Annotated in this window: 212 protein-coding genes, 1 tRNA gene, 1 other RNA gene and 6 pseudogenes (1 of these 220 running past the window's edge); 97 read left to right on the top strand and 123 right to left on the bottom strand. The window is 67.4% G+C overall.

Going from position 1 to position 220,010, the window contains the following annotated elements; genetic code table 11:
* Together SKC42_RS06015 and SKC42_RS06020 are read left to right on the top strand one after the other, a co-directional pair.
* Window positions 1-300, top strand: the 3' portion of a protein-coding gene (locus SKC42_RS06015) for a DMT family transporter (protein ID WP_330963387.1). The gene continues 24 nt to the left of window position 1, outside the view; only the last 300 of its 324 coding nucleotides appear in the window; the start codon falls outside the window, past its left edge; the stop codon is at window positions 298-300.
* Between the two features lie 60 nt (window positions 301-360).
* Entirely contained in the window at window positions 361-1,065 is a 705-nt protein-coding gene (locus SKC42_RS06020) for a C39 family peptidase (protein ID WP_330963388.1), read from the top strand.
* Between the two features lie 96 nt (window positions 1,066-1,161).
* Here the strand turns inward: SKC42_RS06020 and SKC42_RS06025 are convergent, their stop codons facing one another.
* The gene (locus tag SKC42_RS06025) at window positions 1,162-2,016 is read right to left on the bottom strand and encodes an alpha/beta fold hydrolase (RefSeq protein ID WP_330963389.1); all 855 of its coding nucleotides are present in this window, start codon (window positions 2,014-2,016) and stop codon (window positions 1,162-1,164) included.
* 211 nt (window positions 2,017-2,227) lie between these two features.
* Between SKC42_RS06025 and SKC42_RS06030 the strand changes: the two genes are divergently transcribed.
* The 5 genes from SKC42_RS06030 to SKC42_RS06050 all read left to right on the top strand — a co-directional run bounded on the left by SKC42_RS06030 (window position 2,228) and on the right by SKC42_RS06050 (window position 9,095).
* Window positions 2,228-4,741, top strand: coding sequence for a glycogen/starch/alpha-glucan phosphorylase (locus SKC42_RS06030; RefSeq protein WP_442932009.1), 2,514 nt, complete (start codon window positions 2,228-2,230; stop codon window positions 4,739-4,741).
* Window positions 4,742-4,833: 92 nt separating this feature from the next.
* Entirely contained in the window at window positions 4,834-5,106 is a 273-nt protein-coding gene (locus SKC42_RS06035; RefSeq protein WP_330963390.1) for a hypothetical protein, read from the top strand.
* A gap of 100 nt (window positions 5,107-5,206) precedes the next feature.
* Window positions 5,207-5,632 (top strand): hypothetical protein, encoded by a 426-nt coding sequence (locus SKC42_RS06040; RefSeq protein WP_330963391.1) that lies wholly within the window; start codon window positions 5,207-5,209, stop codon window positions 5,630-5,632.
* 239 nt (window positions 5,633-5,871) lie between these two features.
* Window positions 5,872-6,270 carry an MmpS family transport accessory protein gene (locus SKC42_RS06045; RefSeq protein WP_330963585.1) on the top strand — a complete coding sequence of 133 codons (399 nt, stop codon included), beginning with the start codon at window positions 5,872-5,874 and terminating at the stop codon, window positions 6,268-6,270.
* A gap of 50 nt (window positions 6,271-6,320) precedes the next feature.
* The gene (locus SKC42_RS06050; RefSeq protein WP_330963586.1) at window positions 6,321-9,095 is read left to right on the top strand and encodes an MMPL/RND family transporter; all 2,775 of its coding nucleotides are present in this window, start codon (window positions 6,321-6,323) and stop codon (window positions 9,093-9,095) included.
* A gap of 5 nt (window positions 9,096-9,100) precedes the next feature.
* Here SKC42_RS06050 and SKC42_RS06055 read toward each other — a convergent pair whose 3' ends face one another.
* From SKC42_RS06055 to SKC42_RS06065, 3 genes are all read right to left on the bottom strand, one after another.
* Window positions 9,101-9,841: an SDR family NAD(P)-dependent oxidoreductase gene (locus SKC42_RS06055; protein ID WP_330963392.1), complete on the bottom strand. Its 741-nt coding sequence runs from the start codon at window positions 9,839-9,841 to the stop codon at window positions 9,101-9,103.
* A 15-nt stretch (window positions 9,842-9,856) separates the two neighbouring features.
* Window positions 9,857-10,126, bottom strand: coding sequence for a hypothetical protein (locus SKC42_RS06060; RefSeq protein ID WP_330963393.1), 270 nt, complete (start codon window positions 10,124-10,126; stop codon window positions 9,857-9,859).
* A gap of 104 nt (window positions 10,127-10,230) precedes the next feature.
* Window positions 10,231-10,425 carry a long chain fatty acid-CoA synthetase Faa4p gene (locus SKC42_RS06065; protein WP_330963587.1) on the bottom strand — a complete coding sequence of 65 codons (195 nt, stop codon included), beginning with the start codon at window positions 10,423-10,425 and terminating at the stop codon, window positions 10,231-10,233.
* Between the two features lie 245 nt (window positions 10,426-10,670).
* On the opposite strand from SKC42_RS06065, the gene SKC42_RS06070 reads away from it, so the two are divergent.
* The 4 genes from SKC42_RS06070 (at window position 10,671) to SKC42_RS06085 (ending at window position 13,000) form a co-directional block, all read left to right on the top strand.
* Window positions 10,671-10,997 (top strand): hypothetical protein, encoded by a 327-nt coding sequence (locus SKC42_RS06070; protein ID WP_330963394.1) that lies wholly within the window; start codon window positions 10,671-10,673, stop codon window positions 10,995-10,997.
* A gap of 124 nt (window positions 10,998-11,121) precedes the next feature.
* On the top strand, window positions 11,122-11,238 hold the full coding sequence (locus SKC42_RS06075) for a hypothetical protein (RefSeq protein WP_330963395.1): 117 nt from the start codon (window positions 11,122-11,124) through the stop codon (window positions 11,236-11,238).
* A 102-nt stretch (window positions 11,239-11,340) separates the two neighbouring features.
* On the top strand, window positions 11,341-12,186 hold the full coding sequence (locus SKC42_RS06080; RefSeq protein WP_330963396.1) for a mycofactocin-coupled SDR family oxidoreductase: 846 nt from the start codon (window positions 11,341-11,343) through the stop codon (window positions 12,184-12,186).
* Window positions 12,187-12,223: 37 nt separating this feature from the next.
* Entirely contained in the window at window positions 12,224-13,000 is a 777-nt protein-coding gene (locus SKC42_RS06085) for an SDR family NAD(P)-dependent oxidoreductase (RefSeq protein ID WP_330963397.1), read from the top strand.
* A gap of 244 nt (window positions 13,001-13,244) precedes the next feature.
* Here the strand turns inward: SKC42_RS06085 and SKC42_RS06090 are convergent, their stop codons facing one another.
* The 3 genes from SKC42_RS06090 to pgm form a co-directional block, all read right to left on the bottom strand.
* Window positions 13,245-14,516 (bottom strand): ATP-binding protein, encoded by a 1,272-nt coding sequence (locus SKC42_RS06090; RefSeq protein ID WP_330963398.1) that lies wholly within the window; start codon window positions 14,514-14,516, stop codon window positions 13,245-13,247.
* Window positions 14,517-14,838: 322 nt separating this feature from the next.
* Window positions 14,839-14,911 (bottom strand) — tRNA-Ala (locus SKC42_RS06095).
* A gap of 145 nt (window positions 14,912-15,056) precedes the next feature.
* Entirely contained in the window at window positions 15,057-16,685 is a 1,629-nt protein-coding gene (gene pgm, locus SKC42_RS06100; RefSeq protein ID WP_330963399.1) for a phosphoglucomutase (alpha-D-glucose-1,6-bisphosphate-dependent), read from the bottom strand.
* A gap of 139 nt (window positions 16,686-16,824) precedes the next feature.
* Between pgm and crcB (SKC42_RS06105) the strand changes: the two genes are divergently transcribed.
* On the top strand, window positions 16,825-17,223 hold the full coding sequence (crcB, locus tag SKC42_RS06105; RefSeq protein WP_330963400.1) for a fluoride efflux transporter CrcB: 399 nt from the start codon (window positions 16,825-16,827) through the stop codon (window positions 17,221-17,223).
* Complete coding sequence (crcB, locus tag SKC42_RS06110) at window positions 17,220-17,594, top strand: fluoride efflux transporter CrcB (protein ID WP_330963401.1); 375 nt, start codon at window positions 17,220-17,222, stop codon at window positions 17,592-17,594. Before crcB (SKC42_RS06105) ends, crcB (SKC42_RS06110) begins: the two co-directional genes overlap by 4 nt.
* 9 nt (window positions 17,595-17,603) lie before the next feature.
* Here crcB (SKC42_RS06110) and SKC42_RS06115 read toward each other — a convergent pair whose 3' ends face one another.
* The 3 genes from SKC42_RS06115 to SKC42_RS06125 are packed head-to-tail and all read right to left on the bottom strand — an operon-like array spanning window position 17,604 to window position 19,892.
* On the bottom strand, window positions 17,604-18,233 hold the full coding sequence (locus tag SKC42_RS06115) for a GNAT family N-acetyltransferase (RefSeq protein ID WP_330963402.1): 630 nt from the start codon (window positions 18,231-18,233) through the stop codon (window positions 17,604-17,606).
* 31 nt (window positions 18,234-18,264) lie between these two features.
* Window positions 18,265-18,957 carry a mycothiol-dependent nitroreductase Rv2466c family protein gene (locus SKC42_RS06120; protein WP_330963403.1) on the bottom strand — a complete coding sequence of 231 codons (693 nt, stop codon included), beginning with the start codon at window positions 18,955-18,957 and terminating at the stop codon, window positions 18,265-18,267.
* Between the two features lie 17 nt (window positions 18,958-18,974).
* Entirely contained in the window at window positions 18,975-19,892 is a 918-nt protein-coding gene (locus SKC42_RS06125; protein ID WP_330963404.1) for an HpcH/HpaI aldolase/citrate lyase family protein, read from the bottom strand.
* Window positions 19,893-20,186: 294 nt separating this feature from the next.
* Here SKC42_RS06125 and SKC42_RS06130 point away from each other — a divergent pair, with 294 nt between their 5' ends.
* From SKC42_RS06130 to SKC42_RS06160, 7 genes are all read left to right on the top strand, one after another.
* Window positions 20,187-20,474, top strand: coding sequence for a WGxxGxxG family protein (locus SKC42_RS06130; RefSeq protein WP_330963405.1), 288 nt, complete (start codon window positions 20,187-20,189; stop codon window positions 20,472-20,474).
* Between the two features lie 268 nt (window positions 20,475-20,742).
* Window positions 20,743-21,309, top strand: a complete 567-nt coding sequence (locus SKC42_RS06135; RefSeq protein ID WP_330963406.1) for a hemerythrin domain-containing protein — start codon at window positions 20,743-20,745, stop codon at window positions 21,307-21,309.
* Between the two features lie 57 nt (window positions 21,310-21,366).
* Window positions 21,367-22,812 carry a protein adenylyltransferase SelO gene (locus tag SKC42_RS06140; protein ID WP_330963588.1) on the top strand — a complete coding sequence of 482 codons (1,446 nt, stop codon included), beginning with the start codon at window positions 21,367-21,369 and terminating at the stop codon, window positions 22,810-22,812.
* 184 nt (window positions 22,813-22,996) lie between these two features.
* Complete coding sequence (locus tag SKC42_RS06145) at window positions 22,997-23,716, top strand: TetR/AcrR family transcriptional regulator (protein WP_330963407.1); 720 nt, start codon at window positions 22,997-22,999, stop codon at window positions 23,714-23,716.
* Between the two features lie 97 nt (window positions 23,717-23,813).
* Window positions 23,814-24,518, top strand: a complete 705-nt coding sequence (locus SKC42_RS06150; protein ID WP_330963408.1) for a TetR/AcrR family transcriptional regulator — start codon at window positions 23,814-23,816, stop codon at window positions 24,516-24,518.
* A 64-nt stretch (window positions 24,519-24,582) separates the two neighbouring features.
* Window positions 24,583-25,194 carry a DUF732 domain-containing protein gene (locus tag SKC42_RS06155; RefSeq protein WP_330963409.1) on the top strand — a complete coding sequence of 204 codons (612 nt, stop codon included), beginning with the start codon at window positions 24,583-24,585 and terminating at the stop codon, window positions 25,192-25,194.
* A gap of 162 nt (window positions 25,195-25,356) precedes the next feature.
* Complete coding sequence (locus SKC42_RS06160) at window positions 25,357-25,872, top strand: DUF732 domain-containing protein (RefSeq protein WP_330963410.1); 516 nt, start codon at window positions 25,357-25,359, stop codon at window positions 25,870-25,872.
* A 28-nt stretch (window positions 25,873-25,900) separates the two neighbouring features.
* On the opposite strand, the gene SKC42_RS06165 is transcribed toward SKC42_RS06160, so the two are convergent.
* Window positions 25,901-26,278, bottom strand: coding sequence for a DUF732 domain-containing protein (locus SKC42_RS06165; protein ID WP_330963589.1), 378 nt, complete (start codon window positions 26,276-26,278; stop codon window positions 25,901-25,903).
* A gap of 110 nt (window positions 26,279-26,388) precedes the next feature.
* Between SKC42_RS06165 and SKC42_RS06170 the strand changes: the two genes are divergently transcribed.
* Window positions 26,389-27,888: a flavin-containing monooxygenase gene (locus tag SKC42_RS06170; RefSeq protein WP_330963411.1), complete on the top strand. Its 1,500-nt coding sequence runs from the start codon at window positions 26,389-26,391 to the stop codon at window positions 27,886-27,888.
* 32 nt (window positions 27,889-27,920) lie between these two features.
* Entirely contained in the window at window positions 27,921-28,592 is a 672-nt protein-coding gene (locus tag SKC42_RS06175; RefSeq protein WP_330963412.1) for a M15 family metallopeptidase, read from the top strand.
* Between the two features lie 8 nt (window positions 28,593-28,600).
* Here the strand turns inward: SKC42_RS06175 and SKC42_RS06180 are convergent, their stop codons facing one another.
* The 6 genes from SKC42_RS06180 to SKC42_RS06205 form a co-directional block, all read right to left on the bottom strand.
* The gene (locus tag SKC42_RS06180; protein WP_442932011.1) at window positions 28,601-30,130 is read right to left on the bottom strand and encodes a serine hydrolase domain-containing protein; all 1,530 of its coding nucleotides are present in this window, start codon (window positions 30,128-30,130) and stop codon (window positions 28,601-28,603) included.
* 128 nt (window positions 30,131-30,258) lie between these two features.
* Window positions 30,259-31,515 carry a formamidase gene (fmdA, locus tag SKC42_RS06185; protein ID WP_330963413.1) on the bottom strand — a complete coding sequence of 419 codons (1,257 nt, stop codon included), beginning with the start codon at window positions 31,513-31,515 and terminating at the stop codon, window positions 30,259-30,261.
* 463 nt (window positions 31,516-31,978) lie between these two features.
* Window positions 31,979-33,445 (bottom strand): amidase, encoded by a 1,467-nt coding sequence (locus tag SKC42_RS06190; protein ID WP_330963414.1) that lies wholly within the window; start codon window positions 33,443-33,445, stop codon window positions 31,979-31,981.
* A gap of 374 nt (window positions 33,446-33,819) precedes the next feature.
* Window positions 33,820-34,212, bottom strand: coding sequence for a PaaI family thioesterase (locus SKC42_RS06195; RefSeq protein ID WP_330963415.1), 393 nt, complete (start codon window positions 34,210-34,212; stop codon window positions 33,820-33,822).
* 40 nt (window positions 34,213-34,252) lie between these two features.
* Entirely contained in the window at window positions 34,253-35,008 is a 756-nt protein-coding gene (locus SKC42_RS06200; RefSeq protein ID WP_330963416.1) for an isocitrate lyase/PEP mutase family protein, read from the bottom strand.
* 319 nt (window positions 35,009-35,327) lie between these two features.
* The gene (locus tag SKC42_RS06205) at window positions 35,328-36,251 is read right to left on the bottom strand and encodes a helix-turn-helix transcriptional regulator (RefSeq protein ID WP_330963417.1); all 924 of its coding nucleotides are present in this window, start codon (window positions 36,249-36,251) and stop codon (window positions 35,328-35,330) included.
* 188 nt (window positions 36,252-36,439) lie between these two features.
* Between SKC42_RS06205 and SKC42_RS06210 the strand changes: the two genes are divergently transcribed.
* Window positions 36,440-37,387 (top strand): GlxA family transcriptional regulator, encoded by a 948-nt coding sequence (locus tag SKC42_RS06210; RefSeq protein ID WP_330963591.1) that lies wholly within the window; start codon window positions 36,440-36,442, stop codon window positions 37,385-37,387.
* A gap of 36 nt (window positions 37,388-37,423) precedes the next feature.
* Here SKC42_RS06210 and SKC42_RS06215 read toward each other — a convergent pair whose 3' ends face one another.
* The 3 genes from SKC42_RS06215 to SKC42_RS06220 form a co-directional block, all read right to left on the bottom strand.
* Window positions 37,424-38,416: a quinone oxidoreductase family protein gene (locus SKC42_RS06215; RefSeq protein ID WP_330963418.1), complete on the bottom strand. Its 993-nt coding sequence runs from the start codon at window positions 38,414-38,416 to the stop codon at window positions 37,424-37,426.
* A gap of 79 nt (window positions 38,417-38,495) precedes the next feature.
* Complete coding sequence (locus SKC42_RS27690; protein WP_442932012.1) at window positions 38,496-38,621, bottom strand: DUF1272 domain-containing protein; 126 nt, start codon at window positions 38,619-38,621, stop codon at window positions 38,496-38,498.
* 383 nt (window positions 38,622-39,004) lie between these two features.
* The gene (locus SKC42_RS06220; RefSeq protein WP_330963419.1) at window positions 39,005-39,616 is read right to left on the bottom strand and encodes a TetR/AcrR family transcriptional regulator; all 612 of its coding nucleotides are present in this window, start codon (window positions 39,614-39,616) and stop codon (window positions 39,005-39,007) included.
* A gap of 71 nt (window positions 39,617-39,687) precedes the next feature.
* On the opposite strand from SKC42_RS06220, the gene SKC42_RS06225 reads away from it, so the two are divergent.
* Entirely contained in the window at window positions 39,688-40,785 is a 1,098-nt protein-coding gene (locus SKC42_RS06225; protein WP_330963420.1) for an FAD-dependent monooxygenase, read from the top strand.
* Between the two features lie 93 nt (window positions 40,786-40,878).
* Window positions 40,879-41,982: an FAD-dependent monooxygenase gene (locus tag SKC42_RS06230; RefSeq protein ID WP_330963421.1), complete on the top strand. Its 1,104-nt coding sequence runs from the start codon at window positions 40,879-40,881 to the stop codon at window positions 41,980-41,982.
* A gap of 3 nt (window positions 41,983-41,985) precedes the next feature.
* Here the strand turns inward: SKC42_RS06230 and SKC42_RS06235 are convergent, their stop codons facing one another.
* Window positions 41,986-42,153 (bottom strand): hypothetical protein, encoded by a 168-nt coding sequence (locus SKC42_RS06235; RefSeq protein ID WP_330963422.1) that lies wholly within the window; start codon window positions 42,151-42,153, stop codon window positions 41,986-41,988.
* Between the two features lie 229 nt (window positions 42,154-42,382).
* Window positions 42,383-43,036: a Bax inhibitor-1/YccA family protein gene (locus tag SKC42_RS06240; protein WP_330963423.1), complete on the bottom strand. Its 654-nt coding sequence runs from the start codon at window positions 43,034-43,036 to the stop codon at window positions 42,383-42,385.
* Window positions 43,037-43,348: 312 nt separating this feature from the next.
* On the opposite strand from SKC42_RS06240, the gene SKC42_RS06245 reads away from it, so the two are divergent.
* Together SKC42_RS06245 and SKC42_RS06250 are read left to right on the top strand one after the other, a co-directional pair.
* The gene (locus SKC42_RS06245) at window positions 43,349-44,239 is read left to right on the top strand and encodes a universal stress protein (protein ID WP_330963424.1); all 891 of its coding nucleotides are present in this window, start codon (window positions 43,349-43,351) and stop codon (window positions 44,237-44,239) included.
* A gap of 116 nt (window positions 44,240-44,355) precedes the next feature.
* Window positions 44,356-45,900 carry an acyl-CoA synthetase gene (locus SKC42_RS06250; RefSeq protein WP_330963425.1) on the top strand — a complete coding sequence of 515 codons (1,545 nt, stop codon included), beginning with the start codon at window positions 44,356-44,358 and terminating at the stop codon, window positions 45,898-45,900.
* Between the two features lie 35 nt (window positions 45,901-45,935).
* On the opposite strand, the gene SKC42_RS06255 is transcribed toward SKC42_RS06250, so the two are convergent.
* The 3 genes from SKC42_RS06255 to SKC42_RS06265 all read right to left on the bottom strand — a co-directional run bounded on the left by SKC42_RS06255 (window position 45,936) and on the right by SKC42_RS06265 (window position 47,751).
* Window positions 45,936-46,328 carry a DUF732 domain-containing protein gene (locus SKC42_RS06255; RefSeq protein WP_330963426.1) on the bottom strand — a complete coding sequence of 131 codons (393 nt, stop codon included), beginning with the start codon at window positions 46,326-46,328 and terminating at the stop codon, window positions 45,936-45,938.
* A 310-nt stretch (window positions 46,329-46,638) separates the two neighbouring features.
* A complete protein-coding gene (locus SKC42_RS06260) occupies window positions 46,639-47,541 on the bottom strand; it encodes an alpha/beta hydrolase family protein (RefSeq protein WP_330963427.1) in 903 nt (300 codons plus the stop codon).
* Between the two features lie 78 nt (window positions 47,542-47,619).
* Complete coding sequence (locus tag SKC42_RS06265) at window positions 47,620-47,751, bottom strand: hypothetical protein (RefSeq protein ID WP_442932014.1); 132 nt, start codon at window positions 47,749-47,751, stop codon at window positions 47,620-47,622.
* A 367-nt stretch (window positions 47,752-48,118) separates the two neighbouring features.
* Here SKC42_RS06265 and SKC42_RS06270 point away from each other — a divergent pair, with 367 nt between their 5' ends.
* Window positions 48,119-49,042: an acyl dehydratase gene (locus SKC42_RS06270; protein WP_330963592.1), complete on the top strand. Its 924-nt coding sequence runs from the start codon at window positions 48,119-48,121 to the stop codon at window positions 49,040-49,042.
* A gap of 19 nt (window positions 49,043-49,061) precedes the next feature.
* On the opposite strand, the gene SKC42_RS06275 is transcribed toward SKC42_RS06270, so the two are convergent.
* Entirely contained in the window at window positions 49,062-49,802 is a 741-nt protein-coding gene (locus SKC42_RS06275) for a hypothetical protein (RefSeq protein ID WP_330963428.1), read from the bottom strand.
* A gap of 151 nt (window positions 49,803-49,953) precedes the next feature.
* A complete protein-coding gene (locus tag SKC42_RS06280) occupies window positions 49,954-51,009 on the bottom strand; it encodes an LLM class F420-dependent oxidoreductase (RefSeq protein ID WP_330963429.1) in 1,056 nt (351 codons plus the stop codon).
* 260 nt (window positions 51,010-51,269) lie between these two features.
* Here SKC42_RS06280 and SKC42_RS06285 point away from each other — a divergent pair, with 260 nt between their 5' ends.
* Window positions 51,270-52,322 (top strand): phosphotransferase family protein, encoded by a 1,053-nt coding sequence (locus tag SKC42_RS06285; protein ID WP_330963430.1) that lies wholly within the window; start codon window positions 51,270-51,272, stop codon window positions 52,320-52,322.
* Between the two features lie 16 nt (window positions 52,323-52,338).
* On the opposite strand, the gene SKC42_RS06290 is transcribed toward SKC42_RS06285, so the two are convergent.
* Complete coding sequence (locus tag SKC42_RS06290) at window positions 52,339-53,001, bottom strand: TetR/AcrR family transcriptional regulator (protein ID WP_330963431.1); 663 nt, start codon at window positions 52,999-53,001, stop codon at window positions 52,339-52,341.
* A gap of 257 nt (window positions 53,002-53,258) precedes the next feature.
* Between SKC42_RS06290 and SKC42_RS06295 the strand changes: the two genes are divergently transcribed.
* Complete coding sequence (locus SKC42_RS06295; RefSeq protein WP_442932015.1) at window positions 53,259-53,735, top strand: CAP domain-containing protein; 477 nt, start codon at window positions 53,259-53,261, stop codon at window positions 53,733-53,735.
* 49 nt (window positions 53,736-53,784) lie between these two features.
* Here SKC42_RS06295 and SKC42_RS06300 read toward each other — a convergent pair whose 3' ends face one another.
* Window positions 53,785-54,054 (bottom strand): cytochrome C oxidase subunit IV family protein, encoded by a 270-nt coding sequence (locus tag SKC42_RS06300; protein WP_330963433.1) that lies wholly within the window; start codon window positions 54,052-54,054, stop codon window positions 53,785-53,787.
* Window positions 54,054-54,692 carry a cytochrome c oxidase subunit 3 gene (locus tag SKC42_RS06305; protein ID WP_330963434.1) on the bottom strand — a complete coding sequence of 213 codons (639 nt, stop codon included), beginning with the start codon at window positions 54,690-54,692 and terminating at the stop codon, window positions 54,054-54,056. Before SKC42_RS06305 ends, SKC42_RS06300 begins: the two co-directional genes overlap by 1 nt.
* A gap of 57 nt (window positions 54,693-54,749) precedes the next feature.
* On the opposite strand from SKC42_RS06305, the gene SKC42_RS06310 reads away from it, so the two are divergent.
* The 5 genes from SKC42_RS06310 to SKC42_RS06330 are packed head-to-tail and all read left to right on the top strand — an operon-like array spanning window position 54,750 to window position 60,445.
* A complete protein-coding gene (locus SKC42_RS06310) occupies window positions 54,750-55,913 on the top strand; it encodes an acyl-CoA dehydrogenase family protein (RefSeq protein ID WP_330963593.1) in 1,164 nt (387 codons plus the stop codon).
* 28 nt (window positions 55,914-55,941) lie between these two features.
* Window positions 55,942-57,348, top strand: a complete 1,407-nt coding sequence (locus tag SKC42_RS06315; RefSeq protein WP_330963435.1) for a phosphotransferase — start codon at window positions 55,942-55,944, stop codon at window positions 57,346-57,348.
* Window positions 57,349-57,401: 53 nt separating this feature from the next.
* Entirely contained in the window at window positions 57,402-58,082 is a 681-nt protein-coding gene (locus tag SKC42_RS06320; protein WP_330963436.1) for a TetR/AcrR family transcriptional regulator, read from the top strand.
* A gap of 57 nt (window positions 58,083-58,139) precedes the next feature.
* On the top strand, window positions 58,140-59,291 hold the full coding sequence (locus SKC42_RS06325) for an acetyl-CoA C-acetyltransferase (protein WP_330963437.1): 1,152 nt from the start codon (window positions 58,140-58,142) through the stop codon (window positions 59,289-59,291).
* A gap of 2 nt (window positions 59,292-59,293) precedes the next feature.
* Window positions 59,294-60,445, top strand: coding sequence for an acyl-CoA dehydrogenase family protein (locus tag SKC42_RS06330; RefSeq protein ID WP_330963438.1), 1,152 nt, complete (start codon window positions 59,294-59,296; stop codon window positions 60,443-60,445).
* Window positions 60,446-60,667: 222 nt separating this feature from the next.
* Here SKC42_RS06330 and SKC42_RS06335 read toward each other — a convergent pair whose 3' ends face one another.
* From SKC42_RS06335 to SKC42_RS06365, 7 genes are all read right to left on the bottom strand, one after another.
* Window positions 60,668-62,254, bottom strand: a complete 1,587-nt coding sequence (locus SKC42_RS06335; protein WP_330963439.1) for a 4Fe-4S dicluster domain-containing protein — start codon at window positions 62,252-62,254, stop codon at window positions 60,668-60,670.
* 63 nt (window positions 62,255-62,317) lie between these two features.
* Window positions 62,318-62,509, bottom strand: a complete 192-nt coding sequence (locus SKC42_RS06340; RefSeq protein ID WP_330963440.1) for a ferredoxin — start codon at window positions 62,507-62,509, stop codon at window positions 62,318-62,320.
* On the bottom strand, window positions 62,509-63,855 hold the full coding sequence (locus SKC42_RS06345) for an aldehyde dehydrogenase family protein (RefSeq protein ID WP_442932026.1): 1,347 nt from the start codon (window positions 63,853-63,855) through the stop codon (window positions 62,509-62,511). Before SKC42_RS06345 ends, SKC42_RS06340 begins: the two co-directional genes overlap by 1 nt.
* A gap of 62 nt (window positions 63,856-63,917) precedes the next feature.
* Window positions 63,918-64,709, bottom strand: a complete 792-nt coding sequence (locus tag SKC42_RS06350; protein WP_330963442.1) for a coniferyl-alcohol dehydrogenase — start codon at window positions 64,707-64,709, stop codon at window positions 63,918-63,920.
* Window positions 64,710-64,720: 11 nt separating this feature from the next.
* A complete protein-coding gene (locus SKC42_RS06355; protein ID WP_330963443.1) occupies window positions 64,721-65,980 on the bottom strand; it encodes a cytochrome P450 in 1,260 nt (419 codons plus the stop codon).
* A 98-nt stretch (window positions 65,981-66,078) separates the two neighbouring features.
* Complete coding sequence (locus tag SKC42_RS06360) at window positions 66,079-66,483, bottom strand: SCP2 sterol-binding domain-containing protein (RefSeq protein ID WP_330963444.1); 405 nt, start codon at window positions 66,481-66,483, stop codon at window positions 66,079-66,081.
* A gap of 85 nt (window positions 66,484-66,568) precedes the next feature.
* Complete coding sequence (locus SKC42_RS06365; RefSeq protein WP_330963445.1) at window positions 66,569-67,243, bottom strand: hypothetical protein; 675 nt, start codon at window positions 67,241-67,243, stop codon at window positions 66,569-66,571.
* A gap of 537 nt (window positions 67,244-67,780) precedes the next feature.
* On the opposite strand from SKC42_RS06365, the gene SKC42_RS06370 reads away from it, so the two are divergent.
* Genes SKC42_RS06370 through SKC42_RS06380 form a run of 3 tightly spaced genes read left to right on the top strand, consistent with a single transcriptional unit; the run spans window position 67,781 to window position 70,124 of the window.
* The gene (locus SKC42_RS06370; RefSeq protein WP_330963446.1) at window positions 67,781-67,966 is read left to right on the top strand and encodes a hypothetical protein; all 186 of its coding nucleotides are present in this window, start codon (window positions 67,781-67,783) and stop codon (window positions 67,964-67,966) included.
* On the top strand, window positions 67,963-69,033 hold the full coding sequence (locus tag SKC42_RS06375) for a TIGR03857 family LLM class F420-dependent oxidoreductase (protein ID WP_330963447.1): 1,071 nt from the start codon (window positions 67,963-67,965) through the stop codon (window positions 69,031-69,033). Before SKC42_RS06370 ends, SKC42_RS06375 begins: the two co-directional genes overlap by 4 nt.
* Window positions 69,034-69,038: 5 nt before the next feature.
* Window positions 69,039-70,124 carry an oxidoreductase family protein gene (locus SKC42_RS06380; protein WP_330963448.1) on the top strand — a complete coding sequence of 362 codons (1,086 nt, stop codon included), beginning with the start codon at window positions 69,039-69,041 and terminating at the stop codon, window positions 70,122-70,124.
* A 103-nt stretch (window positions 70,125-70,227) separates the two neighbouring features.
* Here the strand turns inward: SKC42_RS06380 and SKC42_RS06385 are convergent, their stop codons facing one another.
* From SKC42_RS06385 to SKC42_RS06415, 7 genes are read right to left on the bottom strand one after another with little or no spacing between them, the layout of a single operon-like run.
* Entirely contained in the window at window positions 70,228-71,049 is an 822-nt protein-coding gene (locus SKC42_RS06385; protein WP_330963449.1) for an HpcH/HpaI aldolase/citrate lyase family protein, read from the bottom strand.
* A gap of 5 nt (window positions 71,050-71,054) precedes the next feature.
* Window positions 71,055-72,374 (bottom strand): phytoene desaturase family protein, encoded by a 1,320-nt coding sequence (locus SKC42_RS06390; protein WP_330963450.1) that lies wholly within the window; start codon window positions 72,372-72,374, stop codon window positions 71,055-71,057.
* 27 nt (window positions 72,375-72,401) lie between these two features.
* On the bottom strand, window positions 72,402-73,562 hold the full coding sequence (locus SKC42_RS06395; RefSeq protein ID WP_330963451.1) for an acyl-CoA dehydrogenase family protein: 1,161 nt from the start codon (window positions 73,560-73,562) through the stop codon (window positions 72,402-72,404).
* 3 nt (window positions 73,563-73,565) lie between these two features.
* Entirely contained in the window at window positions 73,566-74,777 is a 1,212-nt protein-coding gene (locus SKC42_RS06400) for an enoyl-CoA hydratase-related protein (protein WP_330963452.1), read from the bottom strand.
* Entirely contained in the window at window positions 74,767-75,219 is a 453-nt protein-coding gene (locus tag SKC42_RS06405; protein WP_330963453.1) for a MaoC family dehydratase, read from the bottom strand. The genes SKC42_RS06400 and SKC42_RS06405 overlap by 11 nt, the downstream gene beginning before the upstream one ends.
* A gap of 17 nt (window positions 75,220-75,236) precedes the next feature.
* Window positions 75,237-76,202 (bottom strand): DUF7064 domain-containing protein, encoded by a 966-nt coding sequence (locus SKC42_RS06410; protein ID WP_330963454.1) that lies wholly within the window; start codon window positions 76,200-76,202, stop codon window positions 75,237-75,239.
* Window positions 76,199-77,176, bottom strand: coding sequence for a phosphotransferase family protein (locus tag SKC42_RS06415; RefSeq protein WP_330963455.1), 978 nt, complete (start codon window positions 77,174-77,176; stop codon window positions 76,199-76,201). Before SKC42_RS06415 ends, SKC42_RS06410 begins: the two co-directional genes overlap by 4 nt.
* A 239-nt stretch (window positions 77,177-77,415) precedes the next feature.
* Here SKC42_RS06415 and SKC42_RS06420 point away from each other — a divergent pair, with 239 nt between their 5' ends.
* On the top strand, window positions 77,416-78,420 hold the full coding sequence (locus tag SKC42_RS06420) for an MBL fold metallo-hydrolase (protein ID WP_330963456.1): 1,005 nt from the start codon (window positions 77,416-77,418) through the stop codon (window positions 78,418-78,420).
* Here the strand turns inward: SKC42_RS06420 and SKC42_RS06425 are convergent, their stop codons facing one another.
* The 13 genes from SKC42_RS06425 to fabG all read right to left on the bottom strand — a co-directional run bounded on the left by SKC42_RS06425 (window position 78,421) and on the right by fabG (window position 91,753).
* A complete protein-coding gene (locus SKC42_RS06425) occupies window positions 78,421-80,145 on the bottom strand; it encodes a class I adenylate-forming enzyme family protein (protein ID WP_330963457.1) in 1,725 nt (574 codons plus the stop codon). It abuts the gene before it with no gap.
* Window positions 80,142-81,785: a class I adenylate-forming enzyme family protein gene (locus SKC42_RS06430; protein ID WP_330963458.1), complete on the bottom strand. Its 1,644-nt coding sequence runs from the start codon at window positions 81,783-81,785 to the stop codon at window positions 80,142-80,144. The genes SKC42_RS06425 and SKC42_RS06430 overlap by 4 nt, the downstream gene beginning before the upstream one ends.
* Before the next feature lie 98 nt (window positions 81,786-81,883).
* Window positions 81,884-82,744: an SDR family oxidoreductase gene (locus SKC42_RS06435; RefSeq protein WP_330963459.1), complete on the bottom strand. Its 861-nt coding sequence runs from the start codon at window positions 82,742-82,744 to the stop codon at window positions 81,884-81,886.
* Window positions 82,745-82,833: 89 nt separating this feature from the next.
* Window positions 82,834-84,036, bottom strand: a complete 1,203-nt coding sequence (locus tag SKC42_RS06440; RefSeq protein WP_330963460.1) for an acetyl-CoA acetyltransferase — start codon at window positions 84,034-84,036, stop codon at window positions 82,834-82,836.
* Window positions 84,026-85,378, bottom strand: coding sequence for an OB-fold domain-containing protein (locus SKC42_RS06445; RefSeq protein ID WP_330963461.1), 1,353 nt, complete (start codon window positions 85,376-85,378; stop codon window positions 84,026-84,028). Before SKC42_RS06445 ends, SKC42_RS06440 begins: the two co-directional genes overlap by 11 nt.
* Window positions 85,375-86,583 carry an acetyl-CoA C-acetyltransferase gene (locus SKC42_RS06450; protein WP_330963462.1) on the bottom strand — a complete coding sequence of 403 codons (1,209 nt, stop codon included), beginning with the start codon at window positions 86,581-86,583 and terminating at the stop codon, window positions 85,375-85,377. Before SKC42_RS06450 ends, SKC42_RS06445 begins: the two co-directional genes overlap by 4 nt.
* Window positions 86,580-86,837 (bottom strand): hypothetical protein, encoded by a 258-nt coding sequence (locus SKC42_RS06455; RefSeq protein WP_330963463.1) that lies wholly within the window; start codon window positions 86,835-86,837, stop codon window positions 86,580-86,582. The genes SKC42_RS06450 and SKC42_RS06455 overlap by 4 nt, the downstream gene beginning before the upstream one ends.
* Before the next feature lie 11 nt (window positions 86,838-86,848).
* Window positions 86,849-87,385 carry an aromatic-ring-hydroxylating dioxygenase subunit beta gene (locus tag SKC42_RS06460; RefSeq protein WP_330963464.1) on the bottom strand — a complete coding sequence of 179 codons (537 nt, stop codon included), beginning with the start codon at window positions 87,383-87,385 and terminating at the stop codon, window positions 86,849-86,851.
* Window positions 87,386-87,389: 4 nt separating this feature from the next.
* Window positions 87,390-88,655: an aromatic ring-hydroxylating oxygenase subunit alpha gene (locus SKC42_RS06465; protein WP_330963465.1), complete on the bottom strand. Its 1,266-nt coding sequence runs from the start codon at window positions 88,653-88,655 to the stop codon at window positions 87,390-87,392.
* Complete coding sequence (locus SKC42_RS06470) at window positions 88,652-89,437, bottom strand: enoyl-CoA hydratase/isomerase family protein (protein ID WP_330963594.1); 786 nt, start codon at window positions 89,435-89,437, stop codon at window positions 88,652-88,654. Before SKC42_RS06470 ends, SKC42_RS06465 begins: the two co-directional genes overlap by 4 nt.
* Window positions 89,437-90,240, bottom strand: a complete 804-nt coding sequence (locus SKC42_RS06475) for an enoyl-CoA hydratase/isomerase family protein (protein WP_330963466.1) — start codon at window positions 90,238-90,240, stop codon at window positions 89,437-89,439. The genes SKC42_RS06470 and SKC42_RS06475 overlap by 1 nt, the downstream gene beginning before the upstream one ends.
* Window positions 90,237-91,007 (bottom strand): enoyl-CoA hydratase/isomerase family protein, encoded by a 771-nt coding sequence (locus SKC42_RS06480; protein WP_330963467.1) that lies wholly within the window; start codon window positions 91,005-91,007, stop codon window positions 90,237-90,239. Before SKC42_RS06480 ends, SKC42_RS06475 begins: the two co-directional genes overlap by 4 nt.
* Window positions 91,004-91,753, bottom strand: coding sequence for a 3-oxoacyl-ACP reductase FabG (gene fabG / locus SKC42_RS06485; protein WP_330963468.1), 750 nt, complete (start codon window positions 91,751-91,753; stop codon window positions 91,004-91,006). The genes SKC42_RS06480 and fabG overlap by 4 nt, the downstream gene beginning before the upstream one ends.
* 108 nt (window positions 91,754-91,861) lie before the next feature.
* Here fabG and SKC42_RS06490 point away from each other — a divergent pair, with 108 nt between their 5' ends.
* On the top strand, window positions 91,862-92,659 hold the full coding sequence (locus SKC42_RS06490; RefSeq protein WP_330963469.1) for an SDR family NAD(P)-dependent oxidoreductase: 798 nt from the start codon (window positions 91,862-91,864) through the stop codon (window positions 92,657-92,659).
* 15 nt (window positions 92,660-92,674) lie between these two features.
* On the opposite strand, the gene SKC42_RS06495 is transcribed toward SKC42_RS06490, so the two are convergent.
* From SKC42_RS06495 to SKC42_RS06540, 10 genes are all read right to left on the bottom strand, one after another.
* Window positions 92,675-93,232 carry a hypothetical protein gene (locus tag SKC42_RS06495; protein WP_330963470.1) on the bottom strand — a complete coding sequence of 186 codons (558 nt, stop codon included), beginning with the start codon at window positions 93,230-93,232 and terminating at the stop codon, window positions 92,675-92,677.
* A 194-nt stretch (window positions 93,233-93,426) separates the two neighbouring features.
* The gene (locus SKC42_RS06500; RefSeq protein WP_330963471.1) at window positions 93,427-94,059 is read right to left on the bottom strand and encodes an Mce protein; all 633 of its coding nucleotides are present in this window, start codon (window positions 94,057-94,059) and stop codon (window positions 93,427-93,429) included.
* Window positions 94,023-95,480, bottom strand: a complete 1,458-nt coding sequence (locus SKC42_RS06505; RefSeq protein WP_330963472.1) for an MlaD family protein — start codon at window positions 95,478-95,480, stop codon at window positions 94,023-94,025. Before SKC42_RS06505 ends, SKC42_RS06500 begins: the two co-directional genes overlap by 37 nt.
* A 1-nt stretch (window position 95,481) precedes the next feature.
* A complete protein-coding gene (locus SKC42_RS06510) occupies window positions 95,482-96,576 on the bottom strand; it encodes an MCE family protein (RefSeq protein WP_330963595.1) in 1,095 nt (364 codons plus the stop codon).
* Window positions 96,577-96,611: 35 nt separating this feature from the next.
* A complete protein-coding gene (locus SKC42_RS06515) occupies window positions 96,612-97,940 on the bottom strand; it encodes an MCE family protein (protein ID WP_442932017.1) in 1,329 nt (442 codons plus the stop codon).
* Window positions 97,937-99,304, bottom strand: coding sequence for an MCE family protein (locus SKC42_RS06520; protein ID WP_330963597.1), 1,368 nt, complete (start codon window positions 99,302-99,304; stop codon window positions 97,937-97,939). Before SKC42_RS06520 ends, SKC42_RS06515 begins: the two co-directional genes overlap by 4 nt.
* Before the next feature lie 35 nt (window positions 99,305-99,339).
* Window positions 99,340-100,368, bottom strand: coding sequence for an MCE family protein (locus SKC42_RS06525; protein ID WP_330963473.1), 1,029 nt, complete (start codon window positions 100,366-100,368; stop codon window positions 99,340-99,342).
* 43 nt (window positions 100,369-100,411) lie between these two features.
* The gene (locus tag SKC42_RS06530) at window positions 100,412-101,767 is read right to left on the bottom strand and encodes an MCE family protein (protein WP_330963474.1); all 1,356 of its coding nucleotides are present in this window, start codon (window positions 101,765-101,767) and stop codon (window positions 100,412-100,414) included.
* Window positions 101,768-101,770: 3 nt separating this feature from the next.
* Window positions 101,771-102,622: an ABC transporter permease gene (locus tag SKC42_RS06535; protein WP_330963475.1), complete on the bottom strand. Its 852-nt coding sequence runs from the start codon at window positions 102,620-102,622 to the stop codon at window positions 101,771-101,773.
* Window positions 102,619-103,401 (bottom strand): MlaE family ABC transporter permease, encoded by a 783-nt coding sequence (locus SKC42_RS06540; RefSeq protein WP_330963476.1) that lies wholly within the window; start codon window positions 103,399-103,401, stop codon window positions 102,619-102,621. The genes SKC42_RS06535 and SKC42_RS06540 overlap by 4 nt, the downstream gene beginning before the upstream one ends.
* A gap of 627 nt (window positions 103,402-104,028) precedes the next feature.
* On the opposite strand from SKC42_RS06540, the gene SKC42_RS06545 reads away from it, so the two are divergent.
* Entirely contained in the window at window positions 104,029-104,481 is a 453-nt protein-coding gene (locus SKC42_RS06545; RefSeq protein WP_330963477.1) for a nuclear transport factor 2 family protein, read from the top strand.
* Window positions 104,482-105,038: 557 nt separating this feature from the next.
* Here SKC42_RS06545 and SKC42_RS06550 read toward each other — a convergent pair.
* Complete coding sequence (locus tag SKC42_RS06550) at window positions 105,039-105,617, bottom strand: TetR/AcrR family transcriptional regulator (RefSeq protein WP_330963478.1); 579 nt, start codon at window positions 105,615-105,617, stop codon at window positions 105,039-105,041.
* Between the two features lie 115 nt (window positions 105,618-105,732).
* Between SKC42_RS06550 and SKC42_RS06555 the strand changes: the two genes are divergently transcribed.
* Genes SKC42_RS06555 through SKC42_RS06565 form a run of 3 tightly spaced genes read left to right on the top strand, consistent with a single transcriptional unit; the run spans window position 105,733 to window position 107,909 of the window.
* On the top strand, window positions 105,733-106,119 hold the full coding sequence (locus SKC42_RS06555) for a hypothetical protein (protein WP_330963479.1): 387 nt from the start codon (window positions 105,733-105,735) through the stop codon (window positions 106,117-106,119).
* 60 nt (window positions 106,120-106,179) lie between these two features.
* Window positions 106,180-107,040 (top strand): alpha/beta fold hydrolase, encoded by an 861-nt coding sequence (locus SKC42_RS06560; RefSeq protein WP_330963480.1) that lies wholly within the window; start codon window positions 106,180-106,182, stop codon window positions 107,038-107,040.
* A 2-nt stretch (window positions 107,041-107,042) separates the two neighbouring features.
* Window positions 107,043-107,909, top strand: a complete 867-nt coding sequence (locus SKC42_RS06565) for an alpha/beta fold hydrolase (RefSeq protein ID WP_330963481.1) — start codon at window positions 107,043-107,045, stop codon at window positions 107,907-107,909.
* Window positions 107,910-108,192: 283 nt separating this feature from the next.
* On the opposite strand, the gene ssrA is transcribed toward SKC42_RS06565, so the two are convergent.
* The 10 genes from ssrA to prfB all read right to left on the bottom strand — a co-directional run bounded on the left by ssrA (window position 108,193) and on the right by prfB (window position 116,378).
* Window positions 108,193-108,560: a transfer-messenger RNA gene (ssrA, locus tag SKC42_RS06570) on the bottom strand.
* A 155-nt stretch (window positions 108,561-108,715) separates the two neighbouring features.
* Window positions 108,716-109,678 carry a ferritin-like domain-containing protein gene (locus tag SKC42_RS06575; RefSeq protein WP_330963482.1) on the bottom strand — a complete coding sequence of 321 codons (963 nt, stop codon included), beginning with the start codon at window positions 109,676-109,678 and terminating at the stop codon, window positions 108,716-108,718.
* Between the two features lie 223 nt (window positions 109,679-109,901).
* Complete coding sequence (locus tag SKC42_RS06580) at window positions 109,902-110,747, bottom strand: maleylpyruvate isomerase family mycothiol-dependent enzyme (protein ID WP_330963483.1); 846 nt, start codon at window positions 110,745-110,747, stop codon at window positions 109,902-109,904.
* Window positions 110,748-110,801: 54 nt separating this feature from the next.
* Entirely contained in the window at window positions 110,802-111,647 is an 846-nt protein-coding gene (locus SKC42_RS06585; protein ID WP_330963598.1) for an EamA family transporter, read from the bottom strand.
* Window positions 111,644-112,153 (bottom strand): SsrA-binding protein SmpB, encoded by a 510-nt coding sequence (gene smpB, locus SKC42_RS06590; protein ID WP_330963484.1) that lies wholly within the window; start codon window positions 112,151-112,153, stop codon window positions 111,644-111,646. Before smpB ends, SKC42_RS06585 begins: the two co-directional genes overlap by 4 nt.
* 2 nt (window positions 112,154-112,155) lie before the next feature.
* Window positions 112,156-113,049: a permease-like cell division protein FtsX gene (ftsX, locus tag SKC42_RS06595; protein ID WP_330963485.1), complete on the bottom strand. Its 894-nt coding sequence runs from the start codon at window positions 113,047-113,049 to the stop codon at window positions 112,156-112,158.
* Window positions 113,050-113,739, bottom strand: coding sequence for a cell division ATP-binding protein FtsE (gene ftsE / locus SKC42_RS06600; protein ID WP_330963599.1), 690 nt, complete (start codon window positions 113,737-113,739; stop codon window positions 113,050-113,052). It abuts the gene before it with no gap.
* 44 nt (window positions 113,740-113,783) lie between these two features.
* The gene (locus tag SKC42_RS06605) at window positions 113,784-114,284 is read right to left on the bottom strand and encodes a hypothetical protein (RefSeq protein ID WP_330963486.1); all 501 of its coding nucleotides are present in this window, start codon (window positions 114,282-114,284) and stop codon (window positions 113,784-113,786) included.
* Entirely contained in the window at window positions 114,281-115,267 is a 987-nt protein-coding gene (locus SKC42_RS06610; protein ID WP_330963487.1) for a mechanosensitive ion channel family protein, read from the bottom strand. The genes SKC42_RS06605 and SKC42_RS06610 overlap by 4 nt, the downstream gene beginning before the upstream one ends.
* Window positions 115,257-116,378 (bottom strand): peptide chain release factor 2, encoded by a 1,122-nt coding sequence (gene prfB, locus SKC42_RS06615; protein WP_330963488.1) that lies wholly within the window; start codon window positions 116,376-116,378, stop codon window positions 115,257-115,259. Before prfB ends, SKC42_RS06610 begins: the two co-directional genes overlap by 11 nt.
* A 172-nt stretch (window positions 116,379-116,550) precedes the next feature.
* On the opposite strand from prfB, the gene SKC42_RS06620 reads away from it, so the two are divergent.
* A complete protein-coding gene (locus SKC42_RS06620) occupies window positions 116,551-117,918 on the top strand; it encodes an FAD-dependent oxidoreductase (RefSeq protein ID WP_330963489.1) in 1,368 nt (455 codons plus the stop codon).
* A gap of 6 nt (window positions 117,919-117,924) precedes the next feature.
* Here the strand turns inward: SKC42_RS06620 and SKC42_RS06625 are convergent, their stop codons facing one another.
* From SKC42_RS06625 to SKC42_RS06635, 3 genes are all read right to left on the bottom strand, one after another.
* The gene (locus tag SKC42_RS06625; RefSeq protein ID WP_330963490.1) at window positions 117,925-118,128 is read right to left on the bottom strand and encodes a hypothetical protein; all 204 of its coding nucleotides are present in this window, start codon (window positions 118,126-118,128) and stop codon (window positions 117,925-117,927) included.
* A 45-nt stretch (window positions 118,129-118,173) separates the two neighbouring features.
* Entirely contained in the window at window positions 118,174-119,892 is a 1,719-nt protein-coding gene (locus tag SKC42_RS06630) for a GAF domain-containing sensor histidine kinase (RefSeq protein WP_330963491.1), read from the bottom strand.
* Between the two features lie 378 nt (window positions 119,893-120,270).
* The gene (locus SKC42_RS06635) at window positions 120,271-120,600 is read right to left on the bottom strand and encodes a hypothetical protein (RefSeq protein WP_330963492.1); all 330 of its coding nucleotides are present in this window, start codon (window positions 120,598-120,600) and stop codon (window positions 120,271-120,273) included.
* 45 nt (window positions 120,601-120,645) lie between these two features.
* On the opposite strand from SKC42_RS06635, the gene hisN reads away from it, so the two are divergent.
* The 30 genes and pseudogenes from hisN (at window position 120,646) to nuoN (ending at window position 151,070) form a co-directional block, all read left to right on the top strand.
* Window positions 120,646-121,422, top strand: coding sequence for a histidinol-phosphatase (gene hisN / locus SKC42_RS06640; RefSeq protein WP_330963493.1), 777 nt, complete (start codon window positions 120,646-120,648; stop codon window positions 121,420-121,422).
* Window positions 121,423-121,505: 83 nt separating this feature from the next.
* Window positions 121,506-122,909 (top strand): acyl-CoA dehydrogenase family protein, encoded by a 1,404-nt coding sequence (locus SKC42_RS06645; protein WP_330963494.1) that lies wholly within the window; start codon window positions 121,506-121,508, stop codon window positions 122,907-122,909.
* 27 nt (window positions 122,910-122,936) lie between these two features.
* Window positions 122,937-124,142 (top strand): acyl-CoA dehydrogenase family protein, encoded by a 1,206-nt coding sequence (locus SKC42_RS06650; protein WP_330963495.1) that lies wholly within the window; start codon window positions 122,937-122,939, stop codon window positions 124,140-124,142.
* 90 nt (window positions 124,143-124,232) lie between these two features.
* Window positions 124,233-125,231: an acrylyl-CoA reductase family protein gene (locus SKC42_RS06655; RefSeq protein WP_330963496.1), complete on the top strand. Its 999-nt coding sequence runs from the start codon at window positions 124,233-124,235 to the stop codon at window positions 125,229-125,231.
* Between the two features lie 22 nt (window positions 125,232-125,253).
* Window positions 125,254-126,225, top strand: coding sequence for an NADPH:quinone oxidoreductase family protein (locus SKC42_RS06660; RefSeq protein WP_330963497.1), 972 nt, complete (start codon window positions 125,254-125,256; stop codon window positions 126,223-126,225).
* Window positions 126,226-126,442: 217 nt separating this feature from the next.
* Window positions 126,443-127,537: a homogentisate 1,2-dioxygenase gene (locus SKC42_RS06665; protein ID WP_330963498.1), complete on the top strand. Its 1,095-nt coding sequence runs from the start codon at window positions 126,443-126,445 to the stop codon at window positions 127,535-127,537.
* The gene (locus tag SKC42_RS06670; protein ID WP_330963499.1) at window positions 127,534-128,715 is read left to right on the top strand and encodes an alpha/beta hydrolase family protein; all 1,182 of its coding nucleotides are present in this window, start codon (window positions 127,534-127,536) and stop codon (window positions 128,713-128,715) included. Before SKC42_RS06665 ends, SKC42_RS06670 begins: the two co-directional genes overlap by 4 nt.
* Window positions 128,715-129,920 (top strand): CaiB/BaiF CoA transferase family protein, encoded by a 1,206-nt coding sequence (locus tag SKC42_RS06675; RefSeq protein WP_330963500.1) that lies wholly within the window; start codon window positions 128,715-128,717, stop codon window positions 129,918-129,920. Before SKC42_RS06670 ends, SKC42_RS06675 begins: the two co-directional genes overlap by 1 nt.
* Before the next feature lie 5 nt (window positions 129,921-129,925).
* The gene (locus SKC42_RS06680) at window positions 129,926-130,810 is read left to right on the top strand and encodes a hydroxymethylglutaryl-CoA lyase (RefSeq protein WP_330963600.1); all 885 of its coding nucleotides are present in this window, start codon (window positions 129,926-129,928) and stop codon (window positions 130,808-130,810) included.
* A complete protein-coding gene (locus tag SKC42_RS06685; RefSeq protein ID WP_330963501.1) occupies window positions 130,810-131,430 on the top strand; it encodes a TetR/AcrR family transcriptional regulator in 621 nt (206 codons plus the stop codon). The genes SKC42_RS06680 and SKC42_RS06685 overlap by 1 nt, the downstream gene beginning before the upstream one ends.
* Before the next feature lie 10 nt (window positions 131,431-131,440).
* The gene (locus tag SKC42_RS06690) at window positions 131,441-132,679 is read left to right on the top strand and encodes an acyl-CoA dehydrogenase family protein (RefSeq protein ID WP_330963502.1); all 1,239 of its coding nucleotides are present in this window, start codon (window positions 131,441-131,443) and stop codon (window positions 132,677-132,679) included.
* Complete coding sequence (locus SKC42_RS06695) at window positions 132,676-133,674, top strand: phosphotransferase family protein (protein WP_330963503.1); 999 nt, start codon at window positions 132,676-132,678, stop codon at window positions 133,672-133,674. Before SKC42_RS06690 ends, SKC42_RS06695 begins: the two co-directional genes overlap by 4 nt.
* A complete protein-coding gene (locus tag SKC42_RS06700; protein ID WP_330963504.1) occupies window positions 133,671-134,018 on the top strand; it encodes a DUF6285 domain-containing protein in 348 nt (115 codons plus the stop codon). The genes SKC42_RS06695 and SKC42_RS06700 overlap by 4 nt, the downstream gene beginning before the upstream one ends.
* Before the next feature lie 3 nt (window positions 134,019-134,021).
* Window positions 134,022-134,144, top strand: a pseudogene (locus SKC42_RS06705) (nuclear transport factor 2 family protein); the annotation flags it as partial.
* A 29-nt stretch (window positions 134,145-134,173) separates the two neighbouring features.
* The gene (locus SKC42_RS06710; protein WP_330963505.1) at window positions 134,174-134,710 is read left to right on the top strand and encodes a YceI family protein; all 537 of its coding nucleotides are present in this window, start codon (window positions 134,174-134,176) and stop codon (window positions 134,708-134,710) included.
* Window positions 134,711-134,740: 30 nt separating this feature from the next.
* Complete coding sequence (locus SKC42_RS06715; protein ID WP_330963506.1) at window positions 134,741-135,142, top strand: Rv3143 family two-component system response regulator; 402 nt, start codon at window positions 134,741-134,743, stop codon at window positions 135,140-135,142.
* A 294-nt stretch (window positions 135,143-135,436) separates the two neighbouring features.
* Window positions 135,437-135,814, top strand: a complete 378-nt coding sequence (locus SKC42_RS06720) for an NADH-quinone oxidoreductase subunit A (RefSeq protein WP_330963507.1) — start codon at window positions 135,437-135,439, stop codon at window positions 135,812-135,814.
* An 8-nt stretch (window positions 135,815-135,822) separates the two neighbouring features.
* Window positions 135,823-136,377, top strand: coding sequence for a NuoB/complex I 20 kDa subunit family protein (locus SKC42_RS06725; protein WP_085255144.1), 555 nt, complete (start codon window positions 135,823-135,825; stop codon window positions 136,375-136,377).
* Window positions 136,374-137,102, top strand: coding sequence for an NADH-quinone oxidoreductase subunit C (locus tag SKC42_RS06730; protein ID WP_330963508.1), 729 nt, complete (start codon window positions 136,374-136,376; stop codon window positions 137,100-137,102). The genes SKC42_RS06725 and SKC42_RS06730 overlap by 4 nt, the downstream gene beginning before the upstream one ends.
* Window positions 137,102-138,439, top strand: a complete 1,338-nt coding sequence (nuoD, locus tag SKC42_RS06735) for an NADH dehydrogenase (quinone) subunit D (protein WP_330963509.1) — start codon at window positions 137,102-137,104, stop codon at window positions 138,437-138,439. The genes SKC42_RS06730 and nuoD overlap by 1 nt, the downstream gene beginning before the upstream one ends.
* Window positions 138,436-139,260, top strand: a complete 825-nt coding sequence (gene nuoE / locus SKC42_RS06740) for an NADH-quinone oxidoreductase subunit NuoE (protein ID WP_330963510.1) — start codon at window positions 138,436-138,438, stop codon at window positions 139,258-139,260. Before nuoD ends, nuoE begins: the two co-directional genes overlap by 4 nt.
* Window positions 139,257-140,585 (top strand): NADH-quinone oxidoreductase subunit NuoF, encoded by a 1,329-nt coding sequence (nuoF, locus tag SKC42_RS06745; protein ID WP_330963511.1) that lies wholly within the window; start codon window positions 139,257-139,259, stop codon window positions 140,583-140,585. Before nuoE ends, nuoF begins: the two co-directional genes overlap by 4 nt.
* Window positions 140,586-140,592: 7 nt before the next feature.
* Window positions 140,593-143,010, top strand: a complete 2,418-nt coding sequence (locus SKC42_RS06750; protein ID WP_330963512.1) for an NADH-quinone oxidoreductase subunit G — start codon at window positions 140,593-140,595, stop codon at window positions 143,008-143,010.
* A complete protein-coding gene (gene nuoH, locus SKC42_RS06755; protein WP_330963513.1) occupies window positions 143,007-144,260 on the top strand; it encodes an NADH-quinone oxidoreductase subunit NuoH in 1,254 nt (417 codons plus the stop codon). Before SKC42_RS06750 ends, nuoH begins: the two co-directional genes overlap by 4 nt.
* Entirely contained in the window at window positions 144,253-144,798 is a 546-nt protein-coding gene (gene nuoI / locus SKC42_RS06760; protein WP_330963514.1) for an NADH-quinone oxidoreductase subunit NuoI, read from the top strand. Before nuoH ends, nuoI begins: the two co-directional genes overlap by 8 nt.
* A gap of 20 nt (window positions 144,799-144,818) precedes the next feature.
* Window positions 144,819-145,622: an NADH-quinone oxidoreductase subunit J gene (locus SKC42_RS06765; protein WP_330963601.1), complete on the top strand. Its 804-nt coding sequence runs from the start codon at window positions 144,819-144,821 to the stop codon at window positions 145,620-145,622.
* Window positions 145,619-145,918: an NADH-quinone oxidoreductase subunit NuoK gene (gene nuoK, locus SKC42_RS06770; protein WP_008259456.1), complete on the top strand. Its 300-nt coding sequence runs from the start codon at window positions 145,619-145,621 to the stop codon at window positions 145,916-145,918. The genes SKC42_RS06765 and nuoK overlap by 4 nt, the downstream gene beginning before the upstream one ends.
* 10 nt (window positions 145,919-145,928) lie before the next feature.
* A complete protein-coding gene (nuoL, locus tag SKC42_RS06775) occupies window positions 145,929-147,827 on the top strand; it encodes an NADH-quinone oxidoreductase subunit L (RefSeq protein ID WP_330963515.1) in 1,899 nt (632 codons plus the stop codon).
* A gap of 64 nt (window positions 147,828-147,891) precedes the next feature.
* On the top strand, window positions 147,892-149,469 hold the full coding sequence (locus SKC42_RS06780; RefSeq protein ID WP_330963516.1) for an NADH-quinone oxidoreductase subunit M: 1,578 nt from the start codon (window positions 147,892-147,894) through the stop codon (window positions 149,467-149,469).
* Window positions 149,469-151,070, top strand: coding sequence for an NADH-quinone oxidoreductase subunit NuoN (nuoN, locus tag SKC42_RS06785; RefSeq protein ID WP_330963517.1), 1,602 nt, complete (start codon window positions 149,469-149,471; stop codon window positions 151,068-151,070). The genes SKC42_RS06780 and nuoN overlap by 1 nt, the downstream gene beginning before the upstream one ends.
* A gap of 10 nt (window positions 151,071-151,080) precedes the next feature.
* Here the strand turns inward: nuoN and SKC42_RS06790 are convergent, their stop codons facing one another.
* From SKC42_RS06790 to SKC42_RS06810, 5 genes are read right to left on the bottom strand one after another with little or no spacing between them, the layout of a single operon-like run.
* Window positions 151,081-151,527, bottom strand: a complete 447-nt coding sequence (locus SKC42_RS06790) for a hypothetical protein (RefSeq protein ID WP_330963518.1) — start codon at window positions 151,525-151,527, stop codon at window positions 151,081-151,083.
* Window positions 151,524-152,792 carry a DUF58 domain-containing protein gene (locus SKC42_RS06795; RefSeq protein ID WP_330963519.1) on the bottom strand — a complete coding sequence of 423 codons (1,269 nt, stop codon included), beginning with the start codon at window positions 152,790-152,792 and terminating at the stop codon, window positions 151,524-151,526. The genes SKC42_RS06790 and SKC42_RS06795 overlap by 4 nt, the downstream gene beginning before the upstream one ends.
* Window positions 152,793-152,799: 7 nt before the next feature.
* The gene (locus SKC42_RS06800; RefSeq protein WP_330963520.1) at window positions 152,800-153,759 is read right to left on the bottom strand and encodes an AAA family ATPase; all 960 of its coding nucleotides are present in this window, start codon (window positions 153,757-153,759) and stop codon (window positions 152,800-152,802) included.
* Entirely contained in the window at window positions 153,756-154,238 is a 483-nt protein-coding gene (locus tag SKC42_RS06805) for a hypothetical protein (protein WP_330963521.1), read from the bottom strand. The genes SKC42_RS06800 and SKC42_RS06805 overlap by 4 nt, the downstream gene beginning before the upstream one ends.
* A complete protein-coding gene (locus SKC42_RS06810; RefSeq protein WP_442932027.1) occupies window positions 154,235-155,197 on the bottom strand; it encodes a DUF4129 domain-containing protein in 963 nt (320 codons plus the stop codon). Before SKC42_RS06810 ends, SKC42_RS06805 begins: the two co-directional genes overlap by 4 nt.
* Before the next feature lie 167 nt (window positions 155,198-155,364).
* Here SKC42_RS06810 and SKC42_RS06815 point away from each other — a divergent pair, with 167 nt between their 5' ends.
* Window positions 155,365-156,750, top strand: coding sequence for a DUF222 domain-containing protein (locus tag SKC42_RS06815; RefSeq protein WP_330963522.1), 1,386 nt, complete (start codon window positions 155,365-155,367; stop codon window positions 156,748-156,750).
* 34 nt (window positions 156,751-156,784) lie between these two features.
* Here the strand turns inward: SKC42_RS06815 and SKC42_RS06820 are convergent, their stop codons facing one another.
* Window positions 156,785-157,663 (bottom strand): SDR family NAD(P)-dependent oxidoreductase, encoded by an 879-nt coding sequence (locus SKC42_RS06820; RefSeq protein ID WP_330963523.1) that lies wholly within the window; start codon window positions 157,661-157,663, stop codon window positions 156,785-156,787.
* The gene (locus tag SKC42_RS06825; RefSeq protein WP_330963524.1) at window positions 157,660-158,298 is read right to left on the bottom strand and encodes a TetR/AcrR family transcriptional regulator; all 639 of its coding nucleotides are present in this window, start codon (window positions 158,296-158,298) and stop codon (window positions 157,660-157,662) included. Before SKC42_RS06825 ends, SKC42_RS06820 begins: the two co-directional genes overlap by 4 nt.
* A gap of 55 nt (window positions 158,299-158,353) precedes the next feature.
* Between SKC42_RS06825 and SKC42_RS06830 the strand changes: the two genes are divergently transcribed.
* Together SKC42_RS06830 and SKC42_RS06835 are read left to right on the top strand one after the other, a co-directional pair.
* Window positions 158,354-159,508 carry a phosphotransferase family protein gene (locus tag SKC42_RS06830; protein ID WP_330963525.1) on the top strand — a complete coding sequence of 385 codons (1,155 nt, stop codon included), beginning with the start codon at window positions 158,354-158,356 and terminating at the stop codon, window positions 159,506-159,508.
* Window positions 159,508-160,623 (top strand): hypothetical protein, encoded by a 1,116-nt coding sequence (locus SKC42_RS06835; protein ID WP_330963526.1) that lies wholly within the window; start codon window positions 159,508-159,510, stop codon window positions 160,621-160,623. The genes SKC42_RS06830 and SKC42_RS06835 overlap by 1 nt, the downstream gene beginning before the upstream one ends.
* A gap of 86 nt (window positions 160,624-160,709) precedes the next feature.
* On the opposite strand, the gene SKC42_RS06840 is transcribed toward SKC42_RS06835, so the two are convergent.
* The 3 genes from SKC42_RS06840 to SKC42_RS06850 form a co-directional block, all read right to left on the bottom strand.
* Window positions 160,710-162,068, bottom strand: coding sequence for an LLM class flavin-dependent oxidoreductase (locus SKC42_RS06840; RefSeq protein ID WP_330963527.1), 1,359 nt, complete (start codon window positions 162,066-162,068; stop codon window positions 160,710-160,712).
* A gap of 4 nt (window positions 162,069-162,072) precedes the next feature.
* Window positions 162,073-163,311, bottom strand: coding sequence for an MFS transporter (locus SKC42_RS06845; protein ID WP_442932028.1), 1,239 nt, complete (start codon window positions 163,309-163,311; stop codon window positions 162,073-162,075).
* A 167-nt stretch (window positions 163,312-163,478) separates the two neighbouring features.
* Window positions 163,479-164,477 carry a TIGR03617 family F420-dependent LLM class oxidoreductase gene (locus SKC42_RS06850; protein WP_330963528.1) on the bottom strand — a complete coding sequence of 333 codons (999 nt, stop codon included), beginning with the start codon at window positions 164,475-164,477 and terminating at the stop codon, window positions 163,479-163,481.
* An 86-nt stretch (window positions 164,478-164,563) separates the two neighbouring features.
* Here SKC42_RS06850 and SKC42_RS06855 point away from each other — a divergent pair, with 86 nt between their 5' ends.
* Entirely contained in the window at window positions 164,564-165,910 is a 1,347-nt protein-coding gene (locus SKC42_RS06855) for a flavin monoamine oxidase family protein (RefSeq protein ID WP_330963529.1), read from the top strand.
* A gap of 26 nt (window positions 165,911-165,936) precedes the next feature.
* Here SKC42_RS06855 and SKC42_RS06860 read toward each other — a convergent pair whose 3' ends face one another.
* Complete coding sequence (locus SKC42_RS06860; RefSeq protein WP_330963530.1) at window positions 165,937-166,893, bottom strand: alpha/beta fold hydrolase; 957 nt, start codon at window positions 166,891-166,893, stop codon at window positions 165,937-165,939.
* Window positions 166,894-167,040: 147 nt separating this feature from the next.
* On the opposite strand from SKC42_RS06860, the gene SKC42_RS06865 reads away from it, so the two are divergent.
* Window positions 167,041-168,393, top strand: a complete 1,353-nt coding sequence (locus SKC42_RS06865) for a flavin monoamine oxidase family protein (RefSeq protein ID WP_442932019.1) — start codon at window positions 167,041-167,043, stop codon at window positions 168,391-168,393.
* Between the two features lie 179 nt (window positions 168,394-168,572).
* Here the strand turns inward: SKC42_RS06865 and SKC42_RS06870 are convergent, their stop codons facing one another.
* The 7 genes and pseudogenes from SKC42_RS06870 to SKC42_RS06900 all read right to left on the bottom strand — a co-directional run bounded on the left by SKC42_RS06870 (window position 168,573) and on the right by SKC42_RS06900 (window position 176,046).
* On the bottom strand, window positions 168,573-169,013 hold the full coding sequence (locus SKC42_RS06870) for an SRPBCC family protein (RefSeq protein WP_330963531.1): 441 nt from the start codon (window positions 169,011-169,013) through the stop codon (window positions 168,573-168,575).
* Between the two features lie 71 nt (window positions 169,014-169,084).
* Window positions 169,085-169,624 carry an STAS domain-containing protein gene (locus SKC42_RS06875; protein WP_330963532.1) on the bottom strand — a complete coding sequence of 180 codons (540 nt, stop codon included), beginning with the start codon at window positions 169,622-169,624 and terminating at the stop codon, window positions 169,085-169,087.
* Window positions 169,625-169,924: 300 nt separating this feature from the next.
* The gene (locus tag SKC42_RS06880; protein ID WP_330963533.1) at window positions 169,925-170,995 is read right to left on the bottom strand and encodes a helix-turn-helix transcriptional regulator; all 1,071 of its coding nucleotides are present in this window, start codon (window positions 170,993-170,995) and stop codon (window positions 169,925-169,927) included.
* Between the two features lie 72 nt (window positions 170,996-171,067).
* Window positions 171,068-172,233 (bottom strand): annotated as a pseudogene (locus SKC42_RS06885) (glycosyltransferase).
* 144 nt (window positions 172,234-172,377) lie between these two features.
* Window positions 172,378-174,221: pseudogene (locus SKC42_RS06890) on the bottom strand (CheR family methyltransferase).
* A 51-nt stretch (window positions 174,222-174,272) separates the two neighbouring features.
* Window positions 174,273-175,031, bottom strand: coding sequence for an STAS domain-containing protein (locus SKC42_RS06895; RefSeq protein WP_330963534.1), 759 nt, complete (start codon window positions 175,029-175,031; stop codon window positions 174,273-174,275).
* Entirely contained in the window at window positions 175,024-176,046 is a 1,023-nt protein-coding gene (locus SKC42_RS06900; RefSeq protein WP_442932020.1) for a chemotaxis protein CheB, read from the bottom strand. The genes SKC42_RS06895 and SKC42_RS06900 overlap by 8 nt, the downstream gene beginning before the upstream one ends.
* Before the next feature lie 172 nt (window positions 176,047-176,218).
* On the opposite strand from SKC42_RS06900, the gene SKC42_RS06905 reads away from it, so the two are divergent.
* Window positions 176,219-176,476: a DUF7218 family protein gene (locus SKC42_RS06905; protein WP_330963536.1), complete on the top strand. Its 258-nt coding sequence runs from the start codon at window positions 176,219-176,221 to the stop codon at window positions 176,474-176,476.
* 4 nt (window positions 176,477-176,480) lie between these two features.
* Here SKC42_RS06905 and SKC42_RS06910 read toward each other — a convergent pair whose 3' ends face one another.
* Window positions 176,481-177,068 carry a nucleotidyltransferase gene (locus tag SKC42_RS06910; RefSeq protein ID WP_330963537.1) on the bottom strand — a complete coding sequence of 196 codons (588 nt, stop codon included), beginning with the start codon at window positions 177,066-177,068 and terminating at the stop codon, window positions 176,481-176,483.
* A 188-nt stretch (window positions 177,069-177,256) separates the two neighbouring features.
* Here SKC42_RS06910 and SKC42_RS06915 point away from each other — a divergent pair, with 188 nt between their 5' ends.
* Together SKC42_RS06915 and SKC42_RS06920 are read left to right on the top strand one after the other, a co-directional pair.
* The gene (locus SKC42_RS06915; RefSeq protein WP_330963538.1) at window positions 177,257-178,213 is read left to right on the top strand and encodes an acyl-CoA dehydrogenase family protein; all 957 of its coding nucleotides are present in this window, start codon (window positions 177,257-177,259) and stop codon (window positions 178,211-178,213) included.
* 56 nt (window positions 178,214-178,269) lie between these two features.
* Window positions 178,270-179,034, top strand: coding sequence for an endonuclease/exonuclease/phosphatase family protein (locus SKC42_RS06920; RefSeq protein ID WP_330963539.1), 765 nt, complete (start codon window positions 178,270-178,272; stop codon window positions 179,032-179,034).
* A gap of 4 nt (window positions 179,035-179,038) precedes the next feature.
* On the opposite strand, the gene SKC42_RS06925 is transcribed toward SKC42_RS06920, so the two are convergent.
* Together SKC42_RS06925 and mbp1 are read right to left on the bottom strand one after the other, a co-directional pair.
* Window positions 179,039-179,326 (bottom strand): DUF3349 domain-containing protein, encoded by a 288-nt coding sequence (locus SKC42_RS06925; protein ID WP_330963540.1) that lies wholly within the window; start codon window positions 179,324-179,326, stop codon window positions 179,039-179,041.
* A 177-nt stretch (window positions 179,327-179,503) separates the two neighbouring features.
* Window positions 179,504-179,740, bottom strand: coding sequence for a microaggregate-binding protein 1 (mbp1, locus tag SKC42_RS06930; protein WP_330963541.1), 237 nt, complete (start codon window positions 179,738-179,740; stop codon window positions 179,504-179,506).
* A gap of 281 nt (window positions 179,741-180,021) precedes the next feature.
* Here mbp1 and SKC42_RS06935 point away from each other — a divergent pair, with 281 nt between their 5' ends.
* The 5 genes from SKC42_RS06935 to SKC42_RS06955 all read left to right on the top strand — a co-directional run bounded on the left by SKC42_RS06935 (window position 180,022) and on the right by SKC42_RS06955 (window position 185,958).
* Window positions 180,022-180,831, top strand: coding sequence for an SDR family oxidoreductase (locus tag SKC42_RS06935; RefSeq protein WP_330963542.1), 810 nt, complete (start codon window positions 180,022-180,024; stop codon window positions 180,829-180,831).
* Between the two features lie 263 nt (window positions 180,832-181,094).
* On the top strand, window positions 181,095-181,493 hold the full coding sequence (locus SKC42_RS06940) for a heme-binding protein (RefSeq protein ID WP_330963543.1): 399 nt from the start codon (window positions 181,095-181,097) through the stop codon (window positions 181,491-181,493).
* A 144-nt stretch (window positions 181,494-181,637) separates the two neighbouring features.
* Window positions 181,638-182,708 (top strand): DNA topoisomerase IB, encoded by a 1,071-nt coding sequence (locus SKC42_RS06945; protein WP_330963544.1) that lies wholly within the window; start codon window positions 181,638-181,640, stop codon window positions 182,706-182,708.
* 115 nt (window positions 182,709-182,823) lie between these two features.
* Entirely contained in the window at window positions 182,824-183,891 is a 1,068-nt protein-coding gene (locus tag SKC42_RS06950) for an NAD-dependent epimerase/dehydratase family protein (RefSeq protein ID WP_330963545.1), read from the top strand.
* Between the two features lie 273 nt (window positions 183,892-184,164).
* A complete protein-coding gene (locus tag SKC42_RS06955) occupies window positions 184,165-185,958 on the top strand; it encodes a thiamine pyrophosphate-requiring protein (RefSeq protein ID WP_330963546.1) in 1,794 nt (597 codons plus the stop codon).
* Between the two features lie 11 nt (window positions 185,959-185,969).
* Here the strand turns inward: SKC42_RS06955 and SKC42_RS06960 are convergent, their stop codons facing one another.
* Window positions 185,970-186,629 carry a UdgX family uracil-DNA binding protein gene (locus tag SKC42_RS06960; RefSeq protein WP_330963547.1) on the bottom strand — a complete coding sequence of 220 codons (660 nt, stop codon included), beginning with the start codon at window positions 186,627-186,629 and terminating at the stop codon, window positions 185,970-185,972.
* A gap of 31 nt (window positions 186,630-186,660) precedes the next feature.
* On the bottom strand, window positions 186,661-187,203 hold the full coding sequence (locus tag SKC42_RS06965; RefSeq protein ID WP_330963548.1) for a hemerythrin domain-containing protein: 543 nt from the start codon (window positions 187,201-187,203) through the stop codon (window positions 186,661-186,663).
* Between the two features lie 136 nt (window positions 187,204-187,339).
* On the opposite strand from SKC42_RS06965, the gene SKC42_RS06970 reads away from it, so the two are divergent.
* The 3 genes and pseudogenes from SKC42_RS06970 to SKC42_RS06980 all read left to right on the top strand — a co-directional run bounded on the left by SKC42_RS06970 (window position 187,340) and on the right by SKC42_RS06980 (window position 189,453).
* Window positions 187,340-187,552, top strand: a complete 213-nt coding sequence (locus SKC42_RS06970) for a hypothetical protein (RefSeq protein ID WP_330963607.1) — start codon at window positions 187,340-187,342, stop codon at window positions 187,550-187,552.
* Window positions 187,553-187,757: 205 nt separating this feature from the next.
* Window positions 187,758-188,762 (top strand): sensor domain-containing protein, encoded by a 1,005-nt coding sequence (locus SKC42_RS06975; protein ID WP_330963549.1) that lies wholly within the window; start codon window positions 187,758-187,760, stop codon window positions 188,760-188,762.
* Between the two features lie 23 nt (window positions 188,763-188,785).
* A pseudogene (locus SKC42_RS06980) lies at window positions 188,786-189,453 on the top strand (aldo/keto reductase).
* A 13-nt stretch (window positions 189,454-189,466) separates the two neighbouring features.
* Here SKC42_RS06980 and SKC42_RS06985 read toward each other — a convergent pair.
* The 5 genes and pseudogenes from SKC42_RS06985 to SKC42_RS07005 form a co-directional block, all read right to left on the bottom strand.
* Window positions 189,467-189,783 (bottom strand): annotated as a pseudogene (locus tag SKC42_RS06985) (SDR family NAD(P)-dependent oxidoreductase).
* 93 nt (window positions 189,784-189,876) lie between these two features.
* Window positions 189,877-191,628 (bottom strand): sensor domain-containing diguanylate cyclase, encoded by a 1,752-nt coding sequence (locus tag SKC42_RS06990; protein WP_330963550.1) that lies wholly within the window; start codon window positions 191,626-191,628, stop codon window positions 189,877-189,879.
* Window positions 191,629-191,742: 114 nt separating this feature from the next.
* Window positions 191,743-193,893, bottom strand: a complete 2,151-nt coding sequence (glgX, locus tag SKC42_RS06995) for a glycogen debranching protein GlgX (protein WP_330963551.1) — start codon at window positions 193,891-193,893, stop codon at window positions 191,743-191,745.
* Between the two features lie 170 nt (window positions 193,894-194,063).
* A complete protein-coding gene (locus tag SKC42_RS07000) occupies window positions 194,064-195,245 on the bottom strand; it encodes a zinc-dependent alcohol dehydrogenase (protein ID WP_330963552.1) in 1,182 nt (393 codons plus the stop codon).
* 42 nt (window positions 195,246-195,287) lie between these two features.
* The gene (locus tag SKC42_RS07005; RefSeq protein ID WP_330963553.1) at window positions 195,288-195,998 is read right to left on the bottom strand and encodes a GAF and ANTAR domain-containing protein; all 711 of its coding nucleotides are present in this window, start codon (window positions 195,996-195,998) and stop codon (window positions 195,288-195,290) included.
* Between the two features lie 299 nt (window positions 195,999-196,297).
* On the opposite strand from SKC42_RS07005, the pseudogene SKC42_RS07010 reads away from it, so the two are divergent.
* Window positions 196,298-197,609, top strand: a pseudogene (locus SKC42_RS07010) (NAD(P)/FAD-dependent oxidoreductase).
* 13 nt (window positions 197,610-197,622) lie between these two features.
* On the opposite strand, the gene SKC42_RS07015 reads toward SKC42_RS07010, so the two are convergent.
* Window positions 197,623-198,165: a DUF1360 domain-containing protein gene (locus SKC42_RS07015; RefSeq protein WP_330963554.1), complete on the bottom strand. Its 543-nt coding sequence runs from the start codon at window positions 198,163-198,165 to the stop codon at window positions 197,623-197,625.
* Between the two features lie 103 nt (window positions 198,166-198,268).
* Window positions 198,269-198,661 (bottom strand): MerR family transcriptional regulator, encoded by a 393-nt coding sequence (locus tag SKC42_RS07020; RefSeq protein WP_330963555.1) that lies wholly within the window; start codon window positions 198,659-198,661, stop codon window positions 198,269-198,271.
* A gap of 143 nt (window positions 198,662-198,804) precedes the next feature.
* Here SKC42_RS07020 and SKC42_RS07025 point away from each other — a divergent pair, with 143 nt between their 5' ends.
* Both SKC42_RS07025 and SKC42_RS07030 read left to right on the top strand, forming a co-directional pair.
* Complete coding sequence (locus tag SKC42_RS07025; protein ID WP_330963605.1) at window positions 198,805-199,254, top strand: Hsp20/alpha crystallin family protein; 450 nt, start codon at window positions 198,805-198,807, stop codon at window positions 199,252-199,254.
* A 93-nt stretch (window positions 199,255-199,347) separates the two neighbouring features.
* Window positions 199,348-200,016, top strand: coding sequence for a PAS and ANTAR domain-containing protein (locus SKC42_RS07030; RefSeq protein ID WP_330963556.1), 669 nt, complete (start codon window positions 199,348-199,350; stop codon window positions 200,014-200,016).
* Window positions 200,017-200,024: 8 nt separating this feature from the next.
* Here the strand turns inward: SKC42_RS07030 and SKC42_RS07035 are convergent, their stop codons facing one another.
* On the bottom strand, window positions 200,025-201,404 hold the full coding sequence (locus tag SKC42_RS07035; protein WP_330963557.1) for a WS/DGAT/MGAT family O-acyltransferase: 1,380 nt from the start codon (window positions 201,402-201,404) through the stop codon (window positions 200,025-200,027).
* Window positions 201,405-201,599: 195 nt separating this feature from the next.
* Here SKC42_RS07035 and ppsA point away from each other — a divergent pair, with 195 nt between their 5' ends.
* Entirely contained in the window at window positions 201,600-203,996 is a 2,397-nt protein-coding gene (ppsA, locus tag SKC42_RS07040; RefSeq protein WP_330963558.1) for a phosphoenolpyruvate synthase, read from the top strand.
* A gap of 170 nt (window positions 203,997-204,166) precedes the next feature.
* On the opposite strand, the gene SKC42_RS07045 is transcribed toward ppsA, so the two are convergent.
* The 5 genes from SKC42_RS07045 to SKC42_RS07065 are packed head-to-tail and all read right to left on the bottom strand — an operon-like array spanning window position 204,167 to window position 209,574.
* Window positions 204,167-205,045 (bottom strand): 3-oxoacyl-[acyl-carrier-protein] synthase III C-terminal domain-containing protein, encoded by an 879-nt coding sequence (locus SKC42_RS07045; RefSeq protein WP_330963559.1) that lies wholly within the window; start codon window positions 205,043-205,045, stop codon window positions 204,167-204,169.
* A complete protein-coding gene (locus SKC42_RS07050; RefSeq protein ID WP_330963560.1) occupies window positions 205,029-206,129 on the bottom strand; it encodes a 3-oxoacyl-ACP synthase III family protein in 1,101 nt (366 codons plus the stop codon). The genes SKC42_RS07045 and SKC42_RS07050 overlap by 17 nt, the downstream gene beginning before the upstream one ends.
* A gap of 25 nt (window positions 206,130-206,154) precedes the next feature.
* Window positions 206,155-207,138 (bottom strand): Acg family FMN-binding oxidoreductase, encoded by a 984-nt coding sequence (locus tag SKC42_RS07055; protein ID WP_330963561.1) that lies wholly within the window; start codon window positions 207,136-207,138, stop codon window positions 206,155-206,157.
* A 1-nt stretch (window position 207,139) separates the two neighbouring features.
* Window positions 207,140-208,675, bottom strand: coding sequence for a bifunctional aminoglycoside phosphotransferase/ATP-binding protein (locus SKC42_RS07060; RefSeq protein ID WP_330963562.1), 1,536 nt, complete (start codon window positions 208,673-208,675; stop codon window positions 207,140-207,142).
* A 14-nt stretch (window positions 208,676-208,689) separates the two neighbouring features.
* The gene (locus SKC42_RS07065) at window positions 208,690-209,574 is read right to left on the bottom strand and encodes a universal stress protein (RefSeq protein WP_330963563.1); all 885 of its coding nucleotides are present in this window, start codon (window positions 209,572-209,574) and stop codon (window positions 208,690-208,692) included.
* Between the two features lie 143 nt (window positions 209,575-209,717).
* On the opposite strand from SKC42_RS07065, the gene otsB reads away from it, so the two are divergent.
* Window positions 209,718-213,413 (top strand): trehalose-phosphatase, encoded by a 3,696-nt coding sequence (otsB, locus tag SKC42_RS07070; protein ID WP_330963564.1) that lies wholly within the window; start codon window positions 209,718-209,720, stop codon window positions 213,411-213,413.
* 152 nt (window positions 213,414-213,565) lie between these two features.
* A complete protein-coding gene (locus tag SKC42_RS07075) occupies window positions 213,566-214,393 on the top strand; it encodes a universal stress protein (RefSeq protein ID WP_330963565.1) in 828 nt (275 codons plus the stop codon).
* 92 nt (window positions 214,394-214,485) lie between these two features.
* Here SKC42_RS07075 and fdxA read toward each other — a convergent pair whose 3' ends face one another.
* The 6 genes from fdxA to SKC42_RS07105 all read right to left on the bottom strand — a co-directional run bounded on the left by fdxA (window position 214,486) and on the right by SKC42_RS07105 (window position 219,901).
* Complete coding sequence (fdxA, locus tag SKC42_RS07080) at window positions 214,486-214,824, bottom strand: ferredoxin (RefSeq protein WP_330963566.1); 339 nt, start codon at window positions 214,822-214,824, stop codon at window positions 214,486-214,488.
* A gap of 81 nt (window positions 214,825-214,905) precedes the next feature.
* A complete protein-coding gene (locus SKC42_RS07085; RefSeq protein WP_330963567.1) occupies window positions 214,906-215,790 on the bottom strand; it encodes a universal stress protein in 885 nt (294 codons plus the stop codon).
* Between the two features lie 13 nt (window positions 215,791-215,803).
* Window positions 215,804-216,325 carry a GNAT family N-acetyltransferase gene (locus SKC42_RS07090; RefSeq protein WP_330963568.1) on the bottom strand — a complete coding sequence of 174 codons (522 nt, stop codon included), beginning with the start codon at window positions 216,323-216,325 and terminating at the stop codon, window positions 215,804-215,806.
* An 86-nt stretch (window positions 216,326-216,411) separates the two neighbouring features.
* Complete coding sequence (locus SKC42_RS07095) at window positions 216,412-218,061, bottom strand: GAF domain-containing sensor histidine kinase (RefSeq protein WP_330963606.1); 1,650 nt, start codon at window positions 218,059-218,061, stop codon at window positions 216,412-216,414.
* 248 nt (window positions 218,062-218,309) lie between these two features.
* A complete protein-coding gene (gene dosR / locus SKC42_RS07100) occupies window positions 218,310-218,981 on the bottom strand; it encodes a hypoxia response regulator transcription factor DosR/DevR (RefSeq protein WP_330963569.1) in 672 nt (223 codons plus the stop codon).
* 95 nt (window positions 218,982-219,076) lie between these two features.
* Window positions 219,077-219,901, bottom strand: a complete 825-nt coding sequence (locus SKC42_RS07105; RefSeq protein ID WP_330963570.1) for a universal stress protein — start codon at window positions 219,899-219,901, stop codon at window positions 219,077-219,079.
* Window positions 219,902-220,010: the final 109 nt, after the last annotated feature.

Here is a 220,010-nt window from a genome sequence, read left to right on the forward strand (position 1 = left end):
GCGATCTTCGCCGAGGTGGCCGCCACCAGCATGCTAAAAAGCACCGACGGCTTCACCCGGCTGTGGCCGACCGTGGCCTGCCTGGTGGGCTACGCCATATCGTTCGCGCTGCTGGCGCTGTCGATCTCGCGCGGCATGCAAACGGACGTCGCCTACGCGCTGTGGTCGGCGATAGGTACCGCCGCCATCGTGTTGATCGCCGTGCTGTTCCTGGGTTCGTCGATATCCGTCACCAAGGTCATCGGTATCGGTCTGCTCATCGCCGGGGTGGTCACGCTGAACCTCGGCGGCGCGCATTAAGTAACAAATGGGTCCGCGCCGCAGATAGCCTCAGCGTCGGCTTGGAAGAAGGGCAGGCACATGATCGGCATCCGCATCGCCCGCTGCGTGGGCACCGCGGTCCTGGCCGGCGCGAGCGCACTGACCTTGGCCGTAAACACGGCGCAGGCCGCCCCCGACCCGCCAGCCGGTGAAGGCACGCTCTACGGCGACCCGGCGGCGGCCGCGCCGTTCTGGCGCTACCAGCAATACGACGACGACTGCGTGGAGATGTCGGTCGCGGACGTGGTCGGCGAACTGACCGGGCACCAGCCTTCCGAGCAGGCCATCGTCAAAGTCGCGCAAACGACGCCGAGCACGGTGCACCCAGGGCCGATCTACACCAAGCCCAAGAAGCGCAAGCCGGGCAGCGGTACGTCGTTCGAGGACGAACCGGCGCTGCTCGCGCACTACGGCATCCACGCCGTGGACACGGACACCGAAAGCGCCGCCAAGACCGGCGTCCCGACGGGCATGCGGGCGCTCCAAGGTGACCTGGCGGCGGGGCGCAAGGTGATCGTCGCCGTCAACGCCGAGATCATCTGGCGGGAACCGGTCGAGGACAAGTCCCCCGACGGTGAGCCGGAGTCCAACCACGCGGTGGTGGTCACCGGCGTCGACACCACGGCGGGGGTCGTCCACCTCAACGACAGTGGCAGCGAGGACGGGCGGGACGAACAGGTGCCGATCGACCTCTTTATCCGGTCGTGGGGCACGAGCGACGACGAGATGACGGTCACCGGATAGGGCCGCGCCAGCGGCGCCGAGCGTGGGGGGTATGCATAAAACGCCCACCCGCTTCTCGCCATGTCCCCCACGTTCACCGAAGCGAACCGAAGCGCGTCAGCCCCGCGCCTGCCCCAGCCCGGCGACGGGACGGAGGAGCAGATTCCGCAGGGCGTCGGTCACCTCGTCGGGACGTTCCTCCATGACGTAGTGGTCGGCTCCGCGCAGGCGAGTTAGCGTGGCCCCCGGGATCCGCTCGGCCAATTCCCGTGCGGTGCCGAACGGGATGTAGGGATCACGGTCACCCCAGATCACCGCGACCGGGCAGGCAATGGTCGAGAGTCGATCAGCCAGCCACGGAACGGCGGACACCGGGTAGTGGGCGAAGAACTCCCAATACGTTCGCTTGCCACGCGGCGTGTCCATCCAGCCCAGGTACTCGGCCTCCAACGCGTTGTCGAAGCAACCCTTGCGCCGGTAGCGGGCCAGGGCCCAGTGGTGCAGGGCGCCGAGCGGTACCCGCCGCGCCGCCGCGGACAACCGCCGGTCCCGCGCAATTCCGCTCTGCGCCAACGACACCCGGTAGAACCAGGGCCGGAAGATGCCGTGCGCGCGCGTGTTGAGCAGTGCGAGCCGCTGCACGCGTTCAGGGTGACCAACGGCGTATCCAAGCCCGATGAATCCGCCGTAATCGTGGGCACACAGGTTGAATCGTTGCCACCCCAGCCGCTGTACGAGTCGGTCCAGCCGTTGAACCTCGTCGTCATAGTTCGGCGGGGTGGCCGGTGGCTCGGAGCGGCCGAATCCGGGCCAGTCCGGCGCCACCACTTGGTAATCGGCGGCCAGCGCCGGGATCTGGTGGCGCCAGCACGATGCGCTCTGGGGGTAGCCGTGCAGCAACAGCACGGGGTCCCCGTCGCCGGCGGTCACGGCATGGACGCTGCGCCCATCGACCTCCAGGGTGGAATCCATCCGCGCAATCTATCCGCCTACCGTCGCCCGCTACCCCACCGTTCGAGACGCGTGCCGCACCGTTACGGCCGGCGTCGGCCCCCCATGTTGTCGCCCGGCTGTGAGCTCGCGTTAACGCAACCGACGTCAATTTCGCGCCTGGTGTGCAAACATCGCTGCCAGACTGACGGCCGGCGTCACGGTGCCGCCACGAGGTTGAGGGAGGACCACCATGACCGATGTCGACCAGACGCCCTCAGACGGAATGACCGCGGCCGGTCGCGATCAGGTGGAGCACTCCCGCACCGGGATGAGTGCGGACGCGCTGCGGCGCGCGATCACCGACCACCTGCGCTACTCGGTGGGCCGACCCGCCGCCGCGCTGCGGCCCGAGCACTACTACCGGGCGCTCGCGCTGGCCGTGCGCGACCGCATGCAGGACCGGCGCGTCGCGTCGACGCAGACCTCCCTGGACCTGGGGCGCAAGGTGGTCTGCTACCTGTCGGCCGAGTTCCTGATGGGACCGCAGCTCGGCAACAACCTGCTGAACCTCCGCATGGAGGAGGCCGCGAAGACGGCGCTGGCGGAGATGGGTCAGGACCTCGACGAGGTGCTGGCCTGTGAAGAGGAACCGGGACTGGGCAACGGTGGCCTCGGCCGACTCGCCGCGTGCTACCTCGACTCGCTGGCGACCCTCGAGCGCCCCGCGATCGGCTACGGCATCCGCTACGAGTTCGGCATCTTCGACCAGGAGATCCACGACGGCTGGCAAGTCGAGAAGACGGACAACTGGCTCGTCAACGGAAACCCTTGGGAGATCGCGAAACCCGACGTCAACTACCTGGTCAAGTGGGGCGGCTACGCCGAGCACTACACCGACGAAGCCGGCCAAGACCGGGTGCGTTGGGTGCCGGGACGGGTGCTCAAGGGCGTCGCCTACGACACACCCATCCAGGGCTACGGGGTCAACACGTGCAACGTGCTGACGTTGTGGAGCGCGCGGGCCGTCGAGTCGTTCGCGCTGGAGGCCTTCAACACCGGCGACTACTACAAGGCGGTCGAGGACGAGGTCACCTCCGAGACCGTCACCAAGGTGCTGTACCCGAACGACGAGCCCGAGGCGGGCAAGCGGCTGCGCCTGTTGCAGCAGTACTTCTTCGTGTCCTGCTCACTGCAGCACGTCCTGCACATCATGGACGACCTGGCGGACGTGTCGGTGCGGGAGCTGCCCGATCGATTCGCGCTGCAGCTCAACGACACTCACCCGTCCATCGCGGTCGCGGAGCTCATGCGGCTGCTGGTCGACGAGCGCGACCTCAAGTGGGAGGACGCGTGGGACATCACGGTCGCGACCTTCGGCTACACCAACCACACCCTGCTCCCCGAGGCGCTGGAGACCTGGCCGCTGGAGATGTTCGCCGAGTCGCTGCCGCGCCACCTCGCGATCATCTACGAGATCAACCGCCGGTTCCTCGACGAGGTGCACGAGAAGTTCCCCGGTGACGGCGACCGCCTGCGCCGGATGTCGATCATCGGCGAAGACGGCAACAAGAACGTTCGGATGGCGCATCTCGCCACCGTCGGCAGCCACGCCATCAACGGCGTCGCCGCCCTGCACTCGGAGCTGCTGAAAACCAGCGTCCTGCACGACTTCTACGAGATGTGGCCGGAGCGCTTCAGCAACAAGACCAACGGCGTGACGCCGCGCCGCTTCCTCGCGCTGGCCAATCCCGGCCTGCGGGGCCTGCTGGACCGCACCATCGGGGACGGCTGGCTCTCCGACCTGGACCGCCTCCGGGGCCTCGAACGGTTCGTCGACGACGCGTCGTTCCGGGACCAGTGGCGTGAGGTCAAGCGCGGCAACAAGGCGCGGCTGGCCGACTACATCCGGTCGGCGGCGGGCGTCGAGCTGAACCCCGACTGGCTGTTCGATATTCAGGTCAAGCGGCTGCACGAATACAAGCGCCAGCACCTCAACGTGCTGCACGTCGTCGCGCTGTACAACCGGCTCAAGCGCGATCCCGCACTGACCGTTCCCGAGCGCGCGTTCATCTTCGGCGGCAAGGCCGCGCCCGGTTACTTCATGGCGAAACGAATCATCAAGCTGATCAACGCCGTTGGGGAAACCGTCAACGCCGACCCAGACGTCAACCGGTTCCTGCGGGTGGTTTACGTACCGAACTTCAACGTGCAGAACGCGCAGCTGATCTACCCCGCCGCCGACCTGTCCGAGCAGATCTCCACCGCGGGTAAGGAGGCGTCGGGCACCGGGAACATGAAGTTCATGATCAACGGCGCCCTGACCATCGGCACGCTCGACGGGGCCAATGTCGAGATGCGCGAGGAGGTCGGGCCGGAGAACTTCTTCCTCTTCGGCCTGACCGAGCAGGAGGTCCAGGACGTCAAGGCGCGGGGTTACTGCCCGGCCGACTGGATCGACGGCGACGAGGAGCTGCGCACCGCGCTCGAGCTGATCGCCGGCGGAACGTTCTCCCACGGCGACACCGAGGTGTTCCAGCCGCTGGTCGACAACCTGCGCTACGACGACCCCTTCCTAGTGTGCGCCGACTTCGCCTCCTACCTCGAGTGCCAGGGACGGGTCAGCGCCGCGTGGCAGGACCGGGAGGCGTGGACGAAGATGTCCATCCTGAACACGGCGCGCAGCGGGAAATTCTCGTCCGACCGGGCCATCGCCCAGTACTGCGACGAGATCTGGAACGTCTGGCCGCTGACCGTCAACACCTGAGCGGTCCCCCTGCGCCTGCCGTGTCATCGCCCACCCGACGCCACGGGCTTTACACTGGGCCGGCAGGGCACGCGAGGCGAAGGTGAACCACGTTGAGGAGCACGAGAATCGCCGCCGGCGCATTCGTCGGGCTGGCGTTGCTGTTCGGGTCGGGCATCGCCCACGCCGACAGCGGCCAGGAAAAGCAGGCATGTCAGCTGATGGACGACCCGGCCGGCAGGGAATCCGGTTACGCCCCAGCCGAATACGCCTTCATGATGCTGCGCGCCAAGATGTCGGCCGAGGATGCGCGAAACATCATGTCCCAGGCGGCCTACGACTTCTGCCCCAACCACATCGTCGACCTGCCGGCCGGCTGGCGATGACGTTGGCGCGCAGCTGAGGCGTTACTACGAGGGTCGGGAAACGACCCTTTTTGGGGTAGCGTTGCCAGGAGTCTTCGGTGCATCGAGCGAAGGACCAGCTATGTCCACGCCCTTATTCGGTCTTCTGACCATCGTCGCCCTCGCGCTGGCGGTGCTGTTTGCCACCGTCGCCACGATCTTCGTGCGGCGGATGGAGAGGCGGACGACGTTACCGATCAGCGAAGAAATCGGGAGCGCAAAAACGGTGATCCGGAAAGTGCGGAAGCGCGAGCCGCTGTCCCACGACGAGTTGATCTACGCGAAGCAACTCACCGCCGACCGGGGTTCCCTGCTGGCGCTCTGCATCCCCGGCGCCCTGTTCATGCTGGGCTGCTACTTCGTGTTCGGCAGCCTCTTCCACCTGCACGGCGCGACACCCTCCGAGCGCACCTTCCTCGGGGTGATCCCCATGCTGACCTCCACGAACCTGGCCCGTGCCGTGCTGAGCAGCGCGCGGCTGAAGCGGCGTGTTGCCAGGATGTCCTGATCCCAGGCGTCTGGCGCGGGTCACCGGCAGGTGGCCGCGCCGTAGGCCTTCGCGGTCGCATTCGGGCCGGGCTGCGGCTAGTGTTTGCACGATCATCTGCAAATTGGGCACATGAGCGTCTACTATCTGCATGGGCATGACGCGGCGGGGGGCGAGAACACGATGTGCGGACCGGACTCTTGAGAGGTGATCGAATGAGCAGTCGTTCGGTCGGCAGGAAGGTCTTGGAGCGAGGCTGGATGCCGCTGGTCGCCGTCGTCGCGGTCGGAGTGGGCCTGTTGTGCATGTACAAGGTGCACCAGTTCTCCCAACCCGAGCCCGTCATCACGGTCAACGGCCCGCAGGCCCCCGACGAGTTCAACGTCAAACGAATCACCTATGAGGTGTTCGGCGCGGCCGGCGAGGGCGGCAAGCTCGTCTACATCGACATCGACGGCCACCCCCACCAGGTGGACATCACGAGGCTGCCGTGGTCCCACACCGAGACCACCACCCTCACGGTGGCATCCGGAAGCATCTCGGTGCATGTCCGCGGCGGACAGGTGAGTTGCCGGATGCTGGTCGACGGCGTCGTCCGCGACGAACAATCGGACGACCACCCGGACGCCGACGTCGAGTGCCGGGTGAAGTCCGCGTGAGCGAGCATCGCCTCGACGAGCCGAGGCCGAAAAGGCCCTTCATCCCCAGGATGGTCCGCGCTCTCGCGATACCGATCATCTTGTTCTGGGCCCTTCTCGCGGTCACCACGAACACGTTCATGCCGCAGGTGGAACGGGTCGCGGAAGAGTTGGCCGGGCCGATGGTGCCGCACTACGCGCCCTCCCAGCGGGCCCTGCTACACATCGGCGAAAAGTTCCACGAATCCAACTCCACCAACCTGACGATGGTGGTGTTCGAGGCGAACCGCCCGCTGGGCGACGCCGACCACCGGTACTACGACGACCTGATGCGCCGCCTCGAGCGCGACACGAAACACGTGCAGTACGTGATGGACCTGTGGGGTAAGCCGTTCACCGCGGCCGGGGCGCAGAGCGTGGACGGCAAGTGCACTTATGTGCTCCTTCGTCTCGCCGGCGACATCGGCCAGATACAGGCCAACGAGTCCGTGGATGCCGTGCGCGACATCATCAACAAGGACACGCCACCACCGGGCCTCAAGGTCTACGTCAGTGGCGCGGCCCCGCTGGCCTCGGACACGCTCTCCATCGCCAATGCCAGCCTGAACAACGTCACGATCGTCACGATCGTCCTCATCGTCGTGATGCTGCTGCTGGTGTACCGCGCGCCGTCCACCCTGTTGGTGCCGTTGCTCGGGGTGCTGATCGAGATGCTCGTCGCCAAGGGTGTCGTCTCGACGCTCGGGCATTACGGCTACATCGAGCTCTCGTCGTTCGCCGTGAACATCGTGATCGCGCTGACCCTCGGCGCCGGAACGGATTACGGCATTTTCCTGATGGGCCGATATCACGAGGCGCGACAGGCGGGCGAAAGCCGGGAGGAGAGTTTCTACATCGCCTACAAGGGCGTCGCGCCCATCATCATCGGCTCGGGCCTGACCATCGCCGGCGCCTGTTACTGCCTGACGTTCGCGCGCCTGAATTATTTCCACACCATGGGGCCGGCCGTCGCGATCACCATGCTGTTCACGATCGCGGCCGCGATGACCCTGGGCCCGGCGGTCCTGACCGTCGGGAGCCTTTTCGGGATGTTCGACCCGAAAACCCCCACGCACGGGCGCCTGTACCGGCGCATCGGCGCGAGCGTGGTCCGTTGGCCGGTACCGATCCTGGTGGCCAGCTCCGCCGTCGTCATGGTCGGGGCGATCTTCGTACCCACCTACCGCCAGAATTACGACGACAGGCAGTACCAGCCGGCCAGTGCGCCCGCGAACCTCGGTTTCCAGGCGGCCGATCGGCACTTCCCCAAGAGCAAGCTGTTCTCCGAGATGCTCATGGTCGAAACCGATCATGACATGCGCAACTCGGCCGACTTCATCTCGCTGGACCGGGTCGCGAAGGCGCTGATCCGCCTGCACGGCGTCGCGATGGTGCAGGGCATGACCCGGCCCTTGGGCCGGGCGCTCGAGCACGCCAGCATTCCCTACCTGTTCACCACGCAAGGCAGCGGCAACGGCCAACAGCTGCCGTTCAACAGGGAACAGAACGCCAACACCGACGCGCAGGCCGACATTCAGTCGCACTCGGTCGCGGTCCTGCGCAAAGAGATCGGCTTCTTCCAGAAGGTGTCCGACGAACTGCACCAGACGGTGCTCACCGTCGAAGACCTGCAGCGGGTCGGCGACGACATCCGCGACGAGGTCTCCAACGTCGACGACTTTTTCCGCCCGATCAAGAGCTACTTCTATTGGGAGAGGCATTGTTTCGACATTCCCATCTGCTGGACGTTCCGCTCGCTGTTCGAGACGATCGATCAGGTCGACAAGCTGGCCGACGACATCGCCGCCGCGAAGGTGTCCCTCGAGGAAGTGGATAAGGCCTTCCCGCAGATCATCGCCCAGCTGAAGGCCACCGCCGACGACACCGAGGCGCTGCAGTCAAAGCTGGTCAACAGTTACGGGTCCGCCGATCTGCAAACCGTCCAGACGGAGCAGACTTTCGACGATCTGATCAACGTCGGCAACGACTTCGACAAGTCCCGCAGCGATGACTTCTTCTACATCCCGCACGAGGGCTTCGACAACGACGACGTCAAGACCGGCATGAAGCTGATGATGTCGCCGGACGGCAAGGCGGCCCGCTTCATCGTCACCCACGAGGGCGACGCGATGGGACCCGAGGGTGTGGAGCACGTCGAACAGTTCCCCGACGCGATCAAGACGATCCTCAAAGAGACCTCGCTGGCCGGCGCGCGCATCTACATCGGCGGTTCGGGCTCCAACGACAAGGACATCAAGGAATACGCGATGTCTGACCTCATGATCGCGGCGATCGCCGCCTTCGTGCTGATCTTCCTGATCATGATGTTCATCACGCGAAGTCTGGTGGCGGCGTTGGTGATTCCCGGGACGGTCGCATTCTCGTACGCGGGCGCGTTCGGGCTCTCGATACTGGTCTGGCAGCACCTCATCGGCCTGCACCTGCATTGGCTGGTGCTACCGCTGACCTTCATCATCCTGGTGGCGGTCGGGTCGGACTACAACCTGCTGCTGATCAACCGCGTCAAAGAGGAGCTGCACGGCGGCATCCACACCGGACTGATCCGCGCGCTCGGCAGCACCGGTGGCGTGGTGACGTCCGCGGGTCTGGTATTCGCGTTCACGATGCTGGCCATGCTCACCAGCGATCTGCGCACCATCGGCCAGGTCGGTTCCACCGTGTGCATCGGCCTGCTGCTCGACACGCTGATCGTGCGGTCGTTCGTGGTGCCGTCCATCCTGCGGATCCTCGGCCCGTGGTTCTGGTGGCCGACGCTGGTGCGTGCCCGCCCGCTGCGGCAGGCATAACGCGCTTAGCCGGCGCCCTTGCCGTTGTCGACGCGATAGACGGCCCCGTGCACGGCCGCCGCGGCATCGCTGGCGAGAAAGGCGATCACGTTGGCGACGTCGAGCGGCTTCATCATGCCGCGCGGCGAGGCCGTCCGCATGATCAGGTCGTAGTTCGGGTTGTCCGGCGCGGTGAAGTGTTCGATCTGTGGCGTGAGCATGCCGCCGGGACAGACGGCGTTGACCCGCAGGCGATCCGCGGTGTATTCCACCGCCAGGGCGCGGGTAAGCCCGATCAACCCATGCTTGGCGGCGCAATAGCCGGCGGAGTAGGCCTGGCCTTCGACGCCCGCGATGGAGCTGACGTTGACAATGTTGCCGCCCCGGGCCAGCAGATGGGGCAGAGCGGCGCGGCACAGGTAGAACGGGCCGTTGAGGTTGACCGCGAGGTCCTGTGCCCAGTCGTCGTCAGTCATCGACTCGGTCCTGCGCATCTGGTGTCGCCCGGCGATATTGATCAGGATGTCCAGGCCGCCGAACTCGCCGACGCACCGCTCGACCGTGTCGCGGCAGGCCTGCGCCGAGGCGACGTCCACCGAGGCGTAGGAGCCACGTTCCACGTCGGCGAAGACGTCGGCGAGGCGTCCGCTATCCCTGCCGATGCCGAAAACCGTTGCGCCCTGCCGGGATAACAACCGGGCCGTGTCCGCGCCGAGGCCGGACGACGCGCCGGTCACCAGCGCGACCTTGTCCTGTAGTGCCGACACCGCCGTCCTCGTCGCTCAGTAGGGGCGCACCCGCGCGACGCCGCCGCGCAGCAGGCCGAGCGGCGCAACCACTTTCGGTCCCCAGAACCGCAGAGCGGGCTCGGAGCGAAGGTTTCGCCGCACGCGGCGCGCGGCCAGCAGCATCAGCAACGTGACCACGGCCCTGCCCACCGCGACCCGGCTCGTGCGCCTGTTCCAGGTCGACGGCGCCGAGGCCGACCGTTTGCCGAAGTAGTAGCCGGCGCACGTGGCGAGCACCAGAGCGGCGATTCCCGCGAGCACCATGGTGATCAGCGTTGTTGGTCACCGTCGCGATGGGGTCACGCCCGGGCCACACCTCGATCAATAAGCGTGGCGATCAATAAGCGCGGCGATCACCCCGGTTCGCGCTAGCCGATCTCGCTTGCGACGTACACGGCGACGTAACCGATGGGAATGCCGGTCCAGGTCGCGATGCATTCCCGTGCCTTGACCTCCACGGCCGCGCGGTGGCCGGCGCGGGCGGTCCTGCCGATCTCGGGGATGCGGATCATCCATCCGTCGTCATCGCGAGTGACCTCGATGTCGAAGCACTGGCCGACCATCGGACACTTCACGCGGGGAGCGGCACGTCGTGAACCGGTGCTGCGCAGCACCCGTGGGCGCAGCAGAGTGGGCTGAATGGGCATGGCTGCTTTCCTGAGTCGCGATCGAACCGCGGGCAAGATTAATGCGCTTCGAGGCGAAAACCTAATCGGCCGGTCGGGGCCCTTCCGCGGCGTCGGTTTCGCGCGCCTTAGTCCGGTGGGGGTTAGCGTTTGCTATCTCGAGGTCAACTCCGGGAGGTCTGATGCCGCGGATCCAGCAGTCGAGTTGGTGTTCCGGTGTGCTAGCCGTGGTGGTCGCCGGAGTCCGCCTTGTCAGTCCCCCCGCGCACGCGGACGGGAACTACGGGCCCGGCACCTATACGGTGCCCGGCCAACTGCCCCACGGCACGTACACCGCGCACGCCCTGCCGGGCGATTATTCGGCAGCGTGCAGCTTCAGCGCGTGGACCGGCGACTGGAAGCTGATCGTCGCCGACGGCGGGACCCAGACTGTCACCGCGGATCTCCGCGCTCCAAAGGTCGCAACGTTCGTCACCCACGGCTGCACGCCGTGGCAGAAGGTGGATTGACCCGGCCCAGCGGGAGCGGAGGCAGGGGGCTACCCCAAGCTCCCCTCTGCGTGCTTGCCGCCGAATCGCCGAGGTGGTCGTGATCAGCGGCGATGCATAACTCGCACCGCAACTTCGGCGGCCGATGCGGCGGCTGGGTGAGCCAGGGGTAGTCGCGAAGGCGATCATCTTCTTCGCGTTCGACGCGACGTACACCACCGGCACGGAGCTACTCGTCGACGGCGGCACGTCGGATTTGTGACCCTGAGCACTCGCCACATTCCGCGGAGCTCCAAGATGAGAGACGATCCGGTTGGAATTCGGCCACGACAAGGGCTGATCGACGTCTCTGGGAAAGGTCACCATGCAGAACGCCGTGGGCAGGGTCGCCGGCAAGGTCGCGCTCATCACGGGGGCGGCGCGCGGTCAAGGTCGGGAGCATGCGGTCCGACTCGCGGAGGAAGGCGCCGACATCATCGCGATAGACGTCTGCGCCGACATCGACGGCGTCAACTATCCGGGCGCCACGGAAGACGACCTCGACGAGACCGACGCGCTGGTTCGCAAGACGGGCCGGCGCATCGTGACCGCCCGGGCGGACGTGCGGGACCTCGAGGGCCTCCGCGCTGCCGTGCGGCGAGGGATCGATGAGCTGGGCCGGCCCGATGTCGTCGTTGCCAACGCCGGCATCAGCGGCAGTCCCGCACCGGCGGCCCTGATCAAGGAAGCGGCATGGCAGACAATGCTCGACATCAATCTCACCGGTGTCTGGCACACGATCAAGGTTTCGGTGCCGCACATGTCCGATGGCCGCGGCGGGTCGATCATCTTGGTGAGCTCGATGCTGGGCCTGCGCGGCGGCGGGTACATGGCGCACTACGCCGCCGCCAAGCACGGCGTCGTCGGCCTGATGAACTCCCTCGCCAACGAATTGGCGCCGCAACGGATTCGAGTGAATTCGATTCATCCCGGCAACGTCCTGACACCGATGATCGACAACGAGCAGTTCCGCCGGACCCTGAGGCCAGACCTTCCCGAGCCCACCATGGACGACGCGGCGCAGGTGATCGGCCAGTTCCACATGTTGCCGGTACCGGTGATCGAGGCGCGCGCAGTCAGTGACGCGGTGTTGTTCCTCGCCTCCGACGAGGCGCAATACATCACGGGTGCGGCTTTGCCCGTCGACGCCGGGGCGGTCGCAAAGTTCTGACGGGATGTCATTCCCCGTGCAGGCTAGGGTGTCCGCTGTGGATATCAACGGAGCTAGTGCAATCGTCACAGGCGGGGCGTCGGGCATCGGCGCGGCCACCGCGCGTCAGTTAGCCGACAAGGGCGCCCGGGTCGTCATCGCCGACTTGCAGGCCGAGCGCGGCCAGCAACTCGCCCACGAGATCGGCGGCGCGTTCGTCACCGTGGACGTCACCAATACGAGCCAGATCGAGGACGCCGTCAACACGGCGATGGACCTCGGGCCGCTACGGGCGCTGGTCAATTCGGCGGGCATCGGGTGGGCGCAACGGACCATCGGCAAGGACGGTGAATTCGCCTCCGCGCACGATCTCGACGCCTACCGGAAAGTGATCGCGATAAACCTGGTGGGCACGTTCGACTGCATCAGGCTGGCGGCCACCGCGATGAGCAGGCTCGATCCGACCGACACCGGTGAGCGCGGAGCGATCGTGAACATGACCAGTGTGGCGGCATTCGACGGGCAAATCGGTCAGGCGGCGTACTCGTCGTCGAAGGGCGGCGTGGTCGGGCTGACCCTGCCGGTCGCCCGGGACCTCTCCGCCGTGGGGATCCGGGTCAACACGGTGGCGCCCGGCCTCATCGACACACCCATCTACGGCGAGGGCGAACAGTCGGAAGCCTTCAAGGCCAAACTCGGCCAGTCGGTCCTGTTCCCGCACCGGCTCGGCCGGCCCGAAGAGCTGGCGTCGATGGTGATGGAACTGATCACCAACTCGTACATGAATGCCGAGGTGGTCCGCGTGGACGGTGGCATCCGGATGCCGCCGAAGTAGCCAGACCGCGCCGCGATCGGCCGTCTCTCCCGGTGGAGCTGAGGGGACTCGAACCCCTACTTTGACCAGGCACAATAAGCCGCAGATCGTCCTGTAGGGGACATCGTTCGGGCGGACTGTCGTCAGCATTGTCGCTAAAACTGTCGTCAGGGCACAACTGTCTCGTAGGGCAGCCAAGAACCATCGCCTGGACGGTACTGCCGCGGATTCGTTTTAATCGACGGTCGCCATTCATCGCGACCCGTCATGGGCCCAGCAGCGCTAGCGGGACCACACCGATACCGTCGGGGCGCCGGTAGGCGTTAGGCCCGGTATTGATGATGATCGCGTCGAGCAGGTCCGCGCGGAGACGGTCGGCCAGCCAACGCAAGTGCGCGGTATCCCGCTCTTCGACCGTTGCGGCCAGCTTCACCTCGACGGCGACCACTTTGCCATCGTCGCGCACCAACACCAGGTCTATTTCGTGGTCGCCGTTGCGCGTCCGGAGGTGACCGACAGTGGCCTCGGCGGCCTGCGCAGCAACGCGCACACAAAGTGTGACCAAGGACTCGAAGAGATGTCCGAGCATGCCACCAGCCTGCGGCCCGATCGGCCTGCCTTCACCGCCGAGAAGCCCATCTACGGACAAGCCAAGTAGACGGGCGGCCAAAGCCGGATCGGCTAGGTGATGCTTCGGCGATTGAGCCAAGCGCGCCAACGGGTTGCCCGCGGGCCCCCAAGCAGGCACCGGGTCCAGCAGCCATAGCTGAGTAAGCACGTCTCGGTAGGCGATAGTCGTTGAACGCGCCGGCTTGTCACTGACTCCAGCGGTGGCCGCGTCGAGCACTGCGGTGTAGCTGGCTGTCGTGGATGTGGCTGCCGCGTAGGCCCGCAACCACCCCAACATCGCCTCAGGCTTACGGACAGCGAGCCCCTGCTCGGGCACGTCTCGATCAACGGCATTGCGCAGATACGAATCAAGCTGAAACTTCAATGCCCGCGCACCGAGAGGCCGCATGCCCGGGAAACCCGAAGCCACGATCTCGTGCGCGTAATCGGCCAACCGAACGTCCGTCGTCCCGTCGAGCGGCAGCTTGCTGCCAGTCAGCAATCCGCCGAGATCGACGGTCGGTGACGCGATCCCCCGCTCCGACAGCGTCATGGGACGCATGCGCAGCCGCCCAATACGCCCCGCACCGGAGTGAGCCGTTGCCCCGTGGGGTGGTGTAGCGCTCCCGGCAAGCAGAAACTGGCCCCCAGTCGAGTCGTCGTCCACAGCACGGCGCACGACATCCCATACCTCGGGAACCGTCTGCCATTCGTCGATGAGAAGTGGCCGCGGTCGACTCAACAGCAGACCCGGGTCAGCATGCACCGCCTCACGGTTGGGCTTTGCATCCAGCCTCAGCAGGCCAACGACTCGCTGCTCGGCTGTCGTCGTCTTCCCAACTGCCTTCGGGCCGTCGATCGCGATCGCGGGTATCTGCCCGAAGAGCTCATCCAGCTCGTCGTCGATGATGCGCCTGGCGTATCGCATGGGCGAATCATACAATTAGCACGGTAAAAATCAGTCAGATAGCAGTAATCTAATCAGTCAATTAGCATAAGCGCCGCTCAACCCGACACCAAAACGTGGCTGGCCCAAACTCAGCGATCTGTCGTTGAACCTCCGACGCGAAGACAGCACAGAGCGTCCTCTTTAGACCGCCCCACGGCACCACGCCTCGGCGTGGAGACGCCCAAGACCAACCACAGTTCACGACGAAGTCCCACGGCTGTCGTCAAACTTCTACTGGACCAACCCAACAGCGAAACCGGAAAGCCCGCCTCAACCGAAGTCAGAGCGGGCTTCTCAAAAGTGGAGCTAAGGGGACTCGAACCCCTGACCCCCACACTGCCAGTGTGGTGCGCTACCAGCTGCGCCATAGCCCCAAGTCGTGCGAATCGAAGCTACACCACCGGCACCGGGCGTTCAAAACCGCTGGTGAGGAACCAACCCGACGAGGCGCTATCGCATGCGATATCCGCTTCGGGGAATCGGTCATGCCCCCCGGGGAGAGCGCGGGGACGGGCACGCTTACCCGATCACCTGGCCCACCACCTCGCGGGCGGTCCGCTGCACCTCGGCCAGGTGCTCGGGCCCCTTGAAGGACTCCGCGTAGATCTTGTAGACGTCCTCGGTGCCCGACGGACGCGCGGCGAACCAGGCGTTGGCCGTCGTCACCTTCAGCCCGCCCAGCGGCGCGCCGTTGCCCGGGGCGGCGGTCAGCTTCGCCACGATCGGCTCCCCCGCCAGCTCGGTGGCGGTCACCTGCTCGGGGGACAGCCTGGACAGTCGCGCCTTCTGGTCACGGTCGGCGGGCGCGTCGACCCGCGCGTAGTAGGGCGTGCCGTACTCGGCCGTCAGCTCCCGGTAGCGCTGCGACGGGCTCAGGCCGGTGACGGCCAGGATCTCGGAGGCCAGCAGCGCCAGGATGATGCCGTCCTTGTCGGTGGTCCACACCGAGCCGTCGCGGCGCAGGAACGACGCCCCCGCCGACTCCTCGCCGCCGAACCCGATGGTCCCGCCGATCAGGCCGTCGACGAACCACTTGAACCCGACCGGCACCTCGACGAGTTTGCGGTCGATCCCGGCGACCACTCGGTCGATGATCGAGGAACTGACCGCCGTCTTGCCGACGGCGATACCGGCCGGCCAGGACGGCCGATGGGTGTAGAGGTAGTCGATGGCCGCGGCCAGGTAGTGATTCGGATTCATCAGTCCCGCATCGGGAGTGACGATGCCGTGCCGGTCGGAGTCGGCGTCGTTGCCGGTGGCGATCTGGTAGACGTCGCGGTTGGCGATCAGCGAGGCCATTGCGTTCGGCGAGCTGCAGTCCATCCGGATCTTGCCGTCGTGGTCCAGCGTCATGAATCGCCACGTCGCGTCGACCAGCGGATTGACCACGGTCAGCTGCAGATTGTGCCGTTCACCGATCGCGGCCCAGTAGTCCACGCTGGCACCGCCGAGTGGATCGGCACCGATTCGCACCCCGGCCGCACGGATCGCATCGATATCGACCACGTTAGGCAGGTCGTCGACGTAGCTGCCCAGATAGTCGTGCCGCTGGACGGTCTGCAGCGCCCGGGCCAGCGGCACCCGCTGGACCCCCGACCCTTCACGCAGGATCTCGTTCGCGCGCTTGGCGATTGCGTTGGTGGCGTCGGTATCGGCGGGCCCCCCGGTGGGCGGGTTGTACTTGAAACCGCCGTCGGACGGCGGGTTGTGCGACGGCGTCACGACGATCCCGTCGGCCAGCGCGTCGGTGCGGCCGCGGTTGTAGGTGAGGATGGCGTGGCTGACCGCGGGTGTCGGCGTGTAGCGGTCCCGCGAGTCGACCACGGCCACTACGTCGTTGGCGGCCAGCACCTCGAGCGCCGACACCCACGCCGGCTCGGACAGGCCGTGCGTGTCGCGCCCGACGAACAACGGCCCGGTGGTGCCGTGCGCGACGCGGTATTCGGCGATCGCCTGGGTGATCGCGAGGATGTGGGCCTCGTTGAAGGCGCCGCCCAGCGCCGAGCCGCGGTGCCCCGAGGTCCCGAACACCACCTGCTGAGCGACGTCGTCCGGATCCGGTTGGATCGAGTAATAGGACGTGACGAGGTGGGGCAGGTCGACGAGGTCTTCGGGCTGGGCCGGCTGACCGGCACGGGGGTGGGCCATAGCTACCAATTGTGCCCGGGCGGCTGACTTCTGACGTCTCCGGTACGTTACTGACTTCTCCGGTACTTCCCTGGTTCACCGGCCGGCAAGGCTGGCACCTAGGCTGCTACCGACCGCTCGCACACGAAGGGACCCGCCCGTGGCAAACCGCGACTATCGCGAGCTAGCGGCGGTCTTCGCCGGCGGAGCGATGGGCACCCTGGCCCGCTCCGCCCTGAACACCGCCGTCGCTCCCAACGCGTCCCACTGGCCATGGACCACCTTCACCGTCAACATCGTCGGCGCCTTTCTACTGGGCTACTTCACCACCCGGCTGCTCGAGCGCCTGCCGGCGTCGAGTTATCGGCGCCCGCTGCTAGGCACCGGCCTGTGCGGCGGGCTCACCACGTTTTCGACGATGCAGGTCGAGACCATCAAGATGATCGAGCACGGCCACTGGGGCATGGCGGTCGGCTACACCGCCAGCAGCCTGGCGCTGGGGCTGCTGGCCGTGCACGTCGCCAGCGGGCTGGTTCGGCGGGCGCGGGTGCGCGGATGACGATCGCCAATGGGCTGGTATGGACCGGCGTCGCGGTCATCGGCGGCCTCGGGTCGGTACTGCGCTTCCTGGTGGACCGCACGGTCGCCCGGCGAGCGGGCCGGTCCTTTCCGTTCGGCACGCTGACGGTCAACGTCACCGGCGCCGCGCTGCTGGGCTTCCTCGGCGGCCTGGCGCTCAACAAGGAGGCGGCCTTGCTGGCCGGCACCGCGTTCGTGGGCGCTTACACCACGTTCTCGACGTGGATGCTCGAGACCCAACGCCTGAGCGAGGAGCGCCAGACATGGGCGGCGCTGGCCAACATCGTCGTCAGCGTCGCGCTCGGTTTGGCGGCGGCCTTCCTGGGGCAGTGGGCCGCACAGCACATCTGACGCGGATCGTCAGGGCTGACGCGGGCGGGGCACGTCGTCCGGCGTGAGCGCCAGCGCATACAGGGCCATCCTCCGGTTCGACATGTCGTGCTCGCCGAGGAACACGCAGCCCGCGCGCTCGCAGAACCGCCGTGCCATCTTGTTGCGATGGTCGGGATCGAACATGATCCTGCGGCACAATGGATCCTGCCCCAGCACGCTGGCCACGAAGTGCGGCAGCATGAAGCCGGCAATCCCGCGATTCGCGAACTCCTCGTCGGCGATCGCGGCATGTATCCCTAGGTCGTAGGGGTCGGCCTCGTACCGGGTGGCGATGGAATCCTTTGCCGCGCGGTACAACTCGATGTAGGCGTGGTCTTCCCCATCCTGGCTCGCCAGGAACGGCCGGGAGTAGTCCCCGTCCAACTGCGCACGCAGATAGCGACGCCAGCGCTCCGCCGGCCACGCGGATTCCCACGCCTCGACCAGGGCGGGGCGGCTCATCCACTCGGCGATCATCTCGGCGTCGGCATCCGGGTCGACCAGGCGGAAGGCATAGGGCTCGGGCACGTCCGCGGCGCCCGGCGGCGGCGGAACGCCGCGGACCGCATCGCTGACATCGGTCAGTTCGCGCGGCAGGATCACTTCGGGCTCGCTCATGACAACGCGGAGCCTACCCAAGCCTGGCCGGTCAATTGCCGGTAAGGCGCCCGACGTCGACGACCTCGCCGCGGTTGATGCTCACCCAGTCACGCCCGCCGAGATAGGGACGCAGGCTCCGGCCGATCAGTTCCGCGTCGGCGGGCGTCTTGGGCCGCTGGAGTTCGTACACGTGCGGCAGATCCGCCATCCCGCTCACCACGTCCCATAGCTTCAGCGCGTCGGGCCCGGTCGGCGGGTCGACCAACACCGGCCCGAAGATGCACTGCCCCGACAAGAACAACGTCGGCACGCCGTAGCCGCTGGCGTCGACGACCCGCTGGTGGTCGGCGCGCACCTCGTCGTGCGTGGACGGGTCGCCCAGCGCGGCATCGAAAGCCGCCGCGTCGTCGACGATGTCGCCCAGCAAGCGCCGCGCCACCGCGGGATCGTGCGGCTTTCCGCCCAGGGTGTGCAGTTCGTGGCCGATCGCGGCGTACCAGCGATCCAGCAACGCCATGTCCGTGCGGCGCAGCAGCGCCCCGATTCGCATCAGTGACCAGCCGTAGGACCACTCCCGTTCCCAGGGGTGCTTCTTTCCCTCCTGCCGGTTGATCTCCTCGAGGCTGAAAAACCGCCAGTTCACGGTGATGCCGATCTGGTCGCGCACGTCACGGATCCACACCGACGTCTGATAGGCGAACGGGCACATCGGGTCGAAATGAAAGTCGACGCTGACACTCATCGAATCCGACCTTTCGATCAGTAGTGATAGGTGTCCGTGGGGGCGGGCGAGTGCACTCTCTCGTCCTCGAATTCGGACACCTCGATGCCGTAGGCACGGGCCAGCTCGAGGATCTTGGTGGCGCGGGCAAGGCGGGGCAGGTCGGACCCGTTGCGGATCTCTCCCCCGTCCCGCTCGAATTCGGCGAAAAACTCCTTGGCCCAAGCGATCTCGTCCTGCGACGGCGACAGGCCCTCGTTGACCACCGCGCACTGGTCCGGCGTCAGGCAGATCTTGCCCGTCATCCCGAACTCCACCGACACCGCCGTCGCCTCGATCAGCTTCAGCGCGTTGGAGCCGATGGTCGGCCCGTCGATGGCGCTGGGCAGGCCGGCCGCCTTGGCCGCGATGGTGAAGCGCGACCGGGTGTAGGCCAGCGTGGAAGGGTCTTCCCCAAAACCGGTGTCGCGGCGGAAGTCTCCGATGCCGAAGGCGAGGCGGAAGGTGCCCTTGGCCGCCGCGATCTCGGTGATGCGCTCGAGCCCGCGCGCCGTCTCCACCAGCGCGACGATCGGCACGTCGGGCAGTCGCTTAGCCGTCTCGGCGACGTGGTCGACCGATTCGACCATCGCCAGCATCACACCACCGACCGGCGTACCGGCCAGCGCCGCCAGGTCATCCGCCCACCACGGGGTGCCGAAGCCGTTGACCCGCACCCACTCGGTGTTGCCCCCGTCAAGCCAACGCACGACATGGTCACGGGCGCTCTGTTTGTCTTTGGGGGCGACCGCGTCCTCGATATCGAGGACGACGACGTCGGCGCGGGAGTGCGCGGCCGACTGGAACCGCTCTGGGTGCGCACCGTTGACCAGCAGCCAACTGCGCGCCAGGACCGGGTCGAGCCGGGAGCCGATGTCGTCGGGATCCACCGTGTGACTGTCAAAGTGTTCATACATTGCGTGATCTGTGGCCATCTTCATTCCGTTGGTGCTGTTCGAGTTCCCTAAACGGTAGTCGCATGGCGAAGCGGATGGTCACGATGCCCCGGTGATCAGGACGAAGACCCGCACCCGGGACCCTTGTCAAATCGCCCAACCCTCGTTTGATCAATTCGATGGGAGTAGACGTGATCTACCGCGCCGCGGCCGTCAGCCTCGCGTTGTCGCAGTGGGGCTGGAGGACCTGGCTCCGAAATCCGTCTCGGTCAGCCGTTTCCGCGTGCGATCGAGCACAACCTTTGAGGAGCAATTATGCGTAGGACCATTGCCGGAACGATTGCAGCCGCTTCCGCCACCGGGGCGCTTTTGTTCGGCGGGGCAGGCGGTGCCGACGCCGCCGTCGCGAGCACTCCCGCGCCGTCGTCCACGACGACGACCGTCGCCGATTCCAGCAACAACGACCAGCACAGCGACAGGACGGGCCTGTGGGCACTGCTCGGCCTGCTCGGCTTGGGCGGACTCGCCGGGCTGCGGGGCCGCAGGGACAACCCCACCGCCACCAACGTCGGTCCGGCCACGACTCCCGGACGCGGCGTCTAGCCGTAGGGGCAATCCGCCGAGATTGCCGCGAGGGCCGCGCTCCGCCGCGGATCACCCACCGTCGCGGCAATCTCGGCGGCAATTAAGCTGGCGCGAATACCGTTGCTCGTCAATTGACTCGTCACGGGTCAGCCGTCCACACATCAATGAGGCCGTCGCCGCGCCAATGCGTTTAGACCCCGCGCGGCCGGGTATCTCTCCGGCCGGGTGGCGCACAGGCCGGTGCGCCCGGACAGGCCCAATCCCGGATCCACTGGAGGTATCGACGATGGCCGAGATGATCATCGAATCGCCCGACGAAGTCGTCGCGTTCCTCAAGGCACAGCACAACTTGATCGAGGACATGTTCGACGACGTGATACACGCGTCGGACCCGCAAGCCCGCGAAGAGCCGTTCGTGAAACTGCGGCAGCTCCTGGCGGTCCACGAAACCGCCGAGGAGATGATCGTGCACCCGCGGGTACGGCGTGAGGCCGACGCAGGCCACGCGGTCGTCCACGCCCGGCTGACGGAGGAGCATGAGGCCAAGGAGCTGCTGTCGCAGATCGAGCAGCTCGACATCACGACACAGGAATTCCTCGACGAGATCACCAAGCTGCGCGACGCGGTGCTCGAGCACGCGCGTCAGGAGGAGAGCGAAGAATTCCCCGTGCTCTCCCGAAAGCTCGATGACGACGACCTCAGGCGGATGGGATCGGCCGTGCGAGCGGCCGAGGCGATCGCGCCGACCCGGCCGCATCCCGGCGTCGAATCGGCAAAGCTGAATTTCGCCGTAGGGCCGTTCGCGTCGATGCTCGACCGCGCCCGCGATCTCATCGGACAGGCATTCGGCTAGCCACCTCGGCGCCGGCGGCACGTCCGTAGTCTGGCCGAAGTGAGCGCTGCACCGAAGATGAACGTGGCTCTGCGGGATCTATTCCTGCGCGACCTGCCGGAGATGGCGGTGCGCTGGCAGGCCGAGACCCCGCCGGACGCGCGTCTGCTGGTGCTCAACGAGCCGCTGGCCGCGGAGCTCGGCCTCGACGCCGAGTGGCTGCGCGGCCCCGGCGGGCTGCGATTCCTCGTCGGCAACGAGCTGCCCGGCGGCGCCGCCCCCGTCGCGCAGGCCTATTCCGGCCATCAATTCGGCGGATTCGTCCCACAGCTGGGTGACGGCCGGGCGCTGCTGCTGGGCGAGCTCGTCGATGCCGCGGGGCTCGCGCGCGACGTCAGCCTCAAGGGTTCCGGGCCCACACCCTTTGCGCGCGGCGGCGACGGCCTGGCCGCCGTGGGCCCGATGCTTCGCGAATACATCGTCAGCGAGGCGATGCACGCCCTGGGCGTTCCGACCACGCGCTCCTTGGCCGTCGTGGGCACCGGCCGTCCGGTCCAGCGCGAGGAGATCCTGCCGGGGGCCGTACTGACGCGCGTCGCCGCCAGCCACCTGCGGGTCGGCAGCTTCCAGTACGCCGCGGCGACCGGCGACGTGGACCTGCTGCGCCGCCTCGCCGACCACGCTATTGCGCGCCATCATCCGGACGCGGCGGGCGCGGACCGCCCCTACCTGGCGTTCTTTGAGGCCGTGGCCGCCGTGCAGGCGTCGCTGATCGCCCGCTGGATGCTGATCGGATTCGTGCACGGAGTGATGAACACCGACAACATGACGATCTCCGGCGAGACCATCGACTACGGTCCGTGCGCGTTCATGGAGGCCTACGACCCGGAAACCGTGTTCAGTTCGATCGACTTCTGGGGCCGCTACGCCTACGGCAACCAACCGCTCATCGCCGGGTGGAACCTCGCCCGGTTCGCCGAGACGCTGCTCCCGTTGTTTGCCGACGACGCCGACGAGGCGATCGCGCTGGCCGAGGCGGCTTTCGGCGTGTTCCAGTCCCGGTACGACGCGGTGTGGAATTCCGGCATGCGAGCCAAGCTCGGCTTGACCGCCGAGGTGGAGGCTGCGGCGACCAAGCCGCTGATCGACGAGCTGCTGCGCCTGCTGAAGGACAGCCACGTCGACTACACCTCGTTCTTCCGACACCTCGGCCGCGCGGCGCGCGGGGATGCCGAGCCGGCGCGCGGACTGTTCATCGACCTCGCCGGCTTCGACGAGTGGCTGTCCCGTTGGCGGGCTCTGGGCCCGGACGTCGCGGCGATGGACCGCGCCAACCCCGCCTACATTCCGCGCAACCACCTGGTCGAGGAGGCGCTGACCGCGGCGACGGCCGGTGATCTGGGCCCCCTCCGGCAGCTGCTCGATGCCGTGACCGGGCCTTACGACGAGCGCCCGGGACTCGAGCGCTACGCCGGTCCCGCGCCGGAGGACTTCGGCGCCTACCGGACCTTCTGCGGCACCTGAGTCGGCGGCGCTGACGAGGTGATATCGGCGAATTCTCACCCGGTCCGCAAACACGCCCGCCGCGGTCTTGCAGGTTAACCGGTGTCAACGGCGACTATTCGGGCGCGCGCCCGCCCGCAAACTGCTTACCGAGTCTCACGAAAGCGACTATCCAAGAACGGTTCGCCCATTACCTTGATTACCTATGACGGAACAGGGGGATCCGCTCTCACAACGGCGTCCGCACGCCGGCCAGCCGCCCGGAACTCGGCGAAACAAGCTCGCTCCCGATCCCGAGGTGCGTCGCGCGATCGTGGCGGCGGCGGCGAAATCCGTTCGCGAACAAGGGGTTCGGGGTCTCAGCGTCGCGGCGGTCCTGGAGCATGCGCAATTGAGCACCCGGGCGTTCTACCGCCATTTCGAATCGAAGGACCAACTGGTCGCCGTGGTGTTCATGGAGATGACCCGCGCCGAGGTGCAGCGCCTGAAAGCCAAGATGGCGCCGGCGGCCGACCCGGTGGAGGCGGTCACCGCGTGGATCGACGGGAGGCTGGATCTCGCATTCGACGAAAGCATCAAATCGGAACAGCGCCAAGTGTCTTTGGAAGCTCAAGAGAAGATCTTGTCGTCCCCCGAATTGGTGCCGCCCTCCTACTTGGCGATCCTCGACCCCTTGATCGAGCAGCTGCAGCGTGGCGTGGATCTAAGGTTGTTCCACGACATCGTTCCGGCGACCGCCGCGAAGTCGATAAACGGCGTGGTGTGGGCCGCCACCCAGCGGCAGTGGGCGACGGGTCACGGGGAGACCGACGAGATCCGGGCGCGCGCCCTGCGGTTTTGCCTGCGCGGCCTCGGCGTGGACCCGCAGAAAATCGAGGAGCTCACCGCGCCTAAAGCGTGTGCCGGACGGACGCGAAACGAATGAATGCCGCGGAACGAATGTGAGGTAAAACGTGTCTCATAGCTCCGTCGGCCATGGAAAAATGTGTGTCTTGATGGCTCCAGGGGGTAATACGCATCACATGACGCAGCGGTTTGACCAGCCCGACCCCGGTAAGGCGTACTTGGGTGGGCGCGCACAACGCCGACGGGCGAAGCTCGCGCCCGACCCGGACGTGCGCTACGCAATCCTGGACGCCGCGTCGAAGTCGGTTCGCGAGCAGGGCATTCGCGGGCTCAGCGTCGCCGCGGTCCTGGAACAAGCCCGGCTGAGCACCCGCGCCTTCTACCGGCACTTCGAATCCAAGGACCAGCTGGTCGCGGCGGTTTTCACCGAGATGAGCCGCGTGGAAGCGCTCCGGCTGAAGAGGAAGATGGCGGCGGCGGAAACTCCGGTGGAGGCGGTGACGGCGTGGATCGACGGCCGATTCGACCTCGCCTTCGATGACAACACCGAGGCCGATCTGCGACGGCTGTTGCTGGAGGCCCAGTCGAAGTTGTTCACCTCGTCCGAGCTGACGTCGCCCTCCTACCCCATCATTTTCGAACCCCTGATCGAGCAGTTGCAGCGAGGACTGGAACTCGGCGTGTTCCAAGACGTCGTGCCGGCGACGGCCGCGAAGTCGCTGCACGGCGTGGTCTGGGCGGCCACTCAGCGGCACCGCGGGACGAGTCACGAGGAACGCGCAGAAACCCGCCGCCGGGCGCTTCGGTTCTGCCTCCGCGGGCTGGGTGTTTCGCCCGAAACGATTGAATCGTTGACCGAGCAGCGGGTGGCCGCGGGCTGACAACCGCGACTCGCCGCTGCCCGCGCGCGCAGACGGATGACTGCCGGATGGCTACCATGGCCCCATGGCCGAGCCGGTCCCGGCTTCTGACGAAACCGCCGCAGTCAACGTCTCCGAGACCGTCGCCGTACCCAACGCGGCGTCACCGGGTACCGGTGGCCTTGCCTGGTCACGCGACGACGAGGAGTCGTCACCTCGGCCGGCGGTCGAGCGCGAATCGTGGCTGACGACGTGGCGAAAAGCCGGTGCGTTGCTCTTCGGCGGCCTGGTCTTGGCGGGCGCGATCGTGGTTGGATTCTGGGTGCTGAGCCCGGACAACAAGGGTTCGCAGGCGCCGTCCGAGGCGTCGCCGGCGCCGTCGGCGAGCTCCTCGCCGACGGCGACCGGTTCGCCGTCGGCGGCTTCCCCCTCGTCGATCGTGTCGACGCCGGATCAGGACAACAAGTACGTGCAGAACTTGAACGACCGGGGCATCTCGTTCGCTAATCCGGAGGCGGCCATTTACAACGGCAAGATGGTCTGCGCCGACATCCGCCAGGGCATGACGGTGCCGCAGATCGTCGATGCGTTCAGGGCGAGCAACCCGGCGCTCGGCGCGGACGCCGACGCGTACGTGGCCATTTCCGTGCGCGCCTATTGCCCGCAGAATGGCAACCTGGTCAGCGGAGTGTCCTGACATCACGCCGCCGGTCTTCGTCGCACGCGTTTTGAACTGCGGGAATCAAACCCCGTCGATAATGATTGGACTTGGCGCGACCCGCCCGGGCCGACCGTGCCGATCGGCACCCACACCAGGCACACCCACGGCGATCGCACTGCAGCCAAAAGGAGACAGCTCATGACTGTCGAAGACAACAGCCTCCCCGTCGGATCAGTGCCTCACCCCCAGCCTCGGCCGGTGCGCACGCCCCCGTCGAGGAACCTCGGCAACGTCGTCGCCGCGGTGTTCCTCGCGATGGCCGTCCTGTTCGCGCTCGGTGTCGTCGCCACCTACTTCCTGCGCGACCGGACGGCGACCTCCCCCGGACCGCTGACGGTCACCGTCACGCCCGGCCCGAAGGGTTCGGGCGACGGGGCCGACGGCCGGTTCTTCTCCTCGTTGGCCATCTACGGCATCGCCGACAACGGCAACGACGCCGTGCGTCAGCGATTCATGGAATTCGCTCACCACACGTGTTTCTCGCTGTTGCCGCCGCACCCGCAGGCGCTGGACACGACCGTCGGCGATATCATGGCCGCGGAGAACAAGGACGTCGCGTCGGGCAGTCCGTGGTCGCCGCAGTTCACCCACGACGACGCCGAACACCTCGCGCAGGCCGCCATCGGCGCCTACTGCCCCAGCGTGTCGCGGTAGCCGTCCGAGGTGCTCGCGCCCGACGGCCTCAGCCGACAGGCGGCGCCGGCCAGGGGAATTCGGGAATGATCGGCGACGACGTCGGGGACGGCGTCGCCTGCGTCACCGGCTCCCCGAGATGCTGGGGGCAGTAGACGCTGGTCGCGATCGTGGTGAACCGGGCCGCGTCGGGCATGGAAAGGCCGGGATTGCTCGCCGACACGTCCTGGACGACGTTGGCTTTGAGCTGACCCTGGTCCATCAGGTCACAGGCCTTTTTGCCGATCGAGACGGCGGTGGGCCCGTTCTGATACGGGATGCCCGCCTGGTCGAGCGCGGAGAGAAAGCCGGCGTCCGGACCCGGATCCGCCTGTGCCGGAACCGCGAAGCCGATGGTGAAGACAACGCTCGCGAGCACTACAGGCATGCGCACCGTTACATCCTCGTACATGCCCGACACCCGTGTCTTCGCGACCCACCAGAAGTCAAGCCGGCAAAGGGATCGCGAACGAACCACGGGCGTGCGACAGTTCAGCGGTGACGAGACGTGTCGCCGTGCTCGGGGCCGGACCCGGCGGACTGGTCGCGGCGCGCTGGCTGCTCTCGCGCGGCCTCGAACCGGTGATCTTCGAGCAGGGGCCGATGCTGGGCGGCCAGTGGACGGGGCTCGCCGGCCGCAGCGGGGTGTGGCCGACCATGCACACCAACACGAGCCGGATCCTGACCGCGTTCAGTGACCTCGAGCCCGAGACCTGCGCCGTGTTCCCGCCCAACCGCGCGATTCTGGACTACCTGCACCGCTACGCCGACGCGTTCGACATTGCACCGCGCATCCGGTTCGGCACTCGCGTCGACCTTCTCGCGCGGTGCGGCGCCGGGTGGCTCGTCCGGCACGGCGACCTCGAGGACATCTTCGACAACGTGGTGGTGGCCACCGGCCGCTTCCACGCCCCCGCCATCCCCGCCGTGCCGGGCCTCGACACCTTCACCGGATCGGCCGGCGCGATCCCCACCTACGACTACCGGGGGGCCGACCCATATCGGGGCAAGCGCGTCCTGGTGGCGGGCGGCGCGATCAGCTCCCTCGAGATCGCCGCCGAACTGGCCCAACTCGGCGCGGCGCGCGTCGTGGTGACGCAGCGGCGGCAGCGGTACATCCTGCCGAAGTTCGCCGCCGGAGTCCCGTCCGATCACCGGGTCTTCACGCGGTACGGGGTCCTGGCGGCCGAGACGCTGCCGGCCGCCGAGGTCGACCGACAGCTGAAAGAAATCGTGGTCGAGGCCGGTGGCAGCCCGGAGCAGTACGGTGCACCGCCGCCCTCGGAATCCCTGTCGGCTGCCGGGGTCACGCTCAGCCAGTACTACCTCCCGCTCGTGGGTGAGGGCCGAATTGCTGTGCGGCCGTGGATAAAGTCGGTCTCCGGCACGACGGTGACATTCACCGACGGTCACGCCGAGCGGTTCGACGGGATCGTGTTCGGCACCGGATTCCGGCTGTGCCTACCTTTCCTCGACGACGGCGTCCGGGCCGTCCTCGACACCGACGACGCGCACCTGGACCTCGACCGCCACACTTTTCACCCCGATCTGCCGGGGCTGGCGTTCGTCGGGATGTGGGACCAGTCGGGCGGATACTTTGTGCCGCTGGAACTTCAGGCGCGGTGGATCGCGTACGCGTGGGGCGGGAGCATCCCGCCGCCGCGCGAGGCCCACCAAAGGTCGGCCATCGCCGCTTATCGCGCGGCGCGAGGAACGCCTCAGAAGGCCCGGATGAACCTGGTCGCCCTGACCTTCGCGCGAGCCGCCGGGGTCGAGCCGCGGCCGGAGAACTGGCCGCACCTGCGCCGGGCGTTGTTGTTCGGCCCGTTGGCGCCGAGCAGCTTTCGGCTCGAGGGTCCGGATGCGTTGCCCGATGCGCCGGCCCGGTTCCGGCGGGACGCCGCCGCCTTCGGCGCCGTCACGTCTAATGAGCTGACCGATCGCGAACGCAAGCACGTCGCCGCCCTCGCGCAAACGGAACGGACGCAATCTCGTTGACACCCTTCGACCGTCGTGGTGCCGCCGCGGCAATGATTGTCGCCTCGATCGCGCTGGTGCAGTGCGCTCATGGGCCGGCACCCCGCGGCGCTACAACCGCGCCGCCCGTCACGGCCGCATCGGCGGGCGGTGCCCCGCCGGCAGCTGCCGGCGCGACGGTCGAACCGGTCAACGCCGCCGAACTGGGCGCGAGTTGGCGGCCGGGTTGCCCGGTCGGTGCGGGGCAGTTGCGACGAGTCACCCTCACGTATCTGGGCTTCGACGGCCAGGCCCACCGTGGCGACCTGATCGTGCACGAGGACCTGGTGCCGGACGTGATCGCGATCTTCGAAAGCCTTTACCGCATCGGCTATCCCGTCGACAAGATCCGCACGGTCGAGAAGTATCCCGGCGCGGATGACGAGGCTTCAATGGAGGACGACAACACCTCGGGCTTCAACTGTCGCGGCATTCCGGGCAGCGGACGGTGGTCCCAGCACGCCTTCGGCCGGGCCGTCGACGTCAATCCCCGTGTCAATCCGTGCGTTTACGCCGACGGTGCGTTCGAGCCGCGCAACGGGGCCGGATATGTCGACCGGGGCCGCACCGACGCGGGAATGCTGCACGCGGGCGACGCCGCGGTCCGCGCCTTCACGGACCGCGGCTGGCGGTGGGGTGGCGGCTGGGTGTCCCCCATCGACTATCAGCACTTCGAGCGCCCCTGAGGCCCCGGTCAGAGATGCAGGGCGCGCGCCGTCGCCGTCGCCACGTCGCCGCGCAGGTCGGACATGGGTGGGCTGCCCCGCGTGTGGATCGAGTTTGCCAGCAGAACGAGGTAGGTGTTCGAGCCCGGGTCCATCCACAGCGAGGTTCCGGTGAAGCCCGTGTGCCCGAAACTGCCAATCGGGAAGATCACGCCCCGCGCCGTGGACTGGCCCGTATCGATGTCCCAACCGAACCCGCGCAGGTTCTGCCCCGGGATGGCCGGGTAGCGGGGGGCGAGCAGCGGATCCGTGGCGTTGGGTCTCTTTGCGACGGCCGCCCGGGCCGCGGCGTTGGCCGCCTCGAGTTGCTGCGGTGTGTGCCCTGGCTGTTGCGGGGTGGTCATCGACGCCAAAGTGGCTGGCGCCAAGGGAAACCGGCTCGGGCGGCCGGCGAGGCGGTCAAGCAGGGCCTGCGCGAAGATGCCGACGTCGCGCGCGGTCGAGAACACGCCGGCATGCCCGGCCACCCCACCCATGCGCCGCGCCGTGGTGTCCTGCACGGTGCCCCGCAGCAGGCGGTCGAGGTCGGGGTTCTTGCCCGGCGCGGCCCGCCCCTCCTCGTCGCGCGCCGTCGGCGCGATGCGCGGTAAGAGGGCGGTGCTCCAAAAACCCGCTGGGCAGGGAGCCGGGGTCTCGCCATTGGGGGCGGGCGTCCAGGCGATCGCGGCTCCGACCGTCGCGTGCGGACCGCACGCTTTGTTCGGCGGGAGGTAGTAGGTGTCCGTCATGCCGAGCGGGTCGAAGACGTGGTGCTGAACGTAGACGTCCAGATCCTCGCCGGTGACCTTCTCGATCAGCGCCCCGAGCAGGATGAAGTTGATGTCCGAGTAGTTGAAGCCCTGTCCCGGGCCGGATTCCAGCGGCGTGGTGAGCGCGCGATGTGTGCCCTCGGCCTTGTCGGCCCGATCGAGCCCCCACGGGTCACCCAGGTTGACGTCTCCCGGTTCCCCCGAAGTGTGCGTCAGCAGCATCCGAATGGTCACCTTCGCGCGCCGTGGATCGTTCGCCGGATTGAAGTCGGGCATCTGTTGCTGCACGGGATCGTCGACCTGCACCTTGCCCTGTTCGGACAGCTGCATGACGGCCGTCGCGGTCGCGATCGTCTTCGTCAGGGATGCGAGGTCGAAGATGGTGTCTTCGGTCATCGGCTCGGCGGGCGCGGGCGTCCCGTCCAGCCCCGGTTCGCCCGCGAGCTTGCGCGAGCCGTAGGCCTGGCGGAAGGCGACGTTGCCGCCGTGCCCGACCTCCACGACGACGCCGGGCAGCCTGCCCGCGGCGATGGCATCGTTGATGAGCGTGGAGACCGCCGCGAACTCGGTGGTGGAAGGGGGGTCCGGCGGTTTCGCGGCAGTGGCGATCTGGGGCCTAGGCGGCGCACTCGGGGCCAGTGCGGCCTGTTCTGCGGCACCGCGGGAGCAGCCCGTGGTCAGCGCCAGGACGACGGTTGCGGCGGCGGCGGCCTTGCGCAGTGGCCCGCCGAGCGAACTGTCGTCGATCACGTGATTCCCCGCCGCCGCATTCACGGCATCGCCCGGTGATTGTCCGGTCCCGATGCTGAGTCGGACCGGCCTCGCTTGTCAAGCGATGGGCGACGCGCCACGCCTCATCGGCCCGGGTCGAGCGGCCGTCAGTGCCCTGCCGCCGTCGGCACACCGATTCCGGGGTCGACCTGTACCGGCCCCTTGGCCGAGGGCCGGACGTCGATGTCGAATATCTCGGTGGGGATATACACCGTGGAACACGAGTTCGGGATGTCGACCACGCCGGACAGCCGTCCCTCGATCGGCGCCGAACCCAGAATCATGTAGGCCTGGATCCGGCTGTATCCGAACTTCGACAAATAGTCGATGGCGTGCAGACATGCCCGCTGATACGACAGGTGCGAGTCCAGGTAACGCTGGACACCATCGAGCGTGACCGACGTTCCCGAGAATGCCAGCCATTGGCTGAATTGCGGAGCGACGTTGCCGGGCATGAAGATCGCGTTCTCGCTGACGCCGTACGTCTCCATTCCGCCCTTGATCAGGTCGACGTGCAGATCCAGAAACCCACCCATTTCGATGGCCCCGCAGAAGGTGATCTCGCCGTCGCCCTGCGAGAAGTGCAGGTCACCCATGGACAGGTTGGCGCCGTCGACAAACACCGGGTAGAAGACCCTGGTGCCTTTGGTGAAGTTCTTGATGTCCTGATTGCCGCCGTTCTCCCGGGGCGGCGCGGTCCGAGCCGCCTCCGCGGCCACGCGGTCGAATTCCGCGCCGCTGAGGCTGCCGAGGATCGCCGAGTCCGCCAGGGGCGGCAGGGCCAGCGGGGGAACCCGGTCCGGGTCGGTGTCGATAAGGGCTTGTTCGCGGGCGTTCCACCTACCCAACAGGTCCGCCGAGGGAGCGGTCCCCATGAGCCCGGGATGCACGATGCCGGTATACGAGACTCCCGGCACGTGCCGCGAGGTGGCCACACCGCCCTGGAAGTCCCAAATCGCCTTGTAGGCATCGGGGAACTGCTCGGTCAGGAACCCGCCACCGTTTTCTGTCGCGAATACTCCCGTGTACCCCCAGCCCTGCCCCGCCAGCGGCCCCGAATCCTCCTGCGGGATGGGCCCGACGTCGAGGATGTCGACGATGAGCAGGTCACCGGGCTTGGCGCCCTCCACGGCGATCGGCCCGCTCAGCACGTGCACCCCGGCCAGCGGGGCGTTCAGGATGTCCTCGGCGGAGTCGTCGTTTCGGATCGCGCCGTCGAACCATTCGCGGCAGTGCACCCGGAACGTGTCCCCGGGTTTGACATGTACCTGTGCCGGGATCGCCCAGTGCCAACGATTGTGTCCGACGATGCGCTGGTCGGTGAACTTCTTTGTGGAGTCGAGCGGAAACACTACCTGTGGCATGGGCCTTCCTGACTGTCGTTGCTTCCGGATACTCGAAGAGGCACAACGCGTTTGCCGCCTTGGCCGACGACATCTCCCCGTCTACGGGCGTGGCAGATTCCGCCAGGCGGGGTTTTGCGGCTGGCGCGGATTGCGAGCGCGGACCGCCTTCGGCGGCGGAGCCGACACGACCTCCGGCACGTCGCTCGTTTTCTCAGCCCGGTCAATCGCCGCCAACATTGCACGAGGGGCCAGCGAGAGCATCGGCGCCCGGAACACCCGAGCCGCCTCACGTTTACATACCGGACACACGAATCTTGTTGGCGCCGTTCCCATTGGCCGACGCACGTCGAAGTCGCCGTCCTGGCTGCATCGGTACCCGTAGGTGGCCATCACACCATTGTCCGTTGGCCGGGCCCGCTCCGCAGCGCATGCTCGGCCCGAGCCGCGATCGGCTCCCGTGTCCGCTGCGGCGGACGCACGGCTACCAGGACCTCGTCTCGCGTTCGATCGCGGCGGCGGCGCGGAACAGCAGCGCCTCACCGAACTCGGCGCCGACGAGCTGCACCGCCACCGGAAGCCCCTGAGCTCCATGGCCACACGGCACCGAGATCGACGGCAGGTCCGCGTAGGTGAACGGGATGGTGTAACGCCGGCCCCGAACGAACTCGTCCGAATGGGTGTCGAGGCGCGGCGCCACGGTGGGCATCGTGGGGGTCAGGAGGAGGTCGACCTCGGCGAGCGTGGCCCGCATGGGTGCCGCATCGGAGAACCTCCGAGCTATCGCCGCGTCGTAGTCGGCCTGGGTGAGCTTGCTGGCCGCCTGCATGTCGGCGCGCACGGCGGGCCCGAAGATGCTCTTGTCGGGAGCGGGAGCGTAGATGTCGCGCATCGCCTGCGCGAACTCCCAGCGCAGGATCGTGAATGCGGCGGTGAAGTCCAGCATCGCCGGAAGGTTCTCGATCCGCACGGTCGTGACGCGGGCGCCGAGGCGCTCGAGGACCGGCAGGACGCGGCGCACCGCCGATTCCACGTCTGGGTCCAGCCCGGTCAGGCTGTAATCGTCGACCAGCCCGATACGCAGGCCGGTGATGCCGCGGTCCAGATCGGTCAGGTAGTCCGGCTTGCCGGCGGCCCGCGAGTAGGGATCGCGCGGGTCGTGGCCGACCATGGCGCTGAGCATCACCGCCGTGTCGTGCACCGTGCGGCCCAGCGGGCCCGCGACGTCGAATCGGGGGGCGCGGGGAAACGCGCCGTACAGGCTGACGAGGCCGTGCGTCGGCCGAATGCCGACGACACCGTTCCACGCGGCCGGGACCCGCACCGAGCCGCCCGTGTCGCTGCCCACGCCGGCGGCGACGATGCCCGCGCCGACCGCCGCCCCGGTCCCGCCCGACGACCCGCCGGCCGTCCGGTCCGGCCGCACCGGGTTGTGGATGTCTCCGTAGTAGCTGTTCTTGCCGTCGATGCCCGTGGCGAATTCGTTGAGGTTGGTCTTGCCGATGTTGACCGCCCCCGCGTCCGCGAGCCTGGTGACCACGGCCGCGTCCTCGGTGGGGACGCGGTCAGCAAACACGTGCGACCCAACGGAGGTGAGTACGCCCGCGGTGGAGTAAAGGTCCTTGCACACGATCGGGATGCCGTGTAGCGGGCCACGATCGGCGCCCCGAGCGAGCTCCGCGTCGAGCCGCGCCGCTGTGGTCAGCGCCTGCTCCTGGGTCAGCGTGATGAACGCGTTCAGCCGTGGCTGCAGCCGCGCAGCATCGGCCAGGGCGGCGCGAGTCAGCTGGACCGATGTCAACCGGCCGGCGCGCAGCAACGCGCCCGCCTCCGCGATGGTCCGCGGACGCGGCGGGGCGGCGGCCGGAATCATCGAGACTCCGGTCACGGCGACGGCGCCCGCCGCGACGCCTCCGACCTTCAAAGCGGTCCGCCGGCTCACGCGTTTCATGCAGTGCACCGTCCTGGCCACACGGCGATCAATCCGCGTGTGGTTGCCGGAGCCTCTGTCGGCGTCGGCAAGCCTGGACGAGCCCTGCTCCAGCGACGCGCCACTGTTCTCCCCCTTCGGTGGACCCAGATTGCGCGCAGGACTCTGCCAGCCGGATGTTTCCCGGGTATCACGCGTGCGTGACCGAAGCCCTTCTCCAACACACGATGTCAATAGGCTCCCGCCACCGCGACGGACGTCCGTCGAGATCAACGTCGGCGCGCAGAAGTGCGAATGAACGGCACGCCGACGTCGATCTCAGTTGCCCACGCAACCCAGGCGATTGGATGGTGCGGGGCCCGGCTCGTGACGTTCAGGCACACCAGCCCCTGGACTCAAAGCACCAATTGGGTGCAGCGGAACAGCGCGATGGGGCGCGTTCCGGCGCCGAGGTTGACGACCGCATCCCAGATATGTGTCCGACGACCAAGGTGCGCCGGCGTGGCCATGCAGACGAGTTCGTCTCCCGGCTTCGCGGCCTTCAAGTGATTGGATTTGAGTTCCAGCGTGAGGAAGCCGTTGGCGTCGACGGGAAGCGCAGCGCGGCAACCGACGCCGCAGGCGGTGTCGGCGAGGGCCACGACGGCGCCGGCGTGGACGTGACTCGCGCCGGGAACCAGGTGAAGCTCGTTGGTGACGAGGGCCGCCTCGACGCCGCCGGCATCGACGCGAGTCACCCGGATGCCGAGCATGCCCGGCAGCCCGGTTAGCGGCTCGCCATCGTCCATAGCATCTCCCTTCGAGCGGTCGTCCTGAAACGCCCTGGCATCACCGCAGCTTCAGATAGTCAAACTCCAGCGCGTTCAACACACTCACGTAAGGAGCATTTCCATAGCTGATGCGTGCGACGCCGATTTCGGCGAGTTCCGCGTTGGGCGGGACGCCGTCCATCACCATCACGTTGACCGGCAACGGAGAGCCCTCGCTGATGCGGGCGATCAGCGGTTTCTGTTGCAGCCCGGGAATGAAGAAGCCGGACGCGCCGGCGGCCGCATAGGCACCGGCCCGGTCGATGGCCTCGCCCGTCACCGACGTTGGGTCATTACCCTGACCGAGGAACAGGTCCGTACGCGCGTTGATGAACAGCGGTACGCCCTTCTGTGCGGCCGCCTGCCGAATCACCGCTATCCGGCTCGCCTGGCGATCGATGGGATACAGCCCCGACCCCTTGACGATCCTGTCCTCGAAGTTGATGCCGATCACACCGGCATCGAGCAGGCGAGAGATGTTCTCCGCCAACTGGTCGTCATCGTCGGTGTAGCCGCCCTCGAAGTCAGCGGTGACGGGGAGATCGACCGAATCGACGATCCGCGCGATGATCCGGTTGAAGAACTCCACGGGGATGTCTTCACCGTCCCGGTATCCCTGCGCTTCGGCGACCGACCAGCTACTGGTGCCGATGGCGGGCGCACCCGCCTTCTCGATGGTGGCGGCGCTGCCGGCGTCCCACACGTTGTAGATCACCACCGGCGACCCCTTGGTGTGGAGGGCCGCAAACCTGGTGGCTTTGTCGCTCTGGCTCATCACATTCCTCTTTTCGACGGCACGTCAACCCGCTATGGCACCCCGCCAGGCTGCACGGGGCGATCGCGATTCTCTCTGTGCTACAACGCCGATCGTCGATCCCGTGCCGTTACCCGGCGGCCGATTCATACCGTACGCGGCAGGCACGCCCCAGCGCTGTCAAGAACTTTGGCACCGGTCGGCGGCGTCTGCGGTCACCGGGTGTCCAATGGCTGCTCGCGCGGCGGCTGACTCACGCTGGGCCGGGATTCGTTGCGGCTCCACCGATTCAGACCCCGCTCGTCACCGCAAGCCTGCGACGGCTTGCCCTTGCGCGTCGCTAGGCGGCCGCCGTCACCGAACTACCCGCTGTACGGCGCGATTTGCGGCAGCCGTTGAAGACGGCACGCGGCACGTGCACCAGGGTGCCGTCGGACTGTTCGGCGTCCGCGAGCGGCCGACCTCCGAGAGACCGCGTGAACTCCGACGGCGTTTGTCCGAAAGCCTTTTTAAAGGCCGCGCTGAAGTGGCTGTGGCTGTTGAAGCCGAGCTCCACCGCCAGGGTCATGAGATCGTCGCAGTCCGACAGCACCGTGAGAGCCAGGGCCAGACGCAGCCGAAGATGGTAGCGGTAGAGCGGCACGCCTTCGGCGCGGCGGAACGCGTCGGTGAGATAGACCGGGGTGACGCTGACCTCTTTGGCGATCGTGGCCAATGTCCATCGGCGCCACGGATCGGCAGCCAGTAGCAATTTGACCCGGTCGGCCATCAACGCGGGGCGACGATTCCCATGCCGAGGACCACGGGGCATGTCGCCGCCGAGTGCGTGCCCAACGAGATCCACAGCGACAGATTCGGCCTCCAGTGGATCGATTGACCGTCGCATCAAGCGCTCGCGGAGTCGCGCCACCAGGAGCTGGGTTCGCGAGTCGACGGGCATTACGGCTCGATTGAAAGCGAATCCCGTTCGCGCCGAACGGTATTCAGGCGGCGCTACTTGGGAGAGGACCTCGGGATCGATGGCGAGAGTCAAAGTCGCATCCCCACCCGCGATCGGATGGCTCACCCGGTAGGGTTCGCCGGCGTTCATGAACACCATGTGATTCGGGTCCGCCACGAAGTCTTCGCCGCCGACCGAATGCACGTACACCCCGCGGTAGGGAAAGGCGATGCGAGTTCCTGCTACGTGCTCCTCGTCCGCCCGCTCCCGGCGCAGACCCCGGCACTCACAAACCCACGCCGCGACCGTGTCACTGTGCAGCAACTGCCGAGCGTCGTATTCCGGTACTAATCGGACTACCCCCGCATCGCCGTCATCGGCCGTGCCCGCAGGGTTAACTGGAAGTGGTTTCGCAGGCTGCACAGTGCCAACTCTATGGAGAGGCAGGTATGTCTGCTATGACCTAAATACAGCAGTTTCTGCCATGACGTTTGACAGGGGAAGCGGGGCCCGTGAACGCTCGACGTGTTGTCATTGTCGGATTCCCTCGAGTGCAGTCCCTCGACCTCTCTGGGCCTTACGAAGTGTTCGCGGAGGCGGGCACCTACCGCGTCGAGGTCGCGGCGCCGCGTCAGGGGACTTTTGCGGCCGATTCGGGCCTGGCGTTGTCTGCCGATGTTGCGCTGGCCGATCTGCGGGGACGCATCGACACACTGATCGTGGCCGGCGGCTACGGAATATTCGATGTCATCGAGGATGCGGACTTCATCCGGGACTTGCAACGGGCGGCCAAGAAGTCACGCCGAGTCGGCTCGATCTGCACCGGAGCCTTCGCCCTGGCTGCCGCCGGCTTGCTGGAAGGACGGCGCGCGACCACCCACTGGCGCTTCAGCGACCAGTTGCGCAATTGCTATCCGTCGGTTGTCGTCGACCCGGACCCCATCTACATAAGGTCGGACAACGTCTATACGTCGGCCGGCATCACCGCCGGCATGGATTTGGCCTTGGCCTTGGTCGAAGAAGACCGCGGCCACCAAGCCGCGATGTCGATCGCGCGGGAGTTCGTGCTCTTCATGCGTCGCCCGGGCGGGCAATCGCAGTTCAGTACCGCGCTCGCGGCGCAGACGGCCGACCGCGATCCGCTGCGCGAACTGCAAGCGTGGGTCAACGACCATCTCGATGCCGACCTGTCAATCGAAACGCTGGCCGAGCGCGCCCACATGAGTCCACGCCACTTCGCGCGGGTCTTCAGCCGCGAAGTCGGCCAGACACCAGCCCGCTACGTCGAACACGTCCGCGTCGAAGCCGCGCAGCGTCGCCTAGAGGAGTCGACCGACTCGCTCGACGCAATCGCCACGCACTGCGGCTTCGGCAGTGTCAATTCGATGCGCCGGTCCTTCCTCCGGGTACGCGGGATTCCGCCATCCGCCTACCGTCAGCGCTTCAGCCAACGGGGCTGAAGTGGTTGGTGCCCGGGCGGCCGAGCGCCTGGGCACTCACGGCTTGACTCTGAGCACCACCTTTCCCATCGGGCCGGCGGCAAGTCGCTCGAAGGCTTCGGGCAACCGCTCGAATGAGAACACGCCGTCGGTCAGTGGGCGTGCGCCGGAGCGGGCCAGCGCCCGCAACACGTCTCGCCACGCGGCGTGGTTTTCTTCCGGCGTGTAGTAGCCCAGAGCCATTGCGCCAATCCTCAGCCGGCGCGAAAACAATGTGCCCGTGTAGAAATCGGGTACCGAGCCCGCAAGCTCCCCGACCAGGCTCAATCTGCCCATCTCTCCCATGGTCTCAATCACTTCGGGCAACAGCTTGCCCCCGACCGAGTCGACGGCCAGGTTCACTCCTCGCGAACCCAGCGCCTCCTTGGCGCGGTCCGGCCAATGCGGGTCCTCGGGACTGAACGTGAACGTGGCCCCGACCTCCCTCAGGCGCCGTTGCTTTTCCGCGCTGCGCGAGAGCGCAACCACCGTGTGCCCCATCGCCGCCGAGAGCTGGACGGCCGCGAGCCCCACCCCTCCCGATGCGCCGGTGACCAGCACCACCGAGCCCGGTTGGAGCGGTTCCCACATGGTCAGCGCGTGATAGGCGGAGAGGTAGACGAGCGTGGCGCCCGACGACTGCTCCTCGGTCCAACCGGGAGGGACCTCTACCAGGGTGCGCGCCGGCACCGAGACTCGTTCGGCGAAGGTGCCCCAGCGGAAGACACCGACGTCACCGCGCAGGACGACGCGGTGGTCGCCGACGTGCGCATCATCGACACCCTGGCCGACCTGGATCACCGTCCCCACTCCGTCGCGCCCCAGCACGTGCGGGAGCGGAGGATCGACCGGGTACGGGTAGCGCCTCTCGGCCAACATCCGATCGGCCGGATTCAAAGCGGCGTAATGCATTTCCAGCACCACCTCGCCCTCTTTCGCGGTGGGATCGGGAGCTTCATCGAGGCGCAGATGATCCAATCCCGCGCCACCATCCCACAACCAAGCCTTCATCGTCGTTTCTCCCCTCCACCTCGGCCATCCGGCATGGATTTGATTCGAACGCGACCACGGTCAACCAGCGGGACACCGTTCAATTCCCCATCGGCGCACTCCGCGCAGAACGTGCCTCGAATGTGCACATCCGGGCATCCGGTGATCCGTTCGGCAAGGGCTTCCCGCAGCGCTCACAACGAGGGCGCAGTTCGAGGACGCTCATCGCGAGACCTCCCGTTCATGCGGCTTTCCAGAACTTTTCGGTAGAGATCGTCGATCCACATCCGCATCGATATAGGTCGGAACAACCAGAGACTACGTGCGGCGGCGCCGCCGACGCTGTCAAAATCTTCGGCGGCTTGGCACCTCGCCGCCGATACACGTGCCATCCTCGGCGGCCGATGAGTGAGAACTGCTGTGGGCAACCGCTAACGGCACTGACCTAGTGTCACGAGTCAGTAGTTCGGGTGCAGCTTTCGTTCCCGTTTCTCAGCGTGGGTCTTACGGACGAAAAGTGTTGGAATGTGGACTTTTCCCCACGTTCGACGTGTTCATCGGCGGGACGAATGGCCGAAGATGCTGGTGCACAATTAATGACTCACGACACTAGATGTTCTCGCCGGCGCCCAACCGGACGAGGGGTAAGAACACCGCGTCGACAATCTCCTCAATGGCTTCGTCGGCCAGGGGTGCCAGCGTGAACAGTACGTCGTGGCGAAGCAGGTCGGTGGGTAGCTGTGCAACTCGGCCTTTGATTTGGTCGGGCCGGATCTCCCCGCGGGCGACGGCGCGGGCGATGAGTTTGTTCATCGTGGCGCCGCGCTCGCGCTCGAGCGCATCGCGTAGTTCGGCGATGTTGGTGCCGGTGTCCCGGTAGAAACCACCGAGCCTGGTCATGACGGTGATGGCCAGATGCCCGCGTTGGCTGTTGGCCTGCCGCAGCAGATCGATCACGTCACCGCGCAAACTGCCGGTGTCCGGCACGCTGATTGGATCCTTCACCGTTGCGGCAATCAACGCGGCGTGCACCAGTTCCGGCTTTCCCGGCCAGCGCCGGTACAGCACCGCGCGACTGGTGCGGGCCCGAGCGGCGACGCCATCGATGGTGAAGTCGTCGTAGCCACGTTCATTGAGTTCGTCCCAGGCCGCGGCCAGAAGCGCCTCCTCAAGCGCGGCACCGCGGCGACGCTGCGGAGCGGCATCGGAACTAAGAGGCATTGCGTTTCCTAAGGCAGATCACTACCGTCCATTGGATACAGAATGGATCCTATCCCCGAGGACGCTTACCGATGCGCATTCTCGTCTCCGGTGCCGGTGTCGCGGGCCTGAGCACCGCGGTCAACCTCGGCGGCGACGGCCATGACGTCACCATCGTCGAACGCGCGGATCACTTGGGGGCCAACGCCCCGCCGATCGACATTCGTGGTGACTCGATCGACGTGGCCGACAAGATGGGCCTGCTCGGGCGGATACGCGAACGCAGGATCGACTTGACCGAACGGGTGCAATTCGTCGACCGCGATGGGGCGGTGGTGGCGGAGCTGCCGCTGGATGAGATCAACGACAGCACCGATGACATCGAGATCCCCCGCGAGGACCTGATCAGCCTCCTGCGCGACCGGCTGGGGTCGTCGGCGGAATTGCGGTTCTCCGAATCCATCGCCGAACTGGACGGCGGTGCGTCCGGCGTCGACGTCGTGTTCTCCTCGGGCGCGGCCGACCGCTTCGACCTCGTCGTCGGGGCCGACGGGATGCATTCGGCCGTAAGGGGGCTCGCCTTCGGGCCCGAACGGCAGTTCCTGCACCACCTCGGCTTCTACACCGGGTTGGCCGCGCTACCCGGTTATCACCCGAGCGGGCGGGACAACCCGATGTACAACTTCCCGGGTCACATCGTCGGCATCATGTCCTACAACACAAAAGCGCTCGCGTTCTTCATGTTCCGCTCGTCATGGATCGACTACGATCACCACGACCTCGATGCCAAGAGGCGAATTCTGTTCAACGCCTTCGCCGGTCACAACGAGTGGCGGGTCGCCGAATTGGTCGACGCCGCCGCCCGGGACCCAGAGCTGTACTTCGACTCCGAAAGTCAGATCAAGCTGCCGGCCTGGCACAGCGGTCGCGTAGTCCTCGTCGGCGATGCCGCACACTGCGCCTCGACCCTCTCGGGCCGCGGCACCAGCCTGGCGCTGACCGGTGCCTGGTTCCTCGCGCAGGCCCTGCGCGACCATCCGGGCGACCTTCGCCAGGCGTGGGAGCAGTACGAACGCGATCAGCGGCCACACGTCGTCCGCTGCCAGGCGACGGCGGCGCCGGGTGGCGAATTGCTGGCGCCCGCCACCCAGGCCGAGATCGACAAACGCAACCGAGACCTGAGCGGCTAGCGGCGACCGAGCGATAAGAGTCATTGCGTTTCTTACGCTACACGGCTATTGTCCGTTAGATACACAATGACTCCTATTCCGAGGAGCTTATCGATGCGCATCCTGATTTCCGGCGCAGGCATGGCCGGTCTGTCGGCGGGCATCAATCTGGGCAACGCCGGACATGACGTCGCCATCGTCGAACGCGCGCAACATCTTCGAGTCAACGGATCACCGATCGACATTCGTGGCGAGTCGCTGGCCGTCGCCCAGCAGATGGGCGTCCTCGATGAAATCCGAGCCCGGCAGGTCGACATGACGGCGCGCAGTTGCTTCGTCGACGGCAACGGCGACGAGATGGCCGATCTACCGCTCGCGGAGATCAACGACACGGCTGACGACACCGAAATCCCACGAGAAGACTTGGCGCACGCGCTACTCAAGGCCCTCGGGCCGTCCGTGCCGTTGACGTTCGGCGAGTCCGTCGCCGAACTCCTCGATGACGGTCGCGGCGTCGACGTACTGTTTACCTCCGGCGAGCGGGCCCGTTACGACCTGGTGGTGGGCGCCGATGGCCTGCACTCCGCGACGAGGCGGCTCATCTTCGGGCCGGAGCACCAGTACCTGCGTCACCTCGGCTTCTACACCGCCTTGGCAAATCTGCCGCAATACCACGCGGCTGGTGCCCCCAACCCGATCTACAACTTCCCAGGGCACCTGGCCGGGATTGTCACGTATCGCGACGTCGCCATGGCGGTGCTGACATTCCGCTCATCGTGGATCGACTACGACTATCACGATCTCGATGCACAAAAGCGCATCCTCGTCGCAGAGTTTGGCGGGCACGACCGGTGGCGGGTGCCCGAACTGCTCGACGCGGCATGCCGTGATCCGGAACTGTACTTCGACTCCGTCAGCCAGATCGACATGCCGTCCTGGCATCGGGGACGGGTGGTCCTCGTGGGCGACGCGGCCCACTGCGCATCCCCGATGTCGGGACGGGGAACCAGCCTGGCCATCACCGGAACATGGCTGCTGGCAAAGGCGTTGACCGAAAATGTCGACGACCTGGATGCAGCGTTGGCCCAATACGAGCGGGATCAGCGCCCGCACGTCGCGTACGCCCAGGGCACGGCGGGTGCGGGCGGGGACCTATTGGTTCCCGCCACTCAGGAAGCCATCGACGGACGCAATCGCGAGCTAGCCCGGGCTGGCTGAGATCTACGAACATTTCGGCGCCGAGTCGAATCCGATGGCGGGGATCGGCATGACGTCGAGCGTGAAACCCTTGCGAAAGATCGGCATAAAAATCGCGGCAGTTTCACGGCGGGCGAGATGACGGTCGATCTCGCCGCGTTCGACGCCACCGACCACCGGCTCGATGAGCACTCGTCGATCGCCCATGTGCCCGGCCCGCTCACCGAGCATCACCGGCTGCTCGCCCGATTGGCCGTCCCGGACGTGTGGAAGCAACGCCGGAGGAAGGCGCCGTCCGGCGCCAGGATGAGCCTGAACTTTTCCAGCCTCACCCAGGCATCGCGGCGCGTGCACGCTACGCCCAGTGCCTTGGGTTCTTCGGCGTGCGCCTCTTCGGCGGTGACGGGAACAAAGGCCGTCCTCAGTCCCGGCCCCTGCCTCCGAACAGTTGAAGGAAAAAGGAGAACACGTTGAGCGCATCCAGGAAGATCGACGCGGCGATGAGCGGTGCCGAGTCCATATCCGTCGATCGCCGCAGCCGCTGAAAGTCGACCATGGTGAGACCCGCAAAGACGACCAGCCCCAGGATCGAATAGATGACTGCGCCGCCGGGGATATGGACGAAGATCAACAACACCCCGAATCCGATCAGCGCAAGAAGCGCCCAGAAGCCCACCCGGGCGATTGCCGACAAATCGGTACGGGTGGCGTAGCCGAAGGCGCCGCACCCGGCGATGAACAGGGCCGTCGCACCGCCCGCTTCCCACAGCGCCTGGGGGTCCGCCTCGGCGTAGTAGACCAGCGTCGGCGACATCCCGAGCCCCAGCAGCAGGCCCACACCCAACAGCAGCGCGATGCACAGGCCCGCCGAGCTGCGGACGGCGAACCGCATGCCGATCAGGCAGACAATCGCCAGGATGAAGAACACGAACGCCAGGCCATTGCCGAAGTTTCGGCCCAGATAGGCGCCGAGGGCGAACAGGCCGGCAGTCGCCGCCACCAACCACATGACCTGGCCAAAGAGGGTACGGGTCCGATTTTGGACCCCGACCGCACCGTATTCGGCTGAACTCATGGCATGTCCGTCCTACGTCATCACGAGCCCGCGCCGACGGCACAGGCGACGACGCCGGCACCTGACCGGTGTATTCATGCACAATGCTGAGCGGTAGGGGCGCCGTTGGCAACCGTCGGGCACACATCGCTTGTCACAGTGTGGTCTCGCTCGGCCGCCCTTCCCACGGACGGTCGATCGAACCGCTGCGGCGCCACGGCCGGTTCAGACGGTGCCTTTAGTCCCTCAGCTTGCATCTCTTCGGCCCTGACGAGGACGGTCGCCCTGGGCGATCCTGCCCGTGGGTAACCGGCCGATCAGAAGAGAACTGCAATGTGGCAGCCACCACGCGGCGCGATCTTGGCGGGCGTTGACGGCTCGGCAGCGGCGCTGAGCGCCGTCCGGTGGGCCGCCCACGCTGCGGCACTGCGGAGGATGCCGCTGGCGCTGGTCCACGTCGTCGACGCCCCGTTGCCGGGGTGGTTGGAGGTCCCTGGGCCGACCCGATTCAAGCGAAGGCAGCGGCAACGCGCGCGGGATCCCATCGGAAGAGCCTTGAAGGTCGCAAGGGAGTGTCCCGGTGATTCCGGACCAATCCGGATCCATAGCAAGGTGTTTCATTCCGCCGCCACTTCCACGCTGATCGACCTCTCCGCGGAGGTCGAGATGTTGGTGGTCGGGCGCGGCCGCGCGATGGCCCGCAGCGTCCTCGGCTCGGTCAGTTCGGCGCTGGTGTATCACGCGCGCTGCCCGGTCGCCGTCATCCACGACGACAAGGCCGTGACCGCCCGCGTCGCCCGCGAGCCGGTGCTGGTCGGCATCGACGGCTCACCGGCTTCGGAAGCCGCGACGGCCATCGCGTTCGAGGAAGCCTCGAGGCGGGGCGTCAGCCTGGTGGCTCTGCACGCGTGGGCCGATCCGCGGGTTTCGGGCTCCAAAACGCTGTTCCAAGATGCCAAATGGGATGCCCAGTTGTCCGAGGAGGAAGAGGTACTCGCCGAGCGGCTGGCGGGCTGGCACGAACGCTACCCCGACGTGGGCGTCCGCCGCCGAATCGAAATCGGCGACCCGGCACGCTGGCTGATCGAGGCCTCGGAACGGGCACAACTGGTCGTGGTCGGCAGCCACGGCTGCAGCCCGGTCAGCGGCAGGTTGCTGGGATCGGTAGGGGCGGCGGTCGTCCACAGGGCCAAGGTCCCGGTGATCGTGGCGCGCCAGCCTTGATGCCTGATGCGCCGCCCCTTTTGCGGGTGCCGGATCGCGGCACAATGTCCTTAATATAGATTAAAATCAGAAAGCTATCGCTTGTCTGTTTGGTTGACTCTCCCGAAGGACCGAAGATGTATCCAGGCACATATGCTGCATCCGCTCCGAATCGTCCGGCGGTCGTGATGGCCGGCTCTGGGAGAGCCCTCACCTATCGCGAGCTGGAGGATAAGTCCGCCCGGGTGGCATCGGGGCTGCGCGCTCTGGGTGTGCAGCCTGGTGACGTCATCGCCCTGATTTCCGACAATGCGCTGGAAACGTTCGAAGTCTACTGGGCCGCCATCCGCTCGGGCCTGTACATCACGTGCGTGAACTGGCACCTGACAGCAGACGAGGCCGCCTACATCTTGCGTGACAGCGGCACTCGGGTCGTGATTGTCTCGGGGGCCTTGCAACCACTCGCCGAGGAGGTCGCGCGGCTGGTCCCCGAGATCGAACATCGGTATGCCTTCGGGGGTGACGTCCCCGGTTACCGCCCCTATGCGGAGCTAGTATCTTACCCGGGACCGCGGCTCGTAGATCAGCCCCGAGGTGGAGAAATGCTCTATTCGTCGGGCACCACCGGCCGTCCCAAAGGGATCAAACCGTTTCTGACGCAGGGACAGATCGACGAAGTCAGCGATCCGCTGGTCACATTGCTGGCCGGCGCGTTCGGCATAGACGACAACGACGTCTACCTGTCGCCGGCCCCGATCTACCACACCGCCCCTCTGAAATGGTGCGCCTGCGTGCAGGCTCTTGGCGGAACCGTCGTCTTGATGGAGCGGTTCGACGCTGAGCAGGCATTAGCCGCCATCGAACGATTCCGAGTGAGCGTGACTCAGCTGGTTCCCACGATGTTCGTCCGAATGTTGCAGCTGCCCGAAGAGACGCGCCGCGCGTACGACGTCTCGTCGTTGCGGGTGGCCGTCCACGCCGCCGCCCCGTGCCCGCCCGACGTGAAGGACGCAATGATCTCCTGGTGGGGGCCGATACTGGTCGAATATTACGGCGCCACAGAGCAACACGGCACCACGATCATCACCACGCACGAATGGCGCGCCAAGCGGGGGTCGGTGGGCCGGGCGGCGTTGGGAGTCCTGCACATCTGCGACGACGACGGCAGAGAGCTCCCGGCCGGGGAGGTCGGAACGATCTATTTCGAGCGGGATGTCGCGCCCTTCGAGTATCACAACGACCGCGACAAGACCTCCTCGTCGCGGCATCCAGTGCACGACAACTGGACCACCGTCGGCGACGTCGGCTTCGTGGACGATGACGGCTACCTGTTCTTGACCGACCGCAAGGGATTCATGATCATCTCCGGCGGTGTCAACATCTACCCGCAAGAGATCGAGAACGCACTCGCATTGCACCCGAAAATCTTCGACGTGGCGGTCATCGGGATACCGGACTCCGAAATGGGCGAGCAGGTCAAGGCAGTCGTCCAGTTACGCGACGGCATCGCGATATCGGACGACCTGGAGACCGAGATCATCAACTATGTGCGACAGCGCATTGCGCACTTCAAGGCACCCAAGTCGGTCGACTTCGTCAGCGAACTACCGCGATCCGCCACCGGGAAGCTGGTGAAGCGCAAGCTCATCGACCAGTACGCGCGACGGGGCGCCCACGTCTGAGTGGGCGCCGCCCGACTCAGCGACCGCGACGGAGCCTAGTAGTAGGTTTCCGGTGCCCACTCGCCAGGCGGCGGTTGATACCCCGCGGCGGACTTGCGGAGCTGCCAGATCAGCTCGGGGCAGAGCAGATTCACCGCGTATGAGACCAGGTAGTTGGTCGCGGCCTCGTCATTCGGCGTGACCTCGCCGCGAACGTCACCCATCACCTGCCCGTATCCCTCGCCCGACCCGACTTTGTCACAGACGATATGCCCATATCGGACCGGGTCGTTATTGGGAAAGTGGTATTGCCGTCGCACCGAGACGTCGTAGAGAAACTCCGTTTCGGGATTAGGGGCAGCGGTTGCGGGGGCCGCCAGCGACGTTCCCACCCCACCAACCAAAGCCGCCACCGCGAGCATCGTGGTCACCGATTGCCGGCAAGTCATCTCAACGCCTCCCCTGCCCCATGTGCGCCGGTCTACATGCATCCGGCCGCGCACGCGTCTGCCGGCCTTCGCAATTCCGGTGGTAACGCGGCGGGGTCGCTCGGGGGTTGACCAGTGGTGAGGTCGACGTCGTGATCGAGATCAGGCGCCATCGGGACGAGCCGACAGAGGAAAGACGCCGCCAGCGTGCAGGGGCCGGGGCCATCCGCGGCCGCCGGGGACGACAGCGGGAGTGCGATGCCGAGCACGCTCACCGCGGCCGTGAGCAATCGCGCTTTCCACGACATAGCGCTCCTTTCCGAGGTCCGCACTACCTGATATAGGAGGCGAGGTCACCCGACATCGCCGCCAATTGTTGGCCCCAGGTCGCCCAGTCGTTGCCAACTGCGCGCCCCAAATCGAAATGGCCGTCGCCACCGCCCACGTCTCGGTAGTGCGCGTAGAAGATCGAGTTGGTGCCCTGAGCAATATCACCGAAGCCGGCCATGGCGGCTTGGTCGGTGGGTGCGCTGCTGCCGGGGCTGAAGATCCAAAGCCGAGTGTGGTTTTCCGCCAACTGGTCGATGTTCTGGTTGGGGGAATGCCACTTCCACCGGCCCAGCTGAGGTGCGCCCCACATCCTGCCGCTGTCCGCACCGCCTTGCGCGAGCGCCGCTGTGATCGCCCCGTCGACCCCCGTCCGCTCCGGGGCGAGGAATCCCGACAACGACCCGGCGTACCGGAATCGGTCGGGGTGGAACGTCGCGAGGGCCACCGCAGCATACCCACCCTGCGAGGCGCCGACGATGCCGTGCCCGCCAGGTGCCAAGCCTTTGTTGGCGGCCAACCAGTCTGGCAGTTCGCGAGACAGGAAGGTCTCCCACTGCTTGCTGCCGTCCTGCTCCCAATCCGCATACATGCTGTATGACCCACCCGCTGGCGCGACCACCGAAACACCTCTGCCGGACAACGAGTTCATCGCATTTCCCGCTGTCACCCAGTTGCTGACCTCGGGTCCGGCGTTGAACGCATCAAGCAGGTATGTCGCATGGGGTCCACCGGCTAGAAAAGCCACCGGGATATCGCGGCCCATCGCCCCGGACGGCACCATCAACGTCTCGTAGCTGGCCGCTCGTCCCTGTGCCGCGTTCCACAAACACACGCCGACCGCGAGTGCCAACGCAGCGCGCAGGAAGACCAACGCCCGGCGCGTTAGGCCGTTCTCATGTCTCATGGGATTCCCCGCTCGATGACGCGCGGCCTGGATCGCGCGTTGGACAAAATCAGCTAACCGATTGCACGCCTTCGCGCGTCAGCCTCCGGGCGCGCCGAGGTCGGGTGCGTACGACGGTGGCGGGTGAACACCTCGCAAGATCCAGGCATACCAGGAAAGCCCGTATTCGAGTTCGTCGCTGACGTCATAGTCCGGATCAGGATTCGTCAAGGCGCTCCCCTTCATCTCAAACGTTGGCTTCGTCTCATTTTTATGTCAAATTAAACATACGCGTGGGGACGTTGATCGCCAAGTAAACTGACAAATTATCTGGCGATCCCAAGCGCCTGCGTAAATCGAACAGGGCATCTCCTGCAGTTCAAGCGCTTTGATACGCAGGAGCTGTGCCGTCTCTCGCCGGGATCGGCAGGGCCAACCGTAGCGTCCACGATCGACGGCCTGCTCGGCAGTCAATTTAATTGGCGTTCAGTGCCCTCCTTTGCCAAAATGACGTCTCGTGCCGTCTTCATACCTCACGCCTGGTGGCCCCTACTTCGACGATCTCCATGTCGGGCAGGTGTTCGACTCCGCGCCCCCAATGACGTTGACCGCCGGGGTCGCAGCGACGCACCAAGCGATTATCGGAGACCGGATGCGACTGGCCCTTGACGCCGAACTCGCCGCCACCGTGACCGGCGCTCGGGCCGCCTTGGCCCACCCGGCCCTGGTGTGCGACGTGGCGATCGGGCAATCGACCATCGTCACGCAACGAGTCAAAGCGAACCTGTTCTACCGCGGGCTGCGATTTCACCGGTATCCGGTGATCGGTGACACCCTGTCCACGCGGACCGAAATCGTTGCTATGCGGGAGAATTCAGCCAAGCGGGGTCGCGCTCCCACCGGGCTCGCCGCGCTGCGGATGACGACCTCGGATCAGGCCGGACGCGCCGTCCTTGATTTCTATCGTTGCGCTATGCTGCCACGTCGCGACTCGAATCCGACCTCGAGCCACGCCGATGATCTCAGTGCCGTCGGACGTGATGCGGGCGACGCGCCCGACCCGGTCGCACAGTGGGACATCGACGCCTACCGCACCCGGGTGGCGCCTGCCGGCCTCGGCGAATGCGCGGTCGGCACCGAACTCATCAGCACTGCCGACGTCGTCAGCAACGCGGCAGAACTCGCGCGCCTAACACTCAATATCGCCGCCACGCACCATGATCGGCGTATCGGCGGACGGCGCCTTGTCTACGGGGGCCACACCATTGGACTGGCGTTATCCCAAGCCACACGGTTGCTGCCCGACCTCGTCACGGTATTGGACTGGCAATCGTGCGACCACACGGGACCGGTCTTCGAAGGCGACACGCTTTATAGCACGGTCTTCATAGAAAACGCCGCACCACGTCCCGGCGGTCGAGGCGACGCGCTGAGTCTGCGCTCCCTCGTCTTCGCGGTGGGCATCGACGACCAACCCGAGCGGCAGGTCCTCGACTGGCGATTCACCGCATTGAGCTTCTGAAGGCCCCGGCCCAGCATCCTCATGGCGTGGATTCCAGCCGGCGCACCGCGCTGAAGGCGTACGGCGTGATGACAGCAATAAGGACGAAGAACATGACGAAGACCGCCCAAAAATTCAGAACTCCGTGCCACGCGAAAGGACCCGTCCGAACGAACGGCACCAGGCTCAGCGGAACGTAGACGGCGGCTGTCAAGAAACACACGTACCCGACCCATCGGGGAAACAGCGGGGGATCGTGACGGTCCAAAAGGATCGCGATACCCAGCGCCACGCTCTGCAGGAATGAGAATACGAAGGTCAAGTCGAAAAAGAGCCAACCAAAGTCATACAGCGTCTGAATCGTCTCCGGCGAGCGCGATTCCGGACGGAAAGCCGCCGTCTGCCAGACCACCGCCGGCACCGCCGTCACCACGGCGGTCATCAGCCCGCCGATCATCTCCGTCATCGATAACGGTGCCAGCGGCCCCTCCATGCGACTGATGATCTTGGACAACGCGATGCTCCACGTGTAGTAACACGGCGCTCCGATCACCATGAGCACCATGCCGATTCGAATAGCAGTGCCGTGATCACGGAAATATTGCGCGATTCCCGCGGCGGCGAGGTCCTCACCCGGCGGTGGCCAGAAGCCCGCGAAAACCGCGAAGCCCAGCAGACCGAATCCGACGTAGACGCAGACCGACCACAGTGCCACTCGCAGCAGCCGATAGTCCGCCGTCGAGTCATGGGCGGTCGCCGTCCGTCGTAGTGCCGTGGTCATGGCGCTCCCCTTCGTCGTCATCGCCGCTCTACCCACCTCGTCACGGCGCCATAGCCTCGCGCCGATAAGGCCGGCGCCTACTCGACCATCGTCCCGGTTAAGATTGTGATTTGAATCTCTAATAAAAACAAGGGTCAGCTTGCGCAGCCAATCAGCCGATCGCTTCCTTGACTTGGGCCATCTGGTGGAGCCGGCCGGCCGGCGTCGGAGTGAGCGGGTCGGCGAGCACGCAGGTCACTCCGGCCTGCCGCAACGCGTCCACACGGTCTCCGACCTCTCCGGCGTTGCCGATGAGCGAGATCGCCCGCGCAAAGCTCTCGGGCACGGCCAGCGCCGCCTCGTCCTTCTTCCCCGACAGATAGAGCTGTTGAATCACTTGGGCTTCCCGCTCGTATCCGTAGCGCACCATGAGGGCGTTGTAGAAGTTCTTGCCCACCGCACCCATGCCGCCTATATAGAGTGCGGCGTTCTCGCGCACTGCGGCCAGCGCGGCCTGGACGGCGTCGGTGTCCTCGGTGATCAACAGCGGGCACTGCACGCTGATGCCCAGCGGACCGAGGTCTGGGCTGCGGCGCGCCGCCCCCGCGCTGAGCGCCTCACCGAAGGCCGATTGCGCACGGTCGGGATGGAACAAGATGGGTTGCCACTCGTCGAAGAGCTCGGCGGCCAGTTCGACGTTGCGCGGTCCTATCGCGGCAAGCAGCATCGGGATACGATCCCGGACCGGTCTGCCGATGATCTTCAACGGCTTACCCAGCCCGGAGCCACCCCGCTCGCGCGTCAGCGGGAGCGAGTAATGCGGCCCGTGGTATGCGCTGGCATCCCGACGCCAGATCCGTCGACAGATCTCGACGTGCTCGCGGGCCCGGGCGACCGGCGAATCGTATTTGACGCCATGGAAGCCCTCGATCACCTGAGGCCCGGAGGCACCGATGCCCAGGATGCAGCGTCCCCCACTGACGTAGTCGATACCCGTCGCAGTCATCGCCAAATTGGTGGGAGTACGCGAATACATCGGCAATACCCCGAATGCGAGCTCCACGCGACGAGTCTTCGCCGCCACGTAGCCCATCTGGCTGACGGCATCGACGCTGTAGGCCTCCGGCACCATGACCCGGTCCAAGCCGATCGCTTCGTAGGTGGTCAACTCCTCGACGGCCTCGGCAAAACCGTTGTGGTGATAGCGCAATGCAACGCCGAGCTTCATCCCTACCTCCAGTTGTCCGTGTACCGCGCACAGGACCAAGCCTCACCAGCGGTGGCTTAATCAATAATAAAATATCGCCCCGGCTCTACTACGCTGAGGGCGTCAAGCCGCTTGCCATAAGTCCATATCACGAGTTAGAAAGGCCTGCGAGCGATCGTTCGGCCAGCCGGCCGGGGCGCGAGCGCAGCCTACAAATCGCCTATTCTCTATTAAACGGCGCGGAGCATTCGCTCCGTCGACGCCGAAGACGGGAGCCGGTCATGACCCGCCAGGAAGCGACAACGGATGCGTTACCGCCCGAGCCGGCGCAGATGTGGCAGCACCCAACCGAAGTTGAGCGTTGGTTGGCCGGCCAAGGTGAGCGCGTCTCGCCCCCGATCAATCTCAGACGGGTAGGCATCGGGCAGTCCAATATCACCACCCTGCTCAGCGACGCCGATGGAAACGAATGGGTGATGCGCGAGCCTCCCCCGGGCACCGCCAACGCGACCGCGCACGATGTCGAGCGAGAGGCGCGAATTCTTCGATCGTTGGCCTCCAGCGTGATTCCCGTTCCCCGCATAGTCGGAACGGGCCGGGGTCCGGCGGGATCGGCGTTTGTCGTGATGGAAAAGGTTGACGGGGCAGCATTGGAGAACGAGGACGACGCACGCAGGCTGCCCCCGGCCCGTCGGCGCGAGTTGGGCGTGTCAGTCGCGGCGACGCTGGGGAGCATGCACCGACTTCCGCCGCAGATACTCGATATCCGGACATCGACGACGCCGTATGTGGAGCGCCAATTGCGCCGGGTGGCCGAGGCGTGGCACCTCCATGGGACCGACAGCATCCACGACGGCGAGTGGCAGACGCTGCTGGGCCATCTCGCGAGTCGACGACCGGCCGCAGCGCCGCCGGTGATCATGCACGGGGATTTCCGGTTGTCCAATCTGCTGATCCTCGACGGGACCATCAGGGCGGTCCTGGACTGGGAGTTGTGCACGATTGGAGATCCGCTGGCGGACCTCGCATGGCTGCTCGATGACTGGCGCCCGCCCGAGGAGGCGGAAATCGTGATGCCGAGCCCAACCCGCGCGGGCGGCTTCCCCGACCGCGACGAGATGGTTCGTATCTACCAGGAATTGACTGGATTCGACGTCGGGGCGCTCGACTACTATCGGGCGTTCTCCCAGTGGCGCGCCGCGAGCCTCTTGCGGGGCGTCCTTGTCCGCAGACGTGCCGGCATGATGGGCTCGCATGCAGCGGTGCCGCTGGACAAGCTCGACTATTCGATCGCGGTTTTGCTGGCCTCCGCTAAGACACACCTGGGCGGTTGAACATGGCGGCGAAGGCCTACACGGTCGGTTCCTCGGCCAGCCCGTGACGGATGATCGACTGGGCGTTGCGGACCACCGCTTCAACGGATCCGCGTCGCGGATTCCACCATTCCACAGCCCAATTCAGTGCTCCCAGCACCAGCATCTGCGCGATATACAGATCCAACTCCGGCCTCAACGAACCCTCGCGCGCCATGTTGTTGATGAGCCTGCGCCAGATTTCGCCGTAGCGCTCCTCTTCGAGGATCTGGCGTTTACGCATCGCCTGCGGAATCTGGCCGGCATTGCGAATCGACGCCGTCGTGTAGTCGGAGATCTCCAGTTCGTGGCGCAGGTGCGCCTCGGCGGCGACCAGAAGTCGGTCGAGCGCCGACGTGCCGTCGGGAACGCCTTCGAGCACCGCCGCCACATGCTCGCGCATATCTGCGATTCCCGCCCACATCACTTCCTCGATAAGCCCATCACGGGACGGGAAGTAGTAATAGATCGCCGGGGCCTGCAGCTCGGCCACCTCCGCAACATCGGTGAGCCTCAAGCCTGCGTAACCACGTTCCGACAGGACGCGCGCCGCGGCATCCAAGATCCGTGAGCGAGTCAACGCCGACTTAGATTCCGCCGCCTCGTCCTCCTCGGGGACCGCTGCTGCGATCGGTGCCGATCGGGCGCTTCGCCTTGCCATCGGCCCATCATATGGCCCCCGGCGGCCAAATCCGACCTCCGACGGCCGCAGAAACGCGTCCGATGAGATACGCACGGTGGACGCTTCGCCTGCGGCGCCCCGGCGGCGCCGTCACCGCTTCGCTTAATTTCGGATAAAAACCGCTTGACGTCTCGCTGCCGACTGCGCACAGTAAACGGGTGGAGTCAGCAGCAACCCGACTTGGAACGACGCGGTCCAGTGAAAGACGCCGCCGGACCCGGTGTCGGCGAGGTGTCGTGGCCGCGGCGCTTCTCTGTGTGGCAGCCAGCGCGCCGGCGGCACATGCCGATCCGGAAGATACCGTCATCCCCAACAACCACCGGCTCAACAACGCCGTGGTCGCCAACGTCTACACCATTCAGCATCACGCCGGCTGCACCAACGACGTCAAGATCAATCCCCAGCTGCGGCTTGCGGCCCAGTGGCACACCGATGACGTGCTGCATAATCGTGCCCTCGACGGCGATCTCGGCTCCGACGGGTCGACACCCCAGAATCGGGCGAGCGCCGCCGGCTACCACGGGACGGCGACCGAAACGGTCGCCATCAACCCCGCGATCGCCATCAGCGGCATCGAAATCATGGAGCGTTGGTATTACGACCCCGCCGACTTGGCCATCATGTCCGATTGCGGCAACACCGAAATGGGTGTGTGGTCAGAGAACAGCATTGACCGCACCGTCGTCGTGGCCGTGTATGGGCACCCGGCGTAGGTCCCCAGGCCGGTCACGCCCGTCCGCGTAAGACGTCCGCAGCGCGCGGTCAGGCGGAGAGGTACAACCCGATCAACGTAAGGGCGACGACGACCGTCCACACCGAGAAGATGGTCGCGAGGGCCGCCGGCGCGTGGCGGATCTCCATGAAGTAGCGGCCGACGAAATGCACCTTGAGAAAGGCGATCAAGATAATCACGGCCGCCGCGGGTGCCGTCGGCAATTCATGGCCCACGCCCAAGAGCCACGACGACAACGTCGCAACGATCAGACCAAGCCAGACCACGGTGATTTTGTCGCGCAGCAGGGAGGCCAGCATCACTTCACCAGGTAGAGCAGGGGGAAGATGACGATCCACAGGAGATCGACCATGTGCCAGAAGCACGCCGCGCTCTCGAGATATCCAAGATCGCGAGCCGTCAGGGCGGTACGTCGAGTCAGACGCGCGATGAACATCAACAACGCCATGCCGATGACCACATGAAACAGATGCAGGCCCGTCATCACGTAGAAGTACATGAAGAATTGATTCGAGGCCGGAACGAGGCCATGGGCGATTTTCTGGCCGTACTCGAGCGCCTTGTCGACGATGAAGATTCCACCGCATGCCAGCGCGCCGTAGATCAGGCGCCGCGCGAGCTCGTAAGCGTTGCGACGCACCGCACGGACGGCCGTGACGACTAGCAGCGAACTCGTCAGCAGCACAAGGGTATTGACCGCGCCGAAGGTCCGGTTCAAAAGCAGTTGCGAACCGGCGAAAACCGAAGGCTGCGCACCCCGGTAGTAGAGGTAAACACCGAACAGAATGGCGAATACGGTCATATCCCCGAAGATGAGGACCCAGATGCCTTCTTCGCCCGGGAGATGCCTTGTCCGTGCGGGCCTCAACGCCGGCGGTGCCGGCGTGGGCAAGACGGCACCAGCGCGATGGGTCTGCGGTGTCCCGACATCGTCCATACTGTGGCGAACGTAGCATAATTTAACTCAGAATAAAATGTCGCTATGCTGACCGCTATGCCCACTCTGCTCAGTGATGAAGAAGTCATGCTGGTCGAGACGGTCCGTGCCTTCATCGACCGCGACGTGAGACCCACCGTGCGAGACGTGGAACACGCCAATGCCTATCCCGCGGAGTGGATCGAGCAGATGAAGCACATCGGCATCTACGGGCTGGCCATACCCGAAGAATATGGCGGCTCGCCCGTCTCGACCCGCTGCTATGTGCTCGTCACTCAAGAACTCGCACGGGGCTGGATGAGCCTGGCCGGCGCGATGGGCGGACATACGGTGGTCGCCAAGTTGCTGAGCCTGTTCGGCACCGAAGACCAGAAGCGGAAGTACCTGCCCGCGATGGCGACGGGCGAAATACGGGCGACGATGGCACTGACCGAACCCGGCGGCGGCTCGGATCTGCAGAACATCACCACGGTGGCGCTGCCGGCCGCCGACAACGACTCCGAGTTGGTCATCAACGGGGCCAAAACCTGGATCTCGAACGCGCGCCGATCGGGCCTGATCGCACTGCTGTGCAAGACCGACCCGAAGGCGACGCCGAAACACAGCGGCATCTCCGTCGTGTTGGTCGAGCACGGCCAGGGACTGAGCGTGTCCCGCGACCTGCCCAAGCTCGGCTACAAGGGCGTCGAAAGCTGCGAACTCTCGTTTGACGACTGCCGGGTCCCTAACACCGCGATCCTGGGCGGTGTGACCGGGCGGGGTTTCGCTCAGATGATGAAGGGGCTCGAGACCGGGCGCATCCAGGTGGCCTCGCGGGCGTTGGGCGTTGCGACCGCCGCGCTCGAGGACGCGCTGGCCTACGCGCAAGAGCGGGAAAGTTTCGGCAAGCCGATCTGGAAGCACCAGTCGGTGGGCAACTACCTCGCCGACATGGCAACAAAGTTGACGGCCGCGCGCCAACTGACCCTTTACGCCGCCGACCGCTATGACGCCGGCGATCGCGCCGACATGGAGGCCGGGATGGCCAAGCTGTTCGCCTCCGAGGTTGCCATGGAGGTCGCACTCAATGCGGTGCGCATCCACGGGGGCTACGGCTACTCCACCGAGTACGACGTTGAACGCTACTTCCGCGATGCTCCACTGATGATCGTCGGCGAGGGCACCAACGAGATCCAGCGCAACGTCATCGCCGGCCAGCTGGTCGCGCGCGGCGGCATCTGAAGCCCCCCGAAACGCCGCAGGAGTCGCGATGAACGGATCATCCCCAACACGTGCGGCGTGGATCGAATTGGCCGCCCCGTGGCCGCGATTGTTCGACTGGGTCGAACAACTCACGGGAGGCCGCATCGTCGAGTGGCGCAGGCAAGCCCGCTGGCGGCCCGCGTGGTTTCTCACTGTGGAGGTCGGCGGGCACCGTCGCCACCTCTACGCCCGGTGCCAGCGTGACGAAGCCATGCCCTGGACCGGGACCCTGTCGCTTCGCCGTGAATTCGACATCATGCGGGTTTTGCACCAGCACGGAATCGCTGTCGCGGCTCCGCTCGGTTTCTGCGAGGAGCCTGAAGCGATCCTGATGGAGGCGGTGCAGGGGCGTGATCGCTTCGATGCGCGCGACGAACCCGCCACGCGAGACGCGGTGATCACCGACTACGTCCGCCGACTTGCTTCCGCTCATCGACTCGATCCCGCCTTGTTCGAAGCGATTGGCATGTCTCGTCCGTCGAGTCCCCGCGAGGTCGGGTACATGGGATTCGCGTTGTCCGAGAAGTGGTATCGAGCCGTCAAGCCGGGGCCGCAACCTGTCATCGAGTTCGTCATCGGCTGGTTGCACCGCAATGTGCCCACCCACCGCAGCGCGGTCTCGTGGATTCATTTTGACGCGGGCCAATTCCTGCACGTCGACGGCCGTGTCACCGCTTTGATGGACGTTGAGTTCTCGTGTCTGGGTGATCCCTTGGCCGACCTGGGCGCGATGCGGATGCGCGACACGGCGCAGCCGATCGGCGATCTGACCGCCGCTTACGCCGAGTATGCCCGTGAGAGGGGCTGCCCCATCGACCGTGGCGTCGTGAACTTTCACGCGGTCCGCTTCGCCCTGCTGACGGCGATGCTGTCGGCGGGCACCAGGGCCGACCCGCCGGCGACCTTCGATCTTGCCCAGTGGCAGGCCTGGTCGTTGATGTCGCTCACCATCTGCCTGGAGATCATCGCCGAAGAAGGCGGCTATCGCCTCGATCCGCCCGCCGCGCTGGACTATCCGCCCCTGCGCAACGACGCCGTCCATCGCTGCGCACAGCGCATCCTCGACGACATCCTGGCCGGCCTGAGCCCGGACGACTACGTCGCCTTTCGGCTGTGCACCGTGCGCGACCTGCTGCCCGGGCTGCACCGGGCCGCGCGCGCGTCCGCCGTCGTCGAGGAAATCGACCGGGTCGAGGCGCAAGACCTCCTGGGCGTGCCGCTGGCACAGTGGTCCGACGTCGACGCCCAGCTGGAGCACTTCGCATCCTCGCACCAGGTCGAGCAGGAGGCCGATATCGCGCGGCTGCTCAGCAGGCGAATCCGCCGGCAAATCGATCTCATCCAGCCGGGCATGCGCGACGTGCGCGGATTTCGGGTTCAGCCCGTGGATTGGTCGGCGATACCGACTACCTGACGTCGCGGTGTTGCGCTCGTCGACACGAAGGCCGGCGCTTCTATCATTTAACGATGCCGAAGAATGCTGCACCCGACCCGCCCGGCGAGTCGAAGGCGCAGCGCACCCGTTCCCGTATCCTCGACGCCGCCGCACACGTGTTGAGCGTCAAGGGATACGCCGGGACGCGCCTGACCGACGTCGCCGAATACGCGCAACTGCAGGCGCCGGCAATTTATTACCACTTCCCGTCCCGGGAGGACCTCATCGAAGAGGTGATGTATTGCGGCATCAGCGATCTGCGCCGATTCGTACAGGAAGAGCTCGACCAGCTTGGGCCTGAGACGGCACCGATGGACCGCATCATGGTCGCGGTGGCGTCCCATCTCCGCCACGAACTCGAGCTGTCGGACTACGCCAGAGCGTCCATCCGTAACTCCGGGCAGATCCCCGACCGGTTGAAGGATCGGCAGAAGAAGGAGGAGGCCGCCTACAACCGCATCTGGCGCGCATTGGTCAAACAAGCCGCGGCTGAAGGCCTAATTCGAGCGGACTTGGACGCGCCGTTGGCGCAGGCTCTCGTTCTGGGCGCGCTGAACTGGGCGGCTGAGTGGTGGGATCCGCGGCGCAATTCGGTCGAGGTCATGGTCGACAACGCTCAAGCTTTCGTGCGGCACGGCCTGAGCCCGGAACCACCCCCGACCGCTACGCCGAAGCCCAAAGGCAGAGCGAGAACCCCGGCACCTCGCGAGTGACGCCGCTGCGACGACAACGGTTTCGCTCCATTTTTGATTCTGTGTTAAATTATCGGCATGTCCGAGGCTTACATTGTTGACGCAGCTCGCACTCCGGTGGGGAAACGTGGCGGCGGTTTGGCGGGCGCCCACCCCGCCGACATGGCCGCCCATGTGATCAAGACGATCGTGGGTCGTCACGACATCGATCCGGCGGCAATCGATGACGTCATTCTCGGATGTCTCGACAACATCGGCTCTCAGGCCGGCGACATCGCGCGCACCGCCGCCCTCGCCGCCGGACTTCCCGAGTCCGTTCCCGGCGTGACGATCGACCGCCAGTGCGGTTCGGCCCAGCAAGCAGTACATTTCGCCGCCCAGGCCGTGATGAGCGGAACGTCGGACCTCATCGTCGCCGGCGGCGTGCAGAAGATGAGCCAGTTCCCCATCTTGAGCGCCTTCGCCGCGGGTGAACCGTTCGGTTCGACCGACCCGTGGACCGGCTGCGAAGGCTGGCAAGCGCGCTACGGTGACCAGGAGATCTCTCAGTTCCGGGGTGCTGAAATGATCGCTCGTCAGTGGAATCTGTCGCGCGAGGACAACGAGCGTTTCGCGCTCGCCAGTCATCAGCGCGCGCTAGCCGCAATCGCGGATGGCCGCTTCGAACGAGAGATCCTGCCGTACAGAGGGATTAGCGTCGATGAGGGACCTCGGGCCGACACCTCATTGGAGAAGATGGCCACACTGTCTACCTTGGTTGAAGGCGGAGTACTCACCGCGGCGGTGGCCAGTCAGATCTCCGACGGAGCGGCCGCGTTGCTAGTCGCCTCGCAGGCCGCCGTCGACCGCTTCGGGCTCACACCACGGGCGCGCATCCACCACATGTCGGCGCGTGGCGCCGATCCGGTCATGATGCTCACCGCGCCGATTCCCGCCACTCAACACGCCCTGAAGCGCACCGGGCTGTCGATTGGTGACATCGACACGATCGAGATCAACGAAGCCTTTGCCCCCGTCGTGTTGGCGTGGCTCACCGAGCTCGGTGCCGACCCCGCCAAGGTCAATCCCAACGGCGGAGCCATCGCGTTGGGCCACCCCATCGGATGCACGGGCGCGCGGTTGATGACCTCGATGCTGCACGAGTTGGAACGCACCGAAGGACGTTTCGGCCTGCAGACGATGTGCGAGGGCGGCGGACAAGCGAACGTCACAATCATCGAGCGGCTGTAACCGTGCAGCGTTCTCTCTATGAGAGTGACCACGAGGCGTACCGGGAAACGGTGCGCGAGTTCCTGTCCCGCGAAGTCGTTCCGTACCAGGACGACTGGGACCGCGACCGGTGGATCGACCGGGCCGTGTTCGCGCGTGCCGCAAAAGCCGGCATCTATGCCTTACAGATCGGCGAAGAGTACGGCGGTGCAGGCGAGCCCGATTACCGCTATCGGATGGTGGTGTGCGAGGAAATCGCCCGCATCAATGCCCTGTCTTTCGGCCTCACGATCAGCCTGCAGGACGACTTGGTCCTGCACTACCTGCTCGACCTGACCAACGAGGCGCAGAAGCAGCGCTGGCTCCCCGGCTTCGTCGCCGGCGAAATCATTGGCGCGCTGGCGATGACCGAACCGGGAGCCGGCAGCGACTTGCGGGGAATGCGCACCACCGCCCGGCGCGACGGCGATTTCTGGATACTCAACGGCCAGAAGACATTCATCTCCAGCGGCATCATGGCCGACCTTGTTGTCGTGGCCGCGCAAACCAATCCCGACGGTGGATCACACTCGTTCAGTCTGTTCGTCGTGGAGCGAGACACTCCGGGCTTCGAACGCGGCCGCAAGTTGGACAAGATCGGCCTGCCAGCGCAGGATACCGCCGAACTGTTCTTCCAGGATGCCCGGGTGCCGGCGTCGAATCTGCTCGGCAACGCCGGAGACGGTCTTCAATACCTGATGAGCCATCTGCCCCGCGAACGCCTGGGAGTGACGGCGAAGGCCATGGCCACGATTCGGGCAATCTTCGACATTACGGTCGAATATTGCCGGCAGCGCAGGGCATTTGGAGGGCCCCTGACCGATAAGCAGCACGTCCGGTTCGAACTCGCCGAGATGTCGACCGAGATCGACATCGCTCAGGCGTACGTTGACCAATCGGTGCTGGCTTATAACGCCGGGCAACTCACACCCGTCGACGCCGCGAAGGGCAAATGGTACGTCAGCGAGTTGCAGAAGCGGTTGATCGACCGGTGCCTGCAACTGCACGGCGGCTACGGATACATGACCGAATATCCGGTCGCCCGCGCGTACCTCGATACCCGGATCCAGACGATCTACGGCGGCACGACCGAGATCATGAAAGAGATCATCGGCCGCGAGATCGCCGCGTCCTAACGGGCCGCCGCGCCGCGGTCAGGCCGCGCGGTCGAACAGGCGGCCGATCATGCGGCGCCGTTCGGTCCAGCCCGCTCCGGGCAGGTCTGCATGACCTCGTTCGGTCACGATCACTTCGACGTCGTGTGACGGTGTCAATGCCGGTTGGTTGAACCGGTTGACCGGTGGCGAACGGCCCTTGAATCGCGAAGGCACTTCAGCGGGGACATCAGTGCCGTGTACTCATGCTTTTGACGCCGCGAGGAGCGCGTCGAGGTCGGCCAATTTCACGCGCGGCCGCTGGCTAGTGCTACCCCGTTGCCGCTCGATCGCATCGATTCGACGCCAGGCCGCCCAATCGACGATTTCCGATTCGCGTGAACTGAGCATAGTGAGAAGGCGTTCGGAGCCCGCGCGATTCGTGCTCGAGCGCCCGGCCCGTGCGTCCGCCAGCAGGTTGGTGACGGTCTGCCTTGCGCACTCCCGGTTGGTGCCGATGACGCCACGGGGCCCCCGCTTGATCCATCCGGTCACATACGCCCCGGGTATGGGATCCTGACCACGCATGACGCGCCCGCCGACATTGGGAACGATGCCGGCGGCGTCATCGAAGGGCAGTCCCGCGATCGGCGAGCCGGTGTAACCGATGGACCGCACGACCAGCGGGGTCGCCAACCTTTCGCGACCGTTACGGTCGGCAATCACAAGCCCTTCGACTCTGCCATCGCCGACGATTTCGACCGGGCGCGCACCAAATCGCAGCACGATACGCCGACGTCCCGGACGCGGCGGGCGACCAGCGTAGTCGTTGACCAGGTCGTACTTCAGCGCTCCCTCGAAGTCCGCGGGCCGCTCGCCGAGGTGCCCTTCGATCACGACATCGACGCCGTCCAAAGCGCCCAAGGCCAAGAGCTCTCCGGAAGAGAAGGCCGCATCGGCAGCGCCGCGCCGGCCCAACACCACGACTTCTTCGATACCGCTGGTGGACAATTGCGACAGCGCGTGATCGGCGATGTCGGTGCGTGCCAGGGCTTCGCGATCCATCACCAGGATGCGAGCGACGTCCAGGGCGACATTGCCGTTCCCGACGATCACCGTGCGCGGGCCGGAAAGATCCAGCGTGTCGGAGGCACGCTCAGGGTGCCCGTTGTACCAGCCGACGACGTCGGCGGCGGCGTGATTGCCCGAGAGATGGTCCCCCGCTATTCCTAGCCCCTTGCTCTGCGAAGCACCCACCGCATAGATCACCGCGTGATGGTCGGCCGCCAGATCGTCGTGAGTGAGATCATTTCCCACCGTCACGTTGAAATAACAGCTGACGTCCCGATGGCCCAATGCGGCTTCGAACTCCCGGACCACGTCTTTGGTGGGCTGATGGTCGGGCGCGACGCCGAAGCGCACCAGCCCGTAAGGGGTTGGGAGTTTTTCGAAGACGTTCACGTCGACCCCGCCCGTGCGCACGAGATCCGCGACGGCGTAGCACGCCGCGGGACCGGTCCCGACCACGGCGACTTTCAAAGAGCCACGCTCCACGGGCCGTGCAGGCTCGACCGGGAGAGACGACCGAATGGTCAGTGGCGCAGCGGCGAAATACTCGGCGTTGATCTGCTTGTAGCGCCGTTGGGTGGGCGGCAGATCGTCTTCATGACAAATGGCAGTCACCGGACATACCTCGGCACAGGCACCACAGTCAACGCACGTTGTGGGGTCGATGTAGAGCATTGGTGTCGTGGACCCGCGATCACCGGGAACCGGCCGGATGCAATCGACCGGACATACCGGGACACAGCTCGCGTCCGTGCAACAGTTCTGGGTGATGACGAAAGCCAAGGGAACTCCTGAGTTGCGTTGAGCGGGAGACGTTCAGCGGGAGCGGCGACGCTCGGACGGCGATCAGGCGTCGATCGAGATCGCTCCCGTCGGGCAGCTCGCTGCGGCCTCCTGTGCGGCGCTGAGATCCGCTCCGGCGGGTGCCTTGTCGAGGACGTGGGATTGGCCGTCCTCACCGACTTCGAATACCGTTGCCGCGGCTACCTCGCACAGGCCGATGCCCGAGCACTTGTTGCGGTCCACCCGAACTGTCATCAGAACAACTTCCTCATGATCTTGATCGCACGGTCGGTGTAGGGCGGATAAACCAAGCGGGGGTCGGGCTTGGCGGGCTTGGCGAGAACACCGCGACGGTGACTGAGTGTTTCGAATCCCCACCGACCGTGATAGGCGCCGATTCCGCTGGCGCCCACGCCGCCGAACGGCAGCTGCGGCACCAGGCAATGCATGGCGACGTGATTGATCACCGCTCCGCCGGACGGGATCGCGTCGATCAACCCTCGGGCGCTCCGGGGCGACCGAGAAAACACGTACAACGCAAGCGGTTTGGGTCTTGAGTTGATGAACTGCACTGCCGCCAAGTCGGATTCAACTTGGAGAATGGGAAGAATCGGGCCGAAGATCTCCTCGCACATCACCGGGTCGCTCGGGCCGGGATCGACGATCACCGTCGGTTCGATAGTCAACGAGTCGGCGTCGGCGCGACCGCCGGCGACGATTCTTCCCGTGCTGGTTTCGATGAGCGATGTCAAGCGGGCGAACTGGCGCGCATTGACGATACGCAGACCCGGCCGATCGTCGCCGGATCTGAACGCGGTGATTGCGTTCTTCACCTTGTCGACCAGGAGGGAGGCCACAGCGCGATCGGCGAGCACGTAGTCCGGGGCTATGCAAGTCTGTCCGGAATTGAGGAGCTTGACCCACGCGATTCGACGTGCTGCCACATCCAGGTCGGCATCCGCGGTGACGATGACCGGGCTTTTGCCGCCCAGTTCGAGTGTGACCGGAGTGAGCGTCGGGGCCGCGGCCGCCATGATCTTGCGGCCGACCTCAGTGCCGCCGGTGAACACGATATGGTCGAAGCCACCCGCGATGAGTCGCTGAGTGGCATCGACATCTCCTTCGACAACCCGCACGGCCTCGCTGTCGAGGTAACGCGGGATCAGCCCGCTCAGCAGGCGTGATGTCGCCGGGGCTAGCTCCGATGGCTTGATGACAGCACAGTTTCCCGCCGCGACGGCCGCGACCAATGGGCCGAGACTGAGATAAACCGGGTAGTTCCACGGGCCGATGACCAGCACGACGCCCAGGGGGTCGTACTGCACCCAGCTCCTCCCCGGAAGGTGGGCCAGAGGCAACGACTGCCTTCTGCGCCGCATCCACTTCTTCAGGTGTCGACGCGCGTAGACCGCTTCGCCCTTCGACGAAGCGATGTCTCCCAGCCAGGCCTCAACCGGCGCACGGCCCAGGTCTTCGTGTAGCGCGTCGACGATCGCCGGTTCTTCGTCTCGGCAGAGGCGTTCGATGCCCTCCAGTTGGTCGAGGCGCCACTCCAACGATCTGGTGCGTCCGGAACCGAATACGCACCGAAGATCGGCCATCAGCAGGTCGTTGTCGGCGACCCGCGATGCGTCGCTACCGGCATACGTGGTCATGGCGCTCTCTAGAACTCCGGCTTGGGCACAACGCCGGATGCCACCGCGCCGGTGATGCCACCGTCGACGGTGAGCGCCTCACCATTGATCCACCGGGCCGAATCGGAGGCCAGGAACACCATGGCCGCGGCGACATCGTCCGGCTGCGCGTGACGACCCAGCAATTCCTTGACACCGTCGAGGGTGTCCTTGCCCATCGACTCCTCGAAATCCGCCAAGATCGGCGTCTCGACGGGGCCCGGAAGCACTGCGTTGATCCGAAAGCCCATCTGCGCCAACGCCAGCCCCATTGACATGGTGTAGACGGTGCTGACTTCCTTGGAGAAGTTATAGGCGTTGCCTTGTTGAGGATTCGCCTTGAACCATGCGGCGCCGTCCTCAAACGTTTCGGTGGCCAGCAGGTCTCGAATGACATCCAGCCGCTCAGGCCACCCATACCCGGCGGTGGAGGACACAATGGTCACCGAGCCCCCCGGCTTCAGGCGATCGAAAAACGCTTCGGTGAGGTGTCGAACCGCCAGTGCATTCACGGCGACGACCAGGTCGGCGGGGGCCGTGCCCGGGATTCCCGCGACGTTCATCAACCCGTCATAGGGGCCGTCCAAGACTTCTACCGCGGCGTCGATGGCCCGCGGATTCGCAAGATCGACCTCGACGTGCCGACTGACCGGCGCGGTGGGCGCATTGCGGTCCAAGCTGATGACTTCGGCGCCCGCAGCCAGCAGCTGCCGGGCCACCGCGTCGCCAATGCCCGACGCCGCTCCGGTCACGACGTAGCTCTTCCCTGAAAATTCCGACATCGATACTCCGGTCAATTGATGGTGTAGGGGAGGGATTTCACGGCGCGGACGAAGTTCCCGGTCAGGTACTCCGGCTCCCCGACACGCAGAGTGGGGGCTCGGAAGACCAACTCGCGAAATATCGCTTCGAGCTGCATCTTGGCCAAGAAACTGCCCATGCAGAAGTGGGGACCGCCGCCGCCGAAGCCGATGTGCGGATTGGGCTCTCGGGTGATGTCGAACTGGTCAGGTCGGACGAAGGCGCGTCCGTCGCGGTTGCCGGACGAGTACATCAGCAGCACCCACTCCCCCGCCGCGATTCGCTGTCCCCGCAGCTCGGTGTCCTGAGTCGCGGTGCGCCGGAACGTCATGACAGGGCTCGCCCAACGGACGAATTCCTCGATGCCGCGCTTGATGTGTGTGTCGAAGTCGCTTGCCAGCAGCGCGCGTTGCTCGGGGAACTGTTGTAGCGCCATAGTGGTCAAGGTCACCGTGTTCCGCGTGGTGTCGTTGCCGGCCACGGACAGCAGCACGAAGAATGCGCCGAGTTCGTCGTCGGTCAGACGTCGTCCATCGACTTCGGCCTGCACCAGCAACGACATCAGATCGCTGCCGGGACGTGCGCGGCGTTCCTCGGCGAGCTCGAGACCGGTGCTCAGCAGGCCCACCAACGAATCGTTGAGCACCTCGCCGGGCTCCCGGCCCGCGGCGACATCCGAGTCGGCCCACGAGACCATTCCATCGGCGTTGTGCGCGGCCGCCTCCCGGGCTTCTTCCGGCAGGCCCAGCATCTCGTAGATCGTCCACATCGGCAGCCGCTTGGAGACTTGGTCAACAAAGTCGCCCTCGGACGTCTTGAGCAAATCATCGACGATGGCCTCGGCCTGCTTGTCGATCTGGTCCCGAATCGTGGCGACCTGGCGGGGGGTGAACACCGAGCTGATCAGCCGTCGCAACGTAGAGTGCTGCGCGCCGTCCATTGCCAGAAACGATTGCGCCGCATCGAGAATGTCTTCGGGAACCGCCTCGATCATGACACCGCTGCCCGAGCAGAACAATTGCGGGTTTTTGCTGACGTAGGCGATGTCTTCGTGCCGAGTCACGACCCAGAGCCCGTCGATCTCCGCTTCCATCAAGGCGCCCTCGATCGGAGGGTGCCAGCTCACTGGCCTCTCGTCCCGCAGGATTTTGAACGACTGCTCACGCTCTTCGGCTGTCGCCGCCCAGAAGCTCAGGGGCGAGACACTCACCGGGTCGTATGACCTCGCGCGCGACGCGGTTTCCACGCTCATTGCTCTGCCTCCGAATGTGATTGCTGAAGATTGGGTGAGATCGTCGGGCCGGCATCAATCGGCTCGGGTGGTTCTTTCGACGCAGACTGAGTCCGCGCTCAGATCACGAGATCCTCGCGGCCGTCGGCTTTGAGCCGTTCGATGTAGAGGGGATACAGCTTCTTGCCGAGCGGGGCCAACTTCAGCAGGCTCGCCACGTTTCCCTCGACTTTGATCTTCTTCTTCGCCATGGCAAGGGGAAGGTTGACCTTTCCCTGCCAGTAGGCGTTCCCGGTATCGGCGGTCATCGCCATCGTCGCGGTGGGGGACGCGCCGCCATTCAATCCTTCCCGAATCGACTTGTTGGCCATGTCGATGACGACGACTGCCTCGGGGTCGGTGAAATCGAAGGCGATGACGAGGCCCGTCGCGACGAGCTTAGGACCGATCTCCGGGTCGTGGAAGGCGGTCTCGAAAATCCCTCCGATGTACTTGGTGACTTCGGCAGAGTCGGTGAACCCCATCGTTCCCTTCCTTAATCTAGATTCAATTTAAAGACGCGCAGTGTGACGATAAGCTCGCACGCACCTCGAGAGCAAGGTCACACGTTCACGCGGCGGTCGAGTCCACAACCGGCGCCGAGCCGGCACCGAGAGGCGCGCCATCACGCGTTCTCAACACTGCCGATCGCAACACCAGCCCCATGCCGATCAAGAAGACGCTGTAGGTCGTCAGCGCGAGCCAGAACACGAAGATGCCCCGCCACGAGAAGGGGCCACTGTGGAAAAAGAAGGCCAGGACGTCTGGGAGGAAAGACGCCGCCACCCAGAAGTTCATGTAGCCAACCCAGCGCGGAAGGGTCTCCGACTTGTCGCTCAGGATGGCGATTCCGATGGCGATGTTCTGGATGATGAACGGGGCGATCGGCGTAATGAATACGAGCCAGGCGATGTCGTTGAGCGTGACGGTGAGCTCGGGGCTGCGGTCGGGCCGAAATGCGATGACGGCCATTAGCAACATCGGCAGCAGAAGCAGAAGTCCCGTTGCCGCGCCGGCGACGAGCTGTACCAGTGCAAGGATCGGATACCGACCCTCGATGCGAAGCATGTAGTAGCCAATCAAGGCGATCAGGGGAAACGCGCCGCAGATGCCAAGCTGGGCTATCACCAGACCGGTCAGAACGCGGGTGTCGTGCTGGTAGAAGCCGACGACCTCGCCGGTCGTGCTCGACGGGCCGAGGGGTATCGGGAGTATCCCGGCGATCAACCAACCCAGCAGTGTCACGCCCACTGTCGCCGGGCCGGCCCACGCACACAAGACCTGAATCCGCTGAGACACGACCCCTCCGGCGCTGTTTGTTTCTAATCCAGATAAAAACTATAGGGTTCTCGGAGGTGTAAAAGCAAGCGCTCTGATCAGGATTTTGGTGGCGCGCGACATCGGACGATCCGTCTAGGCAGACGCAACAGAAGGTGAGACGTCGCGATGCTGACTCATGTATCGGCAGTTCAACGGCGATTTGTGCCGCCACTTGCGACCGAGCGCTGGCTGGCATTCACCTTTGCGCAAACACCGACGACCGGCGTGCCGACGGCGCCACAGCGCTCGCAAGCTTCAAGCAACCGACCTGTTGAATCTTTGATAAAAAATATGGACAACTATCTTGACCGGCGTCAGTTTTCCGATCTACGGTCGTGCTCAAGCGATCGGCTTCAAAACGCATCGGAAGGGACATGTCAACAAGTCCACGCACGGCCATGATCGGCACGGGCATCGGCGGGTTGACGACGGCTAAGACCTTCCGTATCGCCGAGGATCAACGTGGCTGAACGCCTTCGCAACACGGAACGGGCGGGCGCCATCGAAGTCCCGCCCCGTCGCGATGGCGGGACCCGGCCGAAAGTGGTGGGTGGGGGTTACGCCGGGGACGAGGGCTGGTCGGCCGGCCACTCGACCCCCACCTTGGTCCCGCCAAGCTCGGCGATGCCCGAGGCGATCACCCGATGAACGGCCCGATAGCCGAACTCGGCTTCTATACGCTCGCCGGCCAGGCCGACCATCCACGTGACTTGATCGCGGAAGTCCGTGACGCCGAAAGCCTAGGATTGGGCGAATGTTTCATTTCGGAGCGCTTCTCCACCAAGGAAGCCGCCACGATCTGCGGTGCCGTTGGCGCGGTCAGCGAAAGTATCGGAATCACGACAGGGGCGACCAACCACAACACTCGCCACCCCATCGTTACCGCGGCCTACGCCACGACGATGCACCGCCTCACAGGTGGGCGTTTCACGCTGGGCATCGGGCGTGGAGTGCCGCCGCTTCAACGCGCGTTCGGCATGCCCCCCATCACCACGGCGCAGATGGAAGATTTCGCCGGGGTGATGCGCCGACTGTTTCGCGGCGAGACGATCCTGGGCCACGACGGGCCAATCGGTAAGTATCCCGCCCTGCGCCTCGACCCGACGTTCGACGAAGACGTCAAGCTCGGCCTGGTGGCGTTCGGTGCGCAATCGCTGGCGCTGGGTGGACGGGCCTTCGACAAGGTCATCCTCCACACGTTCTTCACCGACGAGACGCTGCAACGATGCGTACGCACGGTCAAGGACGCGGCCGAAGCGGCCGGTCGCGATCCCCAGCGCGTGCAGGTGTGGTCATGCCTGGCCACGATCGGCGATCACCTTCCCGAGGAGCTCCGGCTACGCAAGACGGTGGGCCGCCTTGCCACTTACCTGCAGGGCTACGGCGACCTTCTGGTCTCGACAAACAACTGGGACCCGTCGGTTCTCGGCCGGTTTCGGGCGGACCCCGTGGTGCAGAGTTTTCAGTCACCGAGCGGTGCGGTGCGCGTTATCGACAGCCCGTCCACGACGACGGACCAACTCGAACACATCGCGACGCTACTGCCTGACGAGTGGCTGAGTGTCGCCGCGACCGGCAGTCCCGCGCGGTGCGCCGGCACCATTCAGAACCAACTCGACCTAGGCGCCGACGGTGTGATTCTGCACGGCGCGACGCCGGCCGAACTCAAACCCCTTCTGCCCGCTTACCAGGCGGCCCGTACCAGCGAGAGGTAACCCACATGACCGTGACCGAATACGCCGTCGCCGAGTACACACCCGAAGTACTGACCGGTCTACTCAGCCGGCGACCCGGTTGGGGCGCTCTGTCGATCGAGTCCGTGTACGCCTCACCTGTCGGAACCGGTCAGATGGCCAACAGCTACCGGCTGCAGCTCGAGTACAGTGAGCGGCCGGACGACGCCCCCCATAGCCTCATCGCCAAAGTCTCCGGCACTGACCCAACGAGCCGGCAGATGGCCGTGTCGACCGGGGCCTATCAGCGCGAGGTGCTGTTCTACCAACACTTGAGCGACCTCACCGGTATCAGGTCGCCGCGGTGCTTTTACGGTGAAATCGCCGACGATCTTTGCGGATTCGTGCTTCTACTTGAAGATTTGGGCCCGGCCGACGCCATCGATCAGTTGAGTGGCTGCACCATCGATCAGGCCGACCTGGCGCTGCAGCAGGCCGCGGCACTGCATGGCGGGTCGTGGCGCCACTCGAGACTCGCCGAGCAGGCATGGCTTCCCGCCGAGCATATTTGGAACGCCCTCGGCGGGACGATACCGCAGATTGCCGATTCCTGGCTCGAACGATTCGGGCACTACCTGAAGCCCGATCATGTAGCGGTGGTACACCGACTCGGTCGCGAAGTGACGGCCTGGCTGTCGACGCTCGGCGAACATCGCACACTGTGGCACGGAGACTTTCGACTCGACAACATGCTGTTCGACGCGCACGACGGACGAACGCCTATAGCGGTCGTCGACTGGCAGAGCACTGCCGCCGCACCCGGAATCATCGATGTGTCCTACTTCCTTGGAAACTCGCTGACCGAGCAGGACCGCGTCGATCACGAACGCGCATTGGTCACCGAGTACCACCGATACCTGCTCGCGCATGGGGTGGAAAACTATAGCGCCGATCGGTGCTGGCGCGAATACCAGGCGCACGCCCTCTACGGACTCGTCCTGACGATTCCGGTGTCGTTGGGTGTGGTAGCAACGGAGCGAGGTGACGCCATGTTTGGCGCGATGGCCAGCCGCGCCGCAGAACAGGTCGTGGCCAATGAGAGCTTCTCGGCTCTCGCGGCGCTGAACCGATGAGCGCTGACCACGGTCCGCCTGCGTTCCGCCACGAGCCGACCTGTCATCTCAGGCGCCGTGCCAGCCCGTCAGGTCGAGGGCGGCTGATCAACGCCGGCCTGATTCAGCCGACCGACTTGTCCTCGCATGCAAGCGCGATCCGCCGCGCCCGATCAACGACGGGTTTGTCGACCATGCGGCCGTCGACCACGGCGACGCCGCGGCCGTCCGCGGAATCCAGAACCCGACGCGCCCGGGCGATTTCGTCGGCCGATGGTGTAAACCGCTGGTTCACACTTTCGATTTGCCGTGGATGTATACACAGTTTTCCTCCGAAACCCATCCGTGCCGCGCGGTCCACGTCGGCGATCAGCTGCCGATCGTCGTCCAGGGCGATCGTCACGCCGTCCAGTGGTGGGGGGTGACCCGCCGCAGCACAGGCTATGACGAGTGCGCTGCGGGCATGTCGCAAACTCTCGTGGTCTTCGGGATCGATGCCCAATTCAGCACCGAGATCGACGCTTCCGAACGCGGCTCGCCCCACGGCATCGACCGCGCTGATCTCACGGGCCGCCAAGATCCCGGCGGCCGTCTCGACCAAGGCAATCACGCACGTGTCCGCGTGCAGGTTCGCCGCCACCGCTCTCAGGTGGTCGGCGCTGTGCGACTTTGGCACCATGACCGCGCACGCGTGCTCGGCCAGCATGGCGACATCGTCTGCGTACCAATCGGTGTCGGCACCGTTGACGCGAACGACGGTCCCGGCGCACTTGGTCAGCCACCGGTGGACCGATTCACGGGCAACGGCCTTGGCCTCCGGTGCGACGGCGTCCTCGAGGTCCAGCACGATCTCGTCGGCGGCGCTACTCAGCGCCTTCCCGAACCGCTCGGGCCGGTCACCAGGCACAAACAATAGGCTGCGGGCACCGGCGATCCTGCGCCGCATACGATTCAGCGCCGCGCTAACGGCTGATGACTGGCCACGATCTTGTCGACGACGAGTTTGGCGGTCTCCGCGCAAGCGGTGGTACCGCCGTTGGCGTACTCCTTGACCGCGTCCCCGACGTTCCACAGACCTTCGAACGGTGTGTCGTGAGGAAGGTCGAACCCGGCGACGGCGCGCTGCGGCGGCCAGTCGTCACGGGTGATCGCCACGTTGATGATTCGGGCTCGGTCGTCGAAGTCTGTGATGTTGTCGCGCAAGTCCTGCAGGAGAAACTCGGTCTCAGCCGCCTCGTCGAAGTCACCCGTGGGATTCTCGGGCACCGAAGTACCCACGTAGAGGTTCCAGCCGTCCGGCGCCATCTCGGGGCACAGGTCGGTGAAGTTGGCGATGTAGGCCAGCCGGCGTGATTTCGCGAAGCTCAACATGCCGGGCACCTCGACGAGGCGCTCGCGGCTGGCGAAGTTCACCGACACCATCGACGTGGGTCGGTCGCCGCTCTTCACGAGCGCTTGGTAATCGGCGGGCACGCGGTCCGCCCCGAGCAGCGAGACCGTGGCGGCGGGACCGATGTCGCTGACGACGATGGGCGCTTCCACTCGGACGGTGGAGCCGTCCCTGGTCACGTCGACCGCGGTCACGGTATGCCCCTCGGTGACGATCTTGGTCACCGGCGTGGACAACCAGACCTCTCCCCCGTTGGTTTCCACGACCTCCGCGAGCGCCCGCCACAACCCGATGGTGCCTTCGGGGTGGAAGCCGAAGCGCTTGAACGCGCTCTTGCGGGTGAAGTAGGTGAGAAATACCCGGGCGGGCAGATCCTCCGATCCGACGGCGAAGATGGACGCGCACATGTTGCGGAAGATCCCGTGCACGCCCTCGTTTTTGGTGTACTTCGACACCCAGTCGGCCGTCGAGATCTCGTCTTCGGGTAGCCCCGAGTCGTTGCGGGCGGCGCCGATGCCCTTGACCAGCTTTGCGCCCTGACGGCTCAGCTTGCTCAGCAGGAAACCCCAGCCGCCCCCGGTGACGTCGACGTCGTTGCCACCGATGCGATAGAGGATCGGGGGTTTGGGTTCGCGGATGTCAAATCGCGCGCCCACCTCCTTGCACGTCTCCTCGGTAATGCCACCGACCTCGATGACGATCGCACCGGTATTGACTTTGAAGCCGTCGATGTCGTCCGTAGAGGCCCGTCCACCGACCTTGCCCAGGCGCTCCACCACCAGCGTGCGGTAGCCCTGGTGTGCCAGGCGAGCCGCGGTGAAGAGTCCTCCCGCGCCCGCACCGATGACGACGGCGTCGAATTGCTTTTCCAGCGTGACCATTTGATGCTCCTAGGTGGTGGTTGCCGGTCAGTAGGACCGCGGCAGGCCCAGTGAGGTCTGGGCAATGTAGTTGAGAACCATTTCGCGGCTGACCGGCGCCGTACGCATCAGCCGCGTGACGAACCACAGCTCGGACAACCCGTATTCGTGGGCGAATCCGTTGCCTCCGTGCGTCTGGATCGCTTGGTCCAACGCTTTGAGCGCGGCCTCCGACGCGGCGAATTTCGCGATGTTCGCGGCCTCGCCGGCGGGTTGGCCGGCGTCGAAGAGTTGCGCACTGAGGGCGGTCGCCATCCGGCTCAATTCGACGGCGATGTGGCTCTCCGCCAACGGGTGCGCGATACCCTGGTGTGCACCGATCGGAGTCGACCACACCTGACGTTCCTTGGCGTAGTCCGCCGCCTTACTCACCGCGTATCGTCCCACCCCGCCGCAGATTGCGCCCACGAGGATGCGCTCGGGATTCAAGCCGTCGAAGACTTGCCGCAGGCCGTTGCCGGCCTGGCCGATGAGCGCATCCTCACCGACCTCGACGTCATCGAAGAAGACGGTGAACTGCCTATCGGGCGACACGATGGAGGTGTCGATCTGTTGATAGGTCAACCCCGGGCTTTCGATGGGCACCACGAACAGAGACAGGCGGGACTTCTCCGGCGTCGACAGGTCGCCGTCCCGGGCCACGACCAGGACAGCATCGCTCTGATCGACCGCCGAGATGTAGTACTTCGACCCGGAAATGACCCACCCCAAACCCGATTTGCGGGCGGTGGTCTTGACGTTGTGGCTGTTGGAGCCGGCATCAGGTTCGGTGAGACTGAATGCCATCTTCTGGCTCCCGTCGGCAATGCCGGGCAACCACCGTTGCTTCATTTCCCCCGAGCCGTGGTGCGCCAGGATGCTCCCGCAAATCGCCGGGGAGATGACCCACACCAACATGGGCATGCCATGCGCGGCAAGCTCTTCGACGACGACGACCGCCTCGGCCATACCGCCACCGCCGCCCCCGTATTCCTCCGGAAGGTGCACGCCCAACAACCCGGCGGCGCCGAGGTCCTTCCACAGTTCCGGTATGTCTTCACCGCGGCGGGCGCGCTGCAAGAAATACTGCGGTCCGTAGCGGCTCGCGATGCCCGCAACGCTGTCGCGGATCGCGCGGTGTTCTTCCGTGTCGTGAATGAGTCCAGACATCGTCTACCTCCCAGTGAATGTGGGTGCGCTTTTGGCGGCGAATGCGTGCAACGCCGTTGCCGCATCGGTGCTATCGCCGACCAGCTTGAGTGCCCGTGTCTCCGCGGCCAGCTGCGCCGGGAGGTCATTACCCCAGCTTTCTCGTAACAGCTTCCGCATATGCGCGAAGGCCGTGGTGGGCCCTTGGGCCAGCTCCGTCGCCAACGCCGTCGCGCGGTCGAGCAATTCGTCAGCGCCAACCACCTCGTTGACGATGCCCCACGCCAGCGCCTCGTCCGCCGTGATCGGCGTATTACGCAGGTACGCCGCCGCGGCGCGGCGCGCCCCGATCAACCGCGGCAGGTGCCACGTTCCCCCGCCGTCGCCGGATAATCCGATTCTGGCGAAAGCCGTCACGAATCGGGTGTTTTCGGCCGCCACCACCAAATCGGCGGCGTAGACGTAGCCAAGCCCCCCGCCTGCGACCGCGCCGTGCGCCGCGGTGACGATCGGCGCGTCGATTCGGCTCAGGATGCCGAGCGCCTGGTGGTAGGGGGCGGTCATGTCGGCGAACAGCCCACCGAAACCACGCTCGGAGTTGGCGAGAAAGTATTCGATGTCACCACCGAAGCTGAGCGCGGGCCCGTTCCCGCGGATGAGGACCGCTCGGACACCTGCGTCACCGGCGATAGATTTGGCTACTTCGAGAGTGTCCCAACCCATTTGGAAGTCGATAGCATTGCGCGCCGCCGGCCGGTCGAGGCAGATGGTGGCCAGACCATTCTCGACCGTGTAGTCGATCGTCGGCATTCGATCGCACCCGTCGAGCGCGGAACGCCACGCCGCCGTGTTGGTGAGCTGGCGAAGGGATGCTACGCGCCCGTCGGGCGCGTAGCCGATCAGGTGGATCAGGGACGCATCGACTCGGTTGCCGCCCTGGCGTGCCGATCCGCGGTAGGTGCCCGAGACCATCAGCTGGCCGTCCTCGAGAACCTGGAATTCCTCGGGCACGGCGCGGACTTTGAAGTGCTGTCCGATGCGCCACCAGAGGTTGTCACACATGGCGTCGACGCCGACGTAAATCCCACCCATGTCGAGCGGCAGCCCCTCGGCGGCGTGACCGACGAACTCCGGGTGTAAGAGTCGGCCCAGGGCGTCCCGGTCACCCCTTCCCAACGCCTCGTACAAGCCCCGCGCTGCGGCGACCTTCGCTCCGCGGTCCAGCTCAACCGACATAGCGCACAATCGATTCGATGACAGCCGCTGGCTTGGTCGCCCCGTCGATGTCGATCGTGGTGGTCAGCGTGGCTTGCACGGCGTCGCCGACGCGCGTCACCTGCTCGACGCGGGCGCTCGCCCGGATCTTGGCGCCGACCGCCACGGGCGTGATGAACCGGACCTTGTTGAATCCATAGTTGATCGCCATCGTGACACCCTCGACGCTGTAGAGCTCGTGCATGAAGCGCGGCAACAGCGAAAGCGTCAGCAGTCCGTGCGCGATCGTGCCGCCGAACGGCCCATCCTTGGCGCGAAGCGGATCGACGTGGATCCACTGGTGATCGTCGGTCGCGTCTGCGAACAGATTGATCCGCTCTTGCCCGACTTCGACCCAGTCGGTGGGGCCGAGCTGGTGACCGGTGGCCGACTCGAATTCGGCGAGATTGGCATAGGTCTTCACGTCGTTATCGCCCTTCCTTAAACATGTAGTCCGACGGGCTTGCCGTCGTGGAGTTGATCGAGGTATTCCGACATTCCGTGCAACTGCATCCCGGCGTCGGTTCGCCACCGCATGGCCGACTCGACGATTCGGGTGCTCGGCGCCCCGTCGGAGCCGCGGTGGCGCAGCGGCACCGATGCCAGCGCTTGACCATGAACGTGCCAACACCGTTGCCCGGCATGGGCTGAGACGGTGATCGACTGCTGATAGTCGTCGTCGTCCCGGACGGTGGCGATCGTCACGCGATCGCAGGAGTGCACCTCGCCGCCGTCGAAGACGAAGCCACCGCGCCGGCTGGATCCGTCAGGCTCGCCGAAGTGGGCGACCATGAAACCGAAATTGTCCGAGCAACCGTGCATCCAACGGTAGAACCATGGCGCCTGCCAGGAACGCGGTCCCCAGGAGTGGTCGCGCAGGCCATGTCCGTCGATCGGGATCGTTCGCTGGCCCACGGCGAGCGTCCCCCGCACGGAAGTCAGTTGCTCGTAATGATGGGGCGCGAACGACCGGCCGTCGGCGTCGAACGTCTGCTCGTGTGGCGGGGCCAGCGCCGTGAAGCACAGGTCGATCCGGCACGCAACCTGCGGCGCGCCGCTCAACGCCGTCCTCGGCTCGGTCATGGCTCGCGGATCGCCGACCACGCGGACACAGCCGTCAAAGGTGACACGCAGCTCGTGGAACGGCTCGCGGACCTCGACGGCCAAGCCTGCCGCAGCCATGACGTCGTTGGTCGAGACGTGCGGCCGCTCGAAGCCGAAACCGAGGTGTCCGTCCGGCAGGTAGATACACACGGTACGCTCGCCGCGGCCCTCGTTAGGGCGATTCGCCAGCCGCAGAAAACCGGTAGTTTCCCGCGCCGGGTCGTGGAACTGGAAGTACATCGATTCGTTGAAGTTGACGTCGGAGCTCAACGGGTGTGTGTATTCGTCGACGGCGGAGATCATCTCGGGCTTCGCAGCAGGTTCGAGGCTCCGATCAGCAGATCGGCGATCGTGTCGTCCACCGCGTCGACGTCGAGGAGCGGAGTCTTCTCGTCGAGCCCGTGCGCGTGCTGGCGGCCCAACTCCGCCTGCAACAGGGCGGCTGCGCGCCATTGCGCCAGCGCCCGGTAGTAGGGCAGATCGTGCAGCGCGCGATCTGCCATCTCGCCGTAGGCGTTGATGATTTCGCCCCGGGTGGGGAATCCGCCGGCTCGCACCGGGCTGGGCGGAAACACACCGGTCTCCGTCGAGGCCGGCCAATTCATTAGCAGCCAAGCCAAGTCGGCGAGGGGATGCCCCGCCGTACACCAGTCCCAATCGATGATTGCGGTCAACGACTCCTCCTGCAGCACGAGATTCGCGAGCCGAAAATCACCATGAATCAGCGTCAGACGACCTTCGTGCCGTGGCCTTCGGTCGATCAGCCGAGCCCGCAATGCCCGCCAGGATGAATCGTGGGGCCCGTCGGAGCCAGACAGGGTCCACACGTCGGTCATTGCGCTCAATTGCCGGTCGATATAGCCGGTGAAAAATCGGGGCAGCCCGGTGGTTGCGGGGTCGACTCGGTGAATCCGGGCCAGCGCCGCGACGACGGTGAACCCGATTTGGCGACGTTGTGTCGGTCTGAGCCCGCGAGCGTCCTCTTCCGTGTGCAGCGTGTGACCGCCGACTCGCGTCGTGACGATGAACGGCACGTCTGTGTCATGGTGGCCGACCAGCCGGGGAACCGGGAGCCCCTGGCTCAGCGCCGCGCTGAGCACGGTCGCCTCACGCGAGAAGTCGCGGACCGTGCCGCGCCGGCGCTCTCGAAGGATCCACTGGCGACCGCAGCTATCGGCGATGGCCCATGACATGTTGATGCGCCGCCTGGTGATGCGCGCGGTCGTCAGGGGCGCGGCGACCCGCTCCCCGCGCGCCGTCAGCCACTCGGCCAACATCCGCGGCTTCTGTGCGATCGACCGCGGCAGGCGCCGACAACCCACCAGAGTCTGCGCAGGCGACGTCACTGACTCTTCGCCCCCTCTCGCACGCTAGGAATCAACCGTCGTATTCGAACCCCACTTCGACACCAAACCGGGTACTTCACGTCGAACACAACCTTCACGGTAGCATGATTTTCTAGTCCACGTTAAATTTTTCAGAACAGCGGGAGGCAGTCGTGTCGCAGGTTCCGCCGATGGCGAGGGATGCCGTCAGCGAAAAGATCGCTGAGCACGTCGTTCGCGTGCCGCTGCCGCTGCCGCTGCCCGACCTCAAGACCGTCAACGCCTACGCGATAGTCGGCTCCGACGGTCTGACCCTCATCGACCCTGGGTGGGCCTACGAGCCGGGCGAAGCGACCCTGCGGGCCGCGCTCTGCGCCCTCGGCGCCACACCGTCTGATGTGCGCCGCATTCTGGTGACGCACCAGCATTGGGACCACTATTCGTTGGCCGTACGGTGGCGCGACGAGCTCGATGCCGAACTGATGCTCGGACACGAGGAGCGGCACAGTATCGAGGCATTCGCTGCGATGAGCGGAGTGCATCCCCTGCAAGTACAGATGCTGGTCCGCGCGGGCGCAGCCCCGCTGGCACGCGAGGTGAACAACCTCGACTGGGAACCGTACGAACGCGGCGTCAAATTCACTCCCCCAGACCGTTGGCTGTCGGACGGTGACCAGATCGACTGCGGCGGCGTGACTATCACCGCGCGTGCGACCCCCGGTCACACCCGGGGCCACGTCGTGTTCGACGACCAGGATCACGGTGCCGTCTTCACCGGCGATCATCTCCTGCCGCGGATAACCCCGTCGATCGCCTTCGAGCGGAGACCGGAACGACTGCCGCTACGGTCCTACCTGGCTTCGCTCTTGCTCTTCCTCGACTTGCCCGACTCACGGATGTTGGCCGCGCACGGCCCAAGCGACGGGCGCACACGCGAACGGGCGGCTGAGTTGGTCGCACATCATCGCACCCGACTCGGACTCGTCGGGGAACGGGTCGCGGCGGGCGCCACGACCGCGTTCGAAGTCGCGTCGAGTATGCGCTGGACCCGCCACGACCGTGCGCTGGGCGATCTCGACGTCATGCACCGCATGACGGCCGTCCTGGAGGTGCTGTCGCATCTGGAGTTGCTGGTCTATGAGAAGGCCCTGTCGTCTCGGCAGCACGACGGGATCGACATGTTCAGTCCCGCCTGATCAGGGCCGGGCGAGAGCCGACGTCAACTGCTCGACCAGGCGGTACTTTTGTACCTTCCCGGTGGGTGTCGTCGGCAAGTCTTCGGCCCGATAGAACACCACCCGTTTAGGCACCTTGAAGCGGGCGAGCTCTTGCCGGCACACCGTCAGCACGTCGTCTTCGGTGATCGCCGCGCCCGGCACTGGAACGACGACGACACAACCGATTTCGCCCCACCGTTCGTCGACCAGCCCCACGGCAAAGACTTGACTGATCTCGTCATGGCGGGCCAGCACGTCCTCGATCTCCTTGGGCATGATCAGCTCACCGCCGCTCTTGTAGAGCTCCTTGCTCCGCCCGGTCACCTGCAGGTAGCCGTCCGGCCGCACGCAGCCCAGGTCCCCCGAGTGCAGCCACCCGCCACGCAATGCCGCCGCGGTGTCGGCGGGCCGGTTCCAGTACCCGATCATGGTGGCCGGCCCCGCGGACACCAGCTCGCCTTCGGAGCCGATCGGCAACTCGTCGCCGGTGTCCGGGTCGACAACCCGATAGGTCACCAGCGCGTCGATATCGGGCACGCCCGCAGCGCCGGCGAACTTGGGCCTCCCGACCGTCTCGGCGGAGCGCCACAGCGGGTCCTCGGGCAAGGTCAGCGTCATTGCGCCGCCGCACTCCGTCATGCCATACCCGGTCACGATCTCACTGACGCCGAAGTCTCGCTCGATGCGCTCCCACAGCCACGTGGGTGCCGCGGCCGAACCGCAGAGCAGCGCGCGCAGCGAACTCAGGTCGTATTCAGCGCGGTGCGGGCTCTCGGCCATCGCGACGGCCATCGTGGGCACGCAGAGCATGTCGGTGGCGCGGTGCTGCTCGATTCCCCGAAAATATCCCTCGGCGCTGAAACGCGGCTGCATGATCACCGCCCCACCGGTGAACATCACCGAGAGCAGTCCTTCGATGTAGCCGAACATGTGGTAGCAGGGCAGCGAGAACAACACTCGCCGGCCGTCCTCGTAGGCGCGCGTCAGGGCCGACGCATACGCGGTTCTCAGGACGCCATCGTGGGACACCAGCACCCCCTTGGGGGAACCGGTAGTGCCCGACGTATAGAGCATGTCGCCGGGCGCGTCCGGGGCCGGCGCGGGGCCCCACGGCCCCCCGCGGTCCGACGCGCCAGCGTCAGCCAGACCAGCGAGGGACATTGCGCCGGCACGCAGAGGCTGGTCCGTCTCGACCACCAGCACGTGACGAAGGGCGGGCGCCTGGTCGCTGGCGGGGGCCCGTTCGTGGAATCCAGCGGTATCCCATCCCGGCACAATGCTGTCGAGCATCCCCTGATAGTCGAGCGGCTCGAACGCTGACATCGTCACCAGCACCCGACAACCGGAATCCCGTAATAAGAAGGCCAATTCGTCGCGTCGATACAGGTAGTTGAATGGCACCGCGATCGCACCGAGGCGCGCTATCGCGAACTTGACGGCGACGAATTCGGAATAGTTGGCCATCAGCATCCCGACGCGATCACCCGGCCGCACGCCCAATGCGCGCAGGCCCGTCGCCAGCTCTCGAGACCGCTGAGCGACCTCGCCGTAAGTCAGGGTGTTTGCTTCGGTGATGACGAACAAGCGTTGTCCGAACTCCGCGGCGCATTCGTCGAGCCAGTCCCCGAGCGTTCGCGGGGTCCAGACCGGAAACCGCGCCAGCAGCGCCTCCCGGCGCGCGCGAATATCGTCGATTGCGTTCACAGTTCCTGTAATTCATTGCTCAGGATGGCCTCGCGCAGGGCGAATCGGCGCACCTTTCCGGTCGGGGTCACCGGGAATTGATCGACGACGAACCATCGCGCCGGGACCTTAAAGGCGGCCGCCCGCGCGCGAATGTGGGCATCGAGCGATTCCTTGAGACCACTGCGGTGACTGGCGACCAACCGGCAGACGACCGCAACGGTCTCGCCGAGATACGTGTCGGGCAGGCCCACGGCGACGGCTTCGTCCACGCTCTCATGTCCCGCGACGAGCTGTTCGATCTCGGCGGGGGATATATTTTCACCTCCCCGAATGATCAGTTCTTTCAATCTGCCGCCCACCGTGACAAATCCGCGGTCGTCCATCGTGCCGAGATCCCCGGTGCGCACGAAACCTTCGGCGTCGAGCGCCTCGGCCGTCGCGTCGGGATCGTGCAGATACTCGATGAATTGCTGGTAGCCGCGGGCGCAGATCTCTCCCTTTTCACCGACGGGCAGGGTCCGGCCGTCTTCGGGGTCGACGATCTTGCACTCCACCTGAGGCAGTGGCCGCCCGACCGTCGTCAACCGGTCCTCGCGACTGTCCCTCGGACGCGTCAGCGTGAGCACCGGAGCCAGTTCGGTCTGGCCGTACAGATTGAACACGCTGGCGCCGAAAGTCGCCGCGGCACCGTCGATCAGCTCGGCCGAGACGTCGGACGCGCCGCCCATGATGATCGGCACCTGGGGGGCAGGTTCCGCCGACGCGCGTTGGTGGTCGAGCAACGACCGAAGCACGGTCGGCACGTAGAGCAGCACAGCCGGGCGCTCCTGTCGCAGTGTTGCGAGCACCGGGCCCGGGGCGAACCTCTCGCACAGCACGACGGTACCGGCCACCCATAACGGTCCGAGCGTGGCGATCACGCACCCCGCCGTGTGGAACAACGGCAGCGGGTTGACACATTTCGCCGCCGGCGGCACCTGGACCGCCTCCATGGTGAGCTTGGCGACGTTGACCAGCGCCCGGTGAGACAACAGCACGCCTTTGGGGCGGCCGGTGGTGCCGGACGTGTATTGCAGCATGGCCGGCGTTTCGGCATCCGTAGGTGTTACCCAGTTGCCGCGGAACGCGGCTGCGTCCGACTTCCAGACATCGACTTGCGCCAGCGAAATGCGCCGCGTGCCCGGGATAGCTGCGCACACCCGTTCGGCCACCTCACACATCGCGTACTCACGGCTGTGGTCGGCGTGCAACAGTAGCTCCGCGCCCGAGTGGCGGAGCGCGTAGTCCAGGTCACCCTCGCGCAGAACGGGATTGAGGGCTACCAGCACCATGCCGGCCAATGCCGCGCCGTACTGGATTATGGTCCACTCGATCACATTCGGCGCCCACAGCGCGACGAAGCTACCGGGTCGCACCAGTTGAGTCAGGGCGGTTGCCACTTGTGTGGACTCGTCGAAAAGTTCGGCATAGGTGAGCCGTTCGATGATGCCGCTGCCGTGCCGCACGCCCACCAGGGCCGCGCGCCCCGGATGGGCCGCGGCACGGCCGGCCAACAGGCTGCCTATGGTTTCGTCGATCAACCCGACACTGCGGTCCGCCGGCCAATACGCTTCGACCAAGGGCCGAGCGTTCGTCGGCACACTTGACGTCGTGGTCATCGAATGGCCTCCTCGATTTCGGCGATTAGCAACGTGACCGGCGCCAGATCCTGGTGGTCGGGGCGGTGATCGAACGGCACCGGCAGCTAATCGCTTGACTAGACCGGATTGGTCCCGAGCTTGGCGGCGGACATGTCGCTGATCTCCCGCCAGCGCGCGCTGATCTCAGAAAGATCGGGGGGCGAGGCGAACGTGACACCGTCGTTCTGGAACTGCGCCACTCGTTGCACCAAGCCGCCCCCGACGACGAACACCGAACCCGTGTCGTGGTTTTCCTCGGAGACCAGATAACCGACCGCAGGCGCGACCAGGCGGGGATCGAGCTTGTCCAGCACTTCTTGAGGCGCGATGTCCGCGGTCATGCGGGTGGCCGCGAGCGGGGCGACGGCATTGGCCGTGATTCCGTACTTGGCCCCTTCGATCGCCAGGGTGTTGATCAACCCCACCAGCCCGGCCTTGGCCGCTCCGTAGTTGGATTGCCCGAAGTTGCCGTAAAGGCCGCTGGTCGACGTGGCCACCACCACTCGCCCGAAGTTCTGCTTGCGCAAGTGCGGCCAGGCCGCTCGGACGATGTTGTAGCCGCCGTAGAGGTGCACCTTGAGCACCGCGTCCCAGTTCTGGTCGGTCATCTTGTGGAACGCGCCGTCACGCAGGATTCCCGCGTTACTCACCACGCCGTGCAGCGCACCGAACTCCGACAGCGCCGTATTCACGATGTTCGCCGCACCCTGCGCGTCGGCGACCGAGTCGTAGTTGGCCACGGCGCGCCCACCGGCGTCACGGATCTCGGCGACGACCGCGTCGGCCATCGACGTTCCCGCCCCCGAGCCGTCCCGGGCACCGCCGAGGTCGTTGACGACGACGAGGGCCCCGTTGGCCGCCAGGAATTGTGCGTAGGCGCGACCCAGGCCGCCACCCGCCCCGGTGACGATGATGGCTTTGTCTTGGACTCCAGACACTGCTGACTCCCTCCAGATATTTTCGAACGTATATTAGAAATTGCTGCGGGGGTTGGACCGCCGGCCCTCGCCACTGCCGGGCGAATGCCCTAGGTCCTGGGCCGCGGCGTTCGAGACACGATCGACACGAAAGACACGCAGCCGCCGGGCCGGCCGCCCAGGTTGTGCGTCAACGCGGTATGTGGGTCCGCCAACTGACGGTCACCGGCCCGCCCACGGAACTGCAACCACGCCTCATAAAGCATTCGCAAGCCGCTGGCACCGACGGGATGGCCGAACGACTTCAGACCACCGTCGGGGTTGACCGGCAGCCGACCGTCGGCGTCGAACTGACCGTCCAACACGTCTTTCCACGCGTTGCCCACCTCCGAAAAGCCCAGGTCCTCCATCAGCACGATCTCGGTGGGGGTGAAGCAGTCGTGCACTTCCGCCAGCGACAGCTGGGCGCCCGGTCGATCGATGCCGGCCTGGGCGTAGGCGTCCTTCGCGGATTTCACGACCTCGGGAAAGGTGGTGAAGTCGTACCCCGGATCCATCGACGCGCGAGCCGAGCCCGCCACCAGCGACAGCGCTTCGACGTACATGGGCGTATCGGTGTACTCCAAGGCACGCTCGGCCGGCACGATCAGCGCGCAGGCCGCGCCGTCGGAGACGCCGGAACAGTCGAACACACCGAGCCGTCCCGCCACCTTCGGCGCCTTTTCGATGGTTTCCCGGGAGACGGGAGAGCGGAATTGCGCCTTGGTGTTTCGCGTGCCGTTGTCATGGTTCTTCCACGCAACGTGGGTCATCGCGGCTCGCATCTCGTCGGCGTGCACCCCGTGCCGGGAGCAATACGCCGGATCAAGCATCGAGAACGCGGCCGGCGCGGTCATCGACAATTCCGGGGCCGTGCCGTCGCCGGGCGGATCCTGGCGCAGCAGGCCCGAATATCCCGAATCCTTGAGCTTTTCCACGCCGACGGCCATGGCGACGTCGTATGCCCCGGCGGCCACGGCATAGCACGCGTTGCGGAAAGCCTCGGAACCGGTCGCGCAGAAATTCTCGACCCGGGTTACGGGTTTGTCGTCACTGCCGATGGCCCGGCTCAACGTCAGCCCGCCCAGACCAGAACTCAGCGTTCCCAGCCAGTAGGCGTCGACATCGTCGGCACCGATACCCGCTGACCCGTCGAGGCATTCGCCGTAGGCCTCCAGGATGAGGTCTTCGGTCGAGGCGTTCCAGCGCTCACCAAAGTGACTGCAGCCCATCGCGATCACGGCGACCTTGCCGGCAATTCCGTTACTCGGCATCGTCGAGCACCGCCTTCCAGAAGTAGTCGTGCACGCCGCCCGCGGTGAACAGCCTGCGAAAGCTGAAGCGCACCCTCGCCCCGACCGACAATTCCTCCGCCCGTGCGTCGGCCACCTCGAGGGTGCAACGCCCATCCCCGTCGACGTCGATCACTGCCTGCAACATGGGGGGCGACGGCGAAAACGCGAGCCGGTCAACGGTGTAGGTCACTATGGTGCCCCGCAGACCCGCGACCGGTACGGTGTCCATATCGTCGGCGGCCCCGCAGGAGCGGCACACCCGAGTGGGTGGAAGGTGCAGGAACCCGCAGACACGGCATCGCGATCCGGCGAATCCGAACTTCCAGCCCCCTGCCCTCGCCGCGGGCGGCGCGGCCGCACGCTCGGGTTCCGGCCGGCGGGGCGGCTCCAGGGCAACGAGACCCCGCCACGACAGATACGTCAGGTGCGGAACGGGCAGGCCACCGTGGCGCTGTTGCTCCAGAGCGCATCGTTGCCGCGACCGCGGCAGCCACGCCGTGGTCCGCAGGACCATCGCATCGCATCCGTCGGTAGCCGAGAGGAGCAGGATGGTCTCATCGGGCCCGGCGACGTCGAGTGTGCCGCACAGGGCGATCATCGCGTCCGCGGCTCCGCCGAAGCCCGCCGCAGGGGTTGTGACGCCCTTGTTGCCTTTGACCAGCGATCCGGCGCGCTTGAGCACCCCCGCATTGGGGCAGGCAAGTACCACGTGGTCGGGATCGGCGATTCCCGCCGAGTCGAGGGCCTCGGCCGCCGCCCGCCGAATCAGCGCCGCATAGCGCTGACCGCCGAACCGTTCTTCCCATTGTTGGCCGGTGATGGCGGTGGGTTCGCGCCAGCGGTCCAGGAATTCCTCGGTCAGCGAATGCATCCCGAGCACCTCGGCGATGACGTCGCCGTCACCGAACAACAGCGCCGCGGCGCCGTCGCCGCCGAGTTTCTCGTCGGCCGAACCGGGCCTGCCGACGCGCACGTCGGCGGCGACCGCCACTCCCCCGGTGTGGGTGGCAGCGGCCATGGATGCGAAAGCGCTTCGCCCGGTTCCGCACATGTCGGCGCAGAGCACATTCGAAGGTAGGCCGAGCGCGGCGTGGATGGCCGACGCGTTGTTCTTGTCGGCATAGGCCGGGGTGCTGGTGGCGAAGTACAGCACGGGCGGGGCTGCGGAAGACGTCACGATCTGGCCGGCGGCCGCGACCGCCATGGTCGTCGAGTCCTCGTCGAAGGCGGCGACGACGCGGTCGCCGCGGATGCCGATGTCGTTGCCGCCGAGCCGGTAGCGCGGCAGGTAACTGGCGTAGCCGAGCACTCCCGGGTTCATGTCGCCCCCTGGAATACGGCGGCCAACCCCTGGCCGCCGCCGATGCACATCGTCTCCAGCGCGAGACCGCCACCACGACGGCGAAGCTCGTGGAGCATGGTGGTCAGGATCCGGACGCCGGTCGCGCCGATCGGATGTCCGAGCGAGATGCCGGATCCGTTGACGTTCAACCGTTCCTCGACATCGGCAAGCTTGACGCCCCAGCCCGACAGCACGGCCAGCACCTGAACGGCAAAGGCCTCGTTGATCTCGATGAGGGCGAGATCGTCGAAGCCCAAACCGGTCCGCTGGAAGAGCTTCTCGACCGCACCCACCGGACCGATGCCCATCCGGGACGGCTCGCATCCCACCGCGGCCCAAGCCAGGAGATAGCCGAGCGGCTCCAAGCCGAGGGGCTCGAGGAGGTCTTCGGCCACGACCAGGCAGGCCGCGGCCGCGTCGTTCTGCTGCGCGGCGTTGCCCGCGGTGACGGTGCCGTCGGTGACGATGGTGCGAAGCTTCGCCAGTGAGTCGGGGGTGCAGTCTGCGCGCACTCCTTCGTCACGGTCGACGACGACGGGCTCGGCGCGACGCTGGGGCACCTCGACGGGCACGATCTCGCCGTCGAACGCGCAGGCGGTCTGGGCGGCCGCCGCCCGTTGATGACTGCGCGCGGCGAAGGCGTCCGCGGCGGCGCGGTCGATACCGTAGTCGGCGGCCAGATTTTCCGCCGTCTGGATCATTCCGCTGATCTCGCCGAAACGCCAGGCGGGTTGGGAGCGTTCGCGTCCGCGATCCAGCCGGTCGTAGAGAACTTGGTTTCCAGACCGCGATCCCCACCGGGCCGTGGTGGTGTAGTGCTCGATGTTGCTCATGGATTCGACCCCACCCGCGAGCACCACATCGGCGGCGCCGGTCTGCACCGTCATCGCCGCGGTCAGGACCGCTTGTAGCCCGCCGCCGCAGCGGCGGTCGATCTGCAGTCCCGGCACCTCGATCGGCAGGCCCGCGTTCAGAGCTGCCCACCGGCCGATGCAGGGCGCCTCGGAGTTCGCGTAGGACTGCGCGAACACCACGTCTTCGATGAGATGCGGATCGATCGTGCTGCGGGCGACAACCGCTTTGATGACCTCGCTCGCGAGATCTTCGGCGCGTAGCGGACGCAGGCTGCCGCCGAATGCGCCCACCGGTGTGCGTAACGGGGCGACGATCGCGGCGCGCCTCATGACGGCTCCCCTCGCCAGCGGTAGGCCGAGGGGTCCAGCAGCGACTCGAGCCGCTGTTGCGGCAGCCACACGATCGCTTCCAGTTCCAGCGCGTCCAGATAGCGCACCCTTCCGGTGCGGAGATCTTCCAGACGAAGGCGAGGGGCGTTGCCACGTTCGTCGATTCGCACGGCCACCTCGGCGAACTCACTGCCGATCACCGGCCCCACGTTCGGTGCCGTAAACGAGGCGCGGTCATCGAATTCGATACCCATGAAAGCCCTTCCTAGATCAGAAAGCCCAAGGTGGGGATCGGCTTGTCCTTGTCGACCAGCACCACTTCCTTGTATGCGAGCCGAAGCTCGTCGCCCATTCGGCGGATCCGGTAGGTGGTGCGCCCGCCCCAGATGTGCGTCCGGCGGGCCCGTGATTCGACGGCGACGAAGTTGGCCCCCACCTCCAGGTCAACGCCACCACCGCCGTTCGCGCGTCCACCGAGCCATTCGATGTTGCTCAACAGGCGGCGCAGGTTGGACGGGGGTGCCTGGGCGTAACGGCGGCCGGTGCGCAGTTGCTTGAGGCGCGTGGCAATGCGGTTGCGGTTGTCGAAGATGATCGACATCTCGCGCCGCGGGTCGTTGACCGGGCCGCCGGAGGGCACCCAGTACAGCGCGTCATCGGTCCACAGCGCTTCCCAGTTGTCGTAATCGTTTTCGTCGGCGTAGCGCGCTTCGCGGTAGAGGAATTGCTCGACATCGTGGCGGTCGAATCCGTCAGGTACCGGACCTAGATCGTTCGCGTTCGCGGTCGTTGACGCAGTCATGCTTTCAGTCCTTGCCCATCAATTCCTTGTAGTGCGACCAGAAACCGCGCATTCCGGTTTCGTCGGTGGCGGACCCGATGGTGAATCCGCCGTCGTCGGCGGTCTCTCGGTTCAGGCCGCGACGTACGTCCAGCCATTCCGGCGACAGGGCGGTCAAGCCCTCCTGGTTGCGTTCATACATCTCGGTGTCGTCGGCGAGCAGCATTCCGGCGGGTCCGACCGAACCGACACATTGCGAGACCATCCGTCGGTTGAGATCGGGCGCGCCGGCCAGTTGTACCGCGGTGGAGTACTGCACGCATTCGTCGACGGCGACCGGTTGGATGTTGAACACCTGGATTTCGGCGATGAACAGGTTCGGAAAGATCATCACGTGGGGAGCGCCCTCGATCAGGATCTGCTCGGCGGCGTCGCCGTGCACGCGGCGGATCGCCGCGACGTAGTCGGGCACCCGCGATTCGCTGGTGCCGAACCAGCGCATCGGCTCCGCGAACTTGCGGAATTCGGGGCGTAAGTCGTTCTCGCTGTGGCCGCCACCAAGGTCACGGGTCACGGCCGTCGACGAGTCGCTGTAGAGCGGACCGATCGTGCTTCCGGTGACCCCGAAGATAGAGCCGTGCACGAATTGCGGATGATATCCGTCGGTTTCGTTCTCCGCCAGCAGCTTCCAGTTTGCCCGGGTGCGGTGCTGGAGCCAGCCTGCGGTCAATTCGACTTCGCCGAGGGGCGAGAGCCGGGTAAGACGATCGATCTCGCCTGCGGCCGCACCGAGGTGTTCGACCAGGCTGGGACCGTCGGCGGCGAAGCTGCCGAACACGAACCCGCCGTACGAGTCGACGCGGGGCACCCGACCGAGGGCCAGATCGAGTTTGCGTTCGCCGTAACCCTTGAAGAACGGGAAACCGATCAGCTCGCCGGTGTTGCGGAACGTCCAGCCGTGGTACGGGCAGCGAAAGGTGCCGGAGTTGCCCCTGGCGTCGTCGCAGACCTGACTGCCCCGGTGAGCGCAGCGGTTGAGCAACAGATGAATCTTGCCCTCGCGATCACGGGTCATGATCACGTCCTGTGGACCGAGCTTCTTGCGGACGTAATCATTGGGTTGGGCGACCTCGCTCTCGTGCCCGACGAAAACCCAGGTGCGATACCAGATCTTGCGGAGTTCTTCGTCAAAGATCGACGGGTCGGTGTACAGCGAGCCGTGAACTTTGTCGCGACGGATCAGCCGCTCGTAGCGGTCGGTGCCCGTGGTGTGACTGACGACGGATGTCATGAGTGCGCTCCTTGTCGCTGACCGAAGAGGGGTCGACGCTTCTCCCGGAAGGCGGCGGCGCCTTCGGCGAAGTCGTCGCTGCCGAAAAGCACCGATTGGTTGGCGGCTTCCTGGTCGAGCACCTCGAGCGGATGCATCGTGGGCGACACGGCCAGCAGGCTCTTGATGGCGCCGTACGCCTCGGCGGGTCCCCGAGCCAACTGCGACGCGTCCGCCAGCGCGACGCCAACCGTGCTTCCCGGTTCGGCCAGCGCATCGGCCAGACCCCAGGTGAGGGCCCGTTCGCCCTCGACGGGTTCCTGCATCAGCAGCATCTGCCGGGCCCGGGCAACTCCCACTCGTCGCGGCAGCGACGCGAAAATGCCCATGTCACCGGCCAATCCGACGTTGGTGAAGGTGGTGGCGAAGCGGGCGTCGCGGGCGGCGATGACGCGATCGCAGGCAAAGGCGAGGGCCGCCCCGGCCCCGAACGCCGCGCCCTCGACCGCGGCGACGACCGGTTTGGGGGTGTTCCAGATGGCCCGGATGACGCGCTGCGCCAGCTGCGCGCGTTCGCGGGCGGGTTCGGCATCCATCCGTTGCATCGTGGAGATGTCGCCTCCCGAGCAGAAGACCCCGCCGGAGCCGGTGAGCACGATCGCGCGCACGGAGGCGTCGGCGTCAGCGGCTTCCAGCGCATCCGCGAGTTCGATGCGCAGCGGGATGTCGATGGCGTTGCGAACCTCAGGCCTGTTCAGCGTGATGGTGCGCACCGCGTCGTCATCGCGGATGAGGACGTTGATCATCGGCCGGTGAACCTCGGGGGTCGGCGCTCGATGACCGCGCGCAGCCCCTCGAGCGCGTCAGCCGTTCCCGACAGCTCGGAGACGATGCGGGCCTCTTCGGCGAGCCGCGCCTCGACGGGCGCACCGACTCCCGCCCACACCAGCCGCTTGGTGGCCGACAGGGCCTGCGTCGGCATCGCGGCGAGTTGGCCGGCGATCCGCTCGACGGTATCGGTGAGCGCCTCGTCGTCGACGACCTCGGTGACCAGGCCGATCGCGGCCGCATCCCCCGCGGTCAGCGTCGGGTTGGTGAGCAGAATGCGCAGCGCCTGTCGCAGCCCGACCAACTGCGTCAGGGTGACCGAGGAGCCGCCGTCGGGCGCCATGCCGACGCGGACGGCGCCGGAGAAGAATTTCGCCGACCGCGCGGCCACGACGATGTCGGAGGCGCACACCAACCCCAGCCCGCCACCGCCCGCCGCGAAACCTTGCACGGCCGTGATGACGGGCGCCTTCAACTGGATCAGTGCCGCCGTTGCGAGTTGCAGCCACGCGGTGGCCTCGCGCAGGTAGTTCGGCAGGTCGGCGCCCTTGGATTCGAACGTGTGCACATCGCCGCCGGCGCAGAAGTTTCGCCCCTCGCCGGACAGCAGCACGACCCGCACCGCCGGGTCGGCATGGGTGGTCAAAATCGCGTCGTGCAAGGCCTTGAGGGTCTCGACGTTGAGCCCGTTCGAGGTCTTGGGCCGATTGAGCCTGATCCGCGCGATGCCCGCGTCGTCGACCGCGTGCAGCACGGCGTCTTCGATGGCCGTCGTCATGCTCGAACCTCCCTCTCCTTGAACGCCGCAACGCCGTCCTGGCCGGCCTGCCCGGCGATGCGCGAAACGACGGCGGTTGTCTCAGCGGCCAATGCAGCCTCGAGCGACGCGCGCAGTCCGGTATCGACGAGTCGCTTGATGTCGGTGACGGCCGACCGGTCACGTGCTGCGATCTTGGCGACGAACTCCTCGACGGATTCGTCGAAGGAATCCGCGGGAAAGGACCGGTAGGCCAGGCCGCGCGCGGCCACCTCGGCACCGGACAGCCGATCACCGGACAGCAACAGGCCCAGCGCCTGCTGGCGGCCGACGATGCGCGGTAACCGCGCCGTGCTTCCACCGCCGGGGATCATGCCGAAATTGATGTGATTGTCCGAAACGCGCGCCGTATCGGCCACCAGCACGAGGTCTGCGGCCTGCATGAGTTCGAATCCCCCGGCCATCGCGACGCCGGTGACGGCGGCGATCACCGGAATCGGCACGCGAGCGATGGCCTCACAGGCCGCATTGAACGCCGTGAACAGCGATCGTAACGCGTCCGGGCCTTGGGACCGCAGCCGTTGAACTTCGTCGAAATCGCCTCCAGCGCAGAAGTTTCCGCCTGCGCCTTTGAGCAGGATAGCGTTGACGTCGAGGCGGCCGCCCAACTCCAGGATGGAGGTTTCGAGTAGCCGCGACAGGGACACGTTGATGGCGTTCATCCGGTCTGGCCGATTCAGCGTGATGACACCGACGGAGCCGGTGATTTCGCGCAGCACTTCGCTCATATGTACCGCCCGCCGCCGACTTCCAGCACAGTGCCGGTGATGTAGCTCGACAATTCGGAGGCCAGGAAGACGACCGCCCCGGCGACCTCTTCGGGTTCACCGGCGCGCTTCATCGGCACGTCCGCTTCGCGTTGGGCAAAGATCTCCGGCGGCATGGCCTCGGTCATGGGGGTGCGGATCAATCCCGGCTGAATCGCGTTCACCCGCACGTTGTGGTGCGCCAGTTCCTTGGCCGCGGATTTGGTGAGTCCGACGATCCCCGCTTTGGCGGCGCTGTAGTTCGTCTGACCCGGGTTGCCGGATTTCCCGGACAGGGAGGAGATGTTGACGATGCTGCCCGCCTTCTGCTCCCGCATCACCGCCGCGGCCTCGCGCACTCCCAACCAGGTGCCGCGTAGGTGGACGGCGACGACCGCGTCGAAGTCGTCAACCGTCATCTTCTTCAGCGATGCGTCCCGCGTGATGCCCGCGTTGTTGACGAGAATGTCGAGCCGACCGTGGTCGCGCACGGTGTCGCCGACGAGGGCTCGGACCTGGTCTTCGAAGGTCACATCACACACGGCGCTGGTGCAGTCGATTCCCGCACCGTCGATGTCGCCCGCAGCGCGACGAGCGGCTTCGCCGTCACGGTCGGCGAGCACCACGCGGGCTCCGTGACGGTGCAGTTCCCGCGCGATCTCGCGTCCAATGCCTTGCCCCGCGCCGGTCACCACCGCAACCTTTTCCGCCAGCAGCGGCTTCGTCATATTCGACTGACTCCCATCCGGATCATGGACAAATCTATCCTAAATTTCTAATCTAGGTTAAACCAGATGGTTGGGTGGTCTCAACCACGCTCGGCGGGAGGAATCATCGTGGATTTGGGATTGGCCAACGCGCGAGTGGTGGTGACTGGGGGCGCGTCGAACATCGGACGCGGGATCGTCCACGAGTTCGCTTCCGAGGGGGCTCGAATCGTGTTGAACGACATCGACGAATCCCAGTCGGAGAAGGTTTGCCGTGAGGCTCTGGCCCGCGGCGCGGCCGCCGTCGAGGTGGCCGTCGCCGATCTGACTCTGCCGGGTGCCGCAGAATCGACGATGGGGCGCGCGATCGATGCGTGGGGCGGGGTGGACGTTCTGGTCAACAACGCCGGGTGGAGTGTTCCGGGGTTCGTCGCCACCGACACCGATCGGGCCAAGTGGCAGCGCACCATCGAGATCAACCTGTTCACCGCGATCGCCGCGACCCAGGCGGCCATTGCGCCGATGAAGGAGAGCGGCGGCGGCGCGATCGTGTTCATCGCCAGCGACGCCGCGTTCGGCCAGATCCGCCAAGGTGTCTACGGTGCTTCGAAGGCTGCAATGGTCGCGCTGGCCCGCACCACGGCGCGCGAGCACGGTCGGCACGGCATTCGCTCCAACATCGTCTGTCCCGGTCTGGTCATACCCGACGGGCCGGAGGCCGTGGGGAGGACAAGCTTGTGGGCAGTGGGCCAAGACGAAGTCTTCAATCCCAAACAAATCGACTTCATGCTCAAAGACACGCCGACGCGTCAGCTGACGACCGCCGAGGATGTGGCGCGCGCCGTGCTGTGGTTCTCGTCGCCACGCGCTGCGCGTCAAGTCACCGGGCAGATGATCTCGGTGAGCGGCGGCTACACCATGCCCTGAGCCCGACGTCGGCCGTCAGATCGGGTCGAAGCCCGAGATCAGCCATCGTCCGGCAGCCTTGTCCATGGTCACCCGGACGCTGGATGCGGTGTCGGTCGGGGCCTCGTTACCGACGGTCGCCGTCTGGTTGATGAACAGCAGCACGACTGCGTGGTCGGGAGTTGCCGAAACCGAGGCGGCTGCGGGCACTTCGGCGACGGTGCTGATCTGTTGCTGCCGGGCACCGGGGATGACCACGTCGTGAATCAGCTTGGCATATGAGTCACGAAAACCGCCGCTGAGGCCGCTTTCGGCTGCGGTCAATTGCTTTTCCACCGTGTCGGGCTTGTAGGACAGCATCGCGATTGTCGAATCCCTGGCCACCTGAACGGATTCCACGCGTGAGATCGCGGACGCGCGCGCATAGGACTGCTTCCACTTGAGCCAGCCCGCTACGCCGGCGAGCGAGACGATTAACGCCGGCAGGACCGCGAAGGCGACGATATGACCCCACCGGACACGGCGCTTGCCGGTCGTTGTCGGGCGGTCCCCGCAGGCGTCTCCATCGCGTTCTTCCCTGGTTTCGGAGTCCATCCCGCCGTTTTCGGGAGTCTGGTCGGCCGGTGCGTCGCTAGGCTCGGAATGCCCGGCCTCCGTCGGGGCTTGCTCGACGTCTTCGGTGTCCTGGTCGATGAGTTCGGCGCCTGCGGTCACGGTGGTCGTTTCCTTTCCTCGAGCGTGCACGGGCGAGTGGTCGCCGGCTTCGTCAGTGACGGTGCGGTGGTTGTTCACGGCACGAACGCGACATTGGACACCTTCGCGTCGCCGCCGACCTGGGTCACGTCGATGCGCATGCGCCAGGCCCGCGGGACCTGTTCGGCGGTGCCCGCATTCGTCGTCTTCACGCTGACGGCAACCATCACCTGCGCGTCACGGTCACTCACGGATTCCAGGCCCGCCTCGGTGATCGTTCCGACGGATTTCGACTGTGCCTTTTTGACCACCTCGATGAATGGTCCCGACCGTTGCTTGAAGTCGTCGTAGAACGTTCCGGTGGCCGAGTCGAGGATGCGTTGAACGTCGGTATCGGCGTGCTGATAGTCGATGGTCGTGAGGTTGATCGCCCCCTGACGGCCCACCTCGAGGAACATGCGACTCCGCGCCTCGGTTTTGTCGGCCTGGTATTGACGGAATCCGAACCAGCCGATCAGCGCGGCCACGGCCACGACGCTGACCACTCCCACCAACGCGGCGGCCCGCACCGGTGCGAGTCTCGCCGTGGCCGGATGACGGCCCGCCAAACCGTCGGATTCCTCGCCTTCGAGGTCGTCGACCTCCGCAGCCTCGATGTCATCACCCGAATCCTGGGCTGCCGCTGCGTCGGCTATCTCTTCGGCGGGGGCATCATCATCGACTGCCATGTTCGCTCCTTTCCGCTCTGGGCCAAGTCGCTTTGGGTGTACATCTGCCCGTCCGGGCCGACGTAGGCGCCGGTCTTGGGGTCGTACTGAGCCGCCGCGATGGGCGGCGGCGCCGGTGGTGGCGGCAAGGCTGTCGACCCCGGGGTGCCGGGCGGCGGCTGCGGGATGGACTGACCGGTGTAGGTCGCGTTCGGGTCGCCTTTCCAGGCGTAGCCGTTGTTGAGCGGGACATAATTCTCGGCGCTCTCGCACATCTGCACCGTCGGCGCACGCTTGCCAGGCCGTGTTTCGCACGGCAGGTTACGTGCGCCGCGCACGTTGAACATGGCGTCCTGCGGAATCCGGCAATAGATCTGACCCGACGGCCGGTCGGGATAGTCGACAAGGGTCGCGTCCCGGGCCTGCTGTGCGGGCAGGAAGCCGGTCAGGCACGGGGGCGGCAGGTTGAGATTCAGGTTGAAGCTCAGGTAGGCGCCTCGATAGGCCTGCTTGGTGTCTCGGTTGGCCGCCGTCGATCCTTGCAAGACCTCGACCAACGGTGGCAGCAGGACCAGGATCTGTTCGAGGTTCGGCTGGTAGGTGACGGCTACTCCGCCGGCACTTACCAGGTTGGCCAACACGATCGGAAGCGTCGGCTGCACCCGTTCGAACAACCGCCGCACTTGGTCGGCGGCGTCCGGCCCGTGACGCAGAAGCCCCGTGACGTTCTTGTCCTGCGCTCGAAGTTGATCGGTGATGCTTGCCAGATGCGAGGCCCAGGTTTGGATCGAGTCCGAGGTGTCGGTCTGGGTGTCCAGCAGCGGCTTGGACTTGTCGATCAGCGTGGTCAACGAATCCAGGTTGTTGTGCGCGTCGATCGCCAGTTGGGTGGAACCCTTCACCAGCCGGGACAGTTCGGGGCCCAGGCCGCCGACAGCGGTGTAGGCCTCGTCGACCGCGGTACGCAGGTCGTCGCGAGGGATCGCTTGCAGGCCTCGATTGGCGGCGTCGAGCAGAGTGTTGATGTTCGGCGGCACCGTGGTGCGGGCGGCCGGGATGACGTCACCGTCTTTCAGCGGCGGGCTGGTATCGTTGCGCGGCAGTAACTCCACGAACTGCTCCCCGATTGCGGTCTCGCTGTGCACCTGCGCGTCGAGATCGCTGGGTATGTGGATATCGGATTTCAGCGACAGCACCGCGTCGACACCTGTGGCGGTGAGGTGAACATCCGCCACGCGACCGACTTCGGTGCCGCGGTAGGTGACGTTGCCCGACTTGTACAGCCCGGCCGCCGCGGGCAGCTGCACCGTCACCTGGTAATGGCCGACACCGAACAACAGATCCGGAAGATCCATGTAGCGGAACGCCATGACGGAGCCACCCAGCAGGCTGACGGTCGCGAAAACCGCCAGCTGCCAGAGGATTCTCCGGGTGATCACCATGTCACGGCCCCTGATCGAGGTGGTAGGGCACAACCAGCGGGTTACGGGCTGTATAAGGGCTGGGCAGCTGGCCGATGGTGCGACCCCACTGCATCTCCAACTCGGTGAGGTTGCCCTCCCAGCGCGTTCCGGTGAAGAACGACGAGTCGAGGCGGCTCAGCGTCAAGTCAATGATGGCGGTGAGGTTGGCGTAGTCACCGCGGAACCACTTCGTCACCGTCTCCCTCGCGAACGGATAAGTGGTGAACAGACTGAGCGACCGCGTCAGCGCCGGCCCGGCGTTGGCCAACGATTCCACCACGGGTCCAATGTCTTTGAGTTCCTGGACGAGCGCCTGCTTGCTCTGGTTGACAGATTCGGCCGTCAGTGCAGCGAATTTTCCGAGTTGATCCGCGACGTCAGCGAGGTGTTCCCGTTCGTCTTTCAGCACGCCCAGCGCGTCGGGAATCGTTTGTATCGCCCTGTCGACAACCGGCTTTTGCGCAGCGAATTGGCCGACGAGGTTGTTGAGGCCGTCGGCCGCAGCGATGATGTCGCCTGTTTGCTCGTTGACGTTGCCGGCGAACTCGTCCAACTGGCTGATCAGACTCCGTAGATCCGCCTCGCGTCCGGTGAAGGCGGTGCTCAGCGCTTGGGTGATGTCTTGAATCTGGCCGATTCCACCGCCATTCAGCAGCAGGGACAACGCCGCCAGGGTCTGGTCGGTCGAGGGATAGGCGCCCGCCGAGCTGAGCGGGATCAGTGAGCCCTCGTGCAGAGTCCCCCGGGGCGGCACGTCTTTGGGCGGCGCGAGCTCGACGTGCAGGGATCCGAGCAGGCTGGTCTGCCCCATGACCGCGGTCGTGTTGGCCGGCAGGTGGACGCTGCCGTCGAGTTTGATGGTCAGCAAAGCATGCCATCCCTGCCGCTGGATCGCGGTCACGGTTCCGACGTTGACGTCACCGACGCGCACCCGCGAGTTCGGCTGCAGATTATTGACATCGGGTAGCTGTGCGTGAATGGTGTACGCGCCAGGGCCGTTGCCCTCCGTGCCGGGCATAGGCAGAGAGTTCAGGCCGTGCCACTGACAACCGGAGACCTGCGGGGCGCCCAGCATCAACGTGAGCGCGAGCGCACGCACCCATCGACGGCTCACGGCTTTGCTCCCGACGGCAGCATCATGCCGCTGAGCCCGGCCGCGGGATCGGCCTGAAGCGTCGGCGGCGGCCCCTGCGGAGCGGGCGGCGGAGCCTGCGGTCCGGCCGGCGGCGCCCCGTCGGGTTGCGCCGTATTCAGCTGTGGCGAAACGTAATCCGGCCGCATCCAGTCCTCGCTGTAGGTGATCTCGTTGGGCCGGGCCGACGCACCAACGAAGAGGTTCTCGCCCAGCGGGAAGAAGTTGTACTGCCGGTTCTTGATGATGGGCGCGAGGTACTGCACGCACAGCTTCGCCGATTGCGCGGCGCCCACCCGCGCAGCCGCCTGGATGGCCCCGCAGATGAACGAGAGCGGGTCGGCGAAGTTGTTCGTCGACAGCGCTCCTGTCAGCGTTCCCTGGGCGGGCTGGTAGATGTTGACAAAATCTTGCGCAACGGTCGGCCCGATATGCAGGAGCTGTCTCACATCGTCGAGGCTGTCGATCAGCGCTTGTGACACCGACGCGATCTTGTCGGTGGTGGCGCCCACAGCCTCCCGATTTTCCGCGACGAAGCTGCCGACATCGTTCACCGCCGTATTAAGATCGGCTACCGCATCAGCGATTTCGTTGGGGTCATCCGACAGCAGGGTTGTCACCGATGCCAGGTTCTGATTGAGCTCACGCATCAGGTCCTCGCTGTTCTCCAGCGCCGATATCAACACCGACAGGTTCTTCAGCGCGCTGAAGGTGTCGGTGCTGTGGTCACCGAGCACCGACACCGCCTGCGAAAGGTTGATGATGCTCTCGCGGATGTTAGAGCCTTGCCCGCGAAGGTTGTTGGCGGTGGTGCTGATCAAGGCCCCCAGCGTGCTCACACCGCCCGGCTTGTCCGGTTGCAGCATCTGGGTCAGTTTCGTCAACTGGGTGCGAACCTCGTCCCATTCCACGGGGACCGCCGTCCGCTGTTGCGGGATGACCGCGTGGTTCGCCAGGGCCGGCCCACCCGTGTAGGCCGGCGTGAGCTGAATTGCGCGAGCGGTCACCAGGGACGGCGACAAGATGACTGCCTTGGCATCGCGAGGAACCTTGTGCGAGTCGTCGAACCAGAACGTGATCTTGGCGCGCCGCGCCTCAGGCTCGATCTTTTCGATCTTGCCCACCGAGACACCCAGAATCCGGACGTCGTCGCCGACGAACACGCCGTTGCTGTTGTCGAAGTAGGCGACCACATGGGTGCGGCCGACGACTCCCGATGATGTGACGAGTACCCACGTGCCGCCGAACAGAACGACCGCCAAGAACGCGGAGAGCGCCATCCGCATCGTGGATGTGCCGAGCTTCATTGGCCCGAACCCCTTTGGGACGCTGCGCTCCCGGGCGTCGAGACCTCACCCGGCGCGGGAACGAAGATCGGCGTCGGTTTGGGCGCCACAACGGAGTGGTCGTCACCGGGCATGTGCTCGGGCGGCCCGGGTGGCGGTCCGCCTGGCGGCGGAGCGGGTTGCGGTTCGCGCTGCGGATAGCACCCGGGTCCGGGTAGCGGCAGGCCGGGCGGCCCGCAGACGTGGTCTTCGGGTTTGCCGGTGATCGCGTCTGGCAGCGTCTGTCTGGGTGCGCCGCCCTGGCCGGTGCGTGGATAGGGCACCGGCAGTGGTGGCGTGGCGGGCTGGCCCACCTGGGGATCAGTGCGCTGCGACGGCAACAACGTGTTGGGATCCAGCCCGAGATCCGAGAATGCCGAATCGATGAATGGCTGCAGGAACTGCCCGGGGAGCAGGTTGACCACGTAGGCCTTGAAGAATGGCCCGGAAGACACGGACTCCCCGAGCGAAAGGACGTAACTGCCGAATTTCTTGATCCACTCCTGGACCTTTTCCTTGTGGTTATCCACCAGCGCGAGTGCGCCGTTGAGCCTGTCCAGCGCGGGCTTGAGCTGCTGGCGGTTGTCGTCGACCAGCCCGCTCAGCTGCCTGCTGACACGGGAGATGTTGGTCGCGATGTGGTTCAGCGCCGCGCTTTGGGCCCTCAACTGCTTGAGCAGTGAGTTCGTGTCGGCGACAAGCCGTACCACCTCGTCGCTGCGTTGCGCCAGAACCGAAGTCGCCTTGTTCGCGTTGGACAGCAGGTTGCGCAGCTCCGCGTCTCGCCTGTCCAGGGCCTTGGAGAATTGGGCTACCCCTTGCACAGCAACCTCGACGTCGGGTGGTGTGTCCTGGAAGGTCTGCGCCAACACCGATAGCGAATTCGACAGTTGATCGGTGTTGAGGCCGCTGATCGCCGCGGTGATGTCTCCCAACGCATCAGGCAATTGGTAGGCCGGCCTCGTGCGGTCTAACGGGATGGGCCCGGAGAGCTGGCCGCCCCCTCGTGGAGTGACGCCCAGGATCTTGGTGCCGAGGAGGCTCTTGGTCTTGACGGCCGCCTCGGTCCGATCGCCCAGGCGGACATCGCCATCGATCTTGAACTTGACCAGTACGCGCGGCCCGTCGAGCGAAACGCTCGAGACGCTTCCGACTTTCAAGCCGGATACCTGGACCTCGGCACCCGAGGTCAGGCCGCCGGCCTCCGTGAAATAAGCCGAGTAGGACCTGCCCGACGATACGAACGGCAGCTCGTCGTAGTACCAGGCGACGAGCGGGATAAGCGCAACGACGACCAGCCCGATCGCGCCGATGACGACGGGGTTGCGCTCTTGGAAGGACTTCATCTCGTCCAAGGACCGCAGAATGTCACGCACGCGCCTCATTTCGGCGTGCACCTTCCCGACGACTGCCCCGCAACCTTGACGTAGACCGGTTGTCCGCCTTTGCCGTTGAGTTTCAGCACGATGTCGCAGAAGTAGAAGCTGAAGTAGTCGCCGTTGAGGGCTTGGCGGCCCAGGGCCTTGAAGGGATCAGGCAGCGTCTTGAGCAGGTCGTCGACGTAATCGTGGTCCGACAGGACAATCGTCGACGCGCGATCGACCTGCGTGACCGTCTTCCTCAGCGGGGGTCGCGCCTGCTGCAAAAGATCCGCCACCGACGCGGTGCCGGCATTAACGTATGCGAGCCCGGTGGCGATGTCTTTCTTGCGCGCTTCGAGGCCATGCACCAACTCCGACAACGAATCAACGGCCTTGGCGAATTGGTCACTACGGCCGCCGAGCGAACCGAGCACGGTGTTGAGGTTGCCGATTACTTGCCCGATCAGCACGTCGCGGTCGGCCAGCGCGCTTGTCAGCGAAGCCGTTTGGGTCAGGAAGGAGCCGATGGTATCGCCCTGCCCTTGAAATGCCGAGATCAACTGTCCGGTGAGCGCATTGACCTGACCGGGGTCTAGGGCCCGGAACAGAGGACGGAATCCGCCGATCAGCGAGTCGAGGTCCAATGCGGGCGCGGTCCGGTCGAGCGGGATGGTGGCGCCGGCACGAAGCTTGCGTGTCCCGCCGGCGCCTTCCTCAAGGGCGAGGTAGCGGCCGCCGATCACGTTGTCCCAACGAATGACTGCCCGGCTGCCCTCGGTCAGCACGACGGAGTTGTCCGCGCTGAACACGACCAGGACGGTGCCGTCGTCCTGCAGGACGATGTCTTTAACCTTGCCCACCTCGACCCCCGCGATGCGCACGAAATTCCCGTTCTGCAATCCCGTGACATCGGTGAAGTGCGCCTTGAAATCTTGTCCAGAATCGAACCGGAATTGGGCGAAGATTGCGAGCAGGGCGAACATAGCGAGCGCGGTCACCAGCACGAAGGCCATCAGGCGCAAGGCTGCGCCTTTAACGTTGTATTTCACGGCGTTTCGCTCTCCTGGCGTCGTCGCTCTCGTCTGTTCGCGATCATGGTGCGGGCGGTGGGCCTGAGTTGAGGGGCGCGGGTGGCACCCCGGGATAGCGGGGGGTCCCGTCTGGCCCATACTGGGGCGCACCGTAGGGAGGCGCGCCCGGATATGGGATCGGTCCCGGAGCGGGCCCACCCGGATACCGGATGCGCGGCGGCTCGGGCATGCCTTTGGTGAAGGGGAAGTAGTTGGACCATCCCGGGAATCCGATTCCCGGGTTGGGCCGCCAATCGACGCCGGTTCCCCAGCCGGTGTTCGTGATCAGCTGGCGCACGGGAAAGTTCTTGACGACATCGGGCAGCGAGCCGCACCCGGGTTTGCCGCCGGGTCCGCCTTTCGCCGCATTGATAGGCAGATTGTCGGGATAGCGGTACGGATCGTCACCGAGCAACAGAGCGGCGTCGACGATGAGTGACTTACCGTTCCCACCGCCCATGTAATAGGGCAGGCCGGTGTCGATGGCGACCTTGCCTCCCTGGAGTACGCAGGTCAGCTCCGGGTTGTACTTCATCAGCAGGTCCGCCGTCGGCTGCAGAACATTGATCGCGTTGACGAGATTGTCTCTGTTGGGGCCGATCACGTTGATGCCTCTTTGGGCGAATCCGGAAAGGTTGAGCAGCAGCGCGTCGAGATCCTTTTGCTGATGCGTGATCGTGGTGCTCGTCGTGCTCGCCGCGGACAGCACGTGCAGGATGTCCTGCGCGGCCGTGCCGTAGGTGTCGCTGAAGTCCTTGACGGCACGCCAGTCCGATTTGATGGTCGAGCTGCGCGAATTGAGGACTTGGACGACCTGGTTCGCATCGGTGGTGGCCTCACCTATTCGTTCACCTTGGCCGCGGACACCGTCGGCGAGCGCGGACAGCACGCCGTTGAGCTTGGCCGGGTTGACCTGGTTGATCACGCCAACCAGGTTCTGGAACACCGTGTTTACTTCGGTGGTGACGTTCTCCGATCTGAGCACGGAACCGGGCGCCAATCGCTTGGGCGTCGGGTCGGACGGATAGATCAGTTCCACGTACTTGGCACCGAAGACCGTCGTGGCCTCGATGCGCGCCTGGACGTTGGCGGGAATGTCCTTGATCGCTTCGGGATCGATCTCCAGCTTGAGCCGCACCGGCTGGTCATTGCCGTTGATCCCGCCGACCCGTCCGACCTGCACCCCGCGCATCTTGACTTTGGCGTCGGTCTCCATCACCAGTCCGGCTCGATCCGCGGTGAGCGTCACGGGCACGTAGTCACGGAACGAACCGTTGAAGAACTGCCCCACCAACCAGAACAGCAGGGCCAGCGTCGCCACGAAAATCAGCGTCCACCAACCGGGTCGAATCCTGGTCTCGTCCCTTACGGCGTTCATTCTCTATCCCGCCAGGTTGAAGTTGCCCGATTGGCCGTAGACGGAGAGGGTAATCATCACCGTCACGAGAACTGACGCCAGCAACGACGCCCGGGTGGCGCGTCCGACGGCCTCGCCGACGCCTGCGGGGCCGCCGGAAGCTGTGTAGCCGTAGTAGGTGTGGATCAACATGATCACGATGCCGGCGACCGACACCTCGGCGAAGGACCAGACTAGGTCGACTCGGTTGAGGAAGGTCAGGAAGTAATGGTCGTACACCCCCGACGATTGGCCGTAGACGACCGTGGTGCCGAAGCGGGTGGCGAAGAACGCCGCGAGAACCGACACGCAGTAGAACGGGATCACCACGATGATGCCCGCCGCGACCCGTGCGGAGGCGAGATAGGCGATAGAGCGGATACCGATCACTTCGAGGGCGTCGATTTCTTCGTTGATGCGCATCGCGCCCAGTTGTGCCGTGGCCCCTGCCCCGATGGTGGCGGCCAGCGCGAATTCCGCGGTGAGCGGCGCGACGATTCGCACGTTGAAGTAGGCCGACGCGAAGCCCGTGAGAGCTTCGACGCCGACCTGCGAAAACTGGTTGTAACCCTGGGCGGCGACGATCGCACCGGTCGACAGCGTGAGGAAGGCCACGATCACCATGGTTCCGCCGATCATCGCCAATGCGCCTGCACCCAAGCTCATCTGGGCAATCTGTCGCACCAGCTCAACCGGATAGTGGATGAGAACGTCACGCATCGAACCGAGCGTCTTCACGTGGAATTGAATCTGCGCGCCGATGCGGTTCCAGCTGTCGACTCGCGCGCTCACCACACGGGTGAGGCGAGGGAGCGGATAGGGCGACACCTCGCTCATAGGCCGGCCCGGAACCCGAGTGCGGTGACAACGATGTTGATCACGAACAGCGCCATGAAGGAAAAGACCACCGTTTCATTGACGGCGTTGCCGACCCCGGCGGGCCCTCCCCCTACGGATATACCCATGTAGCAGGCGATTAGTCCGGCGGTGAGACCAAACAAAGTTGCCTTGACGAAGCAGATCACCACATCGCCCAAGCCGGTGAGGAGGGTCAGGCCCGCGACGAAGGCGCCCGGGGTGACATGTTGGAAGAAGACCGAGAACACAAAGCCACCGGTCAGTCCCACCAACACGACGAGCGACGACAACAACAGCGCGACCACTGTCGCGGCGAGGACCCTCGGGACGACAAGCGCTTGGATGGGATTGATACCCATCACGCGCTGCGCGTCGAGTTCCTCGCGAATGGTCCGAGCACCCAGGTCGGCACACATGGCGGTCGCGCCGGCGCCCGCGACCACCAACACGGTCACGACAGGCCCGATCTGCAGCACGGTCGCCAACGCCGCGCCGGTCCCCGAAAAGTCCGCCGCCCCGAACTCGCGTAACAGGATGTTGAACAGGAATACCGCCAACACGGTGAAGGGGATGGACAACACCAGGGTCGGCACGAACGAGACTCGAGCGACGAACCAGGACTGCAGAATGAACTCGCGCCATGCGAATGGCGGCTTGAGCATCTGCACGAACGTGTCGAGCGCCATCGCGAAGAAGCCGCCGACCGCACGCAACGGCTTGACGGCGTTGGCCTTCAGCGTGTCAGCGGAGACGACCATCAACACCTCCCGAGCAGCGAGCACGGGCACCGGTGACCCGTGCCGTCGGATTCGGAGGCCACAGCCCAGTGAGCCCCAGGGCGCATGCCATCGATCTCCCCCCGCCGGTTGGTGTTCACATTCGTCTCGTGTTCACATTCGTCTAGCGGAACTGATCAAGAGCGCGGCTGGTTGCGGCCGACCACGCACGTCGCCCCTACTGGCATGTCCAAACGTGCACCCCCTTGACTTGAGGCCCAGCACACAGCGAACCGATGCAGGTGATCCGGCTCACTTTCGAATCGACATTAAACTAGCCGGAAGCGCGCAGCGCAAGCAGCTGTTCCTCAATCGAGCCGAGTCGCCCCTATCGGGTCCTTTGGGCCAGCGCCGACGGGGGTCTGTAAACGGTTCTTGCGCAGCGGTTACAGCACTCACTTACGTCACGCCCAAACCGGGCGATACCGATGAGGAACCGCTTCGGACCACCGCGGACAGAACGTCCGCAAAGCGCCGCGACCACGGGTGTGCACATCTGCTTAACACAGGTTAAGGAGTCGGCCGCCCGAGATGGTGCGCATCGCCATCCGGTCAGATCGACACTCGAGCGACCTTCCATGTTTTTCTAATGTCTGATAAATTTTGCCGATGCCAGTGTCTACGCCCCATCCCACCGACGATTCGTTCGCCCATTTGTACTCTGCGGCCTGGACAGACAACCCCGAACATCTCGCCGACTTCTTCGACCCCAATGGGAGTTACACCGACGTCGCGATGGGCGCTACGTACACGGGCAGGGACGGGCTCCTGCGGTTTCATCGCTGGATGCTCAAGTTCGCGCCCGACTCCAAGATCAGGTTTTTCGACGCCGCCGCGCAGAATGGCCGCCTATACCTGGAGTGGACGTGGAGCGGCTCGATCGACGGTGCGCTCCGACTGCCCAGCGGCCAACACTTTGACGCGGCCGGCCAGCACTTCGACGTCACCGGGATCGCGGCATGCCGCTACGGTACCGACGGCAAGCTGACCAGTCATCGCGACTTCTGGGATGTGGGTCTGCTGGTCGACCAGCTCGGCCACCGACTCGGCGTCGTCGCGTAGTCAAGGGCGCGCGCCCGTCGCAACGCATGCGGCTGGAAGGTGCCGGGGAATCGCTGTCCCCGGGTGTATTTGGCGTCGCATGGGGTGACCGCGCCGGCGCAGCTCGCCCGTGTCGCCGAACCCGGCGGCCGGGTGTCTGGCGTCAGGGGCGCGGCGTCGCGCCAACCGAGACGACACAGTAGGCCCGGACCCCGCTCAGACGAGCCCCCCGTCGTCGGCAATCCCGTCACCGCGCGTGGTAGCGGAGCCTTTGCCCGGTGCCCGAGTTGAATACGACGGTTGGAGGCCGGTGAGGGCAACCGCTTGCACCGGCACGCAAGGGATCAGCCCATGGCTACTGTCGGGCGGATTGTTGGGTCAACGCCGATCCCCGGTCAGCGGCCAGGCCGCCGTGTCCCACCGGAAATCTAACCCGCCCCAAACATTGTCGTGAGGTGCGGAAACGTCGAATTTGACGACGCGAAAGTACGTGAAATGACCTGCGTATACGCGAGAGCCGTTGATGACATCAACCCGAACTTCATGCCGGCTCGCGGGGGCGCAGCGGAAACGGGAGGCTAATCAGCATTGAGTAGCACCTGCGCATTGAGGATGCCGGCTGCGAGTATCTCATCGGAGAGTTTTCGGTCGGAAACCGCGCGTGCGAGTTGCATGGTGGCGACGAGGACGGTGAATAGCCCCAACGCCCTGGTGCGCGCGGCGGACGGGTCCTGTGGAGACAAGTGAGTGGATATCACCTCGACGATGAATCGCATTCCCTCGGTATAGGAATCCCGCACAGCGCCGGTGCAGCGGCCTATCTCGTCGAGCAACGCAGCACTGGGACAGCCAGCGCCTGGATCGTCGCGATGCTGCGGCGACAGATAGCCGCGGACAAATTCTTCTAGCGCTTCGCGCCCGGGTGGTAACGAGCGCAGGGTGTCGTTCTGGAGGCGCAGCTGGTCGGCTAGGACGTTGGCGACCAGATCGTCTTTGGACTGGAAGTGCGCGTAGAACGCACCGTTGGTCAGGCCGGCATCAGACATCAATCTCGCGATACCGGAACCGTCGATCCCATCCTGCTTGAAGCGCTCGCTCGCCGTCTCGATGATCCGACGTCGAGTCTCGGCTTTGTGCTGCCCGTCGTATCTCGCCACGATTCACCTCTCCTCAATCAAGGAACCTCGGACTTGCGCTTCTCAACAATATAGCTTACGGTCATAATATTATATTCGTACGACAATCGCTGCCGTTGCGAGGGAGGCCTTCTCGATGACCACCATGCATGACCCACTGCAGCTGCCGCGCGGGCTGGAACTCCCCAATCGACTCATGAAGGCCGCAGTGAGCGAAGCGCTCGCCGACGCGGCGCACTCGCCCGATGCCCGCCTCATGCGGCTCTACCGCACGTGGTTCACCAAGATGATCAAGCACGGCGTCGACGACGATCCCCTCGTCGACGAACTCCTCGCAGCTCTGCCGCGGGTCATGCTCAAACGCCTCCAACCCGACGCTGCCGCAACAGCACTCGCGGACGACCTCGCTCACCGTTCGCCACGCGTCAGGGAACCGGCCAGGTGGAAGCCCATCTCGATGGACTACTCGCCCACGCACTGGATCCACACCTGGCCCGCAGCCAGCGCATCCTGGCCGCACTGACCGAATTCGACGCACGAACCCTCACCGCGAACTGAACACGACCTCATCGAAAGGCGCGACATGACCACCTGGAAAGACGCTCCGAATCACACGATCGACGTCGACGACGTGACCTTCGCCTACCGCGAACTCGGCAGCGGCTCAGGCATTCCCGTAATTTTCCTGCACCACTTCACTGCGGTCCTCGACGACTGGGACCCGCGCATCATCGACGGCATCGCTGCGCACCACCGCGTGATCGCCTTCGATAACCGCGGTGTTGGCGCGACCGGCGGGTCGGTGCCATCAACCGTCGAACAGATGGGCACCGATGCCATCACCTTCATCCGCGCGCTGGGCCTCGAACAAGTCGACCTGTTCGGCTTTTCTCTCGGCGGCGGCGTCGCCCAGATGGTTGCGCTGCAAGCACCTGAACTCGTCCGCTGCATGATCCTGGCCGGCACCGGCCCCCGCGGCGGCGGCGGCATTGACAAGATGGCCACGATCGTCGGCGGCGCCTACCTCAAAGCGGCGCTCACTCGCAGCGATCCCAGGAACTTCCTGTTCTTCCCACGCACCCCCGAGGGCAAGCACGCCGCCGCCGGGTACCTCCACCGCCTCGAGGAACGCACCCACACCCGCGGCAAGAAAATCTCGATGCAGGCCCGCATCGCTCAGCTCAAAGCCATTCGGCACGCCGGACAAAGCCCACCCGACGACCTCTCGGTCATCACCCAGCCCGTTTTGGTGGCAAACGGGGACCACGACCTCATGGTCGACAACGCACACTCAGCCGACATGGCACGTCGACTTCCCAACGCGCAACTGAAGATCTACCCCGACTCCGGACACGGCGGAATCTTCCAGCACCACCGAACATTCGTGCCCGACGCACTGCAATTCCTCGCAAACATAACCGCATCAAACACAATCGGAGAATAGTCATGAACGTTAATCCCACTCAGCACAACCGCGCCATCGCGTCATACAAGAACGCACCGTCGCGCACCGTCAACGCCGGTGGTGTTACCTACGCCTACCGCGAACTCGGACCGCAGGGCGGAATCCCCGTCATCCTCCTCGGCCATCTCGCGGCCACCCTGGACAACTGGGATCCCGCCCTCATCGATCCGATCGCACAGCAACACCACGTCGTCGCCTTCGACAACCGCGGCGTGGGAGCCTCCACCGGAACCGTCCCCGGCGCCGTCGAGCCGATGGCCGATGACACCTACACCTTCATTACCGCACTCGGCTTCGACACCGTCGACATCCTCTCCTTCTCCCTCGGTGGAATGATCGCCCAGGCGCTGGTGCTCAAACATCCCGAACTCGTCCGCAAGCTGATTCTCACCGGAACCGGACCCGCAGGCGGAGCGGGCATCGACCAGGTCGCGGGAATCACCTATTACGACACGTTGCGTGCCACCCTCACCCGAAAGGACCCCAAAGAGTTCTTGTTCTTCAACCGCGACGACGTTGGCAAGCACGCTGCACGCGCGTTCATCGAGCGCCTTAACCAACGCACCGAGGATCGCGACGCGCCGATCACGGTCAAGGCCTTTCGAACCCAACTCAAAGCGATCAAACGATGGGGACGCTCTGCACCCGCCGATCTGTCGACGATCACCCAGCCGACGCTCATCGCCAACGGTGATCATGACCGCATGGTTCCCACCACACTCTCCGAAGACATGCACCGACGGATCACTGGCTCGCATTTGACGATTTACCCCAACTCTGGCCACGGGGCGATCTTCCAGTACCACCGCGAATTTGCCTCTGCTGCAACCCAATTTCTGAGCAGCTGACCGGACGTCGATGCGTGCCGCGGCCGGCAAGGGCAATGCGCTCGTGGCCCGACAAATTCGGTGTCTATGCGGCCGCGCAGACGTGGCCTTCCGGCACAAGTATGTGCGCTAGCGGTGTAGGTAGCGTCTCTCAGTCCGAGACTGGCCCAGGCCCCGCCAGGACCCAACCCTTCGCGGCGGCCACGGCGCCATAAGTCGGCGCACTGGCGTAGTGACCGCAGTTATCGCACCAGTGTTGATGTGCGTGCAGTTGAGACCAGAAATAGCTTCTGACCTGCGGTTTTAGTGGAGCTGCCGGGAATCGAACCCGGGTCCTACGGCATTCCCTCAAGACTTCTCCGTGCGCAGTCCGCTATGCCTCTACTCGGATCTCCTGGTCACGCGAACCAGCCAGGATGACGATCCCAGTCGCTGTTGGTGTCCCGATGAGTCCCGCGACCGAACTCATCGGTTGATCCCTCTAGCTGATGCCAGGGTCCGGGCCGAGGGCGGTCCCGGTCTGACAGACTAGCTGTCGCTTAGGCAGCGAGAGCGTAGTCGCGCTGATGTGAATCGGCGCTTATATGGTTGCAACGACGCTTACGGTGGTCTCTTGCCTGCACCGGCACGCTTCCCTTGATTCGATGCGCGAAGTCGAAACCGTTCAGCCCCTTGTCTGTGTTCTTCGAGCATCCCTGCCGATTTTCGGCAGGACAATCAATAGTACGCCGCCGTCAACGGTCGGCCGCGGAGATTTGTTCCCCGCCGAGCCGCCGCCGAGTGCCCCCGGACCGGCGACCAGGGGGCACTCGGTCAGGGTGTTGCGCTTAGCTGATGCCCACCACCTCCTGCGCGATGGCGGCGACGCGGGTCTGCGCTGCCGACACGATGCGCTGGCGGTTCTTGTGCGCCTCTTCGTAAGCGATGATCGTCCGGACGTCGTCGGCCTTGGTCAACTCCTTGATCGCGGCCACCGCGTCGTTGATGTTCAGGTCGTCGTACTTGCGGATCGGCAGCTCCTTGGCGTCCAGCACGCCGGCTGCGGCGCGACCAGAGTGCAGTGCGTCGGCCGCCTCGTCGGCGCCCTCCGAGCGGGTGACGCGCTCGGCGGCCTTCAGCGCCGCGCTCTGCGAGGCGGACAACGCCTTCGCCGCGATCTCGCCGGCGCTGCCGCCACGCTTGACCAGGTCGTTGAACGCCGGTCCGGCGGAACGCAGCGCGTCCACGGTCCGATCGACTCCGCGCGCCGACCATGCGACGGGCAGGTTGACCAGCTTCACGGCGGTGCCCGCGGCCATCTGCAGCGGGGTGCGGCGCAGCGCGGCCGGACCCCCGAGGGCGTCCTCGGCCAGCACGGTGGTGAGCCAGTCGACGGTCGCGTTGTGCGCGGTGATCAGGCGGTCGGCCAGGTTCTCGATGTCCTGCCGCTTGGCGGCGACGGCCAGTGCCTTGGTGTAACGGGCCCGGTCGAGCAGCTGGTCCTCGAGCGCAAGGTCGCCCAGCAGCGCCTCGTCGAACGGCTCGGCCTGCTCGGTCAGAGCCTTGACGGCGGCGGCGGCGCGGCCGAGGAATGGGCCGATGACGTCGGGGTAACCGCCGAGCTTGCGGATGGCGCCCTCGATGGCCTCCGCGCGCTTGCGCCCGTTGGCGGCGTTTTGGGTGAGCTCACGCCGCACCGCGTCGGTGCGCGCCTGGATGATGCGGGTTTCCGCGATCTGGATCTCGGTGTTGGTCAGGTCGAGCAGTGTGCGCAGTTGCGCGAGCAAACGGGTCGTGTCCGGTGCAGTCATGAAAAATCGACCTCCTGGGCTTTATGGCTGTTTCGGCGCGAATGCGCCCGTAACAGTTGGCTACCCATCTGGTCGGCCGGGCCAATCCCCTCGATCGGGTATGTGACGCAGCTCGCACTTGCGAACTCTCGGGGGTAGCTAGAGTCCCGATTCCTCCACATCCAGATCGACGTCAGCGCGCCGCGCACTCACACTTCTTCGCGGCAGCGTCGATCTCGGCGCGTTAGATGACGAAATTCAGGTGTTCGACGATGCGGGACGCCACCTCTTGGTCGCCACCGAGGTCGACGTCGCGGGAACGGGCGGGGCACATGGGCCGCCCCCCGGACAGCCGGGTGAACTGCAACCCGTCGAGCCGGATCGACGCGGTCGGCTCGCGACCGCCGAAATCGTCCACGACCTGGGCCCTGCCGTCGACCGCGACACGGATGGTGCGCGCCAGAGGGCCGGTCAGCTCGAACTGAATGCGCGAACTCTCGGGCGCCTTGCCGCGCTTGCCGACGACGTACCCGATGGTGGAGACGATCTCGTCGAGCGAGAGCCGGCCGGCCGGACCGCCGAGTTCGTCGTCGGCCGAGGGCCGCCCCAACGCCTCGCGGATGTCCTGCTCGTGCATCCAACAGTCGAACACCCGCACCCGCATGAACCGCCCGTAGCTCTCCGGGCCCACTGGGGTGACGGTCGGGGCGTTCCACTCCTCGTCGGTCAACTTGGTCAGCGCCGCGCGCCGCTCGTCGGTCACCGCGCGGAACCGCTCGAGCACGCTGTCACCGGGTTCCCCGGCGAGGTGGCGAACCCAGCACTCGTTCATCACGCCGATGTCGTTGCGCACATGGCCGAGGGCGGAGACGTCCACATCCGGCTGGGGCGCCGAAACCCCGGACAGGAAGGACTCCGTCCCGATCATGTGCGAGGTCAGGGCCTTGACGTCCCAGCCCGGCAGCGGGCTCGGCGCCCGCCACTGCTCTTCGGTGATCCCGTCCAGGAGCGCGCCGAGGTCGTCCCAAACCTCGAAAAGCCCGGCGAGCACGTCGGATTTGTCGAGCTTGGTGATGGGGCGATCGGCCATGGACGGATAGTAGGCCGCTCACCTGCCGATAAATAGGCCTACCCGGCCGCGCCTTCAGCTCGCCGCGATCATGGCCACCGAACCCATGGCCATCACCATCCCGACGCCCTGGCAGCGGCTCACCCGCTCGCGGAGCACCACCATCGCCAGCACCACGGTCGCCGCCGGGTATAACGAGATCAGGATGCTGGCCAGCGAGAGCAGCCACGTGTGCAGCGCCACCAGCATGGTGACGTTGGCGCAGATGTCGAGCAGGGCGACGCCGAGGGCGAGCTTCAGCGGGTTCCCGCGGGGCAGCCGCAGGTTGTTGCTGAACGCACCCATGGCGAGCACCACCACCGTCGCGGACAGCCGGGCGAACACCAGTGGCCAGAGCTTGGACGCGTGCGGCGCCTGGTGCAGGAACACCAGGTTCAGCCCCATCGCCGCTCCCGCCAGCACGGTGAGCCACGCCACCTTCGGCGTGAACCGGTACGGGGTCTGCGCGGCGTCCGTGGCTTCGCGGCTGACGAGCATCACCGCGATCAGCGCCAGCACGACACCCACCAGGGCCCCGGGCCCGGGCCGCTCCCCCAGCGCCATCCCGACCGCCACCGGCACCGCGGCATTCAGCACGGCCGCCAACGGCGAGACCACCGAGATCGGGCCGGAGCCCAGCGCCGCGAAGAACGCCCACATGCCGATCGCCATGCCGACGCCGTACAGGCCGCCCCACAAGAACGCGCCCGATTGGATGGGTCCGCCGACCGCGATGGCCAGCGCGCCGAGCAGCACCGTCTCGAGCGGGTAGACGACCAGCATCACCCGCAGCGCGGCGACCCGTCGGGCGGCCACGCCGCCCACGAAATCGCTCACCCCATAGGTGACGGCGGACAGCTCGGCGTACGCCGCCCCGATCAGTTCATGCCCTTGGCTCGGCGGCCCATCTCCCGGACCACTTCGCGGTTGGCATCTCGGCGGGCCATGTCCTGGCGCTTGTCGTAAGCCCGCTTACCGCGTCCAAGCGCGAGCTCGACCTTGACCTTTCCTTCGGTGAAATACAGAGACATAGGCACGAGCGCGACGTTACCATCACGTATCTTCCCGACCAGTCTGTCGATTTGTTGCCTATGTAACAACAACTTTCGGTTGCGGCGTGGCTCATGATTGGTCCAGCTACCGTGCTGGTACTCGGGTATGTACAAGTTGCGCAACCACACTTCACCGTCGTCCACGGTTGCGAAAGCGTCGGCCAGCGAGGCGTGGCCCTCGCGCAGGGACTTCACTTCGGTACCCTGCAAAGCCACTCCGGCCTCGTAGACCTCTTCGATCGAATAATCGTGCCGCGCTTTGCGATTGGTGGCGATGATTTGTTTGCTGCCACGCTTGCCGCCCGCCGCTTTGCCCCGCCCTGGGTTGTTGGCCACAGCTACCGCCGAATGTAGAGGCGCAGCGTGGCGTAAGCGGTCAATCCCGCCATCGACACGCCGAGTAGGAAGAGGATCGGCGAGATGTAAAGGATGTCGGCGTAGTCGACGCGCGCGATCAAATTGGCTTGGTAGAACTGGTTCAGCGCGTTCTCCAGTAACAACGCCCGGACCAGCACCAGGCCGACGACGGCGATCGCCACGCCGAGGGCCGCGGCGACCATGGCCTCCACCAGGAAGGGCAGCTGGGTGTACCAGCGGCTCGCGCCCACCAGCCGCATGATCCCGATCTCCGTGCGCCGCGTGTACGCCGCGACCTGGACCATGTTGGCAATCAGCAAGATTGCCCCGATGGCCTGCACCAACGCGACGGCGAACGCCGCGTTGCTCAGGCCGTCCAGCACCGCGAACAGCCGGTCGATCAGGTCTTTCTGGTTGAGCACCGAAAGCACCCCGGGCTGACCCTGCATCGCCGTGTCAAATTCCTTGTGCTGCTCGGGGTTATCCAGCTTGACGATGAATGACGCTGGGAAGGAATCCTTTCCGGCGACGTCCTTGTACTGCGGAAACTTCCGGATCGCGTCGTCGTACGCGTCCTGCCGGTTGAGGAATCGCACCGATTTGACGTCCTGGCGGCCATCGATCTTCTCCCGCAGCGCCTTGCACGGATTGCTGCCGCACGTCGGGTCGTTGGCCGATACGTCGTCGGTCAAGAACACCTGCGTCTCCACGCGGTCGAGATAGATCGCCCGCGAGTGTTCGGCCAACCGGACAACGAGCAGGCCGCCGCCGAACAGGCCGATGGAGATCGCGGTGGTCAGGATCATCGCGACCGTCATGGTGATATTGCGGCGAAGCCCGGTGAGGACTTCGTTCAGTAGGAAGCCAAAACGCACTTAGCGGTCCATCCCGTAGACACCGCGCTGCTCGTCCCGAACCAGCCTGCCCAGGGACAGTTCCAAGACCCGCTGCCGCATCGAGTCGACGATGTGGTGGTCGTGGGTGGCCATCACCACCGTCGTACCGGTGCGGTTGATCCGCTCCAACAAATCCATGATGTCCTTACTGGTGTCCGGGTCGAGGTTGCCAGTCGGCTCGTCGGCCAGCAGCACCAGGGGTCGGTTGACGAACGCGCGTGCGATCGCGACCCGCTGCTGCTCGCCGCCGGACAGCTCGTGCGGCAACCGGTTGGCTTTGCCCGACAGGCCGACGGTCTCGAGCACGTCGGGCACCACACGGTTGATCGCGTCGGCGCGCTTACCGATGACCTCCAGCGCAAAGGCGACGTTCTCGTACACCGTCTTCTGCTGCAGCAGGCGGAAGTCCTGGAACACGCAGCCGATCACCTGGCGCAGCTTGGGGACGTGCCGCCCGGGAAGCTTGTTGACGTGGAACTTCGAGACCCGCACATCGCCGGTGTTCGGCGATTCCTCGCCGAGCAACAGCCGCATGAACGTGGACTTGCCCGAGCCCGACGGGCCGATGAGGAAGACGAATTCACCCTTGTCGATCTTGACGTTGACGTCGTCCAGGGCGGGACGCGCCGACGCTTTGTACTTCTTGCTGACATGGTCCAGGGTGATCATCACGGCACGCCAGTGTAGCGGTGAATTTCGCTGGCAAGCCAAAGTCAACTGGCTGGCGGCGGCGAACTCGGCACCGGACCGGGCCCCGGCTGCGGCAACTGCTGCGGCGAAGTCGAGGGCGACGCCGTGGGTGTCGTCGGGCTTGGGCTGGGCGGACAGAACGGCGGCGGCAGCAGGCACGGCGGCGTCGGCAACCCGAAGGGCGGCGGCGGTGTGGTGGTCGTCGTGGTGATGGGGACGGTGGTCGTCGGAGGCACCGTGCTCGTCGGCGTGGGCGTGTAGGTGACGGTGACCGGCGGTTGGCGCACCTGGCTGCGCGGCACCCACGTGTAGTTGGGGTCCGGCACGAAGCCCGGGGGCACCACCTGCTGTGGCGGGGGCTTGGGCGCGGGCTCGGGACGGTATGTGTCGTAGGTCCACCACGTCGCGATGAACGCGATGATCAGGATCACCGTCGAGGTCCGCATTCGGCCGCCGAAGAGATGGCTCCAGCGTCGCTTCGAATCGTCGCTGCGCTTCTCAAGGATGCTCAGCGTCAACTTCACCGGCGTTGCACCGCCGCCGTAGGCTCGTCGCCGGCCTGCTCTTCAGCGGCTTGAGCGGCCGGGACGGCGGGATCCTCGACCAGGCCCACTCTTGCGTCCGCCGCCGTCACAATGCCGGCACGGGCCAGCGCCCGGATGACCAGGACCCGCAGTTGCCTGCCGGCCTCGAACTGCTTGCCGGGCAGCGTGCGGGCCACCATGCGCAACGTGACGGTGTCGACCTCGATGCTCTCCACCCCCATCAGGGTGGGCGCGTCCAACAGCAACTCGCCCAGCACCGGGTTGTCCATCGCATGCTCGCACTCCTGGTGCAAGACCTCGTTGACCCGGTTCAGGTCGGTGGCGGTGGAGACCGGAATGTCCACCACCGCACGCGCCCAGTCCTTGGAGAGGTTGTTCACCTTCACGATCTGGCCGTTGGGCACCGTGAACACCTCGCCGTTCGACGAACGCAGTCTGGTCACCCGCAGCGTCACGTTCTCGACGGTGCCGCGCGCGTCGGTTGTCGACCCCGAGATGGTGAGCTCGACCAGATCGCCGAAACCGTACTGCTTCTCGACGATGATGAAGAACCCCGAGAGCAGGTCACGCACGAGCTGCTGCGCGCCAAAACCCAGCGCGGCGCCCACCACCGTGGCCGGGGCCACCAGGCCGCCCACCGAGAACTGCAGCACGTCGGCGACCTGCAAGACGACCCAGATCGCGATGATGACAATGGAGACCCACTGGATCACCGACGCCACCGCCTGGCGGTGCTTCGTCGCTTCCGATCGGACCAGGGCGTCGCTCTCGGCGAAGCCGACGTCGAGCTGACGGGTCACCTGCTCCGCCACCCAGGTGACGAAGCGGACCGCCAGCACCGCCGCGATCAACAGCATGACCACCCGGAGACCACGGGTGATGATCCATTGACCCATGGCGCCGCGCCAGAAGTCGTGCCAGCCCAGCGCGGTCACCCAGGAAAGAACTGTGTTAGTCGTCATCTTTTCGGTTGCGCCATCGGATTCCCGCTTCCAGGAAGCCGTCGATGTCTCCGTCCAATACGGCCGCCGGATTGCCCACCTCGTACTCGGTGCGCAGGTCCTTGACCATCTGATAGGGGTGCAACACGTAGGAGCGCATCTGGTTGCCCCACGAACTGCCGCCCTCACCCTTCAACGCGTCGAGCTCAGCGCGTTCTTCTAATCGCTTGCGCTCCAACAGCTTTGCCTGGAGCACCCGCATCGCCGAGACCTTGTTCTGCAATTGCGACTTCTCGTTCTGGCAAGTCACGACGATACCCGTTGGGATGTGGGTTAAACGAACCGCGGAGTCGGTAGTGTTCACCGACTGGCCGCCGGGGCCGCTCGAACGATAAACGTCAACGCGCACATCACCTTCGGGGATGTCGATGTGATCGGTGGTGTCCACCACCGGCAGCACCTCGACTTCGGCGAACGACGTCTGGCGACGGCTCTGGTTGTCAAACGGGCTGATCCGCACCAGCCGGTGGGTGCCCTGCTCGACGGACAGGGTGCCGTAGGCGAACGGGGCGTGCACGGCGAAGGTCGCACTCTTGATGCCGGCCTCCTCCGCGTAGGAGGTGTCGAACACCTCGACGGGATATTTGTGTTGCTCGGCCCACCGGATGTACATCCGCATCAGCATCTCGGCCCAGTCGGCGGCGTCCACCCCACCGGCGCCGGAGCGGATCGTGACCAGCGCCTCGCGTTCGTCGTACTCGCCCGAGAGCAGGGTGCGCACCTCGGTGGCCTCGATGTCGGCACGCAGCGCCTTCAGCTCCGCGTCGGCCTCGGCGAACGCGGCTACGGCGCTAGGGGCGCCGTCGCCCTCCTCGGCCGCCAACTCGTACAGCACCGGCAGGTCGTCGAGGCGCTGCCGCAGCTCCTGGATCCGGCGCAGCTCCCCCTGCGCGTGGGACAACTCGCTGGTGACCCGTTGGGCGCGGGCCTGGTCGTCCCACAGCTGCGGGTCCGATGCCTCGTGCTCCAGCTTCTCGATGCGACCGCGCAAACCGTCCACGTCGAGCACGCGCTCCACCGTCGTGAGGGTGGAGTCGAGGGCGGCGATATCGGCTTGACGGTCGGGTTCCACAGCGGACAACGTTACCGGGGCCCCGAAGGACCTCGGCTCCCGGCGAGTGCTCGGGCCACGACCAGCGGTCATGCGTTTAGCATCGAGACACGATCATGTGCCACCCCGCCCCACGCGCCGACCAGTTGACAGCCCCCCTGCGCGCGAACCGGGCACGGATAGAAGGTGGAGTATGCGCCCATACCACGTAGCTATCGTCGGCGCCGGCCCGTCGGGTTTCTTCGCCGCGGCCTCGCTGCTCAAGGCGGCCGACTCCACCGAGGACGTCGACGTCGCCGTCGACATGCTCGAGATGCTGCCCACGCCGTGGGGCCTGGTGCGATCCGGCGTGGCGCCCGACCACCCCAAGATCAAGTCGATCAGCAAGCAGTTCGAGAAGACGGCCGAAGACCCGCGCTTCCGTTTCTTCGGCAACGTGGAGGTCGGCGAGCACGTGCAGCCCAGCGAGCTGGCCGAGCGCTACGACGCCGTCGTCTACGCGGTCGGCGCGCAATCCGACCGGGCGCTGAACATCCCCGGCGAGGACCTGCCCGGCAGCATGTCCGCCGTCGACTTCGTGGGCTGGTATAACGCGCATCCCAACTTCGAGCAGTCGACACCCGATCTGTCGGGCGCCCGGGCGGTCGTGGTGGGCAACGGCAACGTGGCGTTGGATGTCGCGCGCATCCTGGTCACCGATCCCGACGCGTTGAAGCTCACCGACATCGCCGACCACGCGCTGGAATCGCTGCGGCCCTGCGGTGTCGACGAGGTGGTGGTCCTCGGCCGCCGCGGACCCCTGCAGACGGCATTCACCACGCTGGAGCTGCGCGAACTCGGGGAGCTCGAAGGGGTCGACGTGATCGTCGACCCGGCCCAGCTCGAGGGCATCACCGACGAGGACGCGGCCGCCGCCGGCAAGACGACCAAGCAGAACATCAAGGTGATGCGGGAGTACGCGGGCCGCGCCCCGCGCCCCGGCCACCGCCGCATCGTCCTGCGGTTCCTGACCTCCCCCATCGAGATCACGGGAGATGGCAAGGTCGAGCGCATCGTGCTGGGCCGCAACGAGCTGGTCACCGATGCCAGCGGGTGGGTGTCGGCCAAGGACACCGGCGAGCGCGAGGAGCTGCCCGTCCAGCTGGTCGTCCGCTCGGTCGGTTACCGCGGCGTGCCGACGCCGGGCCTGCCGTTCGACGAGAAGACGGCGACGATCCCCAACACCGACGGCCGGGTCGACGGCCGTCGCAACGAATACGTGGTCGGGTGGATCAAGCGCGGCCCCACCGGCGTGATCGGCACCAATAAGAAGGACTCGCAGGACACCGTCGACACCTTGCTCGCCGACCTCGCCCGCGCCGACGAGGGCGAGTTGGCGGCCTTCCCGCCCGACCACCGCGACGAACTGGCCGCCTGGCTGGCGTCGCGTCAGCCGAAGCTGGTCACCGCCGCGCACTGGGAGGTCATCGACCGCCACGAGCGGGCCGCGGGCGAACCGCACGGGCGACCCCGCGTCAAGCTGCCCAACCTGACCGACCTGCTGCGCGTCGGCCACGGCTGACCGGCGTCAGCGCCTCATCACGATCAGCCCCGCGCCGACCAGCAGGAACGCGAGGGCCGACAGGATGGCCCAGCCCGCGCCCGCGACCCACCAGATCGCGCCGACCAGCGCCAGTGCCGGCGACGCCGCGAAGAGCACGAGGACGGGGTGTTGCCTGATCACGTCTAGGGCGGCCGTCGCCCGGACGCGGTCGATGTCTTTGCGTGGCACGGCCTAAGGATGCCAGCTCCGGCGTGCCGGCAAAAGGCCCGGCGGTCACTGCAGGGGCGCCGACCACCGAACCAGGGTGTCTGCGGCGCCGGGCGCGCTCTCGATGGTCAACGCCCCGCCGACCTCTGCCACCCGGCGCCGCAGATCGGCCAGCCCGCCGTCGGCGTCTGGGTCGGGCAGCGGACGGCCGTCGTCGCTCACCTCGATGCGCAGGTCGTCGGCGACGATGACCCGCACCGAGACCGTGGTGGCGCCGGCATGGCGCACCGCGTTGCTGAGCGCCTGGCGGACCACCGCCTCGGCCGCGCCGGCCAGGGCGTCGTCGACCACCGAGAGCGGCCCGACGTACTGAACCGTGGTGCGCAGCGCCGTGCCCACCAGCTCGGCGATCGCCTCGTCGATCCGCCGCCGGAGCCGCAGCGTGCCCTGCGGCGACGCGTGCAGGTCGAAGATGGTGGTCTGGATGTCCTGGATGACGCCCTGCAGGTCGTCCACGGCGACGGAGAGTCGGCGGCGCACCTCCGGGTCTTGCGCCCGGGACACCGCGCCCTGCAACGCCAATCCGACCGCGAACAGCCGCTGGATGACGTGGTCGTGGAGTTCGCGGGCGATGCGGTCCCGCTCGGTGACGACGTCGAGTTGCCGGCTCCGACGCTGGGAGATGGCCAATTGCAGAGCCAGCGCCGCTTGGTCGGCGAACGCGGTCATCATCTCGAAATGGTCGTCGGTGAACGACGCCGCCCCGTTGTGGTGCAGGACCACGACGACCCCGGCGACCGCGCCATTGGCCCGTAACGGCAGGGCCAGCGCGGAGCCCACCTCCACCCCGTCCACGGCGAGCCCGTCGACCCGGTGGGGACTGCTCCGGGTGATGACGTCACCGAGGGAAGTGCCCGCCACCGCAATGGTCTGCCCGACGGCCGTCTCCGCGGCGCTGCCGACGCTCTGGATCACCATCAGCTCGGACACGTCGGCCGCCAGATCCTCTCCGATCGGAACGGCCACCAGGGCGCCGTCGGCCCCGGTCAGCTTGACCGTCTCCTCGGCGACGAGCCGGAACACCTGCGCCGGTTCCGTGCCGGACAGCAATTCGGTCGCGATGTCGCGGGTGGCCTCGATCCACGACTGACGGGACGTGGCCTGCTCGTAGAGCCGGGAATTGGCGACGGCGATGCCCGCCGCGGAGGCGAGCGCCTGGACCAGCAGCTGATCGTCTTCGCTGAACGGCTTCCCGTTCGTCTTGTCCGCCAGATAGAGCGTGCCGAACGACTCGTCGCTCACCCGGACCGGCACGCCGAGGAAGCTGCGCATCGGTGGGTGGTGCGGCGGAAAGCCCACCGCCTCGGGGTGCTGCGAGAGGTCTTCGAGCCGAAGCGGTTTCGGATGGTGAATCAACAACCCGATGATTCCCCGACCCGTGGGCACGTGCCCAATGCGGCGCACGGTTTCCTCGTCGATGCCCTCGTGGACGAACTGCACCACGCGACCTTCTTCGTCGTGGACCTCGAGAGCGCCGTAGCGGGCGTCCACCAGATCGGTCGCGGAGTGCACGATCGAGCGCAGGGTGGCGTCGAGTTCCAGGCCCGAGGCGACGACCAGCATCGCCTCCACCAGCCCGTCGAGGCGGTCGCGGCCCTCGACGATGAGCTCGACCCGGTCCTGCACCTCGGCCAGCAACTCGCGCAACCGCAGCTGGGACAAGGTATGGCGCAACGGTCCCACGCTCGGGTCCGGACCCCCGCCCGCCTCTGCCCGAGCGGTCATCGCGACGCCGTCCGCGGGCTCGGCACACGCGTGGACGACGTTGCGGTCGTGACGTTATCGGGCCCAACGGCCCCGGCGGCGGGCAAGGCCCTACGGTTTCCGCGAGGGCGCGGGCACGGCACCGACGGCCATCTCGAATCCGTCGACACCCACGGGGGCTGACTGCAGCATCGCGGCCTCCTGTGTCGGGCGGTGGGCAAACCCAAACGTTATGGAGCGCGGCCCCGGCGACCGAAGAGACATTGGTCAACACCTGGGTGCCATTGGTCCCTATGCATCGAACGATCCAGGCACCGCGGTAGGGTGTCGACCCGCGTTCTGCCCTGGCGAATTGCGGGGCCGGCCACCGCGCCGCCATTTCGGCGACCGCACCCTCGGCTAGGCGGCCGGCGGCTGGGCCGGCGCGAGGCTCCAGTTGTCCGGATTCTTCGGCGAGTACACCACCGGCAGCAACGCGCCCATGGTCGGCCACTGGTCGACGTTGACGGCGAGGCGCGCATAAACCTCGTGCTCGTTGACCGTCGGTCCGTTGATGACCCCGGCGATCGTGACGAACTGCTCGCCGGTCGCGTCGGGTCGCGGGCTCACCCCGGTCACGAGCAGCGTGCCGCTGGCGAGCTCACCGCGCGGCCCGCGCGGCAGAAACCGCTGCGCGAGGGCCACGCCCAACACGGCGACGAGCAGGATGAGCACACCGAATTCCCACATTCGGCCATGGTAGGGCGTGCGCGACGGCGTGGTAGGACTGCTCACATGAGCAAAGACGATCTGACGCTCGCGCTGACGCTGGCCGACCGCGCCGACGAGGTGACGGCCGCCCGGTTCGGCGCGCTCGACCTGCGCGTCGAAACCAAGCCCGACCTGACGCCGGTGACCGATGCCGACCGCGCGGTCGAAGCGGACCTGCGCGAGGCGCTCGCCCGGGAACGACCGGACGACGGCGTCGTCGGGGAGGAGTTCGGGGGCACCGCCACCTTCTCGGGACGGCAGTGGGTCATCGACCCGATCGACGGCACCAAGAACTTCGTGCGCGGCGTGCCGGTGTGGGCGACCCTGATCGCCCTGCTCGAGGACGGTGTCCCGTCGGTGGGCGTCGTGAGCGCGCCGGCACTGCAGCGGCGTTGGTGGGCCGCGCGCGGCCGGGGTGCGTTCGTCGCGATCGGGGGCGCCGCGCCGCGCCGCCTGTCGGTGTCCTCGGTGGACGAGCTGGGTTCGGCGAGCCTGTCGTTCTCCAGCCTGTCCGGGTGGGCCCAGCGCGGGCTGCGGGACCGCTTCATCGAACTGACCGATTCGGTCTGGCGGGTCCGGGCCTTCGGCGACTTCCTGTCGTATTGCCTCGTCGCCGAGGGCGCCGTCGACATCGCCGCCGAGCCGGAGGTTTCGGTGTGGGACCTGGCGGCGCTCGACATCTTGGTGCGCGAAGCTGGCGGGACGATGACCGGCCTGGACGGGACCGCGGGGCCACACCGGGGAGACGCCGTGGCGACCAACGGCCTGCTGCAAGAAGGGGTGCTTGCGCGCCTCCTGTGAATTAGTTAACACTCGGTCCTACCTATCTTACTCCGGAGTAAGATAGGCTTATCCGCATTGCCCCAACGACAGAGGCTGCAGACATGACCGAAACTCTTTCCGGTTCGAACAAGAAATCCTCCCGCCCCCGGGCCAAGCGCCACAGCCGCCCGAACGGCGTCGGACTCGAGCCGCACAAAAGGACCGGCATCGACATCGCGATCGCGCTACTCACCCCGCTCGTCGGGCAGGAGTTCCTGGACCGCTACCACCTGCGCGACCCGCTGAACCGGGGCCTGCGCTACGGAACGAAGACGATCTTCTCCACCGCCGCCACCACGTCCCGGCAGTTCAAGCGCATCCAGAACCTGCGCGGTGGGCCGACCCGGCTGAAGTCCAGCGGCAAGGACTATTTCGACCTGACGCCCGACGACGACCAGAAGATGATCATCGAGACCCTCGACGAGTTCTCCGCCGAGGTGCTGCGGCCGGCCGCGCCCGACGCCGACCAGGCGGCGACGTATCCGCCCGATCTGATCGCCAAGGCGGCCGAACTGGGCATCACCGCGATCAACATCCCCGAGGACTTCGACGGCATCGCCGCGCACCGCTCAACCGTCACCAACGTGTTGGTGGCCGAGGCGCTCGCCTACGGCGACATGGGCCTGGCGCTGCCGATCCTGGCGCCCGGCGGGGTGGCGTCAGCCCTTACCCACTGGGGCAGCGCCGACCAGCAGGCCACCTATCTGCACGAGTTCGCCGGCGATAACGTCCCGCAGGCGTGCGTCGCGATCGCCGAACCGCAGCCCCTCTTCGACCCCACCCGCCTCAAGACGACCGCCGTCCGCACCCCCAGCGGCTACCGCCTCGACGGCGTGAAGTCACTGGTGCCCGCGGCGGCCGATGCGGAGCTGTTTATCATCGGTGCCCAGCTCAACGGCAAGCCGACGCTGTTCATCGTCGAGTCGTCGACGAAAGGCCTTACGGTCAAAGCGGATCCGAGCATGGGCATCCGCGCGGCGGCCCTGGGCCAGGTCGAGCTGTCCGGGGTGTCGGTGCCGCTGAGCGCGCGGCTCGGCGAGGACGAAGCCTGCGATGCCGACTACTCCGAGGCCATCGCGCTGTCCCGGCTGGGCTGGGCGGCCCTCGCGGTCGGCACGTCACACGCGGTTCTCGACTACGTCGTCCCCTACGTCAAGGAGCGGGAGGCGTTCGGCGAGCCGATCGCCCGCCGGCAGGCCGTGGCCTTCATGTGCGCCAACATCGCGATCGAGCTGGACGGCCTGCGCCTGATCACCTGGCGCGGCGCCTCCCGCGCCGAGCAGGGACTGCCCTTCACCCGGGAGGCCGCGCTGGCCAAGCGCCTCGGCGCCGACAAGGGCATGCAGATCGGGCTCGACGGTGTACAGCTGCTCGGCGGGCACGGTTTCACCAAGGAGCACCCCGTCGAACGGTGGTACCGCGACCTGCGCGCCATCGGTGTTGCCGAGGGCGTCGTCATCGTCTGAGTAGCCAACGCGAGCGAAAGATCAATCATGCCAATCAATCTGGAACTGCCCCGCAAGTTGCAGGCGGTAATGACCAAGACCCATCAGGGCGCCGCCGAGCTGATGCGGCCGATCGCGCGGAAGTACGACCTCGCCGAACACGCCTACCCGGTTGAGCTGGACACCCTGATCAACCTGTTCGAGGGAGCCTCGGAGTCAATCGAATTCGCCGGAGCCGACGCGCTGCGCGACGAGGACGAGGACCGGGGCAAGAACCACAACGGCGCCAACATGGCCGCCCTGCTGCAGACCCTCGAGGCCAGTTGGGGGGACGTCGCGATGATGCTGTCCGTCCCCTACCAGGGCTTGGGCAACGCGGCCATCTCCGCCGTCGCCACCGACGAGCAGCTCGAGCGGCTCGGCAAGGTATGGGCGGCGATGGCGATCACCGAGCCGGGATTCGGGTCCGACTCGGCGGCGGTGTCCACCACCGCCAGGCTGGACGGCGACGAGTACGTGATCAACGGCGAGAAGATCTATGTCACCGCGGGATCCCGCGCCACCCACATCGTGGTGTGGGCCACGCTGGACAAGTCGAAGGGGCGGGCGGCGATCAAGTCGTTCATCGTCCCGCGCGAGCATCCCGGCGTCACCGTCGAGCGGCTCGAACGCAAGCTCGGAATCAAGGGCTCCGACACGGCCGCGATCCGGTTCGACAACGTCCGCATTCCCAAAGAGAACCTGCTCGGAAACCCCGAAATCGAGGAGGGCAAAGGCTTTTCGGGGGTGATGGAAACCTTCGACAACACCCGGCCCATCGTCGCAGCCATGGCGATCGGGGTGGGCCGCGCCGCGCTCGAGGAGATCCGCAAGATCCTCACCGAGGCCGGGGTGGAAATCTCCTACGACAAGCCGTCGCACGTGCAGAGCGCCGCGGCGGCCGAGTTCTTGCGGATGGAGGCCGACTGGGAATCCGCCTACCTGCTGGCGCTGCGCGCGGCCTGGCAGGCCGACAACAAGATCCCCAACTCCAAAGAGGCGTCGATGAGCAAGGCCAAGGCGGGCCGGATGGCCAGCGACGTGACGCTCAAGACCGTCGAATTGGCCGGAACCGCCGGGTATTCCGAGCAGTCGCTGCTGGAGAAGTGGGCGCGCGACTCCAAGATCCTGGACATCTTCGAGGGCACCCAGCAGATTCAGCAACTGGTGGTGGCCCGGCGGTTGCTCGGCCTGTCGTCGGCCGAGCTCAAGTAGCGACGGCGAGCAGACGCAAATCGCACCGGCGTGTCGCGGGCTTTTGCGTCTGCTCGCGGTGAGGGGGAGCCCTCAGGCTAGCGTCGAGGGATGGACACCTTTCAAGCGCTCGTCGCCCGGCAAGGCGGCGACCGGATAACCGCCGCGGTCGAGACCCTGAGCCACTCCGATCTCCCGCCCGGTGACGTGACGATCCGGGTGCACTATTCGAGTGTCAACTTCAAGGACGCACTGGCGCTGACGCCGAACGGCGGCGTCGTGCGCGACTACCCCGTCGTGCCGGGTATCGACCTGGCGGGCGAGGTCGTCGAGTCCGAGTCCGACGAGTTCGCGGCCGGCGACCTGGTGCTGGCCCACGGCTACCAGATCGGCACCGGCCATCACGGCGGCTACGCCGAATACGCCCGGCTGCCCGCCGACCAGGTCGTGTCGCTCGGCCCGCTGAGCCCGCGCGACGGCGCCGCCATCGGGACCGCCGGCTTCACCGCGGCCATGAGCGTGCAGGCCCTGATCGACTGGGGCGTCGAACCCGGTGCCGGGTCGGTCGTCGTAACGGGCGCCTCGGGCGGCGTCGGGTCGGTCAGCGTGGACCTGCTGTCGGCCGCCGGCTATCGGGTGGTGGCCTCGACCGGCAAGGCGGGGGCGGCGGAACTGATGAAAGAGCTCGGCGCGGCGGAGGTCATCGGCCGGTTGCCCGCCGACCCCGACGCCAAGCCGCGGCCGCTGGCCAAGGCGCGGTGGGCGGCGGCGGTGGACTGCGTGGGCGGCGCGACGCTGGCCGACGTCCTGAGCTCCGTCGACTATGGCGGCGCGGTGGCCTGCAGCGGCCTCACCGGCGGCCCCGCGCTGCACACCACGGTGCTGCCCTTCATCCTGCGCGGCATCGCGCTCCTGGGCATGGACTCCGTGCAGCTGCCGATCGGCAAGCGGCGCAAGTTGTGGGCGCTGCTCGGGGATTCGTTGCGGCCGCGGCACCTGGCGGCGCTGACCAGCGAGGTCGACGTCAAGGACGTGGTCGGCGTGCTCGATCAGCTGCGCGACGGCGCCTTCACCGGCCGCGCCGTGGTGCGGGTCGCCGGCGGGTTCTGAACCGGCAGTAGGCTGTCCGGTCATGCGCGCGGCACGGGTGAGTCGGCTGGATGGTCCGGATGCTATCGAGGTGTCGGAGGTGGACGAGCCCGCCGGCGACGGCATCGTCGTCGACGTCCACGCCGCGGGCGTCGCGTTCCCGGACGCCCTGCTCACCCGCGGCCTCTACCAATACCGGCCGGATCCGCCGTTCGTGCTCGGGGCGGAGATCGCGGGCGTGGTGCGCTCGGCCCCCGACGGCGCGCACGTGCGTGCCGGAGACCGCGTCGTGGGCCTGACCATGCTCACGGGCGGCATGGCCGAGGTCGCGGTGCTCACGCCCGACCGCGCGTTCAAGCTGCCCGACAACGTGAGCTTCGAGGCGGGCGCCGGCCTGCTGTTCAACGACCTGACCATGTATTTCGCGCTGACCGTACGCGGCCGGCTGCGGCGGGGCGAGACGGTGCTGGTGCACGGGGCGGCCGGCGGGATCGGGACCTCCACCCTGCGGCTGGCGTCGGTGCTGGGCGCCAGCCGCGTCATCGCGGTGGTGAGCTCGCGGGAAAAGGGCGAGATGGCGACGTCGGCCGGCGCCACCGACGTGGTGCTGGCCGACGGGTTCAAGGACACGGTGCTGGAACTCACCGACGGCCGCGGCGTCGACATCGTCGTCGACCCGGTTGGCGGCGACCGATTCACCGACTCGCTGCGGTCGCTTGCCCCGGGGGGGCGCCTGCTGGTCATCGGCTTCACCGGCGGCGAGATTCCCACTGTCAAGGTGAACCGGTTGCTGCTCAACAACATCGACGTGGTCGGCGTCGGCTGGGGCGCATGGGCCGCGACGCACCCCGGCGCGCTGGCCGAGCAGTGGGCCGGCCTCGAGCAATTGCTCAGCTCGGGGCAACTGCCCCCGCCGGAACCGGTGGTCTACCCGCTGGATGAAGCCGCCGCGGCCGTCGCCTCCCTCGAAAACCGAACCGCCAAGGGGAAAGTCGTCCTGCGCATCCGCGACTGACGACCCGGCCCCCGCACCTGTCGCGGCCCAGCACCCGCCCCACGACACGTAAACGTCGGCGAAGACACGCCGGGGCGCGTCGCGCTGAGTTATGTCTCGCGAACGCGCCGCCCAGCCGAGAACAACGTTCCGGACCCTTGTGCCACCTCAGAAAGAAAAGTAACGTCACTTTTGGTTTTTGGCAGGGACCGTGACCGCATCGAGCCTGGGGGCTTCCATGGAATCCTTTGTCCACCTGCGCAAGGGCCGCACTCCGCGGCGGCTGCACGCCGACCTCGACGGTCTCAAGGACGACGAGCTGGGGCGCGGAGGTTTCGCCGGCCGCACCGCCAACATGTACCGGCGCCACGACCCCACTGCCTACCGGGCGGTCGGCCCGCTGCGACCCCTCGACGTGCTCTCCAGCGAGCTCAAACCGGGCGACGCCACCGACGCCGCCGGCGGTCCGCTGCTGATGTTCAGCAACGCGGATTGCCGGATCATGCTGAGCCGCCGCCACGAACCGATGCCGTTCTACACCCGGCACATCGACGGGGACATGCTGTGTTTCGTCCACCGCGGCACCGGGCTGCTCGAAACCGAATTCGGGCCGCTGCGATACCGCGAGGGCGACTGGCTCTACCTGCCGAAGGCGTGCACCTGGCGCCAGGCGCCCGAAGGCGAGACCACGCTGCTGATGGTCCAGACCCGCGACGAGCTTCGCGTCCCCCCGCCCGGGCCGCTCGGGCGCCACTTCCCGTTCGACCCGTCGCAGGCCACCATCCCCGACCCGGCGCCAATCGAGGATGACGGCCGTGACGAGTACGAGGTGCGGCTCGTCCACGAGGCGGGCCCCACAACGCTCTACTACCAACATAATCCGCTCGACGTGGAAGGCTGGCGCGGGGACAACTTCCCGTTCACCTTCAACATCGCCGACTACAACGTCGTCACCTCCGACAGCGTCCACCTGCCGCCGACCGTCCACCTGTTCATGCAGGCCACCGGCGTCTACGTGATGAACTTTTTGCCCAAACCGGCCGAGAGCGTGCCGGGCACCGAGCGCACCCCCTGGTACCACCGCAACGTCGACTACGACGAGATCGCCTTCTTCCACGGTGGGTCCCTCTACGGGATCCCGATGCCATCCGGCCTGGTCTCGCACGCGCCCCAGGGCGTTCACCACGGGGCACCCGAGAAGGCGCGGGACCGTGCGCGCCGTAAGTTCGACGAGCATTCTCGCGTCGACTGGCAGGTGATCGCCATCGACACCCGACGGCGGCTGACGCCGTCGGCCGAGGTGCTGGCCAACGACCTGGGGCAGCACTCGTGAAGCACGACTACGAACGCATCCCCTATCTCGTCGCCTTCCGGAACGGTGCCGACGTTCGGGACGTGTACGGCGGGCTGGCCGAAATCACCGTGCTGGAAAGCTATCTACTCAAGCCGAAAGACAAGCCGTCGGACACCGTGCTGGTGTTCATGCACCCGATCGGCGGCGGCGCGTACCTGCCTATGACGGGCGCGCTGGCTCGCGCGGGTCACCATGTCATCTACTGCAACAGCAGATTCCGCGGGACCGACTCGGCGCTGCTGATGGAGAAGGTGGTCGAGGACCTCGGCGAGTGCATCAAGGACGCCAAGAAGCGGCTGGGCTACGAGAAGGTGGTGCTGGCCGGGTGGAGTGGCGGCGGCTCGCTGTCGCTGTTATATCAGCAGCAGGCCCAGCACGCGACCATCACGTCCAGCCCGTCGGGTGACGGCCCAGACCTGACCGCCCTCGACCTGCCGCCCGCCGACGGCATCATGCTGCTGGCCGCGCACGTGAGCCGGCACGGCACGCTGACCGAATGGCTCGACGCGTCCATCCTCGACGAATCCGACCCGGGCAGACGCGACCCCGAACTCGACCTCTACAACCCCGACAACCCCAACCAGCCGCCGTACAGCCAGGCCTTCCTGAGCCGCTATCGCCAGGCCCAGATCGACCGCAACCGCCGGATCACCGCATGGGTCAAGGACAAGCTGGCCGAATTGATGGCGGCCGGCCGTCCCGATGCAGAGTTCGGATTCGTCGTGCACGGCACCATGGCCGATCCCCGCTGGCTGGATCCGACCGTCGACCCCAACGAACGCACCCCGGGGACGTGCTACCTCGGCGATCCCCGCGTGGTGAACATGGGCCCCGTCGGGTTGGCGCGCTTCTGCACGCTGCGCAGCTGGCTCTCCCAATGGAGCTACGACGACGCGCGCGGCGACGGCGTCGCCTGCGGGCAAGACATCGCGATCCCGGCGCTGGTGATCGGTAATCTTGCCGACGACGCCTGCACGCCCAGCCACACCCGTCGGCTGTTCCGGGCGATCGGGCGCGACGACTCTCATGACAAGGAGATGCACGAAATTCCAGGCGCGACACACTATTACGCGGGGCCCGACCAGCGCGACAAGCTGCGGGCCGCCGTCGACATCGTCACCGACTGGCTGACCCGCCACGACTTCGCGAGGCCGTGATGGCGCCGACCGGACCGCTGCAGGGCATCCGGGTGCTCGAGCTGGGCACCCTGATCGCGGGGCCTTTCGCCGGCCGGTTGCTGGGCGACATGGGCGCCGACGTCATCAAGATCGAACCGCCCGGCGCCCCGGACCCGCTGCGGACGTGGGGCCAGGCCGAACTGCACGGCCACCACGTCTTCTGGACCGTCCACGCCCGCAACAAGAGGGCCGTCACCCTCGACCTGCGCAAGGCGCGCGGCCGCGAACTGTTCCTCGACCTCGTCGAGAAGTCCGACATCATCGTGGAGAACTTCCGTCCGGGCACCCTGGAGAAGTGGGACCTGGGCTACGACGTGCTCAGCGACCGCAACCCGCGCATCATCCTCGTCCGCGTCTCCGGTTACGGGCAGACCGGCCCGGACGCGCACAAGGCCGGGTACGCCTCGGTCGCCGAGGCGGTCAGCGGCCTGCGGCACCTCAACGGATTCCCCGGCGGGCCGCCGCCCCGGTTGGCGCTGTCCCTCGGGGACACCCTCGCGGGGATGTTCGGCGCGCAGGGCGCGCTCGCCGCGCTCTACCGGCGCGGTGTCACCGGGCGCGGACAGGTGGTCGACGTCGCGCTGACCGAATCGTGTCTGGCCGTGCAGGAGTCCACGATTCCCGACTATGACGCCGGCGGGGTCGTGCGGGGGCCGTCGGGCACCCGGCTCGAGGGCATCGCGCCGTCCAACATCTACCGCAGCGCGGACGGCTCGTGGGTGGTAATCGCCGCCAACCAGGACACCGTGTTCGCCCGGCTGTGCAAGGCGATGGGCAGCCCCGAACTCGCCACCGACGACCGCTTCGCCACGCACGGGGCCCGCGGCCGCAATCAGGACGAGCTCGACCGCATCATCGGTGCCTGGGCCGCGGAGCGCCGGCCCGACGAGATCATCGAAACTCTCAGCGCCGCGGGGGTGATCGCCGGCCCCCTCAACACGGTCGCGGAGGTGGTTGACGACCCGCAGCTGCGCGCCCGCGGCATGCTGATCGAACACTTCGATGAACGGGTCGAGCGGAACATCCTGGGGCCGGGTGTCGTGCCGGTCCTGTCGGAGTCGCCGGGCGGTGTCCGCAGCGCCGGCCCGGCGCGCCCGGGGCAGCACAACGACGACGTCTACATCGGCCTGCTGGGCAAGGCCCCCGAGGAGCTCGAGGAACTGCGAGCCGAGGGGGCACTGTGACGCACGTGGCCATCCGCGAGGTCGCGCTGCGCGACGGCCTGCAGATCGAGGCGCCAATCCCGTTGTCCGCCAAGCTCGAGCTGCTCGACGCGCTGGCCGCCACCGGTGTCCGGGAGGTGGAGGCCACTGCCTTCGTCTCGCCGTCGAAGGTGCCGTCGATGGCCGACGCCGCCGAACTCGCCGCGCACCTGGGCGACTACCCCGGCATCGAATTCTCCGCGCTAGTCGCCAGCGCGGGCGGCGCCCGGCGCGCCGTCGCCGCGGGACTGCGCTCGATCGAGTACGTGGTGGCGGCCAGCGACGCCTTCAGCAACGCCAACGTCGGCCGCGCCAGCGCGGAGGCCACCGAGCAGATTGCCGACGTCGTCGCCATCGCGCACGACGGCGGGGTGACCGTGGAGGTCATCGTCGCCACCGCATGGGACTGCCCGTTCGACGGACCCACGCCGCCGCATCGGGTGCTCGATATCGCCGTGGCCGCCAGGGACCTCGGCGCCGACCGGTTCTCGATCGCCGACACGATCGGCACGACCACCCCGGGCCGGGTCACTTCGCTCGTCGCGCAAGTGCGCCCGGTGATCGGTGCCATGCCGCTGGGCGCGCACTTCCACAACACCCGGGGCGCGGGCCTGGCCAGCGCCTACGCGGCGGTCGCCGCGGGAATCACCCGGCTGGACGCCTCCGTCGGCGGCCTGGGCGGCTGCCCCTTCGCGCCCGGCGCGACCGGCAACATCGCCACCGAGGACCTGGTGTACCTGCTGCGCGACAGCGGCGTCGACGTCGACGTCGACCTGCAGGCCACGATCGCCGCGGCCGGCGTCGCCGCCCGCGTCGTCGGCCACGACCTCCCGAGCGCCATGCTGCGCGCCGGGGACCGGATCCGGACCTGATGCCGGCGGAGAGCCTCACCCCCAAGGGTCGCCAGACCCGGCAGGCCATCGAGCAGGCCGCCCGGAAACTGTTCGCCGAGCGCGGATTTCACGGCACCACGCTGGCCGACATCACGAAGGCGGCCGGAAAATCCTCGGCGGTCTTCTACCGGTACTTCACCGACAAGGAAGACCTGCTCGCCGCGCTCGCGGAGTCCTTCCTGCACGACGTCGTGGAACCGTCCGGGCTGAGCCTGCACCTGCCCGAGTCCGCCGACGACGACGCGTTCTTCACCTCGGTGGTCACCGGATACTGGAACATGTTCAAGCAGAACATCGGCATCATGATCGCGGTCGCCCAGCTGGCAGCCACCCAGCGGCGGTTTGCCGCCGTGCAGAACGAATTCCGCCGCTTCGGCATGGACCTCGTCGCCGCCTCGGTCCGCCGCGCCCAGGAACAGGGATACGGCGCGGAACTCAAACCCCGGCACGTCGCCGCGGCGATCGCGCTGCTGTTCGAGAACTTCACCACCGTCTTCGTCGGACCGTCCGGACCCGGGGGGCTGGGGCTAGAGATCAGCGACGAGGATGCGATCAGGACCTTGTCGACGGTCTGGAAGAAAACGCTGTACGGCGGCTGAGGAGTCAGACATGGATTTCACGCTTCCCGAGCACCTTCCGGGGGTGCTCGCCGAGATGGACGCGTTCATCGAGGCCGAGATCAAGCCGCTGGAACGCGAGCACATCCAGTATTTCGACAAGCGGCGCGAACACGCCCGCACCGACTGGGACAACGACGGCATCCCGACGCGGGAGTGGGAGGAGCTGCTCGCCGAGATGCGCCGGCGAGCGGATAAGGCGGGTTGGCTGCGTTATGGGCTGCCGGCGGCGCTGGGCGGCCGCGACGGCAGCAACGTCGACATGGCCGTGATCCGGGAACATCTGGCACACAAGGGCCTTGGGCTGCACAACGATCTGCAGAACGAATCATCGATCGTGGGCAACTTCCCACAGGTGATCATGATGGAGCGCTTCGGCACCGACGAGCAACGCCGGGCTTGGTCCGAGGCGCTGATCACCGGCGAACGCTCCATGGCGTTCGGCCTGTCCGAGCCGCAGCACGGCTCGGACGCCACCTGGCTGGAAACCCGCGCCGAGCCCGACAGGCATGGCTGGGTGATCAACGGCGCCAAGCGATGGAACACCGGCGTGCACCGCGCCACCCACGACCTGGTCTTCGCGCGCACCTCCGGCGAGCCGGGGCAGGCCCGCGGCATCACCGCCTTCCTGGTGCCCACCGACGCGCCCGGGTTCACCGTCCCGTACTACTGGTGGACCTTCAACATGCCCACCGACCACGGCGAGGTCGCGTTGACCGACGTGCGGGTGCCGGCCGACGCGGTGCTCGGCGAGGTGGACCGCGGCCTGGAGGTCGCGCAGACCTTCTTGCACGAGAACAGGATTCGGCAGGCGGCCAGCAGCCTGGGCGCCGCCCAGTACTGCATCGACCGGGCGGCCGACTACGCGGGCCGGCGCACCGTGTTCGGCGAGCCGCTCTCGGTGAACCAGGCCGTGCAATGGCCGCTGGTCGAGCTGCATACCGAGGCCCAGATGGTGCGCCTGCTGGTTCAGTACGCCGCCTGGCACCTCGACCGCAACCACCACATGGAGGTCTCCGACAAGGTGTCGATGGCCAATTACCGCGCCAACCGGCTGGTCTGCGACGCCGCCGACCGCGCCATGCAGATCTTCGGCGGACTCGGCTACAGCCGCCACGAGCCGTTCGAACACATCTACCGCCACCACCGCCGCTACCGAATCACTGAGGGCGCCGAGGAGATCCAGATCCGCCGGGTGGCCCAGCGGCTGTTCGGGTTCGGCAAGCGGTGACGGCCACCGACGAACTTTCCGGCAGGCTTGCCCAGGTTCTCGAGCCGACCCTGGGCGCCGGCGTCACGATCGAGAGCCTGCGCTCACTTACCGGAGGCGCCAGCCGGACGACGTGGGCGTTCGACGCCGTCACCGGTCAGCGGCGCCGGCCGCTCATCCTGCGCATCGGGCCACCCGACGACGTGCACGCCGGCATGGAGCTCGAGGCCCGGGCACAGGCCGCCGCGGCGGCCGCCGGGGCGCCGGTGCCCCACATCCTCACGGCAACGAATTCGCCTGCCGCGCTTGGCAATCCGTTCCTGATCTGCGACGCGATCGCGGGTGAGACCATCGTCCGGCGCATCCAGCGACAACTCGACGCCGCCGGCGGACAGGCCGCCCGCGCGGGGCTGCTGCGGCAGTGCGCGCAGGCCCTCGCCCGCATTCACCGGGCCGATGCGGACGGGTCGCGGCTGCCGGGGCTGACCCACGAGGACCAGCTGCAGCAATGGCGCGAGCGACTCGACGCCATGGGCGACACCACCGCCACCTTCGAGTGGGCGTTCCGCTGGCTCGAGGCCCACCAGCCCGCCCCGTCGTCGACCGTCCTGGTGCACGGTGACTTCCGGATGGGCAACCTGATCGTCGACGGGCCCGACCTGGCCGCCGTCCTCGACTGGGAGTTGGTACATGCCGGCCAGGCCTACGAAGACCTCGCCTGGTTCTGCATCCGGGCGTGGCGGTTCGGCGCGCCGTCCAGCCTGGGCGCCGGGGGCCTCGGCAGCATCGAGAGCTTCCTGCGGAGCTATGAGCAGGCCGCGGGGACTAGCGTCGACCGGATGACGTTCCACTGGTGGCTGGTGCTGGCCACCCTGCGCTGGGGCGTCATCTGCCGGTACCAGGCCGAGCGGCACCTCAGCGGTCAATTCCGTTCGGTGGAATTGGCCACGATCGGCCGGCGCGTCTGCGAGACCGAATGGGACCTGCTCGACCTGCTCGAGGAGGTCCGGCCGTGATCGGCGCGTATGGCCGCCCGCTGGCCGCCGAGCTGGTGGCCGCGGTCGCCGAGTTCCTCGAGACCGATGTCCGCGCGGCGACCAGCGGGCGGGTCAACTTCCACGCCAGGGTGGCCGCGAACGCGCTGCGGATCGTCGAGCGCGAGCTGCTCGACGAGAGCGAGGAGGAGTCCCGGACAGCGCTGGCCGACTTGGGCTTCGCGGACGAGGAGGAGCTGGCCGCCGCGATCCGCGCCGGCGACCTCGACGAGCGCGCCGACGAGGTGACCGCCTGCCTGCGAACGCTGGTGCAGCGACGGCTGGCAGTCGCCCATCCCGGATACGACACGGAAGAAACCGAATAGCCGGGCCGTGCCGGCCAATCGATCTCGATGCGGGTCTGCATCGTGACCAAGGTGGGCTCCGACGGCCTGGTCACCCGGATCGACGAGTACTTCGATCCCGCTGAGATCGCGCCGCTGCTCGACTGACATTAGATTCACCAGGGAACGGGGGTGTCATGACGACTCTGGAGACGCTGCTGAGCGATCCCGACATGGCGGGCGTGTGGAAGCTCGTTCCCGACCGGTCGGCCATCACGTTCAAGATCAGGAACATGTGGGGGCTGGTGAACGTCAAAGGCCGGTTCACCGAGTTCGACGGCGACGGCCAGCTCACCGGTGCGGGCTCGGCGTTCGGGCGCGTCGACATCCGCGCCGCCTCGCTGAACACCGGCATCGGCCGCCGCGACGAGCACCTGCGCAGCGCGGACTTCTTCGACGTCGGGCGCTTCCCCACCATCAGCGTCGTCGTGACCGCGGTCGAACCGACGCAGGGCAGGGCGGCGGACCTGCGGGCGACCTTCACGATCAAGGGCGTCACCGCTGCACTGCCGCTCCCCGCCACCATCACCGAGCTCGACGACGGCTCGATCCGGGTCTCCGGCCAGGCGAAGGTGGACCGAGCCCAATTCGACCTCGGCAAAAACATGCTCGGCATGATCGGCGCGACGGCCACGGCAACCGCCGAAGCCGTCTTCGTGCGGTCACCCCGGTAAGCGCGCCGCGGCACCAGTACGATCTGCACCGTGTCCGACTCCAGCGCTGCCCTGCGGATCCTCGTCTACAGCGACAATGCCAAAACTCGTGCGGACGTGATGCGGGCACTGGGCACCCAACTGCACCCTGACCTGCCCGAGCTGACCTACGTCGAGGTGGCGACCGGTCCGATGGTGATCCGCACGATGGACGAGGGCGGCATCGACCTGGCCATCCTGGACGGGGAGGCCACGCCCACCGGCGGCATGGGAATCGCCAAACAGCTCAAAGACGAACTCGACACCTGCCCGCCGGTGGTGGTTTTGACCGGCCGCCCGGACGACGCTTGGCTGGCCAGCTGGTCGCGGGCCGAGGCCGCCGTGCCGCATCCGCTGGACCCCATCGTGCTGGGCCGCACGGTGCTGGGCCTGCTGCGCACCCCCACGCGCTGATCGACGGCCGGGCAATCACCGCCCGCGCCGCTCTCACCTGCGGTGATACCGCAGCCATCGACTTGAAGCCGCTCCCTTGGCGCGCCCTTGCGCGCGGGCAAGCCCCCGACCGCGATCCCCGCGCGGTTGCGCCGACACAAAAAACTGGCGAATAGCCCGACCCCCACCCAACGCGCCGGGCGTCGCGACGCTATGTTGAATATCACTGCGAGGTACTGAAGCCCCAGTGCGTCACAGCAGCCCGGCCACCGCCCGGCCGCCCCAAGCGGCCCGTACGACGGATCATGGAGCGAGTTGAACGTCTACATACCCATCCTGGTACTGGGAGCGATAGCAGCGGCGTTTGCCGTCGGATCGGTCGCGATCGCCAGCCTCGTCGGCCCGTCGCGCTACAACCGGTCCAAACTCGAGGCTTACGAGTGCGGGATCGAGCCCACCGAATCTCCGGTCAGCGGCCCGCAGGCGGCCAGCGGTCAGCGGTTTCCGATCAAGTATTACCTAACCGCAATGTTGTTTATCGTCTTCGACATCGAAATTGTGTTCCTGTATCCGTGGGCGGTCAGTTACGACGCGCTGGGCACGTTCGCGTTGGTCGAAATGGTGGTGTTCATGCTCACGGTTTTCGTGGCCTACGCCTATGTGTGGCGCCGCGGCGGCCTGACGTGGGATTGAGGTAAGACGTGGGCCTCGAGGAACAGCTTCCCGGCGGGATCCTGCTGGGAACGGTCGAGAAGGTCGCGGGCTATGTCCGCAAGAACTCGCTCTGGCCGGCGACATTCGGGCTGGCCTGTTGCGCGATCGAGATGATGGCAACGGCGGGGCCAAGATTCGACCTCGCGCGGTTCGGCATGGAACGATTCTCGGCGACGCCCCGCCAGGCCGATCTGATGATCGTCGCCGGGCGGGTCAGCCAGAAAATGGCCCCGGTGCTGCGCCAGATCTACGACCAGATGGCCGAACCGAAGTGGGTGCTGGCCATGGGCGTGTGCGCGTCGTCGGGCGGCATGTTCAACAACTACGCGATCGTGCAGGGTGTCGACCACGTGGTGCCGGTGGACATCTACCTGCCCGGGTGCCCGCCGCGGCCCGAGATGCTGCTGTACGCAATCCTCAAGTTGCACGAGAAGATTCAGGAGATGCCCCTGGGCGTCAACCGCGAGCAGGCCATCGCCGAAGCCGAGGAGGCGGCGCTGGGCGCCCGGCCCACCATCGAGATGCGCGGACTGCTGCGATGAGCTCGCCAAGCTCCGACCCGACGCGTGCCGCCAGCGAGGTGGGCGGGACGCCACCGGGCGCCGACGAAGAAGTGATCAACGTGCGCCGCGGGATGTTCGGCATCAACGGCACCGGCGACACCACCGGCTACGGACGGCTGGTGCGCGAGATCACCCTGCCGGGTAGCTCGCCGCGACCCTACGGCGGTTACTTCGACGACGTGGTGGATCGGCTGGCCGACGCCCTGCAGGCCAGTGACGTCGAATTCACCGATGCCATCGAGAAAGTGGTGGTGTACCGCGACGAGCTCACGCTGCACGTGTGCCGCGACCAGCTGGTGGCGGTGGCCCAGCGCCTCCGCGACGAGCCCGAGCTGCGCTTCGAGATGTGCCTGGGCGTCAGCGGGGTGCACTACCCGCACGAGACCGGCCGCGAACTGCACGCCGTCTACCCGCTGCAATCGATCACGCACAACCGCCGGGTGCGTTTGGAAGTGACTGCGCCGGACAGCGATCCGCACATCCCGTCGCTGTTCGCGGTCTACCCCACCAACGACTGGCACGAGCGGGAGACCTACGACTTCTTCGGCATCATCTTCGACGGCCACCCGTCGCTGACCCGCATCGAGATGCCCGACGACTGGCACGGCCACCCGCAACGCAAGGACTACCCCCTCGGCGGCATCCCCGTCGAGTACAAAGGGGCGCAGATACCCCCGCCCGACGAGCGGAGAGCGTACAACTGATGAGCACTATCACGGACTCGGCGCGCGACGGTGGCGCCTCAGAGAGCCCAGAGACCGTGCTGGTCGCCGGCGGCCAGGACTGGGACCACATCGTCGAGGCCGCCCGCGGCGCGGACCCGGGCGAGCGCATCGTCGTCAACATGGGTCCGCAGCACCCATCCACCCACGGGGTGCTGCGGCTGATCCTGGAAATCGAGGGCGAGACCGTCACCGAGGTGCGCTGCGGTATCGGCTACCTGCACACCGGGATCGAGAAGAACCTCGAATACCGCTACTGGACCCAGGGCGTCACATTCGTGACCCGGATGGATTACCTGTCACCGTTTTTCAACGAGACCGCCTACTGCCTCGGCGTCGAGAAGCTGCTCGGCATCACCGACCAGATCCCGGAGCGGGTCAACGTCATCCGCGTGATGATGATGGAGCTCAACCGGATTTCCTCGCACCTGGTCGCGCTGGCGACCGGCGGCATGGAGCTGGGCGCGATGACGCCGATGTTCGTGGGCTTCCGCGGCCGCGAGATCGTACTGACCCTCTTCGAGAAGATCTCCGGCCTGCGGATGAACAGCGCCTACATCCGGCCCGGGGGCGTCGCGCAGGACCTGCCGCAGGGCGCCGAGAAGGACATCGCCGAGGCGCTCAAGCCGCTGCGCCAGGTGCTGCGCGAAATGGGCGAGCTGCTCAACGAAAACGCCATCTGGAAGGCCCGCACCTGCGACGTCGGCTACCTCGACCTGACCGGCTGCATGGCCCTGGGCATCACCGGTCCGATCCTGCGGGCCACCGGGCTGCCCCACGACCTGCGCAAGAGCGAGCCGTACTGCGGCTACGAAAACTACGAATTCGACGTGATGACCGCCGACACGTGTGATGCTTACGGCCGCTACATGATTCGCGTCAACGAGATGTGGGAGTCGGTCAAGATCGTCGAGCAGTGTCTGGACAAGCTGAAGCCCGGCCCGATCATGGTGGATGACCGCAAGATCGCATGGCCTGCCGACCTGAAGGTGGGTCCCGACGGCATGGGCAACTCGCCGGAACACATCGCCAAGATCATGGGCAGCTCGATGGAGGCGCTGATCCATCACTTCAAGCTCGTCACCGAGGGCATCCGGGTTCCGGCGGGCCAGGTCTACACCGCGGTCGAATCGCCGCGCGGTGAACTCGGCGTGCACATGGTCAGCGACGGCGGCACCCGCCCCTACCGGGTGCACTACCGGGACCCGTCGTTCACCAATCTGCAGTCGGTCGCCGCGATGTGCGAGGGCGGCCTGGTCGCCGACCTGATCACCGCCGTCGCCAGCATCGACCCGGTCATGGGCGGAGTCGACCGATGATCGAACTGCCCGAGTCCTCACCACCCGCCGAGCGGTCGGATCGTCAAGCGGGGACGGGCCCGCAGGGCGAGCCGGTCTTCATCCGGCTCGGGCCGCCGCCCGAGGAGCCCAACGCGTTCGTCACCGAGGGTGCGCCGCAGTCGTATTCAGCGGAGGTGCGGGCCCGCCTCGAGGTCGACGCCAAGGAGATCATCGGCCGCTACCCCAACAAGCGCTCGGCGTTGTTGCCGCTGCTGCACCTGGTGCAGTCGGAGGATTCCTACCTCACCCCGGCCGGCCTGGAGTTCTGCGGCGAGCAGCTCGGCCTCACCGGGGCCGAAGTGTCGGCGGTCGCCAGCTTCTACACCATGTACCGGCGCGGACCCACTGGCAACTACTTCGTCGGGGTGTGCACGAACACGTTGTGCGCCGTGATGGGCGGCGACGCCATCTTCGACGAGCTCAAGGAGCACCTGGGCATCGGCAACGACGAGACCACCGCCGACGGCTCGGTCACCCTGCAGCACATCGAGTGCAACGCCGCCTGCGACTACGCGCCGGTCGTCATGGTCAACTGGGAATTCTTCGACAACCAGACGCCGGAATCCGCGCGCGAACTCGTCGACTCCCTGCGCAACGGCGACCCGAAGCCGCCCACCCGCGGCGCCCCCCTGTGCAGCTTCCGCGAGACCTCCCGCATTCTGGCGGGCCTGCCCGACGAGCGCCCCGACCAGGGGCAGGGCGGCGCCGGTGCCGCCACCCTGGCCGGCCTGAAGGTTGCCAAGGAGCAGGGCATGCAGGCGCCCGCGCCTGGCCAGAGCTCCGGGGAGGATGAGCGATGACGTCTTCCGAGGCAACGCCTTTGACGCCGGTCATCAGCCGGTTCTGGGACGACCCGGAGTCGTGGACGCTGCAGACCTATCACCGCCACGGCGGCTACGAGGCGATGAAGAAGGCCCTGGCGATGGAGCCGGACGACGTGATCGCCACCGTCAAGGACTCCGGGTTGCGCGGGCGCGGCGGCGCGGGCTTCTCGACCGGGACCAAATGGTCGTTCATCCCGCAGGGCGGCAGCGGCGCGGCCGCCAAGCCGCACTACCTGGTGGTCAACGCCGACGAGTCGGAACCCGGCACGTGCAAAGACATTCCGCTGATGCTTTCGACGCCGCACGTGCTCGTCGAGGGCGTCATCATCGCCTCCTACGCGATCCGCGCCAGCCACGCCTTCATCTATGTGCGCGGTGAGGTGCTGCCGGTGCTGCGCCGCCTGCAGAACGCGGTCGCCGAGGCCTATGCCGCCGGGTATCTGGGCCGCGACATCAACGGTTCGGGCTTCGACCTGGAGCTGGTGGTGCACGCCGGCGCGGGCGCCTACATCTGCGGCGAGGAGACCGCGCTGCTGGACTCGCTCGAGGGCCGCCGCGGCCAGCCACGGCTGCGGCCGCCGTTCCCCGCGGTGGCCGGCCTGTACGGGTGCCCCACGGTGATCAACAACGTCGAGACGATCGCCAGTGTCCCGTCGATCATCCTCAACGGCGTCGACTGGTTCCGGTCCATGGGCAGCGAGAAATCGCCTGGCTTCACGCTGTATTCGCTGTCCGGGCACGTCACCCGGCCCGGACAGTACGAGGCCCCGCTGGGGATCACGCTGCGCGAGCTGCTCGACTACGCCGGCGGTGTGCGGGCTGGGCACCGGCTCAAGTTCTGGACGCCGGGCGGGTCGTCGACCCCGCTGCTCACCGACGAACACCTGGACGTGCCACTGGATTACGAGGGCGTCGGCGGGGTCGGATCGATGCTGGGCACCAAGGCACTGGAGATCTTCGACGAGACCACCTGCGTGGTGCGTGCCGTACGCCGTTGGACCTACTTCTACAAGCACGAATCGTGTGGGAAGTGCACGCCGTGCCGGGAGGGCACCTTCTGGCTGGACCAGATCTACACGCGGCTGGAAACCGGCGAGGGCACCAGCGAGGACATCGGCAAGCTGCTGGACATCTCCGACACCATCCTCGGAAAGTCGTTCTGCGCGTTGGGCGACGGCGCCGCCAGCCCGGTGATGTCGTCGATCAAATACTTCCGCGACGAATACGTCGCCCACGTCGAGGGCGGCGGCTGCCCGTTCGACCCAAGGGACTCCATGCTGACGCCGAACGGAAGGGCATGACGCTTTAATGACTCAGGCGGCGAAGACGGACACCGGTGACGAGGTGCGCCCGCCGGACATGGTGACGCTGACCATCGACGGCAACGAAATCAGCGTGCCCAAGGGCACATTGGTGATCCGCGCCGCGGAGTTGATGGGCATCCAGATCCCGCGGTTCTGCGACCATCCCCTGCTGGATCCGGTCGGCGCATGCCGCCAGTGCCTGGTCGAGGTCGAGGGTCAGCGCAAGCCGATGGCGTCGTGCACGACGGTCGCGACCGACGACATGGTGGTGCGCACCCAGCTGACGTCCGAGGCGGCCGACAAGGCCCAGCACGGCGTGATGGAACTGCTGCTGATCAACCATCCGCTGGACTGCCCGATGTGCGACAAGGGCGGCGAGTGCCCGCTGCAGAACCAGGCAATGTCCAACGGGCGCACCGATTCCCGTTTTACCGACGTCAAACGCACCTTCGCCAAGCCGATCAACATCTCCTCGCAGGTGCTACTCGACCGTGAGCGCTGCATCCTGTGCGCCCGCTGCACCCGGTTCTCCGAGCAGATCGCCGGCGACCCGTTCATCGACATGCAGGAGCGCGGCGCCCTGCAGCAGGTCGGCATCTACGCCAACGAGCCGTTCGATTCCTACTTTTCGGGCAATACGGTGCAGATCTGCCCGGTCGGCGCGCTCACGGGAACCGCCTACCGCTTCCGCGCCCGCCCGTTTGACCTGGTCTCCAGCCCGAGCGTGTGCGAGCACTGCGCCTCGGGCTGCGCCCAACGCACCGACCACCGCCGCGGCAAGGTGCTGCGTCGGCTCGCCGGGGACGACCCCGAGGTCAACGAGGAGTGGAACTGCGACAAGGGCCGGTGGGCCTTCACGTACGCGACGCAGCCCGACGTGATCACCACTCCCCTGATCCGCGACGCCGGCGGGTCGCTGGTGCCCGCGTCCTGGTCGCTCGCGATGACGACGGCGATCCGGGGCCTCGAGGCGGCCCGCGGGCGCACGGGCGTGCTGGTCGGCGGCCGCGCGACCCTGGAAGACGCCTACGCCTACTCCAAGTTCGCCCGAATCGTCCTGGACAGCAACGACATCGACTTCCGTGCGCGCCCGAGCTCGGCCGAGGAGGCGGCGTTCCTGGCGTCGCGCATCGCCGGCCGGCGTGACGTCGGTTACGCCGACCTGGAATCGGCACCGGTGGTGGTGCTGGTCGGCTTCGAGCCGGAGGACGAGTCGCCCATCGTGTTCCTGCGCCTGCGCAAGGCGGCCCGCAAACGCGGGTTGCCGGTGTACGCCATCGCGCCGTTCGCCACCCGGGCGCTGGTGAAGATGGCCGGACGGTTGATCGAGACCGCTCCCGGCGCCGAAGCGTCGGCCCTGGACGGGCTGGCCACCGGCGACCTGGGCGCGCTGCTCGGCAAACCCGGCGCGGTGATCATGGTCGGCGAGCGGCTGGCGACGGTGCCCGGCGGGTTGTCCGCCGCCGCCCGGCTCGCCGACGCCACCGGCGCCCGGCTGGCCTGGGTGCCGCGCCGGGCCGGTGAACGCGGCGCGCTGGAGGCCGGGGCGGTGCCCGGCCTGCTGCCCGGGGGCCGCCCGCTCGACGACAACGATGCCCGCACCCAGATGGCCGCGGCGTGGCACGTCTCCGAACTGCCTTCGGCCGACGGCCGTGACGCCGACGGCATTCTGGCCGCGGCCGCCGACGGAACGCTCGGGGCGCTGCTGGTTGGCGGCGTGGAACCCGACGACTTCCCCGACCCGGACGCGGTCCTGGCCGCGCTGGACGCCGCCCGATTCGTGGTCAGCCTGGAGCTGCGGCACAGCGCCGTGACCGAGCGCGCCGACGTCGTCTTCCCGGTCGCGCCGACCACCCAGAAGGCCGGCGCGTTCGTCAACTGGGAGGGTCGTTTCCGGCCGTTCGAGCCCGCACTGCGCGGCACCACCCAGCAGGCCGGCCAGTCCGATCATCAGGTGCTCGACGCGCTGGCCGCGGAGATGGGTGTCTACCTGGGCACGAGCACCGTCGACGAAGCCCGCCGCGAGCTGGCCGGGCTGGGCACCTGGGACGGCGCGCGCGCCGCGAGCCCGGGGCTCGACGCGCCGGAACCTGCGAAGCCCGGGACGGGTGAGGCCGTGTTGACCGGTTGGCGGCTGCTGCTGGACAACGGGCGGCTGCAGGACGGTGAACCGCACCTGGCCGGCACCGCCCGCGCCGCCGTGGCGCGGCTGTCGGCCGACACGGCCGCCGAGATCGGCGCGGCCGACGGCGGCGGCGAGGTCACCGTCAGCACGTCGCGGGGATCGATCACGCTGCCGTTGGCGGTCACCGACATGCCCGACCGGGTCATCTGGCTCCCGCTGAATTCGCCCGGCTCGGCCGTGCACCGGCAACTCGGCGTCACCGTCGGGCAGATCGTGCGAATCGGAGTGAACTCATGACCGCCTTCGGACACGACCCCTGGTGGCTGGTGCTGGGCAAGGCGCTCGCCGTCTTCGTGTTCCTCATGCTCAACGTGCTGGTCGCGATCCTGGCCGAGCGCAAGATCCTGGGCTGGATGCAGCTGCGGCCCGGCCCCAACCGCGTGGGTCCGTGGGGCACCCTGCAGAGCCTCGCCGACGGGATCAAGCTCGCGCTCAAAGAGAGCATCACCCCCGGCGGCGTCGACAAGTTCGTGTACTTCGCGGCCCCCTGTTTCTCGGTGATCCCCGCGTTCACCGCCTTCGCGTTCATCCCGTTCGGACCGGTGGTGTCGGTGTTCGGCTACCACACGCCCCTGCAGCTGACCGACCTGCCGGTCGCGGTCTTGTTCATCCTGGGGCTCTCGGCCGTCGGCGTGTACGGCATCGTGCTCGGCGGCTGGGCGTCGGGATCCACCTACCCGCTGCTGGGCGGGGTACGCTCCACCGCCCAGGTCATCTCCTACGAGGTCGCGATGGGGTTGTCCTTCGCGGCCGTGTTCCTCTACGCCGGCTCCATGTCGACGTCGGAAATCGTTGGGGCGCAGGACCGGGTCTGGTACGTGTTCCTGCTGCTGCCGTCGTTCTTGATCTACCTGATCTCGATGGTCGGCGAGACCAACCGCGCGCCGTTCGACCTGCCCGAGGCCGAGGGCGAGCTCGTCGCGGGCTTCCACACCGAATACTCGTCGCTGAAGTTCGCGATGTTCATGCTGGCCGAGTACGTCAACATGATGACGGTCTCGTCGCTGGCCACCGCGATGTTCTTCGGCGGCTGGCACGCGCCGTGGCCGCTGAACATGTGGGCCGGGGCCAACACCGGGTGGTGGCCGGTGCTCTGGTTCACCGCCAAGATGTGGACCTTCCTGTTCGTGTACTTCTGGCTGCGCGCCAGCCTGCCCCGCCTGCGCTATGACCAGTTCATGGCGCTGGGCTGGAAATTGCTGATCCCGGCCTCGCTGGTGTGGGTGCTGATCGCCGCGGTCATCCGCACACTGCGCAACCAGGGGTACCAGCACTGGACGCCGGTCCTAGTGGTCAGCAGCCTCGTAGTGACCGTGGCGCTGGTGGTGCTGTTGCGAAAACCGTTGACGGCGCCCGATATTCGCGCCATGGACCGCCAGCTGCGCCGCAAGGACGGCGAGCGGCCCACCCCGGTGAGCCCCGGGGCGGCATTCCCCACCCCGCCGCTGCCGGGCAAGCACGCGAGCAAGGAGAAAGCACGTGCCTAAGTTCCTGGACGCCGTCGCCGGATTCGGCGTCACGCTCGGCTCGATGTTCAAGAAGAGGGTCACCGAGGAGTATCCGGAGAAGCCGGGTCCGGTCGCGCCGCGCTACCACGGGCGCCACCAGCTCAACCGCTACCCGGACGGCCTGGAGAAGTGCATCGGTTGCGAGCTGTGCGCCTGGGCCTGCCCGGCGGACGCCATCTACGTGGAGGGCGCCGACAACACCGAAGAGCAACGCTTCTCGCCCGGGGAACGCTACGGCCGGGTGTACCAGATCAATTACCTGCGCTGCATCGGCTGCGGCCTGTGCATCGAGGCGTGCCCCACCCGCGCGCTGACGATGACCAACATCTACGAGATGGCCGACGACAACCGCGCCGACCTCATCTACGAAAAGGACCGGCTGCTCGCCCCGCTGCTGCCGGACATGACCGCGCCGCCGCACCCCCGGGCGCCCGGCGCCACCGACAAGGACTACTACCAGGGCAACGTCACCGCACAGGGCTTGCGCGAGCCGCAGGGCGCGGGAGAACCGCGGTGACGACGTCCCTGGCCGCCAACCTGGCCGCCAGCCCAGCCGCCGATGCCCTCGTCCGCACCTCCACCGGCGAGGCGGTCACGTTCTGGGTGCTGGGCGCGCTCGCGCTGGCCGGCGCGCTCGGTGTGGTGCTGGCGGTCAACGCCGTGTACTCGGCCATGTTCCTGGCGATGACCATGATCATCCTGGCGGTGTTCTACATGGTCCAGGACGCGCTGTTCCTCGGCGTCGTGCAAGTCGTCGTCTACACCGGCGCCGTGATGATGCTGTTCCTGTTCGTGCTGATGCTGATCGGCGTCGACTCCGCGGAATCGCTCAAGGAGACGCTGCACGGGCAGCGCGTCGCCGCGGTGGTGGCGGGCGTGGGATTCGGCATCCTGCTGCTGGCCGCGCTCGGCAACGTCGCGACGGGCGGCTTCGTCGGGCTGACCGCCGCCAACGCCAACGGCAACGTCGAAGGCCTGGCCGCGCTGATCTTTTCCCGGTACCTGTGGGCGTTCGAGCTCACCAGCGCGCTGCTCATCACCGCGGCCGTGGGGGCGATGGTGCTGGCGCACCGTGAGCGTTTCGAACGCCGCAAGACCCAGCGCGAGCTGTCGCAGGAGCGCTTCCGGGCCGGTGGGCACGCGACGCCGCTGCCGAACCCCGGTGTCTACGCACGCCACAACGCCGTCGACGTGGCCGCGCTGCTGCCGGACGGGTCCTTTTCGGAGTTGTCGGTGTCCTCGGTCCTGCGGGGCAGGGGGCCCACCGGGGGCGCGATCGGTCGGGAAGGGCCGGCCGCCCGCGAACAGCCGGCCGAGACCGTGAAGGGCGGCGCGCAGTGAACCCGGCCAACTACCTGTACCTGTCGGCCCTGCTGTTCACCATCGGCGCTGCGGGAGTGCTGTTGCGCCGCAACGCCATCGTGATGTTCATGTGCGTCGAGCTGATGCTCAACGCCGTCAACCTGGCGTTCGTCACCTTTGCGCGGATGCACGGCCACCTGGATGGGCAGATGATCGCGTTCTTCACGATGGTGGTCGCCGCCTGCGAGGTCGTCATCGGCCTGGCGATCATCATGACGATCTTCCGTGCCCGCAAATCGGCGTCGGTCGACGACGCGAACCTACTCAAAGGCTGAGAACGCCACAGTGACTAGTTTTGGGACTGATCTGACCTGGCTGCTGGTCGCACTGCCTCTGGCCGGTGCCGTCATTCTGCTGTTCGGCGGCCGGCGCACCGACGCCTGGGGGCACCTGCTGGGCTGCGCTGCCGCGCTCGCATCGTTCGGGGTCGGCGCGACGCTGCTGGCCGACCTGCTCGGCCGGGCGGGTGACGACCGGACGATCCACCAGACGCTGTTCACCTGGATACCCGTCGGCGCGTTGCGCGTCGACTTCGGGTTGCAGATCGACCAGCTGTCCATGTGTTTCGTGCTGTTGATCACCGGCGTCGGGTCGCTGATCCACATCTACTCGGTCGCCTACATGAAAGATGACGCCGGTCGCCGTCGTTTTTTTGGCTACCTCAACCTGTTCCTGGCCTCGATGCTGCTGCTGGTGGTCGCCGACAACTACCTGGTGCTCTACGTGGGCTGGGAAGGTGTCGGCCTGGCGTCCTACCTGCTGATCGGGTTCTGGTACCACAAGCCGTCCGCGGCCACCGCCGCCAAGAAGGCGTTCGTGATGAACCGGGTGGGTGACGCCGGCCTGGCGGTCGGGATGTTCGTCATGTTCGCCAACTTCGGCACGCTGACCTACTCCGGGGTGTTCGCCGGCGCCCCCGCCGCCGGCCGGGGCGCGCTGACGGCCATGGGATTGCTGCTGCTCCTGGGCGCCTGCGCCAAGTCCGCGCAGGTGCCGCTGCAGGCCTGGCTCGGGGACGCGATGGAGGGCCCAACCCCGGTGTCCGCGTTGATCCACGCCGCCACCATGGTGACCGCCGGTGTCTACCTGATCGTGCGGTCCAACCCGCTGTACAAACTCTCGCCCGACGCGCAATTGGGCGTGGTCATCGTCGGTGCGGTGACCCTGCTGTTCGGTGCCTTCATAGGTTGCGCGAAGGACGACATCAAGCGGGCGCTGGCGGCGTCGACGATGAGCCAGATCGGCTACATGGTGCTGGCCGCCGGCCTGGGCCCGGCGGGTTACGCCTTCGCGATCATGCACCTGCTCACGCACGGCTTCTTCAAGGCGGGCCTGTTCCTCGGTTCGGGCTCGATCATCCACGCGATGCACGAGGAGCAGAACATGCGCCGCTACGGCGGCCTGCGCAAGGCCCTGCCGATCACCTTCGCCACCTTCGGTCTGGGCTACCTGGCGATCATCGGCGTGCCGCCGTTCGCGGGATTCTTCTCCAAGGACAAGATCATCGAGGCGGCGCTGTCCACCGGTGACACCAGGGGTTACGTGCTGGGCGGAGCGGCGCTGCTCGGCGCCGGCGTCACCGCCTTCTACATGACGCGGGTGATGCTGATGACCTTCTTCGGCCAGAAGCGTTGGGCCCCGGGCACTCACCCGCACGAGGCGCCGGCCGCCATGGCGTGGCCGATGATCATCCTGGCGTTCGGCTCGGTGTTCTCCGGTTTCCTGTTCTGGTGGGGAGGGAGCCTGCAGCGCTGGCTCGAACCCGTCGTCGGTAAGCACGAGGAGGCCGCTCATACGCTGCCGGCGTGGGTCACCACCGTCGTAGCGCTCGGAGTGGTCGCCGTCGGCATCGCGGTGGCCTATCGGATGTACGCCACGGCGCCGATCCCGCGGGTCGCCCCGCTCGCCGTCAGCCCGGCGACGACGGCCGCGCGCCGCGACCTGTACGGCGACGCCTTCAACGAAGAGGTGTTCATGCGTCCGGGTGCGCAGCTGACCGAGGCGCTCGTCGAGGTCGACAACGCGGGCGTGGACGGCTCGGTCAACGCGCTGGCGGCCCTGGTGAGCCGGATGTCAAACCGCCTGCGCGGCCTGCAGACCGGCTTCGCGCGTAACTACGCGCTGTCGATGCTCGCGGGCGCGGTCCTGGTGATCGCCCTGATTCTGGCGGTGAAGGTGTGGTGAACGGCGCCGTTGTCGAGCGCGCCGGCGATGGTGCAGTGCCCAGCGATGTGGAGGAGCGGCGCTCGTGAATAACGTCCCGTGGCTGAGCGTGCTGTGGCTGGTGCCATTGGCGGGCGCCGTCGTGATCATCGTGCTGCCGCCGGGCATGCGCCAGTTCGCCAAGTGGGCCGGCCTCGTCTTCGGGGTCCTGACCCTGGCGGTGGCGCTCGTCGTCACCGTCGGCTTCAAAGCCGGCGGGCCCACTTATCAATTCGTCGAGAGCCACCAGTGGATACCGGCGTTCGGCGCCGGCTACTCCCTCGGCGTGGACGGCATCGCGGTGGTGCTGGTGCTGCTGACCGCCGTGCTGATCCCGTTGCTGCAGGTGGCCGGCTGGAACGATGGCGGCGATCGTCAGCGCAGCGTCCACGCCTACGTCGCCCTGACCCTGGCCATCGAATCGATGGTGCTGGTCTCGGTGGTCGCGCTGGACGTCCTGCTGTTCTACGTGTTCTTCGAGGCCATGCTGGTCCCGATGTACTTCCTGATCGGCGGATTCGGCCAGGGCCGGGGCAGGTCGCGCGCGGCGGTGAAGTTCCTGCTGTACAACCTGTTCGGCGGCCTGATCATGCTGGCCGCGGTCATCGGGCTGTACGTCGTGACGTCACAGCACGGTTCGGGCACGTTCGACTTCCGGGACATCGTGGCCGGCGTCGCGTCGGGCCGCTACGGCGCCGATCCCGCGGTGTTCAAGGCGCTGTTCCTGGGCTTCATGTTCGCCTTCGCGATCAAGGCCCCGCTCTGGCCGTTCCACCGCTGGCTGCCCGACGCCGCGGTGGAGGCCACCCCGGCGACCGCGGTGCTGATGATGGCCGTGATGGACAAGGTCGGCACGTTCGGCATGCTGCGCTACTGCCTGGAGCTGTTCCCCGGCGCCTCAACCTATTTCCGGCCACTGATCATCGTGCTGGCGGTGATCGGCGTGATCTACGGCGCGGTGGTGGCCATCGGCCAGACCGACATCATGCGGCTGATCGCCTACACCTCGATCTCCCACTTCGGGTTCATCATCCTGGGCATCTTCGTGATGACCAGCCAGGGGCAGAGCGGGTCGACGCTATACATGCTCAACCACGGCCTGTCGACCGCGGCGGTGTTCCTCATCGCGGGCTTCCTGATATCGCGGCACGGCAGCCGCGCGATCGCCGACTACGGTGGCGTCCAGAAGGTAGCACCGATCCTCGCCGGCACCTTCCTGGTGTCGGCCATGGCCACCCTGTCGCTGCCCGGCCTCGCGCCGTTCGTCAGCGAATTCCTGGTCCTGCTGGGCACTTTCAACCGGTACTGGCTGGCGGCCGCGTTCGGCGTCACCGCGCTGGTGCTGTCCGCCATCTACATGCTGTGGCTCTACCAGCGGGTCATGACCGGTCCGGTGGCCAGCGGCAACGAACGCATCGGCGACCTTCGGGCGCGCGAATTGATCGTGGTCGCACCGCTCATCGCGCTGCTGTTCGGCCTGGGCGTCTACCCCAAGCCGGTGCTGGACCTCATCAACCCCGCCGTCGAGAACACCATGACCACCATCGGCCAGCATGATCCCGCGCCGACTGTGCCGCGGCATACCCCGGCGCAAGCGCCGACGACCGCCGAAGGACCGCACTGATGCCCATTCCCACCCCCAGCGTCGAGTACTTCCTGCTATGCCCGATGCTCATCGTCTTCGGCGTCGCGGTGGCCGGCGTGCTGGTCGAAGCGTTCCTGCCCAGGCGAATTCGCTACGTTGCCCAGGTGGCGCTCGCCCTCGGCGGGCTGATCGGCGCGTTCGTCGCGGTGATCGCGGTGAGCCGCTCCCTTCCGGCGACGGGCCGGTCCGCGGTGCTCGGCGCGGTGGCCATCGACAGGCCGGCCCTTTACCTGCAGGGCACCGTGCTGCTGGTGGCGGTGATGGCGATCGTCTTCATGGCCGAGCGGACCCAGGCCGAGGCCGAGACGAAGGTGGCGGTGGCCGCCGGGACGGCGACGGGCACCGCCGGCGCCGGCGGCCTGGATTCCTTTACGCCGCAGGCATCTGCGGTGCCAGGCAGCGACGCCGAGCGCGAGGCACAGCGGGCCGGCGCCGCCCAGACCGAGCTCTTCCCCCTGGCGATGCTGTCCGTCGGCGGCATGATGGTGTTCCCCGCGTCCAATGACCTGCTGACCATGTTCGTGGCCCTGGAAGTCCTGTCGCTGCCGCTGTACCTGATGTGCGGGCTGGCCCGCCATCGCCGGCTGCTCTCGCAGGAAGCGGCGATGAAGTACTTCCTGCTGGGCGCCTTCTCGTCCGCGTTCTTCCTCTACGGCTCGGCCCTGCTATACGGAGCGACCGGCACGCTGCTGCTGCCCGGCATCCGGGATGCGCTCGCGGCACACGGGGACAGCTCCTTGGCGCTGGTCGGCGTCGCGCTGCTGTCGGTGGGCCTGCTCTTCAAGGTCGGTGCCGTCCCGTTCCACTCGTGGATCCCGGACGTGTACCAGGGCGCGCCCACCCCGATCACGGGGTTCATGGCGGCCGCCACCAAGGTGGCGGCGTTCGGCGCACTGCTCCGGGTCGTCTACGTCGCCCTGCCGCCGCTGCACGATCAGTGGCGTCCCGTGCTGTGGACGATCGCCATCCTGACCATGGCGGTGGGCACCATCACCGCGGTGAATCAGACCGACGTCAAACGCCTGCTGGCCTACTCGTCGGTCGCGCACGTCGGCTTCATCCTCACCGGCGTGATCGCCGACAATCCCGCCGGACTCTCCGCCACGCTGTTCTACCTGCTGGCGTACAGCTTCAGCACGGTCGGGGCGTTCGCCATCGTCGGCCTGATCCGCAACGCCGACGGCGTCGAGGACGCCACCCTGTCGAACTGGGCGGGGCTCGGGCAGCGCTCGCCCATTGTGGGCGTGATGTTTTCGATGTTCCTGCTGGCGTTCGCCGGTATCCCGCTGACGAGCGGCTTCGTCAGCAAGCTCGCGGTGTTCAAGGCGGCCGCCCAGGGCGGCGCGGTGCCGTTGGTCGTCGTGGGTGTGGTCGCGAGCGGGGTCGCCGCCTACTTCTATGTGCGGGTGATCGTGTCGATGTTCTTCACCGAAGCCACCGATCGGACCCCGCATGTGGTGTCGCCCGGCATCCTGAGCAAGGCCGCCATCGCGATTTGCGCTTTGATGACAGTCGTTTTGGGCATCTTCCCGCAGCCGGTGCTCGACCTGGCCGACCAGGCCGCCCAGCTGCTGCGCTGAGCGGCGCGGCTTACCCCAGGAACGGGCGCGCGGCCAGCACGTAAATCGCCAGGACGCCCAGCGGCGCCACGAGCGGAAGCCACGGCACCTGCATGGGGAACGACACGGCAACCAACCCGGCGAACGTAAAGCCAACGGCCGCAACGATCGTCGGCCAGCTTCCCATGACCACACCGGGGGCGGTCCCGACCGCGTGACGGCACACCAGGTAGCCGGCCGCGCACAGCCCCGACAGCGCGACGAGCACCAGCGGCGGACCCGTCAGCGCGACCGTGACCGTCGCCATAAGCACCGCGAACGTCGCGGCGGGGCGAACGGCCACCGAGACACCCACCGCGGCCAGCGCCGCCGCGCCGGCGGCGACCGCGATTCCGTGAGACCCGAGGGCCGCCGATCCCACCATCGCCAGGCCGAAGCCGATGGAAAACACGTGCGCACCCCAACTCGCGATCTTCATCGCCGCAGCCTTCCCCGCACGCGGCGGCGGCGGTCCGGCAGCACGCTCATCGACTGCTCCAGGCTGCGCTCCCCCTGCCACGACACGATGTCGACCCCGATGCTCGCCATGTCCCGATACATGGCCGAGCGCTGCAACGCCCACATCCGATCCACCAGCGGATCCTGCTCCCCCTCGAACGGCGAGCTGTCGAGGATGTCGACGGCGATGACGACGTGGCCGCGTTTGCGCAGGTCGATCAGGGCCAGCGCGAATTCGGTGTCGAGCAGCGTGGAGAACGCGATGACGATCGCGCCCGCGGGCACTGCCGCGCGGGGGGCCAATGTGCCGGTGGTGTTTTCGAATTGGTCGCCGGCGCCGAGCACGGTGTCGAGCACGCGATAGAACTGCCGCTGCCCGATGTCCGCGCCCAGCCACCGGGGGCGGTTCCCCCCGAGGGCGACGACGCCCGCCCGGTCGCCGTGCCGCAGCGCGGTCTGCACCACCTGTGCCGCGCCGCGCACCACCCGTTCGGTGGCCACCGTCGCCGGCCCTGCCGGCTGCCGGTACGTGTCGATCAGGACCACGACGTCGGCGGCGCGATCGGTGAGCCGCTGCGTCACGTGCAATTGGCCGCGACGGGCACTCACGGGCCAATTCACCGCCCGCAGTTGGTCACCGGGTACGTAGGGGCGAATGTCGGCGTATTCCACGCCGGGTCCGATGTGCCGGGTGAGATGTGCGCCCAACCGGTCGAGCAGCTCGGTCTGCGGGATGGGGGTCAGCTGCGGGGGCGTCAGCGGGAACACGATGACGTCCCCGGCGTCGACGGTGCCCGTCGCCTCCAGCAGACCCCCGCGCGCGACCACGTCGACGCGGGCCCGGATCGCGTAACGGCCCCAGCGCTGTGCCGTCGCCGCAACCGTTGTCGCTGTGGGCGATTCGGATTTGGCCACCTCGAGCTGCATGCCGTCGACGGGCGGCACCGTGAGGCGGACGGTCGACGACCCCACGGTCCCGGGCTCCTCCGTCGCCCACACCTCGAGCCGCGCCTGCTCGCCCTCGAAGCAGCGCTGCACGTCCGGCTCGCCGCGCACGCGCACCGTCGGCACGGGGCGTTGCCAGCTGATCGAGCAGAGGATGCCGAGCAGCGGCGCGGCGAACGCGACCAGCCGCCACTGCGCGCCGATGACGGCGACGGCCAGTGCGAGGCCCGCGCACGTCGCAATGGCTCGAGTCAAAGGCGATGCTCGCCAGCGGAACTCGGCCTCGCGGCTCGCGATCACGCCGGCGTCACCCGTTGGTGCGGGGCACCGGCAGGCGCCGCAGCAACTCGTCGACGACGTCCGCGCCCTGGATTTTGCGCACCCACATTTCGGGCCGCAGGGTGATCCGGTGTGCGACCGCCGCCGTCGCAAGCGCCTTGACGTCCTCCGGGATCACGTAGTCACGCCCCAGCAACAGGGCACGGGCGCGCGCGAGCTGCACCAGGTCGAGTTCCGCGCGGGGGCTGGCCCCCACGGCGACCTGGGGATGGTGGCGGGTGGCCGTGGCGAGCGAAACCACGTACCGCAACACGTCCTCGTGCACGGTCACCTGCTCGACGGATTCCCGCATCGCCAACAGGTCGTGAGCGTCCACGACCTGGTTGACCGTGGGCTGGGCCGACCCCCGGTCGAGGCGGCGCCGCAGCATGGCGGTCTCGTCACGCTCGGAGAGGTAGCGCAGTTCGAGCCGGATCGCGAATCGGTCGAGCTGCGCCTCGGGCAGCGGATAGGTGCCCTCGTACTCGATCGGGTTGTCCGTTGCGAGAACGATGAAAGGCTTTGGGAGCTGGTGTGTCTCGCCGTCGATGCTGACCTGACCCTCGGCCATCGCCTCGAGCAGCGCGGCCTGGGTCTTGGGTGGGGTGCGGTTGATCTCGTCGGCGAGCAGGAGGTTGGTGAAGATCGGCCCGGCGCGGAAGGCGAATCGACCGGACTGCATGTCGTAGATCGTCGATCCGAGCAGGTCGGCGGGCAGCAGGTCCGGCGTGAACTGCACCCTGGTGAATTGCAGCCCGAGCGCCGCGGCAAACGATCTCGCGATCAGCGTCTTGCCGAGGCCGGGCAGGTCCTCGATGAGGACGTGGCCGCGCGCGAGGACGGCGGTGAGGATCAGCGTGAGGGCGGCACGCTTGCCCACCACCACGCGTTCGATCTCGTCGAGCACGGCCTCGCAGTGCGCCGTGGTGGTCGCCGCGGGTAGCGTCATGCCTGCTCCAACCGTCGCAGGATCTCTCCCAGCGCCGCGCGCCCGGGACCGGCCGAGCGGTCACTTGTGCGCGTGACGTTGTTCGGGTTCACCCACTCCCACAATTCGGGCCCGAAGAGCATCCGGCCGCTCGCGTGATACGCCGCCCGGTCCTTCGATTGCTTTTGGCCCGTGGTGATCTCGTATCGCCGTGCCAGCATCGGGCGCAGGTGGCGGTCCCAGTCGGCGCGGGTCGACTCCGACCACCGGATCGTCGACTCGGTGGCGGCAAGCCAGCGGCGCAACGAATCCCCGAGATCGTCCGGTTCCGCCTCGTCTCCGAGTTCCGGGCCGCGGCCCAGCGCGCGCCGCACGCTGAGCAGCACCAACGCCAGCGCAGCACCCGCCGCCACCAGCACGAACCGGCGGTCATGCATGATCAGCGCTAGCAGTTCCACTCCCACGACGAGGCAGGAACCCAGGGCGACAAGCCTTTTCATGCGGCGCTCCGCGATTCCAGTTCGTCGAGAACCAGCCGGAGGACCCGGACGGCGACGTCGCGGTGGTCCTCGTTCATCACGTGCGGGCTGAATCGCGCCTCGGCGAAGAGTCGGACCAGCCGCACGGCGTTGTCGGCATGCAGGGCGTGGTGGTCGACGGCGCGGGCCAGCACCTCGGTCGGCGTGTCGAACTCCTGGGGAACGGCGCCGGGAACGTTCGCCAGCTCGCGCTCCATCGCCGCGTAGCACGCGATGACCGCCTCCCGCGGGTCGCGCCCGGGATCGGCCATCTCGGCCAGCCCGCGTTCGGCCGCCCGCGCCAGCGACTGCGACGCCGGCGCCGTGGGTTCCGGCTGGTATTCGGCCATCGCGCCCGGTGTGGCCACACGGCGGCGCCGCACCGACATGATGACGGACCCGACGATCAGCACGAGCAGCATGGGGATGGTGGTCAGGAGCAAGATCCGGAACATGTCCGCGTTGTTGTCCTGCGGGTGCGGCTGCGGCCGCGGCGGGTGGGCCTGCCCCGACGGCGGCGCGGTCGGGGTCGAGGTGGGCGGCGACGGCGTGACATCGTGCGGCATCCATATGCGCATCAGCAATGCCACCGTCAGCAGCCACGCCACAATCACCGCGAGCCCGATCAGCAGCACCCGCCAGCTGGGCCGGCCCCGGCCCGTGCCGAGCATCTCCGAGAGTTCCCCGCAGTTCGGGGCCACGACCCGGGGATCCCGCAGCCGCGCCACGACGGCGATCGTCAGCAACGTCATGGTCCCGGCCAGGGCGGTGATCACGAACATCAGCGCCGCCCGCCCGCCGCCCGGCTCGGCGCGCGTCGCGTGACCCTGGGCCGGCAGGTATCCGCGCAGGGCGGCCGCGACGACGATCAGCAACACGATCAGGGCGACCACACGCCCCGTCGCCTTGTCCACCCCAGGCCCTTTGTCCACCCCAGGCACTCGACCGGTCACTTCCTTCATCGTCGCACGTCAAACATAGTCGCACGTCAAACACGCCTACCGCCAGGACGGACGGGTTATCCACAGTTGCGGTTTCGTCCACAGGCCGGGAATTGCGCGGAGCGGGCGCGCGGGGATCTGTCAGGGGCGGTTCATACCGTCGCCTCATGGGTCGGAGCGTGGGCGCCGAGGAGGCACGGGAGCTGATCACGTCTGCCCTGGGTGCCATCGACGCCGCCCACGCCGTGCTCCGCGCAACCAGCTCCGATGTGGTCGGCAACGACTTCCGCGTCGAGGTCGCCGAGCGGCTGGAGACGCAGGAACGCACCAACCGCGGCCTGATGTATCGCTTCTTCGCCGAGATCGCCGAACAGCCCGACGGCGGCCCCAGCGCCGCGGCGGTGCGCGACGTGCTCTGGGCCCGGCTTCGCGTGCCGCCCCGGGAACTCGTCCGGCGCTTCAGGCTGGCGGCACGGATCCGGCCCCGCCGCTCGCTCACCGGTCCTCCGCTGGAGCCCGAGCTGCCGGAGTTGGCCGCCGCAGTGGAAGCCGGCGCCGTCGGTGAGGACCACATCCGTGCGGTCTGCCACGCGGTCGACGTGCTCCCCTCCGGCGTCTCGCCCGTCGACGTCGCCGACGGCGAGCGCAGCCTGGTGCGGCACGCGACCAAGCTCGACGCCGGTGTCGTCGCAAAACTGGGCCAGCGGATCGCCGACCACCTCAACCCCGACGGGCTCTTCACCGACACCGACCGTGCGCGCCGCCGCGGGGTGCGCCTGTGGCCGCAGGGCCCGGATGGCATGTCCCGGCTGCAGGGGTTGCTGGACCCGGAGGCCCGCGCCTACTTCGAGGCCTTCGAGGCCGCCGTCCGGCCCGGGCGCCACATGCCCGATGAGGGCGACCCGGCGGCCCACGATGCGCGCACACCCGCCCAGCGCTGCCACGACGCGCTCAAGCTTGGCCTCGAGACCGCAATCCGGTCGGGCGGGCTCGGCACGCACCGGGGACACCCCGTGACCGTCGTGGTGACGACGACGCTGGCCGAGCTGGATCGGGCCGCGCATGCCACCGCGGACCCGTCGCTCCAGATGCCCGCACCGGCCATCACGGGAGGCGGCTCACGGCTGCCAATGCCTGATCTGATCCGCCTGGCCGCCAAGGCGATTCACTACCTGGCGGTGTTCGACGAGCACACCGGCAGGCCGCTGTACCTCGGCCGCGAGAGGCGCATCGCCACCGCCGACCAGAGGCTGATCTGCTATGCCCGCGACCGCGGCTGCACCCGGCCCAACTGCGTGGAACCCGGCTACCGCTGCGAGGTGCACCATTCACCGGACTGGGCGGCGGGCGGCCAAACCGACGCCGACAAACTGCACTTCGCCTGCGGCGGCGACCACGGCGCCGCCACCCGGGGCGAATGGCGCACCGAGGTGGCCGAGAACGGGCGGCTGGGCTGGGCGCAAGGTGACGGCGCACCCGAGGTCAACCACGCCCACCACCCCGACGAGCTGCTGCGTGGCGATCCCGACCCGCCCGGCGGGAGGGAGGGGTGAGGCCCGACAACGCCGTCACGGCAACGAAGCCGGCTCAGCTCACCTCGAACGGCCGGAAGCTGCCGTCGAGCACCTGGGCGTGATCGATGGTGCGCCCGGTCACCGTGGCGGCATCGACCAGCGTCAATTCCACTGCGGCGCGGGCGAATTCGTCCGGGGAGGCGGTGTCGTCGAATTCGCGGGCGTAGTAGGCCAGGCCCGGCGTGAGGATCGGTTTCGACGGCGACAGCGCGTTGACCGCGATGTTGTGGTCGGCCAGATCGTAGGCGGCGCACTGCGTCAAATGCTCCAGCGCCGCCTTCGATCCACCGTAACCGGGCAGCACCCCGCCGCTGCGATCGGCGTAGGGACCGTTGCCCGGCAACCGCGAGGCCACCGAGCTGATGTTCACGATGGAGCCACCGCCGGCCTCGATCATGTCGGGGCACACCAGTTGCATGAGCTCGTAGGCGGAAAAGACCCCGATCTCGAAATGCCGCCGGTAGGCGGCCAGGGGCGTGCTGACGAACCCCGGCCAGCCGGGCTTGCCGGGCTTAGCGGTTTTGCCGGGCTTAGCCGTCTTGGCGCGCGGCTCGGCGCCGGCCACCGGCGGCCGCCCGGGCGCCGTGAACGCCGCGTTGTTCACCAGAATCGTGATGGCGCCCAACGCATCTCGGGCTGCCATCACCAAGCCGACGACGTCGTCACGCTCGGTCAGGTCCGCCCGCACCGCCACGGCGCGCCCGCCGGCTGCCTCGATGGCGGCGACCGTCTCGCCGATGGTTCCGGGCAGCCGGTCGTCCCACACCCGTTCGGTGCGCCCGGCGACCGCGATCGACGCCCCCTCGGCGGCGAGCGCCAGCGCGATCGCCCGGCCCAAGCCGCGGCTGGCGCCGGTGACGATCGCGGCCCGGCCCGCCAGTCGCCCGCTCACCGCGTCACCCCGTGCACGACGATGGCGGTGGTCTGTTCGACCCACGCGTCGTCCAGCGGTTCGTCCGGTCGCAGCAGCATGTGGAGCATCGTCGCTCCCCCTATCAACTCGATCAATCGGTCGGGGTTCACGTCCGGATGCGCCTCGCCGCGATCAACGGCCTCCCGCAGCCGGAACCGAACCGCGGTGAAGAGGTCGGTGAAGCGCGACCTCACCCGGGCGTTCAGCGCGGGGTCGGCGGTCATGTCCGCCACCAGGCCGGGCAGCGCGGCCCGCACGACGGGGGTGGTGAACACGGCGCGGGTCGCCTCGATCATCATCCGGAGGTCGGCGGCGATGTCGCCGGCGGGCGCCTCCAGCGCGCTGGGCGTCGCGGGAAAGGCCGCCTCGTGCACGAGTTCGGCCTTGCTCGACCACCGGCGGTAGAGCGCGGATTTGGTGGTGCCGGCGCGTTCCGCGACGGCCGCCAGGCTGAGGTTCGAATAGCCAATCTCCACAAGCAGTTCCGCCGTCGCCGACAAGATCGCCGAGTCGATGCGCGGATCGCGCGGGCGCCCCGCGCCGGGGGCCTTATCGAGGGCCCTGTCGGGGGACTTATCAAGACCCTTGTCAAGGGCGGACGGGTCTGCTTTCATAACGCTACCTACGGTATCGTAATTGCCTCACGGAGTCTCAAAGAAGGGGGCGCCTGTGCCCAACGAACCGGCCATCGGAGAGATCGATCGACTCCAACGATCCAGCCGCGATGTCACGACCCTACCGGCGCTGCTGTCGCAATGGCTGTCGACCGTCCTCCCCGGCGGGGCGGACGCCAAGCCCGAGGTGACCGTCGAGAGCGGCATCGACTCGACCGGCATGTCGTCGGAGACGATCATCCTGACCACCCGCTGGCAGGAGGACGGGCGGCCCCGGGAGCAGAAGATGGTGGCGAGGGTGGCGCCCGCCGCCGATGACGTTCAGGTGTTCCCGACGTACCGGCTCGACCACCAATTCGAGGTGATCCGCAAGGTCGCCGAACTCACCGACGTCCCGGTCCCGCCCGTGCGCTGGCTGGAGGCCACCGGCGACGTCCTCGGGACCCCGTTCTTCGTGATGGACTACGTCGACGGCGAGGTGCCCCCGGACGTCATGCCGTACACGTTCGGCGGCAACTGGTTCTCCGACGCCCCCGCCGAACGGCAACGTGAACTGCAGGACGCCACGGTCGGTGTCTTGGCGAAACTGCATTCGATCCCCAACGCGGACAAGACGTTCGACTTCCTGACCGAGGCCGGCGACCCGAGCTCGGCCGGGGACACCGCGCTGCGGCGGCACTTCAACTGGGTCCGGGCCTGGTACGACTTCGCCGTGCCCGACATCGGCCGATCACCGCTGCTGGAGCGGACATTTCAGTGGCTGCAGGACAACTGGCCGGCCGAGCTCGCCGCCGCCGAGCCGGTCTTGCTGTGGGGGGACGCCAGGGTCGGCAACGTCTTGTACCGCGACTTCCAGCCGGTGGCCGTGCTGGACTGGGAGATGGTGACGCTGGGACCCCGCGAACTCGACGTGGCTTGGATGATATACGCGCACATGGTGTTTCAGGAGCTCGCCGGCCTGGCCACGCTGCCGGGCCTGCCTGGGGTGATGCGCGAGGAGGACGTCCGGGCCACCTACCGGAGGCTGACCGGCGTGGAGGTCGGTGACCTGAACTGGTTCTACGTCTACTCGGGCGTCATGTGGGCGTGCGTCTTCATGCGCACCGGCGCGCGGCGCGTGCACTTCGGCGAGATGGAGAAACCCGACGACGTGGAGTCGCTGTTCTACCACGCCGGTCTGATGCGCCGGCTTATCGGAGGGGATCAGTGATGCTCGGACCGCTCGACGAGTTCCCGGTACACCAACTCCCCCAGCCGATCGCGTGGCCCGGCTCCTCGGACCGCAACTTCTACGACCGCTCCTATTTCAACGCCCACGACCGCACCGGCGACATCTTCGTGATCAGCGGCATCGGCTACTACCCCAACCTGGGCGTCAAGGACGCGTTCTTCCTCGTCCGCCGCGGGGACACGCAGACCGCGGTGCACCTGTCCGACGCCATCGACCAAGACCGGCTCAACCAGCAAGTCAACGGCTACCGGATCGAGGTCGTCGAGCCGTTGCGCAGGTTGCGCCTGGTACTCGACGAAACCGAAGGCATCGCAGCGGATCTCACGTGGGAGGGCCTGTTCGACGTCGTCCAGGAACAGCCGCACGTGCTGCGTTCGGGAAACCGGGTGACACTGAACGCGCAGCGGTTCGCCCAGCTCGGCAGCTGGAGCGGCCGCATCTCGATCGACGGCGAGGAGATCGCCGTCGACCCGGCGGCCTGGCTGGGCAGCCGCGACCGGTCCTGGGGCATCCGGCCGATCGGTGAGCCAGAGCCGGCGGGACGGCCCGCCGACCCGCCGTTCGAGGGCATGTGGTGGCTGTACGTGCCGATGGCGTTCGACGACTTCGCGATCGTGCTGATCATCCAGGAGGAGCCCAACGGGTTCCGCTCGCTCAACGACTGCACCCGCGTCTGGCGTGACGGGCGTGTCGAACAGCTCGGCTGGCCGCGGGTCAAGATCCACTACCGCTCCGGGACCCGCATCCCGACCGGCGCGACCATCGACGCAACCGCGCCCGACGGCACGCCGGTCCATTTCGACGTGGAATCCAAGCTGCCCGTGCCGATTCACGTCGGGGGCGGCTACGGCGGCGACTCGGACTGGCTGCACGGCGTGTGGAAGGGCGAGAAGTTCGTCGAGCGGCTGACCTACGACATGACCGACCCGGCGATCATCGGGCGGTCCGGGTTCGGGGTCATCGACCACGTCGGCCGCGCGGTCTGCCGCGACGGCGACGGCGAGCCGGTGGAGGGCTGGGGCCTGTACGAGCACGGCGCGCTCGGCCGCCACGACCCCTCGGGCTTCAAGGACTGGCTCACCGTCGCCCCCTGATACCAGCCCCGCGAACGTCGAGTAGTTGAGCGGAATTTCGAGGTTTGGTCGCAACAAGTCGACGTTCGGGCCGCCGGGTGGGCCAGTCAACGTCGATACGCCGCGCCGGGGTGGTCGGCCGGCAACAGCGGCCCGGCGCCCCCGAGTCGTTCGCGCAGGGTGCCCGGCGGCACGCCGTCGGGCACCCGCCCGCGGCGCCGCAGCTCCGGCACGACGAGCCTCGCGAAGTCGACGAAGGTGCCCGGGGTGACGACGTAGGCCAGATTGAACCCGTCGACGTCGGCCTCTTCGACCCAGCGCTCGAGCTCGTCGGCCACTTCGGTGGGCGAACCCGTCAACACCGGCCCGCGCCCGCCGATGCCGACCTCCTCGGCCAGTTCCCGCACGGTCCAGGTGCGATCCGGATCGGCGGTGGTGAACGAGGCCAGCGCGGAACGGTTGGCCTCGGTCTGCACATACGTCAGCGGCTCGTCGGGGTCGAGTTCGGCCAGGTCCACCCCGGTCCAGCCGCCGAAGAGGGCCATCGCGCCGGCGGGGCTGACGAAGCGGCGGTATTCGGCCAGCTTGGCGACGGCCCGCTCGTGCGTCTCGGCGACGACCGGGGTGACCATGGTGAAAACCTTGATGGACCGAGGGTCGCGGCCCAGTTCGGCCGCGGCCGTGCGTAGGGCCCGAACCGGACCACGCACCACCTGCGGCGTGGGTCCGGACACGAACACCGCCTCGGCGTGGGCCGCCGCGAACCGCACGCCCCGCGGCGAGGCGCCGGCCTGGAACAGCACCGGCGTGCGCTGGGGCGACGGCTCGCACAGGAAGGGGCCGGGGACGGAGAAGTAGCGGCCCTTGTGTTCGATGTCATGCACCTTGGCAGGGTCGGTGAACACGCCGCGGTCCGGGTCGCGCACCACCGCGTCGGATTCCCACGAAGCCTCCCACAGCTTGTAGCACACCTCGATGTACTCGTCGGCGACCTCGTAGCGCTGGTCGTGCGGAATCTGCGCGTCCAGGCCGAGATTTCGGGCGGCGCTGTCCAGGTACGAGGTCACGATGTTCCACGCCACCCGGCCGCCGGTGAGGTGATCCAGCGTCGACAACCTGCGCGCCAACGAGTAGGGCTGCTCGTAGGTCAGCGACAGCGTGATCCCGAACCCGAGCGTCTCGGTCACCGCCGCCATCGCCGACACGGCCGCGGTCGGGTCGTTGACCGGGAACTGCGCGGCATCGATGACCGCCGCGTCGCGCGAGCCGCCGTACACGTCGTAGACCCCGAGCACGTCGGCGAGGAACAGCGCGTCGAAGCCGCCGGCCTCCAGCGACCGGGCCAGGTCGGTCCAATAGCCCAGTTCTCGGTAGCGGTACCCCCGGTCCTCGGGATGTCGCCACAGCCCCGCCGACTGATGCCCGACGCACGCCATGTCGAACGCGTTCAAAAAGATCCTGCTCACCAGCTCACCCGATTTCGTCCGCGTACGTTTCCTTCGCGGCACAGGCCGCGCCCACCGTGAGCACCGCCAGCACCGCGAAGTACGCGACGATCAGCCACGGCCTGCCGCCGCCGGCGGCCAGCAAGAGCGCGGCGATCAACGGCGCGAACCCGCCCGACAGCACCGCCCCGATCTGATAGCCCAACGACGAGCCACTGTAGCGCACCCGGGTGGGAAAGAGTTCGGCGAACCACGCGGCCTGAGGGCCATACATCGCGTCGTGAACGACGTTGACCCCGAACACGATTGCCAGCACCACCGCGACCGGTGATCGGCTGTCGGCGGCCACGAAGAACAGGGCCAGGGCGACGACTCCGGCCGCCGCCCCGAACAGGTACGGTCGCCGACGCCCGATCCGGTCCGACAGCAGCGCCCAGCACGGGGTGCTGACCAGCCCCAGACCGGACGAGATCAGCACCGCGATCAAACCGACTTCGCTCCCCCGCCCCAGCGAGTCCTGCAGGTAGGTAAGCGAATAGGTGGTGAGCAGGACGAAAAGCCCGATCTGGGAGAGTCGCAACCCGGTGCTGATGAGGACGTTGCGCCCTTGGGTGCGCAGCACCTCCCACACCGGCAGCCGGGCCAGCCCGTCGCCCCGTCTGAGGCGGTCGAAGAGCTCGGCATCGGTGAGCTGCAGGCGCACGAACAGTCCGACGACCACCAGTACCACGCTGAGCAGGAACGGGATTCGCCAGCCGTACGCCAGGAAGCCGGCCGGGCCGGTGGCCCGGCGGGTCAGCCAGAACACGGATGTCGCCAGCAGCATGCCCGCCGGAGAGCCGAGCTGGGTGAAGCTGCCGAACAGTCCGCGCCGGTGAGGCGGCGCGTGTTCTACCGAGAGCACGGCGGCACCGCCCCACTCGGCGCCGACGGCAAGCCCCTGCACTACGCGCAGGGTGGCCAACAGCGCGGGCGCCAGCAGCCCCGCCTCGGCGTAGGTCGGTAGCAGCCCGATCGCCGTGGTCACCAGGCCCATCACCAGCAAGGCGCCCACCAGGACGGCCTTGCGCCCCAACCGGTCGCCGAAGTGTCCCGAAACGACGGCACCGATCGGCCGGGCGCCGAACCCCGCGGCGTAGGTCGCGAACGACGCCAGCGTGCCGGCCGTCGGCGAAACATGGGGAAAGAAAAGCGGTTTGAAGACGAGCGCCGACGCGGTGGCGTACAGGTAGAAGTCGTACCACTCGATGGTGGTGCCGACCATGCTGCCGAGGGCGACGGCCCCCAGGCGCGCTCGCGGACGCGCGGCCGTGGCGGTGGCCGGGGCCGGGGCCGGGGCCGGGGCCGGGGCGGAAACGGTCACGTGATCGCAGCATAGGCACGCCGGCGGCGGCGCCAAACCCTTGCGATCGCCGCGACGCGAACGCGCACTCAGCCCAGCTCGTCGACGATCGCGCCGAGAGTCTCCAGTCCGATGGGCGCCGGTTGGTAAAGGAACACGGTGTCTGAGATGCCGTCGACGCGATCGCGGATATGGGCGGCGACCTCTTTGGGCGTGCCACAGGCCGCGATGGTGTGCATCATCTCGTCGTCGATCAGGCCGCCCATCTCCTGCCAGCGGCCCCGCTTGGACAGGGCGTTCAGCTCGGGCTGCAGGTCCTCCCAGCCGTGCGCCGCGAGCACCGGCCGGTACGCCGGCGTCGACCCGTAAAACGCGAGCAGCCGCCGGGTACCGTCGTCGGCGCGCTCACGGGCCTCGTCGGTGTCCCCGGCCGACACGATCACTTCCGGGATGACGGCGAATTCGCGGAGCTCGCGGCCGCCAGCCCGCAGGCCCTCGCGCACCGCCGGCATGGTGGCATCGCACAGGTACCGCCGGGAACCGAACGGCATCACCAGCAGCCCGTCGGCGTGCTGGGCGGTGGCGCGGGTCAGCCTCGGCCCGAGCGCGCCGACGTAGATCGGCGGCGGACCGAACGGGTTGGGGCCGGGGTCGAACGTCGGTGTCATCAGCGTGTGCCGGTAGAACTCGCCGCGAAAGTCCAAGCGGCCGCCCGTTTCCCACGCTTTGAAGATCGCGCGTAGGGCCGCGATCAGCTCGGTCATCCGGGCCACCGGGCGGTCGAATTGCGCCCCGAACCGCTTTTCGATCTGCGCCCGCACCTGGGTGCCCAGCCCGAGGACGAATCGGCCGCCGCTGAGCAGCTGGTGGTCGTTGGCCTGGTGCGCAAGGTGAATGGGGTTGCGCGGGAACGCGACGGCGACGTTGGTCATCAGGTCCAGACCACCGACCGAGGCGGCCAGCGTCAGCGGGGCGAACACGTCGTGCTGACCCTCGAAGGTGGCGACCCCGCTGACGCCCGCGTCGCGCAGCTCCCGCGCGCGCCGCGCCGCGTCGAGGGGACCGTACAGCGACGTGAAGATCCTCAAAGCACCTGCCTGGCGACGCTGGGTGGTTTCGCGGGGGAATCGGGGTTCATCGTACGAAATCCGCGGGATGCTGTTGACTAGGGGACGTGACGAACCGGCCATCGATTGCGGACGTGGTCGTGGTCGGTGCCGGTTTCGCCGGCCTGGCCGCGGCCCGCGAGCTGACGCGACAGGGCCATGACGTGCTGGTCTTCGAGGGCCGCGACCGGGTGGGCGGCCGGTCGTTCACCGGCAGCGTGGCGGGGCTGCCCGCCGACCTGGGCGGCACCTTCGTCGGCCCCACCCAGGACGCGGTGCTGGCGTTGGCGGCCGAACTCGACGTCCCCACCATGCCCACCCACCACGAAGGCAAAAACGTCATCCACTGGCGCGGCTGGGCGCGCTCCTACCGGGGCACCATCCCGAAGCTCTCGCCGCCCGGGCTGCTCGACATCGCCCGGCTGCGTTGGCAGTTCGACCGGATCGCCCGCACCGTCCCGGTGCGCGCCCCGTGGGACGCGCGTCGCGCGTCCGAGCTCGACGGCCTCTCGCTGGGCGGCTGGCTGCGCGCGGTGCGGGCGACCGCCTCGTCCCGCGACCTGCTGGCCATCGTGGCGCGGGTGACCTGGGGCTGCGAGCCCGACGAGGTGTCCATGCTGCACGCCGCCCGCTACACCCACGCGGCCGGGGGCCTGGACCGGCTGCTCGACGTCGAAAACGGCGCTCAACAGGACCGGTTTCCCGGCGGCACGCAGCAGATCGCGGAGGCGATGGCGGCGGAGCTGGGCGATCGGGTGGTGCTGAACGCGCCGGTCCGCCGCATCGAGCGGCACGGTGCGGGCGTGACGGTGGTCGCCGGCGAGCGTCAGGCTGAGGCCGGCTTCGTGGTCGTCGCGGTTCCGCCCGCGCACCGCGCGTCGATCGAGTTCGCTCCCCCGCTGCCCGGCGAGTACGGGCAGCTCGCCGACCATTGGCCGCAGGGCCGGCTCAGTAAGGCCTACTCCGCCTATGAGACACCGTTCTGGCGGCGCGACGGGTTCTCCGGCCAGGCGCTGTCCGACCGGGGCCCGGTGTTCATCACCTTCGACGTCAGCCCGCACGCCGACGGGCCGGGGGTGCTCATGGGTTTCGTGGACGCACGCGCGTTCGACTCGCTGCCCGACGAGCGGCGCCGCCACGACGTGCTGCGCGGCTTCGCGGCGCTGTTCGGCGACGAAGCGCTCAAGCCGCTGGATTACGTGGATTTCCGCTGGGGCACCGAGGGTTTCGCGCCCGGTGGTCCGACCGCGGCGGTGCCGCCCGGGTCGTGGACGCGATTCGGACGGTGTCTACGGGAGCCGGTGGGGCCGATCCACTGGGCCGGCACCGAGACCGCCGACGAATGGACCGGTTTCCTGGATGGCGCCGTCCGGAGCGGCCAGCGCGCGGCCGCCGAGATCGTCGCCAGGCTGTGACAGGCCTGTGACAGGCCCATATCTGGCTAGGAGCTGATCCGCACGTCCCGGGTGACCGACTCGGCGAGCGCCCGCAGGTGGCGGCTGACCTCCCGCGGTTGTTCGAGCATCGAGCAGTGGCCACCGGGCAGCTCGACGAGGCCGATGACGTTCGGCGCGGTCCGTGCGATCTTGCGCGACTGACTGATCGGGGTGAGCCGATCGCGTTCGCTGCCGATGACCAACGTCGGCACGGTCAGCCCGTCCAGATCCAGGTGCTGTGGCCCCAGCGCGCCGGCGAGCATCTTCGCGCAGCCGCCGCGCCCGGCCGGCGGGGTCTGGGCGAACAGGTCGTAGATGAGGCCCGCCGCGCTCCGATCGGCCTCCTTGCCGACCGCCAGCCGCGCCACCAGATATCGGCTCGGGATGTGGGCCGGCGCCGGTATGGGCAAGCCGCCGAACACCGTGATCAGCCCGCGCGCGGCCAGCACGCGGGCCGGCGACAGCCCCCGCGGCACCGGCAGCAGCTTGATCTTGCGCAGCAGGTCCCCGGTGGTGGTGTTGATGAGCGCGACGGCGTCGGCGCGGCGGCGGACCTTGTGGCGGTAGCGCGCGGACCACGCCGCGATCGTCATGCCGCCCATCGAGTGCCCGGCCAGCACCGCCCGCTCGTGCGGCGCCAACGTCGCGTCGAGCACCGAATCCAGATCGGAGGCAAGGGCTTTCAGGCTGTAGCCGCCACGCCGCGGGATCCCGCTGCGCCCGTGCCCGCGGTGGTCGTACGCGATCACCCGATACTCGTCGGTCAGGTCGGCGATCTGGTATGCCCACGCCCGGATCGCGCACGTGATCCCGTGGGTCAGCACGATCGGGTAGCCGTCGGACGGGCCGAACACCTCGGCGTGCAGCTTGGTGCCGTCGGTGGCCCGGACGGTCAGCGCCCGGCTGGGCGGCAACACGTCGGGCAGGGGATCGACCGTTCGAGCCGATCGCCGAGCATTCATCGCCGCTCCCCCCCTTGAATCACCGCACCGTTGCCGCAATCCGGATGTTTCGCGAGTCTATCGCGAGATTGCTTCCCAACCGCGCGAATCCGGCAAACACGCGCGAGCGCACCGGAAGCGCGGAAGCGGTGTGAGACGCTTATTCGCGTGTCCCCGATGTCCCGTCGGGCATTCCTCGCGGCAACGACGAGCGCGGTCGGCGGCGGGCTGGCGGGCGGCTGCACGCCGAACCCGCCAGCGCCGGACACCGAGTCCGTGCTCGTCGTCGGCGCGGGGATGGCGGGCCTGTCGGCCGCGCGCAACCTGGCCGACGCCGGCTGGCCGGTCCGCCTGATCGAAGCCCGCGACCGGATCGGCGGCCGGGTGCACACCGACCGCGGCTGGGGCGTGCCGCTCGACATGGGCGCGTCGTGGATCCACGGCGCGGCCGGTAACCCGCTGGTGGAGCTGGCGACCCGGGCGCGCGCGCAATTCGTTCCAACCGACTATTACGGATGGGCCAGGCTCGCCGTCGATCCGCGACTGCAACCGCTGGACTACGACAAGAAGACCTGGCGGCGATTCGTGGAGCGCGCCCGCGACCAGGCCGACGGCGCAAGCCTGGCGGCCGCCGTCGACGCCGCGGCGGACGACGCAGAACTCTCCGGGTCCGACCGCGCGCAATTGGCGTTCTACCTGACCACCGAGATCGAAGACGAATACGCGGCCAACGCCGACCAACTGTCAGCCTTGACGTTTGACCAGGGCACCTACTACGGAGGCGACCAGGACGTCATCACCGACGGCTACGACGCCCTGCCCAAGCTGCTCGCCGACGGGTTGCAGATCGCGCTCAACTGCCCGGTGACCGCGGTGGTTCGCCGCGGCGACTCGGTGATCGTGCGGGCCGCGGGGCGATCCTTCGAGGGGCCGGCCGCGATCGTGACCCTTCCCCTCGGGGTGCTCAAATCCGGTGCGGTCATGTTTGATCCGCCGCTCCCGGACACCCACGTCCGGGCCGTGAACGCGCTGGGATCCGGCGTGCTCTCGAAGAGCTATTTCCGGCTGAATCGGCGAACCTGGCAGGCGGAGAACGCATTCTACGAATACCTCGGCGCCGAACCCGGGCTCTGGTCGCAGTGGTTCGCCCTGCCAGTCGCCGCCGGCCCCATTGTGCTGGCGTTCAACGCCGGTGACCGCGGCCGCACCGTGGAGGCCTCATCGCAGCACGACCTGATGGCCGGTGCGCTCCCGGTGATCAGGCAGCTGTTCGGCGACGACGTCTCCCCGGTGGAGGTCCGGACCTCGGGTTGGGCCGCCGATCCGTTCGCCCGGGGCGCCTACTCGTTTCACACCCCCGGCTCCGGACTCGACGACCGGCGCCGGCTGCAGGAACCCATCGGGGACCGGCTCTTTCTGGCGGGCGAGGCCGTCGGTATCGACAATCCCGCGACCGTCACCGGCGCCGTCGCCAGCGGGCGCCACGCCGCCGGCCAGGTGATGCGCTGGCTGAGCGGCTGACCCCCTGATGACGGCGGCCTAGTGTCGCGAGTCATTACTAGTGCACCAGCATCTTCGACCGCTCATCCCGCTGGTGAATACGTCGAACGTGGGGGGAAGTACAAACTACTTTTCGTCCATACGTCCCACGCTCGGAAACAGGAGCGAAGGCTGCACCCGAATTAACGACTCAGGACACATTAGTGCCCGGCCGCCAGATCCCTCGCGCAGGCCTTCACGATCGAATCGAAACTCGACGACAGCAACCGACGGGTGAGCGCCTCCAGCAGCCTGCCCCCCGCCCAGACGGGATGGGTGTAGTTGCTCAGCCAGTCGACGTGCGTGCCGTCGCCGGCGGCGGTGAAAGTCAGTGTGCCGCCGTCGTGATTGAACGGCGGAAACGATCCGATGATCAGGTAGGAGTAGCGGCGCGGCCGGTCATAGGCGGTGATCGCCTCCCGAAACCAGGTGCCGGCCCCCAACACCTCGCGCACCGCCCCCGCCCCCGGCCCGGGCGCGTCCTTCGCCCAGCGGGACCGGAGAACGAGCGGGGCGGCGGCCAGGTTGACCGGGTCGACCAGCCAGTCGAAGACCCGCTCCACCGGCGCGGGGATCGTCCACTGCAAGTGAATCTGGGTCATCGGACCTCCTGCCTGGCGCTAACGGTGTCGCTAACGGTGTTCAGCCACATGCTAGACGCCGGCACCGAACCTCAGCCCGTGCGCTGCGGTTCTTCCTGCCGCGCCCGGCCGGAAACCAGGCGTCGGCGCGCCCGTACGGCCGCGTCGATGTGCGCAAGGCCCTGCGATAATGAATCCACCAGCGGCAGACCATGATCGGGAATCACCTGGGTGAGCCGACGCAGCGCCGACCCACCTACGACGCTGCAGTGCAACCCTGCCGCCCGGTGCTCGTCGTTCAGTGTCTGCAGCGCCGAGAGGCCGGCGCTGCCAATGAAATCCAGGTGGGTGAGATCGAGGATCAGCGGGGCCTTCAGGCGCGAAAAACGGCGGATCGTTTGGGCCACCAAGTCGGCGTTCAACGCGTCGACCTCGCCGTGGACCCGCAGAACGGTGGCCAGGCTTCGCGCGTGAACGCACAATCTTGCACCAGTGCAATCGATTTGGTAGCGACTGCGCGGTTGGCCGCGCAGCGTTGCCGAGCATAGTTCGAGTGAAGCAGTCATGAGGAGTAGGCCCTTCAACATGGTAGAGAGCAGGGCGAGCGACAACGGTGTCCAGAAGGCGCCCATAAGAACGGCAGCTGGGGACTCAACCTGACCCGAGTGTACCGGCAATGCCGCTGGTAGTGGTGGCCGGAACGGGCCGCGCCGGGCGCGCCGGCCGCCGAAATCGGCCCCTCACCAGGGTGTTTGGCGCGGCGGGACCAACCTATTGTTCGCTTTGCGGCCAGGCGCGTCCCGTGGTGTTCACCAGAACGGCCTCATGGGCCCCATCCGCCCCGGTGGGGAAACCAAACCTTAACGCAGCGAGAGCGTTTGGATACAACCGGAGCTGTTGCGGTCGCGTTGCCCACGGGGGGGGTGGATCGGTCACTGCCTGAGTATCGAATGCGGGCTCTGGCCGTACGTTTGCCGATACAGCACCGCGAACCGGCCGGTGTGGGCGAAACCCCAGCGCTGGGCGATTTCGGTGACCGTGGTGGTCGACGGCGTGCCCACGCTCAGATCTTGATGAGCGCGGCTCAACCGGACGCGCCGCATGTATTCGGTCGGGGTGGTGTTGAGCTGCCGCCGGAACAGGTATTGCACCGCCCTCGGCGTGAGGTGCACCGCGGCCGCCACGTCGTTGATGCCGACTTCGCCCGAGGCATTGCGATGGATGAACGACACCGCGTCCTTCAGGGTTTCCGGAACGGGCGTGTCGCCCGTCACCTCCTGGTCGGTCAGCGTCGAGGGGTAGCACTCCAGGAGCGCGCCCGCCAGCAGGGGCGCCATCGCCGCGACGATCAGCGGCTGCTGGGCGGTGTCCGGGGAAGCCAGGGTCGCGGTCACGTAGTCCAGCGCCCGGTGCCAGGCCCGCACCGCGGCTCGCGAACGGGGGCGCCAGCCCAGGAACTGGGCCTGCCGTGGCAACGGGGCGGTCCACTCGGGGACGGCCTTGTGCAGCGCCTCCGCCAGGACGCTCACCACGTCGAACCGCGCCCCGTTCACCTGCAGGGTGCACGACATGCCGCGCGCGACCAGGACCGGGCAATCGGGCGTGGGGAGTGACCCGCCCGCGACGGCCAGCGATCCCGCCCGAGGCTGGATCACGACGAAGGTGTCGCCGGCCGGCACTTCGAGCGTGGCCCGCCCCTGGATCAGCACCTCGTCCACGGTGATCGCCGCCGTCTCACAGCGCCGGTGCGTCAGGGCCGAGCGGCTCGAAACGCCGCTGACCCGCCATCCCGGACTGTAGGCGTCGGCAAAGAACCGGCGCACGGCGTGCGATTCGATGGCGCGGAACTGTTCGTGGCGGACCGCCGGCGGGAAGTCGGCCAATGCACGCGCGTCGGCAAAGGAATGCCCGTCGGGCCGCGCATCGACCCGGATTTCGCCCGGAAACTGGCCGGCGGAGCCGACCGCCACGCCAGGTGCCGTGTTCTCCGTGAGGCTCGTCATCGGTGTCGTCTCATCGGTGTTCGCCGGCCTCTCACCACGGCTCTCATGAGGGCGTCGCGCCTCGCCATTGGATCACCGCGCCACCGCCTGCAACCCCGAGGGAAGCCATCGTTGCGAATCCACCTGCCCGTAGATGTTGAGCGAATCCCGCGCGATGCGGTCCCAGCTGTAGCGAGACAGCGCCCTGCTGCGGCCGGCCGCACCCATACTCTCGCGTTGAAATCGTTGGCCGAGCAGCGTTCTCAACGCGCCGGCCAGCTCGCCGGGACCGTTCGACGGGAGCACCAGGCCAGTGACGTTGTCCACGACCGCGTCGCTCAGGACGCCGACGGCGTGGGCGACCACGACGACCCCGCTGGCCATCGCCCGCAGCACCGCGGTGACGCGCGGCGGCTCCCGGGGTGTGCAGGCGACCACGTCGGCGGACCGGATGAGTGCCGGCAACTGCGAGTCGGTCACCGCGCCCAGCAATCGGACCCGGTCGCCCACCCCCAAACCGGCGGCCAGGCTCGCCAGCTGCGTGCGTGCGTCGTCGTGGTCGGCATCGGTTCCGCCGGTTTCGGCGATCACGAGTTCGGCGCCCGGGACCCTGGCGATGGCCTTGATCGCGATGTCTAATCCATTGCCCCACAGCGGGTTCGGCACCAAGGCCAGCACGCGATGCCGGTCGGTGCGGGGGCGGCCGGGCCGACGGGGCTGTAGCACTCGATGTCCACGCCGCTGCCCAGGGCGGACACCCGGACCCGGCCACGACGCAACCGCGCCAGCGCGTCGACATCCGCGGTGCATTCCGCGGTCACCCAGGTCGCGCCCCGCGCCAGGAGCGGCTCGAGGCGCTGCCGTTCGCTCGGGGTGTCGTCCGCGAGTCGGGAGGTCACGGCAAGGCCCAGAAAGCTCTGCACGACTGGCAGACCTTGCCGTCGAGCCGCCAACTGGGCGGCCATTCCGCCCAGCCAGCCGAAGGCGTGCACGACGTCGGGCTGGTCGGACAACCACATGCGCTCGAGGGCGTGGGCCCATTCCCCGACGTGCGGCAGAACATCTGGCGCCCGCGCCGCCGCTCGGGGACCCACCGCTATCGGCACGGTGCGAAAGCCATCCGTATCGGGTTGTGATCGCCGCCGACCGCGGTGCCGAACGTAGGCGACGGCCTCGTGCCCGCGGGGGTGCAGCGCGGCGCAGAGTTGCTTGGGCTCCTCGCCGGCGAGGTCGTCCCCGCTGACAATCGCAATCTTCACCGCCACTCCTTTCGAGAAGCATGCCCTCGACAGGTCGGTGGCGTACCCGGCCCCCTATCCCCGAAACGCCGCTTCTTCGTCTGGCGAACCGATGCTTCGCATTGTGGCCACGCGTCGGCGCCGGCATGGTCCCCGTACGGACCGTTAGCCCACGACCTCCATCAGCAGCAGCGCGCCCCCGACGGTGCCCTCGATCGAGCGGAACGACGTGCACGTGACCCGCACGCGGGCCGCGCGGCCGCGGCGGTTGACCGCGTCGACCACCACTTCACCGGAGCTGTCGGGGTCGACGAACGCATTGCCGATCAGCGGACGAACGGCGTCCAGCGGGAGGCCGATGTCCAGCCCCGTCAACCTCGAGCCCCGGGTCTCGTCGGCCCGCAGGCCCCACAGGTCCTCGCAGCCCCGGTTCCACAGGATGACCTTCATCTCCCGGTCCACCACCACCATGCCCATCCCGACCGAGTCGATCAGCGAGTCGAGGAAGTGCTTGGCCTCGTCCAACTCCACGGTGCGTTCGCGCAACATGTCGTTGATGGTGTGCAGCTCGTCGTTGGTCGACTGCAGCTCCTCGTTCATCGTCTCGAGTTCTTCGTTGGTGGACTGCAGTTCCTCGTTCGTCGTCTCGAGTTCCTCGACGGTCGACTGCAACTCCTCGTTTGTCGTCTCGAGTTCCTCGTTGGTGGACTGCAGCTCCTCGTAAGCCGCCTCCAGCTGACGGTTGGTTTGCACGACCTTGTCGAGCAGGGCGCGGGTGGCCGTGACGTCGAAGAACACGATCGAGACGCCCAACAGGCCGTTCTCGCCGTCGACGAGCGGGTTCACGTGGATCTCGAACCAGACCGTTTCCACGCCCGGTCGCTGCCACTTGACGTCCTGGATCCGCGCCGAACGCCGCTCCACCTTGGCCTGCTCGAGGTAGGCGCGCAGCTCGACCGGCCGGTAGGACACCTCCAGGTCACGGAGCAGGCGGCCGATGTCGCGGGCCGAGAGGCCGAAGAGCGCCTCCGCCTGCTGGTTGATCATCGCGACGGTGTCCTCGCCGGTCACCACGATCTGCGCGACGGGGCTGGCGCGAAAGGCCAAGTCCCGCACCGTGGTCAGGCCTTGCTGCTCGGCATGGCGATCGTAGAACGGTCCCGCCGGGTCGTAGCGGTCGATGCCGCTGTGCGACCCGATCGCCTTCCGAAAAATACGGTGTTTGAGGTTCAGCGGGGTGAACCGGTCACCGTGACTCAGGAGCATCTCCGCGTGCCCGAGGAACAACGTGCCCTGCGGGGCGAGGGCAAAATGCAGCCGCCCCAATACGTTTCGCTGGGTTTCGGCGTTCAGGTACATCAGGGTGTTGCGGCACACACGAGCAGGTCGACGCGCGAGATCGGGGCGTCCTTGACCAGGTCGTTGCGGCCGAAGATCACCGCCCGGCGCAGGTCTTTGTGGAACACGTAGCGGCCGTTGACCTGTTCGAAGTAGCGCGGCAAGAGCTCCGCCGGGACGGACTCGACGGCCTTGGCGTCGTAGGACGCGGTGCGCGCCTCGGTCAGCGCATCCTCGTCGACGTCGGTGGCGTAGATCTTGACCCGCTGCCGGAAGGCGTCCGACCCGAGGGCCTCGGCCAGCAGCATCGCGAGCGTGTAGGCCTCCTGGCCCGACGCGCACCCGGCGCTCCACACCCGGATCGGGTCATTGGGCCCGCGCTCGGCCAGCATCCGCGGAATGACCTCCGCGCTGACGAATTCCCAGGCGTCCGGGTCGCGAAAGAAGGACGTGACGTTGATGAGGATGGTGTTGAAGAGCGCCGTGAATTCGTCCGAGCTGGCTTGCAGGAAGTCGAGGTAGTCCTCGAACGTGGCATACCCGGACTGGTCCATCCGGTGCCGGACGCGGCGCATCAGCGACGTGCGCTTGTAGCCGGTGAAATCGAAGCCACGGGAATCGCGCATGTAGCGCAACAAGGCTTCAAAAGCCTCGTCAGTCGTGGATTCCATGCAAGTCCGTCCGATAGGGGTTTCCCAGCAGGACTCGAACACTACTCGCGGTTAGAGTTGGTTCTCCCGGCCGATCACGGCCCACACCGTCTTCCCGGTCGGCGTCGGCGTGCTGCCCCAGGCACGGGACAGCGCCGCCACGATCGCCAGGCCGGACACGACCTCGGCACCGCGGTAGGCGTCCTCGCGCCGGCCCGGCAGCTGCTCGCTGGTGTCCTCGACGGCGACGGTAACGGCGCCCCGGTGGCTTTCGGCGCGCAGGGCGGGCGAACTCCGCGTGTGGTCCAGGACGTTCTCGACGAAGACCGTCGCCACCGTCGCCGCGACCGGAATCAGATCGGCCTGACCCCATTCGGTGAGCCAATCGGTGACCAGTCCCCGGGCCAGCCCCGGGCTGGCGGGTGAACGGGGCAGGTCGCCGCGGGCCCGCCGTCGCGCCTCCTGCGGCCGGCCGCGGGCGGCATCCAGCGCGACCTGCCGCGTCGGGTGCACGGGCACGTAACGGGCCACGCTGCCGGCTGCTATCGCGCGCCGCACCTGCGGCGCCCCGCTCACGAGCAGGATCGGCACGTCCGGCCAGACGCTGACGTGCCAACGAGCGCTGGTGAACACCACCCACGCCGACGCCGAGGGGACAACGAGCCGGTCGACGTCGACGATGACCGCGCGGGGTTCGTCGAGGGCGGCCTTGATGACCGTGTCACGAATGCTCTGGTAGGTGGAGCTGTCCAGCAACCCGTCGGCTACCAGGACGGTCACGTCCCGCTGCGGCTGGACGTCGATCCGGACGGCCGGCTGAAACTCACTCATCGAAATCACCGCCGGCAATGCTGCTGGCGGTGGGCAGGCGGTCGCTGAGCACGGCCAACGCCCCTTCCGTCTCCTCCGCGATCGACGTGTAACGCTGGGCGACGAGCCCGGGTCCGGCTCTCTCCGCCAGGTTCCGCGCCATCCTCGCCTTTTCCTGCATGCTGCGCAGCGCGATCCACAACGCGCCCTCGACCTCGGTGTCCCGCGCGGCGAAGAGCGCCTCGGTCGTCCAGGCGTGACCCACCTGGCAGCGGAAGTTGCCTTCGCTCACGGCAACGAGCGAGCCGTTGCAATCTGGGCACGTGTAACCCGAAGGCGGCCCGAGCTTTTGGGTGTCGAAGCCAGTGGCGAACCGGGACATCATGGCGATCCGGTTCTCCAGCTCCATCGCGGAGTCGGGTTCCGTGACGGGGTCTTCCATCTCTCGGTGCGACAACTCTTTGATGACGGCGCCGATGTCGGCCGCGGCGGCCTGCCGATCGACCACGCCGGCCTCAATCGCGTTGTTGGGCATGTCGGGAAACAGCGCATCGTCGGGCGCCTGGCCGATAGTGGTGCCGCCGCGTAACCGGATCGCGGCAAGCCCGAGGACGCCGTCGTCGAGCACACCCGAAAGCAGGACGCCGATCGCGCGCGACCCAAACACCAGGGCCACCGAACGAAACAGCGCGTTGATGGCCGGCCGATGCCCGTTTTCGGTCGGCCCCTGGGAAAGCACCACACGATGGTCGGCCACCAGGAGATGGCGGTCGGGAACGCTGACGTAAATCTGCCCCGGCTCGAGCGGCGCGCCGTCCCGGGCGGCGACGGCGGGCAGCGGCCCGCTGCGGTCGAGGATGCGGGCCAGGACGCTCGGCGCACCGGCGGGGATGTGCAGCGTGATCAGGTAGGCGTAGGGCACATCGGCCGACAGGCCGGCAGCCAGGCGCGACAGCGCCTCGACGCCTCCCGCGGAGGCACCGATCGCCACGACGCCACGCAGGTCGCCAGGTTCGCCGGTCGCCTCGATCACCACCTTTGACTACCCCCACAGATGGTAGGTAACCCGCGCAGCGGTGTATAGGTACCGCCGAATGAACGTCGACGGTGGTTTCAAAGACGACCCGGGTTGACGACCCGGGTTTTTGCCGCACCCGGCGCGGGCACCCCCGGAAGAGGATGTTTCTTCGCGCACAGGAGGATGCAAAGTGCCGAATTCGTCGATAAAGAACGAGAAGTTGTACGAGGACCTGCGCAGCCAGGGCGACTCGAAGGAAAAGGCGGCGCGGATATCGAACGCGGCCGCGGCCCGGGGCAAGGCCAGCGTCGGGCGCAAAGGTGGCAAGGCCGGCTCCTACACCGACTGGACCGTGCCGCAATTGAGGAAGCGGGCCAAAGAACTTGGGATGTCGGGGTATTCGGGCCTCACCAAAGACAAGCTCATCGCCAAGCTGCGCACCCACTGACTCGTCAGCGGGTGAGACCGAGCCGATCGGCTAACACAATGAAGGCCACCGCGTAGTCGTTGTCCGCGGTTTCGGCTCTGATGTGGTCCCAGTCCAGCCGCTCGCGGATCGCCCGCACCGCGGGCAGGAGCCTGGCGAAGTCGCAGTGGTGCTCTCCGAGCGAACGCAATTTCTGGATGAGGACGACCGTCGGAGGCAACACGGGCATCGAGATCGCCAGCACGTCGCGCTGATCGGCGCACTCGAGCGCCGCCGAATCGACGCGCACGCCGTTGATGCGGTGCAGGACGTCCACCACGCCGCCCTCGGTGCTCGCCTTGAACAACCAGTCCTCCGGCGGGTGCTCGACGGCGAAGCCGGCGCCGCGCAGGGTGGCCACCGCGTCGTCGACGTCCGACTCGGCCACCACCAGGTCCACGTCGTGACTCGGTTCGGGTGCACCGTAGGCCCACAACGCATAGCTGCCGGCCAGGGCGAAGCGCGGCCCCTTCTCCTTCAGCGCCGACGCGGCCCCGCGCAATGCCTCGCGCAGGCGGAAGCACGGAACGGGCGTGCTCGCGGGGGTCTCGACACCGTCGGGGTGAGCCGTCATCGTGCCTTGGATATACCCCCGCACCCTGCCCGGCAACCTGGCCGCCGCCACGTCGCATCGGCGGTCACCGTTTAAGCCGGGCCCGAGCTGGGGAAGTCTTGAGTTATGTCAGTCCTTCCCCCGCTCGCCCACGACCGGACTGACGTCGGTGTTTCCGCCAATGCCGGGACGGCGGCGGGTGATCGCGCGTGACGGCGGGGGTGATCAAGCACTGGCTCGAGTCGGGGCGGCTCGACATGCCATTGCCGGCGTCCGGACGAACGGCCGAACGATGGGAGCGCCTGACGCACCTGGCCGCGGACGACATCGTGGCGGCCCGCATCGCCGAGTCGCATGTCGATGCCGTCGCGATCCTCGACGAGCTGGGCGGCAAGCCTCCGGAGCTCGGCCAGCTGTGGGGCGTGTGGGCGGCCGAATCGCCCGACGCGGTGGTGATCGCCAGCGATACCGGTGGCGCATTCACGCTGAGCGGGACGAAGGTGTGGTGTGCGGGCGCCGGGTTCTGCACCCACGCGCTGGTGACCGCTCAGCTCGAGGACGGGTCGCAGGGCCTGTTTGCGGTGTCCCTCGCCGAACCCGCCGTCAGGGCGCTACCCAGTACGTGGTGGAACGCGGGTATGGCCGGCTCCGACACCCGGTCGGTGCAGTTCACCAACGCCCCGGCCGTCGCGGTGGGTGACCCGGGCGCCTACCAGGACCGCCCCGGATTTTGGCACGGGGCGATCGGTGTGGCCGCGTGCTGGCTCGGCGGAGCACGCCGGGTCGCCGAGCCGCTGTACCGCTCCGCGGGAAGCAGATCGGCTGACGCGTATTCGCTGGCCCATCTCGGCGCGGTGGACGCCGCGCTCGCCGCCGGCGACGCGATGCTGGCGATGGCCGCAGCGCAGATCGATCGTGATCCGTTCGACCGGGCCGGCACCGCTCAGCTGTTGGCCCGCCGCGTCCGGACGGTGGTGGAGCATGCGGTCGATGAAGCCATCACCCGCACCGGCCGGGCCCTGGGGCCGGGTCCGCTGTGCCAGGATGGCCGGCATGCCCAGCGGGTCGCCGACCTGTCCATCTACATCCGACAGAGCCTCGCCGAGCGGGATCTGGCCGAACTCGGGCGGCTGGCCGGGAGCGTGCCCCCGGGGACGCCGCGCTGACCGCACGCCGGGCCCGCGGCGACTGCGGAAACACCGAAAGCGGGTACCGACAAGCTATGCGCGTGGCGACGTTCAACATCTTGCACGGCCGCACCGTCGGTGACGGGGTGCATCCGGCCCGCTTGAGCGAGGCGGTGCGGCGCCTCGATCCCGACGTCCTGTCCCTGCAGGAGGTGGACTGCGACCAGCCGCGCTCGGAGCTGGCCGACCTCACCGCGGTCGCGGCCGAGGCCATGGGCGCCGCCGAGCACCGGTTCGTCGCCGCGATCTCCGGGACGCCGGGCGCGACCTGGATGGCCGCCACCGGCCACGAGCAGCCGGGGACGGCGGCCTACGGGATCGCCCTGTTGTCGCGCTTTCCGGCGGCCAGCTGGCAGGTGGTGCGGTTGCCGCGAATCCCGATGCGTTTCCCCATGTACCTGCGCGAGCCCGGCCGGGTGATGGTCGTCGACGAAGAGCCCCGAGCCGCCGTCATCGCGCAGCTGCACACACCAAAAGGCGATCTGACGGTTGCCAACACCCACCTGTCCTTCGTGCCCGGCTGGAATCTGCGCCAGCTGCGCCGGCTGATCCGCGACCTGCGGGGATTTCCCGGCCCGCGGCTGTTGACCGGAGACCTCAACATGACGTCGCCGACGGCGCGCCGGTGGTCTGGCATGCGGTCGCTGGCAGTGGCCCACACATTTCCCGCCGATGCGCCCGACCGCCAACTCGACCACATCCTGACCGACGACCCCCTGCTACGCGGGGGAGCCGTGGCCGCCGAGCCGATGCCCATTTCGGATCACCGGCCGCTGGCCGTCGATCTCGAACGCGTGTGAGAGCTCAGACGCCGGAAGCCGGGTCGGCGGCCAGCCGGCTTTGCACCCGGCGGATGTCGTCCTGTGACGGCATTTCGTCGGTCACTCGAATGATCTCCACCCCGACGTCGGCGCGGTCGGCTGGGCGGCGCGTGCGGGCCAGGAGCTTCTTCGCGATGGCCGATATCTCTTCTTCGGACACGCGGCGCGGCAGCAGCGCAAGCAGCGGTGCGTACCCCATCGCGGGCGCCCCGTTCGGGTAACCGACGCGCAGGAATGCCACGGCGGCCGTCACGCACGTACCGAAACTCATCTCATTCACCTCATCTCCCCGCACCCGCAGCTTTGGGCGGTGTGCCAGGGATAACCGCGATCGGCGGTTTGAAACCATCACCGACTGGTCAGTTTACGCCGCCTCGCCGCCGGCTGCCGACCGCGCACGCCGAAAGGGGCCCGGCCCTACCTGCGGACCGGGCCCCTGAGACGGGAGTTACTGGTTTTCTTTCTGGCGCTCTTCGGCCGCCTTGGCACCGGCCCGCGCGGACTCGGCTTCGGCTTCCTTTTTGCCCGCGTCGCGCTGCGCGTCGGCTTTGTCCTGCTGCGCCTGGCCTTCCTCGACCAGGTCGTCGCGCCCGGCGACGGTTCCGCCGACCTCCTTGACTTTGCCCTTGATGCCTTCGACGGCACCCTTCACGGCCTCCTGCGGCCCGCTCTTGTCATCGCCCATGAGTCGCCTCCCTGGTGGTGGTTACTGAGCTCGCGCTCATTGGTCCGCGAATCGGCCTGCCGGGCCCGCGCCGCGCTGTGCACGAGCACTTCACCGTTGAAGCCCCCGTCCGCCCGAAGTCGGCGCGCCGTGACATGTCGACCGCAACTATCGGCGTTCCCAGCCCGGCCGCGATCAAACCCCTGTGCCCGAAGTGAACGCGTGGGTTTCGTGCGCCGTTTCCCGGGTAGGACTGGCCGCGAACAGGGCTCCCCGAGAACGGGGTCGGAGGGGGAAGAAATATGACGAGGGTCGGCGTGATCGGGGCAACCGGTAGGGCGGGCTCCCGCGTCGTCGCGCGGCTCCGGGCCCGCGACGTGGCGGTGGTGCAGCTCTGCCGCGCACACGGCGTCGACGTCGTCTCCGGGCGCGGCCTGTCCCGTGCGCTGCGGGGAGTCGACGTGGTGATCGACGTCTCCAATCCGATGCCGGCCGATCGCCGGTCCCCCATCGCGGACGTGCTCGCGGCCGCCTCCCGCAACATCGTCGGCGCGTGCGCGGCGCAGGATGTCCAGCGCCTTGTGGTGTCGACCGTCGCGGCCCTGGATGACCCCGTCCTCGGCGGCCTGCCCTACTGCGCGGCCAAACTGGCGGCCAAGCGGATTGCGCTCGACGGGCCGGTGCCGACCACGATCATCAAGTCCACGCAGTGGTACGAATCCGCCACCACCCGCGCCGCGGTGAGCTACCGCGACGACGAGGTGACCGTGCAGGACTGGCTGATCCAGCCCATCGCCGCGGACACCGTCGCCGACGTGCTGGTCGAAGCGGCCCTCGGGCAGACGCACCCGCCCCGCACCATCGCGGGTCCGCACCCCGTCCGGCTCCCGGAGCTAACGGCGAAAGTGCTCGCGTGGGAGGGCGACGGCCGTCGCGTCCGCGCGGCGCCACCCGCCGTACCCGCGCTCGCGGCGGGGGCACTGCTGCCGTCCGAGCAGGCGGTCGTCGTCGGCCCCGACGTGGACACCTGGCTCGGCACGCGGCCACCGGCGGACACGAACGGCAGCGACCGGCCATCGAGAACCGGCGCGCCGGATTGCTCGAAAGTCTGACCGGCGCCGGTAACGGTTTCGTCACGATCCACCTTACGTTTCCCTAAGAGGCTCAACGCTTTTCTGAGAATTCTCACGGCCCCGTAAGTCCCCGGGCCCGCCCGGCCCCGAAACGGCCAGCAAATTGTTTTTCCATCGCCGGATCGCGATCGGGCGTTCGTCGTGAGCGAACGCCGCCTTCTCTCGGCTTCCGCTATTTTGGATTTCGAGGATCGGGAGCCTCTCTGACGTATCAATTCGAATAATTCGAAGGACATCACTGTATGAAAAACAGCAGCATTGTCGCGCGTCGGCGGGTGGCCGGCATCAGTGCCGGCTTTCTGCTCGGGGGGATGACCATGAGCATCTTGGCTGCGCCCTCGGCGCTCGCGGCCCCCGACTGCAGCCCCGGCGGAGTGAACGCGACCGTCTCCTCGGTGCAAGGCTCGGCCCAGCAGTACCTGTCCGCACACCCGGACGCCAACGAGGTCGTCACGGCGGCCTACGGCCAGCCACGCCCTGAAGCCGAGTCGAACCTGCGTAACTATTTCACCGCGCACCCCCAGCAGTACCACGACCTGCGCGGAATCCTGGCGCCGATCGGCGACACGGAACGGCAGTGCAACGTCAAAGCGTTGCCGCCGTACCTGGAGTCGGCCTACCAGGAGTTCATGGCCGGCTGATCGCAGCTCGACGACGACCCGCCACAACGCCGTGGCGGGTCGTTTCGCCGGTCGTTCGACTAAGGAGATCCGGCGACGTGTGAACGGTTGCCGCGGTGGGTATTTGTGCAAGCACGGAATCACCCACGAGTCGAAGGAGCGGGGATGCGGCTGCGTCGCAGCGATCTCACCAAGCCGGGGATCGCGCGCAAGCGTCGCGGGAAGGGCCCCGGAAAGGACTTTGCCTACTACGGTCCCGATGGCAACCTCCTGTCAGATCCACAAGCGCTGCAGCGGATCAAGGAGCTCGTCATCCCGCCCGCGTGGAAGAAGGTCTGGATCTCCCCGCATCCGAACGACCACATCCAGGCGGTCGGAACCGATGCCGCCGGCCGGCGCCAGTACCTCTATCACACGGCATGGCAGCAGGAACGGGCCGAGGAGAAGTTCGACCGCGTACTCGAGCTGTCCACCCGATTGCCCGAATGGCGCGCCGCGCTCGCCAAGGACCTGAGCCGCAAGGGATTAACGCGCAACCGGGTGCTCGCCGTCGCGCTGCGCATCCTCGATCGCGGATATTTCCGCGCGGGCGGGGAGCAGTACGCCGAGGAACACGAGTCCTACGGAATGGCCACCATGCTGTGCGAACACGTGACGGTCCGGCGCAACGCCGTCGGTTTCGACTTCCCCGCCAAGAGCGGCGTGCGCAGGTGCGTCGAGATCGAGGACACCGAAGTCGTCCGGGCCGTGCGCGCGCTGATGCGCCGCCCCCACCGGACCGAGCGATTGCTGGTATGCCGCACGTCTTCCGGATGGGTCGACCTTCGCTCCGACGACCTCAACGCGCGGTTCAAAGAATTGGTCGGCGAGGAATACACGGTCAAGGACCTGCGCACCTGGCATGGGACGGTGCTGGCCGCCACCGCGTTCGCCGACGCCGACCCCGCCGTGTCACAGCGGGTCGCCAAGCGTGTCGAGTCGGCGGTCATGAAGGAGGTCGCGGCGGGCCTGGGCAACACCCCGGCGGTCGCCCGGGCCTCCTACGTGGATCCGCGCGTCGTCACCGGCTACTACGAGCAAGGGTTGACCATCGCCGCCGCCGCCCGACGCGCCGAACGCACGCGGGAGACCGACATGGCACAGGAGACGCTGGAAAAGGCCACCCGGATGCTGATCCGGCGGGTGGCCAAGGGCCATACCGGATCCGGGATCTCCACGCTGGCCAAGAGCGCCTGACGGCTGGCCGGTGCGGTTGTGGCCAGACGTCTTTCAGTCGCAGGCCGAGGACCCACATGGCTGGTCGCGGCGGTCACCCGTCGCGACGACGACTGAGCGGATAGGCTTGGTCGCCATGACCGCAGAGGCCACTCCAAACCCAACGCCGGAAAAGGAGTTTCATCGCCCGGCCGGCGGGGACGCGACTACGGCCCGTTCGGTCTCGCGGGTCCTGGTCACCGGTGGTGCCGGCTTTTTGGGCACACACCTGTGTGAGCAGCTGCTCGACGCCGGCGCAGACGTGGTCAGCATCGACAACCTGTCCACCAGCCCACCGGGCGGGGTGTCGCGACTGACCCAGCGCACCGGGTATCGCTTTGTGCGGCATGACATCTGCGAACCCGGCGTGATCGAACTGGTGGGTACGTCCTTCGATACCGTGTTTCATCTGGCGTCGCCGGCCTCGCCGATAGACTATCAGCGGCTGCCGATCGCGACCCTACGCGCGGGATCGGCCGGCACCGAGGTGGCGCTCCAACTAGCCGAGCGGGCCGGGGCCCGCCTGGTACTCGCCTCCACCAGTGAGGTTTACGGCGATCCGGAGCAGCACCCCCAATCGGAAAGCTATTGGGGCAATGTCAATCCTGTCGGTCCGCGAAGCGTGTACGACGAGGCTAAGAGGTACGCGGAAGCCCTGGCGTTCGCCTATCACCGCTTCGGCCGGGTCGATGTCGGGGTGGCGCGCATCTTCAATACCTACGGACCGGGTATGCGCGCCGACGATGGCCGCATGGTCCCGACATTCTGCCGTCAGGCGCTGCGCGGTGAGCCGATGACGGTCGCGGGAAGCGGACTGCAGACGCGCTCCCTGTGCTTCGTCGATGACACAGTCGCGGGCCTAATAGCGTTGGCGCGCAACGATTTCAGCGGCCCCGTCAACATCGGCAGCCCGACGGAACTGACGGTGCGGGCCGTGGCCGAGCTGATCCGGGAACTGGCCGGCAGCGAATCGACGATCCAACTCACCCCGCCGGCCGTGGACGACCCGCAACGCCGTTGCCCCGATATCACGCTTGCCCACGAGAGGCTGGGTTGGGAGCCGCGCGTCGGCTACCGCACGGGGCTGGGCATCACGGTGGCGTGGTTCCGCAACACGACGGCCGACGAACCGGGCCGTGGCCTCGCCCCCCAGCAGCTGGCATAGTAGCGACTGCGCTGCAGAATCTCGACGTCAACGCCGCTTTTCCCGACTCGGCGCCTCTGGTGGCGAACGGCAAGACCTGGTGGCTGCCGAGGAGGCCGGTTTCAGGGCTGCGCCGCGATCAGCTGAGGATCCGGTGGCCAACGCCCGTGACGCGAATAATGCCCACGCTTTTGGGTAAGACCCATCCCTGTGGGGGATGGGTCTGCCTCGCGGAGCGAGCGGTGTGTGCGAACCCGACCCCCGCCCGGGCCGTCCGTCCAGGAGGGAACTCGAATGTCGAAGCAAGAGGTTTCGGACTACCTGTTGGAGCGGCTGCGGGCATGGGGCGTCGAGCACGTCTTCGGATACCCCGGTGACGGCATCAACGGCATCCTCGCCGCCTGGGGCCGCGCGGACAACAAGCCGCGGTTCGTCCAGTCGCGCCACGAGGAGATGAGCGCCTTCGAGGCCGTGGGCTATGCCAAGTTCACCGGGCGCGTCGGCGTGTGCGCCGCGACGTCGGGACCGGGCGCCATCCACCTGCTCAACGGGCTCTACGACGCCAAGCTCGATCACGTGCCGGTGGTCGCCATCGTGGGGCAGACCAACCGGACGGCCATGGGCGGCAATTACCAGCAGGAGGTCGACCTGCTCAGCCTGTACAAGGACGTCGCCAGCGACTACGTCCAGATGGTCACCGTTCCCGAGCAGTTGCCCAACGTCCTGGACCGCGCCATCCGGATCGCGATGACCCAGCGGGCCCCGACTGCGCTGATCATTCCGAGCGACGTGCAGGAGCTGCCCTACTCGCCACCCCAGCACGCGTTCAAAATGGTGCCCTCCAGCCTCGGGATCGAGTACCCCGCCATCGCGCCGGACGACGCGGCAATCGCGCGCGCCGCCGAGATCCTCAACGCGGGAAAGAAGGTCGCCATCCTGGTGGGCACCGGTGCCCGCGGGGCCCGCGAGGAGCTGGACCAAGTGGCCGACCTGCTCGGCGCCGGGGCGGCCAAGGCGCTGTTGGGCAAGGACGTGCTCTCCGACGAATTGCCCTGGGTCACCGGCTCCATCGGCCTGCTGGGCACCCGGCCCAGCTACGAACTGATGCGGGACTGCGACACGCTGCTGACGGTCGGTTCCAGCTTCCCCTACACACAGTTCCTCCCCGACTTCGGGCAATGCCGCGCGGTGCAGATCGACGTCGACGGCCGCTTGATCGGCATGCGCTACCCGTATGAGGTCAACGTGGTCGCCGACGCGAAGACCACGCTGCGGGCGCTGATCCCGCGGCTGCGCCGCAAGGAGGACCGGTCGTGGCGCGAGAGCATCGAGAAGAACGTCGCGCGCTGGTGGGAAACCATGGACATGGAGGCGCGCGTCGGCGCCGACCCGATCAACCCGATGCGGATGTTCGCCGAGCTGTCCCCGCAGCTGCCCGACGACGCGATCGTCACGGCCGACTCCGGGTCGGCGGCCAACTGGTATGCCCGCCAACTGAAGTTCCGCGGCAACATGCGGGGGTCGCTGTCGGGCACCCTCGCCACGATGGGCCCCGCCGTCCCCTACGCGATCGGCGCCAAGTTCGCCCATCCGGGGCGTCCCGTCATCGCGTTCGTCGGCGACGGCGCCATGCAGATGAACGGCATGGCCGAGCTGATCACGATCAAGCGGTACTGGCGGGAGTGGGACGATCCGCGCCTGATCGTGGCGATCCTGCACAACAACGACCTCAACCAGGTCACGTGGGAGATGCGGGCGATGGCCGGCTCCCCGAAATTCGCCGAGTCACAGACACTTCCGGACGTCGACTTCGCCGCGTTCGCGGCGGGGCTGGGCCTGGGCGCGATGGCCGTCAAGGACGCGGAGGCACTGGGTGACGCATGGGGCAACGCGCTGTCGGCGGACCGCCCCACCGTGCTCGACGTCTTCACCGACCCCGACATGCCACCGATTCCGCCGCACGCCACGTGGGATCAGTTCAAGGCGGCGACCACCGCGGTGCTGTCCGGGGACGAAGATCGCGTCGGCTTCGTCAAGGTCGGACTGAAGACCAAGGCTCAGGAGTTCCTGCCGCATCGGAAGAGCTGACGAGCGCGGGGTCAGCGCCCGTCGGCGGCCGAGCGTGCGCCGCGCAGATCCTCGACGAATGCTTTGTAGACCTCGTCGTGACGATCGCTGCGGTCGCGCAGCACCGCCGACGGGTGCACCGTGGCCACGACCACAGGTTCGGCGCGGGGCTCGTTGCCAGGGTCCGGCAGTCGCAGCTCCTCGCCGCGGTGGACGGAGACGCGAAAGTCCGCGCCCAGCAGCGATTGCGCGGCCGTCGCGCCCAGGCAGACGATCACCCGTGGACGCACCGCGTCGATCTCGGCGAGCAGCCACGGCTGGCACGCGACAACCTCTGTGCGGCTGGGCTTTTGGTGTATGCGACGCTTGCCGCCCTTGCGGGTGAACTTGAAATGCTTGACGGCGTTGGTCTGGTAGGTCGTCGACGGGTCGATGCCGGCGTCCGCCAGCGCGCGGGCCAGGAGCCGGCCGGCGGGTCCGACGAAGGGCTCCCCGGTCCGGTCCTCCCGGTCACCCGGCTGCTCGCCCACCAGCATCAGCGGCGCTCCCGCCGCCCCGCGCCCGAACACCGTCTGCGTGGCGTCCTGGAAAAGCGGGCAGCCCTGGCAGCCCGCCGCGGCCGCGCGTAGCGATTGCAGCCCGTGGTCTTCCGGGAGGTAGCGGGCGGCGCCGGCGGCCGGCGTTGTCACCATGGCTGACTGCGGTGGCCGGGGAAGGTGCGGCCTACCCCTTTCCGAGGATGGCGTCGCGGGCGCGGTCGAGCATGGCCGCGAACGGACCGGCCGCGAGGTTGGCGGCCTGCGACTCGACGCCGGCGTGCGGCCGGGTGGGCGCGACGGCTTCGGCGAATTTGGCGGCGCGGCCCATCCGTTCGAGTTCATCGGCGCCCAACTGCTCGCCGAGCTTGGCGAACTCCTCGGCCTCCTCGTGGTCGGCATGGCTCGCCACCGCGTCGCGCAGCTTGGTCAGCTTCTGCGTGAACTCGTCGCTGTCGACCTCGAGCTTCTCCAGCTCGGAGAGCACCTTCTTCGCGTCGTTTTCTTCCTCGAGCCGGGCGCTGACGATGGTCTGGCCGTCGGCGACCTTCCGCTTCGCCTCCTCCGCGGTTTCGTGGACGGCAAGCAACCGCCGCAGGCCGACGAACGCGTCCTCGCGCTCTTTGCCGGCTGCAGACAGCGTCCGCTCGAACATCGACTTGATCTGCTGGTGCTGACTGACAAGGAAGCCGACCACGTCGGTGGGCGACTGGATGGCGGTTCCGGCCATGTTGTCCTCCTGTTCCAATCCCCGCGCGCCGGGCTGCCGGCGCGCGCTACCTGGGGGTCTACCCATCGCCATTTTGGCCAAACCCGCTGTAGCGGTGCGCATACGGGGTATTGCTCGAATTTGAGCAGCGTCAAGGGTGGACATCGCGGTTTCGGCGGGCGACGGCACGGCGGTGAGCCGCAGTTGCGTGGCCGGGCATGACAGCAACGCGCTCTATGCGGTGGAATTCCGCCTGGGCGGCAGCGGCATGGGGGTGTTGGCCAGCGCCACGCTGCCCTCGCCGATCCGCGCACTGGCCACCGACCGGCGAATCAGCGAATGCTACGCACAGAGCCATACACAGTCGTAGGACCACAACGTATGCATCGGAAATGCCGACAGCCGGCGCCGCGGGGAAGCTAACAGGGGATGTGCGCGAGCCAATCCCGCCGCGGCGCTCGGACGCCACTTGGCGCTGCGGTGCGGATGTGCTGCGGCACCCCAGCCTTTCGGGGGCATCGGCTACATTCGGGGCAGGATCCCCTGGTCAAGGAGGACCCGAGGAGGGCCGAGGCGTGAGCAACCCCCAGGATCCGTACGGCGGCCCCCTGCCGCCGTACACCTACGACCCGCTCGGCCGGCCGCCGCCACCGCCGCCGCCGCCGGTATTCCACCCCCCGCCCCCGCCACCGTCCCCACCCCCGCGGCCGTCGGTCAACCCGTTCGCGACGCTGTCGGTGGTGTTCGCGTTCGTGTTTCCGCCCGTGGGCGCGATCCTGGGGCATCTCGGACTGGCACAGATCCGCCGCACCGGCGAGCTCGGGCGCGACCGCGCCGTGGTGGGCCTCGTGCTGTCGTACGCATTGGTCGCGTCGACCGTGGTCGCGCTGGCCGCGTGGGTTGCCTTCGCGGCGTTGGCGCCGACGCCCAGCCGGACCGCGGCGCCAGCCCCCACGACGACGCCCGCACCGGCCCCGCCCGCGGTGGCCCCGGCAACCGTGGCCACGCTGTTGCCCGGCCTCGACGCGCTCGAGAGCATGACCGCCGACCAGAACCTCGAGGCGGGCCAGACGTGGGACCGCCCCAGCCGCTCCGACCGGGAGGGGACCATCGACCGCGCCGAATGCTGGGGAAGCATCGCCCCGGGAACCCCGGACGCTTACACCGCCGGCATCCTCGGCTACCACGCGCAAGAGTTCTCCGACACGCGGACGCTGCTCAAGTCGGTACAGGTCATCCAGGCCGCCGCCGCGTTCCGCGACCCGCCCACCGCCCAGTCGCAACTGGATGGGGTGCTGGCCGGGTGGCGCCAGTGCGGCGGGACGACGGTGCGGGTGACCATCCCCGGCACCGGGCCGATCCCGTTCGCCCTGAGCGCCCCGGCCGACGGCGGTAACGGCATCAGCACCCTGGACCTGGCGCCGGCGGGGTTACAGATCCGCTCCACCCGCGCGATCGCGGCGAAAGCCAACGTCGTTGTCGACCTCTATGTCTCCTGCAGCGGTACCACGGACGGTGATCGCCCCCGGCAGGCCGCGGTCAGCATTGCCAACTATGTGCTGAACAAGATCCCCGGCTGACGGCGCCGCCGTAGTGTGGGTGCATGAAATATCTGGACGTCGAGGGCGTCGGGTGGGTCAGCCGAATCGGCTTGGGCACCTGGCAGTTCGGCTCCCGTGAATGGGGCTACGGGGACCGATACGCCTCCGGGGCGGCGGGCGACATCGTGCGCCGCGCCCTGGATTCCGGGGTGACGCTGTTCGACACGGCCGAGGTCTACGGGCTGGGGAAGAGCGAGCGGATTCTCGGGGAGGCTCTCGGCGACGTCGCGCGGAAGTCGCCGTGGCGAGCAAGATCATGCCCGTCGTCCCCTTCCCGGCGATGGTCAGGCAGCGCGAGCGCGCCAGCGCCCGGCGCCTCGGCCCGGACCGCATCCCCCTATACCAAATCCATCAGGCGAACCCGGTGGTCCCGGACTCGGTCATCATGCCGGGGATGCGCGATCTGCTCGACAGCGGGAAGATCGGCGCCGCCGACGTCGGCGCGAAGCCCGCGCAGGTGGCGCTGGCGTGGCTGATCAGCTTGCCGGGCGTCGTGGCCATCCCGGGAGCGTCCAGCGTGGAGCAGCTCGAGTTCAACGTCGCCGCGGCCGGCCTCGAGCTCCGCCCGGAATCCCGCGATGCCCTGACCGAGGCCGCCCGCGCCTTCCGCCCAGTTTCCAACGGGCGCTTCCTTGCCGACCTGGTCCGAGAGAAGTTGGGCCGCAAGTGATCACGGCGCACCGCTAGGACGGCGCGAACACCGCGCGGCCGGCGGCGGCGCCCCGCGGGACGACGACGGGCATCGACGTCGCCGCGTTGGTGCGCAGAATCGTGTGCACCACCTCGATGAGGTCCTCGACGGGCATCAACCTGCCGGGCATGCAGCCCGGGAGGCCTCGGCGGTGACGTCGCATTCGAGCGCGACCGCCCGCGACCCCGCGTCCCTCGCGGCCGCCTCGATTCGGTCGCGGCGCCGGGCCAGCAGCGCCACGCGGTCACCGCGCTCGGCGAGACCGACCCCGATGCAGCGACCCGGCCCGCTCGTGGCGCCCACCACCACCGTCCGTGACATATTCGCCCTCTCCTGTAACGCGTCGCCGTCGGCAAGAACCTACCGGATGCTCTCGCCGCGGGAGTGGCGATCGCTCGGCGCTCAGTTCCGGACGGCGGTATCGCGGTTGCCCAACTTGGCCTTGTACATGGCCGCGTCCGCCCGCGCCGTGATGGCGTCGGTGCACTCCCCGGGGAAGGCGAGGGTGGCCCCGACGCTCAGCGTCGCAGAGAACGTCGTGCCGGACACCTCGATGGGTTCGGCGGCACGACGGCGGATCTTCTGGGCGATCTGGGTGAGCTCATCGGTGCTCCGCACGCCGGGCAGCACGACGAGGATTTCGTCGCCCCCCGTCCGGCCGACGGTGTCGCCACGGCGGACGCTTTCCTGGATCCGCGCCGCCAGGGTGGCCAACGCCTGATCGCCGACCACATGTCCCAACGTGTCGTTGATGTGCTTGAAGCGGTCGACGTCGCAGAACAAGACGCCGACATACGTTCCATCGGGTCGCGGCCGCTGCAGTGTGTCGGCGAGCCGGGCCATCGCCTCGGCCCGGTTGGCCAAACCGGTGAGGGGGTCGAAGCGCGCCAACCGTTCCAGTCGCTGCTCCGCCCGCACCTGATCGTCGACGATGCGCAACGCGGCGATCAACCCGTCGGTGTTGCCGTCGGCATCGACGTACGGCTTTCCGTGGCCCTCCACCCAGTGGTAGACCCCGTCGGCGGAGCGCACCCGGAACCGCTGCAGGACCGACTCGCCGGCGGCCACCCTCTGCAGCGCGGCCCGGACCGTGTCGAGGTCCTGGGAATGGACGTGGCGGTCGAAACCCGAGCCCGTCCAGCGTTCCGGTGGGCGGCCCAAGGCGGCCTCGACGGACGGTGACACCCAGGCCACCTCGCCGCCGCGAAAGTGCACGATGATGTCGACCGCGTTGTCGGCAAGGATGCGATAGCGCATCTCCGCTTCGGCGCGCTGCTTGCTGACAAACTCCTGTTCGATCAGCAGTTTTTGCTCGCGCTGAATAAAGAAGAAGATGATCCCTCCGACAATCAGGGTGCCCAGGAGGACCGAGAACGTCCATTCCACGTGTTCGCCCAGGCCGAGCCACACGAAGACCGGTCGCGCGAGCGCTACGACGAGCGGGAAACCCCCAAGGATCGCCGCCAGCCGGAGCAGCGTCGACCGGTCGGGGCGGGCCAGCAGCCAGGCAACCGGGGAGCGGTCGGGCCGCGCCAACACAGCCGCGGCGGCGACCAGCAACAACGCGAGCGCCGTCATCAGTGCCTGGCCGGTCGAGGATGTGGTGCCCACCAACGCCAGGGCGTCGAACAGGTAGGCCCCGACCGTGACGAACGGGATGGCACCGCCGGCGGCGGCGCACGAGAGCCAGACCATCCGGGTCCGGCGGTCCACCCGGATCAGGGCGACCGCGGTCGCCAGCAGCAGGGACGACCACGCGGTCTGCGGGCTCGGCCGGCCCGGCCAGGCCCAATCGGACGCGCGCACCGCGTCGCCGAACCACACCTGGTCCAGGCCGGCCCACCCACCTGTCCCGTACTCCATCAGCGTGATGACGGCCAGGGCACCCACCACCATGGCCAGGCCACGCCCGACGAACACCCGCCGCCGCGACGGGCTACCCGACTGCGCCCAGATCGCCGCCCCGAGCGCCGCCAGCCACATGCCGGTCCAGGGCATCATCTGCGGCCAGGTCGGATAGATCCGGGTCAGCCGATCCATACCGGTCGCCCAGCCCACCCATGACGCCGTCGCGATGACGAACACCGCCGACACGGCCATTCGGAGGCACCAGGCCACGTCATGCAGACACGCATCCGGCCTCCGCCTTCCCATGAGCTGCCCCTTCCCGCGCGGCGGCGCAACCGCTAGTGTGCGTGGGGAGGTGGGATGATGTCTGGGGGCGAAAGTCCCCATCGCTCGGCGAAAGTCACCGATGACGCCCTGCGCTCAGCCCCCGTCTGGCGCCTGCAGCACTACGGCGGTATGGGCATCCACGGTGAGCGCGCCACCGCCAGGCACCTCTTCCGCGGGCGACTCCTCCTCCGGTCCGGTGAAGACCACGAGTTGCCACGACGCACCGAATTCCTTTGGCGGCAAAGTGAACTCGATGGGCTCGTGGTGGGCGTTGAAGCAGAGCAGGAACGAATCGTCGAACACCCGCTGACCCCGCGCGTCGCGGTCCGGAATGCCGTGGCCGTTGAGGAACACCGCGACCGACTTCGCGAAACCGGCGCCCCAGTCCTCCTCGGTCATCTCCGCGCCCTCGGGAGTGAACCAAGCGATGTCGGGCAGCCCGTCCTGGCCCCGCCGGCCCAGCGGTTTTCCCGAGAAGAACCGGCGCCGGCGGAACACCGGGTGGTTGCCGCGCAGCCCCGACACCACCCGGGTGAACTCCAGCAGCCCGTTGTCGGCCTTCGCCCAGTCGATCCAGGTGAGCTCGTTGTCCTGGCAATAGCCGTTGTTGTTGCCATTCTGCGTGCGGCCGAGTTCGTCGCCGTGGCAGATCATCGGCACGCCCTGCGACAGCAGCAGCGTGGTGAGGAAGTTGCGCTGCTGCCGGGCCCGCAGCGCGTTGACGCCCTCGTCGGCGGTGGGACCCTCCGCGCCGCAGTTCCACGACCGGTTGTGGCTCTCGCCGTCGTTGTTGTTCTCGCCGTTGGCCTCGTTGTGCTTTTCGTTGTAGGACACCAGGTCGCGCAGCGTGAATCCGTCGTGGGCGACGACGAAGTTGATCGAGGCGACCGGCCGGCGCGCGGTGTGCTCGTACAGGTCGGCGGACCCGGTCAGCCGGTAGGCGAACTCGTCGAGCGTGGATGGCTCCCCGCGCCAGAAGTCCCGGACGGCGTCGCGGTACTTGCCGTTCCATTCCGTCCACTGCGGCGGGAAGTTGCCGACCTGGTAGCCGCCGGGGCCGACGTCCCACGGCTCGGCGATGAGCTTGACCTGGCTGACCGTCGGATCCTGTTGCACGAGTTCGAAAAACGCCGCCAGGCGGTCCACGTCGTAGAACTCGCGGGCCAGGGTCGCGGCCAGGTCGAACCGGAAACCGTCGACGTGCATCTCGAGCACCCAGTAGCGCAGCGAGTCCATGATCAGCTGCAGCGCGTGCGGATGCCCGACGTTGAAGCTGTTGCCCGTGCCGGTGTAGTCCATGTAGTAGCGCTTGTCGTCGTCGACCAGCCGGTAGTAGGCGGCGTTGTCGATTCCCCGCATCGACAGGGTCGGACCCATGTGGTTGCCCTCGGCCGTGTGGTTATAGACGACATCGAGGATGACTTCGATGCCGGCCTCGTGCAGGGCCCGCACCATCGCCTTGAACTCTTGCACCTGCCCACCCGGGGACGTAGCGCTGGAGTACTTGAAGTCCGGCGCGAAGAACCCAATCGTGTTGTAGCCCCAGTAATTCGACAGACCCTTGTCCACCAGGGTGGAGTCGTTGGCGAAATGATGCACCGGCATCAGCTCGATCGCGGTGACGCCAATGCTCTTGAGGTGATCGATGATCACCGGATGCGCCACCCCCGCGTAGGTGCCGCGCAACTGCTCGGGGATGTCCGGGTGGGTCTGCGTCAGCCCCTTGACGTGCGCCTCGTAGATGACCGTGTCGGCGTACTGGTGGTCCGGGGGTCGGTCATTGCCCCAGTCGAAGTAGGGGTTGATGACAACCGACTTGGGCATGAAGGCGGCGGAGTCCTCGTCGTTGCGGCTCTCGGGGTCGCCGAAGTTGTAGCTGAACAACGCCTGATTCCACTCGAACAAGCCGTCGATCGCCTTCGAATACGGGTCGACGAGAAGCTTGTTCGGGTTGCACCGCAAGCCGTTCTGGGGGTCGTACGGGCCGTGCACGCGGTAGCCGTAGCGCTGACCGGGCTCGATGTTGGGAATGTATGCGTGCCAGACGAAGCCGTCGACCTCGGGCAGTGTGACCCGGCTCTCGGTGCCGTCGGCGTCGAACAGGCACAGCTCGACGCGTTCAGCAACCTCGCTGTACACGGCGAAATTCGTGCCCGCACCGTCGTAGGTGGCGCCCAAGGGGTAGGCCCTTCCCGGCCACACTTCGCCAGTGGGCGTGGGGGCAGGCGTCTCTGCGGTAGTCATGGCGCCATTGATACCCCGCCTGCGCGGTGGCCAAACCGGCGGCGCAGCGTCACGCCACGTCGCGACCCCGCGGCGGCCCCGCTAAGGGGATGCCACCTCGCTATGCGCAAATCGCTTGTGTCACTGATGCTTTTGTATCATCGCGAGTCAGGCGTTCGGTCAGTCGTACGTCACGGCTTGAGCATGACCTTGACGGCCCCGTCCTGCTTCTTCTGGAAGATGTCGTAGGCGTGCGGTGCCTGGTCCAACGGCAGGACGTGGGTGGCGAAGTTGTCGACGCCCAACGGGTCGTCGTCGGTGAGCAGCGGCATGATGTCTTCGACCCACCGTTTCACGTTGGCCTGCCCCATCCGCAGGGTGACCTGTTTGTCGAAGAGCGTCAGCACCGGCAGCGGATCGGCCATCCCGCCGTACACGCCGATGAGCGAGATGGTCCCGCCCCGCCGGACGATGTCGATCGCGGAATACAGGGCGTGCAGCCGGTCTACGCCGGCGGTCTGCATGAGTCGCTTGGCGACGAAGTCCGGCAGCAAACCGGTGGCCTGCTGGATCAGTTGCGCGGCCGGCGAGCCGTGGGACTCCATGCCCACGGCGTCGATCACGGAGTCGGTGCCCCGGCCGTCGGTGAGGTCCCGGATCGCGTCGCCGAGGTCGCCGTCGAGTCGCCCGAGGTCGATGGTGTGGATGCCCCGCTCCGCGGCGCGGGCCAGCCGTTCGGGAACCAGGTCGACGGCGATCACCCGGTAGCCGAGGTGGTCGGCGATGCGCGCGGCCATGTCGCCGATCGGCCCCAGGCCGAGGACGGTGACCGTGCCGCCGTCGGGGATATCCGCGTACGCCACCGCCTGCCAGGCGGTCGGCAGCACGTCGGACAGGTAGACGAACCGCGAGTCCGGGGGCCCATCAGGCACTTTGATGTGGGTGAACTGGGCCTGCGGCACGCGCAGCAGTTCGGCCTGGCCGCCGGGGATCTCCCCGTAGAGTTCCGAGTAGCCGAACAGCGCCGCGCCCATGCCCTGGGCCCGCACCTGGGTCGTCTCGCACTGCGTGAACAGCTGTTTGCCGCACATGTAACAGCCGCCGCACGAGATCTGGAACGGAATCACGACCCGATCTCCGACGCGCAGATCGCCCGTCCGGCCGCCGACCTCGCGCACGATTCCCATCGGCTCGTGACCGAGGATGTCGCCGGATTTCATGAAGGCGCCGAGGACTTCGTAGAGATGCAGATCGGATCCACAGATGTTGGTCGAGGTGATCTCGACGATGGCGTCGGTGGGCTTCTCGATCTTTGGGTCGGGCACCGACTCCACGCGCACGTCGCGCTTGCCGTGCCAGGTGACAGCTTTCATGCGGTGGCCGATACCCGCCTTCGTACCGGTCGAAACGGCGCCTCAGTATCGCCGACGCTTGAGCGGATGCTCGCTCTCGATCAGCGCCTGCGCGATGTCGATCACCTTGCTGTTGGACTGCTGCGACAGCCGGGTCAGCAGGTCGAACGCTTCCACGGCGTCTAGGTTGAAGCGTTCCATGATGACGCCCTTGGCCTGGCCGATGGTGTCGCGCGACGCCAGCGCGCTGCGGAACTGGTCCTGGCGGCGCATCACCGACCACGCCAGCGCGACATGCGCCGCGAAAACGGTACCGAGGTGCACCGAGTCGTCGCCGAACGCGTGCGGGCGCTCGGCGTAGAAGTTGAGTGCCGCCATGCCGCGGCCGTCGACGGACAGCTCGTAGGACAGCACGGAGCGGATCGGGGTCCGTTCGAGCGCTTCGTGCCGGTAGCGCGGCCAGCGCCGGTCGGCGCTCAGGTCCTCGATGTGCATGACGTGATGCCGCCAGGCGGCTGCCAGGCACGGACCTTCCCCGCACTCGTTCTGGATTACATCCAGCACCACCGGATAACTATGCGTCGCAACGATGTTCGATACCGCCCGGTTCTTCTCGGCCAGCGTGATCCCTGCGTATTGCGAACCCGCCACGTGCCTAACGCCCGTGCTGATGAGCTCATGCAGGCCGGTATCGGTGTCCGTTTCGTCGCGTTCCAGGCCGGCGACCAGTTCCGCGAGCTGAGTGACGACCGCGTTATTGTGGCCATTCCGCACAGCACCACCCCCAATTCTCGAGAGCGTCCGCACCCGGGATCTTGCGAATCCCCTACCTCAGGTTGTCATGGTTTTCCACGAGCGCGGTTGTGTCTACGCCGAAAACGAAAAGCGTCGGCCACCAAACGAACAGGCCGGCGCGTCCGTCGCCCGGCGACACCGCGGCAGCGGCCCCGGCCCCGGCCCCGATTCCAGTGCCGATCGAAATCGGTTCTCCCACAATCATTTCCACCTGTGAGCTGCGTCCGAAAGGCCGCCGGGGCCGCGGATGGGGCCGATTCCGCCGTACACTCGGCTCAGTGACCTCGATTGTGATCATCGGCAGCGGCTTCACCGGATTCACCTGCGCACGCCGGCTGGCGCGAATCTTCCGCCGACGGCGGCAGCCCGTCGACATCACGATCGTCTCCCCCGTCGACTACATGCTCTACACGCCCCTGCTTCCGGACGTCGCCGGCGGTGTCGTCGACGCCCGGTTTGTGGCGGTGCCACTGGCCAACACACTCAAGGGCGTGCACGCCGTCCGCGGCCGCGTGGACGGTGTGGACTTCTCCCGACGCACGCTGACGTACTGCGATCCCGAAGAGCGCAGCCACACCATGTCCTGGGATCGGCTGGTGTTAACCCCGGGTTCGGTCACCCGACTGTTCGACGTGCCGGGGCTCGCGACGTGCGCCCGGGGGCTGAAGACCACCGCGGAGGCACTGTATCTGCGGGACCACTTCGTGGAGCAGCTGGAGCTGGCGAACATCGAGGAGAACCCGCGGGTTGCGGCGGCCCGCCGGACCGTCGTCGTCGTGGGCGCCTCCTACTCGGGCACCGAACTGGTGGTTCAGCTGCGGGCGCTGGCCGACGCCGCGGCCCACCAGATGGGCTTCGACGCCGCCGACGTCCGGTTCCTGCTCCTCGACTTGGCGGAGCAGGTGATGCCCGAGGTGGGCAAGAAGCTGGGCGATGCGGCGCAGAGGGTGCTTCGGCGGCGCGGCATTGATGTCCGGCTCGGGGTGACGATCAAGGAGGCTCACCCCGATCATGTTGTCCTGAGCGATGATTCGCGCGTCGACGCGCGCACGATCGCCTGGGTCACGGGCGTGACGGGGGCACCGCTGATCGAGGGCCTCGGCTTGCCGACGGAACGGGGCCGGATCAAGGTGCGGGCCGACCTGCAGGTCCCGGATCGGCTGGGCGTGTTCGCGGCCGGTGACGCCGCCGCGGTCCCCGACCTGACCCAACCCGGAAAGATCACGCCGCCGACCGCACAGCACGCGACCCGGCAGGGCAAGGTGCTGGCCCGCAACGTGGCCGCCAGCCTGGGGCACGGCACCCCCCACGGACTACAAGCACCGCAACCTGGGCCTGGTGGTGGACCTGGGCCCGTGGCACGCCGTCGCCAACCCGCTCAACGTGCACCTGTCCGGGCTGCCGGCGAAGGTTGTCACCCGGTCCTACCACCTCTACGCGATCCCGCGGGGCGTCAACCGGTGGGCGGTGGCGCTGGCCTACCTGACCGACCTGCTGTTCGACCGTTCGGTGGTCTCGATAGGTCTGGCTTCCGAGGAGGACGCGGGCTTCGCGGCCAGCGAGGGCATCCCCATGCCGAAGACCGGATGAGCCGGCGGACCGATCAGCCCTCGGCCTTCTGCTGCGCCATCGCGTAAACGAGCTGCAGGAAGTCGGCTCCGGTCAGCGCGGTGAAGACGGCCGCGACCAGGCGGGTGAACCCGGGGGCGAAGACCAGGCCGATCGCGAACCCCGTGGCCACCCACATGTCCAGGCAAAAGGGGCAGGTCAGCAGCTCGCCCAGGCTGTGGCGCAGCGCGCCGTCCTCGCGGACCTCCTCCATCACCTCCGCCGGGCCGCCGCTGCCCCGGAAGCGCGTGAACGGCGCGCGCAGCGGGCTGGTCACCGCGTCCTTGGTCAGGGTCCGCGAGAGCTTGTGGGTGCCCAGGGTCACCGTGACCAGGTCTTGCAACGGCCATCGCGCCGGCAGTCGGCGACCCGTGACCAGCGCGGCCAGGGTGGCGACCAGCACCACGGCGCTGTAGATGCACAACACCGCCACGTAGCCCCCCAACGGGCGGGGATTGTCCCCGCGGTATGCGTCGGCCTCTTGCCGGGCGCCGTCAAGAACCTGATCGACCGGGGCACCGTCCGTCACATTTCCCATTCGCTAACTCCTCCAAGGGGGCGCTTCGCGGCGCTTTTCAAGGCACGTCCAGCGGGCGGGATACCCCATGGCGGCGGCCGCAACCCCCGCGGCGTGCGCGCCGTCAGGGCGTCGAACGGTTCACCGGCCGGCCGGCGCCGTCCTCGTCCCCCGCCCTGGCCGTCTTGACCGCCTTGCGCAGGTCGCGGTTGGTGGAGCGCAGGTCCGTGTTGGCCGCCGAAAGCGTGGCGTTGTGGTCCTCGAGCTCGAGGATGCGGGCGATGCCGGCGAGGTTGACGCCGGAGTCGACGAGTTCGCTGATGCGCTTGAGCCGGGCCAGGTCGTCGGCGCTGTAGCGCCGCGTACCGCCCTCGCTGCGAGCCGGGGTCAGCAGGCCGTGCCGTTCGTATAGGCGCAGCGACTGCACCGCGATTCCGGAAAGCTCGGCGGCCACCGAGATGCCGTAGACGCCGTGGTTGGGCCGTGGGGCACCGGCGTCGCCGCCCGGGTCCGTCATCGCGCCTCCCCCCGTGCTCCGGGTTCAGAAAATCTGTCTATCACACTTGCATCATCATGTCGATGGTGTTATAAGAAATCTATGTCAGTAGACATAGCAAATGGTCAATCTGCCGCCATAGATTGGAGTGAGAGGTGACTGCCATGCTGATGCGTTCCGACCCGTTCCGTGACCTCGACCGATTCGCCAACCAAGTGTTCGGAACCGCCGCACGGCCGGCCGTGATGCCGATGGACGCGTGGCGCGAGGGCGAGAACTTCGTCGTGGAGTTCGACCTGCCGGGCATCAACCCCGAGTCGCTGGACATCGACATCGAGCGCAACGTGGTGACCGTGCGCGCCGAGCGGCCGGGCGTCGACCCGAACCGCGAGATGCTGGCCACCGAGCGTCCGCGCGGGGTGTTCAGTCGCCAGCTGGTCCTCGGCGAGAACCTGGACACCGAGCGGATCGAGGCGTCTTACACCGAAGGCGTTCTGCGGCTGCACATCCCGGTCGCCGAGAAGGCCAAGCCACGCAAAATCTCCGTCGCGCGCGGCACCGGACACCGGGCCATCAACGACACCGCGCCCCAGCCCGAGGTCGTCAACGCCTGATCGGAGTCGGGTGGCGGCCCGCGGCGCGCGCCCCCTCGGGCCCGCGCCGGGGGTGCGCCCTCGTCCCGGTGCGTTGCAAGCGCAGAGTGAACGATGGGTTGGGATCTCGACGGCCAGAGGGCCGACGTCGAGCAAGCCCTGGCCGGTGGGGCGGGGCAGCCGGCCGGCTGGTTCCGGTTCTACTTCGCCGACCAACGCTGGGAATGGTCCGAACAGGTGCAACGGATGCACGGGTACGTCCCGGGCAGCGTGACGCCCACCACCGAATTGGTGCTCTCCCACAAACATCCCGACGACCGCGGACACGTGGCGGCCACCATCGATCAGATCCAGAGCACCCACACAGCGTTCAGCACGCGCCACCGGATCATCGACACGAGCGGACAGGTGCGCGACGTGGTGGTCGTCGGCGACCGGCTCCTCGACGCCCGGGGCGAAGTGATCGGCACGTACGGCTTTTACATCGACGTGTCGCGTCCGTCGGTACAGGTCCAGGAGGACGCCGTCACGGCCAGGCTGGCCGAGATCAGCGAGAATCGCGCCGGCATCGAGCAAACCAAGGGCATGTTGATGCTCGTCTACAACATCAGCGAGACCGCGGCGTTCGACCTGCTGAAATGGCTGTCCCAGGAGGCCAACGTCAAGCTGCGGGCGCTGGCCGAGCAGATCGCCGAGGACTTCCGCGGCGCCGGGGTCTCCCCCGGCTCCCAATCGGCGTTCGACCACGCGCTTTTGACCGCGCATCAGCGCCTGCGCCAATGAAACCGGGCCTACGACACATGCCTTTGCCGCCTGGCGCGGGCGGCGGCCAGCAACCGCGCCACCCCGTCCTCGATCCCGGCGGCGAGCGCATCGATGTCGGGCGCGGTGTCGTAGTCCGCGATGATGCCGAAGACGAACGTGTCGGCGTAACTGACCATCGCGATGCCCGTGCGCAATTGCAGAGCGATGGGCGGTATCGGCAGGATCTCCAGGACCCGGCGCCCCAAGAGTGTCTGCTGCCCGCGTGGCCCGGGCACGTTGGTGGCCAGTGCGACCACTGCACGCTGCGGTAACCGCGATAACAGCCGAATAGCCCAGGCGGACAACGCAAACGGCGCGGCCTTGGCGGCCGAGACCGCCGCGCTGCCGCCCTCGCTCTGGCCGCTGGACTTGGCCCGGGTCAGCCGCTGGTGCACCAGGCCCAGCTGTTCGACGGGATCGCCCTCGTCGACGGGCAGTAACGGCAGCATCGCCGACACCTGGTTGTCGGTGATCTCGAAGCGGTTGGACGCACGGACCGACACGGGCACCAACGTGCGCAGGGAGTTGCGGCTCGGCCGCTCGCCGCGGTCGAGCAGGATTTGCCGATAACTGGACGTGATGGCCGCCAGCGCAACGTCATTGATGGTCACGTCGAACGCCCGCGCCGCCTTACGCAGATCGGCCAGCTTGACGCGGGCCACGCTGTAGCGCCGCATCCTGGTGACCGGTCCGTGCAACGACGACCATGGGGCCGGGCGCAGCAGGCTGGCCGTCAGCTCGGCCAGGCCGAGGGCGGCGTGTTCGGCCGCGGTGGCGGCACCGAGCGCGCCGCGCGCAATCGAGCCGACAAATGCCAGCGGGTTGGCGTTCCACTTCGGCGCCCCGCTGGGGGCCGCCCGCGTGCTGCCGTGAATACCGGTCGCAAAGGTACCGCCGCCGCCCTTGTCGCTGAACTTCGCCAGCATCTGCGTCGTCGCGATGCCGTCGGCTATGCAGTGATGGATCTTGGTCAGCACCGCCCAGCGGCCGCCGCTCAGGCCCTCGATGATCCAGCAGTCCCACAGCGGGCGCTCGCGGTCGAGCCGGCGCTCCATCAAGGTGGCGACCATCTCGAACAGCTCGGCGTCACCGCCGGGCTTGGGCAGCGCGGCGCGGTGCAGGTGGCGCGACAGGTCGAAGTGCGGGTCCTCAACCCACTCGGGCGGCCGAAGATCCAGCGGGTGGGTCCGTAACACCTGCCGGCAGCGCGGCATCGACGCCACCCGCTCCGCGAACGCCGCGACGAACTCGTCGTAGCCGGGCGCCGGACCCTCCACGATCGAAACCCCACCCACCGCCAGGCTCACGTGCGGGTCGGAGTCCTCCACCTCGAGAAAGCCCGCATCCAGCGCCGTCAGTTGCTCCATCTGCCTACTGTCCCGCCGGGGTTTGCCGCATATCAGGGCCGGAAGTCCTCAACTTCTGGGGCCAAACGGAGGCAGCGCACCGGGTGGCACCGGCCCTATCGTGGGCACGGTGACGACGGGTGCGCGATTGGCGCTGCGATTGCCGCGCGCAGAGCCGTTGCGCCGCAGGGCAACTCCAAAGCAAGGAAACCGATCATGACCGGACTCTCCTACATTCGTTTCTTCGAGGAGATCGGCATCGACGACGTGCCGGTCGTCGGCGGCAAGAACGCCTCACTGGGCGAGATGTTCCAGAAGCTGTCCGCCGACGGCGTGCGCGTCCCGCACGGATTCGCCACCACCGCCGAGGCCTACCGGCACATGCTGGACCGGGCCGGGGCCTGGAACGCCCTGCACGCCGAGCTCGACGACCTCGACCCGGACGACGTCACGGCGCTGGCACGCAAAGGCAAGCGCGCCCGTGAAATCGTCTACGGTGCCGGGCTTCCCGAGGATCTAGCGGCCGAGATCACCGCCGCCTACCGGATGCTGCAGGACGAGTACGGCGAGGACGTCAGCCTCGCCGTGCGCAGCTCGGCCACCGCCGAGGACCTGCCGACGGCCAGCTTCGCCGGTCAGCAGGAGACCTTCCTCAACATCAAGGGCACCGAGAGTCTCCTCGACGCGTGCCGCCGCTGCTTCGCCAGCCTGTTCACCGACCGGGCCATCCACTACCGCATCGACCAGGGTTTCGACCATTTCAAGGTCTCGCTGTCCATCGGCGTGATGAAAATGGTGCGCTCCGACCTTGCCTCGTCGGGTGTGATGTTCACCATCGACACCGAATCCGGGTTCAACGACGTTGTTTTCGTGACGGGCGCGTACGGGCTCGGCGAGAACGTCGTTCAGGGTGCCGTCGACCCCGACGAGTTCTACGTGCACAAGCCGACGTACCAGGCCGGTCACCGCGCCGTGCTGCGCCGCCTGATCGGCGACAAGGCCGTCAAGATGGTCTTCGTCGAGGGCGGGACCAAGCACACGACCCGCAACGTCCCGACGCCCGAGGGTGACCGCTCCCGCTTCTGTGTCACCGACGACGACGTTCTCGAGCTCGCCGGCTACGCCTGCGCCATCGAACGGCATTACGGGCGGCCGATGGACATCGAGTGGGCCAAGGACGGCCTGGACGGCAAGCTGTACATCGTCCAGGCGCGCCCGGAAACCGCTGCGTCGCAGCGCAGCTCGACGAGCGTGGAAAACTACGTGCTCGAAGGCAGCGGCGAGGTGCTCGCCGAGGGCCGGTCGGTCGGCGAAAAGGTCGCCTCGGGCGTGGCGAAGCGGATCACGACCCTCGATCGCCTGTCGGATTTCCAGCCAGGGCAGGTGCTGGTCGCCGACACCACCACGCCGGACTGGGAGCCGGTCATGAAGACCGCCGCCGCCGTCGTCACGAACCGAGGCGGCCGCACCTGTCACGCGGCCATCATCGCCCGGGAACTCGGCATCCCAGCCGTGGTCGGGGCGGGCGACGCCACCACCACGGTGCCGGAGGGTGAAGTCGTCACCGTGTCCTGCGTGGAGGGCGACACCGGGCGCGTCTACCGGGGCGAGGTCGGGTTCCACGTGGACCGCACCGAGGTGGCCGACCTGGCGCGGCCGCACACCCAGGTCATGATCAACCTCGGCAACCCCGATCTGGCGTTCAAGACGTCGTTCCTGCCGAACGACGGCGTGGGACTCGCCCGGATGGAGTTCATCGTGAGCGAGTACATCAAGGTCCACCCGCTCGCCCTGCTGCATCCGGACAAGGTCGACGACCCCGAGGCCCGCCGGACGATCGCCCGGCTCACCCAGGGTTACGCCGACGGGGGCGAGTTCTTCGTGCAACGGCTCTCGGAGGGAATCGGCACCATCGCGGCCGCCTTCTGGCCCAAGCCCGTCGTGGTGCGGATGTCCGACTTCAAGTCGAACGAGTACGCCAGCCTGATCGGTGGGACCGCGTTCGAGCCGGTCGAGAGCAACCCGATGATCGGCTTCCGCGGTGCGTCGCGGTACGCGCACCCGGCCTATGCCGAAGGGTTCGCGCTGGAGTGCCGCGCGATGAAGCGGGTCCGCGAGGAGATGGGCCTGACGAACGTCGTCATCATGCTGCCCTTCGTGCGCCGGGTCGCCGAGGCGGACCTGGTGCTCGACACGATGGCCGCACACGGCCTGCGGCGCGGCCAGGGCGGGCTCAAGGTGTACGCGATGTGCGAGATCCCCAACAACGTGATCCTCATCGACGAGTTCGCGAGACGCTTCGACGGCTTCTCCATCGGCTCCAACGACCTCACCCAGCTCACGCTCGGCGTCGACCGGGACAGCGAGATCGTGGCCTTCGACTACGACGAACGCGACGACGGGGTCAAGGAGATGATTCGGCTGGCCGTGCAGGGCTGCCGCCGCAACGGGATTCACTCGGGCTTGTGCGGTCAGGCGCCTTCGGACTACCCCGACATGGCCGAGTTCCTCGTCCGCATCGGCATCGATTCGATTAGCCTGAACCCCGACGTGGTCGTGAAGACCACCCGCAGCATTCTCGAGCTGGAGCGGCAGGTCGTGCCTCTGAGCTGAGCGGCCGGCGATGCAGCGCGGCGCTAGACCGCAATACACGGTGTTACCCAGCGCCGGTCTGCCCCCGGGCTTGCGTCGAGATTGCCGTGAGGGCTGTGCTCGCGAGGGTGAGCGCGACCATGGGCGCGATCTCACCCATCCGTGACGAACCCGTTGCTGACCCGCGGTGATCAGCGCGGCTGGCGATACAGCGCCGCGCCGGCGGTGACGCCCGCACCGGCGGCGACGAGCAGGATCCGCCCACCCGCCGGCAACGTTTCGATCCCCGGTTCGAGGGCGGCCGCCAACGCGGCCGTGTTCATGCGGTGATCGAATGCCGCGCAGATCTTTTCGGCCGACACGCCGAGCCGCCGGGCCAGCGCGTCGCGGTATCCGGGCCGGGCAGGGGCGGCGACGATCAGGTCGATGTCCGCCAACCGCGCCGACTGCGCGTCCAAGCATGCGCGGGCCGCCTCCGCGGCCGCCGCGGCGAAGCGCTCGTCCATGTCGGGCGACTCGGTGAACCGCAATACGTTGCGGGCGTCCTTGAATCCCACTGTCGCGGTGAACGCCTCGGAATCTTCCCCGTCGGTGTGCACCCACGAGACGCGGCTGAGGCCGTCGTCGTCGTCGGACCATCCGCACAGCATCGCCGCTCCGGCGGCCGAGAACGGGAAGTGCTCGCTCATCCCGTGTCCGGGGTCGGCGTCGCTGGCGACCACCAGCGCGCGCCGGATGGCGTGACTCCGCAGGAACCCGTCCACGATCTGCAGCGCGGTCAGCATTCCGCAGGTGCCGTTGGCGATGTCGAACGAGAAGGTGCCGTGGGCGCCGGCGTGCGGGTCCTCGGGGTTGGCCCCGATATCGTCCTGGATCAGCGCGGCCAGCGCGGGCTCCCCGAGGTTGCGGTCGCGGTAAATCCCGGCATTGACAACGAGATCCAAGTCGGATGCGTTGCAGCCGGCCCGCTTCAGACAGTCCTTGGCGGCGGTGACGGCCAGGTGCAACGCGCTATGGCGACCACGCAGCCGCGCGTGGGAGACGTCGATCCGGTCAATCACTGTGCCCATAGCGGCTCACCACATCCTCGTCCAGGGTCAACAAGACCACGCCGATTTCCAGCCCCGAGGCGAGCGCCAGCAGCGCGATCCTCTCCCCGGGCTTGATCCGTCCGGCCTCGAGCTCCTCGACCAGGGCCACCGTATGGGTCGTCGATGCGGTGTTGCCGTACCGGTCGACGGTGATCACCGCGTCGTGGCGCGGGCTGTCACCAAACACCTCGGTCATCCGCGCCATCCCCTTGCGGATCGCCCTCGCCGAGGTCTGGTGGGTGATCACGTGGTCGATGTCGTGGATCGAGAGGCCCACGGTGTCAAGCACTTCGCTCAGCAGCAGCGGGGTGTTGGCGATCGCGGCCTTCTGGATGGCGCGCGAGTTGGTGAACATCCGGGCGCCGGGGTCGTGCCCCTGCGGATACGCCAGGCAGAGCCGGCTGTAGTCGGCGACCGTCGTGAAGCCGGCCAGGGCGATTCCGGCCGAACCGGCCGGGGCCCGCTCGAGCAGCAGCGCCGCGCCGGCGTCGCCGAGGGTCAGGCAGGCCAGCTCCTTGCTCATGATGTTGCGGATGTGCTGGGCGGCGTTGTGGCTCAGCTGCGAGATGTACTCGCCGCTCACCACGAGGCCGCGCTCGACGACGCCCTGTCTGATCCAGTTGTTCAGGATCGTGACGCCGGTGAGCATGCCCGCGCACGCGTTGGACACGTCGAAAGTCATCGCGTTGTCGGCCCCGATCGCGCGCGCCACGGCGCTGCTCATCGTCGGCTCGAGCCACTGGGTCAGCCCGCCGCGAAACTTGGTGATGCTGCAGCTGATGACCACGTCCAGCTCGGCCGGGTCCTGTTTCGCTGACGCGAGACAGTTCAGCGCCGCCGAGGAGGCCAGGGTGTAGGAGTCCTCATCCCCGGCCGAGATTCGCCGTTCGCGAATGCCGGTCAGCCGCTCCAGGTCGATGTGGGTGTGGTGGCGGGTGGACGCCATCAGCTCGTCGGTCGTCAGCCGGGTCCCGGGCAGATGGCGCCCCGCGCCCGCCACCCGCGCGACGAACGGCGCTTCGTCCGCTCCCCCGGTTTCCATCACCAGCCAATGCCGAGTCATCGGCGCCACCTCCTTTGGTTGCCGGTCACAGGCGGATCTCCAGGACTTCGGTCACCGGACGGCGCGCCGTCCCGCCGACGTGTGAGTCGCGGGCCGGCGACGTGCCGATCCTGATCAATAGTTGTGGCAGCCCGTGGTTTCCGGTCACCTCGCTGATGGCGTCGCGGCTGGCCGCCATCTCGGTCATATGGGTCAGCGTGCAGGTGGCCATCCCGGCCACTGTGCACTCGAGCAAGATCGCCGACAACGCCTCCCCGCATCGCAGCACGTCGAGCGGTGCGTCGCTGCCGGTGGTCAGGACCACGATCTGGGACCGGTCGCGGTCGACTGTGGCGTGGCGGCCGCCCCCGCCCGCCGGGGGAAACACCCTGCCGATGTCGACGCGGGACGACTCCGAGCTGGACACCAGTTCGCTCTGCGGCACACCCATGTCGGCACCGAAGGGTGATGTCCACCAACGCAACTCGTCTTGATAAGAGGTGTCGTACCGACGCAGCGTCTCGGTGAGCCGGGAGGCCTCGGCCAGGGCCGGCCGCGCGTCGTCGGACACGACGTCGAGGCTGACGCCGTACGCTGCGACCGCCCGGCGAAGCGCGGACTGCAGCGAGGGCCAGGCGGCCGGCGGCTGATACGGCAACCGGTCGGTGTGCCGGCGAAGAATCGCGGCCGCGCGCCGCCGCTGCGCTTCCGTGACCGCATGCATCGGCGAAAAACGCACCGACGCAAGATGGTCCGGGTCCTTGGGGTCCGGCAGGCGGTCGGTGACGCTGTCCCACCCGGCGGCGGCCATGGCCACGCGGAGATGGTCGAGCACCGCACCGCAGCTCAGCGTCAATTCCCTGCCGGCCCGGTCCGTGGCGTACACCAGCCGGAAGCGGTCCGCCCGGAGCTGCAGCGTCGGGCCCTCGGCGATCCACCGCCACGGCTGGCTGTTGTGCAGCGAAGGCGCGTGGCAGGCCAGCGTCACGGCGTCACGGATCACCTCGGCATCCGGCGCGTTTTCCCGCATCTCAAACCCCTCGCCCTGCCGCCTGGGTCGCTCGACGCCAGACGTCGAGCGCCTCCTGCACCCCGAGCCCGAGCGGCCGGGAGGTGTCGAGCCGGTGCGCGGTCGGCCAGCCAGCGCCAGACTCTTCGCGCCGGGCCGCCAGCACGGCGGCGATCTCCGGGGTTACCTCGGAGCTGCCCCGCGGTCGCGTCGTGATCCGATCCGCCGCCGTGTCGGGCGTCGCCGAACACAGCAGCTCGACCATCGCCGCATGCGTCCGGCCGGCCAGGCGGCGCGCCTCCGCGCGGTTCCGCGGGTCCAGCCAGGTGCCGTCGAGGATCACCGATCGGCCGCCGGCCAGCAGCCGGCGCGCCCGGTGTAGGACGACTTCGTAGACGGTGGCGACGTTGTTCGGGCTGTACAACCCGGAGTCCAGCACACCGGCGTCCCCGCCGATGGCGCCGGTGTCGCGCAGCTCACGGCGCACGTCGTCGGTGGAAATGATTTGCGCACCAACGTGTTCGGCGAGGTTGCGGGCGACGGTCGACTTGCCGGTCCCCGGGTTTCCGCCGACGAGCGCCAGGCGCACGGTCCCGGCCTCGAGATGACGGGCGGCGATCGCGAGGTGGCGGGCGGCATCGTCCGCGGCCGCCGGTGTGCCCTGCGAAACGCGCACGCAGTCCACCTTGGCCCTGACCCCGGCCCGGTAGGCGATGTAGAAGTCGGTGAGCGCCGGTGGCGGGGCGTCGGCCGCATGCGCCGCGTAGCGCTCAAGGAAGTAGCCGCCGAGGTCCGTGCGGCCCAGGAACTCCAGGTCCATCGCGAGAAAGGCGGCATCGTCGACGCAGTCGACGTAGCGCAGGTTGTCGTCGAACTCGAGGCAGTCGAGCAGGGCCGGCTTGCCGTCGACCCAGAAGATGTCGTCGGCCAGCAGGTCGCCGTGCCCGTCGACGATTCGGTCCTCCTCGCGGCGGCGCGCGAACAGGGCGGCGCGCCCGGCGAGGAACTGCTCGGCCAGGCGCCGCACCAGCGCCACGGATTCGGGCGAGATCCCCATGCCCGGCCGCGCCGCGTAGCGCTCGAGCTCGACCAGGTTGTCGCGCCAGCGGCGCTCGACCGCGGCCGTCTCGCCCTGGGCGCTGATCTGGCGGCCCCGCTCGGCGTGCGCGTGAAAACGCGCCAGCACGGCGGCAATAGCGTCCAGTACGCGCCGCAGGGATTCGTCGGAGTCGCGGCCCACCATGGCCGCCAACCGCTCCTCGTCGTGGTAGCGCCGCATCACCACAAGGGGTTCGGCCGGACCGCCGGCGGGGTCGGTGAGGTGTGCGACGCCGAAATAGCTGTCGGGAGACAGGCGGCTGTTGAGCTCGACCTCCCGCCGGCAGGCCCGCTCGCGCTGCTGCGGCGTGCGGAAGTCGAGGAAGTCGGTCAGCACCGGCTTTTTTGCCTTGAGCGCCCGGTCGCCGACCAGAAACACTATGCCCGTGTGAGTTTCGTGCACGTCGACATAGGGCACGGCAATCCTTGTCGTTGACTCGGTCTCCGTCGCGGTGAACATGTGGCCGTGCGGCCCTAGGACGGCCGGGCCACGATCACGGGCATCCGGATCGAGTGGACGACCGCATTGCTCACCGAACCTAGCAGCATGCCGCTCAAACCGCCCCGGCCGTGGCTGCCCACGACGGTCAGTTGCGCCGACTCGGATTTCTCGATCAGCTGCCGGGCCGGCTGATCACACTCGACCAGCCGGTGCACCGTCACGTCGGGGTATTGTTCCTGCCAGCCCGCAAGGCTTTCGGCCAGACTCCGCTCCGCCTCGGCTTTCACGGCCGCCCAGTCGAGTCCGGGCAGCTCGAAGACGTCGGCGTCGCTCCAGGCGTGCAGCGCCATCAGCTCGACACCGCGGCGCGACGCCTCGTCGAACGCGATGGCCGTCGCGAGGTTGGAGGCGGGTGAACCGTCGACACCCACCAGGACCGGCGCTTGCTGCGGGTGGGGCTTGAGCGGGTCCTCGTCGTGGATGACCGCCACGGGGCAATGCGCGCTGCGCACCACGCTGGAACTCACCGAGCCCAGCAGCAATCTCGCCGCCGCTCCGCGGCCGTTGCTGCCGACCACGACCATCTCCGCGTCGTCGGACAGCGCGACCAGCGTCGGGACGGGTGGTGCGCACCTCAACTCGCTGTCGATCTCGACGGCACGGTCGGTGCTGACGGCTTCCCGGGCGATCTTGACGGCGTGCTCGAGGATCTCGCGGCCCTGTTCCTCCTGCCACACCGCGACGCCCGCCGACACCGGCAGCGGCGGCAGCGTTGGCACCATCGCGTTGACCATGTGGACCACCGTCAGCGGCACATGCCGCATCGCGGCCTCTCGGGCCGCCCAGCAGACCGCCGCGTTCGACGCCCCGGATCCGTCGACGCCGACGACGAGTCTCCCAGGTGCAGGTGCAGACATTTGGATCTCCCTCCGTCACGGGGAACGCTATTGCGCGGACCGTCGGCGATCATGAGGCTTAAGTCCCCAACCGCATGGTCATCAGGCCCCGGTGCGCCGACGAGGGTTGACCCGCGTTCACGCGGTGGCCCATCGTCACAAAGGTGACCGAATGGCCTGCGACCATCGACCGGCGCTACCACGACGCGGTGCTCCTTTCGCTTTGCAGCGTGGTGACCGAGACCCGTTCGGGCGACAAGGAACTGATCGAGGCCCGCGATACGACCGTCCCGTTGCTGCGTCGCCTGCGTGGCGCCGGCATCGCCACCGCCGTGTACTCGTCCACCCGCGACTGCGCGGCGGTACTGCGCGCCGCGGGGCTCGGCGGGCTGGTCCGCGTGGTCGCCGACGGCCCCGTGAAGCGGGAAGCGGCCGCCTTCACCGAGATCGCGAAGCGGCTGGGCGCGCGGCCCGTTCGCTGCGCGGTCATCGATTGTGACGCGGACGGCGTCACGGCGGGCCGGGACGGCGGCTTCCGCCTCATCATCGGACTCGAGCGCAACGGCGGTGCGGACGAGCTGCAGTCCGCCGGGGCCGACACCGTCGTCGCCGACCTCGCGGAGATCACCGTGCGTGACTTCGGCAGCGCCCTGTCATCGATCGCCGACGCGCTGCAGGTCTACGGCCAGGTTAAGGCCCTGGCGCTGACCCGGCGACCGGCGGTGTTCCTGGACTTCGACGGCACCCTGTCCGACATCGTCGACCGACCGGAGGGCGCGACGCTGATCGACGGTGCCGCCGACGCGCTGTCGGCACTGGCGGCGCTGTGCCCGGTCGCGGTCATCAGTGGCCGGGATCTGGACGACGTGCGCGCCCGGGTCGACGTCGACGGCCTGTGGTACGCGGGCAGCCACGGCTTCGAACTGCGCGCACCGGACGGCACGCACCACGAGAATGCGGCCGCCGCCGGGGCCACGGACTCCTTGTCGGGAGCGGCATCCCAGCTGGCGGACACGTTGCGCGGCGTGCCGGGAATCTTCATCGAACACAAGCGGTTTGCCGTCGCCGTCCACTACCGCAACGCAGACCCGCAGGAGGCGGACCGGGTGGTCGCGGTGGTGCACCAGATCGGCCGCCAGGCCGGGCTGCGGGTCACCACCGGCCGCAAACTCGTCGAGCTCCGACCGGACGTCGACTGGAACAAGGGCAAGGCCGTCAACTGGCTGCTCGAAAGGATCGCGGACGGCGAGGCCCCGGTCGATTCCCGGGCCGAATTGCCGATCTACATCGGCGATGACATCACCGATGAAGACGCCTTCGGCGCCATCCACTTCGACGGCGTGGGAATCGTGGTGCGTCACGACGAGGACGGAGACCGGCCTTCGGCCGCCCTGTTCAGTCTCGAAAGCCCCTTGGCAGTGCGCGAATTCATCGCACGGCTGGCCGGGGATCTGAGGGAGCAGGCCGCCGCGCGCGGGGGCCCGTGGGAACTGGTCTACGAGGGTTACGACCCCCGACAGGAGCGGCTGCGCGAATCGCTGTGCACGGTGGGCAACGGGTACGTCGGCACCCGAGGCTGCGCCCCGGAGGCGACGGCGTCGGAGTCGCATTACCCGGGCACGTACGGTGCCGGCGTCTACAACGAGCTGTCGGACCGGATCGCGGGCCGCACCATCGAGAACGAGAGCCTGGTCAACCTGCCGAATTGGCTGTCGCTGACGTTCCGCATCGACGGCGGCCCCTGGTTCCACGTCGATGACGCCCGGTTGTCGTTCTACCGGCAGACATTCGACCTGCGCGACGCGACGCTCACGCGTACGCTGCGATTCCGCGACGGCGCCGGGCGCGTCACCGCGCTGACGCAGCAACGGTTTGCGTCCATGCATTCCTCGCATGTGCTCGCCATGCGGACCACGTTGACGGCCGAGAACTGGTCGGGCACCGTCGAATTCCGGTCGCTACTGGACGCGACCGTGCAGAACACGATGGTGGAACGCTACCGGTCGCTCTCGAGCACGCACCTCGTCGGATCGACGATCGATGAGATCGCGCCGGACTCGGTCATTCTGCGGACTCAGACGTCGCAGTCGGCCAACGCGATAGCGATGGCCCCCCCCAGCACCGGGTGGCTGGAGGACATGCCCGCCGACGCGGAATACGTCCCCGTCCGGGAACCCGACCGGGGCGGTCATGACATCCGGGTGGAAATGTCCGCGGGGCAGTCGATCACCTGCGAGAAGGTCGCGACGATCTTCACCGGGCGTGATCCCGCCATATCGGAACCGGCGAGCGCCGCGCTGCAACAGCTCGTCGCCGCGGGACGATACGGGGAACTGCACGACCAGCACGCCGGCGCGTGGACGCGGCTGTGGGAACAGTGCAACATCGGCCTGGCCGACAGCGATGACGCGCTGCGGGTGTTGCGGCTGCATTTCGTGCACCTGCTACAGACGATCTCGCCACACACCGCCGAGCTCGACGCGGGCGTGCCGGCCCGGGGCCTGCACGGCGAGGCCTACCGGGGGCACATCTTCTGGGATTCGCTGTTCGTGTCTCCGGTGCTGAATTTCCGCATGCCGAACGTGTCGCGGTCGTTGCTGCTCTACCGCTACCGGCGGCTCCCCCAGGCGCGCCTGGCCGCGCGCCGGGCCGGCTACCTCGGCGCCATGTACCCGTGGCAATCCGGCAGCGACGGGCGGGAGGCCAGCCAGCAACTCCACCTCAACCCGCAGTCGGGCAGGTGGAACCCGGACGCCAGCGCGCGCGCCCACCATGTCGGCCTCGCCATCGCCTACAACGCGTGGCAGCACTACCAGGTCACCGGCGACCGCCAGTTCCTCATCGACTACGGCGCTGAGATGCTGGTCGAGATCGCGCGATTTTGGGTGGGCCTGGCCACCTTCGACGACAGCCGGGGCCGCTACGCCATCCGCGGGATCATCGGGCCCGACGAGTTCCACTCCGGCTATCCCGGCAAGGAATACGACGGTATCGACAACAACGCGTACACCAACGTGATGGCGGTGTGGGTGATCATGCGGGCGATGGACGCGCTGGACCTGTTGCCGCTCCGGGACCGGCTCGACCTGGTCGCGAAGATCGCTTTGACCTCCGATGAGCTCGATCGCTGGGACCACGTGACGCGCCGGATGTTCGTGCCGTTCCACGACGGGGTGATCAGCCAGTTCGAAGGCTATTCGGAGCTCGAGGAATTGGATTGGGAGCGCTATCGGCAGCGGTATGAGAACATCCAGCGGCTCGACCGCATCCTCGAGGCCGAGAACGACAGCGTCAACAATTACAAGGCGTCCAAGCAGGCCGACGCACTGATGTTGTTCTATCTGCTGTCCTCCGAAGAGCTGCTGGGGCTGTTCGGCCGCCTGGGTTACCGATTCGCACCGGAGCAGATCCCCAAGACGATCGATTACTACCTCGCGCGGACCTCCGACGGGTCGACACTCAGCTCGCTGGTCCATTCATGGGTTGTCGCGCGCGCCAACCGGCGCCACGCCATGAAGTACTTCGTCCAGGTGCTGGCGTCCGACGTCGCCGACATCCAGGGCGGTACGACGTCGGAGGGCATCCACCTGGCGGCCATGGCCGGCAGCATCGACCTGCTGCAGCGGTGTTTCACCGGGCTGGAAACGCGCGACGACCGGCTCGTGTTGGGGCCCCACTGGCCCAAAGCCCTGGGCCCGATCGAGTTCGCATTCGTGTACCGCGGTCAACGCCTGCACCTCCGCATCAGCGGCCGGGCCGGCGCGTTGACGTCCGAGGCCGGCAATGCCGAGGCCATCGACGTCGAATGCCGCGGTCGGGTACACCATCTGGAGCCCGGCCGCACGGTCGAAGTCGCCTGACGCGGGGATTCGGGCCATCTTCGGGTGACCATTGCCCCCAAACGGGGGCCGAACGGCCCTCCGCACACCCCGCTTGCGCCGAATAACGTCGGCGGTGGCGGGACCGGGAGTGTCCCCCCTGGCCAATCAAGCCAATCAATCGGGAGGACGCGATGAATCATCCGCAGCCATCGGAGCGGATCGTGGTGGGGATCGACGGCTCGACCGCCGCGATCAACGCGGCGAAGTGGGCGGCGGCCGAGGCGGTCAGCCGGAACGTGCCGCTGCGGCTGGTCCAGGCCGTGCCCGAACGGTGCGCGGACGAAGGCATGGATGATGGCAGCCTCGAGGTGCAGTACGCCGAGTCCGCGCTGCGCGACGCCGACGCGGCGCTGCAGGCCACGGGCGAGCCGGTCAAAGTCGAGTGCGGCATCGTCCGCGGCACCCCGGAGGGTGCTCTGATCGCCGAATCCCACGACGCCGCACTGGTGTGCATCGGATCGGTGGGAATCGGACGCATCGCCAGCAAGGTCCTCGGTTCCACCGCCGACGCGGTGGCCCGTAACGCCCACTGCCCGGTCGCCATCGTCCGCACCGATCACCAGCCCGCGCCGAGCGCCGACGACGGGCCCGGGTGGGTCGCCGTGGTCGTCGACGAATCGCCCGGCAACGACGCGGTGCTCGAACACGGCTTCCGCGAGGCGCACCTGCGTTCGGCGCCGATCCTGGCGATGGGGGTGTGGCGTTGGGGGCTGGGCGAGATTCCCTACGGCCAGCTGGAAGACCGCCTCGGCCCCTGGGTGACCAGGTATCCACAGGTGCACGTCATGCCGGCGGCCGCGCGACGCGGCGCGGCCGAATTCCTGGCCCACACGCAGGAATCCGTGCAGCTCGCGGTGGTGGGCGACGAGGACGCGGACAAGGTGGCGCGGATGGTCGGCCCCTCCGGGCCGCGCATGACCGGGCGGACCGGTTGCTCGGTCCTGGTCGTCCGCCGGTGAGCGAGGCTGGCGAACTAATCGCCGAACGTGGGCCCTATGCATGAAACCACCGCTCAAATCCCTACTTAGGGCCCACGTTCGGCGCATCGCAGCTACGCCGGTGGCATCCCGGCGATCAACGGGGTGTCGACGCCCACCCTGCCGACACCGGCGGCACCGCCCGGCGAACCCAGCGGGGTGTCCCGCCCGGGCAGCGGCTCACTGAAGAAGGCGGCGTTGTCGGCCAGGTGGCGGAGTTGATCTTCGGGCAGGTCACCCTCCCAATAGATCGCCTCCACGCGGCAGGCCGATTGGCAGGCGCCGCAATCGACGCACTCGTCGGGATTGATGTAGAGGCTCCGGGCGCCCTCGTAGATGCAGTCGACCGGGCATTCCTGCACACAGGAGCCGTCCACCACGTCGACACACGCCGCGCTGATCACATAAGTCATAACCTGCGACGGTAGCCAGCCGACCGCACCGCATGCGTCTGCCGAACGGCCTCGATACCCGGGACCAAAGGCCCTGCCCCGCTACGCCTTACGGACGACGATCACCGGCACTTTCACCGCCTGGGCGACGGCGGAGCTGACCGATCCCAGCAGCATGCCGGGGAACCCGCCGCGACCATGGCTGCCGACCACCACCAGTTGCGCGCGCTCGGATTCCTTGACCAACCACTGGGATGGCTTGTCGCAGTAAAGCAGCCGGTGCACGTGCACGTCTGGATACTGCTCCTGCCAGCCGGCCAGTCGTTCGGCGAGGATCTCCTGCCCCTCCTTCTCACGGTCGCGCCAGTCCATGCCGAGGATCGGGAACACCCCGACGTCGCTCCACACGTGCAGTGCCAGCAGGTCGACGCCTCGGCGCGAGGCCTCGTCGAACGCCAGGGCGGTCGCGGCTTCGGACGCCGGCGACCCGTCGACGCCCAACAGCACGGGCGCGCCCGGTTCGGGGGCCGTGGCCTCCTCGGAGTGGATCACCGCGACCGGACAGTGCGCGTAGTGGATCAGCCCGGTCGTCACCGAGCCCAGCAGCAGGCGGCCCAGCGCCCCCAGCCCCTGGCTGCCGGTCACAACGATCCACGCCTGTTTCGAGGCCTCGATCAACGCCGGGACCACACCGGAATACACCGTCTCGGTGCGGATCTCCAGGTGCTCGGTGTCGCCCAGACTGGCGGTCAGGGTCTTGCGCGCGCGGTCCATGACCTGACGCGCGTCGTCCTGCTGCCACTCGGGCATGTCCTCGTACAGCTGGCCCACCGGCCAGCCGACCACCACCGGCGGGACGGCGTGCATCAGCGTGATCGGCAGCCCGCGCAAGCTGGCCTCGCGGGCGCCCCAGGCGACCGCGGCGTCGGACGCCGCCGAGCCGTCGACGCATACCAATACGCCGTAGTTGCCTGAATTCTCTGCCATTTCGCGCTCCTTGCTACGAGATCTCTTCGGGAAGCTCGACTTCCAGGTGGCGAATCGACCCGTCCGGCGGATCGCTGTGCCAACCGAGTTCGAAGAAGACGGTGAGCATCAGGTGGTTCTCTCCCAGGACGTCCGCGGCGAAGCGCTCCACCCCGTTGGCCCGCGCGATCCGGCCGAGGTGTTTGAGCAGGGCGGTCCCCACCCCCAGAGAGTGGTCCTGGTGGGCCACCACGACGGCGACCTCGGCGACCCGCGGCTGGTCGCGCACGACTGTGTAATGCGCGATCCCGATCAGCCGGTCGCCGTCGAACGCGCCCAGCGCGTACGACCCGTCGGCGGCCCCGGTCAGCTTGCCGACCAGATCAGGCAGCCCGATGGGTTGCAACGTGAAGAACCGGAAGTACCGATCGTGGTCGGACAGGTGCTCGTGGAGCGCGAACACGGCCTCGGCGTCGCCAGAGCCCAGCCGCCGCAACGACACCAGCCGCCCGTCGAGCAGCCGGGCGCTGGCCCCCCGCACCGCCTGGTCACTCATGGTCCATGACGCTATTCGGGATCGGCGCGCTCCGGGAGGGGTCGTTGGGCCTCAGCGGGCGGCCATTGGTCCCGGCAGGTTAAACGTCAGGAATCGGTGAGCGGGGCAATCCAGTGCACCCGGGCACCGCCCTCGGGCGGGTTGGTGATCTCACAGTCGCCGCCGAGTTGTTCGGCGCGGTGCTTCATGTTGGCCAGGCCGCTGTGCCGCGAATTGCCGTCGGGGATGCCGCAGCCGTTGTCGCTGATGTCGAGGATGAACATGTCGGCCACATTGATCTCGACGGTCAGGCGCGACCCGCCGGAGTGCCGAAGCGCGTTGCTGATGGCCTCCGCGGTGACGGCCTCGGCGTGCTCGGCGACCTGACCCCCCACCGCCGTCATCGGTCCATGCATGCGCACGGTGGTCACGATGTCCCGGTTCTCGGTGAGGTCGGCGATCACCCGCTGGATCCGCTGCCGGAAGTCGCCGTTCTTCCCCGACGGGGCCTTGAGCTGGAAGATCGTGGTGCGGATCTCCTCGATGATGGTCTGCAGATCGTCGAGCGTTCGGTTGAGCCGGTCGGCGACCTCGGGCGAGCGTGCCCGGGCCAGCGTGCCCTGAAGATCCATGCCGGCGGCGAACAGCCGCTGGATGACGTGGTCGTGCAGGTCGTGCGCGATGCGTTCCCGTTCGGCGAGGATGGTGAGCCGCCGGGCGTCGTCGCGGGCCGACGCCAGCACGAGCGCCATCGCGGCGTGCGTGGCGAAGTCTCTCACCAGGTCGAGGTAGCTCTCGCTGAACGGCGGCGAGTCGACGCCACGGGCGATCACGATCACGCCCGCGACCCGGTCGTGGGCGCGCAGCGGCATCAGGATGGCCGGGCGCTGGCCGACATCGGTGAACGCCTCGATCGGATAGCGCAGGGCCTCGGTGATGAGCGGCTCGCCGGAGCGGAACACCGTGCCGCTCGTCGACCCCTCCACCGGGATCCGCTGGCCGATCACCTCGTCGGCGTGCACGCCGACCGCGGCGGACACCACCAGCGTCTCGACCTCGTCATCGGGCACGTCGGCCTCGGCGGTCATCAGCACGATCGCCTGTTCGGCGTCGGTCAGCATGCGCGCGCGTTCGGCGATCAGCTGCAGCGGGCGCCGGTGCGGCTCGGCACTGGACAGCAGCGCGGTCGTGATCTCGCGGCTGGCCTGCATCCACTTCGCCACCGTCCGCTCGCGTTCGAAGAGCCGCGCGTTGTCGATCGCGACGGCGGCCGCGAATGCCAGCGCGCGGGCGGCCACCTCGTCGGATTCGGAGAAGACCCGCTGCGGCTCGACGTGGGTCAGGTAGATGTTGCCGAACACTATGCCGCGAACGGTGATCGGCACCGTGAGGAACGCCCGCATGGGCGGGTGGTGTTCGGGGAACCCGACGGCGGCCGGATGCGTCGTCAAATCGTCCATCCGCAGCGCCGGCGTGTCGAAGATGGACAGGCTGAGCAGGCCTTTCCCGACCGGCAGGTGCCCGATGCGCTCGACCGTCTCGGCGTCCATGCCGTCGTGGACGAAGGAGAGCAGGTTGCCCTCGGGATCGCGCACGGCCAGCGCGCCGTACGGGGCGGCGGTCAGTTCCCGGGCCGCGGTGATGATCCGGCGCAGCGTGGCGTCGAGGTCGAGGTCCGATCCGATCTCAACAAAGACGCCGAGCAGCTGCTCCATCTGGTCGCGAGCGGCGAGCAACTCGTCGAGCTGCGCATGCATCCTGCTGACCAGCCCGCGCTGACCGAGTCCGGCGAAGGCCGAGCTGCGTTCATCGTTAGCCACCCGACCCGATACCTCCAAGACACCTTCGGCCGTCCCGGCAGCTTTCGTTATGCGGAATGTCAAGTACACAACGCGAAGATGCTCTTACAGCTTAGCCCTGACCCAGTCAGCTTCCCAATATGAGGGCCGCGCCGTCAACCGCGTGTTTAGGACCGCGACCAGCAACGATGCCGGGCGTGCGCCGATCAGTCCGCAGGCGCGTCCGCCGAGTTGCCCGGCTGACCGGACCGCTGGTCCAGCCGTGACGCGAAAACCGCGGCCTGCGTTCGCCGCTCCATTCCAAGCTTCGCCAGCAAACGGGAAACGTAATTTTTCACCGTCTTCTCGGCGAGAAACATCCGCGCCGCGATCTGCCTGTTGGTCAATCCTTCGCTCAAAAGCCCGAGGAGCGTGCGTTCCTGTTCGGTCAGCCCGGACAGCGGGTCCTCGCGCTCCGCCGCACCGCGCAGCTTCGCCATCAGCGCGGCCGCCGCCCGGTTGTCGAGCAGCGACTTTCCGGCGCCGACCTCCTTGATCGCGTGGGCGAGCTCCATGCCCTTGATGTCCTTGACGACGTAGCCGCTGGCACCGGCCAGGATCGCCTCGAGCATCGCCTCGTCGGAGGTGAACGACGTCAGCATGAGGCAGCGCAGGTCCGGGTGGTCGGACACCAGGTCCCGGCACAACTCGATCCCGTTCCCGTCGGGAAGTCGCACGTCGAGCACGGCGACGTCGGGTTTGAGGGCGGGAATCCGGGCCTTCGCCTCGGAAACCGACCCCGCCTCGCCGACGATCTCGAGCTCGCTGTCGGCTGCGAGGAGGTCGGCGAGCCCACGTCGGACCACTTCGTGGTCGTCGACCAGGAAAACCTTAACCATGAGGAGCCCTTCCTGCCGGCCGCGCGTAGCCACGGTCATCGGGGCGGCCGGACCGATGTCAACTCAATATTGCATATCTTCATCATTGCTCGGTCTCACATATGTTGCCGGTTGACGATGAGCAGCGAACAGTCCGCGTCCTGCAATATCGCGCTGCCGGCCGGTCCGACGAGCTCGTCGAGGCGCTGCCGGTTCTGGGAACCGACGACGATCAGGGTCACCGACCGGCGGTGGCCGGCGACATATTCCAGCAGGCCACCGTGTATCGCCACGGTGGCCACCCGCAGCCCCGGGTGACGTCGTTTCCAGGTCGCGAGCCGGCGATCCAGGCCCGCGAGGGCCCGCCGGTCGCTTTCGGTGTCGGCCACTCCGTTGTCGTCGAGCGGTCGCCGGCACACGATCGCCTGGAGGGTTGCGTCGCGCGCCAGCGCCTCGTCCACGGCGGCGCCCAGCAGGACGCCGTTGTCGGGCGATCCGTCGAGTTCCACCGCGATCCGTTCCCGGTTGTCGCCAAGGTGATTGTCGCGTCCGCGGATGATCGCCACGGGACACCGCGCCGACACGGCCAGCGCGGCCGCCGTGGAACCCACCCGGCCGGGCCGGAAGTGCCGCAATCCCACCGCGCCCACACACACCATGACCGCCGACGCCGAGGCGCGGATCAGCGACCCGACCGCCGCCCCGTGGACAACCTCCGTTTCCAGCTTCACGGACTTGCCGGTGGCCTCGACGGCGCTGCGCGCCTGGCGCACCGCCACGTCCGCGGTTGCGTGCATTTCGTCCTGCTCGATGACGCACAGCAGCCGCAGCGGAACATCGCGGCTCACGGCCTCGCCGGTCGCCCAGAGCGCCGCCCGGATCGCCGCCTTGGAGCCGTCGATCCCGACGACCACCGGTTGGGGCTGGGCTGACGGATTCATGGGGCCTGCGGCTCCTAGGGCATGTCTGACAAACGTCGGGTCCAGGCGACGATGGCGTTGAGAACGGCTGCGCCGCGGTAGACGATGGCGAGTTTGTCGTAGCGGGTAG

The organism is Mycobacterium sp. 050134 (genome assembly GCF_036409085.1).
Taxonomy (GTDB): Bacteria; Actinomycetota; Actinomycetes; order Mycobacteriales; family Mycobacteriaceae; genus Mycobacterium.

Excerpts from the sequence above, each read along its gene's own strand:
- SKC42_RS06360 (WP_330963444.1), bottom strand. The coding sequence starts at position 66,483 with ATGGGGTTCACCGACTCTGCCGAAGTCACCAAGTACATCGGAGGGATT.
- SKC42_RS06925 (WP_330963540.1), bottom strand. The coding sequence starts at position 179,326 with ATGAGTTTCGGTACGTGCGTGACGGCCGCCGTGGCATTCCTGCGCGTC.
- SKC42_RS06395 (WP_330963451.1), bottom strand. The coding sequence starts at position 73,562 with ATGTCTGGACTCATTCACGACACGGAAGAACACCGCGCGATCCGCGAC.
- fmdA (WP_330963413.1), bottom strand. The coding sequence starts at position 31,515 with ATGCCACAGGTAGTGTTTCCGCTCGACTCCACAAAGAAGTTCACCGAC.
- SKC42_RS06675 (WP_330963500.1), top strand. The coding sequence starts at position 128,715 with ATGGCGCCGACCGGACCGCTGCAGGGCATCCGGGTGCTCGAGCTGGGC.
- SKC42_RS06480 (WP_330963467.1), bottom strand. The coding sequence starts at position 91,007 with ATGAGCGAAGTGCTGCGCGAAATCACCGGCTCCGTCGGTGTCATCACG.
- SKC42_RS06935 (WP_330963542.1), top strand. The coding sequence starts at position 180,022 with ATGACGAGGGTCGGCGTGATCGGGGCAACCGGTAGGGCGGGCTCCCGC.
- SKC42_RS06875 (WP_330963532.1), bottom strand. The coding sequence starts at position 169,624 with ATGGGCGCCTTCTGGACACCGTTGTCGCTCGCCCTGCTCTCTACCATG.
- ftsE (WP_330963599.1), bottom strand. The coding sequence starts at position 113,739 with ATGATCACCCTGGACCATGTCAGCAAGAAGTACAAAGCGTCGGCGCGT.
- SKC42_RS06845 (WP_442932028.1), bottom strand. The coding sequence starts at position 163,311 with ATGGTCGGCACCACCATCGAGTGGTACGACTTCTACCTGTACGCCACC.
- SKC42_RS06165 (WP_330963589.1), bottom strand. The coding sequence starts at position 26,278 with ATGCCTGTAGTGCTCGCGAGCGTTGTCTTCACCATCGGCTTCGCGGTT.
- SKC42_RS06190 (WP_330963414.1), bottom strand. The coding sequence starts at position 33,445 with ATGAAACGCGTGAGCCGGCGGACCGCTTTGAAGGTCGGAGGCGTCGCG.
- SKC42_RS06940 (WP_330963543.1), top strand. The coding sequence starts at position 181,095 with ATGAAAAACAGCAGCATTGTCGCGCGTCGGCGGGTGGCCGGCATCAGT.
- SKC42_RS06195 (WP_330963415.1), bottom strand. The coding sequence starts at position 34,212 with ATGGACGATGGCGAGCCGCTAACCGGGCTGCCGGGCATGCTCGGCATC.
- nuoN (WP_330963517.1), top strand. The coding sequence starts at position 149,469 with ATGCCCATTCCCACCCCCAGCGTCGAGTACTTCCTGCTATGCCCGATG.
- SKC42_RS06065 (WP_330963587.1), bottom strand. The coding sequence starts at position 10,425 with ATGGTCGGCCAGTGCTTCGACATCGAGGTCACTCGCGATGACGACGGA.
- SKC42_RS06380 (WP_330963448.1), top strand. The coding sequence starts at position 69,039 with ATGACCGTGACCGAATACGCCGTCGCCGAGTACACACCCGAAGTACTG.
- SKC42_RS06610 (WP_330963487.1), bottom strand. The coding sequence starts at position 115,267 with ATGACGACTAACACAGTTCTTTCCTGGGTGACCGCGCTGGGCTGGCAC.
- SKC42_RS06385 (WP_330963449.1), bottom strand. The coding sequence starts at position 71,049 with ATGCGGCGCAGGATCGCCGGTGCCCGCAGCCTATTGTTTGTGCCTGGT.
- nuoH (WP_330963513.1), top strand. The coding sequence starts at position 143,007 with ATGACCGCCTTCGGACACGACCCCTGGTGGCTGGTGCTGGGCAAGGCG.
- SKC42_RS06115 (WP_330963402.1), bottom strand. The coding sequence starts at position 18,233 with ATGAGCGAGCCCGAAGTGATCCTGCCGCGCGAACTGACCGATGTCAGC.
- nuoE (WP_330963510.1), top strand. The coding sequence starts at position 138,436 with ATGATCGAACTGCCCGAGTCCTCACCACCCGCCGAGCGGTCGGATCGT.
- fdxA (WP_330963566.1), bottom strand. The coding sequence starts at position 214,824 with ATGACTTATGTGATCAGCGCGGCGTGTGTCGACGTGGTGGACGGCTCC.
- SKC42_RS06790 (WP_330963518.1), bottom strand. The coding sequence starts at position 151,527 with ATGAAGATCGCGAGTTGGGGTGCGCACGTGTTTTCCATCGGCTTCGGC.
- SKC42_RS06880 (WP_330963533.1), bottom strand. The coding sequence starts at position 170,995 with ATGACGAGCCTCACGGAGAACACGGCACCTGGCGTGGCGGTCGGCTCC.
- SKC42_RS06455 (WP_330963463.1), bottom strand. The coding sequence starts at position 86,837 with ATGGGTATCGAATTCGATGACCGCGCCTCGTTTACGGCACCGAACGTG.
- crcB (WP_330963401.1), top strand. The coding sequence starts at position 17,220 with ATGACGATCGCCAATGGGCTGGTATGGACCGGCGTCGCGGTCATCGGC.
- SKC42_RS06635 (WP_330963492.1), bottom strand. The coding sequence starts at position 120,600 with ATGTGGGAATTCGGTGTGCTCATCCTGCTCGTCGCCGTGTTGGGCGTG.
- SKC42_RS06090 (WP_330963398.1), bottom strand. The coding sequence starts at position 14,516 with ATGCGATACGCCAGGCGCATCATCGACGACGAGCTGGATGAGCTCTTC.
- SKC42_RS06750 (WP_330963512.1), top strand. The coding sequence starts at position 140,593 with ATGACTCAGGCGGCGAAGACGGACACCGGTGACGAGGTGCGCCCGCCG.
- mbp1 (WP_330963541.1), bottom strand. The coding sequence starts at position 179,740 with ATGGGCGATGACAAGAGCGGGCCGCAGGAGGCCGTGAAGGGTGCCGTC.
- SKC42_RS06945 (WP_330963544.1), top strand. The coding sequence starts at position 181,638 with ATGCGGCTGCGTCGCAGCGATCTCACCAAGCCGGGGATCGCGCGCAAG.
- SKC42_RS07090 (WP_330963568.1), bottom strand. The coding sequence starts at position 216,325 with ATGAGTGACCAGGCGGTGCGGGGGGCCAGCGCCCGGCTGCTCGACGGG.
- SKC42_RS06505 (WP_330963472.1), bottom strand. The coding sequence starts at position 95,480 with ATGGTGATCACCCGGAGAATCCTCTGGCAGCTGGCGGTTTTCGCGACC.
- SKC42_RS06575 (WP_330963482.1), bottom strand. The coding sequence starts at position 109,678 with ATGACTGCACCGGACACGACCCGTTTGCTCGCGCAACTGCGCACACTG.
- hisN (WP_330963493.1), top strand. The coding sequence starts at position 120,646 with ATGAGCAAAGACGATCTGACGCTCGCGCTGACGCTGGCCGACCGCGCC.
- SKC42_RS06145 (WP_330963407.1), top strand. The coding sequence starts at position 22,997 with ATGACGGAACAGGGGGATCCGCTCTCACAACGGCGTCCGCACGCCGGC.
- SKC42_RS06030 (WP_442932009.1), top strand. The coding sequence starts at position 2,228 with ATGACCGATGTCGACCAGACGCCCTCAGACGGAATGACCGCGGCCGGT.
- SKC42_RS06230 (WP_330963421.1), top strand. The coding sequence starts at position 40,879 with ATGCGCATCCTGATTTCCGGCGCAGGCATGGCCGGTCTGTCGGCGGGC.
- SKC42_RS06805 (WP_330963521.1), bottom strand. The coding sequence starts at position 154,238 with ATGAAAAGGCTTGTCGCCCTGGGTTCCTGCCTCGTCGTGGGAGTGGAA.
- SKC42_RS07075 (WP_330963565.1), top strand. The coding sequence starts at position 213,566 with ATGAATCATCCGCAGCCATCGGAGCGGATCGTGGTGGGGATCGACGGC.
- SKC42_RS06955 (WP_330963546.1), top strand. The coding sequence starts at position 184,165 with ATGTCGAAGCAAGAGGTTTCGGACTACCTGTTGGAGCGGCTGCGGGCA.
- SKC42_RS07030 (WP_330963556.1), top strand. The coding sequence starts at position 199,348 with ATGGGTTGGGATCTCGACGGCCAGAGGGCCGACGTCGAGCAAGCCCTG.
- SKC42_RS06465 (WP_330963465.1), bottom strand. The coding sequence starts at position 88,655 with ATGACATCCGTCGTCAGTCACACCACGGGCACCGACCGCTACGAGCGG.
- SKC42_RS06140 (WP_330963588.1), top strand. The coding sequence starts at position 21,367 with ATGAACGTGGCTCTGCGGGATCTATTCCTGCGCGACCTGCCGGAGATG.
- SKC42_RS06655 (WP_330963496.1), top strand. The coding sequence starts at position 124,233 with ATGGACACCTTTCAAGCGCTCGTCGCCCGGCAAGGCGGCGACCGGATA.
- SKC42_RS07050 (WP_330963560.1), bottom strand. The coding sequence starts at position 206,129 with ATGACTCGGCATTGGCTGGTGATGGAAACCGGGGGAGCGGACGAAGCG.
- fabG (WP_330963468.1), bottom strand. The coding sequence starts at position 91,753 with ATGACGAAGCCGCTGCTGGCGGAAAAGGTTGCGGTGGTGACCGGCGCG.
- SKC42_RS06250 (WP_330963425.1), top strand. The coding sequence starts at position 44,356 with ATGTATCCAGGCACATATGCTGCATCCGCTCCGAATCGTCCGGCGGTC.
- SKC42_RS06080 (WP_330963396.1), top strand. The coding sequence starts at position 11,341 with ATGCAGAACGCCGTGGGCAGGGTCGCCGGCAAGGTCGCGCTCATCACG.
- SKC42_RS06815 (WP_330963522.1), top strand. The coding sequence starts at position 155,365 with ATGGGTCGGAGCGTGGGCGCCGAGGAGGCACGGGAGCTGATCACGTCT.
- SKC42_RS06530 (WP_330963474.1), bottom strand. The coding sequence starts at position 101,767 with ATGAACGCCGTAAGGGACGAGACCAGGATTCGACCCGGTTGGTGGACG.
- SKC42_RS06475 (WP_330963466.1), bottom strand. The coding sequence starts at position 90,240 with ATGACGACGGCCATCGAAGACGCCGTGCTGCACGCGGTCGACGACGCG.
- SKC42_RS06910 (WP_330963537.1), bottom strand. The coding sequence starts at position 177,068 with ATGACGGCTCACCCCGACGGTGTCGAGACCCCCGCGAGCACGCCCGTT.
- SKC42_RS06070 (WP_330963394.1), top strand. The coding sequence starts at position 10,671 with ATGCCGCGGATCCAGCAGTCGAGTTGGTGTTCCGGTGTGCTAGCCGTG.
- SKC42_RS06340 (WP_330963440.1), bottom strand. The coding sequence starts at position 62,509 with ATGACAGTTCGGGTGGACCGCAACAAGTGCTCGGGCATCGGCCTGTGC.
- SKC42_RS06555 (WP_330963479.1), top strand. The coding sequence starts at position 105,733 with ATGACCACCATGCATGACCCACTGCAGCTGCCGCGCGGGCTGGAACTC.
- SKC42_RS06255 (WP_330963426.1), bottom strand. The coding sequence starts at position 46,328 with ATGACTTGCCGGCAATCGGTGACCACGATGCTCGCGGTGGCGGCTTTG.
- SKC42_RS06710 (WP_330963505.1), top strand. The coding sequence starts at position 134,174 with ATGACGACTCTGGAGACGCTGCTGAGCGATCCCGACATGGCGGGCGTG.
- SKC42_RS07065 (WP_330963563.1), bottom strand. The coding sequence starts at position 209,574 with ATGTCTGCACCTGCACCTGGGAGACTCGTCGTCGGCGTCGACGGATCC.
- SKC42_RS06125 (WP_330963404.1), bottom strand. The coding sequence starts at position 19,892 with ATGTATGAACACTTTGACAGTCACACGGTGGATCCCGACGACATCGGC.
- SKC42_RS06020 (WP_330963388.1), top strand. The coding sequence starts at position 361 with ATGATCGGCATCCGCATCGCCCGCTGCGTGGGCACCGCGGTCCTGGCC.
- SKC42_RS06375 (WP_330963447.1), top strand. The coding sequence starts at position 67,963 with ATGAACGGCCCGATAGCCGAACTCGGCTTCTATACGCTCGCCGGCCAG.
- SKC42_RS06580 (WP_330963483.1), bottom strand. The coding sequence starts at position 110,747 with ATGGCCGATCGCCCCATCACCAAGCTCGACAAATCCGACGTGCTCGCC.
- SKC42_RS06990 (WP_330963550.1), bottom strand. The coding sequence starts at position 191,628 with ATGGGAAGGCGGAGGCCGGATGCGTGTCTGCATGACGTGGCCTGGTGC.
- SKC42_RS06645 (WP_330963494.1), top strand. The coding sequence starts at position 121,506 with ATGACCGAAACTCTTTCCGGTTCGAACAAGAAATCCTCCCGCCCCCGG.
- SKC42_RS07105 (WP_330963570.1), bottom strand. The coding sequence starts at position 219,901 with ATGAATCCGTCAGCCCAGCCCCAACCGGTGGTCGTCGGGATCGACGGC.
- SKC42_RS07035 (WP_330963557.1), bottom strand. The coding sequence starts at position 201,404 with ATGGAGCAACTGACGGCGCTGGATGCGGGCTTTCTCGAGGTGGAGGAC.
- SKC42_RS06860 (WP_330963530.1), bottom strand. The coding sequence starts at position 166,893 with ATGAATGCTCGGCGATCGGCTCGAACGGTCGATCCCCTGCCCGACGTG.
- SKC42_RS06445 (WP_330963461.1), bottom strand. The coding sequence starts at position 85,378 with ATGAACCCGGGAGTGCTCGGCTACGCCAGTTACCTGCCGCGCTACCGG.
- SKC42_RS06350 (WP_330963442.1), bottom strand. The coding sequence starts at position 64,709 with ATGTCGGAATTTTCAGGGAAGAGCTACGTCGTGACCGGAGCGGCGTCG.
- SKC42_RS06270 (WP_330963592.1), top strand. The coding sequence starts at position 48,119 with ATGACGTTGACCGCCGGGGTCGCAGCGACGCACCAAGCGATTATCGGA.
- SKC42_RS06800 (WP_330963520.1), bottom strand. The coding sequence starts at position 153,759 with ATGACGCTACCCGCGGCGACCACCACGGCGCACTGCGAGGCCGTGCTC.
- SKC42_RS07045 (WP_330963559.1), bottom strand. The coding sequence starts at position 205,045 with ATGGGCACAGTGATTGACCGGATCGACGTCTCCCACGCGCGGCTGCGT.
- SKC42_RS06135 (WP_330963406.1), top strand. The coding sequence starts at position 20,743 with ATGGCCGAGATGATCATCGAATCGCCCGACGAAGTCGTCGCGTTCCTC.
- SKC42_RS06825 (WP_330963524.1), bottom strand. The coding sequence starts at position 158,298 with ATGAAAGCAGACCCGTCCGCCCTTGACAAGGGTCTTGATAAGTCCCCC.
- SKC42_RS06410 (WP_330963454.1), bottom strand. The coding sequence starts at position 76,202 with ATGATCTCCGCCGTCGACGAATACACACACCCGTTGAGCTCCGACGTC.
- SKC42_RS06870 (WP_330963531.1), bottom strand. The coding sequence starts at position 169,013 with ATGACCCAGATTCACTTGCAGTGGACGATCCCCGCGCCGGTGGAGCGG.
- SKC42_RS06315 (WP_330963435.1), top strand. The coding sequence starts at position 55,942 with ATGAACGGATCATCCCCAACACGTGCGGCGTGGATCGAATTGGCCGCC.
- SKC42_RS06560 (WP_330963480.1), top strand. The coding sequence starts at position 106,180 with ATGACCACCTGGAAAGACGCTCCGAATCACACGATCGACGTCGACGAC.
- SKC42_RS06460 (WP_330963464.1), bottom strand. The coding sequence starts at position 87,385 with ATGACTGCGTCAACGACCGCGAACGCGAACGATCTAGGTCCGGTACCT.
- SKC42_RS06400 (WP_330963452.1), bottom strand. The coding sequence starts at position 74,777 with ATGTCGGTTGAGCTGGACCGCGGAGCGAAGGTCGCCGCAGCGCGGGGC.
- SKC42_RS06160 (WP_330963410.1), top strand. The coding sequence starts at position 25,357 with ATGACTGTCGAAGACAACAGCCTCCCCGTCGGATCAGTGCCTCACCCC.
- SKC42_RS06495 (WP_330963470.1), bottom strand. The coding sequence starts at position 93,232 with ATGGACTCCGAAACCAGGGAAGAACGCGATGGAGACGCCTGCGGGGAC.
- SKC42_RS06390 (WP_330963450.1), bottom strand. The coding sequence starts at position 72,374 with ATGGTCACGCTGGAAAAGCAATTCGACGCCGTCGTCATCGGTGCGGGC.
- SKC42_RS06200 (WP_330963416.1), bottom strand. The coding sequence starts at position 35,008 with ATGAGCCAGAGCGACAAAGCCACCAGGTTTGCGGCCCTCCACACCAAG.
- SKC42_RS07055 (WP_330963561.1), bottom strand. The coding sequence starts at position 207,138 with ATGCGGGAAAACGCGCCGGATGCCGAGGTGATCCGTGACGCCGTGACG.
- SKC42_RS06285 (WP_330963430.1), top strand. The coding sequence starts at position 51,270 with ATGACCCGCCAGGAAGCGACAACGGATGCGTTACCGCCCGAGCCGGCG.
- SKC42_RS06835 (WP_330963526.1), top strand. The coding sequence starts at position 159,508 with ATGCTCGGACCGCTCGACGAGTTCCCGGTACACCAACTCCCCCAGCCG.
- SKC42_RS06290 (WP_330963431.1), bottom strand. The coding sequence starts at position 53,001 with ATGGCAAGGCGAAGCGCCCGATCGGCACCGATCGCAGCAGCGGTCCCC.
- SKC42_RS06535 (WP_330963475.1), bottom strand. The coding sequence starts at position 102,622 with ATGAGCGAGGTGTCGCCCTATCCGCTCCCTCGCCTCACCCGTGTGGTG.
- SKC42_RS06040 (WP_330963391.1), top strand. The coding sequence starts at position 5,207 with ATGTCCACGCCCTTATTCGGTCTTCTGACCATCGTCGCCCTCGCGCTG.
- SKC42_RS06420 (WP_330963456.1), top strand. The coding sequence starts at position 77,416 with ATGGCGAGGGATGCCGTCAGCGAAAAGATCGCTGAGCACGTCGTTCGC.
- SKC42_RS06415 (WP_330963455.1), bottom strand. The coding sequence starts at position 77,176 with ATGTTGGCCGAGTGGCTGACGGCGCGCGGGGAGCGGGTCGCCGCGCCC.
- SKC42_RS07015 (WP_330963554.1), bottom strand. The coding sequence starts at position 198,165 with ATGGGAAATGTGACGGACGGTGCCCCGGTCGATCAGGTTCTTGACGGC.
- SKC42_RS06665 (WP_330963498.1), top strand. The coding sequence starts at position 126,443 with ATGGAATCCTTTGTCCACCTGCGCAAGGGCCGCACTCCGCGGCGGCTG.
- SKC42_RS06245 (WP_330963424.1), top strand. The coding sequence starts at position 43,349 with ATGTGGCAGCCACCACGCGGCGCGATCTTGGCGGGCGTTGACGGCTCG.
- SKC42_RS06150 (WP_330963408.1), top strand. The coding sequence starts at position 23,814 with ATGACGCAGCGGTTTGACCAGCCCGACCCCGGTAAGGCGTACTTGGGT.
- SKC42_RS07095 (WP_330963606.1), bottom strand. The coding sequence starts at position 218,061 with ATGCATGCGCAGCTCGACGAGTTGCTCGCCGCTCGCGACCAGATGGAG.
- SKC42_RS06060 (WP_330963393.1), bottom strand. The coding sequence starts at position 10,126 with ATGGTGCTCGCGGGAATCGCCGCTCTGGTGCTCGCCACGTGCGCCGGC.
- dosR (WP_330963569.1), bottom strand. The coding sequence starts at position 218,981 with ATGGTTAAGGTTTTCCTGGTCGACGACCACGAAGTGGTCCGACGTGGG.
- SKC42_RS06120 (WP_330963403.1), bottom strand. The coding sequence starts at position 18,957 with ATGAGTGTCAGCGTCGACTTTCATTTCGACCCGATGTGCCCGTTCGCC.
- SKC42_RS06275 (WP_330963428.1), bottom strand. The coding sequence starts at position 49,802 with ATGACCACGGCACTACGACGGACGGCGACCGCCCATGACTCGACGGCG.
- SKC42_RS06320 (WP_330963436.1), top strand. The coding sequence starts at position 57,402 with ATGCCGAAGAATGCTGCACCCGACCCGCCCGGCGAGTCGAAGGCGCAG.
- SKC42_RS06565 (WP_330963481.1), top strand. The coding sequence starts at position 107,043 with ATGAACGTTAATCCCACTCAGCACAACCGCGCCATCGCGTCATACAAG.
- SKC42_RS06280 (WP_330963429.1), bottom strand. The coding sequence starts at position 51,009 with ATGAAGCTCGGCGTTGCATTGCGCTATCACCACAACGGTTTTGCCGAG.
- glgX (WP_330963551.1), bottom strand. The coding sequence starts at position 193,893 with ATGACTACCGCAGAGACGCCTGCCCCCACGCCCACTGGCGAAGTGTGG.
- SKC42_RS06620 (WP_330963489.1), top strand. The coding sequence starts at position 116,551 with ATGCGCCCATACCACGTAGCTATCGTCGGCGCCGGCCCGTCGGGTTTC.
- SKC42_RS06520 (WP_330963597.1), bottom strand. The coding sequence starts at position 99,304 with ATGAAGTCCTTCCAAGAGCGCAACCCCGTCGTCATCGGCGCGATCGGG.
- SKC42_RS06685 (WP_330963501.1), top strand. The coding sequence starts at position 130,810 with ATGCCGGCGGAGAGCCTCACCCCCAAGGGTCGCCAGACCCGGCAGGCC.
- SKC42_RS06630 (WP_330963491.1), bottom strand. The coding sequence starts at position 119,892 with ATGACCGCTCGGGCAGAGGCGGGCGGGGGTCCGGACCCGAGCGTGGGA.
- SKC42_RS06950 (WP_330963545.1), top strand. The coding sequence starts at position 182,824 with ATGACCGCAGAGGCCACTCCAAACCCAACGCCGGAAAAGGAGTTTCAT.
- nuoF (WP_330963511.1), top strand. The coding sequence starts at position 139,257 with ATGACGTCTTCCGAGGCAACGCCTTTGACGCCGGTCATCAGCCGGTTC.
- SKC42_RS06515 (WP_442932017.1), bottom strand. The coding sequence starts at position 97,940 with ATGAAGCTCGGCACATCCACGATGCGGATGGCGCTCTCCGCGTTCTTG.
- SKC42_RS06965 (WP_330963548.1), bottom strand. The coding sequence starts at position 187,203 with ATGGCCGGAACCGCCATCCAGTCGCCCACCGACGTGGTCGGCTTCCTT.
- SKC42_RS07020 (WP_330963555.1), bottom strand. The coding sequence starts at position 198,661 with ATGACGGACCCGGGCGGCGACGCCGGTGCCCCACGGCCCAACCACGGC.
- SKC42_RS06155 (WP_330963409.1), top strand. The coding sequence starts at position 24,583 with ATGGCCGAGCCGGTCCCGGCTTCTGACGAAACCGCCGCAGTCAACGTC.
- SKC42_RS06225 (WP_330963420.1), top strand. The coding sequence starts at position 39,688 with ATGCGCATTCTCGTCTCCGGTGCCGGTGTCGCGGGCCTGAGCACCGCG.
- SKC42_RS07060 (WP_330963562.1), bottom strand. The coding sequence starts at position 208,675 with ATGTTCACCGCGACGGAGACCGAGTCAACGACAAGGATTGCCGTGCCC.
- SKC42_RS06510 (WP_330963595.1), bottom strand. The coding sequence starts at position 96,576 with ATGCTGGGCGCCCCGCAGGTCTCCGGTTGTCAGTGGCACGGCCTGAAC.
- SKC42_RS06545 (WP_330963477.1), top strand. The coding sequence starts at position 104,029 with ATGCCAGTGTCTACGCCCCATCCCACCGACGATTCGTTCGCCCATTTG.
- SKC42_RS06540 (WP_330963476.1), bottom strand. The coding sequence starts at position 103,401 with ATGGTCGTCTCCGCTGACACGCTGAAGGCCAACGCCGTCAAGCCGTTG.
- SKC42_RS06220 (WP_330963419.1), bottom strand. The coding sequence starts at position 39,616 with ATGCCTCTTAGTTCCGATGCCGCTCCGCAGCGTCGCCGCGGTGCCGCG.
- SKC42_RS06660 (WP_330963497.1), top strand. The coding sequence starts at position 125,254 with ATGCGCGCGGCACGGGTGAGTCGGCTGGATGGTCCGGATGCTATCGAG.
- SKC42_RS06325 (WP_330963437.1), top strand. The coding sequence starts at position 58,140 with ATGTCCGAGGCTTACATTGTTGACGCAGCTCGCACTCCGGTGGGGAAA.
- SKC42_RS06130 (WP_330963405.1), top strand. The coding sequence starts at position 20,187 with ATGCGTAGGACCATTGCCGGAACGATTGCAGCCGCTTCCGCCACCGGG.
- SKC42_RS06305 (WP_330963434.1), bottom strand. The coding sequence starts at position 54,692 with ATGGACGATGTCGGGACACCGCAGACCCATCGCGCTGGTGCCGTCTTG.
- ppsA (WP_330963558.1), top strand. The coding sequence starts at position 201,600 with ATGACCGGACTCTCCTACATTCGTTTCTTCGAGGAGATCGGCATCGAC.
- SKC42_RS06215 (WP_330963418.1), bottom strand. The coding sequence starts at position 38,416 with ATGAAGGCTTGGTTGTGGGATGGTGGCGCGGGATTGGATCATCTGCGC.
- SKC42_RS07025 (WP_330963605.1), top strand. The coding sequence starts at position 198,805 with ATGCTGATGCGTTCCGACCCGTTCCGTGACCTCGACCGATTCGCCAAC.
- SKC42_RS06690 (WP_330963502.1), top strand. The coding sequence starts at position 131,441 with ATGGATTTCACGCTTCCCGAGCACCTTCCGGGGGTGCTCGCCGAGATG.
- SKC42_RS06440 (WP_330963460.1), bottom strand. The coding sequence starts at position 84,036 with ATGCCGAGTAACGGAATTGCCGGCAAGGTCGCCGTGATCGCGATGGGC.
- SKC42_RS06045 (WP_330963585.1), top strand. The coding sequence starts at position 5,872 with ATGCCGCTGGTCGCCGTCGTCGCGGTCGGAGTGGGCCTGTTGTGCATG.
- SKC42_RS06500 (WP_330963471.1), bottom strand. The coding sequence starts at position 94,059 with ATGGCAGTCGATGATGATGCCCCCGCCGAAGAGATAGCCGACGCAGCG.
- SKC42_RS06895 (WP_330963534.1), bottom strand. The coding sequence starts at position 175,031 with ATGAGTGAGTTTCAGCCGGCCGTCCGGATCGACGTCCAGCCGCAGCGG.
- SKC42_RS06260 (WP_330963427.1), bottom strand. The coding sequence starts at position 47,541 with ATGAGACATGAGAACGGCCTAACGCGCCGGGCGTTGGTCTTCCTGCGC.
- SKC42_RS06240 (WP_330963423.1), bottom strand. The coding sequence starts at position 43,036 with ATGAGTTCAGCCGAATACGGTGCGGTCGGGGTCCAAAATCGGACCCGT.
- SKC42_RS06650 (WP_330963495.1), top strand. The coding sequence starts at position 122,937 with ATGCCAATCAATCTGGAACTGCCCCGCAAGTTGCAGGCGGTAATGACC.
- SKC42_RS06050 (WP_330963586.1), top strand. The coding sequence starts at position 6,321 with ATGGTCCGCGCTCTCGCGATACCGATCATCTTGTTCTGGGCCCTTCTC.
- SKC42_RS06175 (WP_330963412.1), top strand. The coding sequence starts at position 27,921 with ATGATTGTCGCCTCGATCGCGCTGGTGCAGTGCGCTCATGGGCCGGCA.
- SKC42_RS27690 (WP_442932012.1), bottom strand. The coding sequence starts at position 38,621 with ATGAGCGTCCTCGAACTGCGCCCTCGTTGTGAGCGCTGCGGGAAGCCC.
- SKC42_RS06730 (WP_330963508.1), top strand. The coding sequence starts at position 136,374 with ATGAGCTCGCCAAGCTCCGACCCGACGCGTGCCGCCAGCGAGGTGGGC.
- SKC42_RS06450 (WP_330963462.1), bottom strand. The coding sequence starts at position 86,583 with ATGAGGCGCGCCGCGATCGTCGCCCCGTTACGCACACCGGTGGGCGCA.
- SKC42_RS06345 (WP_442932026.1), bottom strand. The coding sequence starts at position 63,855 with ATGGCCGATCTTCGGTGCGTATTCGGTTCCGGACGCACCAGATCGTTG.
- SKC42_RS06355 (WP_330963443.1), bottom strand. The coding sequence starts at position 65,980 with ATGAGCGTGGAAACCGCGTCGCGCGCGAGGTCATACGACCCGGTGAGT.
- nuoD (WP_330963509.1), top strand. The coding sequence starts at position 137,102 with ATGAGCACTATCACGGACTCGGCGCGCGACGGTGGCGCCTCAGAGAGC.
- SKC42_RS06075 (WP_330963395.1), top strand. The coding sequence starts at position 11,122 with ATGCGGCGGCTGGGTGAGCCAGGGGTAGTCGCGAAGGCGATCATCTTC.
- SKC42_RS06920 (WP_330963539.1), top strand. The coding sequence starts at position 178,270 with ATGCGCGTGGCGACGTTCAACATCTTGCACGGCCGCACCGTCGGTGAC.
- SKC42_RS07000 (WP_330963552.1), bottom strand. The coding sequence starts at position 195,245 with ATGAAAGCTGTCACCTGGCACGGCAAGCGCGACGTGCGCGTGGAGTCG.
- SKC42_RS06430 (WP_330963458.1), bottom strand. The coding sequence starts at position 81,785 with ATGACCACGACGTCAAGTGTGCCGACGAACGCTCGGCCCTTGGTCGAA.
- SKC42_RS07085 (WP_330963567.1), bottom strand. The coding sequence starts at position 215,790 with ATGGCAGAGAATTCAGGCAACTACGGCGTATTGGTATGCGTCGACGGC.
- SKC42_RS06300 (WP_330963433.1), bottom strand. The coding sequence starts at position 54,054 with ATGCTGGCCTCCCTGCTGCGCGACAAAATCACCGTGGTCTGGCTTGGT.
- SKC42_RS06960 (WP_330963547.1), bottom strand. The coding sequence starts at position 186,629 with ATGGTGACAACGCCGGCCGCCGGCGCCGCCCGCTACCTCCCGGAAGAC.
- SKC42_RS06025 (WP_330963389.1), bottom strand. The coding sequence starts at position 2,016 with ATGGATTCCACCCTGGAGGTCGATGGGCGCAGCGTCCATGCCGTGACC.
- pgm (WP_330963399.1), bottom strand. The coding sequence starts at position 16,685 with ATGGCCCACCCCCGTGCCGGTCAGCCGGCCCAGCCCGAAGACCTCGTC.
- SKC42_RS06310 (WP_330963593.1), top strand. The coding sequence starts at position 54,750 with ATGCCCACTCTGCTCAGTGATGAAGAAGTCATGCTGGTCGAGACGGTC.